The sequence below is a fragment of the Flavobacterium ranwuense genome, assembly GCF_004349315.1.
GTDB classification, from domain to species: Bacteria; Bacteroidota; Bacteroidia; order Flavobacteriales; family Flavobacteriaceae; genus Flavobacterium; species Flavobacterium ranwuense.
Map to the genome: position 1 here is coordinate 288,358 of NZ_SMLH01000001.1, position 230,686 is coordinate 519,043.

General features: G+C 34.6%; 204 protein-coding genes and 2 tRNA genes (2 of these 206 running past the window's edge). 115 read left to right on the forward strand and 91 right to left on the reverse strand.

Annotated elements, in window-relative coordinates; all coding sequences use genetic code 11:
* A protein-coding gene (locus E0I61_RS01210) for an SGNH/GDSL hydrolase family protein (protein ID WP_132068871.1) crosses the window boundary here: on the forward strand, positions 1-522 show its 3' portion. 222 nt of this gene lie to the left of the window's left edge; the window shows 522 of its 744 coding nt (coding positions 223-744); its start codon lies off the left edge, out of view; the stop codon is at positions 520-522.
* Positions 523-603: 81 nt separating this feature from the next.
* Positions 604-1,500, forward strand: a complete 897-nt coding sequence (locus tag E0I61_RS01215; protein WP_131991113.1) for a serine/threonine protein phosphatase — start codon at positions 604-606, stop codon at positions 1,498-1,500.
* Between the two features lie 33 nt (positions 1,501-1,533).
* Here E0I61_RS01215 and E0I61_RS01220 read toward each other — a convergent pair whose 3' ends face one another.
* From E0I61_RS01220 to trmB, 6 genes are all read right to left on the reverse strand, one after another.
* Complete coding sequence (locus E0I61_RS01220; RefSeq protein ID WP_073205174.1) at positions 1,534-1,851, reverse strand: 2Fe-2S iron-sulfur cluster-binding family protein; 318 nt, start codon at positions 1,849-1,851, stop codon at positions 1,534-1,536.
* Between the two features lie 183 nt (positions 1,852-2,034).
* On the reverse strand, positions 2,035-2,274 hold the full coding sequence (locus E0I61_RS01225) for a NifU family protein (protein ID WP_073205171.1): 240 nt from the start codon (positions 2,272-2,274) through the stop codon (positions 2,035-2,037).
* 71 nt (positions 2,275-2,345) lie between these two features.
* Complete coding sequence (locus E0I61_RS01230) at positions 2,346-3,473, reverse strand: Mrp/NBP35 family ATP-binding protein (protein ID WP_132068873.1); 1,128 nt, start codon at positions 3,471-3,473, stop codon at positions 2,346-2,348.
* Between the two features lie 201 nt (positions 3,474-3,674).
* Complete coding sequence (locus E0I61_RS01235; protein ID WP_131991109.1) at positions 3,675-4,004, reverse strand: MGMT family protein; 330 nt, start codon at positions 4,002-4,004, stop codon at positions 3,675-3,677.
* A gap of 42 nt (positions 4,005-4,046) precedes the next feature.
* Positions 4,047-4,682 carry a LysE family transporter gene (locus tag E0I61_RS01240; protein ID WP_131991107.1) on the reverse strand — a complete coding sequence of 212 codons (636 nt, stop codon included), beginning with the start codon at positions 4,680-4,682 and terminating at the stop codon, positions 4,047-4,049.
* Positions 4,683-4,773: 91 nt separating this feature from the next.
* Positions 4,774-5,448 (reverse strand): tRNA (guanosine(46)-N7)-methyltransferase TrmB, encoded by a 675-nt coding sequence (gene trmB / locus E0I61_RS01245; protein ID WP_131991632.1) that lies wholly within the window; start codon positions 5,446-5,448, stop codon positions 4,774-4,776.
* A gap of 306 nt (positions 5,449-5,754) precedes the next feature.
* Between trmB and E0I61_RS01250 the strand changes: the two genes are divergently transcribed.
* Together E0I61_RS01250 and E0I61_RS01255 are read left to right on the forward strand one after the other, a co-directional pair.
* A complete protein-coding gene (locus tag E0I61_RS01250; protein WP_132068875.1) occupies positions 5,755-7,359 on the forward strand; it encodes a L,D-transpeptidase family protein in 1,605 nt (534 codons plus the stop codon).
* Positions 7,360-7,688: 329 nt separating this feature from the next.
* Positions 7,689-9,734, forward strand: coding sequence for a M13 family metallopeptidase (locus E0I61_RS01255; RefSeq protein WP_132068876.1), 2,046 nt, complete (start codon positions 7,689-7,691; stop codon positions 9,732-9,734).
* A 95-nt stretch (positions 9,735-9,829) separates the two neighbouring features.
* On the opposite strand, the gene E0I61_RS01260 is transcribed toward E0I61_RS01255, so the two are convergent.
* A complete protein-coding gene (locus E0I61_RS01260; protein WP_131991101.1) occupies positions 9,830-10,342 on the reverse strand; it encodes a nuclear transport factor 2 family protein in 513 nt (170 codons plus the stop codon).
* A 241-nt stretch (positions 10,343-10,583) separates the two neighbouring features.
* On the opposite strand from E0I61_RS01260, the gene E0I61_RS01265 reads away from it, so the two are divergent.
* Positions 10,584-12,164 carry a L,D-transpeptidase family protein gene (locus tag E0I61_RS01265; RefSeq protein ID WP_131991099.1) on the forward strand — a complete coding sequence of 527 codons (1,581 nt, stop codon included), beginning with the start codon at positions 10,584-10,586 and terminating at the stop codon, positions 12,162-12,164.
* A 100-nt stretch (positions 12,165-12,264) separates the two neighbouring features.
* On the opposite strand, the gene E0I61_RS01270 is transcribed toward E0I61_RS01265, so the two are convergent.
* Positions 12,265-12,579 carry an HPF/RaiA family ribosome-associated protein gene (locus E0I61_RS01270; protein ID WP_132068878.1) on the reverse strand — a complete coding sequence of 105 codons (315 nt, stop codon included), beginning with the start codon at positions 12,577-12,579 and terminating at the stop codon, positions 12,265-12,267.
* A 318-nt stretch (positions 12,580-12,897) separates the two neighbouring features.
* Positions 12,898-12,977, reverse strand: a tRNA-Leu gene (locus E0I61_RS01275).
* A gap of 622 nt (positions 12,978-13,599) precedes the next feature.
* Between E0I61_RS01275 and E0I61_RS01280 the strand changes: the two genes are divergently transcribed.
* The 7 genes from E0I61_RS01280 to bioB all read left to right on the forward strand — a co-directional run bounded on the left by E0I61_RS01280 (position 13,600) and on the right by bioB (position 21,772).
* On the forward strand, positions 13,600-14,541 hold the full coding sequence (locus tag E0I61_RS01280) for a ribose-phosphate pyrophosphokinase (protein ID WP_131991095.1): 942 nt from the start codon (positions 13,600-13,602) through the stop codon (positions 14,539-14,541).
* Positions 14,542-14,647: 106 nt separating this feature from the next.
* Positions 14,648-15,259 (forward strand): 50S ribosomal protein L25/general stress protein Ctc, encoded by a 612-nt coding sequence (locus E0I61_RS01285; RefSeq protein WP_131991093.1) that lies wholly within the window; start codon positions 14,648-14,650, stop codon positions 15,257-15,259.
* Positions 15,260-15,509: 250 nt separating this feature from the next.
* Complete coding sequence (pth, locus tag E0I61_RS01290; protein WP_132068880.1) at positions 15,510-16,184, forward strand: aminoacyl-tRNA hydrolase; 675 nt, start codon at positions 15,510-15,512, stop codon at positions 16,182-16,184.
* A 145-nt stretch (positions 16,185-16,329) separates the two neighbouring features.
* On the forward strand, positions 16,330-18,372 hold the full coding sequence (locus tag E0I61_RS01295; RefSeq protein ID WP_132068882.1) for a M43 family zinc metalloprotease: 2,043 nt from the start codon (positions 16,330-16,332) through the stop codon (positions 18,370-18,372).
* A gap of 99 nt (positions 18,373-18,471) precedes the next feature.
* On the forward strand, positions 18,472-19,401 hold the full coding sequence (locus E0I61_RS01300) for a bifunctional riboflavin kinase/FAD synthetase (protein WP_132068884.1): 930 nt from the start codon (positions 18,472-18,474) through the stop codon (positions 19,399-19,401).
* A 117-nt stretch (positions 19,402-19,518) separates the two neighbouring features.
* Positions 19,519-19,968 carry a hypothetical protein gene (locus E0I61_RS01305; protein ID WP_131991085.1) on the forward strand — a complete coding sequence of 150 codons (450 nt, stop codon included), beginning with the start codon at positions 19,519-19,521 and terminating at the stop codon, positions 19,966-19,968.
* A 712-nt stretch (positions 19,969-20,680) separates the two neighbouring features.
* The gene (bioB, locus tag E0I61_RS01315) at positions 20,681-21,772 is read left to right on the forward strand and encodes a biotin synthase BioB (protein ID WP_132068886.1); all 1,092 of its coding nucleotides are present in this window, start codon (positions 20,681-20,683) and stop codon (positions 21,770-21,772) included.
* Between the two features lie 70 nt (positions 21,773-21,842).
* On the opposite strand, the gene E0I61_RS01320 is transcribed toward bioB, so the two are convergent.
* Together E0I61_RS01320 and E0I61_RS01325 are read right to left on the reverse strand one after the other, a co-directional pair.
* On the reverse strand, positions 21,843-25,151 hold the full coding sequence (locus E0I61_RS01320; RefSeq protein ID WP_132068888.1) for a T9SS sorting signal type C domain-containing protein: 3,309 nt from the start codon (positions 25,149-25,151) through the stop codon (positions 21,843-21,845).
* A 208-nt stretch (positions 25,152-25,359) separates the two neighbouring features.
* On the reverse strand, positions 25,360-28,686 hold the full coding sequence (locus E0I61_RS01325; RefSeq protein ID WP_132068890.1) for a T9SS sorting signal type C domain-containing protein: 3,327 nt from the start codon (positions 28,684-28,686) through the stop codon (positions 25,360-25,362).
* Between the two features lie 338 nt (positions 28,687-29,024).
* On the opposite strand from E0I61_RS01325, the gene E0I61_RS01330 reads away from it, so the two are divergent.
* Positions 29,025-29,504: a regulatory protein RecX gene (locus E0I61_RS01330; protein ID WP_132068891.1), complete on the forward strand. Its 480-nt coding sequence runs from the start codon at positions 29,025-29,027 to the stop codon at positions 29,502-29,504.
* 15 nt (positions 29,505-29,519) lie between these two features.
* Here E0I61_RS01330 and E0I61_RS01335 read toward each other — a convergent pair whose 3' ends face one another.
* The 5 genes from E0I61_RS01335 to E0I61_RS01355 form a co-directional block, all read right to left on the reverse strand.
* Positions 29,520-30,674: a beta-ketoacyl synthase N-terminal-like domain-containing protein gene (locus E0I61_RS01335; protein ID WP_132068893.1), complete on the reverse strand. Its 1,155-nt coding sequence runs from the start codon at positions 30,672-30,674 to the stop codon at positions 29,520-29,522.
* A 102-nt stretch (positions 30,675-30,776) separates the two neighbouring features.
* The gene (gene bioA / locus E0I61_RS01340) at positions 30,777-32,048 is read right to left on the reverse strand and encodes an adenosylmethionine--8-amino-7-oxononanoate transaminase (protein WP_132068895.1); all 1,272 of its coding nucleotides are present in this window, start codon (positions 32,046-32,048) and stop codon (positions 30,777-30,779) included.
* A gap of 63 nt (positions 32,049-32,111) precedes the next feature.
* Complete coding sequence (gene bioD / locus E0I61_RS01345; protein ID WP_131991071.1) at positions 32,112-32,732, reverse strand: dethiobiotin synthase; 621 nt, start codon at positions 32,730-32,732, stop codon at positions 32,112-32,114.
* Positions 32,733-33,143, reverse strand: coding sequence for a putative signal transducing protein (locus E0I61_RS01350; protein ID WP_132068897.1), 411 nt, complete (start codon positions 33,141-33,143; stop codon positions 32,733-32,735).
* 4 nt (positions 33,144-33,147) lie between these two features.
* The gene (locus E0I61_RS01355) at positions 33,148-34,287 is read right to left on the reverse strand and encodes an aminotransferase class I/II-fold pyridoxal phosphate-dependent enzyme (protein ID WP_132068899.1); all 1,140 of its coding nucleotides are present in this window, start codon (positions 34,285-34,287) and stop codon (positions 33,148-33,150) included.
* 295 nt (positions 34,288-34,582) lie between these two features.
* Here E0I61_RS01355 and E0I61_RS01360 point away from each other — a divergent pair, with 295 nt between their 5' ends.
* The 5 genes from E0I61_RS01360 (at position 34,583) to E0I61_RS01380 (ending at position 40,043) form a co-directional block, all read left to right on the forward strand.
* Positions 34,583-35,122 carry a hypothetical protein gene (locus E0I61_RS01360; RefSeq protein ID WP_132068901.1) on the forward strand — a complete coding sequence of 180 codons (540 nt, stop codon included), beginning with the start codon at positions 34,583-34,585 and terminating at the stop codon, positions 35,120-35,122.
* A gap of 487 nt (positions 35,123-35,609) precedes the next feature.
* Positions 35,610-36,815: a hypothetical protein gene (locus tag E0I61_RS01365; RefSeq protein ID WP_132068903.1), complete on the forward strand. Its 1,206-nt coding sequence runs from the start codon at positions 35,610-35,612 to the stop codon at positions 36,813-36,815.
* Positions 36,816-36,918: 103 nt separating this feature from the next.
* On the forward strand, positions 36,919-37,842 hold the full coding sequence (locus E0I61_RS01370) for a hypothetical protein (protein WP_131991063.1): 924 nt from the start codon (positions 36,919-36,921) through the stop codon (positions 37,840-37,842).
* Entirely contained in the window at positions 37,832-39,385 is a 1,554-nt protein-coding gene (locus E0I61_RS01375; protein WP_132068905.1) for a phosphatase PAP2 family protein, read from the forward strand. The genes E0I61_RS01370 and E0I61_RS01375 overlap by 11 nt, the downstream gene beginning before the upstream one ends.
* A gap of 190 nt (positions 39,386-39,575) precedes the next feature.
* Positions 39,576-40,043: a hypothetical protein gene (locus tag E0I61_RS01380; RefSeq protein ID WP_132068907.1), complete on the forward strand. Its 468-nt coding sequence runs from the start codon at positions 39,576-39,578 to the stop codon at positions 40,041-40,043.
* Positions 40,044-40,341: 298 nt separating this feature from the next.
* On the opposite strand, the gene E0I61_RS01385 is transcribed toward E0I61_RS01380, so the two are convergent.
* The 7 genes from E0I61_RS01385 to E0I61_RS01415 all read right to left on the reverse strand — a co-directional run bounded on the left by E0I61_RS01385 (position 40,342) and on the right by E0I61_RS01415 (position 51,602).
* Complete coding sequence (locus E0I61_RS01385) at positions 40,342-40,623, reverse strand: F0F1 ATP synthase subunit epsilon (RefSeq protein WP_131991057.1); 282 nt, start codon at positions 40,621-40,623, stop codon at positions 40,342-40,344.
* Positions 40,624-40,714: 91 nt separating this feature from the next.
* The gene (gene atpD, locus E0I61_RS01390; protein WP_073352327.1) at positions 40,715-42,226 is read right to left on the reverse strand and encodes a F0F1 ATP synthase subunit beta; all 1,512 of its coding nucleotides are present in this window, start codon (positions 42,224-42,226) and stop codon (positions 40,715-40,717) included.
* Between the two features lie 258 nt (positions 42,227-42,484).
* Positions 42,485-44,059, reverse strand: a complete 1,575-nt coding sequence (locus tag E0I61_RS01395) for an SGNH/GDSL hydrolase family protein (RefSeq protein WP_131991055.1) — start codon at positions 44,057-44,059, stop codon at positions 42,485-42,487.
* A gap of 31 nt (positions 44,060-44,090) precedes the next feature.
* The gene (locus E0I61_RS01400) at positions 44,091-46,925 is read right to left on the reverse strand and encodes a TonB-dependent receptor domain-containing protein (RefSeq protein WP_131991053.1); all 2,835 of its coding nucleotides are present in this window, start codon (positions 46,923-46,925) and stop codon (positions 44,091-44,093) included.
* A 391-nt stretch (positions 46,926-47,316) separates the two neighbouring features.
* Positions 47,317-49,164 carry a glutamine--fructose-6-phosphate transaminase (isomerizing) gene (glmS, locus tag E0I61_RS01405; protein ID WP_132068909.1) on the reverse strand — a complete coding sequence of 616 codons (1,848 nt, stop codon included), beginning with the start codon at positions 49,162-49,164 and terminating at the stop codon, positions 47,317-47,319.
* Between the two features lie 9 nt (positions 49,165-49,173).
* A complete protein-coding gene (locus E0I61_RS01410; RefSeq protein WP_132068911.1) occupies positions 49,174-50,775 on the reverse strand; it encodes a DUF4270 domain-containing protein in 1,602 nt (533 codons plus the stop codon).
* Positions 50,776-50,795: 20 nt separating this feature from the next.
* On the reverse strand, positions 50,796-51,602 hold the full coding sequence (locus E0I61_RS01415) for a glycogen/starch synthase (protein WP_131991047.1): 807 nt from the start codon (positions 51,600-51,602) through the stop codon (positions 50,796-50,798).
* Positions 51,603-51,710: 108 nt separating this feature from the next.
* Here E0I61_RS01415 and panC point away from each other — a divergent pair, with 108 nt between their 5' ends.
* From panC to E0I61_RS01475, 12 genes are all read left to right on the forward strand, one after another.
* The gene (panC, locus tag E0I61_RS01420) at positions 51,711-52,559 is read left to right on the forward strand and encodes a pantoate--beta-alanine ligase (RefSeq protein WP_131991045.1); all 849 of its coding nucleotides are present in this window, start codon (positions 51,711-51,713) and stop codon (positions 52,557-52,559) included.
* Between the two features lie 14 nt (positions 52,560-52,573).
* A complete protein-coding gene (gene panD, locus E0I61_RS01425) occupies positions 52,574-52,924 on the forward strand; it encodes an aspartate 1-decarboxylase (protein ID WP_131991043.1) in 351 nt (116 codons plus the stop codon).
* A gap of 301 nt (positions 52,925-53,225) precedes the next feature.
* A complete protein-coding gene (locus tag E0I61_RS01430; RefSeq protein ID WP_132068913.1) occupies positions 53,226-54,374 on the forward strand; it encodes an alpha/beta hydrolase in 1,149 nt (382 codons plus the stop codon).
* Complete coding sequence (gene radA, locus E0I61_RS01435; protein ID WP_131991039.1) at positions 54,374-55,735, forward strand: DNA repair protein RadA; 1,362 nt, start codon at positions 54,374-54,376, stop codon at positions 55,733-55,735. The genes E0I61_RS01430 and radA overlap by 1 nt, the downstream gene beginning before the upstream one ends.
* A 504-nt stretch (positions 55,736-56,239) precedes the next feature.
* Entirely contained in the window at positions 56,240-57,097 is an 858-nt protein-coding gene (locus E0I61_RS01440) for an AraC family transcriptional regulator (protein WP_235832045.1), read from the forward strand.
* A 90-nt stretch (positions 57,098-57,187) separates the two neighbouring features.
* Positions 57,188-57,748, forward strand: coding sequence for a sugar O-acetyltransferase (locus E0I61_RS01445; RefSeq protein WP_132068915.1), 561 nt, complete (start codon positions 57,188-57,190; stop codon positions 57,746-57,748).
* 10 nt (positions 57,749-57,758) lie between these two features.
* Positions 57,759-58,847 (forward strand): alpha/beta hydrolase, encoded by a 1,089-nt coding sequence (locus E0I61_RS01450; protein WP_132068917.1) that lies wholly within the window; start codon positions 57,759-57,761, stop codon positions 58,845-58,847.
* Between the two features lie 10 nt (positions 58,848-58,857).
* Positions 58,858-59,322 carry a cyclophilin-like fold protein gene (locus E0I61_RS01455; protein WP_132068919.1) on the forward strand — a complete coding sequence of 155 codons (465 nt, stop codon included), beginning with the start codon at positions 58,858-58,860 and terminating at the stop codon, positions 59,320-59,322.
* Positions 59,323-59,534: 212 nt separating this feature from the next.
* A complete protein-coding gene (locus tag E0I61_RS01460) occupies positions 59,535-60,059 on the forward strand; it encodes a hypothetical protein (protein ID WP_132068921.1) in 525 nt (174 codons plus the stop codon).
* 545 nt (positions 60,060-60,604) lie between these two features.
* On the forward strand, positions 60,605-60,988 hold the full coding sequence (locus tag E0I61_RS01465; protein ID WP_132069684.1) for a hypothetical protein: 384 nt from the start codon (positions 60,605-60,607) through the stop codon (positions 60,986-60,988).
* A gap of 44 nt (positions 60,989-61,032) precedes the next feature.
* On the forward strand, positions 61,033-61,443 hold the full coding sequence (locus E0I61_RS01470) for a hypothetical protein (protein WP_132068923.1): 411 nt from the start codon (positions 61,033-61,035) through the stop codon (positions 61,441-61,443).
* A 224-nt stretch (positions 61,444-61,667) separates the two neighbouring features.
* Complete coding sequence (locus E0I61_RS01475; RefSeq protein WP_132068925.1) at positions 61,668-63,635, forward strand: transglycosylase domain-containing protein; 1,968 nt, start codon at positions 61,668-61,670, stop codon at positions 63,633-63,635.
* Between the two features lie 51 nt (positions 63,636-63,686).
* Here the strand turns inward: E0I61_RS01475 and E0I61_RS01480 are convergent, their stop codons facing one another.
* The 3 genes from E0I61_RS01480 to E0I61_RS01490 all read right to left on the reverse strand — a co-directional run bounded on the left by E0I61_RS01480 (position 63,687) and on the right by E0I61_RS01490 (position 66,667).
* Positions 63,687-64,724 carry an aldo/keto reductase gene (locus E0I61_RS01480; protein WP_132068927.1) on the reverse strand — a complete coding sequence of 346 codons (1,038 nt, stop codon included), beginning with the start codon at positions 64,722-64,724 and terminating at the stop codon, positions 63,687-63,689.
* A gap of 83 nt (positions 64,725-64,807) precedes the next feature.
* Positions 64,808-65,749: an OmpA/MotB family protein gene (locus E0I61_RS01485; protein WP_132068929.1), complete on the reverse strand. Its 942-nt coding sequence runs from the start codon at positions 65,747-65,749 to the stop codon at positions 64,808-64,810.
* A gap of 156 nt (positions 65,750-65,905) precedes the next feature.
* The gene (locus tag E0I61_RS01490) at positions 65,906-66,667 is read right to left on the reverse strand and encodes an exodeoxyribonuclease III (protein ID WP_132068931.1); all 762 of its coding nucleotides are present in this window, start codon (positions 66,665-66,667) and stop codon (positions 65,906-65,908) included.
* Positions 66,668-66,869: 202 nt separating this feature from the next.
* On the opposite strand from E0I61_RS01490, the gene E0I61_RS01495 reads away from it, so the two are divergent.
* Positions 66,870-68,672, forward strand: coding sequence for a GNAT family N-acyltransferase (locus E0I61_RS01495; protein ID WP_131991017.1), 1,803 nt, complete (start codon positions 66,870-66,872; stop codon positions 68,670-68,672).
* A 69-nt stretch (positions 68,673-68,741) separates the two neighbouring features.
* On the opposite strand, the gene E0I61_RS01500 is transcribed toward E0I61_RS01495, so the two are convergent.
* The 3 genes from E0I61_RS01500 to E0I61_RS01510 are packed head-to-tail and all read right to left on the reverse strand — an operon-like array spanning position 68,742 to position 70,960.
* Positions 68,742-69,206 carry a DUF2752 domain-containing protein gene (locus E0I61_RS01500; RefSeq protein ID WP_132068933.1) on the reverse strand — a complete coding sequence of 155 codons (465 nt, stop codon included), beginning with the start codon at positions 69,204-69,206 and terminating at the stop codon, positions 68,742-68,744.
* Positions 69,181-69,564, reverse strand: a complete 384-nt coding sequence (locus tag E0I61_RS01505; RefSeq protein WP_131991013.1) for a DUF4234 domain-containing protein — start codon at positions 69,562-69,564, stop codon at positions 69,181-69,183. The genes E0I61_RS01500 and E0I61_RS01505 overlap by 26 nt, the downstream gene beginning before the upstream one ends.
* A 46-nt stretch (positions 69,565-69,610) precedes the next feature.
* Positions 69,611-70,960: an NAD(P)-dependent oxidoreductase gene (locus E0I61_RS01510; protein ID WP_394346054.1), complete on the reverse strand. Its 1,350-nt coding sequence runs from the start codon at positions 70,958-70,960 to the stop codon at positions 69,611-69,613.
* A 143-nt stretch (positions 70,961-71,103) separates the two neighbouring features.
* Here E0I61_RS01510 and nhaA point away from each other — a divergent pair, with 143 nt between their 5' ends.
* Positions 71,104-72,258, forward strand: coding sequence for a Na+/H+ antiporter NhaA (gene nhaA, locus E0I61_RS01515; protein ID WP_131991011.1), 1,155 nt, complete (start codon positions 71,104-71,106; stop codon positions 72,256-72,258).
* 89 nt (positions 72,259-72,347) lie between these two features.
* Here the strand turns inward: nhaA and E0I61_RS01520 are convergent, their stop codons facing one another.
* The 14 genes from E0I61_RS01520 to E0I61_RS01580 all read right to left on the reverse strand — a co-directional run bounded on the left by E0I61_RS01520 (position 72,348) and on the right by E0I61_RS01580 (position 85,085).
* Positions 72,348-72,743, reverse strand: coding sequence for a hypothetical protein (locus tag E0I61_RS01520; RefSeq protein WP_132068935.1), 396 nt, complete (start codon positions 72,741-72,743; stop codon positions 72,348-72,350).
* A 122-nt stretch (positions 72,744-72,865) separates the two neighbouring features.
* Positions 72,866-73,462 carry a hypothetical protein gene (locus tag E0I61_RS01525; RefSeq protein ID WP_131991007.1) on the reverse strand — a complete coding sequence of 199 codons (597 nt, stop codon included), beginning with the start codon at positions 73,460-73,462 and terminating at the stop codon, positions 72,866-72,868.
* Between the two features lie 42 nt (positions 73,463-73,504).
* Entirely contained in the window at positions 73,505-73,885 is a 381-nt protein-coding gene (locus tag E0I61_RS01530; protein ID WP_131991005.1) for a Dabb family protein, read from the reverse strand.
* Between the two features lie 147 nt (positions 73,886-74,032).
* Positions 74,033-74,890 (reverse strand): amidohydrolase family protein, encoded by an 858-nt coding sequence (locus E0I61_RS01535; RefSeq protein WP_132068937.1) that lies wholly within the window; start codon positions 74,888-74,890, stop codon positions 74,033-74,035.
* Positions 74,891-75,287: 397 nt separating this feature from the next.
* Positions 75,288-76,064 carry a pyrroline-5-carboxylate reductase gene (gene proC / locus E0I61_RS01540; protein WP_131991001.1) on the reverse strand — a complete coding sequence of 259 codons (777 nt, stop codon included), beginning with the start codon at positions 76,062-76,064 and terminating at the stop codon, positions 75,288-75,290.
* A gap of 185 nt (positions 76,065-76,249) precedes the next feature.
* Positions 76,250-77,602: a magnesium transporter gene (mgtE, locus tag E0I61_RS01545; RefSeq protein ID WP_131990999.1), complete on the reverse strand. Its 1,353-nt coding sequence runs from the start codon at positions 77,600-77,602 to the stop codon at positions 76,250-76,252.
* Entirely contained in the window at positions 77,592-78,371 is a 780-nt protein-coding gene (gene rsmA, locus E0I61_RS01550; protein ID WP_131990997.1) for a 16S rRNA (adenine(1518)-N(6)/adenine(1519)-N(6))-dimethyltransferase RsmA, read from the reverse strand. The genes mgtE and rsmA overlap by 11 nt, the downstream gene beginning before the upstream one ends.
* Before the next feature lie 128 nt (positions 78,372-78,499).
* Positions 78,500-78,811, reverse strand: coding sequence for a DUF4286 family protein (locus E0I61_RS01555; RefSeq protein ID WP_131990995.1), 312 nt, complete (start codon positions 78,809-78,811; stop codon positions 78,500-78,502).
* A gap of 64 nt (positions 78,812-78,875) precedes the next feature.
* Complete coding sequence (locus tag E0I61_RS01560) at positions 78,876-80,651, reverse strand: tetratricopeptide repeat protein (protein WP_132068939.1); 1,776 nt, start codon at positions 80,649-80,651, stop codon at positions 78,876-78,878.
* 54 nt (positions 80,652-80,705) lie between these two features.
* On the reverse strand, positions 80,706-81,287 hold the full coding sequence (locus E0I61_RS01565; RefSeq protein WP_132068941.1) for an LOG family protein: 582 nt from the start codon (positions 81,285-81,287) through the stop codon (positions 80,706-80,708).
* Between the two features lie 29 nt (positions 81,288-81,316).
* Entirely contained in the window at positions 81,317-82,588 is a 1,272-nt protein-coding gene (gene serS, locus E0I61_RS01570; protein WP_132068943.1) for a serine--tRNA ligase, read from the reverse strand.
* A gap of 214 nt (positions 82,589-82,802) precedes the next feature.
* A complete protein-coding gene (locus E0I61_RS01575) occupies positions 82,803-83,342 on the reverse strand; it encodes a DMP19 family protein (protein ID WP_132068945.1) in 540 nt (179 codons plus the stop codon).
* A gap of 68 nt (positions 83,343-83,410) precedes the next feature.
* On the reverse strand, positions 83,411-83,581 hold the full coding sequence (locus E0I61_RS16230) for a hypothetical protein (RefSeq protein ID WP_165930164.1): 171 nt from the start codon (positions 83,579-83,581) through the stop codon (positions 83,411-83,413).
* Between the two features lie 16 nt (positions 83,582-83,597).
* Positions 83,598-85,085 carry an AAA family ATPase gene (locus E0I61_RS01580; protein WP_132068947.1) on the reverse strand — a complete coding sequence of 496 codons (1,488 nt, stop codon included), beginning with the start codon at positions 85,083-85,085 and terminating at the stop codon, positions 83,598-83,600.
* A gap of 366 nt (positions 85,086-85,451) precedes the next feature.
* Between E0I61_RS01580 and metG the strand changes: the two genes are divergently transcribed.
* The 6 genes from metG (at position 85,452) to E0I61_RS01610 (ending at position 92,730) form a co-directional block, all read left to right on the forward strand.
* Complete coding sequence (gene metG / locus E0I61_RS01585; RefSeq protein ID WP_132068949.1) at positions 85,452-87,512, forward strand: methionine--tRNA ligase; 2,061 nt, start codon at positions 85,452-85,454, stop codon at positions 87,510-87,512.
* Positions 87,513-87,593: 81 nt separating this feature from the next.
* On the forward strand, positions 87,594-88,280 hold the full coding sequence (locus E0I61_RS01590) for an HAD family hydrolase (RefSeq protein ID WP_132068952.1): 687 nt from the start codon (positions 87,594-87,596) through the stop codon (positions 88,278-88,280).
* A 235-nt stretch (positions 88,281-88,515) separates the two neighbouring features.
* Positions 88,516-89,778 (forward strand): OmpA family protein, encoded by a 1,263-nt coding sequence (locus E0I61_RS01595; protein WP_131990981.1) that lies wholly within the window; start codon positions 88,516-88,518, stop codon positions 89,776-89,778.
* Positions 89,779-89,988: 210 nt separating this feature from the next.
* Positions 89,989-90,624 carry a chloramphenicol acetyltransferase gene (locus E0I61_RS01600; protein ID WP_132068954.1) on the forward strand — a complete coding sequence of 212 codons (636 nt, stop codon included), beginning with the start codon at positions 89,989-89,991 and terminating at the stop codon, positions 90,622-90,624.
* A gap of 45 nt (positions 90,625-90,669) precedes the next feature.
* Positions 90,670-92,082 carry a hypothetical protein gene (locus E0I61_RS01605; protein WP_132068956.1) on the forward strand — a complete coding sequence of 471 codons (1,413 nt, stop codon included), beginning with the start codon at positions 90,670-90,672 and terminating at the stop codon, positions 92,080-92,082.
* Between the two features lie 129 nt (positions 92,083-92,211).
* Positions 92,212-92,730 (forward strand): ferritin, encoded by a 519-nt coding sequence (locus tag E0I61_RS01610; protein ID WP_132068958.1) that lies wholly within the window; start codon positions 92,212-92,214, stop codon positions 92,728-92,730.
* 370 nt (positions 92,731-93,100) lie between these two features.
* Here E0I61_RS01610 and E0I61_RS01620 read toward each other — a convergent pair whose 3' ends face one another.
* On the reverse strand, positions 93,101-93,433 hold the full coding sequence (locus tag E0I61_RS01620) for a single-stranded DNA-binding protein (protein WP_099713873.1): 333 nt from the start codon (positions 93,431-93,433) through the stop codon (positions 93,101-93,103).
* Between the two features lie 216 nt (positions 93,434-93,649).
* Here E0I61_RS01620 and E0I61_RS01625 point away from each other — a divergent pair, with 216 nt between their 5' ends.
* The 7 genes from E0I61_RS01625 to E0I61_RS01655 all read left to right on the forward strand — a co-directional run bounded on the left by E0I61_RS01625 (position 93,650) and on the right by E0I61_RS01655 (position 100,883).
* Complete coding sequence (locus E0I61_RS01625) at positions 93,650-95,179, forward strand: bifunctional GNAT family N-acetyltransferase/carbon-nitrogen hydrolase family protein (RefSeq protein ID WP_132068960.1); 1,530 nt, start codon at positions 93,650-93,652, stop codon at positions 95,177-95,179.
* On the forward strand, positions 95,176-95,526 hold the full coding sequence (locus tag E0I61_RS01630; protein ID WP_131990969.1) for a hypothetical protein: 351 nt from the start codon (positions 95,176-95,178) through the stop codon (positions 95,524-95,526). Before E0I61_RS01625 ends, E0I61_RS01630 begins: the two co-directional genes overlap by 4 nt.
* 97 nt (positions 95,527-95,623) lie before the next feature.
* Entirely contained in the window at positions 95,624-97,945 is a 2,322-nt protein-coding gene (locus tag E0I61_RS01635) for a M28 family peptidase (RefSeq protein WP_132069686.1), read from the forward strand.
* Between the two features lie 116 nt (positions 97,946-98,061).
* A complete protein-coding gene (locus tag E0I61_RS01640) occupies positions 98,062-98,298 on the forward strand; it encodes a hypothetical protein (RefSeq protein ID WP_205728735.1) in 237 nt (78 codons plus the stop codon).
* Complete coding sequence (locus E0I61_RS01645; protein WP_235832046.1) at positions 98,252-99,133, forward strand: metallophosphoesterase; 882 nt, start codon at positions 98,252-98,254, stop codon at positions 99,131-99,133. The genes E0I61_RS01640 and E0I61_RS01645 overlap by 47 nt, the downstream gene beginning before the upstream one ends.
* Before the next feature lie 3 nt (positions 99,134-99,136).
* Positions 99,137-99,940, forward strand: coding sequence for a Rossmann-fold NAD(P)-binding domain-containing protein (locus E0I61_RS01650; protein ID WP_132068964.1), 804 nt, complete (start codon positions 99,137-99,139; stop codon positions 99,938-99,940).
* A gap of 1 nt (position 99,941) precedes the next feature.
* Positions 99,942-100,883 (forward strand): DMT family transporter, encoded by a 942-nt coding sequence (locus tag E0I61_RS01655; RefSeq protein ID WP_131990961.1) that lies wholly within the window; start codon positions 99,942-99,944, stop codon positions 100,881-100,883.
* A 58-nt stretch (positions 100,884-100,941) separates the two neighbouring features.
* Here E0I61_RS01655 and E0I61_RS01660 read toward each other — a convergent pair whose 3' ends face one another.
* Positions 100,942-103,005, reverse strand: coding sequence for a M13 family metallopeptidase (locus E0I61_RS01660; protein WP_132068966.1), 2,064 nt, complete (start codon positions 103,003-103,005; stop codon positions 100,942-100,944).
* A gap of 358 nt (positions 103,006-103,363) precedes the next feature.
* Here E0I61_RS01660 and E0I61_RS01665 point away from each other — a divergent pair, with 358 nt between their 5' ends.
* The 7 genes from E0I61_RS01665 (at position 103,364) to E0I61_RS01695 (ending at position 113,097) form a co-directional block, all read left to right on the forward strand.
* Positions 103,364-104,029 carry an SCO family protein gene (locus tag E0I61_RS01665; protein WP_132068968.1) on the forward strand — a complete coding sequence of 222 codons (666 nt, stop codon included), beginning with the start codon at positions 103,364-103,366 and terminating at the stop codon, positions 104,027-104,029.
* A gap of 169 nt (positions 104,030-104,198) precedes the next feature.
* The gene (locus E0I61_RS01670; protein ID WP_121343194.1) at positions 104,199-104,438 is read left to right on the forward strand and encodes a FeoA family protein; all 240 of its coding nucleotides are present in this window, start codon (positions 104,199-104,201) and stop codon (positions 104,436-104,438) included.
* Entirely contained in the window at positions 104,438-106,537 is a 2,100-nt protein-coding gene (gene feoB / locus E0I61_RS01675; protein WP_131990955.1) for a ferrous iron transport protein B, read from the forward strand. The genes E0I61_RS01670 and feoB overlap by 1 nt, the downstream gene beginning before the upstream one ends.
* A 6-nt stretch (positions 106,538-106,543) precedes the next feature.
* Positions 106,544-106,675, forward strand: coding sequence for a FeoB-associated Cys-rich membrane protein (locus E0I61_RS01680; protein ID WP_131990953.1), 132 nt, complete (start codon positions 106,544-106,546; stop codon positions 106,673-106,675).
* 584 nt (positions 106,676-107,259) lie between these two features.
* Positions 107,260-109,944, forward strand: coding sequence for a TonB-dependent receptor (locus E0I61_RS01685; protein WP_132069690.1), 2,685 nt, complete (start codon positions 107,260-107,262; stop codon positions 109,942-109,944).
* Positions 109,945-110,017: 73 nt separating this feature from the next.
* A complete protein-coding gene (locus tag E0I61_RS01690; RefSeq protein ID WP_131990949.1) occupies positions 110,018-110,539 on the forward strand; it encodes a YfiR family protein in 522 nt (173 codons plus the stop codon).
* Between the two features lie 104 nt (positions 110,540-110,643).
* Entirely contained in the window at positions 110,644-113,097 is a 2,454-nt protein-coding gene (locus tag E0I61_RS01695; RefSeq protein WP_132068970.1) for a PAS domain S-box protein, read from the forward strand.
* A gap of 265 nt (positions 113,098-113,362) precedes the next feature.
* Here E0I61_RS01695 and E0I61_RS01700 read toward each other — a convergent pair whose 3' ends face one another.
* The 3 genes from E0I61_RS01700 to E0I61_RS01710 form a co-directional block, all read right to left on the reverse strand.
* Positions 113,363-113,779 carry a hypothetical protein gene (locus E0I61_RS01700; protein WP_131990945.1) on the reverse strand — a complete coding sequence of 139 codons (417 nt, stop codon included), beginning with the start codon at positions 113,777-113,779 and terminating at the stop codon, positions 113,363-113,365.
* A 46-nt stretch (positions 113,780-113,825) separates the two neighbouring features.
* Entirely contained in the window at positions 113,826-114,479 is a 654-nt protein-coding gene (locus tag E0I61_RS01705) for a metal-dependent transcriptional regulator (RefSeq protein ID WP_132068972.1), read from the reverse strand.
* A gap of 144 nt (positions 114,480-114,623) precedes the next feature.
* Entirely contained in the window at positions 114,624-116,495 is a 1,872-nt protein-coding gene (locus E0I61_RS01710; protein ID WP_132068974.1) for an Nramp family divalent metal transporter, read from the reverse strand.
* A gap of 120 nt (positions 116,496-116,615) precedes the next feature.
* On the opposite strand from E0I61_RS01710, the gene E0I61_RS01715 reads away from it, so the two are divergent.
* From E0I61_RS01715 to E0I61_RS01770, 12 genes are all read left to right on the forward strand, one after another.
* Positions 116,616-118,859 carry a TonB-dependent receptor gene (locus E0I61_RS01715; RefSeq protein ID WP_132069692.1) on the forward strand — a complete coding sequence of 748 codons (2,244 nt, stop codon included), beginning with the start codon at positions 116,616-116,618 and terminating at the stop codon, positions 118,857-118,859.
* Positions 118,859-119,326, forward strand: coding sequence for a thioredoxin family protein (locus tag E0I61_RS01720; protein ID WP_132068976.1), 468 nt, complete (start codon positions 118,859-118,861; stop codon positions 119,324-119,326). The genes E0I61_RS01715 and E0I61_RS01720 overlap by 1 nt, the downstream gene beginning before the upstream one ends.
* Before the next feature lie 21 nt (positions 119,327-119,347).
* Positions 119,348-120,514, forward strand: a complete 1,167-nt coding sequence (locus E0I61_RS01725; protein ID WP_235832047.1) for a lycopene cyclase family protein — start codon at positions 119,348-119,350, stop codon at positions 120,512-120,514.
* A gap of 102 nt (positions 120,515-120,616) precedes the next feature.
* On the forward strand, positions 120,617-121,027 hold the full coding sequence (locus tag E0I61_RS01730; RefSeq protein WP_091172289.1) for a BrxA/BrxB family bacilliredoxin: 411 nt from the start codon (positions 120,617-120,619) through the stop codon (positions 121,025-121,027).
* A 211-nt stretch (positions 121,028-121,238) separates the two neighbouring features.
* Positions 121,239-122,594 carry an oxygen-dependent tRNA uridine(34) hydroxylase TrhO gene (gene trhO / locus E0I61_RS01735; RefSeq protein WP_132068978.1) on the forward strand — a complete coding sequence of 452 codons (1,356 nt, stop codon included), beginning with the start codon at positions 121,239-121,241 and terminating at the stop codon, positions 122,592-122,594.
* A gap of 185 nt (positions 122,595-122,779) precedes the next feature.
* Positions 122,780-124,045 carry a PSP1 domain-containing protein gene (locus tag E0I61_RS01740; protein ID WP_132068980.1) on the forward strand — a complete coding sequence of 422 codons (1,266 nt, stop codon included), beginning with the start codon at positions 122,780-122,782 and terminating at the stop codon, positions 124,043-124,045.
* Positions 124,029-124,508 carry a gliding motility lipoprotein GldH gene (locus tag E0I61_RS01745; protein WP_132068982.1) on the forward strand — a complete coding sequence of 160 codons (480 nt, stop codon included), beginning with the start codon at positions 124,029-124,031 and terminating at the stop codon, positions 124,506-124,508. The genes E0I61_RS01740 and E0I61_RS01745 overlap by 17 nt, the downstream gene beginning before the upstream one ends.
* Before the next feature lie 9 nt (positions 124,509-124,517).
* A complete protein-coding gene (locus E0I61_RS01750) occupies positions 124,518-126,827 on the forward strand; it encodes a penicillin-binding protein 1A (protein ID WP_132068984.1) in 2,310 nt (769 codons plus the stop codon).
* 126 nt (positions 126,828-126,953) lie between these two features.
* Positions 126,954-127,793: a class D beta-lactamase gene (gene blaOXA / locus E0I61_RS01755; protein WP_132068986.1), complete on the forward strand. Its 840-nt coding sequence runs from the start codon at positions 126,954-126,956 to the stop codon at positions 127,791-127,793.
* A gap of 39 nt (positions 127,794-127,832) precedes the next feature.
* On the forward strand, positions 127,833-128,534 hold the full coding sequence (locus E0I61_RS01760; RefSeq protein ID WP_132068988.1) for a CoA transferase subunit A: 702 nt from the start codon (positions 127,833-127,835) through the stop codon (positions 128,532-128,534).
* A 97-nt stretch (positions 128,535-128,631) separates the two neighbouring features.
* Positions 128,632-129,288, forward strand: coding sequence for a CoA transferase subunit B (locus tag E0I61_RS01765; RefSeq protein WP_131990925.1), 657 nt, complete (start codon positions 128,632-128,634; stop codon positions 129,286-129,288).
* Positions 129,289-129,635: 347 nt separating this feature from the next.
* Entirely contained in the window at positions 129,636-133,130 is a 3,495-nt protein-coding gene (locus E0I61_RS01770) for a M4 family metallopeptidase (protein WP_132068990.1), read from the forward strand.
* A gap of 102 nt (positions 133,131-133,232) precedes the next feature.
* Here E0I61_RS01770 and E0I61_RS01775 read toward each other — a convergent pair whose 3' ends face one another.
* The 11 genes from E0I61_RS01775 to hemA all read right to left on the reverse strand — a co-directional run bounded on the left by E0I61_RS01775 (position 133,233) and on the right by hemA (position 143,272).
* Positions 133,233-134,672, reverse strand: a complete 1,440-nt coding sequence (locus tag E0I61_RS01775) for a nucleoside recognition domain-containing protein (RefSeq protein ID WP_132068992.1) — start codon at positions 134,670-134,672, stop codon at positions 133,233-133,235.
* Positions 134,673-134,793: 121 nt separating this feature from the next.
* Entirely contained in the window at positions 134,794-135,507 is a 714-nt protein-coding gene (locus tag E0I61_RS01780; protein ID WP_132068994.1) for a 3'-5' exonuclease, read from the reverse strand.
* A 162-nt stretch (positions 135,508-135,669) separates the two neighbouring features.
* Positions 135,670-136,140: a methylated-DNA--[protein]-cysteine S-methyltransferase gene (locus tag E0I61_RS01785; RefSeq protein WP_132068996.1), complete on the reverse strand. Its 471-nt coding sequence runs from the start codon at positions 136,138-136,140 to the stop codon at positions 135,670-135,672.
* Between the two features lie 214 nt (positions 136,141-136,354).
* The gene (locus tag E0I61_RS01790) at positions 136,355-136,741 is read right to left on the reverse strand and encodes a c-type cytochrome (RefSeq protein WP_132068998.1); all 387 of its coding nucleotides are present in this window, start codon (positions 136,739-136,741) and stop codon (positions 136,355-136,357) included.
* Positions 136,742-136,780: 39 nt separating this feature from the next.
* Entirely contained in the window at positions 136,781-137,290 is a 510-nt protein-coding gene (locus E0I61_RS01795; RefSeq protein WP_132069000.1) for a DinB family protein, read from the reverse strand.
* A gap of 3 nt (positions 137,291-137,293) precedes the next feature.
* Positions 137,294-138,286 carry a porphobilinogen synthase gene (gene hemB, locus E0I61_RS01800; protein ID WP_132069002.1) on the reverse strand — a complete coding sequence of 331 codons (993 nt, stop codon included), beginning with the start codon at positions 138,284-138,286 and terminating at the stop codon, positions 137,294-137,296.
* Between the two features lie 109 nt (positions 138,287-138,395).
* A complete protein-coding gene (gene hemF, locus E0I61_RS01805; protein ID WP_132069004.1) occupies positions 138,396-139,298 on the reverse strand; it encodes an oxygen-dependent coproporphyrinogen oxidase in 903 nt (300 codons plus the stop codon).
* Positions 139,299-139,367: 69 nt separating this feature from the next.
* Entirely contained in the window at positions 139,368-140,393 is a 1,026-nt protein-coding gene (gene hemE, locus E0I61_RS01810) for a uroporphyrinogen decarboxylase (RefSeq protein ID WP_039108302.1), read from the reverse strand.
* A 22-nt stretch (positions 140,394-140,415) separates the two neighbouring features.
* Positions 140,416-141,099 (reverse strand): uroporphyrinogen-III synthase, encoded by a 684-nt coding sequence (locus E0I61_RS01815; RefSeq protein WP_132069006.1) that lies wholly within the window; start codon positions 141,097-141,099, stop codon positions 140,416-140,418.
* Complete coding sequence (hemC, locus tag E0I61_RS01820) at positions 141,099-142,019, reverse strand: hydroxymethylbilane synthase (protein ID WP_132069008.1); 921 nt, start codon at positions 142,017-142,019, stop codon at positions 141,099-141,101. The genes E0I61_RS01815 and hemC overlap by 1 nt, the downstream gene beginning before the upstream one ends.
* The gene (gene hemA / locus E0I61_RS01825; protein WP_131990901.1) at positions 142,016-143,272 is read right to left on the reverse strand and encodes a glutamyl-tRNA reductase; all 1,257 of its coding nucleotides are present in this window, start codon (positions 143,270-143,272) and stop codon (positions 142,016-142,018) included. The genes hemC and hemA overlap by 4 nt, the downstream gene beginning before the upstream one ends.
* Positions 143,273-143,500: 228 nt before the next feature.
* Here hemA and E0I61_RS01830 point away from each other — a divergent pair, with 228 nt between their 5' ends.
* From E0I61_RS01830 to E0I61_RS01860, 7 genes are all read left to right on the forward strand, one after another.
* Positions 143,501-144,376: a helix-turn-helix domain-containing protein gene (locus E0I61_RS01830; RefSeq protein WP_131990899.1), complete on the forward strand. Its 876-nt coding sequence runs from the start codon at positions 143,501-143,503 to the stop codon at positions 144,374-144,376.
* 99 nt (positions 144,377-144,475) lie between these two features.
* Positions 144,476-145,531 carry a ferrochelatase gene (hemH, locus tag E0I61_RS01835; RefSeq protein ID WP_132069010.1) on the forward strand — a complete coding sequence of 352 codons (1,056 nt, stop codon included), beginning with the start codon at positions 144,476-144,478 and terminating at the stop codon, positions 145,529-145,531.
* Complete coding sequence (locus E0I61_RS01840) at positions 145,532-146,887, forward strand: MATE family efflux transporter (protein WP_132069012.1); 1,356 nt, start codon at positions 145,532-145,534, stop codon at positions 146,885-146,887. It begins immediately after the preceding gene.
* Positions 146,874-147,428, forward strand: a complete 555-nt coding sequence (locus E0I61_RS01845; protein ID WP_131990893.1) for a CopD family protein — start codon at positions 146,874-146,876, stop codon at positions 147,426-147,428. The genes E0I61_RS01840 and E0I61_RS01845 overlap by 14 nt, the downstream gene beginning before the upstream one ends.
* A 58-nt stretch (positions 147,429-147,486) precedes the next feature.
* Entirely contained in the window at positions 147,487-148,902 is a 1,416-nt protein-coding gene (locus E0I61_RS01850; RefSeq protein WP_131991620.1) for a sensor histidine kinase, read from the forward strand.
* A 10-nt stretch (positions 148,903-148,912) separates the two neighbouring features.
* The gene (locus tag E0I61_RS01855) at positions 148,913-149,695 is read left to right on the forward strand and encodes an enoyl-CoA hydratase/isomerase family protein (protein ID WP_132069014.1); all 783 of its coding nucleotides are present in this window, start codon (positions 148,913-148,915) and stop codon (positions 149,693-149,695) included.
* Positions 149,696-149,843: 148 nt separating this feature from the next.
* Positions 149,844-150,245 carry a hypothetical protein gene (locus E0I61_RS01860; protein ID WP_131990889.1) on the forward strand — a complete coding sequence of 134 codons (402 nt, stop codon included), beginning with the start codon at positions 149,844-149,846 and terminating at the stop codon, positions 150,243-150,245.
* Between the two features lie 68 nt (positions 150,246-150,313).
* On the opposite strand, the gene E0I61_RS01865 is transcribed toward E0I61_RS01860, so the two are convergent.
* The 3 genes from E0I61_RS01865 to E0I61_RS01875 all read right to left on the reverse strand — a co-directional run bounded on the left by E0I61_RS01865 (position 150,314) and on the right by E0I61_RS01875 (position 152,790).
* Entirely contained in the window at positions 150,314-150,967 is a 654-nt protein-coding gene (locus E0I61_RS01865) for an HD domain-containing protein (protein WP_132069016.1), read from the reverse strand.
* Positions 150,968-151,055: 88 nt separating this feature from the next.
* On the reverse strand, positions 151,056-152,045 hold the full coding sequence (locus E0I61_RS01870; protein ID WP_131990885.1) for an acyl-ACP desaturase: 990 nt from the start codon (positions 152,043-152,045) through the stop codon (positions 151,056-151,058).
* Between the two features lie 10 nt (positions 152,046-152,055).
* Positions 152,056-152,790, reverse strand: coding sequence for a lysophospholipid acyltransferase family protein (locus E0I61_RS01875; protein WP_132069018.1), 735 nt, complete (start codon positions 152,788-152,790; stop codon positions 152,056-152,058).
* A 125-nt stretch (positions 152,791-152,915) separates the two neighbouring features.
* On the opposite strand from E0I61_RS01875, the gene rnpA reads away from it, so the two are divergent.
* From rnpA to E0I61_RS01895, 4 genes are read left to right on the forward strand one after another with little or no spacing between them, the layout of a single operon-like run.
* Complete coding sequence (gene rnpA / locus E0I61_RS01880; protein ID WP_132069020.1) at positions 152,916-153,296, forward strand: ribonuclease P protein component; 381 nt, start codon at positions 152,916-152,918, stop codon at positions 153,294-153,296.
* Positions 153,297-153,338: 42 nt separating this feature from the next.
* Positions 153,339-154,175: a DUF4349 domain-containing protein gene (locus E0I61_RS01885; protein WP_132069022.1), complete on the forward strand. Its 837-nt coding sequence runs from the start codon at positions 153,339-153,341 to the stop codon at positions 154,173-154,175.
* A 4-nt stretch (positions 154,176-154,179) separates the two neighbouring features.
* Positions 154,180-155,817 carry a S41 family peptidase gene (locus E0I61_RS01890; RefSeq protein ID WP_132069024.1) on the forward strand — a complete coding sequence of 546 codons (1,638 nt, stop codon included), beginning with the start codon at positions 154,180-154,182 and terminating at the stop codon, positions 155,815-155,817.
* The gene (locus E0I61_RS01895; RefSeq protein ID WP_317126156.1) at positions 155,814-156,623 is read left to right on the forward strand and encodes an OmpA family protein; all 810 of its coding nucleotides are present in this window, start codon (positions 155,814-155,816) and stop codon (positions 156,621-156,623) included. The genes E0I61_RS01890 and E0I61_RS01895 overlap by 4 nt, the downstream gene beginning before the upstream one ends.
* On the opposite strand, the gene E0I61_RS01900 is transcribed toward E0I61_RS01895, so the two are convergent.
* The 4 genes from E0I61_RS01900 to E0I61_RS01915 all read right to left on the reverse strand — a co-directional run bounded on the left by E0I61_RS01900 (position 156,624) and on the right by E0I61_RS01915 (position 161,695).
* Positions 156,624-157,070, reverse strand: coding sequence for a GNAT family N-acetyltransferase (locus E0I61_RS01900; RefSeq protein ID WP_132069026.1), 447 nt, complete (start codon positions 157,068-157,070; stop codon positions 156,624-156,626).
* 46 nt (positions 157,071-157,116) lie between these two features.
* Entirely contained in the window at positions 157,117-158,094 is a 978-nt protein-coding gene (locus E0I61_RS01905) for a DUF4837 family protein (protein ID WP_132069028.1), read from the reverse strand.
* Between the two features lie 48 nt (positions 158,095-158,142).
* A complete protein-coding gene (locus tag E0I61_RS01910) occupies positions 158,143-160,206 on the reverse strand; it encodes a LysM peptidoglycan-binding domain-containing protein (protein ID WP_132069030.1) in 2,064 nt (687 codons plus the stop codon).
* Between the two features lie 301 nt (positions 160,207-160,507).
* Positions 160,508-161,695, reverse strand: coding sequence for a phosphoglycerate kinase (locus E0I61_RS01915; RefSeq protein ID WP_132069033.1), 1,188 nt, complete (start codon positions 161,693-161,695; stop codon positions 160,508-160,510).
* Between the two features lie 268 nt (positions 161,696-161,963).
* Here E0I61_RS01915 and E0I61_RS01920 point away from each other — a divergent pair, with 268 nt between their 5' ends.
* From E0I61_RS01920 to E0I61_RS01950, 7 genes are all read left to right on the forward strand, one after another.
* Positions 161,964-163,112: a DNA polymerase III subunit gene (locus E0I61_RS01920; protein ID WP_132069034.1), complete on the forward strand. Its 1,149-nt coding sequence runs from the start codon at positions 161,964-161,966 to the stop codon at positions 163,110-163,112.
* A 4-nt stretch (positions 163,113-163,116) separates the two neighbouring features.
* The gene (locus E0I61_RS01925) at positions 163,117-163,500 is read left to right on the forward strand and encodes a DoxX family membrane protein (RefSeq protein ID WP_131990865.1); all 384 of its coding nucleotides are present in this window, start codon (positions 163,117-163,119) and stop codon (positions 163,498-163,500) included.
* A 43-nt stretch (positions 163,501-163,543) separates the two neighbouring features.
* On the forward strand, positions 163,544-164,053 hold the full coding sequence (locus E0I61_RS01930; RefSeq protein ID WP_132069036.1) for an acyl-CoA thioesterase: 510 nt from the start codon (positions 163,544-163,546) through the stop codon (positions 164,051-164,053).
* Positions 164,054-164,253: 200 nt separating this feature from the next.
* Positions 164,254-165,261: a recombinase RecA gene (gene recA / locus E0I61_RS01935; protein ID WP_131991614.1), complete on the forward strand. Its 1,008-nt coding sequence runs from the start codon at positions 164,254-164,256 to the stop codon at positions 165,259-165,261.
* A 133-nt stretch (positions 165,262-165,394) separates the two neighbouring features.
* Positions 165,395-165,805: a lipoprotein gene (locus tag E0I61_RS01940; protein ID WP_131990861.1), complete on the forward strand. Its 411-nt coding sequence runs from the start codon at positions 165,395-165,397 to the stop codon at positions 165,803-165,805.
* A 14-nt stretch (positions 165,806-165,819) separates the two neighbouring features.
* Positions 165,820-166,362 (forward strand): RNA polymerase sigma factor, encoded by a 543-nt coding sequence (locus E0I61_RS01945; protein WP_131990859.1) that lies wholly within the window; start codon positions 165,820-165,822, stop codon positions 166,360-166,362.
* Complete coding sequence (locus tag E0I61_RS01950; protein WP_132069038.1) at positions 166,359-167,804, forward strand: hypothetical protein; 1,446 nt, start codon at positions 166,359-166,361, stop codon at positions 167,802-167,804. The genes E0I61_RS01945 and E0I61_RS01950 overlap by 4 nt, the downstream gene beginning before the upstream one ends.
* Here E0I61_RS01950 and E0I61_RS01955 read toward each other — a convergent pair.
* Positions 167,788-168,549, reverse strand: coding sequence for a lysophospholipid acyltransferase family protein (locus tag E0I61_RS01955; protein WP_131990855.1), 762 nt, complete (start codon positions 168,547-168,549; stop codon positions 167,788-167,790). The genes E0I61_RS01950 and E0I61_RS01955 overlap by 17 nt on opposite strands.
* A gap of 108 nt (positions 168,550-168,657) precedes the next feature.
* Between E0I61_RS01955 and trpS the strand changes: the two genes are divergently transcribed.
* The 4 genes from trpS to E0I61_RS01975 all read left to right on the forward strand — a co-directional run bounded on the left by trpS (position 168,658) and on the right by E0I61_RS01975 (position 172,602).
* On the forward strand, positions 168,658-169,632 hold the full coding sequence (gene trpS, locus E0I61_RS01960) for a tryptophan--tRNA ligase (protein WP_132069040.1): 975 nt from the start codon (positions 168,658-168,660) through the stop codon (positions 169,630-169,632).
* A 342-nt stretch (positions 169,633-169,974) separates the two neighbouring features.
* Complete coding sequence (locus tag E0I61_RS01965; protein ID WP_132069041.1) at positions 169,975-171,270, forward strand: hypothetical protein; 1,296 nt, start codon at positions 169,975-169,977, stop codon at positions 171,268-171,270.
* A 16-nt stretch (positions 171,271-171,286) separates the two neighbouring features.
* Complete coding sequence (locus E0I61_RS01970) at positions 171,287-171,706, forward strand: hypothetical protein (protein WP_132069043.1); 420 nt, start codon at positions 171,287-171,289, stop codon at positions 171,704-171,706.
* A 278-nt stretch (positions 171,707-171,984) separates the two neighbouring features.
* Positions 171,985-172,602 (forward strand): hypothetical protein, encoded by a 618-nt coding sequence (locus tag E0I61_RS01975; RefSeq protein ID WP_132069045.1) that lies wholly within the window; start codon positions 171,985-171,987, stop codon positions 172,600-172,602.
* 63 nt (positions 172,603-172,665) lie between these two features.
* On the opposite strand, the gene dprA is transcribed toward E0I61_RS01975, so the two are convergent.
* A complete protein-coding gene (gene dprA / locus E0I61_RS01980; RefSeq protein ID WP_132069047.1) occupies positions 172,666-173,766 on the reverse strand; it encodes a DNA-processing protein DprA in 1,101 nt (366 codons plus the stop codon).
* A gap of 102 nt (positions 173,767-173,868) precedes the next feature.
* Between dprA and E0I61_RS01985 the strand changes: the two genes are divergently transcribed.
* Positions 173,869-174,813: an HU domain-containing protein gene (locus E0I61_RS01985; protein WP_132069049.1), complete on the forward strand. Its 945-nt coding sequence runs from the start codon at positions 173,869-173,871 to the stop codon at positions 174,811-174,813.
* Between the two features lie 56 nt (positions 174,814-174,869).
* Here E0I61_RS01985 and E0I61_RS01990 read toward each other — a convergent pair whose 3' ends face one another.
* The 6 genes from E0I61_RS01990 to E0I61_RS02015 form a co-directional block, all read right to left on the reverse strand.
* Complete coding sequence (locus tag E0I61_RS01990; protein ID WP_132069051.1) at positions 174,870-177,137, reverse strand: helix-turn-helix domain-containing protein; 2,268 nt, start codon at positions 177,135-177,137, stop codon at positions 174,870-174,872.
* 298 nt (positions 177,138-177,435) lie between these two features.
* Positions 177,436-177,999 carry an OmpH family outer membrane protein gene (locus tag E0I61_RS01995; RefSeq protein WP_132069053.1) on the reverse strand — a complete coding sequence of 188 codons (564 nt, stop codon included), beginning with the start codon at positions 177,997-177,999 and terminating at the stop codon, positions 177,436-177,438.
* Positions 178,000-178,244: 245 nt separating this feature from the next.
* The gene (locus E0I61_RS02000) at positions 178,245-179,093 is read right to left on the reverse strand and encodes a class I SAM-dependent methyltransferase (protein ID WP_132069055.1); all 849 of its coding nucleotides are present in this window, start codon (positions 179,091-179,093) and stop codon (positions 178,245-178,247) included.
* Between the two features lie 192 nt (positions 179,094-179,285).
* On the reverse strand, positions 179,286-181,157 hold the full coding sequence (gene mnmG, locus E0I61_RS02005; protein WP_132069057.1) for a tRNA uridine-5-carboxymethylaminomethyl(34) synthesis enzyme MnmG: 1,872 nt from the start codon (positions 181,155-181,157) through the stop codon (positions 179,286-179,288).
* A gap of 144 nt (positions 181,158-181,301) precedes the next feature.
* Positions 181,302-181,721 carry an rRNA maturation RNase YbeY gene (ybeY, locus tag E0I61_RS02010; RefSeq protein ID WP_131990839.1) on the reverse strand — a complete coding sequence of 140 codons (420 nt, stop codon included), beginning with the start codon at positions 181,719-181,721 and terminating at the stop codon, positions 181,302-181,304.
* Positions 181,718-185,020, reverse strand: a complete 3,303-nt coding sequence (locus tag E0I61_RS02015) for a DUF4175 family protein (RefSeq protein ID WP_132069059.1) — start codon at positions 185,018-185,020, stop codon at positions 181,718-181,720. The genes ybeY and E0I61_RS02015 overlap by 4 nt, the downstream gene beginning before the upstream one ends.
* 154 nt (positions 185,021-185,174) lie before the next feature.
* Here E0I61_RS02015 and gltX point away from each other — a divergent pair, with 154 nt between their 5' ends.
* Positions 185,175-186,680 (forward strand): glutamate--tRNA ligase, encoded by a 1,506-nt coding sequence (gene gltX / locus E0I61_RS02020; RefSeq protein ID WP_132069061.1) that lies wholly within the window; start codon positions 185,175-185,177, stop codon positions 186,678-186,680.
* 93 nt (positions 186,681-186,773) lie between these two features.
* Here the strand turns inward: gltX and E0I61_RS02025 are convergent, their stop codons facing one another.
* Positions 186,774-187,415, reverse strand: coding sequence for an outer membrane beta-barrel protein (locus E0I61_RS02025; protein WP_132069063.1), 642 nt, complete (start codon positions 187,413-187,415; stop codon positions 186,774-186,776).
* Between the two features lie 78 nt (positions 187,416-187,493).
* Between E0I61_RS02025 and E0I61_RS02030 the strand changes: the two genes are divergently transcribed.
* Positions 187,494-188,483 (forward strand): SPFH domain-containing protein, encoded by a 990-nt coding sequence (locus E0I61_RS02030; protein WP_235832048.1) that lies wholly within the window; start codon positions 187,494-187,496, stop codon positions 188,481-188,483.
* A gap of 27 nt (positions 188,484-188,510) precedes the next feature.
* Here the strand turns inward: E0I61_RS02030 and E0I61_RS02035 are convergent, their stop codons facing one another.
* The 4 genes from E0I61_RS02035 to E0I61_RS02050 form a co-directional block, all read right to left on the reverse strand.
* Positions 188,511-188,783, reverse strand: coding sequence for a DUF6327 family protein (locus E0I61_RS02035; RefSeq protein WP_131990833.1), 273 nt, complete (start codon positions 188,781-188,783; stop codon positions 188,511-188,513).
* A gap of 3 nt (positions 188,784-188,786) precedes the next feature.
* The gene (locus E0I61_RS02040) at positions 188,787-189,140 is read right to left on the reverse strand and encodes a competence protein (RefSeq protein ID WP_131990831.1); all 354 of its coding nucleotides are present in this window, start codon (positions 189,138-189,140) and stop codon (positions 188,787-188,789) included.
* Between the two features lie 39 nt (positions 189,141-189,179).
* Complete coding sequence (locus tag E0I61_RS02045; RefSeq protein WP_132069065.1) at positions 189,180-189,509, reverse strand: YtxH domain-containing protein; 330 nt, start codon at positions 189,507-189,509, stop codon at positions 189,180-189,182.
* A gap of 303 nt (positions 189,510-189,812) precedes the next feature.
* Complete coding sequence (locus E0I61_RS02050; protein WP_132069067.1) at positions 189,813-191,915, reverse strand: glutamine--tRNA ligase/YqeY domain fusion protein; 2,103 nt, start codon at positions 191,913-191,915, stop codon at positions 189,813-189,815.
* A 128-nt stretch (positions 191,916-192,043) separates the two neighbouring features.
* Here E0I61_RS02050 and folB point away from each other — a divergent pair, with 128 nt between their 5' ends.
* Positions 192,044-192,403: a dihydroneopterin aldolase gene (folB, locus tag E0I61_RS02055; protein ID WP_131990825.1), complete on the forward strand. Its 360-nt coding sequence runs from the start codon at positions 192,044-192,046 to the stop codon at positions 192,401-192,403.
* A 104-nt stretch (positions 192,404-192,507) separates the two neighbouring features.
* Positions 192,508-192,578, forward strand: a tRNA-Cys gene (locus E0I61_RS16235).
* A 187-nt stretch (positions 192,579-192,765) separates the two neighbouring features.
* Here the strand turns inward: E0I61_RS16235 and E0I61_RS02060 are convergent.
* Genes E0I61_RS02060 through rnr form a run of 4 tightly spaced genes read right to left on the reverse strand, consistent with a single transcriptional unit; the run spans position 192,766 to position 197,203 of the window.
* Entirely contained in the window at positions 192,766-193,596 is an 831-nt protein-coding gene (locus tag E0I61_RS02060; RefSeq protein WP_132069069.1) for a hypothetical protein, read from the reverse strand.
* Positions 193,597-193,618: 22 nt separating this feature from the next.
* Positions 193,619-194,296 carry a LysE family translocator gene (locus tag E0I61_RS02065; protein WP_132069071.1) on the reverse strand — a complete coding sequence of 226 codons (678 nt, stop codon included), beginning with the start codon at positions 194,294-194,296 and terminating at the stop codon, positions 193,619-193,621.
* A 40-nt stretch (positions 194,297-194,336) separates the two neighbouring features.
* A complete protein-coding gene (locus E0I61_RS02070) occupies positions 194,337-195,005 on the reverse strand; it encodes a head GIN domain-containing protein (protein WP_132069073.1) in 669 nt (222 codons plus the stop codon).
* A 5-nt stretch (positions 195,006-195,010) separates the two neighbouring features.
* Positions 195,011-197,203, reverse strand: a complete 2,193-nt coding sequence (gene rnr, locus E0I61_RS02075; RefSeq protein WP_132069075.1) for a ribonuclease R — start codon at positions 197,201-197,203, stop codon at positions 195,011-195,013.
* A 118-nt stretch (positions 197,204-197,321) separates the two neighbouring features.
* On the opposite strand from rnr, the gene E0I61_RS02080 reads away from it, so the two are divergent.
* From E0I61_RS02080 to E0I61_RS02090, 3 genes are all read left to right on the forward strand, one after another.
* Positions 197,322-197,555 carry a DUF2007 domain-containing protein gene (locus tag E0I61_RS02080; RefSeq protein WP_131914594.1) on the forward strand — a complete coding sequence of 78 codons (234 nt, stop codon included), beginning with the start codon at positions 197,322-197,324 and terminating at the stop codon, positions 197,553-197,555.
* A 745-nt stretch (positions 197,556-198,300) separates the two neighbouring features.
* A complete protein-coding gene (gene rpiB, locus E0I61_RS02085) occupies positions 198,301-198,729 on the forward strand; it encodes a ribose 5-phosphate isomerase B (RefSeq protein ID WP_131990817.1) in 429 nt (142 codons plus the stop codon).
* A gap of 130 nt (positions 198,730-198,859) precedes the next feature.
* The gene (locus tag E0I61_RS02090; protein WP_132069077.1) at positions 198,860-200,002 is read left to right on the forward strand and encodes an ATP-binding protein; all 1,143 of its coding nucleotides are present in this window, start codon (positions 198,860-198,862) and stop codon (positions 200,000-200,002) included.
* Here E0I61_RS02090 and E0I61_RS02095 read toward each other — a convergent pair.
* Complete coding sequence (locus tag E0I61_RS02095) at positions 199,981-200,250, reverse strand: DUF1294 domain-containing protein (RefSeq protein WP_131990813.1); 270 nt, start codon at positions 200,248-200,250, stop codon at positions 199,981-199,983. The two genes, E0I61_RS02090 and E0I61_RS02095, sit on opposite strands and share 22 nt — an antisense overlap.
* 64 nt (positions 200,251-200,314) lie before the next feature.
* Here E0I61_RS02095 and E0I61_RS02100 point away from each other — a divergent pair, with 64 nt between their 5' ends.
* On the forward strand, positions 200,315-202,438 hold the full coding sequence (locus E0I61_RS02100; protein ID WP_132069079.1) for a Tex family protein: 2,124 nt from the start codon (positions 200,315-200,317) through the stop codon (positions 202,436-202,438).
* Positions 202,439-202,479: 41 nt separating this feature from the next.
* On the opposite strand, the gene tatA is transcribed toward E0I61_RS02100, so the two are convergent.
* Positions 202,480-202,653 (reverse strand): twin-arginine translocase TatA/TatE family subunit, encoded by a 174-nt coding sequence (gene tatA / locus E0I61_RS02105; protein ID WP_131914599.1) that lies wholly within the window; start codon positions 202,651-202,653, stop codon positions 202,480-202,482.
* Between the two features lie 211 nt (positions 202,654-202,864).
* Between tatA and E0I61_RS02110 the strand changes: the two genes are divergently transcribed.
* From E0I61_RS02110 to E0I61_RS02175, 14 genes are all read left to right on the forward strand, one after another.
* Positions 202,865-203,380, forward strand: coding sequence for a peptidase (locus E0I61_RS02110; RefSeq protein ID WP_131990809.1), 516 nt, complete (start codon positions 202,865-202,867; stop codon positions 203,378-203,380).
* An 8-nt stretch (positions 203,381-203,388) separates the two neighbouring features.
* Entirely contained in the window at positions 203,389-204,876 is a 1,488-nt protein-coding gene (locus tag E0I61_RS02115; RefSeq protein ID WP_132069081.1) for a GH3 auxin-responsive promoter family protein, read from the forward strand.
* A 36-nt stretch (positions 204,877-204,912) separates the two neighbouring features.
* Positions 204,913-206,592: a DUF6909 family protein gene (locus E0I61_RS02120; RefSeq protein WP_132069083.1), complete on the forward strand. Its 1,680-nt coding sequence runs from the start codon at positions 204,913-204,915 to the stop codon at positions 206,590-206,592.
* 9 nt (positions 206,593-206,601) lie between these two features.
* Positions 206,602-207,591, forward strand: a complete 990-nt coding sequence (locus tag E0I61_RS02125) for a hypothetical protein (protein WP_132069085.1) — start codon at positions 206,602-206,604, stop codon at positions 207,589-207,591.
* 108 nt (positions 207,592-207,699) lie between these two features.
* Positions 207,700-208,245 carry a hypothetical protein gene (locus E0I61_RS02130; RefSeq protein ID WP_132069087.1) on the forward strand — a complete coding sequence of 182 codons (546 nt, stop codon included), beginning with the start codon at positions 207,700-207,702 and terminating at the stop codon, positions 208,243-208,245.
* Between the two features lie 76 nt (positions 208,246-208,321).
* Complete coding sequence (locus tag E0I61_RS02135; protein WP_132069089.1) at positions 208,322-209,596, forward strand: oligosaccharide flippase family protein; 1,275 nt, start codon at positions 208,322-208,324, stop codon at positions 209,594-209,596.
* A 10-nt stretch (positions 209,597-209,606) separates the two neighbouring features.
* Positions 209,607-210,683, forward strand: a complete 1,077-nt coding sequence (locus E0I61_RS02140) for a glycosyltransferase family 2 protein (RefSeq protein ID WP_165930165.1) — start codon at positions 209,607-209,609, stop codon at positions 210,681-210,683.
* Between the two features lie 380 nt (positions 210,684-211,063).
* Positions 211,064-212,068: an O-antigen ligase family protein gene (locus tag E0I61_RS02145; RefSeq protein ID WP_165930166.1), complete on the forward strand. Its 1,005-nt coding sequence runs from the start codon at positions 211,064-211,066 to the stop codon at positions 212,066-212,068.
* Positions 212,061-212,858, forward strand: a complete 798-nt coding sequence (locus E0I61_RS02150) for a glycosyltransferase (RefSeq protein ID WP_132069093.1) — start codon at positions 212,061-212,063, stop codon at positions 212,856-212,858. Before E0I61_RS02145 ends, E0I61_RS02150 begins: the two co-directional genes overlap by 8 nt.
* Positions 212,855-214,045 (forward strand): O-antigen ligase family protein, encoded by a 1,191-nt coding sequence (locus E0I61_RS02155; RefSeq protein WP_132069095.1) that lies wholly within the window; start codon positions 212,855-212,857, stop codon positions 214,043-214,045. Before E0I61_RS02150 ends, E0I61_RS02155 begins: the two co-directional genes overlap by 4 nt.
* Entirely contained in the window at positions 214,032-215,159 is a 1,128-nt protein-coding gene (locus tag E0I61_RS02160; protein WP_132069097.1) for a glycosyltransferase, read from the forward strand. Before E0I61_RS02155 ends, E0I61_RS02160 begins: the two co-directional genes overlap by 14 nt.
* Before the next feature lie 58 nt (positions 215,160-215,217).
* Positions 215,218-216,201: a UDP-glucuronic acid decarboxylase family protein gene (locus tag E0I61_RS02165; protein ID WP_132069099.1), complete on the forward strand. Its 984-nt coding sequence runs from the start codon at positions 215,218-215,220 to the stop codon at positions 216,199-216,201.
* Between the two features lie 62 nt (positions 216,202-216,263).
* A complete protein-coding gene (locus tag E0I61_RS02170; RefSeq protein WP_317126157.1) occupies positions 216,264-217,553 on the forward strand; it encodes an exopolysaccharide biosynthesis polyprenyl glycosylphosphotransferase in 1,290 nt (429 codons plus the stop codon).
* A gap of 1 nt (position 217,554) precedes the next feature.
* Positions 217,555-218,328 carry a glycosyltransferase family 2 protein gene (locus E0I61_RS02175; protein ID WP_131990783.1) on the forward strand — a complete coding sequence of 258 codons (774 nt, stop codon included), beginning with the start codon at positions 217,555-217,557 and terminating at the stop codon, positions 218,326-218,328.
* On the opposite strand, the gene E0I61_RS02180 is transcribed toward E0I61_RS02175, so the two are convergent.
* A complete protein-coding gene (locus tag E0I61_RS02180) occupies positions 218,312-219,622 on the reverse strand; it encodes a phenylacetate--CoA ligase family protein (RefSeq protein ID WP_132069103.1) in 1,311 nt (436 codons plus the stop codon). The two genes, E0I61_RS02175 and E0I61_RS02180, sit on opposite strands and share 17 nt — an antisense overlap.
* A gap of 132 nt (positions 219,623-219,754) precedes the next feature.
* Here E0I61_RS02180 and purD point away from each other — a divergent pair, with 132 nt between their 5' ends.
* Positions 219,755-221,029 carry a phosphoribosylamine--glycine ligase gene (gene purD / locus E0I61_RS02185; protein WP_132069105.1) on the forward strand — a complete coding sequence of 425 codons (1,275 nt, stop codon included), beginning with the start codon at positions 219,755-219,757 and terminating at the stop codon, positions 221,027-221,029.
* Between the two features lie 31 nt (positions 221,030-221,060).
* Here the strand turns inward: purD and E0I61_RS02190 are convergent, their stop codons facing one another.
* Positions 221,061-221,291: a DUF6341 family protein gene (locus E0I61_RS02190; protein WP_131990773.1), complete on the reverse strand. Its 231-nt coding sequence runs from the start codon at positions 221,289-221,291 to the stop codon at positions 221,061-221,063.
* A gap of 143 nt (positions 221,292-221,434) precedes the next feature.
* Between E0I61_RS02190 and E0I61_RS02195 the strand changes: the two genes are divergently transcribed.
* On the forward strand, positions 221,435-222,364 hold the full coding sequence (locus tag E0I61_RS02195) for a DUF6427 family protein (RefSeq protein ID WP_132069107.1): 930 nt from the start codon (positions 221,435-221,437) through the stop codon (positions 222,362-222,364).
* On the opposite strand, the gene upp is transcribed toward E0I61_RS02195, so the two are convergent.
* The gene (gene upp / locus E0I61_RS02200; RefSeq protein WP_131990769.1) at positions 222,359-223,012 is read right to left on the reverse strand and encodes a uracil phosphoribosyltransferase; all 654 of its coding nucleotides are present in this window, start codon (positions 223,010-223,012) and stop codon (positions 222,359-222,361) included. The two genes, E0I61_RS02195 and upp, sit on opposite strands and share 6 nt — an antisense overlap.
* A gap of 86 nt (positions 223,013-223,098) precedes the next feature.
* On the opposite strand from upp, the gene E0I61_RS02205 reads away from it, so the two are divergent.
* The 4 genes from E0I61_RS02205 to E0I61_RS02220 all read left to right on the forward strand — a co-directional run bounded on the left by E0I61_RS02205 (position 223,099) and on the right by E0I61_RS02220 (position 228,616).
* On the forward strand, positions 223,099-223,704 hold the full coding sequence (locus tag E0I61_RS02205; protein ID WP_132069109.1) for a DUF4254 domain-containing protein: 606 nt from the start codon (positions 223,099-223,101) through the stop codon (positions 223,702-223,704).
* 48 nt (positions 223,705-223,752) lie between these two features.
* Positions 223,753-224,787, forward strand: a complete 1,035-nt coding sequence (locus E0I61_RS02210; RefSeq protein WP_132069111.1) for a glycosyltransferase family 9 protein — start codon at positions 223,753-223,755, stop codon at positions 224,785-224,787.
* Positions 224,788-225,012: 225 nt separating this feature from the next.
* The gene (locus E0I61_RS02215) at positions 225,013-227,793 is read left to right on the forward strand and encodes an outer membrane beta-barrel protein (RefSeq protein ID WP_132069113.1); all 2,781 of its coding nucleotides are present in this window, start codon (positions 225,013-225,015) and stop codon (positions 227,791-227,793) included.
* Between the two features lie 61 nt (positions 227,794-227,854).
* Entirely contained in the window at positions 227,855-228,616 is a 762-nt protein-coding gene (locus E0I61_RS02220; RefSeq protein ID WP_132069115.1) for a GLPGLI family protein, read from the forward strand.
* A 69-nt stretch (positions 228,617-228,685) separates the two neighbouring features.
* Here E0I61_RS02220 and E0I61_RS02225 read toward each other — a convergent pair whose 3' ends face one another.
* From E0I61_RS02225 to E0I61_RS02235, 3 genes are all read right to left on the reverse strand, one after another.
* Positions 228,686-228,994: a hypothetical protein gene (locus E0I61_RS02225; protein WP_132069117.1), complete on the reverse strand. Its 309-nt coding sequence runs from the start codon at positions 228,992-228,994 to the stop codon at positions 228,686-228,688.
* 277 nt (positions 228,995-229,271) lie between these two features.
* Positions 229,272-229,913 (reverse strand): hypothetical protein, encoded by a 642-nt coding sequence (locus E0I61_RS02230; protein WP_132069119.1) that lies wholly within the window; start codon positions 229,911-229,913, stop codon positions 229,272-229,274.
* 170 nt (positions 229,914-230,083) lie between these two features.
* Positions 230,084-230,686, reverse strand: the 3' portion of a protein-coding gene (locus tag E0I61_RS02235) for a ferredoxin--NADP reductase (protein ID WP_132069121.1). It continues 450 nt past the right edge of the window; only the last 603 of its 1,053 coding nucleotides appear in the window; the start codon falls outside the window, past its right edge; its stop codon occupies positions 230,084-230,086.

Here is a 230,686-nt window from a genome sequence, read left to right on the forward strand (position 1 = left end):
ATCCTAGGAAATTTAAATCCAACCAACACCTATTCTTTGAAAATTATTGCACAGACGGGCTGGACCACCACCAACTTAATATCGGCAATAAACACCCAGAATCCAACTTCAAACTATGATTTAGTTACGCTATTAATAGGGGTAAACAATCAATATCAAAACAGACCTATTTCATTATACGAAAAAGAATTTCCTGAATTAATAAATAAAGCTATTGCTCTTGCAAAGGGAGATAAGACCAATGTAATTGTGGTTTCTATTCCGGATTATGCCTATACTCCTTTTGGTCAGAGATCAGGAATCCAATCAACGATTTCAATGGAAATTGACAATTATAATGCTTTTGCAAAAAAATATTGCACAGACAACACAATTGAGTTTGTAAACATTACGGATATCACCAGACAAGGTTTGACAAATACTGATCTTGTTGCGCAAGATGGATTACATCCATCAGAATTAGCGCATTCCTTATTTGTAGAACGGATTTTGCCAAAAGCTGCAACAGCTATACAAAATTAAAAGACTCATTTGTAAAGAAGTGTCCTTATAAAACAGCTTTCGTAGCCGTTTTTATATATCTTTATTTTTTAAAATAAACAAATGTCTTCCCAAGAACGATTAACAAAGGCCTACAAAGAAGCCAAAAGAATTCCTTTTGATGACCAATCAAAATTTATTCTTTTTAGTGACTGCCACAGAAGCGACAATAGTTTTGCTGATGATTTTGCAAGCAATCGAAACGTCTACTTTCATGCAATGACCCAATATTACAACGATGGTTTTACGTATTGTGAGTTGGGTGACGGGGATGAATTATGGGAGAATATTTTCTTTAAAACTATTTTCGAAGCGCACAAAAACGTGTATCTTTTACTAAAGAAATTTCATGATTCCAATAGATACCATAAAATTTGGGGTAATCATGAAATGACTTTTCGAGATAAAGATCATGTAGAAAAAACGCTTACGGCGTATACAAACACACAAAATGACAGAATTGAACCCTTGTTTACTGGTATAAAATGTCATGAAGCCATAGTTTTGGTTCATCAGGAAACGAAACAAGAACTGTTTTTAACCCACGGTCATCAAGCTGATTTCATGAATTATGTAGGCTGGAAAATCAACAGGTTCATGGTACGTGTCTTATGGAAACCGTTACAAATTTGGGGAATATCTGATCCTACAAGTCCCGCCAAAAATTATCTGGAACGGATAAAAATAGAACTGCGCATAAAAAAATGGATTGAGAACAATAATCGCAAAATTACCATTGTGGGTCATACACATCGCCCTAGTTTTTCTTACCCAAATGAGAAATCAACACCTTATTTCAATGATGGGAGCTGTGTACATCCAAGGAGCATCACAGGAATTGAAATTGTAAACGGAACCATTACATTGATAAAATGGTTTATTGACACCAAGGAGAATGGTATTCTTCAGGTTGTGAGAGAAGTACTCGAAGGCCCGACGAATCTAAAAGATTATAAATAAAAAAAAGCGTTTGCCGAGGCAAACGCTTTTTTATTAATTTTCTGGAGCCAACTCCAGTTCTAATCCTTCGAGACTTTCAGTGATTGGGATTTGACAGCCCAAACGGCTGTTTGATTTTACGTAAAATGCTTCTGACAGCATCGCTTCTTCATCATCACCCATTTCCGGTAAAGGGACGTCATTAAGAACATAACATTGACAAGAAGCACACATGGCCATTCCGCCACAAGTTCCTTCTACAGGAAGTTCATAGGCTTTACATAATTCCATGATATTCATGGCCATATCTGTAGGAGCCTGTAATTCATGCACTACTCCTTCTCTATCTTTAATTTTTATTAATACATCCATTTTTTAAATTTGGAATTGGTTGGTTAATCAATTGTATACTTTTGGAATGCGGATTTTTTGTGCGTGAGGGAGATAGCAACCAGCTACCGAAGTAGCGCGGATAGCCCGACCATTTTGAGAAAAAAGGCAAATACTCGTTATCTAGAGTAGCCTTTTTTCTCAAAATGGGCACGCCCAAAGTATTTATAGGATATTTACAACGGTCTCTATTTGGGGAGCAAATTTTTTAATGGTAGTTTCCACACCAGCTCTTAATGTCATTTGGTTTACACTACAACTGGTACAGGCTCCTTCGAGACGCACTTTTACGTGTTTGTCATCCTCGATGGAAATAAGGGTAATATCACCGCCATCAGAGTTCAAAAAAGGTCTGATTTCTTCGAGTGCTTTTTGAACTTCTATTGTTAATTCTTCTGTTGTCATTTTCTTTATTTAAAGATTGAAAGATTAGAAAATTGAAAGATTAAAAAATCATTTTCAAAAGATTCTAATTTCTATTTTTTTACTGCTGAACAACCGGCCATAGTTGTAATTTTAACAGCCTCTGTAGCAGGTAAGCTTTCGTTTCTATTTACTACTTCCTGCACTACGTTTCTAGTGATTTCTTCGAAAACAGTTTCGATAACTGAACCGGTTTGCATTGCTGCCGGACGACCGTAATCCCCTGCTTCACGAATAGATTGTACGATTGGCACTTCGCCAAGGAATGGAACTTCTAAATCTTCAGCAAGATTTCTGGCTCCTTCTTTTCCAAAGATATAGTATTTATTTTCAGGTAATTCTTCCGGTGTAAAGTATGCCATGTTTTCAATAATTCCTAAAACAGGAACATTTATAGCTTCTGACATGAACATAGAAACTCCTTTTTTAGCATCGGCCAAAGCTACTGCTTGTGGAGTACTTACTATAACAACACCCGTAATTGGTAATGATTGTACGATAGAAAGGTGAATATCGCCTGTTCCTGGTGGCAAATCGACTAACATGAAATCCAATTCTCCCCAGTCAGCATCAAAAATCATTTGGTTCAACGCTTTAGAAGCCATTGGTCCTCTCCAGATTACCGCTTGACTTGGCGCCGTAAAAAAACCAATCGAAAGAATTTTTACTTCGTAGCTTTCAACGGGTTTCATTTTTGATTTCCCATCGACTGTTACAGAAACTGGTTTTTCATTTTCTACGTCAAACATGATGGGCATAGACGGTCCGTAGATATCGGCATCAAGAATTCCAACTGAAAAACCCATTTTAGCTAGTGATACCGCTAGATTTGCAGTCACAGTAGATTTCCCTACTCCTCCTTTTCCAGAGGCAACCCCTATAATATTTTTTATTCCCGGTATTGATTTCCCTTTGATTTCTGGTTTGTCCGGAACCTCAACTTTACTATTGATTTTGATTTTTGCATCCGGAGATACTAATTCAAGAATTGTTTTTTTGATATCATCTTCTGCACGCTTTTTAATGTGCATCGCCGGTGTGTGCAATACTAAATCTACCACAACCTCATCGCCAAAAGTAATTACGTTTGCTATTGCGCCACTTTCAACCATATTTTTTCCTTCTCCAGCTATAGTAATCGTTTCTAAAGCTTTAAGAATGTCTTTTCTATCTAATTTCATTTTTAGTTTACTGTTTTCTATTGGCATTTCAGCGCCAGAATATTATCTTTATTTAAACTGATTTCAGATTACAAAGATAGCAGATTAAGTTCTTATTATAAAGGATTTGTATTGCATTTATTGATGCAGGAATTGAGGGTGATTATTAGAGAAAATATCGCTTTTTGATGGCCAAAAACCAATGTGTTGCACTTTTATTGACTACTCAATCCTAACTTCCGGCTGCCAAAAATGTTTTTCGAAATCCACAATTTGGTTATCAATAACCGTTATGCCTTCGTTTTCCAATAATTGCTGCATCAGATTGGTTCCGTCAAAATGTAGTTTACCCGTGAGTAATCCTTTTCGATTCACCACACGATGCGCCGGAACATCTTCGAGATTATGCGAAGCATTCATTGCCCAACCCACCATTCGAGCAGAACGAGCTGTTCCCAAAGCCTTTGCGATAGCGCCATAAGACGTAACTTTCCCGTAAGGAATTTGCTTGGCAATGGCGTAAACACGTTCAAAAAAGTTGTCGTTTGACATATTTGTAAATCGGATAAAACGGTATTTTTATTTTGCTTCAAACTACCTCAAATAATATCGAATAATATTAATTAAAGTGATTAAAGCTATTAATCCTGTTATACTTCCTATGATCGTATTCATGTTTTTCATCATATAATCCGTTTTGTTTTCAATTTTCTGAAAGAAAGTGATATATAAATAAAAAACTAAAAAGGAGCCTAATGCCACACCAGTCACGAAAATAAAGATATGAGGAATATCGAAAGCAAATAATTCATAAGAAGCCAAAGTGATACTTACAAAAACATAATACGGAATGGGGAAAAAATTAAGTGCAGAAAGCAGCATCCCAAGAAAAAAACGAGTGTATGTACTCTTTTTTTTGATTTTCCCTTTCCTTGCTTTTGGCTTTTTGGCAATCAGTACGAAATAAATGGTTAATACTGAAAATATAACAAATCCCACTTCTCGCAGTAAAACGATCACATCTGGTCTGCCTTCAATGTACCTCGCAAATAATATTGCCAGTGTCGCTTGGAAAAAAATTACAATTACCGCTCCTAAAACAAACCAATAGGCACTTATCTTCCCTTCTTTCAGATTCACTTTAGCGGCTGTCATATTGATTAATCCCGGAGGCGTAATCCCTACAAAAGCAGTAATGAAACCCAAAAATAAGGAAGTAATTAAATTCATAGTAACACTAAGTATTCAGTAATCAGCACTCAGTTTACAGTTGTCCACGACTATCATTAGAAACTGAACACTACAGCCTGAACACTGATTGCTATTTTATTTTGAATCGAATATACGTAATTGCTTTGTTAATTTCCAAATATTGTTTTTCATAAAAAGTTTGAAATGCAGTCACTTCCTCCGGACTTCCCTCATTTACATACACATTATGATTTGCATATAAAACTTCATGTCCTTCACCGTGCAACAACCCAAGGGTGTACCCGTGCATGAACTCACTGTCGGTTTTTAAGTTTACAACACCGTCTTTTTTAAGGACTTTTTTATACAATTGCAAAAACTCTGAATTAGTCATTCTGTGTTTCGTGCGTTTGTATTTGATTTGTGGATCCGGAAAAGTAATCCAGATTTCGTCCACTTCATTTTCAGCAAAAATGTGGTTGATTAATTCGATTTGGGTTCTGATAAAAGCCACGTTATGCAATCCGGTTTCAACAGCCGTTTTGGCACCACGCCAGAAACGTGCTCCTTTGATATCAATTCCCACAAAATTTTTATTTGGATATCTTTCGGCAAGACCCACTGAATATTCTCCTTTTCCACAGCCTAATTCCAGCACTAATGGGTTTTCATTTTTGAAGAATTCCGAATTCCATTTGCCTTTAAGCGGAAATAAATCTCCTACTACTTCTTCTCTCGTTGGCTGAAAAACGTTATCGAATGTTTCGTTTTCCTTGAACCTTTTTAATTTATTTTTGCTTCCCACTTTTTCAGAATATTTCGGCAAAATTAAGGAAATATATAAGACTGAACGATTTGCCGGAGAAAAAATGAAGAAAATCATTTAGAAAACCTTAGCAATTACAAAATTATTTTTTTGCTTGAATCATTTTTATAAGAAAGTCTTTAACAAGCACTGCTGTTTTTTCATCATTCCTTTAATTTATCCGAAACAAATAAAATCAGAAAATTAACATAACACACCCCAAATAAGCATCTTAACAGCAAACGCATTGTTAATTCACTTTATACCAAGAATATATTTCTTTACCTTTATATAAATAATTATGCCATGAGAAAATATGTTTTATCCATAGCAGTTATATTATTTGGCTTTTCGCTTGTCACTGTTTACCACAACAGAAATGAAAATCTGACGGCTAAGATGTTTGCTTTTGCCCTGTACGTCCTTCAGAAATCTACTATCGATAAATCCCTTGACAGCGTTGATGTTGTTCGTTTTTTCAAAAAATATCCCAATTTAAAAAAATACCAGTCGGATGTTACTGCTTTGTACAAAAAACGAAACTACGACGCTATTTGGTATGATGACAAAGGACTTATTGAGTTTGCCAATTTATTATACACCAAAGTAAATCTGCTAGAAGAGGAAGGCTTAAAGTATAACTTATCGTATAAAGATAAAATTGACGGAATTTTTAACGAGAAATCCGCAGATGATTTATCCAATACCGATACCGAACTCATGCTGTCCTCGATGTATGTTTTTTATGCTAAAAAAGTATTTCAGGGAATTGACACGGAGAAAACCAAGGAAATGGGATGGTTTTTGCCAAGGAAGAATCTCTCTTATCAAGACCTACTAGACTCTTTATTAGTTGATCCTAAAACATTAAGCGGTAATAAAAATCTGTTATTTGGACAATATTACAAACTGCGCGATGTTTTAAAAAAATACCGTCAGATAGAGAAAAATGGCAATTGGAATCCCATAGCAATAGATTCTTTGGAAGCAGAATACAAACCAAACGACAGTACAAAAACCATTGGTCAAATAAGACAACGTCTAGCCGTCACCGGAGATTTAAAACAGGATTCCAAAAGCAATCGGTACGATGAAGAATTAATGGCCGGCATATTGAATTATAAAAAAAGACATGGTTATAAAGCGGATTATCTCATTGCATCAAAGCACATTCAACGCATGAACATCCCAATTGAAAAATACATCAAAAGCATTATAGTAAACATGGAACGTTGCCGGTGGATTGCCCCAGAATTAGCAAAATCCGATGAACATATCATTATAAACATTCCATCTTACAAACTTTTTTATAAAAAAGATGGTATAAATATATTAGAATCGAAAGTGCTTGTGGGTAAAAACATGACCAAAACGGTTGTTCTTAGCAGCAACATAACCAAAATAGTATTCAGTCCTTATTGGAACATTCCTAAAAGCATCATTGAAAATGAATTAAAGGACTTAATGACTTTGAACGAAGACTATATGACAACCAATAATATAGAATGGTACAATGGGAATGCCAGACAAAAACCCGGTCCCAGAAACTCCTTGGGACTGGTTAAGTTTGTCTTCCCAAACTCTGATGATATTTATTTACACGATACCCCGTCTAAAGATTTATTTCAATACGAGTACCGAGCCTATAGCCACGGTTGCATCAATATGAACAAGGCCAAAGAACTGGCGTTGTTGATTTTAAAAGACGATCCGGATTGGCCAGTAGAACGTATCAATGAGGCCATGAAAGGCGAGGTCGAAACAACTTGCATATTGAAAAAGAAAATTCCGATTCATATTGGTTATTTCACCACTTGGGTAAACGATTCGGGAGAAATTAATTTTTATAACGACATCTACATCAGGGACGAACGCTTAGCCGAACTATTATTCTCTGATGATTCCAAATAAATTTATTGTTTGGACTGTAGCTTTTTTATCATCCTATTTTACTCCCATTCAAATACACATCATAATTCACTTTTACTTTGTACAAAGCGTCAATCACTGTGTTGTTTTAAAGTTTATCTATAAGGAAAATAAATCCAAAAAAGAGAACAATAACCTACCTCGTGTTAGGTAAAACAGTGAAAAAAATTACCTAAAAAACTATATAAATCAGTAAAACCAATGGTTTAAGTCCCTTAATTAAAATTATTTTAGTTTTAAGTGTTTAATAATCAATTTATTATAAATACGTCGCTTTTTTTTAATTACATTTATATTCTAAAATCCAACTTATGAAATCAAAACCATACCCAATTAAAACACAGCTCGTGTTGGTATCTTCCATTTTATTGTTAGGTGCTTTTAACACTTCTGAAAAACCAGACCAACTCCTTTCTGGAATTAATAAGGAAAACATGGACACATCTGCAAAACCAGGTGATAATTTTGATGCCTATGCCAACGGAACTTGGATAAAAAAAACTAAGATACCAGATGATAAAGCCTCTTATGGTGCTGGATATATGGTTTATGAAAAATCACAAGAAGACGTAAAAGCCATTATCGAAGCTTCTTCCAAAGGTAATTTTGTAGCCGGTTCCGATGAACAAAAAATTGGGGACTTTTATGAAGCCTTCATGGATACTAAAACGAGGGATCAAAAAGGAATTACACCATTACTTCCGGAATACAATAAAATTGACGCTATTACCAACTATACTGATCTGGCTGCTTATTTTGGATATGCCAATAAATCCGGAAGCAACATTCCTTTTTCCGTTTCGGTAATGGAAGATTTAAAAAACCCAACCCAATACATGCTTATTTCTTGGCAAGGTGGTTTAGGATTACCCGATAGAGAATATTACTCCCTTGAAGATGCTAAATCTAAAGAAATACAAAAAAAATATGTAATCCATATCGAGAAGATGCTACAACTTGGCGGAATAGCCAATGCACCTGATTTATCCAAAAAAATCATGGCATTAGAAACTGCTTTGGCTGCCCAACACATGAAAAAAGAACAAACTCGCGACATAGTAAAACTGTACAACAAATATGCTATTAAAGATTTGAACCAACTCATGCCTGATTTTAATTGGGCCTCCATGCTAAAAAATGCTGGAATCCTCAACCAACAAAATATCGTCATTGCACAAGTTGACTATATCAAATCGCTCAACACTCTCATAAGAACAACACCTTTAAACACTTGGAAAGCCTATTTGAAATGGAGTACCATTCATGGAGCGGCAAGATCATTGAACACCGCTTTAGATAATGAAAACTTTGACTTCTATAGCAAAACACTTAACGGAGTACAAGTACAACAACCGTTATGGAGAAGAGGTGTTGACAGAGTAAACAATAACCTTGGTGAAATCGTGGGAAAGGTCTATGTAAAAAAACACTTCTCTCCTGAAGCCAAAGAACAAGTGACACTTTTAGTCAAAAACCTTCTCAAAGCCTATGGGGAAAGCATAAAAAATTTGGAGTGGATGAGTCCAGAAACCCAAAAACAAGCTTTGGACAAACTCTCTAAATTCACTCCAAAAATTGGTTATCCTGACAAATGGAGAGATTATTCTACCTTGAAAGTCGTTAAAGGTGACTTGTATGGAAACCAACAAAAAGCCACCGCTTTTGAATACAACAGACAAATTAATAAATTAGGGAAACCTGTTGACAGAACCGAATGGGGAATGACTCCACAAACCGTAAACGCATATTATAATCCTCCACTTAATGAAATCGTATTTCCTGCAGCAATACTACAGCCGCCTTTCTTTGATGTAAAAGTGGAAGGCGCAGCAAACTATGGCGGAATTGGCGCGGTAATTGGGCACGAAATAGGCCATGGTTTTGATGACCAAGGAAGCACCTTTGATGGTGACGGAGTACTGCGCAACTGGTGGACACCTGAAGATTTAACTGCTTTTAAACAAAAAACAGGCGCATTAATCGCACAATACAACATGTTCAAAGTATTTCCTGACCTCAATGTTAATGGGGAATTTACCCAAGGGGAAAATATAGGGGATTTAGGAGGATTATCCATTGCTCTAAAAGCCTATAAAATGAGTCTCGAAGGAAAAGAATCTCCCGTTTTAGAAGGTTTCACTGGGGAACAACGCGTGTTACTAAGCTGGGGACAATGTTGGCTGAATAAGTCTCGTGACGAAGCTTTGCGAAATCAAATCGCTACCGATCCGCATTCGCCAGCAAAATTCAGAATTAATGGTGTAGTGCGCAATATTCCTGAATTTTATACCGCTTTCAACATAAAACCTACCGATTCATTGTACCTGGCCCCAGAGAAAAGAGTCAAAATCTGGTAATGATTAGAATTTATATTTTATAAAGAATCTCTGCTAAAAAAGCAGAGGTTTTTTTATGCAAAAAAAATAATGTCTGCAGGGCAAGTTAAATAAATCTATTGTTTGGACTGTAGCTTTTTTATCATTACATCTTCCATCGAAGCTTTAACTTTTATGACTTCATTCGAGTTCTCATTTGGAATCGTCATGGACAAAACGTAGTGTTTTATTTTCCACTCCTTACCTGTTTTTACCAAAACACCTGAACCACGGCAAATCTTCATTTGAGTGTTCAACAATTCATCAAACCAAGCTGTTTTACCCGTTTTATCAAAATAAATATGACGTTCCAATGCGGTAAAATTCCATGCTTTCCCTTTGTCGAAATGTGGTTTTGAATACGCTTGAAAAGCCGCTTTATTCCAATTCTCGGTTGCATCTGTACCAATGAAAACCGCGTCATCCGTCATCAAATTAAAATAGGCATTATAGTTAGCTTCCGCCGCCGCTTTATGCCACGTATCAAGCACTGAATTTATTTTTTCTTTTTCTTTATTAATGTCTTGATCTGCTGAGATAAAGGATGAAAACAGTAAAATACTTAAAAAAAATAGCACTATTTTTTTCATAATTTTTGGATTTTTAGAAATTGATTGGACAATAAAAATTGATTTAAAAACAAAATAAAAAATTTAAATAATTAATTTACAGATATTTAACCTCTATTAAAGATTGAATTTTACTCTAAAAGTAAAGATACTGTTTTAACCTTGAAAAATACAGCCTGTTCAGAACTGGTAGCACAATACTCGATTTTGCGTATTTTTGTAATGCCTTAAATGAATTCTTTTACGCATTAAAATTCGACCTATGAGAAAGTTATGCTCCCCAATACTAATTATTGCTTTTACAATACTGTTGACGATCATTTCCTGTAAAAAGAAAAATAATCCCGATTCCGCTAAGAAGCAAACGAGTTTAAATACCATCGAAATTGCTTTTGACAGCACCCAGATTAACACTTTTTTTGAAAAGTATCCAAAACTGAAAAGCTACCAAGCTGATGTAGAAAAATTATATCGCAAGCATCAATTTCATTACATCTGGTTTGACAAAGATGGACTCAATGAATTTGCGGGTGTATTATACAACAAAGTGAATAATTTGAGTCAGGAAGGAATTGAAACCGTGATTCCATACAAGGAAAAATTAGATGATATTTATGATAATCCGGACGACAAGCAAAAAGCAAGTATTGAAACCGAGTTATTGAGTTCTTCACTGTATTTTTTTTACACAGAAAAAGTATATGATGGCATCAGTACTCAAAAAACCAAAGAACTGGAATGGTTTTTACCTCGAAAAAGACAATCGTATGTCAATTATTTAGATTCGTTGTTAATCAATCCTTCATTAATCAACAAAGATGAAAAAGGTGTATTGAAGCAATATTACCTGCTTAAAGATGTCTTGCAGGAATACCGAAAAATAGAAAAAAAGGGCGGATGGAAAACCATCGCTATTGACACAACGGTCAAATGGTATAAGCCCGGAGACAGTGCTGCTACAATTGCACAAATCAGAACCCGTCTATTTATCACTGATGATATTTCCCGGGATTCCAAAAGCGCTGTGTATGATACCGAATTAGCGAAAGGAATTTTGAAATTTAAAAAGAGAAGTGGCAATACCCTAAACAAAACAATTCTGCCGGAACATATCAAGTATATGAATGTGTCCGTTGCGGACCGTATCAAAACCATTATGGTCAACATGGAACGTTGTCGATGGATTTCGAATGATATTACCAAATCCAAAGAATTAATTGTGGTGAATATTCCCGCGTATGAATTAACCTTTTTAAGAGATGGAAAACCAGAATTACGCTCTAAAGTTGTTGTGGGAAAAGCCATGAACAAAACAGTGATTTTTAGTGCTCCCATGAAATATATCGTGTTCAGACCGTATTGGAATGTTCCAAAGAGTATTTTAAATAAAGAAATACTTCCTGAGATTGAAAAGAACCCAAATTACTTGGCGGAACACAACATGGAATGGAAAGATGATTATGTAAGACAAAGACCCGGACCTGAAAATTCATTGGGATTAGTGAAGTTTTTATTCCCTAATTCGAATGCGATTTATTTGCACGATACGCCATCCAAAAGTTTATTTGGTAAAGAAGACCGCGCTTTTAGCCACGGATGCATTCGAGTGGCCAAGCCAAAAGAACTTGCCGCCATGATTATGAAGAACGATAAAAAATGGAATCCTGAAAAGATAGCATCCGCCATGAACAGCGGAGAAGAATATTGGTACACGCTTAAAAACAAAATCCCGGTGTACATTGGCTATTTCACCGCTTGGGTAGATAACGAAGGAGTAATTCATTTCTATGAAGATGTCTATAAAAGGGATGAAGTATTGGCAACGCTACTGTTTGACAAATAAAGTACAACCTCTTTTTCCGAAGAATAACAAATAAAAAAAGGACACTATCTTTAAAGATAGTGTCCTTTTTTTCAATTGATGTTTGCCAAAAGGCAACTATTTAATACGCTTTCTGTTTTTCGAAAGCAGTGTCCAACACTTTTTTTATTTTGTCCAATGCTCCGTGAAATGCTTTCTCCGTAGTATCCGCATAATTCGTAACCGCTACTGGCTGCATATTTACTGGTCGGGCTTCAATAAGACATCGTTTGTCATTGACTCCTGACTTATCACTGTTTTCGTCTCCAAGATGCACTTCTAATCGGGTCACTTTATCTTCAAAACGCGCTAAAGCGGTTCCTAATTCATCCGAAATATACGATTTTAAACGTGCGTGTCCTTCTACATTGTTGTCTGTGTTGATTTGTACTGTCATGTTTTTATTAATTTAATGTTGTCTTTCAAATTTACCGATTGTAGTACAAAAAATCGAATCAATTAATAAAACATTGTGAAAATAAAGGAGAACAGAAGCGGATTTGAAGGAGAAGCTAACTAAATATTGACTAGGAAAGATGTCTTCTTTCAAAACTTTGAATTAATTGTAGAAATTAAAACCGTATAAATTAAACGCTACCCTCAAGAAGTTTAAACATTGTAAACGGATTTTATTACGAGTTTATGGTTTTGTCGGGCAAACACAATAAAAAAAGCCTGTAATACTTGACAAACAAGCAATTACAGACTTTTTAAGTACCCGGAGCCGGAGTCGAACCGGCACGGTTTCCCACAGGTGTTTGAGACCAGCGCGTCTACCAATTCCGCCATCCGGGCTTAGCAGACATGAAATAACAACAGTTATTTCAACGCAATAAAAGATGTGATTGTGTTTAAATCAACCATCAATTCCTTTAACACGGTGCAAATGTAAAGAATATTTTTAGAAAACATTAAAAAAATATTTAATTTTTCCTTCTACGCTTAAATAGATTTTACCCTTACAAAGACAAAATAAATTAACTTCCTACAAAACAATAAATTAAACCAGTTAGCGATGGAATATCGTTTTTATACTCCCATGCTTATAATAGGCATTATAAATAATATAGAATAATTTATCGATCATAAATTAATAATTTGTTAGTCACAAATATCAACTTTATTCCAAAAAAACATAAATTAATTCACAAATAAAATGTGTTTTCGAAATTCTTAAACTCTCACTAGACAATCTAATTAAAACCCAGCGACACACAAGAAACTATTATTTAGATAAATCCTCGAATTAAAACAGCGGCAACTCGGAGCCGTTTTTCACAAACAATTCCATTTTATTAGACCTAAGAGGCATCAATTCTGAAAATACTTAAATTTTTCCTTTCAGAGTTGAATAAATTTTATAAATTTGCACCTCGTTAAAACGAAACACACAACTAACTACAAAACAACAAATTAAATGTCACACCTAGAACCAGAAGCTAAAATTTTTGCTTGTTCAAAAAGTGAATATCTTGCAGAGAAAATTGCAAAAGAATACGGAATTCCGTTAGGAAAAGTTACCATGTCTACCTATAGCGATGGTGAATTTCAACCTTCCTACGAAGAGTCTATCAGGGGTTTACGGGTTTTTATTGTTTGCTCGACTTTTCCAACTGCTGATAATTTAATGGAATTGTTATTGATGATTGATGCTGCAAAACGTGCTTCGGCAAGACACATTACCGCAGTAATACCTTACTTTGGTTGGGCAAGACAAGACAGAAAAGACAAGCCAAGAGTTCCGATAGGGGCTAAATTAGTTGCCAATTTATTGGATGCAGCAGGCGCAACAAGAGTAATGACAATGGATTTACATGCTGATCAAATCCAAGGATTCTTTGAAAAACCGGTAGATCATCTTTTTGCTTCGACCATCTTTTTACCTTATGTAAAAAGTTTAGGTTTAGATAATTTGACGATTGCTTCGCCAGATATGGGTGGTTCTAAAAGAGCCTACGCCTATTCTAAATTTTTAGAATCGGATGTGGTTATCTGTTACAAACAGAGAAAAGCAGCAAATGTGATTGACACCATGGAATTAATTGGTGAGGTTAAAGGCAGAAATGTAATCTTAGTAGATGACATGATTGATACCGGAGGCACTTTGGCGAAAGCCGCAGATTTAATGATAGAAAAAGGAGCATTGAGCGTAAGAGCGATTTGTACCCACGCTATTTTATCTGGCGATGCTTACGAAAAGATAGAGAATTCTAAATTATTAGAGTTAATAGTTACCGATTCTATTCCATTGAAGAAAGAATCAAACAAAATAAGAGTGTTGAGTTGTGCGCCTCTTTTTGCTGAAGTTATGCACATGGTGCACCACAACAATTCCATTAGTGGAAAGTTTATAATGTAATTCATTCGTCATAAAGTCAAATGTCTTAAAGTTATAAATTCATGCTGATAGCCAAAAGCTAGAAGCCAAACAAGTAATATTATTTAATAACTATATTTTTTTTACAATGAAATCGATTACAATTAAAGGATCAGAAAGAGAAAGCGTGGGTAAAGTAGCAACTAAAGCCCTACGTAATGCTGGATTGGTTCCTTGCGTATTATACGGAGGAAATCAGGCAGTTCATTTCTCAGCAGAAGTTATGGCTTTCAAAAACTTGGTTTACACTCCAAACGCTCACACAGTTGAGATCGATCTTGGAAAAGGAAAATCATTTAACGCTATTTTACAAGACATCCAGGTTCACCCGGTGTCTGACAAGATTTTACATATTGACTTCTTTCAATTATTTGATGACAAAGAAATCACTATGGAAGTTCCTGTAAAAATCGTTGGTAACTCTAAAGGAGTTATGGCTGGTGGAGATTTACGTTTGAACACTCGTAAATTAAGAGTAAAAGCATTACCGAAAAATCTTCCAGATTTTATCGAAGCTGACATTACTCCACTTGATATGGGTAACAAATTATACGTTACTAAAGTGGCTTCCCCAGACTACAAAATCATGCACCCAGACAATACAGTTATTTGTCAAGTGAAGATTTCTCGTGCGGCTATGAAAGCGGCTCAAGAAGCAGCAAAAGCAGCAAAAGCTCCTGCAAAAGGAAAGAAAAAATAATATTTTTTCAATCATTCAAAAAAAGCATCAGTTGTGAGACTGGTGCTTTTTTTTGCTTTGAAGCGAGAAAACTGGCATTTCTATAAACAATCTTCCCGCTGTATGTTACAATCTTTTTTTCGGGAAAAACCTCAAAAAAGGATTTTCACTCCCATCGGGGCTATAAAGCCATTACTTTTTCTCTTTTGTGACTACTCTAAAAATTCAACAATCTAATAGACCAATACTCTAATTAGTTTACTTTTGCAGTATGATAAAATGGATATCAAATTTATTCTCATCAACAAAAACAGAGACCAATACGGATTGTATGAAACCGGAGGTTCACGAACACCAAAAAAACAATATAGAAAGCGTGAGTAATAAATTCTTAATAGTAGGGCTCGGTAACATTGGCGCCGAATATGTAAACACAAGACACAACATCGGATTTAAAATAGTGGATTTTTTGGCCCGAAAAGAAGGAGTCAACTTTGAAACCGTAAAACTGGGTGCACTGGCCGAATATAAATTCAAGGGAAGAACTTTTCTGCTTTTGAAACCCAACACCTATATGAATTTGAGCGGAAAAGCAGTGCAATATTGGATGACGGCAGCAAATATCCCTTTGGAAAATATTTTGGTGATTACCGATGATTTGAATCTTTCTTTTGGAACCATTCGCATCAGACAAAAAGGAAGCGATGGCGGGCACAACGGATTAAAAAACATCAACCTTGTACTGAATACGCAGAACTACGCCCGATTCCGTTTTGGGATCAGTGATGAATTCAAAAAAGGGAAACAAGTTGACTATGTACTTGGAGACTGGGATGATACTGAAAAACTGGCACTTCCGGAACGATTAGAACTATCCTCAGAGATTATAAAATCATTTGGAACCGCAGGTTTAGAAAACACCATGACCGCATTTAATGGAAAATAAAATCGCAACATTCGTAACCGTTACTAAATGGGTTTTGAAATCACTTGCATTAGACGATAATAATAATTAATTTTATACCTATTAATTGGCACAAAAATCGACACATTACATCAGGGTTTTTAGATAAAAGCAACAAACTTATAACATGAAAAAAATTACTTTAATTTTCTTACTATTCCTTTTTTTTTCAGTCAATTGTTCGTTTGCTCAAGTAAACAATACAACTGAGGTTACACTTTTTGGTAAAAAGAAAATCATTAAAGAAGGTTCCCTCATTCGATGTGCGACTACAGAATACGAAGAATATTTGAAGTCCAAAAATCCAAATAGACTATCTACAACCGAATTTGAACAATGGATAGCCCCAAAAATTATAATTGAAAAAGAAAAAAGAAGAAACACCTCTAAAGTATTAAAACAAAATGCAGTCATCACAATTCCTGTTGTAGTTCATGTCATCCATAATGGCGATATTATAGGAACTAATGAAAATATATTTGACCAACAAGTAATCTCTCAAATACAGGTACTAAACGAGGATTTCAGAAAAAAAGCAGGAACTCCGGGTTTTAATACCAATCCTGTAGGAGCCGATGTTGAAATTGAATTCGCTCTGGCAAAACGCGATCCATCCGGAATTTTATCAAATGGAATAGACCGAGTAGACTTAGGACAACAAAGTTGGTCAACTGATGAAATTAATAGCTTTGTTAAGCCCCGAACTCAATGGAATCCTGAAAAATATCTTAATATTTGGGTCGTTAAATTCACGGAAAACGATCTTTTAGGTTATGCTCAATTTCCAAGCACATCCGGCTTGCCAGGAATAAATGCGGATGAAGGCCCCGCTAATACTGATGGTGTAGTCATTGGTTATTCCTTTTTTGGTTCATCAAGCTACTTCCCCGGAGGGACATACGTGACAGATTACGACAAGGGGAGAACAACTTCACATGAAATGGGACATTGGCTTGGGCTAAGACATATCTGGGGAGACGGAGGATGTGATGTAGATGATTTTTGCGCGGACACCCCAAATTCAGGGCAAGAAAATCAAGGATGTCCGACAGGAGTTGATTCCTGCCCGTTATCTCCAGGGCTTGACATGATTGAGAATTACATGGATTATACGAATGACGCTTGCATGAATATATTTACAGCAGATCAAAAAACGCGTATGATAACCGTTATGAACAATTCCATAAGAAGAGTTTCATTAAAAACTTCTGATGCGCTTGTTCCTGGAGTAACCTTCGCCAATGATGCCATGACTATGATTCTGAATCTAAATATTAACTGCAGTAAAAACTTCTCACCGGTTATAAAAATCATAAATAAAGGGACCTCACCTTTGACACAAGCATCTATACAGTATGGCATTGATAATCAAAATTTACAAACTTACAATTGGACTGGCAACCTAGCCAATAATGAATCACAAGACATTACTTTAAATAGCTTAACTACAACGGAAGGAAACCATAATTTTAACAGCACTATAATCAGTACAAATGGAACAACGGATCAAAACGCCTCTAATAATAGTAGTACAATTAATTTTGACATTTCAAACAGTTTAAACTACTCGTCTAATACCGTAAACTTTTCACTACAACTAGATCACTATGGCACAGAAACTACTTGGAAACTAACAAACACTGCAGGAAACATATTATATGATGGAGGGCCTTATACTGATACCGGTAATGAAACTGGACCACTACCAGCCCTAATAAACACCAGTTTTAACCTCCCAAATAATGATTGCTACACTTTTACAATATTTGACAGTCAAGGCGACGGTATTTGTTGTGATTATGGAGACGGGTTTTACACCTTAAAAACACCCACGGATCAAGTTATTGTTTCTAGCGGAGCTTTTGAAGGAGCCGAATCAACTAAATTTAGCATCAATTCACTATCAACCAATGAGGTTAAAAACTTAAATTCGATTTATCTCTATCCAAATCCTACTTCTAATATATTGAATATAGTTGTTGAAAATAAATTAGAAGCTCCAGAAGCTTACACTATTGTTAACAGCTTAGGTCAAATAATAAAATCTAAAAAAATAGAATCAGAGGAAGATCTTCATGTAAACGTTTCAAATTTAACACAAGGTATTTATTTTTTAAAATTATCGAGAAATCAATCCGAAACAAATACAATTCGATTTATTAAAAAATAAAAAATCATAAAATGAACTAAAAAAGGATTGAAGTTTTCAATCCTTTTTTAGTTATATCGATTGGATACCTTAAATTTGCGCTATCATAAAACACTTGCTTTGAATATTTTTCATTCTATAAACGATTTCAGCTCCACAAAAAAAACGATTCTAACATTAGGCACTTTTGACGGGGTACATATTGGGCATAAAAAAATACTGAAAAAAATAACCCAAAATACTGAAAACGAGAAATACGAAAGTTTAGTTCTTACTTTTTTTCCGCACCCCAGAATGGTGCTTCAAGAACATTCTGACATAAAACTACTCAATACTATAGATGAAAAAATAGATTTGCTCGAAAAAATCGGCATTGAAAATCTTGTCATCCACCCTTTTGACGAAGCTTTTTCAAGACTAACTGCTGAAGAGTTTGTAAGTACCATTCTTGTTGATCGATTCCATATCCAAAAAATAATCATTGGTCATGATCATCGATTTGGAAGAAACCGAACGGCAAACATCGACGATCTTATCGCTTACGGAAAAGAATATGGCTTTGAAGTAGAACAAATATCGGTTCAGGAAATTAATGACATTTCGGTGAGTTCTACCAAAATCAGAAACGCGCTATTAGAAGGAGATATGGCTTTGGCCAATGGTTATTTAGGATACGATTATTTCCTAACTGGAAGCATTGTCAAAGGAAAACAATTAGGAAGGACCATCGGTTTTCCAACGGCCAACTTAAAAATCGAAGAAAACTACAAATTGATTCCGCAAAACGGAGTTTATATTGTAAAAAGCATAATTGATGGACAAACCGTTTTTGGAATGATGAACATTGGATTCAATCCTACTGTTGACGGGCAAAAACAGACTATTGAAATTCATTATTTTGATTTTAATACTGATTTATACAATCAAAAAATCAGTGTTTCAATACTGCAGAGGATTCGTTCAGAACAAAAATTTGAATCTGTGGACCTCCTAAAAGAACAACTTGAGAAAGACAAAAAAACGGCACTCGCCTACTTGAATAAATTTTAATTCTGAATCAAAATCTTTTATATTTTTCATAAAACATTGCTATTTTTTCTGTAAATTTGATTGTAATATACCTTTTTTCTCATAAAGAGGTAATTTTTAAATTTTAAAACTGGCCGTATGAAACTACCGAAAGAATTATTAAACGGATTTATTATTTTCATTGGAATTGGACTTTATTTCTTATTAATGGAGGCTTTAGGTCTTGCCGATTTATATTATTTACGTCTGCTTAACGTATTGTTTGTGTTTTATGGAACCCAAAAAACTTTAAAATCAAATTTTGCCGAAGGTAAAATCATCTTGGTTTCTAATGCTGTTTCAGCATTGATCACATCACTCACAGGAATATTCTTAAGCACCATTGGACTGATAATATATAGCTTTTCAAAAGGAGGTGATGCCTATGTAGGCTCATTGTCTAAAACCTTTTTATTTGGCGGAGACCCATCCGTGATGACCTATTCCATTTCCATATTATTTGAAGGAATCGTATCGGCCGTAATTGTTACATTCATGCTAATGTTATATTGGGATACACGCTATGTTTCAGACAAACATCAAAATTGATCGAATCCATTTTACTTATAAGACCTTTCAAGAAGAAATGATTTATTCTGTTAGAACAGAACATAGAACAACTATTTTATCGAAAATACCCTCAAAATTATGTATCGAAAAACGATAAATGAGATAATTAAAAAGTAATAGATTTCAAAAAAGAATATTGTTTTTCACTTCAAACATCTATTCTATTGCTTAATGAAACTTGTTTTTTAATTTTTAAAAACGAATCGTATGAAACTACCGAAAGAACTATTTTCATCGGAATTGGACTGTATTTTTTACTAATAAATGCACTTGGTTTCGCTGATTTATTTTATTTACGCCTTTTGAATGTATTCTTTATTTTTTATGGCGTCAACAGAGCAATTCAAATGAATATCAATGAAGGTAAAAAAACCTTGTTGACAATGCTATTTCAGCAATGATTTCTTCACTAATTGGGGCGTTTTAACCATCATAGGATTAGCGACTTACAGCTACTTGAACGGAGGGGATCCCTATGTAATATCCTTGCCAAAGACTTTTTTATTTGGTGGAAGTCTTTAGGTAAATACCTACTTCGCTGCTTACTTTTTGAAGGAATCGCCTCTTCGGTAATTGTTACCATGTTACTGATGTTATATTGGAACAACCGTCATATAACTGATTAACTTAGCTATTGCATTGCTTCTTTAGAACAATTTAACTACTTTTGATCCATCAAAAAATCGCATCGATGAGTATTACGAAACACAATTGGACGAAAGACGAAATTATCGCAATATATAATAAACCTATGATGGATTTGCTTTTTGAAGCGGCTTCTATACATAGAGAACACCATGATCCAAACGTGGTTCAGGTTTCAACCCTATTGTCTATAAAAACTGGCGGATGTCCTGAGGATTGTGGCTATTGTCCACAAGCAGCCCGTTACCATACTGAAATTGAAGGCAATGATTTAATGTCAGTAAGCCAAGTAAAAGCACAAGCTTTGCGTGCAAAATCAAGCGGATCCTCTCGTGTATGTATGGGAGCAGCTTGGAGAAACGTAAAAGATGGCCCTGAATTTGATCAAGTACTTGAAATGGTTCGTACCATCAACAAATTGGATATGGAAGTGTGCTGCACCCTTGGAATGATTACTGAAAACCAAGCACACCGATTGGCAGAAGCAGGTTTATACGCATACAACCACAATTTAGATACTTCAGAAGAATATTATAAAGAAGTGATTTCAACCCGCGGATTTGAAGACCGTTTGCAGACCATAGAGAATGTTCGTAAAACGAATGTTACGGTTTGTAGCGGAGGAATAATTGGGATGGGAGAAAGCATCGAAGACAGAGCGGGAATGCTTGTAGCTCTTTCTACATTGAACCCACAACCAGAATCTGTGCCAATAAATGCATTGGTAGCAGTTGAAGGAACTCCGATGGAAGAAGAAAAACCGGTAGAAATCTGGGAAATGATTCGAATGGTAGCCACTACCAGAATCATCATGCCAGAAACTCAAGTACGTTTATCGGCCGGAAGAATGAATATGAGCCGTGAAGGTCAAGCTATGTGTTTCTTTGCAGGCGCCAATTCTATTTTTGCTGGAGATAAATTACTTACTACGCCAAATCCTGATGTAAATGAAGACATGAAAATGTTCGAAATGTTAGGTCTAAATCCACAAAAACCATTTACAAAGGTTTCTCAGCCACTAACCGTTGAAGCTGAAGATTCTCAATTTGCACCATTAGGTGAAAAACCAAAATGGTCAAGACCAGGGCATACCATTGATAGGAATCTTGAAGCATCCGGATCCCGTAAAGAGAAATAGACAATTTAAATTATAAAAAAACACCATCTGTTTATCTCAGATGGTGTTTTTTTATACATAGCTTTTTATTTTAATACATAATTTTCTTGGTTACTGTGTGACCGTTCTGCAATGTAACTTTTACTACCAAAAATTGTTGCTTTGAAACCAAATTAAACACAGAAAATTCAACGTCATTTATATTATTTTTTTGAAACACTTTCCTTCCTGACAAATCATATAATATGACTTTATCAATTGTTTCAATTGGAGAATCAATTTTTATTTGTTTGTTTTTATTAGACACTAAAACTGAATTTTCCAGAGTTACAAAGTCACCCGTTCCTAATGCTTTTTTTGTATAACGCAATACAAACCGATTGTTAAAAGCTCCTTTCTCAGTTGTAAAATTATACGCTCCCTCTTTTAGATTGTGAATAATTTTAGCATCCTTATCTTCTATATAAGCCTCTTCAGAGGCTAATATTCCGTCTACTTCATCGATACTTATTGAAAAAGCACCTTGAATATCAGAACTATAACCCAATGTTACCTCATCATTTTTATCAAATGGTAAAGCTCTACCTTGTATTGTTAAGTTTTTATCCTCATTGATACTGTAAAAATCGACAAACAGATTCCCATCATAACTCTCACCGTCAAAGAGGCCTTCATACTCATTTGTAGCGCCAGTGACATAACCTACCAATGTCTGCTTGAAAGCACCTTGATTGTTCGTCAGGTTTAACCAAATGCGATTTTTTTCAATGGTGCTGACGTCTTTTGATTTTGATGTGTTCTTAATTCTAAAAAACTGCAAATTATTCCCAGTTATAGCCCCAACACCTACTCGCATAGTATTATTAAATACAACCGTATTACCAGAAATAGGTGCAACATTACTCGACACAAAGAACCCTTGCCCCGATGCAATTTTACCGGATGGTTTGTTAGAAGTTTGTTCATCACTTCCTACAGTATTTCCTTTACTAGTAACCGTCCCAACACCACCTACCCTATTATAAGATGCGTAATCATCGGATGAGTAGGCATAAGCCCCTGATCCTGGGTTATTAACATTTTCGGAAAGAGCAATAGCTGAATTATGTGTCCAGAAATAAAGAGTCCCATCTAGAACTGCATTATTGCCCTTTAAAAATTCATCTGCATCCAAAGCTGAAGGGTACGGATTTCCTATTAGATACAATCTATCGGCAACAATACCAGCGATAGAAACTGCCCCGTTATTAGGCTTCCCTACAAAAGAGGCTGGAAAAACGGCAGAAGTGACTGCGTCATAATTCTGAGGCCCACGAATGATGTAACCCATCCCTTTTTTCATAACAGTGCCTGATGATTCTTGCGCCCAATCCTCTGCATCAGCATCAAAAGAATAAAATTTATCCCCAAGCGTGTTTGGAGAAACACCTCCCAAAGTATATCCTACAACCGGTGATGACCAATAGGTGTAATCGAATTTTCTAATCGGCTTGGTTGTTCGTTTATAGGTAATATCTCCCGAGTTTATAGTAGGATCCTCGTTTATTTGTACCAAACTAGCGTTATTTTCAAATGTTAACGAACCTCCAGAAACGGTTACTCCGTTAGTGATAGTCATTGTTTCCCCAGTTGGAATAGTAACTATTCCTGATTTTACTTCACAGGAACAACCCAACACATCTACACCTTCGCTATAATTTGTCTCAAAAATAATACTTTGATTGGCATTTGGTGTCCCTTTGTCCCATTTAGCGACACCCGAAATAACTTTCCAAGTATTATTTTCTGCGGCAGTTATCACCACGTTTGCAGTTGGGAAAGATGTACAAGTTCCATTAGATACTGTAAAGGTATAAGGAGAGCCTGCTGCACTTAATCCTGAAACTGTATAAGAACCACTACCCCCTGTAGCAGAGTAAATTGAAACTCCATTTTGATATAATATCCATGCGCCAGAAGTTGGCAAACCACTTAAAATCACACTTCCTGTTGCTACTGTACATGTAGGTTGAGTTATTGCAACTGTTGGAGCACTTGGTAGTGCGTTTATGGTTACTGTGGCACTACCCGCAAGTGTTTGCGTACATGATGGACTAGTCGAATAAACAACGCTTACCAAAGCATACACAAAAGAACCCGCTACAGTTGTTGCAACAGCTACATTTGCAGTACCACTTGCAACAATACTTACAGTTTGATTTATGCCCCCATTAATGGTATAGGTTGCGGTTATTCCTGCTGCTTGTGGGTTTGTAAATGTAATATTTGGACTTGTAGCACCAAGACATACCGCCGTAATACCACTAACGGTCGCTGTTGGGTTTGGTCTAAAAGTAACACTGGCAGTTTTATTAGCTGGTGATAAATTTACACAACCATTAGCATTGGTGATTGATAGTAAGGTATATGTTTTTGAAGTTGTAGCTGATACATTAAAAATTGTAGACGCATTAGTAAATACACTTTGACTATACGTTGTTATTCCGTCTGTGTAGGACAAAGTATACGAAGGCGCTCCATTAGTGTCATCTGCGTCAAAAGTAAGTGTGGCTTGACTGCCTATACAAAACGAACCTCCCGTAAAACCAGAACTTGCTGTATTATTTGGCAATGTATTAACGGTAACTATTACAGGAGTAGTATATGCTGAATAAAAGGTATATCCTGCAAATACAGATTTAGTTCTTCGTTTGTAACTTGTTGAGGCAGTTAAAGCTGGCGGAGAATAAGTTGAACTTGTTGCGCTTGGAATAGTAACAAAACTACCTGTTGTATTTGTCTGCCATTCATATGTGATTGTTCCTGAACCGGTACCAGCCGTTGTTGATGTCAAAGTAGTAGGAGTAGCTCCACTACAAATCGATTGTGCTACGCCTATTACTCCTGCAGTAACAACATTGATACCTCCAGCAGCCTCAATTTCCGAAAATAGGTACAAAGCACCACCACCAACACAAACAGCGTATTGTACAGTACCTACAAAAACCTCGTCATTATTATTACAACTTCCATTTAAACTACCTGAACCATTTTGAAGATACAGGGCAACATTTGAAGGTAATCTAATTATAGAATGATCAAAATTAATATGCCCATCAGGAGAAGTAACAACTATTAATTGCGTATTTATAGTAATGTCAGCAGATTTATTTAAATCTAGTGTCCCAGAAACATTTATACTATTAGCTGAAACAGACATGATATCAAGAATCACTGTTTTTCCAGATGGAATAACTACATCATCAGCAGCTGTTGGAACTGCACCTAAAGACCAGTTTGCAGCTGTACTCCATAACAACTTTCCTCCAACTGTTGTTGAACCTGAATAAGTATTTGTTGCTGCAAAAACTACAGTTTGAAAAAAAATTAAAAAAAGGGTACAGAGTAATTCTTTGATCATGCTTTTAATATGTTTTTTTTAATAAATCCGACTTTAAATCCGTAGCCTTCCAAAAGAAAAAACCTACATTAAATTCAAATTAAAAAAAACAAATCTACTTCCCATAATAAAGTCGTCGACATGCATTTATATTCGTTAAAAAGCTGTTTTACAAAACCTTAAAACTCTAGCGCTTATAAAAAATTATCAAATTATACTTTAAGTTATTTTAAAGTATAATTTTCTTAGATACTATTTGACCATTTTGCAAAACCACTTTCACAATTAAAGCTTGTCTACTTGAAGTAAAATTAGGTATTATATGTTCGTTATTTCCAACATTTATTTTTCTATATAATTGTTTTCCCAGTAGGTCAAAAATTAAAACTTTATCAATTGTTTCATTTGAAGAATCAATTTTTATCTGTTTATTTTTGACCGAAATCACAATTTGAGTATCTGCTGTCTCAAAATCTCCTGTTCCTAAAGTTTTATCTTTATAACGTAGAACAAAACGATCATTAAAAGTCCCCGCCACTGTTGAAAAATCATAAGGTGAGGCTTTTAAATCATGTACTACATTCAACAACTTATCTTCAATATATACCTTTTGAGATTGTATCATTCCATCTAGTTCATCAATGCCAATACTAAAATTCCCTACAACGATAGATCTATACCCTAGGGGAACTTCATCGTTTGCATCAAATGGCAAAGCCCTGCCTTGAATCACAAAGTTTTTCTCTTGATTTACGCTGTAAAAATCTATAAATTCATTTCCATCAAAAGTTTCACCATCGTAGCCATTATCATCGTCATTAGTAGCTCCGGTAATATACCCCACTAACAATTGTTTGAAAGCACCTTGTGTGTTAGTTAGATTGAGCCATACTCTGTTTTTCTCAATAGCACTTGTCGTTTTTGATTTGGTGCTATTTGTCTTAAAAAATTGGGAGTTATTCCCTGTAATTCCTCCAACACCAACTCTCATACTATTATTAAATACAATCTCATTTATACCTAAAATCGTTGTATTACTTGTAGCAAAAAAACCTTGTCCTGCTCCTATCTTACCAGTTGGTTTGTTAGGGTTACTTTGTGTCTTATCAGGATCGCTATCTGCAACTGTTCCAACACCTCCCGTTAAGTTATAGGAAGCATAATCATCTCCAGAATAAGCGTAAACACCTGTTCCTGGATTAACAACACCTATTCCAATTTTTGTGCTGTGCGTCCAGAAATAAAGCGTTCCATCTATGACACCTGCGTTATCAGTCAAAAATTTATCTGCATCTAATGCCGAGGGGTATGGATTTCCGATAAGATAAGATTTATAAGTATATATTCCTGTGATAAGATAGCGTCCATTATTAGGCTTACCAGTAAATGTTGCTTCCAACGAAGTCAAAGGACTTACCGATATTGGCCCAGGACCTCTAATACTATACCCTTTCCCCACAATCATTGGACTTATCGCCGACTCACTTTTCCAATCTTCAGAGCCTGCAGTAACTTCGTAAGAATAAAATGTACTACCTACAAGACTGGAAGGATTGTACAAAATTCCTCCAGTACCTCCTAAATTTAAAGGCGATACCGGTGAAGACCAATACGTATAATCGGTATTGCGTACTCCCGTATTTGTGAGTCTTTTGTATATTATATTTCCCGCATTGACAGCAGCATCATTAGTTTGCACTAAACTAGCATTATTTTCAAAAGTCAGGACTCCTCCTCCTACTACTTCCACTTCATTTGTAATAGTCAGCGTACGCTTTGCTCTAATTGTAACGGCTGCGCCTCCCGTAATTTTACAGGAGCACCCAACTAAATCCACATCCTGATTAAAATCTCCTGTAAAAATAACTTTTTGTGTACTTGTTGGAGGCAATCCAGTAGACCACGCAGCCCCATTCCACGTATTGGTAATTACTGTATTTATCCCCACATTTGCTGATGCCAAAGATGTACAAATGCCGTTCGAAACCGTAAAAGTATACGTTCCTGGAACCAATCCTGAAATTGTAGTTGAACTTCCTGTTCCTGTAGTTGTTGCCGAAGATGTACCGTTTCTTGTTAAAGTCCATGTCCCCGAAGACGGCAAACTGTTTAGAGTAACACTGCCTGTAGCAATATTACAGGTTGGTTGAGTTGGAGATTCAGGCGATGGCGTTGTTGGCAATGTATTTACAGTAAGAATACCTATACTTGTTACACTTCCATAAATATTAGTAACACTTACCAATCCACTAGTATTTCCTGAAGCTACAGTGGCAGTGATGCTCGTGGCTGAGTTAACAATAAAAGATGAAACTGCTGTATTATTTACGGTAATATTCGTTGCTGTTGTAAAATCAGTCCCGATTATTGTAAAAGCGCCTCCTTGACAAACTGAAGTTGGCGAAAATGAAGTTATTGTCGGTGGGGCAATAACCCTAATTAAATAATCCTCTACTTGTCCATAATCGTTCCCACTAAAACAAGGATTATTAGAATTAGCGACAGTATATGTTTTCATAACCCGCATCTTAGTATTGCCAGCAACAGCAGTTCCTGGTACAGATATATTAGCAGTAACTAATTTAGCATCGACTCCTGTAGAGTTAGTAATTGTGCCTAAATTGTATATTTCATTAGTGGTATTTCCAAAAACGCCATTTTGATCCCAATCAATATATACTTTAATAAATTCCGTAAAATTACCATCAGTATTCCCCTTTACAGAAATAGCATTTAATACTGACCCCTGAATAACAGAGCCTGTGATACAGAAACTTTCTAAACTAGGGCCTCCCAACACATTAGTAGTAGTATTATTAATTCCGGCAAACGTAACATTAGTTATCGGCTCTACACCATTATTAAAACTAGGCATACAATAAGCTTTAAAAGTAGAAGTATAAGTAATTTCTATTCGGCCATTACCTCCATTACCTCCTGATCGATTTCCGCCACTGCCACTAGCATCTTCACCACCACCACCACCACCACCAGGTGCATTCCCGTTTAATCCATTTCCATTAGTAACTCCAGTTCCTCCAGCTCCTCCATTAGGGGCGCTTCCTCCAGTTCCTCCAGTATTACTACCTCCAATAGTTCCATTTGCACCAGAAGTATTTATTGTACCTCCAGAAGCAGTGCCTCCTAGACCCGTAACACTTCCGCCATTACGATCTCCTCCACTGCCTCCATTAGCTGCTATGCCTAAACTAAGAATAGTTGTATTTCCTCCATTAGCTCCATCATCAGTACCTCCAGCACCTCCAGTACCAACAATATAGTTTATAGTTTGACCCGAAGTTACTGTAAAAATTCCGATACAATATCCTCCTGCTCCTCCGCCGTCACCACTATCACCACTAGTCCTAGACCCTCCTCCTGCTCCTCCTGCTCCCCAAGCTTTTACTGTTATAGAAGTTACATCACAAGGAACTACAAAAGTGCCTGCTCCTGTAGTCGTTACTGTAACCGTTTGCGAATTAGAAAATTGAGTAGTTAAAAAAAATAAAATGGTGAAAATTATCTTTAATATTGGTGTAAGTAATTTTTTATTCATGTGGTATTATTTGTAAATTCAATCATTTTAAATGTGCTTTAATGAGCCATCATATGTCCCTGTTTATCGAAAAAATCGATTTCCACAATATGACTTGCTTTTTTAAATAAAATGAAATTTTATCGGTTATCGGTTAAAAAAACCGACGTAATACCTCTTTCTGTTTATAAGAAACCAAAATCATCAAAAACAAAATAAGTATCTTTTTAATAACTACAAAGCCAAACTCTTACCATTTTAGTCGCAATAATATTGATCCAAAAACTATATTTTTAATGCGTAATTAACGAACATTATAATTAATTTCGCTTAATTACTAAAAATTAGAAACCCCACTAATGAACCCAGTTTATTCCATAAAAGAAGCGATACATAAAATAGAGCATTATTGCGCCTATCAAGAACGCTGTCATGAAGAAGTAGTACAAAAACTGAGAAGCATGAAAATGGACTCCGAAGAAATCGACACTATTTTAGTACACCTTATCAGCGCTAATTTTCTGAATGAAAGTCGTTTTGCCTGTAGTTTCGCAAGAGGGAAACACCGCATTAAGTTTTGGGGAAAAATAAGAATTGTAAATGAATTAAAATTTCGAAAAATTACTCAATACAATATCAATCTGGCACTCAAAGAAATTACGGTCGAGGAATATAACTCAACATTTCATATAGTTTCAGAAAGACATTGGGAAGCAATCCTAGAAACAAATGTTCAGAAAAAAAGAAAGAAATTCCGTGATTATTTACTTAGAAAAGGCTTCGAAAGCAATTTGATTTACGAAAAAGTTAAAGAGCTGGAAAATTTACAAGAGCAATAAAATAAGCAACCAAAATTACAAACTCAAAAGTATACTCACTGCGTTTCCACCAAAGCCAACCGCATTAATCAAAACTTTTTTAATAGGTTTTGCTTGTACTTGTGCTTTCGCAAATGGAACTCCGACAAATATATTGTGTTGCATCATCATAATAGCCAATTCCATACTCAAAATCCCCGATGCGCCAAAAGTGTGACCAATTTTCCATTTATTAGTTGTCAGCAAAGGAAGATTTTTACCAAAGATTTTCTCAATAGCCCTGTATTCCGTCAAATCGCCTTTTATAGTTCCCGGAGCATGCATTACAATGACATCAACTTTGGATAAATCAGTGTTTTGCAACGCCATTTTCATTGATTTCTGGAAACAAGTCGCTTCAGCCGAAATAGAAATATTATGTTCCAGAATTTCCGTAGCATATCCAATTCCTTCGATGTAAGCCAATGCGTTTTCAGTTGCACCAATTTCGAGACAACAAACTCCAGCACCTTCACCAAGAATCATGGTGTTTTGTTTTTTTTCAAAATCAAGCGCACGATTCGGATATTCTTCTGTACTATTCGAATAAATTTTCAGCGCCCGCATTTGGGCAATCGTAAAATCAGTTAATGGCGCTTCACTTCCACCGACTAAAAACTTATCCGCCATTCCGGCTCTAAGCCAAGCCACTCCGTTTAATACCGCATGTAAAGCCGTAGAACACGTTATGGAATGTGATATTTCCGGACCTGAACTTTGCAAATCATGGGCAACCCAAGAAGAAATATTTCCTAATGTCGTCGTTGGAGAAGCCAAAGTTTGTGCTTTTCCAGTTTTTAAATAATCCTGATAGTGTTTTTCGAATAAATCTGTTGCGCCACGAGACGAACCTATATTAATCCCAAAAACATCTTTTTGTGTCCAACCAGCATTTTGCATTGCCTTTTGCGAAACCGACATCGCATACAAAACCGATTTGTCTAAGGATTTATATTTGTTATCTGACTCTCGCAAAGCATCAATAACTTGCATTGAATCAGCATCTAAAGCCGCCACAAAAGTTTTTTTATGGTCTAAGACGTGTTGTGTAAAACAATGATTTTCATTGAGATAATTTTCCCAAATAGACTCAGGTGTATTTCCTAAAGGTGAAATGGAAGCTATGGCAGTTATGGAAATTGTTTTGGACAAAATACTACTATTATTTAACCGCAAAGGTCGCAAAGTTTTTCCCAAAACTCATACGGCTTTGAAAAAATTTACACTCGAAAAATGCAGCTTATTGTTATAAATTTATACAACATCTAAAGCATTTTCGACCACTTGATATACTTTTTGTAATTGCTCATCGGTAATAATATATGGAGGCAGAATGTACACAATATTTCCTACTGGGCGCAGAATTATTCCGTTTTCGATAAAAAAATCATAGAGTTTATTGCGTAATGTTCCATAATAACTGGCGGAACTTTCGGTTTTTATTTCTAATGCAAAAATGACACCCAGCACTCGTGTTGTGACCACTTTTGGATGATTTTTAACGCGCTTTTCAAAATTCAGATGATTTTGATTGACACGAACTATATTCGTTTGCATTTCATTGGTTTGCAATAATTCTAAACTGGCCAAAGCCGCCGCACAGCCTGTAGGATTTGCAGTGAATGTGTGACCGTGAAACAAGGCTTTATTGATATCATCGTTATAAAAAGCGTCAAATATGTCTTGTGTAAAAGTGGTAATTGCCATAGGAATAGTTCCTCCGGTCAACGCTTTGGACAAACACATCATATCTGGTTTTTCTACCAGATAATCCGTTGCAAAAGTTTTTCCGGTTTTCCCAAAACCCGTCATCACTTCATCTGCAATGGTAAGGACATTATTCTCCTGACAAATTCGCATCAACACATCTAAGGATTCCGGCTCATACATCACCATTCCTGCGGCTCCTTGAACCAATGGCTCAAAAATAAAACCTGCACAATTGTTATTTTTTATAACGGACTGTAAAGTATCGTAACTTTCCTGCTCCAGTCCTTTAACCGGAACCGGAATACGAACAACATCAATGAACATCCCTTGAAAAGCTTGTGTGTAAAACGAAATTCCACTCGCCGCCATAGCCGCAAATGTATCACCGTGAAAAGCATTTTCGAAAGCAATTATCGTAGTTTTCTTTTCTCCTTTATTGAAAAAATACTGCAAAGCGACTTTAATCGCGACTTCAACAGCTGTGGAACCATTATCAGAAAAGAAGATTTTCTGTTGGTTTTTCGGCAAAATTTCCATCAACTTTTCTGCTACTAAAATAGCAGGTTCATGTGTAAATCCACCAAACAATACATGCTCTAATGTGGTGAGTTGTTTGTAGATCGCATCCGCAATAAATACATTCGAATGTCCATAAGGATTGACCCACCACGAAGCGATTGCATCAATATACTCTTTGTTATTTTCGTCCCAAAGCAGTGCCCCTTTCCCTTTTTTAATAGCAATTGGTAACGCTGCGGTTTTGTGTTGGGTATACGGATGCCAAAGATATTGGCGGTCTCTTTCTGTTAAATTCATTTGGATGATGATTGTAGATTTTTGATTTAGCTATTAGCTTCTAGTCATTGCTATTGATTTTTACTATTGCAATTGCAGAAGGTCTTCTCGAAACAAATCGGCGTATTCTTTTATTACATTTTGATCAAAATAAGGCTCTTGTACTATTCTTCCAATGCAGTTCAAACCTGTTTTATTCAAAATTATTTTTTCGGTAGCTTTATTTTCATCACCAGAAAAAACAATTCCAGCAATAGTAATTTTTCGATTCTGCAAAACTTCAACCGTCAATAAGGTATGATTAATACTTCCCAAATAATGACGGGAAACTACAATTACTTTATAATCCGGTTGAATCAAATCAATCACACAATCGTTCGCATTTAACGGAACAAAAACGCCTCCCGCACCTTCAACGACCAAATGATTCTCTGTTTTAGGTTCTATGATTTCATTTAAATCAATAGTAATACCATCTAATTCAGCAGCGAGATGTGGACTCGCAGCAGTATTCAAAGCGTAACTATTGGAATGAACTACCGTCTTTTCATTAGATAAAAAACATTTGATTTTATGACTATCAGAATTTTCTAAATCGCCGGCTTGAATAGGTTTCCAGTAATCAGCTTCCAAAGCTTCTGTTATAATAGCTGATGCGATGGTTTTACCTACATCGGTTCCAATTCCTGTGATGAATAGTTTCATTTAATTAAATTCAAATTTACACTTATTGCATTTATACTTATGTTTCGAATAAAAAGGTATTATGACAAAAAGAAGTGAAAAAATAAATGAGAAAAATGATTTTAAATCATTAATAGAAGTTACCATATTGATTTGTTCAATACCGCACTTAGGACATTTAATCAGTTGGTTTTTTTCATTCAACGAATATTCGCTAACTTGAGAAAGAATCTCATTTGCTTCAGCAAAATTTTCATTTTTCACAAAAAGTTTTACCCCACCAATAGCATTACTGTACAATGGATTTGTATCAACAGTATTATTATCTCTTATAAAAACTTCAATTCCTTCGGACTCTAATTTTCCTTTAAAAATTATCGCTTCTGATGAATATTGATACCTTCTAATTAATTTAAAAATAGATTTTTCCATAGTATTAAAACACAAAAGTACGTAACAAAGCTAAGACTTCTGATATTTCTTCTTTTGAATTATAACTGTGCAGACAAAAACGCAAACGTTCCTGCCCTTCGGGAACAGTTGGCGAAAGTATGGCTTTGACATCAAATCCTTTTTCCTGTAGTTGGTTGGCGATTGCTTTTACTTTTTCATTTCCTGGAATGATAGCGGATTGTATAGCCGATTTGCTTCGGACAAAAATCTGCTTTAATCCTAACATATTCTTTTCCTGATTGAAATGAATGATGTTTTCTCGAAGTATTTCTATGTTTTTTTTCTCTTTTTCTAAATAGTTATACGCAACTAAAATCGTGGCGACAGAATGTGGCGAAAGCCCTGTAGTATATATGAAACTTCGGGCAAAATTTACTAAATAATCCCTCAATTCAACTGAACCTAAAATTGCGGCACCGTGACATCCCAATCCTTTCCCGAAAGTCATAATACGGGCAAAAACATGATCTTGCAAACCCAGCATTTGAACGAATCCCTCACCTTTTGAACCAAAAACCCCCAAACCATGCGCTTCATCAATAATTAAATAACAATTGTGCTTAGTAGATATTTGAGCCAATTCTTCTAGATTTGGACAATCTCCATCCATAGAAAAAACAGATTCGGTAACGATATAAATAATGGTATTTGGATTCCGTATAATCAACTTTTCTAGATCTTCGAAATCATTATGACTGAATTTATAGGCTTTGGCATTCGATAATTGAATTCCGTCACGAATAGAGGCATGACACAATTCATCGTATAAAATCAAATCGTCTTTTTGTGGAACTGAGCTAAAGAATCCAATATTGGCATCGTAACCCGAATTAAAAATTAACGTCGTTTCTGATTGATGGAAATTAGCAATGAAATCTTCAGCTTCTTGATACAGTTTATGATTTCCAGTTAACAATCGAGAACCGGTTACTCCGTTTTGAATAATCTTATTACTAATTAAATACTGATGCGTTTCATTAAAAATAATTTTCGATTGAGAGAAACCCAAGTAATCATTGGAAGAAAAATCAATCCTTTTACTTGACAAAGGCAATTTTCGCAAAGCATTATTTTGTATACGGGTTTCAAGTTTAGCGGATAGATTTTCTGGAAAATGTTTCATAGTTAGCAAAAATAAGCATCTTTTTCGGTTTATGGATTTTGTGTCATTTTTGTTTGCTGATTTCTTTAAAGGAATGGATTTTGAAATAGTAATTCTAATTCCGAATCAAATTTCAGCATTCATAAAAATCAAATTGTTCGAAAATTAACATTTGCATAAAAGCAATCAAAATAAAACTAGTAAATATTTTCGAAAACGGTTTCGATTTATAACTTTCACAAAGTTGTGTTAAAAAAAACTTAAAATTAATAACGAAGCTGTTAATCCATGAAATAGTTTTCTACTTTCGGCAAATATGAAACGAATTGCATCACTTTTCTTATTAGTAACGTTGTTTTACAACGTGATGGGATACTATCTGATGTTTGCTTATCAAGAAGAGCAAGCGTGGGTATCTTCTATGGAAAAAAGACAGGATTCTGAGTTTCAAGTAATCCAATTAAATGCAACTTTATACTCCTTTATCGAAGACACTGAATTTGAGTATGTAAATGAAGATGTGGTTATCAACAATAAAAGCTACCATATTTTCAAGAAGAGAATTCAAAACAACATCCTAAGTCTGTATTACCTGCGCAATTCACACCAAGACGCAATAAGTCAGGATTTAAAAGATATTGTTGACAACCAATTATTCAACGGATCTTCATCAAAAGAGTCTCCAGTCAAAAAATTACTAAAATCTTTCCAAAAAGATTACGTTGCAAATAGCGCTGTTTGTTTCACTTTTTCTCTTGAAAAAGAAGCAGAAGTTGTTGTCCTTAATGGAAACCCTATAGAGTCTTTACACTCAGGACACCTTACCTTATCCTACACACCACCGGATTTCGTTTAAATCTTCTTTCATTTTAGTGGAATCATTCACTTTTATCTGGCATTTGTAAAGTCAAGGTAATTCACGATTGTTTTTAGCTAAATCTGTATTTATTACACCCGTTTTTATTAGAAATTATACCTGTTATAAATACAAAACAGTCTTTTGTATTTTCCGAATTCATTTTTCGTGAATCATTTCGTAACCCTGTTTTATATTTCTATTCTGGTATATTTTGTACAACTAGCTTTCAGAATCGTGACTTAAATTCATTTGCAAATTCAAAAATGGATTTCTAAAAAGAGTTCTTTATTTCAAAGGCAACCTTTAATCTATCTATTTTGCCTTGTAAAATCAAACAAAAATTTGGTGAAAGCCAATAGCAAATCTTGTTTTACAACGACAATACCTATCAACTAACTTATATTTTTTTAATGCCAACCTTCTTTTTGGAAAGAAGTCATTGTTAGCATATTTTATATCATTAACCATTCTAAAAACCAAAAACTTGAAAAATTTATCAGCTTTACAATCCGTTTGTGTTTTTATCCTATTCCTTACAATTGTTTTTAGCTCCCAAAATATGTCTGCACAAGGTTGCGTCGCTGTCCGCCAAATGGGAGGACAAAACATGAATTCTTCAAATTCTTATAATTTAAGCGAAGGCGAATTTCAAGTAGGTGCTAATTATCGCTATTTCCACTCTTGGAGACATTTTGTAGGCAAAGAAGAACAGCTACATCGCCAAACAACTGGAGGCGGATTTGACGCAAACGGTAAAGAACGTGGTAATGCAGTAAATATCTATTCCCATGCTGTCGATTTAAACATTTCATACGGATTGACAGACCGAATTCAGTTGAATGCAACATTACCTTATGTAAACAATGAGCGCTCTCAAATATTAAGACAAACTACTCCTGTGAAAAACACGTACCGCTATAGTGTTTATGCTGACGGCATTGCTGATGCTCGTTTGAGCGTTAACTATTGGGTTGTTGATCCAAAAAAGGCAAAAAAAGGAAACATTATGGTAGGATTAGGTGTGAAATTAAACAATGGCAGTCATGATGAAATGGATGAGGCACCACAAACCGATGGAACCACTAAAAGTGTTGTAATGGATCAAGCGATTCAACCCGGTGATGGAGGTGTTGGTTTTTCAGTAGAACTACAAGCATTCCGACAGTTAACAGGACGGCTTTATGGTTTTGCTAACGGCTATTATTTATTTAATCCAAGTGAATCAAACGGCACCTTTAAATCAGCCCCAAAAGCAGGTTTGGGTGGATACAATGTTTATGCCTCTCCCGATCAATATTTTGGACGTGCAGGTTTCATGGCTGCAGTGGATAAAAAAGAAAACTTTACTGTTTCATTAGCGGGACGATTTGAAGGAATTCCTGCCTATGATACCTTTGGCGGTCAAGTGGCATATCGCCGTCCTGGGTATGTTATTGCAGTTGAATATGGCTTTTCATATCGTATAGGTAAACATGGTTTCAGTCTTTATATCCCTTACAATGTTGTGAAAAATCGCATTCAAAGCGCAGCCGATATTGCTGATCAAAATTTGCAGAATTCAGTAATTACAGATCCAACAAAATATGTACATGTGCAAGGCGATGCGGCATTTGCCGACTACTCTATCAATGTGGGTTATTCGTATCGTTTCAATTTGAACAAAAAAATGAAAATGACGATGAAGCATTAGATTTAAATCAATACTGAAGATAAAAACGCTTTAGTTATTTTAAAAAACACTTCTAACACCAAAAAACCAGATATGCTATTTCAAAATCAAACCATTTATTAAAATGAAAAAAATTTACCTGATTTACCTACTCGCAGTTCCTTTTTTCATGAATGCCCAAACTGATATTGACGGCATCATGATGAACAAAAATAATTTTTGCGTTGGAGCAATATATCAATACAGCAGTTGGGATGAGTATTGGGAAGGAGACTTTAAAAGAGAGAATCTAAATCTTGGTACCGTATCAACAAGAGCCATTGGCCTCATGGGAAACTATGGCATCTCAGATAAACTGAATGCAATCTTTAGTGTGCCCTATATTGAAACCAATGCTTCTGCAGGAACCATGAAAGGTCAAAAGGGAATACAAGACCTTTCGCTTACACTAAAATACATGCCTTTAGAGAAAACAATAGGAGAGGCAACTTATTCCATTTATGCATTGGGAAGTTTTACTACTCCTCTATCCAATTATTCTGCTGATTATTTACCTTTGAGCCTTGGTTTAAAAAGCAAAACAGTTTCATTGCGCTTAATGGGTGATTATCAAAGAGGAAATTTCTTTACTACAATCTCAGGTGCTTATGTAAAAAGAGCCAACATAACTATCGATAGAAATGCCTATCTCACTGACGAAATGCATTATACGAATGAAGTCGATATGCCTGATGCTATTTCGATAAATTTTAGAGCCGGTTATCGTTCTAATAGATTGATTGCCGAATTTATAATAGACAATTGGGTAACACAATCCGGAGGATTTGACATTACAAAAAACAATATGCCTTTTCCAAGTAATACCATGAATGCATTAAAATATGGTATTAATTCAAAATATACATTTAAAAAAATACCAGAATTATCTCTTGTAGGTGGTTATAACTATGTAGCAGAAGGAAGAAACGTTGGAAAATCAGACACCTTCTATGGCGGTGTATTTTATGTGATTAATTTTAAAAAAACAAGTCCCCAAGATGAAAAATAAGATACAAAAAAAAGCCTGTACTACTCTTCTGGCAATATTTCTTGCCTGTGCCTATTCGTGTAGTGATGACATTATTGAACGAAACGAATTTGAAGCCTTAAATCCTACTAATACAGACGATTTGGCTGGAAATTGGAAAACTTTTTTATTGACCGCTCCCAATGAATTCCTCTTAGAGGCACCCATTGCAACAAATACACCGGCATTTACCAGAGAAATTAACGAAATAAAAAGTTACCAAACCAATATATCAGAAAATCAAAAAAAGATAATAAAATATTGGAGTGCAGGTGGTGTTTTACGCTGGAATGAAATCATGCGAACTTTAGTAGCCAGACATAATCGTCCACCCTATCAAAACGAAGATGGCACTTACCCTGCACCATCGGCGGCAAATCCATTTGCGAATCCACAATTTCCTTTTTCAAATCCACCTTATGCAGCCAGAGCCTACGCCTATGTAAGTGCCGCACAATATGATGCAATGGTGGCTACTTGGTATTATAAAAAACTATACAATAGAGCCGCACCGTTTACCGTGGATGCAACTTTACAAGTGTTAATTCCAAAAAGCACTATGCCTTCCTATCCTTCAGAAGATGGTGTATTGTCCGGTGTTACAGTTGAATTATTAAAATTATTGTTCCCAACCGAAATCGCATACATTGATGGAAAAGCGGAAGAACAAAAACTATATCGTATCATTAGTGGTGCCAATGTTAGAAGTGATATCGATGCCGGTATCATTTTAGGAAGAAAGATTGCAACCAAATTTATTGCAAGAGCTGGAGCTGATGGAGCTGGAGCTGCGATAGGAAACCAAGCGCTTTGGACACAATTAGAAACACAAACTGCAGCCACTGGAGAAACGCCTTGGATGTCATTAGATTTACCTGCAAGACCACCAATGCTACCATTATTTGGCAAAGTAAAATCGTTTCTAATGACTCCTGAAATGGTTGTTGCCAGCCGGCCAGTTCCTCCACCGTCTACAAAATCAGAACAATTTGCTAAAGAATTGGCAGAAATAAAAGATTATGGTACTAATCCATCTAGAAAAAACATGGAAATCGTTGCTTTTTGGGCTGATGGGGTAGGAACTTATACACCACCCGGTCATTGGAATGCTATTGCAGCTGAAGCATTTGTAGAACAAAATTATAGTGAAGTACGATGGGCAAGAAATATGGCGCTATTGAATATTGCAATGATGGATGCCGCTATTAGCTGTTGGGACGCAAAGTACACTTATTTTAATCCAAGGCCATCACAACTGGATCCTTCTATAAAAACAATGACTGGAGTTCCAAATTTCCCTTCTTATGTGTCAGGACATTCTACTTTTAGCGGCGCAGCCTGTGTTGTTTTATCCCATATCATTCCTGCAAAAGCGCAAAATTTTATAAATATGGAAAAAGAAGCTTCAGATTCAAGAATGTTTGGTTGCATTCATTACAGAAGTGACTGTGAAAAAGGGCTTGAATTAGGAGAAAAAGTAGGTGGCTTTGCTGTAGCAAGAGCCATTATTGATGGTGCTGAATAAATAATAATGATACGGTTGATAATCTGTTTTAATGGTTTGTTTTAATATTACATTTTATCAATTACAGCCTAGCAGGCGTTGGAAACCTGTTAGGCTTTTATTTTTTAAGTTTTAAACTTTAAAATAAAACAACCGCTTTGCTGATATTCAAAAAAAGGGCAAGTGTAACAATACATTCAACTACTTCATTATGAAAAAAACATTCAAATTCTTTTATTTTAGATTTAGCAAAAAAATAGAAAAACACAGCATCAACATGATGCGATTTTCTCTCGCCATCGTTTATGGCTGGTTTGGTGCTTTAAAAATTTTCGGTATGAGTCCTGCCGGTGAATTAGTAGAACAAACTGTTTATTGGTTTAAACCCGAAATATTTATTCCAATTCTTGGCATCGGTGAAGTAATTATTGGTCTCGGATTGCTCCTAAAACGATTCATTCCTTATACTGTTCCGCTATTATTAATGCATATGGCAGTCACATTTTTCCCTGTTTTTATTCTAAAAACCATCTGTTTTGATGTTTTTCCATATCGCCCTACATTGGCTGGGCAATACATAATTAAAAATCTTATTCTAATTTCAGGAGCCCTTGTAATTGCCGGGAAATACAATGAAAAATATTATGTCAAAATGGATTCAAAACTAATTACAAAATAATCCTCAAAAATTAAAACCTCAGGAGGGATTTGCAACAGTACCACTCACTAGTATCGTATTAGAAAATTAATTCGGCATGTACTCTATTATTACAAAAAACAATGACAGGGTGGTTTGATTCTTTAATCCCCGTTTACCACGAGAAACCTCCACATACACAAGCACAAGGTTATTTGGTTTCAAAACAATGCTAATTATGAAAAAGATGGCATTATTTGAAATATCATGCTTGGCGATTGAACATAAAAAAAGCCAAACATTCCTGTTTGGCTTTTCCATTTTATTAATCGAAATTACTTTAGTCCGCTAAAATAATAACTTTATTGTCTTTCATTTCAATTGTTCCTGAATTGATAGCCAGCGTATAATTTTGAGCATCTAACTTAGTAAATTTATTGGCTACTTCTTTTGCAAAAGCAAAATTAGAAGCTGTAATTTTCACGATACCTTTTGCTAAAATAGAAACGATTGGTGCGTGATTATTCAAAATTTGAAAACTTCCATCAACTCCTGGCAATGTAACCGAGGTCACTTCTGCTGAAAATAATTTTGCTTCTGGTGATACTATTTCTAAAATCATAATTTTTTCAATTATGAATTATGAATTATGAATTATAAATTATTTGAGGCTACCCAATTCATAATTTATAATTCATAATTTATAATTCTTTTTAAGCTTCCGCTAACATTTTTTCTCCAGCTTCGATAGCTTCTTCGATAGTACCTTTAAGGTTAAAAGCTGATTCTGGCAAGTGATCTAATTCACCGTCGATAATCATATTAAATCCTTTGATAGTATCTTTGATATCAACTAATACCCCTTTTAATCCTGTAAATTGCTCAGCAACGTGGAAAGGTTGAGATAAGAAACGTTGTACACGACGCGCTCTTGAAACAGATAATTTATCTTCTTCAGACAATTCTTCCATACCAAGGATCGCAATGATATCTTGTAATTGTTTGTATTTTTGTAAAATTTCTTTCACTCTTTGTGCACAGTCATAATGCTCATCACCTAAAATTTGAGGAGTAAGTATTCTTGAAGTAGAATCCAATGGATCCACTGCAGGATAAATACCTAACTCAGCAATTTTACGAGACAATACTGTAGTTGCATCAAGGTGAGCAAAAGTTGTAGCCGGAGCTGGATCCGTTAAATCATCCGCAGGAACGTAAACCGCCTGTACAGATGTAATAGAACCTTTGTTTGTAGATGTGATACGCTCTTGCATCGCACCCATTTCAGTAGCCAATGTTGGTTGGTACCCTACCGCAGATGGCATACGACCTAAAAGTGCTGAAACCTCAGAACCTGCTTGTGTAAAACGGAAGATATTATCAACGAAGAACAAAACGTCTTTCCCTTGATCAGTCCCTGCTCCATCACGGAAATATTCCGCAATAGATAATCCAGAAAGTGCCACACGAGCACGAGCTCCTGGAGGCTCATTCATTTGACCGAAAACGAAAGTAGCTTTAGACTCTCTCATTCCTGGCATATCTACTTTAGATAAATCCCATCCTCCATTTTCCATGGAGTGCATGAATTCATCACCGTATTTTATAATTCCTGACTCTAACATCTCACGAAGTAAGTCATTTCCTTCACGTGTTCTTTCTCCTACTCCTGCGAATACTGAAAGTCCACCGTGACCTTTTGCGATATTGTTAATCAACTCCTGAATCAATACTGTTTTACCAACACCTGCACCACCGAACAATCCAATTTTACCCCCTTTTGAGTAAGGCTCAATTAAATCGATTACTTTGATTCCTGTGAATAAAACTTCAGATGAAGTTGACAAATCTTCGAATTTTGGTGCTTGTCTGTGAATAGACATCCCGTTTTCTCCTGTTTTTGGCAAGTTTCCTAAACCATCAATGGCATCTCCAATTACGTTGAATAAACGACCGTATACATCGGCACCGATTGGCATTTGGATAGGGTTCCCTGTTCCAACTACTTCATAACCTCTACTCAAACCATCTGTTGAGTCCATCGAAATGGTACGAACTGTGTTTTCACCAATGTGAGATTGTACTTCAAGTACTAATAATGTACCATCTTTTTTTGTGATTTCTAACGAATCATAAATTTTTGGAAGTTCAACATCCTTACCGTTGAAAACAACGTCAACTACTGGGCCAATGATCTGGGCAACTTTTCCTATTACTTTTGACATTACTTATGTATTTATTAAATAGCTATTTAGGTTTATGAAACAGAACCAATCGAATCTTATCGATCAGACACTTTTTTCAGTGCGCAAAGATAATTTTTTAAAATATAAAATCAATAATTTTTTTTATAAAAAACAGGATAATTTTAACGGATTGTTTCAAACCCGTTTACAAACAAACAAAAACGCTAGATTTTAATGAAATAAAAAACCACCGCGTCTTAAAACGGGTGGTTTTTTACTTAAAATAATATCATTAAATTAAAGCGACCTTGGAAATAAAATTCGATATTGTCCTAAATCTACTCCTTTTAAATTCGAACCATATTTAGCGTTAATTGCTTCAAGAAATTTATTGGCTATTAAAGCATAGCCTCTTGGGCTAGGATGAACACCATCAAGCGAAAACGCTCCTCCTGTAACATAGGTAGAGGTAAGAGTAAAACTATTACTTACTATTCCTGTAGTTGACAATTCAGTCATAATCACTTTTGTATCCACAAAAGCCAACCCTTTAGCATCAGCAATTGTTTTTATAGCAACATTATAAGCATCCGTAGCAACTTTTACTTCCGCAATTTCTGTTGGTATCAGGACATGTTTGTCTTGTAATGGATAGGTAATTCCGAATTTATTTAAAGGAGACGGTGGTGCCATTCCTATACCTGAATCAACTGCAGTCGGTGCAGCTCCAATTGCAGATTGTGCTGGCAAGACTACCAAATCCGTAGCAGTAGCTTGTCGAGCCTGTCCAAAAACACTTCCGTAAAAGGCCGCTGTAGCCGCACCCAAACTTGGAGTAAAAGCTGCTGTTAATTGAGCCGACAAATTTGTTAAAGACTCATCTTTAATCAACATTGGATTAGCAACCGTTGTAGAAAGAAGATTGATTCTAGCTCCTGCTCCAAATGCCGTTAACGCTTGTTTTAACGGACCATACAACTGAGCATTTAAGGCAGCTATAGTAGCTTGACCTACAGCTTCACTACCACTACCAAGAACTTTAGCCGTCAATGGATTGTAAGGAACGGTCGTGAAATAAGGAAGTGTATTTACATAAGGAAGATTCGCAACTACTCCTTTTGCTCCGTTGGCCGTTAGATTTGTAACCAAGCTTGAATATACACTCGCAAAAACATTTGGATCTGTTATATCATTCCCTCCATAAGTGGCTGGATTTAAATTCCCTGTTTGGTTTACACCAATACCTCCAGATGTCGCATAACTCAAAACATCATTACCACCAATCCATAAAGAAAAGAAAGTAGGCGCTTGAACTAAAGCATCTGCTAAAATTGTTGTCCCAGCTGTAGTTGCAAATCGTGCAAAATAAGGATTCGCAGCGCCTGAAAGAACACCTACTACATTTCCATATCCTGGCGCTACCAAATGATAGCTTTTTGCCCCGGGAACCCCCAAATTATTAAATGGCCCCGTAACCTTAGTATTCACTTCTGTCGTCGGTGTTCCGCTTACCGGCACAGGTCCAGTACCGTTAAAATACAAGCGAACTCCTGCTATTACATTTCCACCCAGCAACAATCCTCCAACATTATCCGATGTAAAAGGTGTTTTAAAATCACCCCCTCCAGCTGCAGCAAATTGCTGTGATAGTATATTAACATAAGAACCTTCCTGTCCTTTTTTGAAAAGCGCGCCATCACTATATCCCGCTGCAAACGAATCTCCCAATGCAACATATTTAGAAAAGCTTGCTGAACCTGCCGTTAAGGGCAATCCGTCAGATGAATTATGAACAACCACCGCTTCATCATCATTATTACATGCTACAAAGCCTAAAGAAACCAATAGTAGCCATTTGAAATTTTTTATCATGGTTAAGTTTTTTTTTAAATTATTGACTCAATTACGGGTTGATTGTCCAAGAAGCAAAAAACTGCTGCCCAATTAATCCTGCACCTAATACTTGAGTATATTCTTTTCCTCCAATGTTTGAAGCTCCTAATTTAAGCGTTGATTTTAGTTTTGGCATATTGTAATTAACTTGAGCATCAATAACAGTTGCAGCATCGATCATACCATCTGCCATTGTGGATTGCCACAAATACTCACTATTCCATCTTCCACTTACGTTAAATCCAAAATTATTAAATAATTTTTCGTTTCCAAATGATGCTTTTACTCTGTGTTTTGGTGTATTAAAACCAGCTTCAAAACTTGGGTCTTTTTCCTGATCGAATTTAAATTCTGCAAAATTATAGTTCACACCAACTTCAAAGTTTCTATATACTTTTTTAGAAAGTCCAAGACCAAAACCAAGTGATTCGATTTCTATGTCAGTGTTAGTATACAATTGATATGCTCTGAAATTACCATTTTGAAGCGCATGCAATGATTGAGCTCCCGGATCTGTAGGCCCCGCTAAAGGATTTGGAGAATCTGCTGCCGTACCATAAAAGGGAGCTACAACATTTAAATTACCGATAAAATCATTATAAATATTATAATATCCATTAACGTCAATAGACACATCTTTTATAAAAGAACGATACCCTATTTCAAACGCCTTAACCTGTTCAGGTTTTACATAATCTACATTTGTTTTTCTTAACAAAGCCGAGCCAGCAATAGGATTACTAGACGCTAAAGCACTAAAAGCACCAACTGACGAAGCTGTGTATGAATTATTATAAGCATTCAAACCAGTCATAACAACAGAAGTTCCACCAGCAAAAGCTTGACCAACAGCAGTAGAAACTGGCAAAGTTTCACTATATCTAGTTAAATTATCTGGAGCTGAACCAAGTAATATGGCACTTCCAACATTAAACCCAATGTATTGATCTTGTGTTGATGGATTTCTAAACCCCGTTTGAAAAGAAGTTCTAAAGTTGTGTTTCTTGCTTTCTCCACCAGAATATACTAGAGAAACTCTTGGAGAAACACTACCGTCGAAATTTTTTGATTTATCGTAGCGAATAGATCCGGTAAATTTCAATCTATCCTCTATAAATCTTTTTGTTAATTGTGTGTAAGCACCGTATTCATTATAATTAATCGGACCATTTGCATCGGTATAAATTCTACCATAAGAATTTAATTCATAAAGTCTAAAAGACCCGCCTACTTGGATTTCTGCAAATTTTATAATGTCTTTAAAATTATAATTGGCATCAGAATGGTATATTTTGGAATTATCCACCAGTTTTGAACCCGAAAGCACACTTGGATCAGCAATAACACTATTAAAAGCAGCTTTAAATTCCGGTGTACCAGGAATAAGTCTTCCAGTATCTGCCGTATTTCTTGCGATTATATGTGCATTTTCCGGACTTGCACCGCCTAAAGTTGATTGAATATAAGCTCCGGCATATTGCCCGAACCATGTTTTATCATCCTTCCATTTTCTATTTATGTTGATTCCTGTAAAAAGCATATCATACGATTTCCCTCCATCTTCGTTAGTTGTATACCCTCTTACAAAGAAATTTTTCCCTTTTATTTCTAATTTATGCTGTTGCATAAAAAAATCATTCAGATAATATCTATTTGCTCCTTGGTATACTGCGTTTCCGAAACCAAATTTACTTTGCCAAATAACTTCTAAATTTTCACTCCCAAAAGGTCTGTAGTGAAGAGAGAAATCAATTTTAGTATTACTCGCTTTGTTATTTGTTAAATCCACTTCATTGTATCCCGTTCTACTCACGTTGTAATTTGGAAGCAAATTCACAGCTCCTGCCGGTATTAAACCCAAAGAGGCCAAAGATTGTCCTACTCCTTTTATATTAGTAGTAACTTCATCACCATACACATTAATACCATCATAATTCACATCACTTCTATCTCTTCCCACAACTCTCTTGTCATCATAGTTTGTAGCATGCCAATCTGTACCATGCAAGTAAGTGAAGTTAGCTTTTCCAGCCAATTTTGAACTAAATGCATGTGCCATTCTTATTCCATAATCAACGTAATCATTTGAACCGGCAGCATCTTGAACCGTCTGTCCATACTTTGCATAAGCTGTAATACCTTGACTTGTAAATGGATTTTTACTATTCATAAACAAAATACCATTAAAAGCATTTGCACCATATAAAGCTGATGATGCTCCAGGCAACAACTCCACGCTCTGAACATCAATTTCCGAAACACCAATCATGTTACCCAATACAAAATTCAATAGCGGCGAAGAATTGTCCATTCCATCAACCAATTGCATAAAACGCGTATTGGCCACAGTAGCAAAACCACGCGTGTTTATTGATTTAAAAGACAAACTACTTGTATTCATCTGAACTTCTTTCAAATTTTCTAAACCATCATAAAAAGTTGGAGATGCCGATTTTTTAATATCAGCGATACCCATTCTTTCAATTGTCACCGGCGATTCTAACACTCTTTCTGGAGTTCTTGAAGCCGAAACTACTATCTCATTTAGCTTAGTCTCTTCATCCTGAAGCTTTACCACTACCTTCTGAGTATTAGAAGAAACACTGATCTTTTGAGAACTATACCCTACACTCGTAACCTCAATTGTAAAAGGCGGCTTTCTAGACGATTGTAAAGTAAAAGAACCATCGAAATCGGTTATCGTACCCGAAGTATCTCCAACGATTTTAATGTTGGCTCCAGGAATAGGTTGATTGTTACTGTCTGTAACAATACCTGAAATTGAATTTTGAGCAAAAGTTAGGCTACAAAAAAACAATGACAAAAAAAGTAAATACACTCTCATTGGGTTATAATTTGTTGGTTTATGACGCCAAAGTACAAATATTTTTGATATTATTAAAAAAGCCCTTAAAAAATTTCATATTTATCAATTATTTTACATCATTTGCACTTATTCTATATTTATTTTTTATTGTTATATGTTAAAAATTATGTAATAATAACAGAATATCATTATGCATGCATATAAAAAATACATTTATCACAAAAAAAATATTAAATTTTAGATATTTGATAAAAGTGATTAAGAAGGAGAAATTTAACGTTTTCTTTACTCTTTTAGGCATTTAAAAAGCAACGTCCTAAAATACTTATTCAAAAAAAAAAGCCTCGAAAGAAAATCTTTCGAGGCTTAGTTTAAAATATTATAATGTAACACTGTTTTGCAAATAAATTTATTCCACAGTTACTGATTTTGCTAAATTACGAGGTTGATCTACATTACAACCACGCATAACAGCAATATGATATGATAAAAGCTGCAATGGAATTGTGGTAATCAATGGCGATAAAGCATCTGATGTTTCAGGGATTTCAATAACATAATCAGCTAATTCGCGCACTTGTGTATCACCTTTAGTTACTACGGCAATAATTTTCCCGCTTCTGGATTTAATCTCCTGAATATTACTTACAATTTTGTCGTAGTGTCCTTGTTTTGGAGCAATAACAACCACCGGCATAAGTTCGTCAATTAATGCAATTGGCCCGTGTTTCATCTCTGCTGCAGGATATCCTTCAGCATGTATATAGGATATCTCTTTAAGCTTCAAAGCGCCTTCAAGAGCTACAGGAAAGTTATACCCTCTTCCTAAATAAAGACAATTTGGAGCGTCTTTAAAAACTGAAGCAATTTCTTTTGCCTTCTCATTTGTTTCTAAAGCTTCTTTCACTTTTTCAGGAATAATTTCCAATTCTTGCAAATAGGTATGAAAATCACTATTTGACAAAGTTCCTTTGGCTTTTGCCAAACGCAAAGCTATCATTGTCAATACTGTAATTTGTGTGGTAAAAGCTTTAGTCGATGCCACACCTATTTCAGGTCCGGCATGCGTGTAAGCTCCCGCATGTGTTTCTCTAGAAATAGAAGAACCTACCACATTACAAACACCAAACACAAATGCTCCATGCTCTTTGGCTAGTTTTATTGCGGCCATAGTATCTGCCGTTTCTCCAGATTGTGAGATAGCAATAACTACGTCTTTACTGTTTATGATTGGGTTTCTATATCTAAATTCTGAAGCATATTCTACTTCTACAGGAATACGTGCAAACTCTTCAAAAACATATTCTGCTACTAAACCAGCATGCCATGAAGTTCCACAGGCTACTATAATAATTCTATCGGCATTAAGGAATTTTTCTAAATTATCCTCAACTCCTGCCATTTGAATAATACCTTCATTAGCATGAAGTCTTCCGCGATACGTATCTTTTATAACACTTGGTTGCTCATAAATTTCCTTAAGCATAAAATGATCGTAACCACCTTTTTCAATTTGCTCTAAGTTCATTTGAAGCTCCTGAATATAAGGATCAACTAAAGAATCATCTTTAATTTTTCTAATTTTCATCGCTTTATGCAATCTAATATTTGCCATTTCTCCATCTTCAAGATAGATAGCATTAGAAGTATATTCTATAAAAGGCGAAGCATCGGAGGCAATGAAATATTCTCCTTCTCCTACTCCAATTGCCAATGGACTTCCTAATCTGGCAGCAACAATTTCGTTTGGATTCTTTTTGTCAAAAACAGCAATTGCATAAGCTCCCACTACTTGATTCAGCGCTACCTGAACCGCTTTTCCCAGTTTTAAATTCTCTTTTGTTTGTACCTCTTCAATAAGATTTACCAATACTTCAGTATCTGTATCAGAATGGAAAACATACCCTCTTTTTATTAATTCAGCTTTCAATGGCGCATAATTCTCAATGATACCATTATGAATTATTGCCAAATCTCCTGAATTTGAAAGATGTGGATGTGAATTCACATCGTTTGGCACACCATGAGTTGCCCAACGCGTATGTCCAATTCCTATTGTTCCGTTTGTTGTAATTGCTGTAGAAGCTTTCTCCTCAAGATCTGAAACCTTACCTTTTGTCTTACAAAGTTTTAGTTCTTCACCGTCATACAACATCACACCAGCGCTGTCATAACCTCTATATTCGAGTCTCTTTAATCCTTTTATTACAATAGGATAAGCTTCTCTATAACCAATATATCCAACGATTCCACACATAGTCTTACTTTAATTAGGTTTTGTATAATAAATTTCAAGTTTCAATCTCTTATCATCAGGAACTGTGGATTTCCCTCCAAACAAAATAGTTCCTAAGGGATTCATTACTGATGCTTTTGGCGCTCCCGAAATAAAAGCGTTTGGGGTTCTTAATTTATGAGAAGCGATTGTTGCAATATCTTCTGTAACTACTAAGCCCAATTTAACATTAGTTGAATCTTTATACTTAACAAGATTCCTTATTTGATTTGTAACTCTAATTTTATATGTAACTCCTCTTTTACTGGTAGCATCAGTATTTATATTACCATCAAAAATGACTTTTGATTTTTTAATATCGATGCTGTTTGTTGTTACATCTGCATAATAATCAACAATAGGTCGGTTATTATTAAAATCATATAAATAGATTCTTCGTGGCTCATAATTATTAGCCATAGTAGCAGCATCAATATGAAAAACCAAATTAGCTTCATTAATCAACCACCCACTATTCCTAATAGCTTCTAACTGACCTGGGGTATTAAAAAGGCTAATCACAGCCACGGATCCTTCACCACCTTTTAGATACAGTTTATCATCACCTTCGGTTGTATTTCCCGTGTTTGGCAACGCATTATAAGCAAGTCCACTTCCTGCAAAATCAGTATTCAACAAACTCACAGAGTTTCCAGTCATGTTAAGTACTATAGTTTTTTTAACTCGTGTAATTGTAGTCACACCACCAGTTGTTGTGGACAAATCTTCATTATATTTTATAGTAATTTTTCCTTCCTTAAAATTCAACATTGCTAAATTTCCGGCACTACTTCCTGATTTTTCCATTTTAAAATAAAGCCCTCTGAAGTACTCTTTGAAAACATCATTTGTGGCCAATTTTCCAGCAGCCACAGCATCAATTATTCTTGTTTTGAAATAGCCTCTATTCAAGCTTAATTTCATTCCTGGAGGAGTTCTTGTAGTTGTAACCACTTTAGTAATTGAATCCGTTGAAGTCACAACATGCTCTGCTGGGTCAAAGAAAAAGCTATCATTTTGAGCCAAACTAGAATCGTCATTTAAACGATTAGGTTTTTTAACATTATCAAATTCTGAATTTTGATTTGTAAAATATTTTTGAGGCTGTTGAAATCCACCTATAGGATCTGAATCTCTCATATAATAACCCGATTCGTAAACACTTAGTTTCATTACAGCCTTATCAGCTCCATATATAGAATCTAGGACATATTCATGACTGCCATCTGTTTTTGTAACCGTTTTTGACGCATCATAATAATATGGCAAAGTCAGAACAACACTTTCAATATAAGGTCTTGTCCCAACAGCTGTTATCGTTGCAGACAAAGTCAATTGAGTACCGAAATTGGCCGTTGTCTCGCCAAAATTTGAGTTGTTATAAATCCCCAAAGGATTTATAACAAGATTATTCGATTGTATAGGTCCTGTTTTTTGATTGTAAGCTAAAACATCGTACGTTTCTTTTTTGAGATCAAAATTGTTATCACCAATTAAATCACCCCCAATTTCATTATAATCTTTATCACAAGAATATAAAAAAACAACACTCACAACTACCAGAATTTTCTTAAAAAAAGAATTATTGTACATATTTAATAAAAAAGTTTAATTTAAAGAACCTCGTTTCTATAGAAATTAGTATACGCTTCCGCGAATGCATCTTTCGGTGCGAAAGGTAAAAAAGGTTTTCCTGAAGATTCTATATATTTTGTTAAACTTGGAGACAGGTTTTCTGATGCAATAATCACCGCATCGGAATGTTTAATGGTAGCCTTAATAATATTTTCGTAGTCTGGAACTTCTAAATCAGAAATTGCCTCATCAGGAATACCGTCAAATTTTACTTTATTAATCATCTCTACATCTAAAGTACCGTCAAAAGACTGACTGTAAACAGAAGTAACAATCTTAGTTTCTGAAAACAATGCTTCATTTTTGTAAAAATGCTTCATATAAATGGGCAACATAGCAGCCATCCATCCATGAACGTGAATAATATCAGGAACCCAATTGAGTTTTTTTACAGTTTCAACAACTCCTTTTGCAAAGAAAATAGCACGTTCATCATTATCAGGATACATTACACCTTCTTCATCAGCAAATGTGGCTTTCCTTTTGAAATACTCATCATTATCAATAAAGTAAACCTGTATTCTTTCTTTTGGTATCGAAGCCACTTTTATAATCAAAGGCATATCCAAGTCGTTCACTACCAAATTCATCCCCGAAAGTCTAATTACTTCGTGCAATTGATGTCTTCTCTCATTAATATTTCCATACCTTGGCATAAAAATTCTTATCTGTCCACCTTGATCATTAATCATTTTCGGCACGTCGTAAGACATTAAAGAGACCTCATTTTCAGCGAGATAAGGCACCACTTCAGATGATACATATAATATCCTCTTATCTTTCATATTGTAATTTACTTAATTTATTGGCAATAAAAACCATGCAAAATTACAAAATTTTATGCAGTTATTAACTAAAATAGTAAGTTTGCATTTAATTTTAATAATACTGCCATGCATATTTTCTACGGAAAAGCATCTTTAATCGACTATTTGAAATCCATAAAAACAGTCCAGTCCACTATTGGATTTGTTCCCACCATGGGCGCTTTACATCAAGGTCATTTGGCATTAATGCAAAAATCATTACTGGAAAATGAAAATACTGTCGTGAGTATTTTTGTAAACCCAACACAATTTAACAATCCTGAAGATTTAGCAAAATATCCAAGAACATTGGAAGAAGACGTGAAAAAACTTACTGCTTTAAATCCAAATATAATTCTATACGCCCCATCTGTTGAAGATATTTATGACGGAAAACCACTTTCTCAATCTTTCGATTTTGATGGATTAGAAAATCAAATGGAAGGCAAATTCAGACCCGGCCATTTTAATGGCGTTGGTACAATTGTAAAACGTCTTTTTGAAATAGTGGAACCAACAAACGCGTATTTTGGTGAAAAAGACTTTCAACAATTACAAATTGTCAAAAAAATGGTCGTCAAAAACCACTTACAAGTAAATGTAATTGGCTGTCCCATTTATAGAGAATCTAACAATCTTGCCATGAGCTCCAGAAACGAACGTTTATCAACAGAAGAAAGAGACGAAGCGGCTATTATTTATAAAACACTAACCGCGGCAAAAGAAAAATTTGCAGCCAATAGTACTGCAATTATTTCAGAATGGGTTCAAAAATTATTCAATAAGAACACTCGATTTACATTAGAATATTTCGTAATTGCTGATGAGGCAACACTTTTACCTAGTACCAGAAAAAATAAAAATAAAAAATACCGTGCTTTCATTGCGGTACTAGTCAACAATATTCGATTGATTGACACCATATCATTAAATTAATTTACTTTTGTAACATGCAAATTCAAGTCGTAAAATCAAAAATACACAGAGTAAAAGTAACTGGAGCCGATTTAAATTATATCGGAAGCATTACCATAGATGAAGCTTTACTGGAAGCCTCCAATATCATTGAAGGAGAAAGAGTATTCATTGTAAACATCAACAATGGCGAACGCTTTGACACCTACGCCATCAAAGGCGAAAAAAATTCAGGCATTATAACCCTAAATGGTCCAGCAGCCAGAAAAGTACAAAAAGACGATATTATTATCATTATTTCATATGCGATCCTGGAATTTGAAGAAGCCAAAACCTTCAAGCCTTGGATTATCTTCCCTAACGAAAATGACAATTCTTTGACCTAATTCTTTAGAGAAGAAATACGTATTGATATACCTTTTGAAAAAGGTAAATTCCTTATTTTATCACACAAAGTAAAAGTATTTAATTCCATAAAACACTGAATATATGATTTTTAAAATCAAAATCAAATATTCAGTTGTTTTTTTGTTTGCGGCAATTTCAACTCACTAAATCCTATTTATTTCCCTAAAAAGCAAGTGCATTTGTAGCGCTTTAACTTTTTTTGTTTTTTAAATAACAGTAAATAAAGTATTATATTGCTGTCTTATTTAGATGTATTTTAATTTCTAAACGCTTCAAATTATGAAACAACTACTATTATTCTTATTCTTCACTATTACAGCATTTTCACAAAAAACCACAATACCATTCGATTCAAATGCACTGGGCGAAACCCGGGAAATTACAATTGGCTTACCTCCTTCTTTCGAAAAAAATCCAAATAAAAAGTATCCAATACTTATTTTACTCGATGGCGATTACTTATTTGACCCATTTTACGGCGCCTTGAACTACGGTGCCTACTGGGATGATTTGCCGGAAATGATTGTCGTTGGCATAAGCCAAAACAAAAATAACGAACGCATTGACGACAGTACTTATGACGAAGCAAACGGGGTTCCTTCCGGAAAAGGGGCGAAATTCTTTGAGTTTATTGGTGCCGAATTAATTCCATACATCGAAAAAAAATACCCGGTTGCACCATTCCGAATTATTGCAGGACACGATACTACAGCGGGATTTCTAAACTTTTTCCTGTATAAAGACAATCCTATATTCAATGGATATATTTCATTAAGTCCAGAACTGGCTCCTGAAATGGAAAACCGCATTCCAGAAAAACTTTCAAATTTAAAACAACCTATTTTTTATTATCAATCCAATGGTGATGGAGATATAAAAAAAATTCAAGAGTCTATAAAAAAACTAGACGAAAATATAAAACTGGTTATTAATCCTGCATTAAATTACAAGTTCGATAATTTTAAGGGCGCATCACATTATTCGCTAGTGCTTTATTCAATTCCAAATGCCTTATACCAATTTTTTGATGCCTACAAACCTATTTCATCTACTGAATACAGTGAAAAAATTGCCGTGCTTCAATCCGGTTATGTAGATTATTTGACCAATAAATATGCTGTTTTGTCTAAAAGTTTAGGTTTAAAAATACCTATTCGCGTAAATGATTTCAAAGCCATTGAAGCGGCAATTCTAAAAAATAAAGCCTATCCAGAATTGGATAAATTAGCAGAAATCGCTAATAAAAATTATCCAAAATCAATGTTGGCCGATTATGAATTGGGTCTAATGTATGAAAAAATGGGAGACCCGAAAAAAGCCGCAAAACGCTATCAAAGTGGGTCCCAATTAGAGGAAATTGGCGACCTTACAAAAAACATGATGATGGAAAAATACGATGACATGATAAGCCAAACACCAAAAAAATAATGTCAAAAGTAAAAACAACTTTTTTTTGCCAGAACTGTGGCGCACAGTATGCAAAATGGCAAGGACAATGCAATTCTTGTAAAGAATGGAATACCATTGCGGAGGAAATTATCCAAAAACAAGAAAAAACAGCTTGGAAAAGCGAAACTACTTCCAGCAGTAAAGCACCAAAACCGTTACGAATAAACGAAATTGATTCTGCTCAGGAAATCCGAATGGACACCACTGACGCCGAACTCAATCGCGTGTTGGGTGGTGGAATAGTTCCCGGTTCCCTGATTCTTTTAGGCGGTGAACCCGGCATCGGAAAAAGTACCCTTTTGCTTCAGATATCCTTAAAGTTACCTTATAAAACTTTATATGTTTCGGGCGAAGAAAGCCAGAAACAAATAAAAATGCGTGCGGAGAGAATCACGCCCAGTGGAGACAATTGTTATATTCTTACCGAAACCAAAACCCAAAATATCTTCAAGCAAATTGAAGCTATCGAACCGGAAATCGTGATTATCGATTCCATTCAAACGCTTCATACAGATTATATTGAATCCACTCCCGGCAGTATTTCTCAAATACGGGAAACCACAGCCGAACTAATCAAGTTTGCCAAAGAAACCAATATTCCCGTGATCCTGATTGGTCACATCACCAAAGACGGAAACATTGCAGGTCCAAAAATCCTGGAACACATGGTCGATACCGTTTTACAGTTTGAAGGCGACCGGAATCACGTATACCGCATTTTGCGTTCGTTAAAAAACCGTTTCGGATCCACAGCTGAAATTGGTATTTATGAAATGCTTGGCAACGGTTTGCGCGAAGTTTCGAATCCGTCGGAGATATTGATTTCACACAAAGACGAGGAATTATCCGGAACCGCGATTGCCTCCACATTAGAAGGCATGCGACCGTTGATGATTGAAATCCAAGCCTTAGTGAGTACCGCCGTTTACGGAACACCGCAACGCAGCACCACGGGTTATAATGCCAAAAGACTCAATATGATTCTGGCCGTTTTAGAGAAAAGAGCCGGTTTTAGGCTTGGCGCCAAAGACGTTTTCTTAAACATAACCGGAGGAATTTCCGTAGATGATCCGGCGATAGATTTGGCTGTTGTTGCCGCCATTTTATCCTCGAATGAAGATATTGCGGTCAATAAAGATTTTTGCTTTGCTGGTGAAGTGGGACTTTCGGGCGAAATACGTCCGGTAAACCGCGTGGACCAACGCATTCAGGAAGCGGAAAAGTTAGGTTTTTCGACCATTTTTGTATCCAAATACAATAAAATTGCGTTGAAAAACACAGGAATCAAAATTAGATTGGTGGCCAAAATTGAAGATGTAGCGAGTGAATTGTTTGGGTAGAAAATAAATGCAAAAATATTAATTTAAAAATTTATCCATGAGGTATGAGTTGCTTACAGATTTAGGAGGTCTACTTTGGTGTCTACTAGTTAAATTTTGCACAACAAATTTAAAGGAAGAGCAATCAAAAGAAAAATGGAGTAGAAATATTTTTTTCTTAATTGTAATAGGAATTATCATAAGCTTTATAGCGGTTAAATTCTTTTAGAGTTCTATTCATTATATCAGCATAGTTAAGTCTAAATACTAAACCGCACAAATAATCTATAAAACAAACAATACTTTTGATAAATATCATTTATATATTCGTTTAGTATGCGCTACTGAATAGCGGGAATCTAACCAATAAAGGGTTTCTAGTTACTACTTTGTAGCTATAATATGCAAGTTATAGGCTATGATAAAACGACACTGCAAACCAACGGTCCGGCAATTTAAATTGAGCCTCACGGAAAGGTGAAATGAACCTTACAACAAAGTAATACTGGAATATAAATTTTACTTTTGTACGTTACTAACGCAACAATAGAAATCATGGACGTGCAACAAGAGGATAAATTAAAGACGATAAGCTATTCCGGAATCTTTCTTTCGTGCTTTGCTGATTACAGCGAAAAGTGTATTCATGCAACGCCTGAACACGTTTTGGTGTACTTGTATTCGGGCGAACAAATTATTGAAGACCGAAATAAAAAGATAAAGTTGCAGGCTGGTGATTGTGCTTTTATCCGAAGAGACCACCGCTTGAAAATGTACAAAAACAGCAAAGGCGAAGATTTGTACAAAGGTATTTCATTGACATTCAATCGTAATGTGCTTCGGGATTTTTACAGCAAAATGAACAAATCTGAAATTCCGAAAGGTGTGAAAATTTCTGATAAAACTGTCTTCAAATTAGAGCCAAGTCCTGCGATAGAAAGCCTTTTTCAATCACTCACACCGTATTTTGACAGCAACATAAAACCAACGGAAGGCGTTACGCACTTGAAATTATTGGAAGGAATTTACGCTTTACTGAACAGTAACGAACTATTCTACCCAATACTTTTTGACTTTGCCGAACCTTGGAAAATTGACCTTTTAGAATTCCTCAACAGTAACTATATGGAAGAATTGTCAATGGAGCAAATCGCTTCGTTTACAGGAAGAAGTTTGGCGACATTCAAAAGAGATTTTAAGAAAATAAGCAACCTCACACCGCAAAAATGGCTGATAAAAAAACGCCTGGAAATGGCTTACATCAAACTGAAAGAAGAAGGCAGAAAAGTACAAGGTGTATATATGGAAGTTGGATTTAAAAACCCTTCTCATTTCTCAACAGCATTTAAAAAGCAATACGGAATTTCACCAACTGAAATCTAAAATTGAGCTTTAGAGAAAAGTAATTTGAGCCTCACAACAAAATAATTGCGAGGCTTTATTTTTAACTTTGCATTGTAAATTAATAAGACTATGCAAACAACAAATATATTCGAGCGACTAAAAAATGGAGAAACCATTTCTGCGAACGACAAGGAAGCGCATAAAATGCGGGAGGCTTCGTTTGCAACTAAAAAATTATTGGTTCAGATGAATAATTCGTCAAACCCCGATGAAATTAGAAATTTTCTAAGCCAAATTACAAACAATGAAATTGACGAAAGCGTAACTGTATTTACACCGTTGCACATCAACTACGGAAAACATACCAAAATTGGTAAAAATGTATTTATCAACTTCGATTGTGTTTTTCTAGATTTGGGAGGAATTACCATAGAAGATAACGTAATGATAGCACCGAAAGTAAGTCTGTTGTCGGAAGGACATCCAACTTCAATCGAAAACCGACATTCTTTAATTCCTAAACCCATTCACATCAAAAAAAATGCGTGGATTGGTGCAAATGCTACCATTTTGCAAGGTGTAACGATTGGCGAAAATGCTGTCGTAGCTGCAGGTACTGTCGTTTCAAACGATGTTCCTGACAATACCATCGTAGGTGGAATTCCTGCAAAAATTTTAAAAACAATTTAATTTTATAAAGATGAAAAAAGCCTTGGTATTAGCATTGTTGCTCGTCGTAATAGGACAAGCATTTGCACAAAACGGAAAATCAAAATCTAAAAAAATGAATACAACAGAACAGTATACTTTTCAATTAAGCGAGAAAGTAACACGTCAAAAAGTAACCTTCAAAAATCGATACGGAATTACCGTAGCCGCGGATTTATATACCCCAAAGAATATTGAAAATCAAAAACTTTCTGCGTTAGTAGTAAGTGGTCCGTTTGGTGCAGTCAAAGAGCAATCATCTGGGTTTTATGCAAACGAGTTGGCTTCACGTGGTTTTGTTACATTAGCTTTTGACCCATCATTTACAGGAGAAAGTGGCGGGGAAGTCCGTAATGTAGCTTCCCCCGATATTTTTACAGAAGACTTTAGTGCGGCGGTGGACTATATCGGTCTATTGCCGACAGTTGACCGTAATCGCATTGGCGTAGTGGGAGTTTGCGGTTTGGGTGGTATGGCACTTACTGCCGCTTCCAACGACAGCAGGATTAAAGCAGTTGCCACGGCTTCAATGTACGATATGTCCCGCAGCATAAGCCGTAGCTACAAAGACAGCTATACGAGGGAGCAACGTCAAAAAGTTATTGATTACACAAGCCAGCAACGTTGGACAGATGCAAGAAATGGTAGTTATGCGATAGGTTATCACGAAGTACCGTTTGATGAAAATGGCAATCTCTTGAAAGGAGAGCGTATACTTCCTGAAACTTTGCCTGAAAATCCCGACCCTGTTTTAGCTGCATTCTTCGATTATTACAGAACACCTCGTGGCTTCCATCCGAGATCTATCAATTCTACAACAGCGTGGACTGCTACAACACCAATGTCGTTTTTCAGTTTTCCGATGATGACAAATGTTGATATGATTTCCCCTCGTCCGATTATGTTGATTGCGGGAGAAAATGCACATTCACGTTATTATTCCGAAGATGTTTACAAACTGGCTTCCCAGCCAAAAGAATTAGTAATTGTTCCCAATGCTGACCACGTGGATTTATACGATAAAAAAGATAAAATTCCTTTCGATAAACTGGAAACTTTTTTTAAAGAACATTTGAAATAATAACAGGATTATGAAACATTCTTTTTTAATTCTATTGACTTTTATGTCAGTTTTCATCAGCAGTGCATCGTCTTGTAATAAGGAAAACGACAACATCAACACGGAAAACAACAACACTATGTCAAATGGAAAAATGAAAATAACGGTCAATTCACAAACCTTTACAGCTACCCTTTTGGATAATAATTCGGCAAAAGCATTCAAGGAAATGTTGCCTTTGACCATCAATATGACCGAGTTGAACGGAAACGAAAAATATTACGATTTACCAAATAATTTTCCCACAAACTTACCAAATTCGGGAACAATAAAGAATGGAGACTTGATGTTGTTTGGCTCAAAAACCTTCGTGTTATTTTACAAAACTCATTCAACATCTTACAGCTACACAAAATTAGGAATGGTAGATGATGTAACAGGTTTGGCAACTGCATTAGGTTCAGGAAATGTAATCGTTAGTTTTGAATTGGAATAAAAAAAAAACTAAATCCACAAGAACCACAGCCTATAACAGCGGTTACACGCAATTGCTGGTTTACGGTAAGGTGAATGTTTTATTTTCATAACTTTGTTCACGGTTGCAGAAAATATAAATAGTTACAAAGTAAAGTTCAAAGTCCGACTTGCAACCAAAATTGAAGATGTGGCGAGTGAATTGTTTGGATGATTTTAAAAACACAATAAAAAATGAAATCGTTTCGAGAACACTTACAAATCGTCAACACTTTTCATGAACTTGGAGAAACTATCGAGGCAGCCCAATTTTTAATACAAGAATATGGTTTAGAAAACCCCAATTTTAAAGGCTTTGAATTAAGGGAAAAAGCCAAACCAGAATTTATACTGATGACCACCGAAGGCGTTTTAGGCGAACCTCAAATCATCCGAATTCCTGAAAACACATTCGAATATCCGCTGGAATTAATGCTCAATCTTCTGGCGCATGAAATGATTCACGTAAGCCAAAAAACGAAAGAAAACTTAATTGAAGACAAAAACGAAAGGGAATGGCAAGCGTATTACGAAATGCTTTTTCATATAAAATTTCCTCAGATCCCTGAACTTTCTGATTTTCACAAACGCTTCTTTGCAAAGAAAGCGTTGGAATACTATAATCGGATGGGCGAAGGTTCTGAACTTCAATTAAAATATGCAAATCAAAAACAGGAAACAGACAATCTGTTGTCTTTTCTAGATGCAAAAACGAAATAATACTTTTTGACAATCCGCTACTTGTACAGGTCAAACGCATTAAAATAAGTTGAAGTTTAAACCACATAGAAACATAGTGTTTATTCCTGCAAAAATAAATTTTGACGATGATAAGAGTTCACAATAGAAAAAAAGCATTGGATTTTTTTCTATGTCACCTAAATTTCGACTGTTCGGAACAGATTTAAATCAAAAATTAAATTAATTTCTATGTTTCTATGTGGTTCATTTTTTAATGCGTTTGACCTGGTTACTTGTGCCAAGCTACATCTTATGAATAAAATTTAGCTATTTTGTCATTTCGTCGAAGGAGAAATCTCATTAGTTGCTTTCGTTATGTGATTTCTCCTTCGACGAAATGACAAAATTAAATATTGGTATTAGTAACGGACCATCCTATAATACTTTTCTGTTTCCGTGATTCACCTTATTTATTTCTTATTTTAAATAATAAATCAGAAATCAGGAATGAGACTCATTATTTTTCGTAACTTTATGTTTAAGAATGTTTTACGAAAAACATAATGAAACCATCACACCAAACTATGACTCATTTATACGAACACTTAGGCAAAGTGTTCTATTTTATTGCAGCCATAGACAAAACCATTCATGAAGAAGAAATCGAGAAACTGAAACAAATTATACAAACTGAATGGCTTCCGCTTGAAAACAGTTTTAATGAATTTGGCGATGACACCGCTTATGAAATCGAAATTGTTTTTGACTGGCTTGTCACCAATGAATGGGAATTTGAACAAGTGATGCCAGACTTTAAAATTTTCAGAGAAGAGCATCAACACTTGTTTACTCCAGAAATTAATACCTTAATTCTAAAAACTGCCAACGCTATAGCTTCTTCATTTTCAAGAAAAAATAAATCCGAACACGTTCTAATTAGTCAACTGAACGCGATTCTGTTGCAATAAAAATAGCATAAAACCAATCTACTTTAATTTAAAATAGCAAAGACATGAAAAGACAAACCGGCATCTGGATAGACACCTCAAAGGCAATTATTGTCACTCTTGAAGGGAATAAAGACGAAAAAATTTCTGAAATAGACTCTGATGTTGAAAACAGAGTTTACCACGATAAGGAAGGCGACAAAGGAACCTTTTCCGGAGTTCATCATGGTAACAATGAGACAAAATTTGAAAACCGAAAAAAAGAACAAATGGATTTCTTTATAAAAGAAGTATTAGCCTACGTCAAAGGAGCAGATGAACTCTTTGTCTTTGGTCCGGCTGAAGCAAAGATAAGACTGGAGCAAAAAATTCAGGACGAAAAATTATTTGCCAATAAACTAAAAGCAGTTGAAACAGCAGACAAAATGACCTTAAATGAGATTGTGGCTAAGGTCAAGAAATTTTATATTTCATAGTTGAATGTCTCAATTACATCGTTGAATTAGCTCCATATTGCGATAATTTAACTAAAAGCAAATTTAAAAAACTACAACTTCAAAACTGTTGTAGTTTTTTTATGCTTTTAAAAATGAAAAGACACAAAAAAGTCCTAAATAGTACCAGAAAATTATATCTATACTAGTTTTTCCTTTTCTTTACGGATAATAATCATTGATTTCTATCTGATGACAGACTGTTTATGAAAACCGGAAAACAAAAAATAATGCTCGCCACAAAAATACTTTTTGTATTGTTTGTCACTTTAATTATTGCTTTTTATATATTTCGAGATGCCGTTTTACAACAAACAATAGCGAAAGTTTCCCATGAAATGGAAGTGGATTACAACAGTTCTTTCACGATAAAAAAAGCCTCTTTTGATGGCTTGTCCGGACTGAATCTTACCGAAATAATACTGGTGCCAAAAAATGCAGACACTCTTTTTAAAATACAAAAATTAAAAACCAGCGTTAATTTATGGCATCTCATAACGGGCGATGTTCAGCTTGGAACTTTAGAAGTTCAGAACGGTTTTGTCCAGTTAGTAAAAAAAGGGAAAATAAGGAATTTTGATGCTTTTCTAAAAAAAGACAATCAAACAGAAATTCGCGACGAGAAAAGAGATTACGCCCAGTTTGCCTATAGAATAATCTCAAAAGCACTGAATTTAGTTCCAACAGATATGATCCTGGATAATCTGTCTTTTCGACTCAATGATAACGGAAAAAAAGCAACCATCAATTTCCAAAAACTGCGATTGGTCAACAAACAACTCGAAACTTCCATTAAAGTTCAAACCAATACCATTTCACAACGATGGAAAATCAAAGGATTTGCCGATCCAAGAAATAAAAAAGCGGATCTCCGATTTGTAAATATGGATACAGGCGCAATCAAAATGCCCTATTTAGACGAGCGTTTCAACCTGAAATCGAGTTTTGACTCTATCCGATTGAATATTCAAAATATCGATAGAGATGGCGATGAATTGCATATTGATGGGTTTATGGCTATTGCCAATTTAAAAATCAACCATCCGAAAATTGCCAGCAAAGATGTACTGCTAAAAAATGCCAAATTTGATTACCGATTCTTATTGGGTTCTGATTTTATTTCTATTGACAGCAGCTCAACGGTTCAGTTGAATAAAATAAAATTTCATCCCTACGTGGCTTACGAAACTGAAAAAGACACGATTTACAAACTCAAAGTAATCCTCCCAAAAATGAAAGCGCAGGACTTTATTACTTCGCTTCCTGACGGTTTATTTACCCACTTTCAGGGAATGGAAGCTACAGGTAATTTTGATTACAAATTGGATTTTGCCTTCAACCAAAACAAACCCAATCAGCTTGTTTTTGACAGTAAATTGAAGAAAGAAAATCTAAAAATAACAAAATACGGCGAAGCCAATCTCAACAAACTCAATGGAGAATTTGTGTATCGGGCACTTATAAAAAATGTGTTGCAACGCCCGGTTTTAATTGGCGCAGCCAATCCAAATTATACGCCCTTAGACCAAATTTCACCGTATTTAAGAAAGTCGGTTTTGACAACTGAAGATCCTTCTTTCTTTTCGCATCGTGGTTTCATCAGCGAAGCATTCAAACAATCCATAGTCAAAAACATAAGAACCAAAAAGTTTTCACGCGGCGCCAGCACCATCAGCATGCAATTAGTAAAAAATGCTTTTCTGAGTCGGGAGAAAACAGTATCCCGTAAACTGGAAGAAATCCTACTGGTCTATATTCTGGAAAACAACCGAATTGTGAGTAAAGAGCGTATGCTTGAAGTGTATTTTAATATTATCGAATGGGGGCCAAATGTATATGGAATTGGCGAAGCAAGTCAGTTTTACTTCCAAAAAACACCTTCAGAATTATCGCTGAATGAATGCTTGTATCTCGCCCGAATTATCCCAAGTCCTAAAAAATTTATGTATCAGTTCAACGATCAAGGGATGTTGAAAGATTTTGCTGTAAAACAAGAATCATTCTTAACGAATATCATGTTTCGAAGAGGGCTTTTGACTCCTGAAGACACTATTTACAAGTCCTTACCAATACTGATTTCAGGACCTGCAAAATCTTTTATCAAATTCAAAGTACAAGATTCAACGCAAATAAAAGTGGATTCTTTATCCGTTGATGATGAATTTGATCTTTAATTCTTAAAAATAACCCTGCAAGACTTCTAAACTCTGACAGGGTTTCTTAATTTATGGTGCCGGATCAGGAATCACAGCTTGCACTTCATCAATAGCTTTTAGAATTTCATCCGAAAGTGACACTTGAATCGTATCAATATTTTCTTTTAATTGTTCCAATGTTGTCGCGCCAATAATTGTGCTGGTTATAAACGGCTGTTGGGCTATAAATGCCAAAGACAATTCTGTTAAAGTCAGTCCGTTTTTCTTGGCGATTTCCTGATACAATTGAGTAGCTTCGGTACATTGTGCGCTGTTGTATCTGGAATACTGCGGAAACAACTTGATTCTGGCATTTAGATGATTTTCGCCAGTAAGGAATTTACCGGACAAAACCCCAAAAGCCATCGGCGAATACGCCAATAAACCCACATTTTCTCTCAGGCAAATTTCAGCAGAACCATTTTCAAAAAGTCTATTCAATAACGAATATGGATTTTGAATTGTTTTTACTCTTGGCAGATTGTTGTATTTACTTTCCTCTAAAAAACGCATAATTCCCCAAGGATTTTCATTGGAAAGTCCGATGTGGTTTATTTTTCCTTCTTTGACAAAACCGTCTAATGTTTCGAGAACATTGTGAATGTTATCTTCCCAAGCATCATCCTGGACTTTGAAACCGCGTTGCCCAAAATAATTGGTTTTACGTTCCGGCCAATGCAATTGGTACACATCAATATAATCCGTTTGTAAGCGTTGTAAACTTTGATCCAATGCAAACTTGATACTAGCTGGTGAGAAATCTAATTTCTCTCTCATGTAACCAAAATTTGGATTGGGTCCTGCAATTTTGGATGCCAAAACTATCTCTTCTCTTTTGCCTGTTTTTTTGAACCAGGTTCCAAGGATTTTCTCTGTGCTACCATAGGTTTCCTGACGCGATGGAATCGAATACATCTCGGCTGTATCAAAGAAATTGATTCCGTTTTCTAAAGCATAATCCATTTGGGCGTGACCATCAGCTTCTGTATTTTGTTGTCCAAAAGTCATCGTTCCAAGGCAGATTTTGCTGACTTTCACATCAGTATTTGGCAAAGTAGTATATTTCATAAAGTCATAAAGTTATAAAGTCAAAAGTCATAAAGTCATAGGTGATTAATTATGACTTTATGACTTTCGACTTTGGACAAAGTTTAATTTATCTCATTCAGCATTTCAGCAATTTCATCTAATCTAGGCGTAAGAATTATTTCGATTCTACGGTTTTTCGCTTTCCCGTCAGCGGTTGAATTGCTGGCTAATGGTGAAAATTCTCCTCTTCCGGCTGCCGTTAGATTTTGTTTGTTGATTTTTTTGTTCTCGCTCAAAATAGCAACTATTGCTGTGGCTCTTTTGGTCGATAAATCCCAGTTATCCGCAATTGGACCTGAAGCTGTGAAAGCATCATCATCCGTATGACCTTCAATAAGAACTGATATATCCGGGTTGTCACCCAAAACTTTACCAACTTCGATTACTGCTTTTTTCCCTTCAGAACCTACAGCCCAACTTCCCGAATTGAAAAGCAATTTGTTCTCCATAGAAACATATACTTTTCCGTTTTTTTGTTCGACTGTCAAGCCTTTTCCTTCGAAACTGTTCAAGGCTTTAGACAAGGTTTCTTTTAGTTTTTTCATGCTGGCTTCTTTGGCAGCAATCAAATCTTCTAATTCTTGTAAACGCTGTCCGCTTTTGTTCAAACGCTCTTGTTCTAATGCCAATGCTTTTCCTTTTTCGTCTAATTGATCCAGCAAATCACGATTTTTCTTCATGTTGCTTTGCAAAGCGTCGCTGCTATTTTTTTCTAAAGCTGCGTAGGAATCCTGCAAGACTTTGAATTTATTTTGAGCCGCTGCGTAATCTGCTTTCAATTTATCCAGCTCCGCTTTGGATTTACTCAAATCTGATGTTAAACCGTCGCGGTCTAATTCTAATTGATTTTTAGATTTTAGAAAATCGGCATTTTCATCTGCTAAACTTCTGTTTTCTTTTTTTAAATCGGTGAACTTACTTTCTAAGTCGTTGTATATTTTCTTGGATACACAGGAGGTTGAAAGCGCCAATACTACTAATCCGATGGAAACTCTTTTAATCATTTTTGTTTGTATTTATGTTGTTTCTAATGTTGTTTTGAAAGCAAAAATTCAAATTGTATTCGAATGCCCTAGCCCCGATAAAAGCGAAAATCCTTGTTGTTTTTTCTTTAAAAACAACAAGATTGCAACGGATAGCGGGAAATAGCTCTGAAAACGTTAATCGATTTCTACCAAAATTGGGCAATGATCCGAATGCACAGCATCTGATAAAATAACGGCTCTTTTTAATTTATGTTTTAAAGAATCGCTGACTAAATTGTAATCGATACGCCAACCCTTGTTGTTTCCTCTGGCTCCGGCGCGGTAACTCCACCACGAATATTGATGCGGCTCACTGTTGAAATGGCGAAAACTATCCACAAATCCGGACTTCATGAATCCATCGAGCCAAGTTCTTTCTTGCGGCAAAAACCCGGATACATTTTTGTTTCTGATAGGATCATGGATGTCGATTGCCTCGTGGCAAATGTTGTAATCACCACAAATAATTAGGTTTGGCGTTTCTTTTTTAAGTTCGTTGATATAGCTCTGAAAATCATCCATGAACGTGAATTTATGGCCCAATCGATCAATATTTGTACCCGATGGCAAGTACAAACTCATCACTGAAAAACCGTCAAAATCAGCTCGAAGGTTTCTTCCTTCAAAATCCATGTGGTGAATTCCGGTTCCATGAACGACATTATTGGGTTTAATTTTAGAAAGTATAGCCACGCCGCTATAGCCTTTTTTTGTTGCCGAATAATAATACTGGTATGGATAACCCGCTTTTGCGATATCTTCTACCGGGATTTGGTCTTCGGTTGCCTTAATTTCTTGAAGACAAATAATATCAGGATTTGCTTGTTGTAACCAGTCAATAAATCCTTTTGAAATGGCGGCTCTGATTCCGTTGACGTTGTATGAAATAATTCTCATTAAATTTTTTTTTGAATTTCTTCCGAAAAATTATTTTTTTCCTGCGGTTGTCAGGAACCCACTTTTTTATTTTATCGGAAAATTATATTGTTTGTATGTGGGTTTCAAATGTAACAAAAAAGTAGAAGTTTGATTCAGAAAAAGAGAGAAAATGGAGTTTTTTGCTATCTTTGTTTCTTGCTCAAAAAAAACAAAAAAACACATGGGTTTAGTAACCGCAAAAGAAGTTGCAAAAGCAATAAATGCAGATAAGTACGGAGTTCTGGGGACTTTTTCTGGCTGGATGCTGATGAAGGTGCTAAAAATCTCTACCTTAAACAAAGTATACGACAGAAATAAACATTTAAAAGACGTTGCGTTTTTAAATGGAGTATTAGATGATTTACAAATAAAATTCGAAATCCCTGAAGAGGATTTAAAACGTTTACCAAAAGAAGGTGCTTATATCACCATTTCAAATCATCCGTTGGGAGGAATTGACGGTGTTTTATTATTGAAATTAATGCTCGAAAGAGAACCTAATTTCAAAATTATCGCTAATTTTCTTTTGCATCGAATTGCCCCTCTCAAGAAATACATCATGCCCGTGAATCCTTTTGAAAATCACAGGGATGCTAAGTCAAGTGTGGTAGGAATTAAAGAAACTCTGCGTCATTTAAGCGACGGAAAACCCTTAGGAATGTTTCCTGCGGGAGAAGTTTCTACTTATAAAGACGGGAAATTAATGGTGGATAAACCTTGGGAAGAAGGCGCTATTAAAGTAATTAGAAAAGCCCAAGTTCCTGTTGTTCCTATTTATTTTCATGCTAAAAACAGTCGATTATTTTATTTACTTTCTAAGATAAGCGGTACTTTTAGAACAGCAAAACTACCTTCGGAAGTGTTCAGCCAAAAGCATCGTGTGATAAAAGTTCGTATTGGAAAATCTATTTCCGTAAACGAACAAAATGAACACGCAACGATAGAGGAATATTCGGAGTTTTTGAGAAAGAAAACATACATGCTCGCCAATCCTTTCGAAAAAGAAAGCAAATTACTGACGACTCCAAATTTAAAACTTCCTAAAAGCCCGAAAAAAATCGTTACTCCAGCCAATAGTGAGAAAATGATAGCTGAAGTAGATGCTTTAAGAAGTACGGATTGTCGTCTTTTGCAAAGCAAAAACTACGAAGTTTTTTTTACTGAAGCTGCTAAAATTCCAAATATTCTACACGAAATAGGCAGACTTCGAGAAATTACTTTCCGCGAAGTTGGAGAAGGAACCAATGAGTCTATTGATTTAGATAAATTTGACCAGTATTACAATCACATGTTTTTATGGGATGACGAAGCAAAGAAAATTGCAGGCGCATACCGAATGGGATTAGGCTCACAAATTTATCCAAAATACGGAATGGACGGTTTTTACCTCAATGAGTTGTTCCGATTTGAACCAGAATTGCATGATATGATGCACAAATCCATAGAAATGGGTCGCGCTTTTATCATCAAAGAATACCAACAAAAACCAATGCCGCTTTTCTTACTTTGGAAAGGAATTATTCACACGACGTTACGTTACCCGGAGCATAAATTTTTATTGGGTGGCGTGAGTATCAGCAATCAATTTTCTGATTTTTCAAAATCACTGATGATTGAATTCATGAAGTCGAATTACTATGATCCTTACATTGCACAATACGTTCATCCCAAAAAAGCGTATAAAGTAAAACTGAAAGATGCCGACAAAGATTTCATTTTCAATGAAACCGAATCGGATTTGAATAAGTTTGATAAAATTATTGACGAGTTGGAACCAGGAAGTTTGCGTTTACCAGTCTTGATTAAAAAATACATCAAACAAAACGCAAGAGTAGTCGCTTTTAATGTCGATCCGTTGTTTAACAATGCTGTTGATGGATTAATGTACATCCGGATTGCAGACATTCCGGAAAGCACCATGAAGCCCGTAATGGAAGAGTTCCAGAAAGAACTGGAACGAAAATTAAATGACAAAGAAGATTAATACCAAATTGAAATAAAAAAAGAAATCCCGTTCTTTACTTAGAACGGGATTTCTTTTTTTATTTCTAGTCTATCTCCAGATAGACTCTTTCAAAATGGAATCTAAAGAATTGTTTTTTATAAAGAAAATCAATCTTATGATGTGATACCCGACAAGGAAAACACCTAAACCATATGCCAATCTTTTATTGTACATAACCGTATTAAAATACTCCTTTTTAGTGATTAATTCCAGGGTCAATATAACAATACTGACAACACTAAATACAATTACAAAAGGGCCCAATATGTGATAGCTTATGCTCTTGTAGCAATCTCCTTGATAAAAATAAACCAATGATTTCGTAATCCCACAACCTGGACATGGAAAACCTGTAATCATTTTGAAAGGACACAAAGACTGATCGGTCTCAAGATGATTATCCCCATTGAAAAACATTAAAAAAAACGGAATCATCAGCGTTAGAATAGCGCCTATAATCCCGTAAATTTTACGTTTCTCTTTAGTATTAATTGTATAATTTATTGATGTCATTTTGAACTATCATTGCAGCAATCATTGGAAAGAAAAGCCCTAAAATAAGTAACAAAACCGTATCATCTTTTTGAGCTGAACCAGACCTATGATATACATCCGGAAGTCCGTCTCTACCCGCTAAATAAAAGAAATAAATATTTACAGGATAGCAACAACCGGCAAATATGGCGATTGGTTGTGAGATAACTTCTCGCTCAGAAACTGCATTAAAAACCTCTGCAACTTTAATATTCCAATAGATTAAATACAATCCACAGGTTAAAAACCCAAAAATTAATACTAATACTGGATCTACTTTAAATACGGGAATAGGTTTCCTTGGAGTGTTCCAAGTTTCTTGTACGATTTCTTCCATTTTGGTTTAGTTAAATTTAAGTTAGTAAATATTGAAATATAAAAATTTATTGAAATGCTGTATCGATTGGTTCCCAAAGTTCTATCTTATTTCCTTCGCTATCCAGAACCCAACCAAATTTTCCATACTCATAAGACTCCATATCACCCACAATTGTTACACCTTCATCCGATAATTTTTCTAATAATTTTTCTAAATCATCCACTCTGAAGTTTTGCATGAACTCTTTCTCGCTTGGCGCAAAATAATTGGTGTCATCAGCAAATGGTGACCATTGGGTAGAACAATCGTTTCCTTCTTTGTCTTTCCACCAAAAAGTGGAACCATATTGATCCGTTTTTAAACCCAAATGTTTTCCGTACCAAGCTACCAGTTCTTTAGGATTTTTTGATTTAAAAAAGAAACCGCCAATTCCCGTAACCCGTTTCTCCGGCTCGGTATCTTTGGCTTGACCAAAATACTTTGTTTTTATTTTATCAACTATAACTTGCGCCAACCGTTCATGGCTTTCGAATGTCCAACCTGCAATATGCGGGCTCAAAATCACACTCTTAGCTTGTAATAAATATTGAAAAGCCTCCGGTGTATTTTTATCGTTAAAAAGGGTTTCAAAAGACAATTTTTCATATTCCAAAACATCTAAACCAGCACCGAGAATTTTACCGGATTGCATGGCAGCAACCAAATCGGCAGTGACAATATTATTACCCCGAGAGGTATTTATTATCCAAAAAGGTTTTACAAATCCACTGATAAAATTACTGTCGACCATTTTATCTGTTTCGGGAGTCCAAGGAATATGAAGGCTTACTACATCCACTTTTTGTTTGAATTCTGCTAATGAAACCTGCTTCGCATTGGCGTCACCAACATTTTCCTGAATATCATAACACAACACTTCCACGTCAAAACCACGTAGTTTTTTGGCAAATGATTTTCCCATGTTTCCGTAACCGATAATTCCTACTGTTTTTCCGTCGAGTTCATGACCACGGTTGCTTTCACGGTTCCAATGCCCTGATCGTATCTCATTATCCGCTTGGTTCAATTTATTAAAAAGGGACAAAATCATTCCCAATGCATGTTCGGCCACCGCGTTTTTATTTCCTTCAGGAGCAGCGATAAGCGTAATGTTTTTGGACTCTGCATAATCGCAATCAATGCTTTCTAATCCTGCCCCAACCCGTGCAATGAATTGCAAATTAGTAGCTTTGTCCAAAAATGTTTTGTCAATTTTGAAACGGCTTCGGATAACAATTCCCTGATACTCATGAATTTTAGCTTCAATTTCCTCTTTTGAAGATGTGAAATCACTATGATTTATAAATCCGGACTGTTGCAATTGATCCCAAAGCAAGGGATTATTACTATCGATATGAAGGATTTTGATGTCCATAAAATGTACTTTTTTAATACTTCAAATTAACAAAAAAATTACGGTTTATTGTTTTATCAAAGAAAATTAGCTCATAAAATCGTAAATTAGCCTTCTCAATTTTTATTATAAATCGTATGCTTATAATAAATGAAAACCGAAAAATGAAATTAACGAAAACATTCAACGCTTTTTTCGAAAGCGAAAAAGCCGGTGGACTCTTATTACTTTTTGTAACAATACTCTCTCTTTTATTAGCCAATTCTCCCGTTCAAACCGAATATATTGCATTTTGGGAAACCAATATTGGCAGCCATTCCATAACACATTGGATCAATGACGGTTTAATGGCTATCTTTTTTCTACTCATTGGTTTAGAATTAGAACGTGAAATATACCAAGGAGAACTATCCAGTATAAAAAATGCGGCTTTACCTATTTTTGGAGCCTTGGGCGGAATGGTTGTTCCTGCCGGAATCTTTTTACTGTTTAATTTTGGAACTATCACACAAAATGGAGCCGGAATCCCTATGGCGACAGATATTGCTTTTGCTATTGGAATCCTGTCACTTTTAGGAAATCGTGTTCCTACATCTTTGAAAGTATTCCTGACTGCGCTTGCCGTAATCGATGATTTAGGCGCTATTATGGTAATTGCCATATTTTACACGGACACTATTGCTTATCTAAATTTATTTATCGCTTTTGCTATTATGGGTGGTTTGTTTATCCTGAACCGAAGAAAAGTACACAGTCTTATTCCTTATTTGATTGGTGGAGCAGCGATGTGGTATTTCATGCTAAATTCAGGAGTGCATGCGACAATAACCGGAGTATTATTAGCCTTTGTAATTCCTTTTGGAAATGGAGGCAAAAAAACATCTTCGTACCGATTACAGCATTTTTTACACAAACCAGTGGCGTTTTTTATTCTTCCTTTGTTTGCCATAGCAAATACGTGCATTGCTATAAATTCAGATTGGCATGAGGGATTGAATCATCCCAACACAATTGGAATTATGCTAGGGCTTGTTGTGGGAAAACCATTGGGAATCTGGTTGTTTTCACTACTGGCGGTTAGTTTAGGAATTTGTACGCTGCCAAGAGATCTAAAATGGAGCAGTATTCTAGGCGCAGGAATGCTGGGCGGAATAGGTTTTACAATGTCTATTTTTATTACGCTTCTTGCTTTTAAAAACGACGGAGAAGAAGTAATCACGTATTCCAAAATTGCGATTCTAATTGCTTCATTCATTGCCGGAACCATTGGTTTCTTATGGTTAAAATTTAATTTGAAACCTGCAAGAGCAAAAAAATAACACAATAATATTAATTACAATTAATTTAATCAAAAAAGCCTCGTTTAAGTAATATTAAACAGGCTTTTTTTGATGCGTAGTAACAGCTTTTACTTTGAATAACTTATCGCAAAACTATTTTTGAAATTTCTTTTCTTAATGAATAAATATGGCATAAATGAAATAATCATCACAGAAGAAAATTTTTGAAGTATTGCAAATTGAATAATCAAACCTGTTACTACCATTCCTGTTAGCATCCCAAATCCAAGATTGTACGTAAGACTTGGATTTATGGTCAGTACTTTCGTTTCTCCCTCCTTAAGTAGTATTTCTTCTGTTTGAAAAGAAATTCCATCACCAATTTCAATATTATGTTTTCCGGGTAAAACAATATATTCTTTCCGGTTGTTGTTGTTGTTGTTGTTCATCTCACAATCCATTTCATTGGCTATGCGCAACATATAACGATTAGATTTATTATAAACTCCACTACTTTTAGACATTCTGACTACTTTTAGACATTCTGACTACAATTGTGCTCTGATTCATCTTGAGATTATTTATTGGTTGCCAAACGGTTAAAGTGCCGTTATATGGTTCTGGCAGAAATCTAAACTATTTTTTCCTAAAAGGCATATCCTATTCCTATATGCAAATAAGGAATGTATTGATTTCTATTATACGCTCCATCTACATTCTGCACATTACCATTAACTGAATTCTCTTTCAAATACACCACACGATACCCAAACCCTAAAGCAGTCTCATAAGTGAAATGATTTCCTATTTGGCGTTTTAAACCCCAAGTGGGAACAATAGCTAAATCAGCCGTTTTGGTTACGTTATCCGCTAAATTAATCACAAACCAGTCCGGGTGATAACTTGTCTTGATTGAAACATAATTGCCGCTATTATTGGCTGTTTTTTTACCTTTTACATTCCTTTTTTCCAGATTGTAATAATATCTTGGTTCTACAGTTAGTACCGGTTGCAAAATAAAACCGGCGCCATCGTAATGATCTCCAACCGTAAAATCCTTTTCAAGACCAATTTCACTTCGTAATGCGATGCTACTTGACAATTTGCTTTCATTGTTAAACCAAATTCCGGTGTGTACTCCAAATCCGGTTTGTATTCCAAAAATTGATTTTTCAACTGGTACTTCTTGAGCGTTTGCATTTAGATTGAATGCTAAAATCAGGACTATTATTACTTTTTTCATTTAGTCTGTACTCGTTTTTTAATCTTTTAACTCGATTTCTGTTTACTTATTAGTCCAATAATCAACTACAGTAACTTTCTCTGGCGCTGGATTTAAAACAGCTACAAAAGCTTTATGATCCGGATGAATCAAATACGCATCTCTATCAGCTTCACTGCTAAAAGTCAACACAAAACAATGTGTCAAACCATTATTCAAGTTTTCAGGACTGTTATTAATTCCCCATTCATACGCTTTGATCAATTTGATTTTATGCTCCAAGTTCCCAAAAGCAGTTACCACTTTATCAATTGCTACTGCATCTGTACCGGGTTTCCAACCAAACATAACAACATGTTTAAGAACTTGTTTTTGTTTGCCTTGTTGAGCGTTTACAGTATAACTTGAAATTAAAATAAGAGTTAAAAGAAGTAGTTTTTTCATGGTAGTTTTTTTTCAAATATAGTATTTATTTGAGTGTTTATACAAATATGAAATATCAATATTTGTGGAGCTTTAATTAAAAAAATTGCGCAAAGTCAGAGACATTTGCGCAGCTTATAAAATAAACACTTTTCGAAACTGAGTTTTTTAATTTTTTTTAGGTTTTCCAAAAAATTGTTCTGCATTTTTATAAAATATTTTTTCTTTTTGTTCCGATGATAAAAAATCAAGTTTATTTACAGATTCTATCACTTGTTTGATATCTCCATTATCTGATCCAAACATTAATCTGTTCTCCAAACCAGCATCTATTAATCTTTTCATTGTAGCATAAAAATCTTTGTAAGGAATATTGTCTGGATTTGCAATAACAGAAATATCTGTGTACACATTCCAATAAACGCTCATAATACCAACCGTTTCCTCGATAAAAGGATATCCAGAATGCATTATCCAAATTTTTAATTTTGGAAATTTCAGTATTAAATCTTCCATTAAGATTGGACTGCCTAAACCCACTCTAAAATTTGGGCATCCATGATTTGGACCTGCTAAACCTGTATGAATGCCAACTGGCAGATTGTATTTTTCTGCTAACGCATAGTAAGGATATAACAATTTATCCGATGGTGAAATCCCATAATACTGGCTTAGTATCTCCCCTATAAAATCAATTTTGCCATCATTAATTTGCTGTTCTACCCATTTAATATCGGGTAATTCCTTTCCGTTTGAAAAGCAAAGCTGATTACTATATGGTACTTTCCCTTTTGGACATGGCAACATTAATCCATGTAATAATTCCATTTTGAATTTATTTCGGTACGTATTTTGCAAATCCCATGAAGAACTGATTGCAGCTTTGTAAACACCCGAAGTTTCTAATTGTTGCATTTGAATATCAGGATTTGTCTCTCCATGGATGTGTGTGTCAAACACTTTTTGCGAGTAAACAGTATAGGATTCAAAAAGAAATATGATGAGAATTATTATTAATTTTTTCATGTGATTTCATTTTATTTTCAGTTTCACAATATTGCATTTTGGTTCGTATGTGTATTGCAGGCAACCGTAAATATACGCATGTTTTAAAAAAATAACAATATCAAAGCATTGATTATAAATTACTTGCAAATAAATCGATTTTTAAAAATGATTTTATAAATAAAGCTATGACGAATGATTACAGATTTTTGATTGCTTCGCCTGTTCGCTCTTTCAGGCTCGGGTAACGATTTTTGATTTCAGATGTGAAAATATGTAAACAAGTCAATTCTTTCCGCGTGAGGGATAAAAGCAAGCTACCGAAGTAGCGCGGATTGCCCGACGCCATTAAAAAAAGGTCTTATCAACGGTTAGCTGATAAAACCCTTTTTTTAATGGGGGCACGCCCAAATGAGGTTTACCCCTTGATTTGTTTCAACGACGTTTTGATTCCTCGTATCAAGGACGAACTGAATCCGTGCATTTCCATTTCGTTCAATCCGGCTATGGTGCAGCCTTGTGGTGTGGTGACACGGTCAATTAATTGTTCCGGATGTACTTTTTCTTCCAGCAGCATTTCGGCAGCGCCTTTTACGGTTTGCGCAGAGATTGCCAAGGCGGTTTGCCAGTCAAATCCTATTTCGATTCCGGCTTGCATTGAAGCCCGAATGTAACGCAGCGCAAAAGCGGTTCCACTGGCCGCAAGAACGGTTGCTGCATCCATTAATTTTTCGTCAATAATAGGAGCGGTTCCCAAACTCTGAAAAAGGGAAACTACGTCTTGCGCCTTCTCTTTGTCTTTTTCATGGAACGCAATACAGGTTGCTGATGCGCCAAACTGTGCCGCAATATTGGGCATGATTCGGACAGCGCTATTCAAATCGCCTATCTTCTTTTGTAAATTTTCTATGGACAATCCACTCACTGCCGAAGCGATGATTTTATTGGAAATTACAGGAAGAATTTCATCCAAAACAACATCTACTTGGTATGGTTTTATGGTTAAAATAATGACATCGGCTTCCTGAATCTGATGGATGTTATTGGTGGAAACCGTAGCACCTAATTTTTCAAGATACAGAATGCTGGATGTGTTTCTTCGGGTTATGGTGACTTGGTTTTCTGGTGAAAATTTTGATAGTCCTAATGCGATAGAAACGCCTAAGTTTCCTCCGCCAATGATGTGTACTCTCATGCTGGTTGTGGTTTTCCTCTCCCTTACCGAAGCTTCGGGACTCTCCGAAGAAATGGATGATATGGGAAAGTGTTGGTTGTATGGTTATAGTTTTTTACGTTTGTTTCTAAAAAATATAATTTGATGGATTGTCTATTTTTAAAAGTTATTATCTTCTCGCTTTTCACTCCTCACTTTTCACTTTTTCAAAACCCCAAAATCATTTTTGCTATCGAAAAATAAATCAGAATTCCGCAAATATCATTACTGGTTGTGATAAACGGTCCGGTTGCCAGTGCGGGGTCAATCCCAAATTTATCCAGTAATAACGGAATAAAAGTCCCTATTAACGAAGCAATAATAATTACTGAAACCAATGCTATGGTAACAATAATTCCAATGATGATTTCGACATTCAACAGAAAATGACTTCCTAAAAATAATATCGTGGCCAGAATCACTCCGTTTAACAAACTCAGTGACACTTCTTTTATCAGTCTGCTAAACAAGGATCCGCTCAACGTATTGTTAGCCAAACCCTGTACTATAATTGCCGAGGATTGTACGCCTACATTTCCTGCCATTGCGGCAATAAGTGGGGTGAAAAAGAATAAATTCCCATGTTCGAACATCGCTCCTTCAAACAAGCCCAGTACTTTTACGGAGATAAAACCACCCAAAAGTGCCAAAACTAACCAAGGCAACCGTGCTTTTGTATGCTCAAATATACTGTCATCCGCTTCCACATCTTGCGAGATACCTGCTGCCAATTGATAATCCTCATCGGCTTCATCCTTGATTACATCCACAATGTCATCAATGGTAATTCTTCCTACTAATCGTCCCATTTCATCTATTACAGGAATGGCTTCTAAATCGTATTTTTGCATGATTCGGGCCACCTCAACATCTTCGGTATCTACTTTTACCGAGTTTAATTTTCGGATGTAAACATCACTTACTGCTGTTCTGGAAGAAGTAGTCAATAAATCCTTAAGTGACAAACGCCCTTTCAATCGGTCTTCATCATCCACCACGTAAATCGAATGGACTCTGGAGATATTTTCGGCCTGAATGCGCATTTCTTTTACACAAGTAAGCACATTCCAATTTTCATTGACTTTAACCAATTCCTTATGCATGATCCCACCTGCGGTATCTTCGTCATAACGCAATAAGTCAACAATGTCTTTGGCGTGCTCAACATCCTGAAGTTCTGATATTACTTCGGCTTTCAAATCTTTAGAAAGCTCCGCAATAATATCGGCTGCATCATTGGTTTCCAGCTCATCTAATTCTTCCGCAATTTCTTTTGGCGAAAGCCTGCTCAATATATTTTCCCGCAAATCATCTTCGAGTTCAAGAAGAATTTCGGCAGTTTTTTCACTGTCTAATACTTTAAAAATATAGGTCGCTTCATTAAAATCAAGCTCATCCAGAATTTCAGCAATATCAGCATGGTGCATATCATTCAATAACACTCCCAGTTGCTGGTCGTCTTTACTTTGAATGAGTTGCTCTAATTCCTGAATTAATTCTTTGCTGATTTTAAACTCCATCGGCTTCTATTTTTTGGGTGAGTTCTATGAACTGCTCTACATTTAATTGTTCTGGTCGAAGGTTGAAAATTTCATCTTCTCTCAAACTATCCGACAAATTTAAGGTTTTCAAACTGTTTCGTAACGTTTTACGTCGTTGTTGAAAAGCTGTTTTCACTACGGTAAAAAACAATTTTTCGCCGCAAGGTAAACTGTAATCTTTCTTCCTGCGCAAACGTAAAACACCCGATTTTACCTTTGGTGGTGGAATAAAAACATTTTCATCTACCGTAAATAAATATTCCGCATCATAAAAGGCCTGTACTAAAACCGACAAAATTCCATAGGCTTTTGTTCCCTTTTTTTCACAAATACGTTGCGCTACTTCTTTCTGGAACATTCCTGCAAATTCCGGAATCTGATCGCGATATTCCAAGGTTCGAAATACAATTTGTGTCGAAATATTATACGGAAAATTCCCAATTATTGCAAATTGCTTCCCTTCGAAAATTTCGTTGATATTGTATTTCAAGAAATCTTTAGATATGATTCTGTCTTTTAATTTTGGATAATTTTGGTCCAAATACGTTACTGATTCCGTATCGATTTCAATAACATAGGTGTTCACCGGTTTATCCAACAAATATTTTGTCAAAACTCCCATTCCCGGACCTATCTCTAATACATCATCATATCCTTCTAAGTTCAACGTGTCAGCAATGTCTTTTGCAATGCTTTCGTCTTTCAAGAAGTGCTGTCCGAGGTGTTTTTTGGCTGTTACTTTTTCCATGTTTTTTATTTTGCCACGAAGGCACAAAGTATTTTATATTTTTTTTAAAATTGGAGATCACAAATTACGACTTCAAGATTCTCAGATTTCTAATCTGAACACTAAAAAACCGAACTCTGAACACTTTTTTAATAATCTGCAATCAATTCTAATTCTGTTCTAAAAGCAAGCATTTTATCTCCAAATAATTTCAATCCTTCTTCGCGAAAAGCTGGTGCATCTTCCTGGTAGTATTTCTCCAAAGTTTCTTTGCTGTCCGTTGCATATTGAACTGAATAGGTTACTCCGCCCATTTCTTCTTCAATTAAAACCCGTACCATTCTTGCCGAAGAGAATTTCCCTGTAGCCAGAATTTCAGGAATATGTTTGTGTTGCATCCAAATCATCCATTGATCGTGAACGCTTTCATGTATGTTTGTGGTAACGTTATATAATATCATTATTGTTAATTTGGTTAATCGTTTTTTTGGTTAATCAGTTAAACTTTTAACCTGTCAAACTTTTTTATAAATTAGTATCGCCTCGCAATTGCCTGAATTTCTTCCTTGCTTCCACAAAATAAATACTGTCCTGATGATTGAACAATACCTTTTCATATAGTGGTTTCGCTTTTTCAGGCAACAATTGCTTGTTATAAATTTCTGCCGAAAAATACAACGCTTCATCGATGTAAATTCCGTTGCTATGCTGATCAATAATCGTTTGGTATTGGCTTAGAGCCAAAGCAAAATCACCTTTCTTTTCATATATTTTCCCTAACCGCAACAAGGTCACGGCTTCTATTTCCTGTCCTTTATTATTTTTTAATATCGTCTGAAACTGCGTTACCGCTTCCTGATTTCTGTTTTGATACAACAGATAGTCTCCTTTTGCAAATTGTTTCAAAGCCGTTTGCGTCGAATCGGCTGCGGTATTGTCATTGATTAACAGAAAATATTCCAAAGCGTCATTAGCGATCAACTGTGTATTGGCCGATTTCAATTCCTTAAATTGCTTCAATGCCCAAGCAAAATCGGTTTTGAAATAACTGGTTTTTGCGGCTTTCAAACTGGCTTCATGCGCCATTACATCATTCTTCAAATCCAATTCAATCTGCGAATAATAGATCAAAGCCTGGTTAAATTTTTCTTCATACAGCAAAATATCTGCCAGTTCCATTTTGGCATTAGCCAATTCATAATCATTCAATTGCAATTCCAACGCTCTCTTGACTATTGCCTTTCCTTCCTCCGGTTTTTTTAAATTAAAAGCTGTAAAATGTGCCTGAATCAGCTGCAAAGATAAGGTAAAAGGACTTATTTCAAATTGTTTCAACAAACCGTCTAATTCTGTGTTGATGGCTGCAAAGTCATTTTCGGATGCTTTTTCAATTTTCATGGTTACCAAATAAGAATTCGCTTGAATAAGCAATTCTAAATCTTGTGTGTTTTCCAATACAAAGCCCAAAATTTCCTTAGCCGTTTCCTGATTCTCTTCTTCAATGGCCAGTTGCCCTAAATTTACAATATTGGCAAGCGATTCCGGATTGCGTTTGTAAATGGCTTTTTCCTGAATAAAAGCTTTTTCGAACTCTTTTTGCTGTACATAAAACCAACTCAAATAATGATTCCAAAAAAGATCTTGATTTTTTTGTGTTCTTAAAATTAATGCTTTACGTAATATTTCATTGAAGTTTGCGTCACCTTCGTCAACCATAAAACGAACCAATTGATTTTGGATTCGAATGGAGTTTTGAGGATTCGCAAACGCTTCATCCAGAAAAGTAGAAATCATCATTTCCATATTAGACAATTGACCGTAAAGCAATCCTATTTGATAATTGAAATTAAAATTCGGTTCCAATTCTGTTGCGGTTTGGTAGGATTTCAGAGCGTATTCGAGCAGCACTTTTCTCTCAAAAGCGTTTGAAATTCCGTAGACTTCATTTGGATTTTTTCTGATTCGATCTAATGCTTGCTCGTAGTAAATTTTGGCTTTGGCATCATTTTTTTGCAACTGAAAATTATACCCTAATTCCACCAGAAGATTCCCTTGATTGTATTTTTCAAGTCGTTCTTGAATGGCTTTTTCAGCACTATCAAATTGCTGTAATTGCTGCGAACAATCTATTATTCTTAAAAAATACTGTGAGTTTAATGGAATCTCTTGCAGCAACTCTTCATAGCTGATTTTCGCTTTTTCAAAATCGCCTTTGTCATAATAATACTGCGCTAATTGTTCGTTTTGAGCAAACGCAAATAGCGATAAAAACAGATGTATAAAGAGAACGATTTTTTTCATTTTTTACCTGTTTTTTTAATTCAGATTTAGGTTATGGAATAAACATCAGTCTATTTATTCATTTCCCTTTTTAATCCATTTTCCAACTTCCGGTGCCGTGTAATTTTCCATTTTGTACAACAACTCTTCCACATCATTACTAACCAGAATCATCTTTTGATTTATTTCTTTTAAAAAACCGTTATCGACCATTTTTTGGATAAATTGCAATAATAAATTATAAAATCCATCAACGTTTAAAATTCCAATTGGTTTCTTATGAAGTCCAAGCTGAGCCCAAGTGAGCATTTCGAAAAACTCCTCTAAAGTTCCAAATCCACCAGGCAATGCAATTACGCCATCGCTTAATTCATTCATTTTGGTTTTTCTTTCGTGCATACTTTCTACAATAATTAATTCTGTCAAATTATCGTGAGCAACCTCTTTAGACATCAAAAAACTAGGTAAAACACCAAATACTTTTCCGTTTTCACTCAAAACACCATCTGCAACCGCACCCATTAAACCAACTTTTGCTCCACCGTAAACCAAATCAATGTTCTTCTTGGCCATTACCTGTCCTAGCAATACCGCTTGAAGCTCATGATTTTTATCATTCCCAAAACTGGAGCCACAGAACACCGTAATTCTTTTCATCAACAAAATATTTTTCAGTAGTATTTTAACTAATCAATAATATCAAACCCACAATACGGACGTAAAACTTCTGGAATTACGATTCCTTCCGGTGTTTGGTAGTTTTCTAAAATTCCAGCTAAAACTCTTGGCAAAGCCAATGCACTTCCGTTTAAGGTGTGTGCCAATTGGTTTTTCCCGTCTTTGTCTTTGAAACGCAATTTTAAACGATTCGCTTGAAAAGTCTCAAAATTAGAAACTGAACTGATTTCCAACCAACGATCTTGTGCTGTAGAAAACACTTCGAAATCATACGTCAAAGCTGATGTAAAACCCATATCGCCTCCACAAAGACGCAAAATTCTATAAGGTAATTTCAATTCCTGTAATATGTTTTTAACGTGTTCTACCATTCCATCCAAAGCTTCGTATGATTTATCAGGATGCTCTACACGTACAATTTCTACTTTGTCAAATTGATGCAAACGGTTCAATCCACGAACGTGTGCCCCATAAGAACCTGCTTCACGACGGAAACAAGGCGTGTACGCTGTAGTTAAAACTGGTAATTCATTTTCGTTAAGGATTACATCACGAAACAAATTCGTCACAGGAACTTCCGCCGTTGGAATCAAGTATAAGTCATCGGTTTTATCATGGTACATTTGCCCTTCTTTGTCCGGCAATTGTCCCGTTCCATATGCAGATGCTTCGTTTACCATGTGTGGAACTTGAACTTCATTGTAACCCGCAGCAGTATTTTTATCCAAGAAATAATTGATTAAGGCACGCTGTAACTTCGCTCCTTTTCCTTTATAAACTGGGAATCCTGCTCCTGTGATTTTTACTCCAAGTTCAAAATCGATGATGTCGTATTTTTTTACCAATTCCCAATGCGGTTGTGCTCCTTCGTGCAAAACTGGAATTTCCCCTTCTTCAAAAACGTTTAGGTTTTCCTCGGGAGTTTTTCCAACAGGAACAATATCAGCCGGAAGATTGGGTAACGTGTATAATTTTTCCAAAAGTTCTGCGGCAAGTACATCAGCACTTTCAGCTAATTTCTTGCTTTTCTCTTTGTTTAAAACGGTTTTTTCTTTTAGAATGGCGGCTTTCGATTTCTCACCCGCTTTCATCAATTCGCCAATATCTTTGGATAATTTATTAGATTCGGATAAAATTCCGTCTAACTCCACTTGCGTAGCGCGACGTTTTTCATCCAGTTGTACCACTTCTTCAACAACACTTGTAGCATCGATGTTTCTCTTTGCCAAAGCCTTGATTACTTTTTCTTGATTCTCTCTAATAAATGCGATTTGTAACATAGCTTGATTTTTTTAACGCTAACTTTTATAATAATGGAAGCAAATTTAAGGAAATGTTTGATAGAAATGGGACAAAAAATTAGTCCAAAGTCCAAAGTCATGAAGTCACAAAGTCAAACTCTAGGAAATAACCTTATTTAATCACCCTTTATTTAAATATAATATAAAGACAATGGAGTACAATAGAAAAAAACCTTTAAGACTTTTGACTTGGTTATGCTCTTTTAATCTCATGACCCACAAATTCTTCCAAAGCAGCAAACATGTCGTCTACAGAAAGGACTTCAAAATCGGGGTGTGTTTTTAAAAAAGCGGCATTCAAAGTAACCAGGTTTTCTTCTATTTCAAAAAAAGTGTCGTTGTTAAGCAAATCTCGGATAGGATTTATGCCTTCCAATTTCCCTTTCAAGAATTTGTTGAGCTTGACACTGCTCATTAATTTTACTTTTTTGGATTGTTGTTGAAATAATTCCAAATGTTTTTCGGCGCCAATTAGTGCCAAACCTTCTTCTATCAATTCGTTTAGTTCCTTATCCCAACCCGAATTGTGTACAAACTGAGCAAAATTTCCTTCGGTATATTGTGAGGTATAATAATCTAAATAATAACTCATTATAGCATCTTCGTGAATCAAATCATCGTTTATACCTTCCTCACGCATTAAGTTGATTACCGAAATATTAGAGTGAATCACATCTTGAAGGTTCTCACTATTAAAGGCTGTTTCTGAAATAATTATTCTACCGAATTCCATAGGTTTTGTGTTTGAATATGTGCTGCAAATTTCGGGTAAATTATTACAGGAAAGAAATACATTGTGATTTATATGGCATCAGATTCATTACTATTCTTTTTCTGATTCATTTTAGTAACTAAAGCTTTCAACCGTAACGCTTTTTCTTTTTTATCCTCTTGAAGTTTAGCCTTTTTCCGATTTAGCAATTTGGTGTGTAAAGCCTTGTTTTTGGTGTTTTTTTCGGGTCCTTTTGCCATAATTTAGCAGTTTGAATTACATTATTTTTCTAATACTATTTAAAAAATCTTCAACTTCAGAAGAATTATCTTTTTTCCATCTGTTTAGTATTTTAGAATATCCGACTCCAAAGTTTTTTTTATTTGTTGCATCTACAAACCAACTTTTATGAGTTCCTTTTCCGTCATTAGTATAATTGTTAAAACATGTAGATTTTGTGAAGTTTTTTTCGTCATCCCAAAACTCATCTTCATCAGACAGATTCAAGATAAATCTATACAAAATTGTTTCAGGCCTTGAATTAGAAGGAAGAAAAATTGTTCTGGGAGGAACTTTTCTGTTTTTAAATTTTTCTTTTACATCACCATCTAAAATGAAGTAAACATTTTTAAAAATAGAATGATTAGATTCAGCCATTGTAATTATCGTTCCATCAGGAAAAGGCCCTTTTTCTACATTAATTATTTTTTTTAGTTCACTATTATTTATTAAATTCTTAGTAAAGTATTGAGCGACTTCATCTTCACAAATAAAATTTATCTTTTCAATATTTTGAGATTGAGCAACTTCATTTTTTATTTTTCTTTTAACGTATTCAATAGATGGGTTTATTGTGTTTTTAACTTTTCCATCGACTAAGTTAAAATAGTTTATTTGGGTTTCATTTCCACTTTTCGGACTTAAATACTCTAAAATTTCTATTGAATGAGTTGTGAAAATTATTTGGATTTCAAGTTTTCTTGCAAATCTGAAAAGTATATCTATTAATTTACATTGTGAGGCCGCATATAATGTTGAGTCTAATTCGTCAATTAAAATGATTCCCCCTTTAAAATTTGCACCTTTTTTCTCTTTCAACATTTCAAATGAAATTAACGCGGAAATAATTTGTGAAATATTGTCTTGACCAGCAGAATTGCCTAAATGGCCATAAGTGTCAGTTTGGATAGCCAACAATTTTTTATTTGTTGATTTAATAGCTTCAGGATTTATTTTGTCATTAACCAAGACAAAAATTTCTCTAATTAAGTTAGAATAAGTAATGCTATATTTTGATGGAATTGTTGACTTGAACGTTGTTATTTTATTTTCCGTTGCAAGAGGAATTAATCTTTTCAAACCCATATAAATTATTGGGTGATCTAATGCTTTTCCTCTGCCATCAAAATCTGTTCTATATCTTTCTGGTGACTTTTCAGTTTTCTCAACATATCGAGTTGCAATTTGTTTGCTTTCTTCTATAAATGAATTTTCAGAAATGTAATTAAATCTAACTTCATATTCTTTGTCATAATCATTACTTGGACAAAATTTGAATACGTTTTTATAATCCTCTTTGAAAAAAGTATCAAGAATTGTTATGTCTTTTGATTTATAGTCACATAATTGAGCAATCCAACCTAATATCGAAGATTTTCCAGTTCCATTTAATCCAGTTATGACAGTTAAGTATTTTCCAAATTCAACAGTTTGATTTTCAATGTGTCTAAAATTTATAATATCTAATGTGTTTAATTTGGTCATAATTTTTAATTACATTCATTATTGGATTTTCTAATTTTTTAACAATTTGCAGGTAACTAATTAATATGCAATTTAAAATCACACAAATCGACTTTATTTATCGACTTTATTTAAGGCAAAGAAGTATGACAAATATCAAATTTAATTATTCTCTAAATATATGAAAATATCTTACAAAAAGATTGTTTTCCAAATCTTTCAGAAAAAATTATGCGTGGCTCTTTAGCCCCGATAGCAGTGAAAATCCTTTTTGGCTCGTTTTTTAACGAGCCAAAAAGATTGTAACGAATAGCGGGATTAGCTCCTAATAAAAACCATACAACTCTCAATTCTATTGCTTATTTTTGCACTCAATAAAATTGAATCATGATACAGAATCCAAAAAGATATACGATTACAGCGGCATTGCCGTATACGAACGGACCGATTCACATTGGCCATTTGGCGGGTGTTTACGTGCCTTCGGACATTTATTCCCGATATTTAAGATTGCAGGGAAGAGACGTTTTGTTTGTTTGCGGAAGTGACGAACACGGCGTGGCGATTTCGATGAAAGCCAAAAAAGAAGGCATTACGCCACAGGAAGTAATTGACAAATATGACGGAATAATCCGTAAATCATTCTCTGATTTTGGAATTTCGTTTGATAATTATTCCAGAACTTCGGCTAAAATTCATCATGATACGGCTTCGGAATTTTTTAAAAAACTGTATGATAAAGGTGATTTTATCGAAGAAGTGACCGAGCAATTGTATGATGCAAAAGCAGATCAATTCTTGGCTGACCGTTTTGTGGTGGGAACTTGCCCAAAATGTGGCAACGAAGAAGCCTATGGCGATCAATGCGAAAAATGTGGTTCAACGTTGAATGCTACAGATTTGATTAATCCAAAATCGACCATTACGGGAGAAACTCCGATTATGAAAGCAACGAAACACTGGTTTTTGCCTTTGGACCGTTATGAAGATTTCTTGAAAGAATGGATTCTCGTAGGACATAAAAATGACTGGAAACCGAATGTTTACGGACAAGTAAAATCATGGATTGACGGCGGATTGGAACCTCGCGCAGTAACCCGTGACTTGGACTGGGGAATTGACGTTCCTGTTGAGGGTGCCGAAGGAAAAAAATTATACGTGTGGTTTGATGCGCCGATTGGTTATATTTCGTCAACCAAAGAATGGGCTTTGCGCGAAGGAAAAGAGTGGGAACCCTACTGGAAAGACATAGACACTAAACTGGTTCACTTCATTGGGAAAGACAATATTGTTTTCCATTGCATCATTTTCCCTGCGATGTTGAAAGCCGAAGGAAGTTATATTTTGCCGGACAATGTACCTGCCAATGAGTTTTTGAACTTGGAAGGAAATAAATTGTCGACTTCTAAAAACTGGGCAGTTTGGCTGCACGAATATTTGGAAGAATTCCCAAATCAGCAAGATGTTTTGCGTTATGCGTTGACATCAAATGCACCGGAAACCAAAGATAATGATTTTACCTGGAAAGATTTTCAGGCGAGAAACAATAATGAATTGGTGGCGATTTACGGGAATTTTATTAACCGTGTCGTGGTTTTAACCAATAAATATTACAATGGAATTGTTCCGCAACCGAATGAACTTTCGGAAGTGGATGAAGCTACTTTAACCGAATTAAAAGCATATCCTGCTGTGATTTCTAGTTCTCTGGAACGTTACAGATTCCGCGAAGCCTTGAGTGAATTAATGAATGTGGCCCGTTTAGGAAACAAATATTTGGCAGATGAAGAGCCTTGGAAAGTCATTAAAGACAATCCGGAGCGCGTACAAACGCAAATGTATGTTGCGTTACAAATTGCTGCTGCTTTGAGTGTGTTGTGTGAGCCGTTTTTGCCTTTTACAGCAAAGAAACTTTCTAAAATACTTAAAGTTGAAGATAAAATAGGCTGGAACACTATTGCTCAAAATTCTGATTTAATTCCGGCGGGACACCAAATTGGCGAAGCTGAATTATTGTTTGCTAAAATTGAAGACGAGGAAATCCAAAAACAAATTGACAAACTGGAAGCGACTAAAACCGCCAATAAAGCAGAGAATAAAGTTGCAGAACCACAAAAAGAAGCGATTCAATTTGAGGATTTTGCCAAAATGGACATTCGTGTAGGAACGATTCTGGAAGCTGAAAAAATGCCGAAAGCGAACAAACTTTTGATTTTGAAGGTAGATACCGGAATTGATGTTCGTACGATAGTTTCAGGAATTGCAGAGAGTTTCAAACCAGAAGACATTGTTGGAAAAAGAGTAACGGTTCTAGTGAATTTGGCTCCAAGAAATCTTCGTGGCGTAGAAAGCCAAGGAATGATTTTGATGACTACGAATGCCGAAGGGAAATTGGTTTTTGTAAATCCAGACACGGATGGTGTTGCGAATGGAGAGACGATAAATTAAGAAAAATCAACCGCGAATTCGCTAATTAATATATACTCTTAAATATATTAATTAGCGAATTCGCGGTAAAATGAAACAAATATGAACCTAAAAGTGATTGCTTTCGACGCCGATGATACCTTATGGATCAACGAAACCTATTTTGATGAAACCGAGAAAAAATTCTGTGGATTGATGGAAGATTATTTGTCACATCAAGGAATTTCACAAGAGCTTTTCAAGGTGGAGATTGATAATCTTAAATTATACGGATACGGTATAAAAGGCTATATTTTATCCATGATTGAAGCAGCAATGAATATTTCGAACAATACCATTCCTATTGAAATTATTGAAAAAATCATCCAATACGGAAAAGAATTACTCGAGAAACCGATTATTTTATTAGATGGTGTAGAAGAAACCCTGGAAGCTTTGCATGGGAAATACAAGTTGGTTGTGGCCACCAAAGGTGATTTATTAGATCAACGCCGAAAACTTCATAATTCTGGTTTAGGTCATTATTTTCACCATATCGAAGTGATGTCAGACAAACAAGAAATTGATTATTCGGACTTGATCAAACGCTTGGAAATACAACCCGAGGAGTTTTTTATGATTGGCAATTCTTTAAAATCAGATGTTTTACCGGTTTTAGCCATTGGCGGACACGCCGTTCATATTCCGTTTCATACGACTTGGGCACACGAAAAAATAGAACATAAAGTAGAACATGTAAACTTCAGTGCTTTCGAAAAAATAACAGAAGTTTTAAAAAGATTAGAATAAAAAACCCTGTTTTAAACCTCTTTGATCATTAATTACAATGTTTTTCAACCAAAAATACTGTGATTTAAAGTTAATATTTTTATATAATCTATAAAAATATTACAAAATATTGCCAAAAGCGCTATTCCTAACTCGATTTACAGAATTAAAACTAATTCTTACATAATTAACTGTTTAAAATTTCTTATCTAACAATATGTTTTACTTTTGCATAAAATTATTAAATAATAAAATTATGAAAAAAATCATACTTACGTTAGTTTTTGCTTCTGCAATGACAACTTTGAGTGCTCAAACAGAAAATGTAGAAAGCGCAAGTACTGGAACTGAATTTAACAAATGGTCTGTTGAATTAGCTGGTGGTTTAAACAAACCGATGAGACCTATGACTGCTGGATATAGAACTGCTGTTACTAGTGCTTATGTAGCTGATTTAGGTGTGCGTTATATGTTCAATAACAAATTTGGTTTAAAAGCTGATTTTGGATATAACAGTTTTAAAGAAGGTGAAAATTCAATAGGATTTGATTCTAAATACTATAGAGCTGATTTACAGGCAGTTGCCAACTTAGGAAGAATCATGAGCTTTGAAACTTGGACAAACACTCTTGGTTTATTAGGTCACGCTGGTTTTGGATTAGGTTTTGGTGAATCTGATAACTTTTCAGGAACTGACAGAATGGGTAATTTTATTGCTGGTGTTACTGGTCAAATTAAATTATCTAATAGAATTGCATTGACTGGAGATTTTACAACAATTCTTAATGCTAAACAAAACCGTACTTTTGATGGTGCAAGTACAATAGGATCTCCTGGTTTCGGCGGTGTACTTTTCAATGGTACGGTAGGTTTAACTGTTTACTTAGGTAAAAACGAAAAACATGCTGACTGGGTTATCGATCACGAAGGTAGATTTGACGCAATTGACGCAAGATTTATGGCTATTGAAAATAAAATGCTAGACTCTGATAAAGATGGTGTAGCTGATTATTTAGATGAAGAGTTAAGTACTCCTGCAGGCGCAATGGTTGATACTAAAGGAAGATCAATTGATAAAAACAACAATAATGTTCCTGACGAAACAGAAGCTTTTATCTTGAAAAATTACGCTGCTAAAACTGGTGATACTGGTATTGTATACGATAATGAATTAATCAAAAGCTTAATTAACGGTGGTTATGTTGCGGTTTATTTTGATTTTGACAAATCTAAACCAACTAACGTATCTACTGAAGGTATTGATTTTATCTTGACATACTTGAGAAACAATCCTTCTTCTTCAGTTGACATTACTGGTCATGCTGACGAAATAGGAAGATCTGCATACAATGATAAATTATCTAATGCAAGAGCTGCTAATGTAAAAAACACCTTAGTGAAAGCTAAAGTTGATGCATCAAGATTGAATGTAATTGCTGCTGGTGAAGATACTTCAGTTGATAAAACTTCAGAAAATGCAAGAAAATTAGTTAGAAGAGTTACTTTCATAGTAAAATAAGCTACTTTTTTATATCATAAAGCCCTAAAGGAAATTTCTTTTAGGGCTTTTTTTATGCCTGTTATTCCCCGTTCTATCAAAAACTTTTTTGAATATCCCGGAATTATAAACTTCAATTTTCTAGTTTGTTTACGACAAAAGTTAAATAAAACAAATTCAAGTATCAAAAGAATAGCTGTATTTTTGAACCATAAATAAAATCACAAAATCTTGAAAACACTTTTAAATATAGACAACTGGTCTAGAAAGGAGCATTTCCATTTTTTTAGAAAATTTGAAGAACCCTTTTTTGGCGCCACTGTAGAGATTGATTGTACCAAAGCCTATGCAACCGCAAAATCGCTGAACACTTCCTTTTTTATCTACTATTTACACAAAACGTTGGTTGCCGTCAATGCCACCGAATCATTTCGCTACAGGATTTCGGATGATCATATATATATTTATGACCAAATTAATGCTTCTGCAACTATTGGCAGAGAAGATGGAAGTTTCGGATTTTCTTTAATCGAATACAACTCTGATTTTGGTATTTTTACTGCGACTGCATTGGCGGAGATTGAAAGAATACAAAACACGACCGGTCTTTTCACCCGAACATTTACGGATGATAATGTAATCCATTTTTCGGCAATTCCGTGGTTGGATTTCACTTCGTTATCGCATGCTAGAAGTTATACTTTCCCGGATAGCTGCCCGAAGATTTCTTTTGGAAAAATGAAAATTGCTGAAAACGGCAAGAGAACCATGCCAATGTCAATTCATGTACATCATGGATTAGTAGATGGCTTACATTTAGGACAATTTGTAGATTGTTTTCAGGAATTGATGAATCGTTCATTATGAAATTTTTTGTTAAAATTTCGGAATGATTTTTGTAGGTAAAGCTATATGAAAAACATTTTACTCTTCTTGCTACTGATCTACCAATCAACATTGTTAAGTCAAACAGTATTGACCTCCTATCCTTTAGATTTAAAGAAATCTGAAGAAAATAATCAGATTTTGAATGCTGAAAACACAATAACACATGATGTTTTTGCTTTTATAGCAAACAAGCAGAATATTACTATTTTAAAATACAATAGCGCTTTGTTCTTGACCAATCAATATACTGGTTCGATCTTAAATTTAGAAAACAAATCAATAATTGGATATAGTTTTAGCGAAGATGGAAATCCAACTCTTTATTGGTCTTCAATGGATTTTAATGAAATTATACTGATCAAATATTATTTAGAAAACAAAACTTTTAAGGCTTTAAAATTTAGATTTCCTTCTTCAAATCATTATGTTATAACCTCTTTTCAGAAGAATAATTTATTCTATCTCCTTTCTAAAAATCTATCAGAACAAACTTTAACTCTTTATGCTTTTAAAAACGGAAGAGCTGAAGAAAAAACATTTGATTTTTCAGACTTTCTTTTTCAAAATAAAAATACACAAAGAATACCTTTTAATAAAGTTATTGAAGCCTTTCCTATTGAAAAAATGGAAGTTGACGATTACAATCCGTTATTCAAAAGCACGCAGAAAAGCAAAGTTTATATGCTCGATGAGCGCATTATCCTAACATTAGATCATAATCCTAAAAAAACACAAGTCTTTGATCTTAATTTCAAAAACCATATTATAACCGAAAAAAACTTCGCTCAACCCATTCCAAAAAAAGCAGCGCGATCATCAAACTCTTTTTTTTATGAAAACAAAATATTTCAGGTTAATGCCAATGTAGATGGTTTTTTGTTTGATGTAAAAGACTATGATTCTGGTTTGACTATAAAAAACATTACTGTTTCTAAAAATGATACAATTCGCTTCAAAAACTCCCCATTATTAATACAAAGAGAGAATGGAAAGCCAAAAGAATTAAACAAAACGAAAAAATTCCTGCAGTATTTGTCTAATTTAGATATTGGTGTATCGGTTTTTAAAAACAAAAAACACACTTTAATTACATTTGGAGGAACTCCAAAAAATGATTTTGTGGATTATTATTCAAGGAATAATGTCAGTTTTGGGCAATCCGATGATGAATTTGAGCAAATGTTTCCGCAAAATAATTTTTCACCAAATATTCATACAGAAACTGTTTTTTTTGAAAGCAGCTGGGACAAAAATTTTGAGTTTAACAATCAGCAATCACCACCACTTGCTATTGATACTATTTCCTATTTTTTAAGTCAGCATAAAGAAGTGGCTTTAGAAAATATAATAAAATTTAAAGATTATTTTATTTTGGGTTACTACGACAGTGTCACAAAAGAATATGTTATGCGTAAATTTAAAGATGGATATAATTGAATATAAATCAACTTTATTGAAATATTTTCTAGCGAGAATACTTAAATTTATTCCAAATGCATTATGTTTTCTCGGTTTCAAAAAAAAGGAAACGAATTATTTTTGTAACTTTACTTAAAACATACTGCCATGCTATCAAAAAATATAGAACACGCGCTGAACAATCAGATTAGAATTGAAGCTGAATCATCCCAAACCTATCTTTCTATGGCTTCATGGGCCGAAACTCATGGTCTGGAAGGGATTTCGAAATTTATGTATGCACAATCCGATGAGGAACGTACACACATGCTTAAGTTGGTGAAATATATAAACGAGCGTGGCGGTCATGCTCGAGTTTCTGAATTGAAAGCACCAAAAACGAGTTATAAAACCTTCAAAGAAATGTTTGAAGAATTGTATAAGCACGAACTTTTTGTTTCTGATTCGATTAACGAATTGGTTCACATTTCCTTTTCTGAAAAAGATTATGCCACACACAACTTTTTACAATGGTACGTAGCCGAACAAATTGAAGAAGAAGCTCAAGCTAAACTTATTTTGGATAAAATAAATCTAATTGGTGATGATAAAGGTGGTTTGTATTTATTTGACAGAGATATTCAACAGCTGACTTTAAACAGCGAGACATCTAAAGGCTCTAAATAGCGAGACACTCTTTAGAATAAATAGTGTAACTTGATTTTAATGCTGCCGAAATTGAGTAAAAAGGATAAAAAGAAGGAAAAGAAAAAGGATAAAAAAAAACTCCTCAAAAACGGATCTGCTAAAGAAAACCTCAAGTCCGAATGCTGTGAAAAATATAAAAAAGGAGAACATAAACGTTGCAAAAATTGCCCTAAATTTGATTTACGCAAAAAAAATAGTGGTTAGTAATTAGTTTACAGTTCTAATAGCTAATAAAAAACCATCGACGTATATCGATGGTTTTTTATTCGGTTTTCAGTCATAGTTTGCAACAGTACAATAACTGCAGACATGAGACCGAAAACGGGGACTGAATACTGATCACTAAAAACTATTTCCCCAAAAGAAGCACATCATTTACCACTACTTCGGTAACATAGCGCTTTTCACCATTTTTATCATCATAACTTCTATGGGTCAATTTTCCTTCAATGGCAATTTCCTTTCCTTTAGTAACATATTTTTCTATAATTTCAGCCGTTTTCCCCCAAGCCACAAGTTTGTGCCATTGGGTTTCTTCTACTTTTTCTCCTTTGTCGTTTTTATAGCTTTCGTTTGTTGCTAATGTGAAATTGGCTAGTTTTTTTCCTCCGTCAAAAGTTTTGATTTCTGGATCATTTCCTACATGTCCAATTAACTGTACTTTGTTTCTTAATGTGCTCATGGCGTGTAAAATTTAAATGTTAGTGTATATGTAATTTTTTTATTGTCATTGTAATTGCTATTGAAATTGAAATTGACATTGTTTCAAATCAACATTGCAAAGATGCGATGCCTTCCAAAAAGTATTCGGTTACTAACTGTTTACTTTCGGTTGTAACTATTTGTAAACGTTTGTAAATGGAAAAAATTAGTTATATTTGATAGAAATCAACTTCTTATGCTAGCCAAAATAAAAAAAGTAGAATTACGAAATCTGAAGATTGAAGACTACAAGGAATTAAAAAAATCAATGGTAAAGTCCTATCCTGAACTTGCTGATTCGTATTGGAAAGAAAAAGACATTGAAAGATTACTGGACTTATTTTCTGAAGGGCAATTTGTAATTATTGCAGATAAGAAAGTGGTAGGCGCCGCATTATCATTAATTGTACCCGAGATTTTAGTTGATAAAAACCCGGATTACGCTAAAATAACAGGGAATTACACTTTCTCTACACACAATCCAAAAGGGGAAATATTGTATGGAATTGATGTATTTATTCATCCTGACTATAGGGGTTTACGGCTTGGCAGACGATTGTACGATGCGCGAAAAGAATTGTGTGAGAAACTGAACCTGAAGGCTATTGTTTTTGCCGGAAGGATCCCAAATTACAATAAATACGCCAAAGAGCTGACCCCAAAAAAATATATCGAAAAAGTAAAACTAAAAGAATTGCACGATTCCGTACTTTCCTTTCAGTTGAGTAATGATTTTCACGTGATGAGAATTATGAAAAACTATTTGGCAGGAGACATCGATTCCAAAGAATTTGCGGTTTTATTAGAATGGAATAATATTTATTATGACGAAAGTCCGCAATTAATAAATACCCAAAAAAGTATCATCAGACTTGGATTAATTCAGTGGCAAATGCGTCCGCTAATAAACTTAGAAGCTTTATTTGAACAAGCTGAATTTTTTATTGATGCCGTATCCGGTTATAAAAGTGATTTTGCCCTTTTTCCGGAGTTGTTTATTGCTCCACTTATGGCAGATTACAATCATTTAGCCGAACCTGATGCCATTAGAGAGCTTGCAAAATATGCAGACCCCATTCGCAAAAAATTTCAGGAACTTGCCATATCGTATAACATTAACATCATTTCAGGAAGCATGCCCTACTTAGAAAATGGCACATTGTACAATGTAGGATTTCTTTGTAAAAGAGACGGAACCTCTGAAATGTATTATAAAATCCATATTACTCCCAATGAAGTTTTGCATTGGGGAATGAAAGGTGGCTCACAAATTAGAACTTTTGATACTGATTGTGGAAAAATAGGCATCATGATTTGTTATGATGTTGAGTTTCCGGAAATGGCGCGATTAATGGCCGATGAAGAAATGAATATTTTATTTGTACCGTTTTTAACCGATACACAAAGTGGTTACATCAGAGTCAAACACTGTGCACAAGCCCGAGCCATAGAAAACGAATGTTATGTAGCCATTGCAGGGTGCGTTGGAAATCTTCCAAAAGTGAACAATATGGATATTCAATATGCACAAACCGCTGTTTTCACTCCATCGGATTTTGCATTTCCCAGCACCGGAATAAAAGCGGAAACCACTCCTAATACTGAAATGACTTTGATTGTAGACGTGGATTTGAATTTGCTTAAAGAGCTTCACGAACACGGAAGCGCCAGAATCTTAAAAGATCGCAGAACTGATTTGTACGAAATTAAAAAAATCAATCCATGAATAAAACCTGCTTAGAATGTGGAGAGAAAATTGTAGGTCGCGAAGACAAAAAGTTTTGCAGTGACGGTTGTCGTAATGCCTACAACAATAAAATAAACAAAGATAGTACTAATTTTATGCGCAACATCAACAATAAGTTACGCAAGAATTACCGTGTTTTGTCAGAACTTAATATTGAAGGAAAATCAAAAACCACTCGGGCAAAACTTCTGAGCAAAGGTTTTGATTTTGAGTTTTTTACCAATATTTTACAAACTAAAACTGGGAATACCTACTATTTCCTGTATGACCAAGGCTATATGTTTTTGGACAATGATTATTATATGCTAGTCAAAAAAGACATTTAAATACCCCAAACCTATCTAACCAAAAATGAAAAAAGATAATTCCTCAATTTTCGCCACTTTATTTCTCCTAGGAATTCTTGGGCTGATTTACTTTACCATGATGCCGCATTGGACTTCAGATGAAGAAGGTCCTCTTTCTGAATTTTCGACCAAGAGAGCTTTAAAACAAGTGGAAGCCATTTCAAAACAACCCCATTATGTAGGTTCCAAAGAACATGAAGTGGTTGCTAATTATCTCGTAAAAGAGCTGAACAAGTTAGGACTGGAAACTTCCGTTCAGGAAGGATATACCTTGAGCGATTGGGGAAATTTAGTACAATCAAAAAATATATTAGCTCGAATAAAAGGAACTTCTAACTCTAAAGCTTTGTTATTGCTTACCCATTATGACAGCGCGCCACATTCCTACTCCAAAGGGGCAAGTGATGCGGGTTCCGGTGTAGCGACAATCCTGGAGAGTGTTCGTGCTTTTTTATATTCCAAAACCCCTCATAAAAATGACATTATCATTCTGTTTTCAGATGCTGAAGAATTAGGATTAAATGGCGCAGCATTGTTTGTCACAAAACACCATTGGGCTAAAGAAATAGGTTTGGCACTTAATTTTGAAGCGCGTGGTTCTTCCGGCCCCAGCTATATGTTGATGGAAACTAATAATGGGAATGCAGGATTGGTTAAAGAGTTTGCTGCCGCAAAAACGACTTTTCCAGTTTCAAATTCCTTGATGTACAGCATTTATAAAATGTTACCTAACGACACCGATTTGACCGTTTTCAGAGAACAAGGCAATATTCAAGGGTATAATTTTGCTTTTATCGATGACCATTTTAACTATCACACCGCTCAGGATGACATCAATCATTTAAACAAAAATACGTTAGCACATCAAGGCACTTATATAATGCCGCTATTGAATTATTTCTCAAATGCCGATTTAAATACGACGCAAGCCAGCGAAGATCACGTCTATTTTACCATTCCATATACTTTTATAAACTATCCTTTTAGCTGGGTTTTACCAATGGTGGTAATCGCATTGGCACTGTTTATTTTCCTGTTATTTTTAGGAAGAGCCAAGCGTATTTTATCATTCCGCAAAATTGGGATAGGATTTATACCATTTTTAAGCTCCCTGATCGGTACTGGATTAATTACTTTTTTTGGTTGGAAAGCATTGCTGATCTTGTACCCGCAATACAATGATTTACTCAACGGATTTACCTATAACGGACACGCCTATATTGCAGCATTTGTGCTTCTGGGTTTAGCCATAACGTTAGCATTTTACAACCGTTTTTCTGCCAAGAAAGTGACCATGAATCATTATGTCGCCCCATTATTTATTTGGATTTTGATTAATGGAGCTCTTGCTTTTAGTTTACAAGGAGCCGGTTTCTTGATTATTCCAGTTTATTTTGGACTATTTTTATTTGCTGCATTTATCATTACCCAAAAATCCCGTAAAATATTAAGTCTTGTTTTTAGCATTCCGGCTTTGATAATCATAGCGCCTTTTATCCAGATGTTTCCTATCGGTTTGGGGTTAAAAGTGCTGTTTGGAAGTGCTGTTCTTACTGTTTTGACCTTTGGATTATTGTTGCCTGTTTTTGGGGCTTTCGCCAAAAAGGGAATCTGGTCTTTAGTGTTTTTTGTGCTTGCTATTGGCTTTTTTGCGAAAGCACATTCTGAATCAGGTTACGAATATGGAAAAGCCAAATCAAACAGTTTATTGTACGTCTACAATGCCGATACAGACAAAGCCAATTGGGCAACGTATGACACCAATCTTGATTCCTGGACCAAAGGCTATTTGGGTGAAAACCCAAAAGAAGCAATGGCTTTGAATGAAACACCATTGTTCAGCAAATACAATTCTGGTTTTACCTATGCAGCCGAAGCTCCTAAAAAAGGGATCCTCAAACCAAATATAGAATTCCTGGAAGACCGAGTGGTTGGTAATCAAAGGTATTTGAAAATAAAAATTTCCCCTAATAGAAACGTCAATCGCTATGATATTTTTGCCAATGAAAAAATGGCTATTCATAATTTCAAAGCAAATGGCGTGACTACTTTAGGTCAGAAAAATTCACTTTACCAACGAAAAGGAAAGAAAATATTGAGTTATTATGTAGTTGGAAACATACCTTTGGAAATGCAGTTCAGCGTAAATGTCGCAACGGTTTTAGATATGGAACTGATGGAAAGTTCTTTCGATTTAATGACTAATCCTTTATTTGGAATAGCAAAAAGAGAAAACTGGATGATGCCAACTCCTTTTGTTTTGAATGATGCTGTGGTAATCAAACAAAAAATAAAACCAAGTCCGTTATCAGTTGTAAATACTTTGGAAAATACGATTGCAAATTCTATTGTAAAAGATAGTATGACAGTTGTTAAAGACAGTTTGAAAAAACCATAATAAAACTATCTCATCACAAATTGTGATGAGATATTCTTTAAGGTCATAAATTGTGACCACATATAAAAAGAAACGTAACAGTAACCCCTTTTGCTTTCACGGAACAAGGCGTAGCGATGTTAAGTGGTATTTTAAATTCGGAAGTGGCGATTCATGTAAATATCGCTATCATGCGTACTTTCGTCATGATTTGGAAATACGCTTTGGAGCACAAAGAATTTAACGAAAAATTGCTTGAAAGAGAAGCTAACTACGACAAGAAATTTAGTGATGTTTATGAAGCACTAAATTACCTCATCAAAAAAGATGAAAAAGAAACAACACAGAAAGAACGAAAACAAACTGGTTACTAATTTTGAGACTATGGCAATAACAAGAAGGAAGTTCATTAAGACTGGACTTATTGCAGCAACGGGATTAATTTTGGCAGATGTCTTTTGGATTGAAAAATTTTTCATAGAAACTAATGAATTCTATATTGGTTCTGCAACAAAGGACACAAAAAACATAAAAGTTATTCAAATCTCCGACTTGCACCTACAATCAATAAATTACCAACTGACTCAACTGGCAAACAAAATCAACAAACTTCAACCTGATTTGATTTTAATTACAGGGGACGCAATAGACAAAACCAAAAACATTTCCTTACTGGATGAGTTTTTAAAGCTAATAGAGCGAGATATAAAAAAAGTTGCAATTTTAGGAAATTGGGAATATTGGGGAAATATTGACATCAATAAGTTGGATTTAATCTACGCAGACAATAATTGCACTTTACTTATTAATCAAACGAAACAATTTTTATTTAATAATGAAACCATATCTATAACTGGTGTTGACGATTTTTTAGGTGGGAAATCCGACTTTGATATGGCAATCAAAGAATATAAAAAAAGTGATTACCATATAATTTTAAACCATTGCCCACAATACAGCGACGAAATATCAAAACAACTAAAAAAAGACATCAATGTGGATTTTATTCTATCTGGCCATACGCATGGCGGGCAAATAAATTTATTTGGTTTCGCTCCTTTTTTGCCACAAGGAAGTGGAAAATATATCAAAGGTTGGTACAACAACAATAATACAAAACTATATGTTTCAAAAGGGATTGGCACAAGTATAATTCCCGCACGATTTGGAGCTAGGGCAGAAATAGCGCTATTTCATTTAAAAAAATAAAAAATGACAAAAATTAGTATTCTGGGTTGCGGTTGGTTGGGTTTACCTTTGGGGAAAGCCTTACTCGCAGCAGAGTTTTCAGTAAACGGCACGACGACTTCGACAGAGAAATTAGCGGTATTAGAAAATGCCGGAATTAAGCCTTTTTTAATTGTACTTTCAGAAAACAAAACCACTGGAAACCTGACTGATTTTCTAGAAAAATCAGAAATTTTAATCATCGATGTTCCGCCAAGACTTCGTGGTTCAGAGACAGAAAATTTTGTATCAAAAATTAGAAATATAATTCCGTTTATAGAAAAATCATTTGTCAAAAACGTACTTTTCATCAGTTCGACATCGGTTTATAATGATGCCGATGCGTTTGTTACTGAAGAAACAATTCCGAAACCGGAAACTGAAAGCGGTAAGCAATTGTTGGAGACCGAACAGCTTTTGCTGAGCAATAACAATTTCAAAACTACAGTATTGCGTTTTGGCGGCTTAATTGGCGAAGACCGTCATCCGATACATTTTCTGGCCGGTCGTGAAAATTTGGATAATCCCGATGCACCGATTAATTTAATTCATCAGGAAGATTGCATCGGTATTATTCTAAAAATCATAGAAAATGATTCTTGGAACCAAACTTTTAATGCAGTAACTCCTTACCATCCTTCGCGAGAAATTTATTATACTCAAAAAGCTATGGCTTTGAATTTGGCTTCTCCAAAGTTTAATAATGAAAATAATTTTGGTGGAAAAATAATTCTGAGTGATACGTTAGAAAACGTTTTAAATTATACTTTTACGAAACCAAATTTATAATGTGAGAACTAAAATTAAGAATGCTTTTTCGTCTAAAGTTAATGCCATTGGATTACCTGTTTTGGCTTTATGCTGGGTCAGTTTTTTTTGGGGAACTACTTGGATTGCGTCAAAAGAAGGCGTAAAACACATGCCGGCTTTGCAACTCGCTGCCATTAGACAATTCATTGGCGGGTTGCTGTATATTTCCTTTTTCTTATTCAAAAAAACACCTTGGCCGAAAGGAAAACAATGGAAAACCATTGTTATTTTAAGCATCCTTAATTTTGTTTTGAGTAACGGATTAAGCACTTGGGGCGTGAAATACATCAGCAGCGGACTGGGAGCAATCATAGGAGCTATTGTGCCTTTATGGATTGTAATCATTACTTTTTTTAGAGGAGAACGATTGGCAAGACTAACGGTTATCGGTTTAATTATCAGTTTTGGTGGCGTCTGCGTTATCTTTTACGATCATTTGAGTGATTTTATGATTCCTGATTTTAGATTTGGGATTATACTGTCATTAATCGCTACATTAACTTGGGCATTTGGCTCGTTATATACAAAGAAAAAAGCTGCCAGTTTTAATCCGTATTTTAGTTTGGGACTGCAAATGTTTATATCTAGTATTTTACTTTTCGCGTACAATGGAGCAACAGGAACTTCGGTTAGTTTGAGTGCTGTTCCAGCAATTTCATGGTGGTCAATTGCCTATTTAGTTGTTTTTGGTTCGGTACTTACTTTCATTGCCTTTATCTATGCGCTTCAAAATCTTCCTGCTGAAATAAGCAGTATTTATGCGTATATCAATCCAATTATAGCCGTGATTTTAGGCGCTGTAATTTTCGGCGAAGTACTCAATGCTGCCATTGCAATTGGCGGCGGAGTTACGTTGTTTGGATTATATATGGTCAATTATTCGTTGAGAAAAACACGTAAAAACAATAGCGAAATCCTGTAAAAACAAAAGTCCCATTCGACAGTATCAAATGGGACTTTTTCTATACTTGTATGTATTTCTACCAGATTCTTACACGCTTTTCAGGTGCAATATACATTCCGTCATTTGCTTTAATATCAAACGCTTTATAGAACGTATCTATGTTTTGCAAAGGAACATAAGCACGGTACATTCCTGGAGAATGCGGGTCTGTTTTTACTTGATTTTTCAAGGCTTCATCACGCATTTTTGAACGCCAGATAGTCGACCAAGAAATGAAGAAACGTTGTTCTGGAGTATATCCGTCGATTAATCCCGGATTTCCGTTTTCTTTCAAATACAATTGTAAACCATCATAAGCGGCATTTACTCCACCTAAATCTCCGATGTTTTCTCCTAACGTAAATTTACCATCTACGAAAGTTCCTGGAATAGGTTGCAAAGCGCTGTATTGTGCTGCAAGTGCTCCTGTCAAAGCAGAGAATTGTTTCAAATCTTCTGCAGTCCACCAGTCTACTAAGTTTCCGTCAGCGTTGTAACGGGAACCTGAATCATCAAAACCATGTGAAATTTCATGACCAATAACACCTCCAATTCCACCATAATTTACTGCTTCATCCGCTTGGTAATTGTAAAAAGGCGGTTGTAAAATCGCTGCTGGGAATACAATCTCGTTATTGGATGGATTGTAATAGGCATTTACCGTTTGTGGAGACATTCCCCATTTATCTTTATCAACTGGTTTGTTCAACTCAGCTATATTCTCATTGAAACGCCATTGCGCCATGCTTTTCGCATTTTCGAAATAGGTTCCTCCTTCTTCTGGACTTTTAATCGTCAAGGCTGAATAATCTTTCCATTTGTCAGGATAGCCAATTTTAATTCTTGATTTATGCAGTTTAGCAAGCGCGCTCACCTTTGTTTCTGCAGACATCCAAGACAAATTATTGATTCTGTTTTCGAAAGCTGAAAATATATTTTTGATCATTTTCTCCGCTTTGGCTTTGGCTTCAGCCGGAAATTTTTTCTCTACATATAATTTTCCTAAAGCTTCTCCAACCGTTCCATTGATGGTTTGAAGTGCTCTTTCGTCACGTGGTCTTTGACTTACAGCACCCGTTAACGTTCTTCCGTAAAACTCCCAGTTTGCGTTTTCAATTTCAGTTGATAATTGGCTTGAAGCTCTGTTCAACAAACTCCAACGCATGTATGCTTTCCAGTCTGCTACTTTATTTTCTTTAAATATAGTTTCTAGCGCCGTCATGTATTTAGGTTGCGATACAATAACGGTATCTACTTTTGCTAATCCAATTTTTGTGAAATAATTATTCCAGTTGATTGATGGAGTTAATTTACTCAAATCATTCAATGTCATTGGATTGTATGATTTACGACGATCTCTGCGTTCTACCCTGTCCAATCTTGGTTTAGACATTGCAATTTCAAGAGCCAGGATTTTTTCAGCATTCATTTTTGCAACTGCTGGTTTATCACCAAGGTATTGCAACATTTTAGCAACGTGTAAAAGATATTTCGCACGTTTCTCTTTGGAATCGGCATCTTCAGAAACATAATAATCTCTATCCGGCAAACCTACGCCTCCAGGACCTAAATTAATCACGTTTCTACTGCTGTTCTTTGCATCAGTCCCTACACCGGCACCCATAAATCCAATCCCGCCAATAGGTTCCATTTCGATCAATAATGCCTCTAAATCTTTGGCGTTTTTAACCGCGTCTATTTTTTTTAAGTACGGTTTCAAAGGCGCAATACCTAACTTATTTCTTCCTACGGTATCAAGAATAGATTTGTATAAATTAATCGCTTTGCCTTGATCTGTATTCGATTTGTAGCTTGGATTTGTTGTCGCTTCTTTTAGAATTGCCAATGCATCAGCATCTGTTTTTTGACGCAATTCATCAAAACTACCCCAACGGGTTCTATCAGCTGGAATCTCCGTATTATCCAACCAAGTTCCGTTTACATAACGAAAGAAATCGTTACTTGGCTTTACGGCCTTATCCATGTAATTAACATTGATTCCCGGTTCTTTAGCTGCCGGAGCATTCTGTGCTTGACTCACCGCAAAACCCATAATTGCAGGAATCACAAAAAGCAATTGCTTATTGCTGGTTTTTTTCATTTTTTTTTGTTTTTTAGTTATCTTAACAAAGCTATTAATAAATAATCTGATTTTTAGTTAAAATTTATTATTTACGAATACATCTTTATTGGACTCCAAAATTTCTAAAAGGTTTAATTAAAACGAGAATTAATTTCATGTCCTTTATTTCGAAGGAATCTATCTGAACTAAGTATTGTGTTAGGTCAAACGCATTAAAAATGGAACCACATAGAAACATAGAATTTAATTTTTGTAGGAATAAAGACTATGTTTCTATATGGTTTAAACTTTAATATTAATGCGTTTGACGTGAGTATTGTGTTAATTTGAATTAAAAACAAATCTCGTTTTCGTATTTTTGCATCAAAATAGCGTTATGTTAGAGTTTTTCAAAAAATACCGACTCTTTTTCGGAGTCTTCCTTGTTCTTTCGGCAATCATTTTATCCTTATTTTATTCGGCTTTAAAGCCAAAAAAAACACTTCCAATTTATAATCCTGTGGATGTAAATCCTGAATTAGTGGACAGTACCGTTCAATACAAAAGCAAGTATCATACGATTGCTGACTTTTCGTTTGTCAACCAAAACGGAAAAACCATCACCCAAAAAGATTATGAAGGAAAAATATATGTGGCTGATTTTTTCTTTACCACTTGCGGCTCCATTTGCCCAAAAATGACCTCCAATTTATCCGATATTCAAAAAGCTTTTGCTAATAACCCAAAGGTGAGATTATTATCACATACCGTTTTTCCGGAGACTGACAGCGTTCCCGTTTTGAAGGCTTACGCCAAAAAACATCATGTTGATGATGCCAAATGGAACTTAGTAACCGGAGATAAAAAAGAAATTTACGCAATGGCCAGAAAATCCTATTTGGCCGTGAAACTGGGAAAACCAAGCGAACTATATGATATGGTTCACACCGAAAATTTTGTTTTGGTCGATACTAAAAAAAGAGTTCGTGGTTTTTATGACGGCACCAACAAAGAAGACATCAAAAGATTAATCGAAGATATTACTTTTTTGAGCAACGAATAAAGCACTTTTAAGGTTATGTAAATCCCTTATAATCTGATTGAAAAACCCAGCAAAACAAACTATTGCCCGATTCTTAAATTTATCCAAAAAAACTACAAAATTGACAATTATCATTTTTTTTAGTTTTATAATATGTACTTTTGCAATCTTAATTCAATCTAAATAAGACTTGCAAACAACGATACATTCTCTAAAAAAAGGTGAAAAGGCCATTATCAAAGATTTTGATATTGACATTGTTCCATTGAAATTACTAGAAATGGGATGTTTGCCGGGAAATATGGTTGAACTGCTTCAAATTGCTCCTTTTGGCGATCCTTTATACCTTAACATTAATGGTTCACACGTTGCTATCCGCGTGGAAACAGCGCGTGAAATTGAAGTTGAAATACTAAAAAACAACTTATAATGACCAATCAAAATATCAATGTTGCTTTAATCGGAAATCCTAACACGGGGAAAACTTCCGTTTTTAATCAGTTGACAGGCCTTAATCAACAAGTGGGAAACTACCCTGGAATTACGGTTGAAAAAAAGATTGGTTTTTGCAAATTACCCAATAATGTTAAAGCTAACATTCTGGATTTACCAGGGACATACAGCCTGAATGCAAGTTCGATTGATGAAAATGTAGTCATTGAATTATTACTGAATAAAAACGATAAATTATATCCGGACGTAGCGCTTGTAGTTACTGATGTTGAAAATCTAAAACGAAATTTACTGCTTTTTACCCAAATAAAAGACCTTGAAATTCCCACAATATTAGTCATAAACATGGCGGATAGAATGAAATTTAAAGGAATCACATTAGACATTCCGTATCTTGAGGAGCACTTAAAAACAAAAATCGCACTGATCAGTTCGAGAAAAAATTTTGGGATTGATGAATTGAAAAAATTGATTGTCAGTTATAAAACTATTTCCAGCGAACCATGCCTGAATGCGTCAAGTATCGACCCTGAATATTTCAATAGTTTGCGCAAAGCATTTTCTAACCAATTGTTATACAAATTGTGGCTGGTAATTACGCAGGACGTCAATTTCCTGAATTTAGAGCGAAATGAAATCCGAAGTTCGTTTACTAAATCCCATTCGGATTTAAAACGTTTGCAACAAAAAGAAACCATAAAACGCTATCAATTCATCAATGATGTTTTGAAAGAAGGATTAAAAATAGACACCACTATTGCTAAAGATTTCCGAAGCAAACTGGATCGCGTTCTGACACATAAAGTATGGGGATATGTAATTTTCTTCCTGATTTTGTTTGTTATTTTCCAATCTATTTTCGAATGGTCTAAAATCCCGATGGATTTCATTGATGGTACTTTTGCTACGTTGAGCACTCTTGCTGCCGAAGAATTACCGGCAGGAGTTTTAACCAATTTAATTTCACAAGGAATCATTCCCGGAATAGGAGGAATTTTGATATTTATTCCACAAATTGCCTTCCTGTTTATGTTTATTTCGATTCTTGAAGAAAGTGGCTACATGAGTCGAGTCGTTTTCCTGATGGATAAAATCATGCGAAAATTTGGTTTATCGGGTAAAAGTGTGGTGCCACTTATTTCTGGAACTGCCTGTGCTATTCCTGCAATTATGGCCACTAGAAATATCGAAAACTGGAAAGAAAGATTGATTACCATTCTGGTAACACCATTTACAACCTGCTCTGCCAGATTGCCTGTTTATGCCATTATTATTGCACTGGTAATTCCGGATAATCGCGTTTTTGGTTTTCTGAACATGCAAGGAATGACCTTGATGCTGTTGTACCTTTTGGGTTTTGGAATGGCTATTTTTTCAGCTTACATTTTGAATAAAATCCTTAAAATAAAAGGAAAAACATACTTCGTAGTAGAAATGCCCAATTATAAATTACCACTTTTCAAGAACGTGGGAATCAATGTAATCGAAAAAACAAAAGCCTTTATTTTTGGAGCTGGAAAAATCATTTTAGCCATTTCTATTGTATTGTGGTTTTTAGCATCATACGGGCCCGGCAAAAAATTCAATAATGCAGAAACAATTGTTACTGAAAACACCAAGCAAAATCCGCTGTCAGAAGCAGAGTTTGAGAATGCTGTGGCTTCACAAAAACTAGAAAACTCTTATATTGGATTAATGGGAAAAACCATTGAACCAGCAATTTCACCTTTAGGTTACGACTGGAAAATAGGGATTGCCATTATCAGTTCCTTTGCTGCCAGAGAAGTATTCGTAGGAACATTGGCTACGATTTACAGCGTAGGCGGCAGTGATAATGAAGTAACAATCAAAAATAAAATGGCTGCCGAAATCAATCCGGTAACCGGAGAAAAGATTTTCAACTTTGCCTCCGGAATATCATTGCTGTTGTTTTATGCTTTTGCCATGCAATGCGCCAGTACACTTGCAGTTACAAAAAAAGAAACCAATTCATGGAAATGGCCCGCTGGACAATTGATCTTCATGTCCGGATTTGCCTATGTAGTGGCTTTAATTGCTTATCAAATTCTAAAATAAACGATTATGGATATTCAAGAAATAATTGCTTTTATTGCTTTGGGAATTGCCCTTGCTTTTTTGATCAAAAAATTCTTTTTCAAAAAGAGAAAATCAGATAAAAATTGCAGTAGTGGTGATGATTGTGGTTGTCATTAAAAATCCTATTTTTCTATTTTAAATAGAGTTACTTTAAAATACAACAGGGTTAAACTTTCCTTAAAAAGATAAAAAAAATCTTTCTATAATTTATAGAAAATCACTTTTTTTGACTAAATTTACTACAGTAAAAAATAAGTTTTTAGACTCAAAATCAGTCGTTTCCGTTTTTTAGCTTTAAAAAAATGCTTTCAGATTTGAACTTGAATCTAATTTGGCTTTTGAACATAATTTCAGAATTACCCCTAAGCAATTGAAATTATAGAACTATTATGAATTGGTAATTCGCATACGATTAGACAATCATAATTTTTAGTAAAAAATCTGACAAATACGTTATAAATATCTTTAATCCCAATGAAAATATTTCTCGTTTTGGGATAGATCTAATAGGAATATGTAGTGCCATTTTTAGATAGACTTCTTTTGATAACTTAAAGAGAACTGTCTTTTGATTTCATCATTATTCTTTTCACTGACTACTTTTTCTAAAAAAAACATATTAAGTAGTTCAATGAAAACTTCTTATAATTATTACGTTGCAATTGATTTCAAACCAAAAAATGAACCAATATCAACTAATCATGAAAAAGTGTGCCTCGATAGTGTTATTTATGCTAAACATCACGTTTCTTTTTGCACAAAAAGAAATCTCGGGTTTTGTACTAGATAATGCTGGTGTTGCGATGTCAGGCGTTAACGTCACCGAAAAAAGAACAAACAACAGCGTTTCCACTGATATCAATGGAGCATACAAGATTAATGTTAAGGAAGGAGCTATTTTGGTCTTTAGTTACTCTGGTTTTTCTAAGCAGGAACACGACACAACCGATTCTATTCTAAATGTTTTTTTATCTGAAGGAGGCGGACAAAATATTAACGAAGTTGTGGTTACCGGAACAAGAGCTGTACCCAGAAGCAATACCACGACTACACTTCCTATTGATGTAGTATCATTTGAAGAACTGACTTCAACCGGACAGGCAACTTTTGACAAAGCATTACAATACAAAATACCATCTTTCAATACCGTTCAAACTCCTGTAAATGATGCCACTTCATTACTTGATCCATACGAAATTAGAAATATGGGACCCAGCAGGACGTTAATCCTTATCAACGGAAAAAGAAAAAATTTAAGCTCCTTACTTTATGTTCAAGCCTCTCCAGGACGTGGAGAAACTGGTGCCGATATTTCTGCAATACCAATAGATGCCATAGAAAGAGTTGAAATTCTTCGTGATGGCGCATCGGCTCAATATGGTTCAGATGCAATAGCCGGGGTAATCAATATTATCTTAAAAAAAAGAACCGATGATGGTTCCGTAACTGTAAGAACAGGCATTACGGCAGAAGGTGATGGCGAAATGCTAGGCGTGAGTTTGAACAATGGATCTACTGTAGGCGAAAAAGGTTTTGTAAATTACACGCTAGATTTTTCAAAAGTGAACTTGGCCAACAGACCCGGAAAAGTAGATGCTGATGGAGATTTTGCCAGTTTCGGCGGCACTATTTCTGGCATTAACACCTTAGCAGATATTAAATCTTTTCTTGCAAAATATCCAGATGCTCAAAACATCAATGGATCTCCACAAACTGCTGCCGTAAAATTTCTCGTAAACGGCGGGTTTGTTTTATCAGATGAAACACAATTGTATTATAATGCCGCTTATGTCTATAAAAAAGTAAATTCTTTTGCCAATTACAGAACACCCTATTGGGGCTATGGAGAGGGAGTTACTTTAAACGATCTTCCCTACTTATTAGACTTCTTTGGAGACGGAACGGCTGCTTCTTACAAAGGGTATCATCCGACATTTATTGGAGATTTGAACGATTACCATGCTAGCTTTGGTTATAAATCTATAAAGAATGGATGGAATACTGATGCCAGCATAACTGCAGGTGGCAATAAGCAAATCTATACCATAGAAAACTCTCACAATAGATCAGATATTCAAGATCCCAATAAGATTAATATATATCGAGAGAACAGTCCCATATTTTTTAAACCGGGAGGAGCTTCGTTTAACCATATTGTAGGTAATTTAGATGTCTCTAAAGTATTATCTGATAAAATAAGTATTGGTTTTGGTTCTGAGGTTAGAACAGAAACTTTTGAAGTGATTGCAGGAGACAAAGCATCTTGGGATGGATTTGGTGCGGACTCATTTGCTGGTAACAGACCCGAGGATTCAGGTAAATGGAATCGTTATAACTTAGGCGGATACTTCGATTTAGCGTATGATTTTACTAAAAATTTCTTAGTAAACGGTACGGTTCGTTATGAAAATTATAGCGATTTTGGGGGAGCAACGGTTTGGAAATTAAGTTCCAGATATAAATTCTCGAATGATAAAATTACGATAAGAGGATCCGTTTCCTCTGGATTCAGAGCACCAACATTACACCAAATTTACACTCAAAAATCACAATATTCATTTGTACCTGACCAAGGGGTCCGAGTTAGTGGAATTATAAACAATGTTTCACCGCAAGCACGCCAATTAGGCATTCCTCCATTAGACGCTGAAAAATCAACCAACATAACTGTAGGAATAGGAGCCAACCCTTTAAAAAAATTAAATTTTACTATAGATTATTATAACATCAAATTAAAAGACCGGATTATTTTGGGGGATGAAGCAGTAACTTCATTCGGTACCGTTGCCTGGTTTGAAAATTCATTCGATTCGAGAACTTCAGGCTTAGATGTAGTAATGAATTACAGTTCCCTAGTATTAGGAACTGGAGAATTAGGAATCAATTTATCAGGAAACGTAACTTTTGAGAACAAAAGAATTTCACCGGTTGCAAGTGATAATTTTGGAGCAACACTTAACGCATTAATGTTTACATCAAGACCTGTAACAAAATGGATTTTGGGAGCAAATTACAAAATTAAAAAGTTTGACTTATCGCTTAACAACACGTATTTTGGAAAAACAACATTCAAACAAGACGGTTTACATCCAAATTTAAGAACTGAGTTTACTCCAAAAATAGTCACTGATTTAGGAATTAATTACGCTGCAACAGAAAAATTAACAGTAACTCTTAATGTGAACAATATATTAAATGTATTGCCCGAATGGAAATTTAAATCCGAAAACACGTCTGGACAAACAATTTTGAATGATCCTACTCAAGTAAAATCACAGTTTAACTTAATTACATTCAATGGCCGTTATTCACAAATGACCTATCAAGGATACCACTTTAGCCAATTAGGGACCTTGTTTAGTTTATCATTAATCTATAAATTCTAATATCAGAATTATTTAAAAAACACGATAGAATCAATAATTTCAATCAAGACAGAACTTCTTAAAAACAAAATAGATGATACGTAGAGAGCACATGTTTTTTTGGATAGTAATTATTATTTTAATGGGAGGAAATCCAATGTCAGCCCAAGAGGGCACCGGGGAGAAGGAATATGCTCTAAAAGCTGATTTTCTGTATCGTTTTGTAGATTATGTTTATTGGAAAAATTATTCTAAAAAACAAACTTTCAAGATTGCTGTTCTGGAGGAAAGCCTAATTACTACTTCATTACTTGACATTACTAAAAACAAAAAAATTGAAGTCAAGGAATATAAAAATTTGAACGAATTGGGTTTTTGCAATATTCTGTTTATTCCTTACAATTGTACCATACCAATTGAAACCATTCTTTCTAAATTTTCCGGTAAACCAGTACTGATTGTGACAGAACAAAATGGTTACGGAAAAAAAGGCACACACGTGAATTTTGTTACAGTCGACAATAAATTAAAATTTGAAGTAAATCTAAAAGCAATAAATAAATCCGGAATAGGAATCAGTTCCTTCTTGCTGAAACATGCAATTATTGTGCAATAATAGTATCAAATTACAAATTTAGATCGTTCAATTTGTGTGTGAATTTGGGTAAAGAAGGAAAAACTTACGAAAAAGTGCATTTACAGTATTAGAAAACAAAAAAAATGATGAATCTACGCAACATTTCCATTAAAAGTAAGCTGGTACTCATGCAGGTCTTCACCTCTGCATTTGTATTAGGAATTTGTATTACCGCTTTTGTATTAATAGATATAAAAGGATTTAAGGACCGGAAGGTCAAGAGTTCCTTTGCCATTGCGCAAGTGGTAGGATTTAATAGTATTTCTTCTCTTGAGTTTATGGATAATGCTTCCGCAAAAAAAATCCTGTCGGAACTAACCGCGCAAAATGATATTTTGAATGTAAACATCCTTGACAAAAAAGGCAACGTTTTTGCGTCCTATACGAAACCTGGCTCCGACCCCAGATATCGGTTTTCAGTTCCTGTGATGGGTGAAAAAAGCTTTTTATTTACCAATCAAAATCTCTTTGTGTACAGCAAAATCAAAAAAGACAAAGAGACTATAGGATTAGTCTGTATTCGCTTTGAATTGTCAGAATTGAATAAAATAAAAATGGATGTTTTACGTATGGGCATCGTATTATTAATAGTCGGAATCGGGCTCGCTTTTTTAATCGCCATTTTCATTAAAAAATACATTTCGAAACCCGTATTGAATTTGGTAACAGGGATACAACAGATAAAGGATACCGGCGATTATAAAATCCGCATGGCTGTTGAAGGGAAAGATGAAATCAGCATCCTTTCCTTGGGGCTTAATGATATGCTTTCAACTATTGAAAAAAGAGACAATGAAGTGGCGCAATCTAAAGAACAACTGAATGAACAAAACGCCCTTTTACAATCTGTTATACAAAACATGGGTGACGGGTTGATCGTAGTTGATGAGAACAGAAAATTCATTTTTTGGAATGCTGCCGGGGAAAGAATAATTGGGATTGGCCCCATGGATATTCCTCAAGAGAGATGGGCTCAAACTTATGGCTTCTTTCTGCCCGATACCAAAACAATTTTTGATACTAATGAATTCCCCTTAGTAAAAGCATTAAATGGTGAAGAGGTGGATAATATGGAAATATTTATCCAAAATTATAAAAAACCCGAAGGTCTTTTTGTTATTGTAACTGCCAGACCATTAAAAAGCCCCTCTGGGGAGATCACTGGTGGGGTTCTGGTTATTCACGACATTACGGAACTAAAAAATTCGGAAAACGAGATTAAAAAACTAAATGAAGAACTGGAACAAAAAGTAACAGAACGCACCGCCCAATTAGCAGAAGCGATTGAAACCCTTCGTAAAAGCGAAGAAAAATATCGTGAAATAGTAGAGAATATAGGCGATGTGGTCCATACATCGGATTATAAAGGTTTTTTTACCTATATCAATCCTGCTTCTATAAAACTAACGGGTTACACGCCAGATGAACTTATAGGGAAACATTTTTCAGAACTTGTAGCTCCGGAGTGGAAAGACCGTGTGGCTGAATTCTATTTAAATCAATTTAAAAATAAAATAGATGAATCCTTGTTTTCATTTCCTATCATTACCAAATCTGGAGAACAAAAATGGGTGGAGCAAACGGTCATGCAGTTACGGGAAGGGAATAAGATAACCGGGCATAAATCTATTCTGAGAGACGTAACAGAACGGAAAGCAGCTGAACAAAAATTGAAAGAAAGTGAAGGTCAATTGCAAACCATATTTAATGAAGCTCCAGATGCCTTAATTGTAATAAATGATGAAGGAATTATCATCAGATGGAATCCGCAAGCCGAAAAAATCTTCGGATGGACATTAGGAGAGGTTCTAGGAAAACCCATGCGAGATTTAATTATTCCTGTGCAACACAGAGAAGCGCATACTAAAGGTTTTGAAAATTTCCTTATAACAGCCGAGGGGCCCATTATTAATAAAACAATTGAAATTACAGCCCTTAACAAACAAAATGTCGAATTTGAGATTGAGTTAACCGTGTCACCGGCAACTATTTTAGGACGATATATCTTCATTGCTTTTATCAAAGACATATCGTTGAGAAAAAAAATGGAAAATGAAAAAATAGAAGCCGACAAATTAGTGCGTCTTAACGAGCTAAAATTGAAATTAATTCTGGAAAATATTGGTGAAGGAATTATTGTAACTGACAGCCAGAAAAGAATTGTTTTATCCAATCGCATGGCAGAAGAAATTATAGGGATAAAACAAGATTCCGCAATGCCAACCACTCTGGATTGGTCAACTAAATATGATCTCTATTATCCTGACGAAGTAACCGTTTTTCCTGCCCAAAACCTTCCACTGGAAAAAGCGCTAAAAGGTGAATCAACAGATGATGTTGAGATAATAATTGAAGATAACGAAACTAAAACCAAAAAACGGGTTGTCATTAGCGGCAGGCCCATAATAGATGAAAACAACTATGTTATAGCCGCCGTTGCAAATATAAAAGATATTACCTATTACAAAGAGCTTGAGGTCGCTTTAGAGGAAAGCGAGCAGAAATATCGAAAATTAATTGGATTTAAAAAAGGATAAAAAAGTATTTACTGTACTGCTTTTTTAAACTTAAATGAACTTATATACCTTATATATTAAGAAATTTAAACCATATAAGGTATATAAGTTCATTTAAGAAAGTGCAATCATTCGCTGTTTTTGCAAGGTTTATTTTATATGAATGTCAGCTGAGCGGGTTATAGTTTTTTTATACACGAATTTTCATATTGAAATAAAAAGCTAAACACTAATTTGTGGAATTCGTGGCGAAATTTTTCTTTGGTATTATTCACGGATAATTATGTTATTTTATATACCCGATTTTTACATAATAATTCTTCGGATTGATTTTGCCCCCTTCTTTTGGGTAAGGAAAAACACTAAAGCTTTTTATCTTTTTTTGTTTTTCCGGCAAATATTTAGAAAACCACTGCTTATTTTCTTCTTCGTTTTTCATCGAAAAAACCATCGTGTGATCCTCAACTAATTTTGAATCTTTGTAAACCGAAACTATAACCGAAGCTTCTCCAGCCCAAATACATGTCACACCCTCCGGGCAGCGGGAATCAGAAACGACTGCTGCCAAAACCAAATTAAATCCCTTTTTCTTAAGACACTTTTTCTGGGTTATCTTTAGCGATTGAACGTTTTCTGTTTTGGCGTTTTGTGCGAAAGTTATCGTACCAAGGATCAAAAGAAACAACAGCAATGACTTTTTCATGTTCTTTATTTTTTAAATAGTTTATCCAAAGATAACTCCAAAATAGTTACGTTAATTTTACAAAAAGGTTACTGGCAATTTTATTGGAAATGGTTAAATCCTTGTTGTCTACTTTTATTTTCAAAGACAAATCGAAACTTTCTTTTCCTATTATTTCAATTTTAGAACCCAGTGCGATTCCCTGTTTGTCCAAATATTTTAGAAACTCTGATGAGGTATCTTTAACGCCAACACATATTCCTGCCTGATTTTCGTGCAATTCCGAAAGTAATTGTTTTTCGATTTTAACGATTTGACCATTTGCATCAGGAATAGGATCTCCATGTGGATCTTCGGTGGGATTGCCCAGAAAATCATCTAGTTTGTTGATGAGTTTTTCTGATTTGATATGCTCTAATTGTTCCGCAATATCATGGACCTCATCCCAAGAAAAATCTAGCTTATCTACTAAAAAAACTTCCCATAGACGGTGTTTTCTTACAATCATTTTAGCTGCAATTTTTCCGTGGTCTGTCAAAGAAACTCCTTGGTATTTTTTATAATTAACCAAGTCTTTTTCGGCTAATTTCTTGAGCATATCCGTCACTGACGAAGCTTTGGTTTCCATTTTTTCGGCAATAGCATTGGTGCTTATTTCTGAATCTGAAATAATAGTAAGGTGATATATGGTTTTAAGATAATTTTCTTCTGAAAATGTCATTTTTTTATTTTTTTAGCCCTGATTACTTCACTTATTTTTTATTTTTATTGGAGTTCAGTGAACTTCGTTTGAAGCGGTATCCTTTTCCTGCTTTTTTAAGCAGGAAAAGATATAGCGAATAGCAGGAAATAGCTCCTGAAAAATTTAATTTTTTACAATAAGTAACGGAATAGAAATTTTGTGGCGCAATTTGTCAACCGTGGTTCCAAAGACTAAATCCTTGAATCCCGTATGACCGTGAGTTCCCATAACCAAAATGTCAAATTCCCCTTTATTGATGATCTCCGGAATCACTTTATTAGGTTTTCCAAATCCTAATTGCGTTTCAACTTTAAATCCCTTTTCAGTAAGCATTACTTTGTATTCCTCTAATAATTTTTCGTCAATTAACGTTTCGTGATCATCCGTATTTTCACCATAAATCATCGCTCCAACGGTTTCTACCACGTGAATCAAAGTATATTTTGCTTCTATTCCGCCTAATTCAAAAGCATTATTTAATGCCACCTCATCTGCACTGGAGAAATCTACGGAGACCGCAATATTCTTTTTAGCATAACTTGCAGATTTAGAAAACTGCAATTTTAAACTATGTGGCGAATGATTTTGAATATCTATTTTAGCTTTGGCAATAAAAGGCTTGAACACAATATAAAGCAACAAAATCAAGAAACCTATGGCTAAGGGAACTACCGTTAACCATAACAAAAGTGGATTTTCAGAAGTTTCTAGCCATCCTGTTATTTCATCAAAAACCAATTTAGCATTTAATGAAACAATAATTGTTGCGATGATCCAAGAAGCAATTTGGGTAATTTTTCCAATATGGAATCCTTTCATTTTTGATTTATCACTTACAAAATGAATCAATGGAATAATGGCAAAACCCAGTTGCAAACTCAGGATAACCTGACTCAAAATCAGCAATTTTCCCGTTACACTTTCCCCGTAAATTAGAATTACAATAACCGCAGGAACAATAGCGATTAATCGTGTGATTATTCTTCGAACCCAAGGCTGAATGCGTAAATTAAGGTACCCTTCCATCACAATTTGACCGGCCAGTGTTCCAGTAATTGTGGAACTTTGTCCGGCAGCAATCAAGGCTACCGCAAATAATATAGGTGCAAATTTGCTTCCTAAAAGCGGTTCCAAAAAGCGATGGGCATCTTGAATTTCAGCCACTTCAAACATCCCGTTTTTATAAAATGTGGCTGCAGCCAATATCAAAATAGCAGCATTTACTAAAAAAGCTAAGTTTAATGCAATCGTAGAATCAATGAAGTTGTATTTCAAAGCTTGCTTAATCCCAGCTTTACTTCGGTCGAAGTTTCTAGTTTGCACCAATGAGGAATGCAGGTATAAATTGTGCGGCATAACCGTTGCTCCAATAATTCCAATAGCGATATATAATGCCGTATCGTTGGGCATCGAAGGAATTAACCCAAACAACACTTTATCCAGTTCCGGTTGGGCAAAAATCATTTCAAAAATAAAGGAGAATCCAATAATAGCAACCAATACAATGATAAAAGCTTCCATTTTACGGATCCCTTTATTGATTAAGAACAACAACAAAAAGGTATCTAAAACCGTAATCAATACCCCTTCGATCAACGGAATATCAAATAGTAAATTGATACCGATTGCCATTCCTAAAACCTCGGCAAGATCACAGGCTGCGATAGCAATTTCGGCAAGGAAATACAATATATAATTGATAAATGGCGAATAGGTTTCTCGGGAAGCTTGCGCCAAATCACGTTGGGTAACAATTCCAAGTCGGGCACTCAAGCTTTGCAACAACAAAGCCATAATGTTACTCATCAGTAAAACCCAAAGCAAGGCATACCCAAACTGGCTACCGCCTGCAATGTCCGTCGCCCAGTTTCCCGGATCCATATAACCAACGCTAATTAAATAGGCCGGCCCAAAAAAAGCAAGGATTTTTCGGAATACTGATTTCTTGTTTAGTGTGGAAACCGATTGGTTTACTTCTTCTAAGGATTTAGTCATATTATTAAGTTATTGATACAAATGTAATTAAAAAATTTGTTTTGCAAAATATAATTTTTAGCTTTGCCTAAATTTAATTTAAGTATAGTGAAAAAATTATATGTGTTATTTGTTTTTCTGATGTTTAACTTCGGCTATGCCCAAGAAAAAAGTAGTCTTTCGGGATTCGTCTCATCAGAAAAAAAGGGCGTTTCGGATGCCCGTGTGTTTTTAATTGGAACAAAATACGCCACCCAAACAGATAGTTTAGGGAAGTATAGCATCGAAAATATTCCTCAGGGGGATTACAGAATTCAGATTACAGCAAGCGGTTTTCAAACTTTAAAAAAGAACATAACTGTCAAAATTAATGAAAATAGCATTCTGGATTTTGAACTTTCAAATACCGAAAATCAACTCAACGAAGTAGTTGTTTCGGGAACATTAAAAGCGGTAAAAAGACTAGAAAGTGCCGTTCCAGTTGAGGTTTATTCTCCAATATTTTTCAAGAAAAACCCAACGGCCAGTATTTATGAAGCATTACAAAATGTAAATGGCGTAAGACCACAGCTTAATTGTGGCGTTTGTAATACGGGCGACATCCACATCAATGGACTGGAAGGCCCGTATACTTTGGTTCTAATAGACGGAATGCCAATCGTGAGCAGTTTATCAACAGTGTACGGGTTATCCGGAATTCCAAATTCATTGGTGGAACGAATTGAAATCGTAAAAGGTCCCGCTTCGTCTTTATACGGTAGTGAAGCCGTTGGCGGTTTGATTAATATCATTACTAAAAATCCAACAAACGCGCCCCTATTTTCCGCTGATGTATTTTCTACTTCTTGGTTGGAAACCAATGTTGATTTAGGAGTAAAACTCAATGTTGGCAAGAAAGCGACGGCACTTTTAGGTTTAAATTATTTCAAATACAATCAAAAAATAGACAACGATAATGATAATTTTACCGATGTTACTCTTTCTGACCGAATTTCCCTTTTTCAAAAATGGACTTTCAATAGAAAAGAAAATCGATTGTTCACCATTGCGGCACGTGGCGTTTATGAAGACCGTTTTGGCGGAGATCTGCGTTGGGAGAAAAAACACCGTGGCGGAGACGAAATCTATGGCGAAAGCATTTATACCAAACGGGCAGAATTATTAGGAAGTTACCAATTGCCTTTTCAGGAAAAACTGATGCTTTCATTTTCAGGAAATGTACATTTTCAAGACAGTCGGTACGGCATCACAAGCTATATTGCCAATCAAAAAATTGGGTTTTTACAATTGACTTGGGACAAGAAAATAGGAAAAAATGATCTGCTTACCGGAATTGCCGCCCGATACAATTATTACGATGACAATACGCCGGCAACTTCAAAACTCGGAAACAACAACCCAGAAAAAACCTGGTTACCGGGAATTTTTATTCAAGACGAAATTACGTTCACTGAAAAACACAAGCTGTTACTGGGAATGCGTTACGATTACAATTCTTTTCACGGAAGCATCTTAACGCCAAGACTAGCCTATAAATGGAAATTGGACGACAACAATATTATTCGTTTGAATGCTGGAACAGGTTTTAGAGTCGTTAATTTATTTACCGAAGATCATGCAGCATTAACTGGCGCTCGTGAAATTATAATCGCAAATAACCTGAAACCGGAACAATCCATAAATGCCAATTTGAATTATATCAAGAAAATAAATTTCGACAACGGCACCTTTATAGGAATTGAAACTTCCTTTTTTCATACCCGATTCAGCAATAAAATTGTTTCGGATTATGATACTGATCCAAACCAAATTATTTATGACAACATTAATGGTTATGCGATAAGCCAGGGAATCAGTACGAATATCGATTTCAATTTTCCGAATGGATTAAAAATTATCACAGGTGCTTCTTTGTTAGACAATAAAAACGTTGAAAATGGCCGAAAAGAAACACCTTTTCTAACCGAAAAGTTTACTGCAACTTGGAGCGTTTCATATAAAATTCAATCTATCGATTTAAATATTGATTACACTGGAAATGTTTACAGTCCAATGCAATTACCTCTTTTAAGTTCTTTAGATCCTCGTGCTTCAGAATCGCCATGGTACAGTTTGCAAAACATCCAATTCACCTATTCTGGTTTAAAAAACTTTGAATTTTATGCCGGAATAAAAAACCTGTTGAACTTTTTACCTAAACAAAATAACCCATTTTTAATTGCACGAACAAATGATCCTTTTGATAAAAATGTTACGTACGATACTAACGGACAAGTGCTGGCAACGCCTGAAAATCCATATGGATTAACGTTTGACACGACTTATGTGTATGGACCCAACCAAGGAATCAGAAGTTTTTTCGGACTTCGCTATACGTTGAAATAATGAAAAAAAAGCTTGCCATACTGTTGCTTTTATGCTGTGCAATTCCCTATGGATTTGCACAGCTACATTCGGTTTCATTGGAACAAATCGACAGTTTGCAAAGTGTTGAAAAGAAAAAAACGATCGTTTTCATTCAAACCGATTGGTGCAAATTTTGCCATGCAATGAAAAACACCACTTTCAAAAACGAGGAAATCATCAAAGAGCTAAACAACAATTTTTATTTCATCCATTTTAATGCCGAGGAAAAACGAAATGTAGTTTTCAACAAAACCACTTTTCAATTCAAGCCCACAGGAAACAACTCCGGAACACATGAACTGGCCATAGCATTAGGGACGGTAAATAAGCAACTGAACTTTCCTGTTTTGTGTGTTTTGAATAGTGAAAATGAGATTGTTTTTCAGCACAACGGGTACTTAAAACCAAAAGAATTTAAGCTGATTTTAGAGAAACTAAAAGAATAAAATTGACTATTTTTGGGAAAAATGTCAAATTCCCAAATGAAACACTACGATTATATTTTTACCGGTGCCGGATTATCTGCTTTGATGACCGTGTATAAAATGGTGCAATCCGGTACATTTAAGGATAAAAGTATTTTGTTATTGGATGAAAATACTAAAAAAACCAACGACAGAACCTGGTGTTTCTGGAAAACAAATGACTCAGTTTGGGAAAATTCAATCTCAAAAAAATGGGATTCGGCTTTGTTTGCCAATGAAGACTTTCGCAGAAATTTAGACTTGAAACCATATCAATACAACATGGTGAAAGGGCTTGATTTTTACACTCAAGTATTTGATTTGCTTTCGAAACAAGACAACATCACTTTCCTCCATCAGAAAGTATTGGAAATTGAAGAATCCGAAACTATAATTCTGATACAAACCCAAAAGGAGAGTTTTTCCTGTTCGAAATTATTTAATAGTATTTACAACAAACAAAAAGCGGAAAACCAGACGAAATATCCTTTGCTGCAGCAACATTTTATTGGTTGGTTTATCAAAAGTGAACAGCCTGTTTTCAATTCGAAACAAGCGACTTTCATGGATTTTTCGGTGGAGCAAAAAGGAAATACCCGTTTTATGTACGTGTTACCCACTTCTAAAACTGAAGCTTTACTGGAATACACCTTGTTTTCGCACAACCATTTAAAGACGGAGGAATACGAAAACGGAATAAAGGAATACATTCAGAAACTTGGCATTACCAAGTATGAAATCGTCGAAAAGGAACAAGGCAGTATTCCGATGACGTGTTATCCTTTTTGGAAAGCGAATACTAAAAACGTACTCAATATTGGGACCTCCGGCGGTTGGACGAAAGCCAGTACCGGTTATACTTTCAAAAATTCCGATAAGAAATCAAGTCAATTGATCGCATTTCTTCAAAGGGAAACCGACTTCACAAAATTTCATAAAACAACCAAATTCTGGTTTTACGATTTGCTTTTGTTAGACATTTTAGACCGAAAAAATGAATTGGGTTCCCCTATTTTTTCTTCGATGTTCAAAAAAGGAAATCCAAGCTTAATTTTTAAATTTTTGGATGAGGAAACTTCACTTAAGGAAGACATTCAAGTGATTTTAAAATGTCCAAAATCATTATTTATTAAAGCCCTGTTTCATGTTGGTTTCAAAACAATGAAATAACAATCAAACTATAACAAAACTTTATAATTGAACTCCTGTTCTTGAATGTAAACTTTGTAACTTTGCAACTTGAAGTTATTATTGATTTAAAATAAAAAAGATATGTATCCAGAAGAAATGGTAAAACCAATGCAAGCGGAATTAACAGCTGCAGGTTTTCAAGATTTACATAGTGCTGAAGCAGTAGAGAACGCAATGAAATTAGAAGGAACAACACTTGTAGTTGTAAATTCGGTTTGTGGTTGTGCTGCTAGAAACGCACGTCCAGGAGCAAAAATGAGTTTAGATGGCGCTAAAAAACCAGACCATTTAATCACTGTTTTTGCAGGAGTTGACAAAGATGCAGTTGATGCCGCAAGACAACACATGTTCCCTTTTCCTCCATCATCGCCAAGTATGGCTTTGTTCAAAAACGGAGAATTAGTGCACATGCTAGAGCGTCACCACATTGAAGGTCGCCCCGCAGAACTAATTGCTGAAAACTTAAAAGACGCTTTCAACGAGTATTGCTAATTAGAAAAGGTTCAAAGAAACAAAGGTGCTTAGGCACAAAGTTTACAAAAAGCACTATTAATTTAGTGCTTTTTTGCTTTTACTCCCTTTCTTCTCTTCCCTTCTTAAACCTTTGCCTCTTTCTCCCTATCCTTCTTTGAACCTTTGCTCCTCTGAAACTTTTTCTCTACTTTTGCAAAAAATAAATTTCTCAACTTAAACTGTTTATAGCATGCAACTGTATAACACATTAAGCGCAGAGGAAAGAGCCATCATGATTGATGATGCCGGAAAACAACGTCTTACGCTGTCTTTCTATGCTTATGCGCAAATCTCAAATCCAACACAATTTCGTAACGAATTATTTCTGGCGTGGAACTCACTTGAAGTTCTGGGTCGAATTTATGTCGCCAGTGAAGGAATCAACGCCCAACTATCACTTCCTGCCGACAATTTCTATGTGTTTAAAGATGCTATTGAAGTCTATGATTTCATGAAAGGAATCCGATTAAATATTGCCGTAGAACAAGATGATCACTCGTTTTTGAAACTCACCGTAAAAGTGCGTGACAAGATTGTGGCTGATGGTTTGGTCGATAAAACTTTTGATGTGACCAATATTGGAATTCACCTAAAAGCTAAGGAATTCAATGAACTTCTGGAAGATCCCAACACGATTGTGGTCGATATGCGAAATCATTACGAAAGCGAAATTGGACATTTTACCAAAGCCATAAAACCAGATGTGGATACTTTTAGAGAAAGTTTACCCATTATCGAAGAACTACTTGCGGAACACAAACAAGACAAAAAACTATTGATGTATTGCACCGGAGGAATCCGTTGCGAGAAAGCCAGTGCCTATTTCAAACACAAAGGTTTTGAAAACGTATACCAACTCGAAGGCGGAATTATTGAATACACGCGTCAGGTAAAAGCTGAAGGATTAGAAAGTAAATTCATTGGAAAAAACTTCGTATTCGATCACCGCTTGGGCGAAAGAATCACTGACGATATTGTTTCGCAATGCCATCAATGTGGCGCACCTTGTGACGTACATACCAATTGCGTGAACGAAGGCTGTCATTTGCTTTTCATCCAATGTGATTCTTGTGCAGCGAAAATGGAAGGCTGCTGTTCTGCTGAATGTGTAACTGTAATTCACTTGCCTGAAGAAGAACAAAAAGCCATTCGCAGAGGAATCAAAAACGGAAATAAGATTTTCAAAAAAGGAAAATCAGACGTTTTGACTTTCAAAAATCAGGAAGAAACACATGGTGTTTTTGTTGCAGAAAAACCAAAAACTGCCGTTAAAAAAGAACCAAAAGTTAAGAAAGTTTATATTGGAAAAGGAACGCATTTCTTTCCAAAACCAAGTATCGGTCAGTTTTTAATCGAAGAAAACGAAATCAAAATCGGCGATACCATTCTAATTAAAGGTTCTACAACCGGCGAACAAAAATTAGTAATCGAAGAAATGCTTGTTAACGATTTAGCTCAAGAAAAAGCAATTTCTGGAGACACTTGTACTTTTAAACTGCCGTTCAGAATTCGATTATCTGATAAATTATATAAAATCACAGATTAAATATTAGGATAAAATCCTATGAAATTAACTCATTACAATCTGATTTGTAATGAGTTTTTTTATTTAAAATTTATGATTTTTTGGCGCAGATAGGCATTGTTCCGTAAAATTAAAAAATACTATCTTTACACATTAAACGTTTTAAGAACTTAAGTTGTGCTCGTCGCAACACTAGATATAAGATTATGGCATGTACAAGTTGTTCAACTTCTGATGGTGGTGCACCTAAGGGTTGTAAAAATAATGGGACTTGCGGCACCGATAGCTGCAATAAATTAACGGTTTTCGATTGGCTTTCTAATATGAGTTTACCTAATGGCGACGCCCCTTTTGACTGTGTTGAAGTACGTTTCAAAAACGGAAGAAAAGAATTTTACCGCAATACAGAGAAATTAACGTTAAGCATGGGCGACATCGTTGCTACTGTTGCTTCTCCGGGTCATGATATAGGAATTGTTACTTTGACAGGTGAGTTGGTTAAAATTCAAATGAAGAAAAAAGGAGCCAATTACTTGGGTAATGAAATTCCAAAAATTTATAGAAAAGCATCCCAAAAAGATATTGATATTTGGTCCGCCGCAAGAGATCGTGAAGAGCCGATGAAGGTTCGCGCACGTGAACTGGCTATTGCTCAAAAACTGGAAATGAAAATTTCTGATATTGAATTTCAAGGTGACGGATCAAAAGCTACATTTTATTATACCGCAAATGACCGTATTGACTTTCGTGCTTTAATTAAAGATTTTGCAAAAGAATTCAGCACCCGTATCGAAATGAAACAAGTAGGTTTCCGCCAGGAAGCAGCTCGTTTAGGCGGAATTGGTTCTTGCGGAAGAGAATTGTGCTGTTCTACTTGGCTGACGGATTTTAGAAGTGTAAACACCTCAGCGGCACGTTACCAACAACTGTCTTTGAACCCACAAAAACTGGCAGGACAATGCGGAAAATTAAAATGCTGCTTGAACTATGAGTTGGACACATACATGGATGCGTTGAAAGATTTCCCCGATTTTGAAACAAAATTGGTGACTGAAAAAGGAGATGCCATTTGCCAAAAACAAGATATTTTCAAAGGATTAATGTGGTTTGCGTACACCAATAATTTTGCTAACTGGCATGTTCTAAAAATTGAACAAGTCAAAGAAATTGTTGCCGAAAACAAACTAAAAAACAAAGTTTCTTCGTTAGAAGATTATGCTATCGAGCTAATCGTCGAGCCAGAGAAAAACTTCAATAATGCAATGGGTCAAGAAAGCTTAACTCGTTTTGACCAGCCAAAACCAAAGAAAAAAGCAAATAAAAAACGCAAACCAGCTGGTGAAAATGCAATTGTAGCAAATAACAACAAGCCCGCAAACAACAACAATATTAACCGTCAGAATTCAAATGACAAAAAGCCTGCGGAACCAAGAAAACCTATAATTATTACTAAAAATGTGGATAAAAAATAGCGCTTTACTTCTTATAGCTGTGATCCTCTTTTCTTCATGTGATAAAAAAAGAGTTTTTGATGAATATAAATCTGTAGGTAGTGCGTGGCACAAAGACAGCATTGTAACGTTCAATTTACCGGAATTAGACTCAACAAAACGATATAATTTATTTGTGAACTTGAGAGCGAATAACAATTATCAATACAATAATCTGTTTTTAATTGTGGCATTGGAATTACCAAATGGTTTTACAAAAGTGGACACGCTTGAATACCAAATGGCAGATCCGGACGGAACACTTTTAGGCGATGGATTTTCGGATATAAAAGAAAGCAAACTCTTTTATAAGGAAAATGTACGGTTCCGATCTAAATACAAAGTCTATATCAAACAAGCGGTTAGAGAAAACGGTAAAGTTCCCGGCGTAACGGCTTTAGACGGAATTACAGAAGTAGGTTTTAGAATAGAAAAAAAAGAATAAAATAGTATTATGGCTATCAAAAAAAATAACAATCCAGCAAGAGGTAATGTGAAAGACATTGCGCACTATCAAAAGAAATTTTGGAAAATCTTCTTTTATGGAATGGGCGCTGTCGGTTTGTTTTTCTTATTTGCTTCATGGGGAATTTTCGGTTCGATGCCTTCTTTTGAAGATTTAGAAAATCCAGATTCAAACTTAGCTACTGAAGTCATATCGGCTGACGGAGTGGTTTTAGGTAAGTATTTCGAAAAAAATAGGTCTCAATTACGGTATTCTGACTTGCCAAAAAACTTGGTACAAGCATTAATCGCAACTGAAGATGCTCGTTTTTATGAGCATTCCGGCATTGACGGAAGAGGAACTTTGAGAGCTATTTCCAGTTTAGGAACTAGCGGTGGTGCAAGTACATTAACACAGCAATTAGCCAAACAATTATTCCACGGAGAAGGATCTAAATTTCTGCCTTTTAGAATTGTACAAAAAATAAAAGAATGGATTATCGCTATTCGATTAGAAAGACAATACACTAAAAATGAAATCATTGCCATGTATTGCAACGTATATGATTTTGGTAATAATTCTGTTGGAGTAAGTTCAGCAGCAAAGACCTATTTTTCTAAAGAACCGAAAGATTTAACCATCAGTGAGTCGGCAATATTAGTCGGTATGTTTAAAAACTCTGGTTTATACAATCCTATTAGAAATCCACAAGGTGTAAAAAACCGCAGAAACGTGGTGCTTTTGCAAATGGAAAAAGGAAAAATCATTTCAAAAGAAGAGAAAGAAAGACTTCAAAGTTTACCGATTAAGTTAAACTTCAAATTAGAAACACATAAAGACGGGACAGCTACGTATTTCAGAGAATATTTGCGTGATTATATGAAAAAATGGGCCGAGGAAAATAAAAAACCGGATGGTTCAGATTATGACATCTACAAAGACGGTCTGAAAATTTACACCACCATTGACTCCAGAATGCAATTGCATGCTGAAGAAGCGGTTACTGCTCACATGGCAAACCTTCAAGAAGAGTTTTTTAGTCAATCTAAGGGTAATAAAAACGCTCCTTTTGTTAATATTTCTTCTGTAGAAACACAACGAATTCTTAATCAGGCAATGAAATCATCTAACCGGTGGGCTGTGATGAAATCAATGGATAAAAGCGATGAAGAAATTATAAAATCGTTCAGCGAAAAAACAGAAATGACCGTCTTCTCTTGGAAAGGAGATAAAGACACGATCATGACACCAATAGATTCTATTCGATATTACAAACACTTTTTGCAATCCGGATTGATGGCAATGGAACCACAAACCGGCAATATAAAAGCTTGGGTTGGCGGTATCAATTACAAATATTTTCAATACGATCACGTAGGACAAGGAGCCAGACAAGTAGGTTCGACTTTCAAACCATTTGTTTACGCAACTGCTATCGAGCAATTGAACATGTCTCCGTGTGACTCGATTATTGATGGACCATTTGTAATCAGAAAAGGACGTCATCATGTTACCGAAGATTGGGAACCTAGAAATTCTGATAACAAATACCGCGGAATGGTTACCTTAAAAAGAGGTTTGGCTAATTCCATAAATACAATATCTGCAAAATTAATTGATAAAGTTGGTCCGGAAGCAGTAATCGACTTAACCCACAAATTAGGCGTTAAATCCGAAATTGTAAACCAACCATCCATTGCTTTAGGAGCTGTTGAAATAACCGTTGAAGACATGGTTGCCGCTTACAGCACCTTTGCCAATCAAGGTGTTTATATGAAACCTCAATTTATATCAAAAATTGAAGACAAAAGCGGCGTTATCATCTACGAACCAATTCCTGAATCGCATGATGTTTTAAATAAAGACATCGCTTATGCAGTTATCAAGTTACTGGAAGGTGTAACCGAAGGTGGTTCTGGAGACCGTTTGCGCACCACCGGTGGCGGTAACGGCGACAATCGCTGGACCGGTTATCCTTATTCGTTTAAAAATCCCATTGCAGGAAAAACAGGTACTACTCAAAACCAATCTGATGGTTGGTTCATGGGAATGGTTCCTAATCTTGTAACTGGAGTTTGGGTAGGTTGCGAGGACCGTTCGGCACGTTTCAAGAGTATTACTTATGGTCAGGGAGCCACAGCCGCATTACCGGTTTGGGGTTATTTCATGAAACTGTGTTATGCTGATCCAGCCCTTAAAGTTTCTAAGGAAGGCTTTGAAAGACCTGCAAATCTTTCTATAAAAGTAGACTGTTATGTTCCTAAAAAAGTAATTGACACCACTGCGGTTGAACAGGATACCGAAGAATTTGAATTGTAAAATTCTTTTTAGGAGCTAATTCAGCTATCCGCTATATCTTTTAGTCTCATTAAAAAATGAGACTAAAAGGATGTCGCTTTTATCTGGGCTAGGGCGCTAGTTTTCAAAACAAAAATAACAGCAAACATGAAAAGAATACCCGTGTTTTTAACCCTGTTTTTATTGATAAATTTAAACATAAATTGTCAAACAAAAAACAAGCATTCTAAAAATAGTCAAGAAAAAGAAGTTGTAGTTCCTGAATTCAACAAAATTTTAGATAGCTTAAAAGTAAAAGGGGCAATTTTAATTTACGACGTTGCGAGTAAGACTTATTATTCCAACGATTTTTCTTGGGCAAAAACGGGATTTATTCCAGCATCGACATTCAAAATTCCAAACTCAATTATTGCACTCGAAACGGGAGTGGCAAAAAACGATTCCACTATTTTTAAATGGGATGGTGAAAAAAAATGGTCTAAAAACTGGGAAAAAGATTTAACCCTCAAAGAAGCCTATCACGTTTCTTGTGTGCCTTGTTATCAAGAAATAGCTCGAAAAATAGGATACGAAGGAATGAAAACTTATTTGAAAAAATTAAATTATACTGGGATGGTCTTTGATAATAATACCATCGATAATTTTTGGCTAGAAGGAGATTCAAAAATAACACAATTTCAACAAATAGCCTTTTTAAAAAGGCTCCACTTTTCAGAATTACCGATTTCAAAAAGAACGGAATCAATAGTCAAAAACATAATGATAATGGAGCAAACAAATGACTATGTTTTAAGAGCAAAAACAGGTTTGTCGGTAAAAAACGGAGTCGATAATGGCTGGTATGTTGGTTATTTTGTAGTAAAAAATAAAGTCTACTTTTTTGCTACAAATCTAGAGCCCAAAAAAGGCACTAATAGAGACGAATTTATATTGACTCGACTTAACGCAACAAAAGCAGCGTTCCAGAATCTTAAAATATTGAACTAAAACAACCTCTCAATTGTTTAAAATTAGAAGCTTATTATTATGATCAACAAAAAAGTAAACAACGTTAAGGATGCCCTTCAAGGAATTGAAAACGGGATGACCATCATGCTTGGCGGTTTTGGATTATGTGGTATTCCGGAAAATTCCATCGCCGAATTAGTAAAAAAAGAAACTACGGATTTAACCTGTATTTCAAACAACGCCGGTGTAGATGACTTCGGACTTGGATTGCTTTTGCAAAAGCGCCAAATCAAAAAAATGATTTCTTCTTATGTAGGTGAAAATGCGGAATTTGAACGCCAAATGCTATCTGGAGAACTAGATGTTGAACTTATTCCTCAAGGAACTTTAGCAGAGCGTTGTCGTGCAGCACAAGCAGGAATCCCCGCTTTTTTCACACCAGCCGGTTATGGAACTGAAGTAGCCGAAGGTAAAGAAGCACGCGAATTCAACGGAAAAATGCATGTTATGGAACACGCTTTCAAAGCTGATTTTGCCATTGTAAAAGCCTGGAAAGGCGATACTGCCGGAAACTTGATATTCAAAGGAACGGCAAGAAACTTCAACCCGTGTATGGCTGGAGCAGCAAAAACAACTGTTGCCGAAGTAGAAGAATTAGTTGAAGCCGGAACTTTAGATCCAAATCAGATTCACATTCCTGGGATATTCGTTCAACGCATCTTTCAAGGAGAGCAATACGAAAAGAGAATTGAACAGAGAACCGTAAGAGAAAGAAAATAGACAATAGACAAATAGATAATAGAAATAGCGCTTTATTTATTAAACTTAATAAACCTTAATTTCTTAATGGTTTAAAAATTCTAAAACAGTTTTATTTATGTTAGACAAAATAGGAATTGCAAAACGAATTGCACAAGAACTTAAAGACCGTTATTTCGTGAATCTCGGAATCGGAATTCCAACATTAGTGGCAAATTATATCCCAAAAGGAATTGACGTTGAATTTCAAAGCGAAAACGGCGTTCTTGGCATGGGACCTTTCCCTTTTGAAGGAGAAGAAGATGCTGACATTATCAATGCCGGAAAACAAACGATTACCACCTTACCGGGCGCATCCTTTTTTGACTCGGCTTTGAGTTTCGGAATGATTCGAGGACAACATGTTGACTTAACAATTCTTGGTGCTATGGAAGTGGCCGAAAACGGTGATATTGCCAACTGGAAAATCCCTGGCAAAATGGTCAAAGGAATGGGTGGCGCAATGGATTTAGTGGCTTCAGCCGAAAACATTATCGTTGCCATGATGCATGTTAACAAAGCCGGCGAATCTAAAATTCTAAAAAGATGTACGCTCCCGTTAACCGGCGTGGGTTGCGTTAAAAAAGTAGTAACAGAACTGGCCGTTTTAGAAGTGACACCAAAAGGTTTTAAACTTTTAGAACGCGCACCGGGTGTAACCGTTGAATATATAATCGCTTCTACAGAAGCTGATTTAATTATTGAGGGTGAAATTCCTGAAATGGTTATCGACTAAACATTTTCGGTTCTGAATCGATTGAAGAAATAGGCTGTCCAAATGGACAGCCTATTTTGTTTGTTTTACATTCCTTAAAAAAATAAAACCAGGAAAAAACATCTCATCTTTTGTTAAAAAAAAACAAAGTTAAAACCCATAAAAATTAAATTACAAGTTATTTTTTTAATTAAAACGTCATTTATTTTTTAATCCTGTACTCCAGCTGTCATTGAGTTTATTTCGATTTTTTATATAAAATTGCACAAAAAAATCAAAATAAATTAAAAAAATATAACTTTTTAATGATTTTATGTTAAATTTGAAAACCCAAATTTTAATAAATAATTAACACTTAACCAAAACAAATGAAAACAAAATTACTCGGAAAAATTGCTCTCTTTGCTTCCGTTTCTTTTCTGGCATTGGAAACAACTGCTCAAGAAACTGACAAAAATGTAAAGCAAAAAATCACAGATGAAAAAGGAAAACCTACTTTAATCCTTTTTAGTGACAAGTCTACCTACAAGACTACAGATTCTCAAAAAGTACTAAAAGAACAATTAGGACTGAAAGAAAATTCCAATTTTTCAAAAGTTAAAACTGAAACAGATGAATTAGGTTTTCTGCATGAAAAATTTCAACTATTCCATAAAGGATTAAAAGTAGAATTTTCAACGTACTCGTTGCATTCAAAAAAGTCAAAATTGGAATCGATGAATGGTGAGTTTTACCAACTTGAAGACATCAGTACCAACCCTGTTTTAACAAAAGAACAAGCTCTTAATAAAGCAATTTATCAAATTGGAGCTAAAGAATATCTTTGGGAAACACCAACAGAAGCAACCGCAATTAACTACAAAAAACCTTCTGGTGAATTGGTTTTACTTCCAATGATGGATGACGAGAAGTCTGGTAAAAAAAACAACGACATTCGACTAACCTATAAATTTGACATTTATGCCACAAATCCCGTAAGTCGTGGTGATGTATATGTTGACGCCATAACTGGAGAAACATTATTCTATAATGCTACCATTAAACACCTAGGCGAATACAGTCATGGAAACCATAACCTAGCTGAAAAATCAGATGAAAAAATAGAAAAGTCACTATTTGTTGCCGCAAATGCAGCAACTCGCTACAGCAGCGCACAAACCATTCAAACATTATTGAGCGGTTCATCTTATATTCTTTCTGACAATACGCGTGGTAATGGAATAAACACTTTCAACATGAAAAAAGGAACCAGCTACACAGCAGCGGTTAACTTTACAGATGTTGATAATAACTGGACTTCAGCTGAATTTGACAATACAAACAAAGATAACGGCGCTCTTGATGCACATTGGGGTGCAGAAAAAACATACGACTACTTTTCTACCAAACATTCAAGAAACAGTTATGATAATGCAGGAGCCATCATAAAAAGTTATGTCCATTTTGATAATGCGTATGATAATGCATACTGGAATGGAAGTGTAATGACGTATGGTGACGGAAGCGGAACGTACTTTGATATTCTAACTTCTTTGGACGTAGCAGCACATGAAATAGGACATGCAGTATGTGAGAAAACAGCAAATCTGGCTTATCAAAGAGAATCAGGAGCCATGAACGAAGGATTTTCTGATATCTGGGGCGCTTGTGTTGAATATTTTGCAGCACCTACAAAGTCAACGTGGTTAATTGGTGAAGATATTGAAAGAAGAGCTGGTAAAACAGCTTTGCGTTCAATGAGTAATCCAAAATTAGAAGGACAACCAGACACGTATGGCGGAACAAACTGGAAAGTTATTAATTGTGGCACACCAACTCAAACTAATGATTATTGTGGGGTTCATACCAATAGTGGGGTTTTAAACCATTGGTTTTATATTTTATCCGTTGGAAAAACAGGTACAAATGATATTGGAAGTTCATACAATGTTACAGGAATTACAATCGATAAAGCAGCTAAAATTGCCTACAGACTAGAAAGCGTTTACTTATCTGCTAACTCTACTTTTGCGAATGCGAGAACATTTGGAATTCAATCAGCTGTTGAGTTATATGGAGCCGGTTCTGCCGAAGTCATCGCCACTACAAATGCATTTTACGCAGTAGGTGTTGGAGCCGCTTATTCAGGTTCAACCGATACCGTTGCACCAACAGCCCCGGCTAGTTTAGCTGCCGCAGGAACGACTTCATCTTCAACAAATTTATCATGGTCTGCTGCTACAGATAATGTAGCTGTTACCGGATATACTATTTATAACGGAGCAACTTTGGTGACAACCGTAACAGGATTGACTTACTCCGTAACAGGATTAACAGCCAGCACTGCTTATACTTTCACAGTAAAAGCAAAAGATGCTGCCGGAAATTTATCAGCTGCAAGTAATGCCGTTGCCGTAACTACCAGCGCAGCTACAGCAACGTATTGTGCTTCAAAAGGAAATAGTGTAGCTGATGAATATATCAGCAGAGTACAATTGGGAACTATCAACAACACTTCAACAGGAGGAACAGGTTATGGCGATTTCACAGCTATTACAACAAATCTAACAAAAGGAAGTGCTACTACTATTACCATTACACCAACATGGACAGGAACTGCTTATGCAGAAGGATATGCCGTTTGGATTGATTTAAACGGAGATAAAGATTTTGCAGATGCAGGTGAATTAGTTTGGAGTAAAACTGCTTCGACCACTACTCCGGCTACTGGTTCATTTACTGTACCAACAACCGCTGTTACAGGTTCTACAAGAATGAGAGTTTCTATGAAATATAACGGAGTTCCTACTTCTTGTGAAGAGATATCGTATGGAGAAGTAGAAGATTATACTGTTAATCTTGTTACCGCAACTGTCGATACACAAGCACCTACAGCTCCAACAAGCCTCGCTTCTTCAGGAACTTCATCTACAGCAACAACTCTTTCGTGGACTGCTTCTACAGATAATGTAGGTGTAACAGGATACGATGTGTACCAAGGCGCAACATTAAAAGCATCTGTTACAGGAACCACTTACGCAGTTTCAGGATTAACAGCCAGTACAGCTTATACATTTTCTGTAAAAGCAAAAGATGCAGCCGGAAACATCTCTGCTTCCAGCAATGTGGTAAATGTAACTACATCAGGAACTGCCCTTACCTATTGTGCATCTAAAGGAAACAGCGTAGCTGATGAGTATATCGATTATGTTTCAATTGGAGGAATTGCAAATACAACAGCGGGAAATGCAGGATATGGTAACTTTACCTCTCTAGTTGGTAATCTACCTTATGGTTCCAATACAATCCTATTTAGCGCTGGATTTAGTGGCACAGCTTATACTGAATTCTGGAAAGTTTGGATTGATTACAACCAAAATGGTACTTTTGAATCTACTGAAGAAATGGTATCTGGATCTTCTTCCAGCAGTGCAAATCTATCGGGTACTTTCACAGTTCCTACATCAGCTTTGGCGGGACCAACTCGCATGAGAGTTTCAATGAAATACAATGCTGTACAAACGGCTTGTGAAACTTTCTCTTACGGTGAAGTAGAAGATTATACCGTTATTATTGGCGGAACTGCAATTAGCGGCTTAACTACTGTTAAAAACCCTAATGCTAAGATTGTGAATGAATTAGGAAACGAAAATTCAATTTCTGATTTCTCAATGTATCCAAACCCTACCAACAGCATTCTAAATATTAGAATGGCCGACAGTAGAAATAGTTCTTACAAAGTGTATAACTTTCTGGGTCAACAGGTTGATGCAGGTAAAGTTTCTGAAAACGGAATAAATGTTAGTAAATTAGTATCCGGAGTTTATATCCTAGAAGTTAGTGACGGTCAAAAAACTGAAGCTAAGAAATTCATTAAAAACTAATACGTTCCAACCAAAAGAAAAGCCTCACAATATTGTGAGGCTTTTTTATTTTATACCTAATCTTAAATTCCGAATGAAATCTAACTTAAACTACTCGTATTCTTAAAAAAACCAAGTCGCAACAAAAATAGCCGTAATCACACAAATCAAATCGACTATAAGCATCGTTCCCAGGGCATACCGCGTGTTTTTAATATTTACGGAACCAAAATAAACGGCTATCACATAAAACGTACTTTCGGCACTGCATTGAAAAATGCTACTCAATCTTGCTGTTAAGGAATCGGCCCCAAAAGTATTCATCGAGTCAATCAAAAATCCTCTTGATCCGGCAGAACTAAAGGGACGAAGTAAGGCAACTGGTAAAGCATCCGTAATTTGCTTGCTTACTCCCATATTAGAAAAAATAAAAGCGATCCAATTGCTAATAATTTCAAATAAGCCACTGTTTCTAAATAAAGAAATGGCAACCAGCATGCCCAATACATAAGGAAAAATAGTCACTCCTGTTTTTACACCGTTATTGGCTCCTACTACAAAGGTCTCAAAAACGGTTGTGGATGCTTCTGTAAATTTCTTCTCATGAATAAATGAAAAGATCAAGGTAAAAGCGATAATTCCAATTAATATTAAAGCGGAAAGATTAGATGTAAAATAGTTTTTTCCGATTAAGTCTAAATGATTTACATACATCAACAAACCAATAATTCCGGCTATTAATGTTATCAATACGATAACCAAAGAAGCACTTTTGAAATTGATTTTTTGTTTAACTCCAACAATTAAAAAGGCAGCAATCGTACCGATAAAAGAAGTGATAATACAAGGCAACATCACATCCGCAGGATTGCTTGCATTTGCAGCTGCACGGTATCCTATAATAGATGTAGCGATCAAAGTAAGGCCCGAAGCATGCAAACACATGAACATAATTTGTGCATCACTAGCCTTGTCTTTATCTGGATTTATTTCTTGTAAACTCTCCATGGCTTTTAAACCAAAAGGAGTTGCAGCAGAATCTAATCCTAAGAAATTGGCAGCAAAATTTAAGGTCATATAGGATATCGACGGATGGTTTTTGGGGATACTGGGAAACACTTTTACAAAAACAGGACTCAATGCTTTAGCCAGCTTTCCTGAGGCACCAGAAATGATTAAAAGTTCCATCAATCCACAGAAAAAAGCCAAATAAGCAATAAGCGGAAGGATTAAATCTAGCAAAGTGCTTTTACAAGTTGGCAATAAACCATCTGATTTTTGAACACCACTATATATTTTTACGGTTTTGTTTTTATAAACATAAGTCGTGTCAGCATTTAGCTTATCATGATCGATAATCATGGTTTGTTCTGGTGCTTTTTTGATGCTGTCTTTAATAAAGGCAGGAAGTTGCTCTGCAAATTTCTCCGAAATCAGAATTGGATCATCTTTCTTTCCGTTCAAAACGTGATCAATAGTATAATTGTCTCCAGAAAACAAACTAAACACTACAAATACAATTGCTGAAATAAAAATGACCAACCAAAATCTACTCAATACCATAATCTATAATTTTTGTAAATGTAATTATTTAAGCATACAAAGCACAAAAAATTCAAACACAGATTGCACGGATTAACCCAGATTAAATTTGTGTAAATCTGCGCAATCTGCGTTCCTTCATCTATACATGAATAATCTCGTCCTCAATCAATAAATCTTCTCTACGTAATCTCAAGAAAATCTGTGCTACGGCAATGGTGTCTTTTTCACAATAGGTTACAATGCGGTCAATGTCTTTGTCTACATAAAATACATGTCCCACCTGACTGCCGTCGATGTCGCCTTTTGGAGAAGGAATACCAAGGACTTTACACATTAATTTCAAAGACGTATAGTGTTTGTAATCGCCAAATTTCCATAATTCTAAGGTATCCAAATGTGGAATTTCCCATGGTTTTTTTCCAAATAAATTCAGTTTGTTCGGAATGGCAATTTGGTTAATAATCATGCGTCTGGCAAGGAACGGTATATCGAATTCCTTGGCATTGTGCCCACACAAAACATGTTGAGGCTGATTGAAATGAGTGTTCAGCAAATTATTAAAATCCAACAATATTTTCTTTTCTTCTCCAAAGAATGAAGTCACCCGAAAATTGCGAATATCGCCTTTAATCGTAAAATAACCCACCGATATACAAACAATTTTTCCAAACTCGGCCCAAATTCCTGCCCGGTCATAAAAATCCTCGGGAGTGTATTCGTCTTTGCGTTGGTACTGCGTTTTGTGTTCCCAAAGGTCTTTCATTTCGGCATCCAAAGCACTGAAATCTTCGGCTTCCGGAACGGTTTCTATATCGAGGAACAGAATGTTATTGAGGTTTATTTTTTCTATCATTAGCTAGATTTGTTAGATTTTTTGACTTCTTAGATCTTAGATTGAATACAAAACCTAAATTAGTAGACTTGATCGATTTTTTTGAATCTATGGCAATCTAAATTTCTAACAATCAAAGAAATCTAATGTGTCTAACCCTCTAAAAATCTAAGAAGTCTATTTTTAAAATAGACTTTGTTGTGTCGTTGGATTCTCATGTTCTAACAACCATTTTTTTCGCCACAATCCTCCTGCATATCCGGTGAGCGATCCATCTGTTCCAATAACTCTGTGACAGGGAACAACAATCCAAAGCGGGTTTTTCCCGTTGGCAGAAGCGACAGCCCGAATGGCTTTGACATCACCCAAAATTTTGGATTGTTCGAGATATGTTCTGGTTTTTCCATATGGAATATCCAATAATGCTTTCCAGACTTTTTGTTGGAAAGCTGTTCCTTTAGGATTAAGTGCAAAATCGAAATCCGTTCGCTTTCCCTCGAAATAGCCAGTGAGTTGTGAGACAGCTTCTTGCAAAACTGCAGGAATTGTGCTTGAAACTGTTCCTTCTTCGGCAACTGAAATTACGGATATCCCATTTTCATCGCCTATGATTGTGGCAATTCCTAAAGGCGTTTTGATGTATGCTGTTTCCATATTTTAAAGATAAAAAAAATACCCACATTGTCCTAAAGAAGTAACAAAGTTCAGAAATAAATACGCTAAAAACGTTTTGAACATAAAAAGAACCATTCGCAGAGAAGAATGGTTCTTGTATGTTAGCCCCGATAGCAGCGGCATCCTTTATGTTTTTCCTTTAAAAACATAAAGATATAGCGTAGAGCGGGATTAGCTCCTGAAAATGCCAGGATTATTTCAAATTAGAATACACATACGCTTCTAAGGCTTTCAATTCGTCATCTGACATGGCTTTGGTAACTACGAAGTTTGTTTTCATCACTTCATATTGACTTGGGTCAACAATAGGCTCGCTTTCCCCTTTTAAAAACGTTACGATACTTGCGTTTTTATCTTTATAAATTTTTGCAATATCCTGTATACTTGGCCCTATCACTTTCTTGTCTACTTGATGACAGGCAAAACAATTTCCTTTTCCTTTGAAAATTTCGGCTCCCAATTCCTCTGGAATTTGGGCAACCTCCTCGGTAGAAGTTGGGTATAAAGGTTCTTTTTTGACCTCTTCTTTTTTACAAGAAGCTACCGCTAAAACGGCTAATAAAAATAGCGTCTTTCTCATGTTAATTTCTTTAATTGTAGGCGTCTCAATGACTAAAAATTACCAGCCGATATATTTGGGTGGCTGAATTTGATTCAGATTCAAATATACTAAAATTTGTGCTCTGTGATGGGTAACGTGGTCTTGCATCAAATTAAGTATTTGTAATTTTGATTTTGGACCGGCAAAAAAGTCTACTTTTTGGGATAATTCAACATCCTTCGTTTTTTGTACAAATGTCTTTGCTGTATCAAAAGAGGCTTCTATTTCTTGAATTATTTGCGCTTTTGAAAGTCCTTTTGCTGCTTCTTTTTTCACATATTTCTCTTCAGAAAAATGAGTTGTGCTCAACCATTTCATGTTGTCTTGTATGTGAAATAATTGTTCTCTAAAGGACATTTCTTGCGCTGTAGGCTTGTAATCATACTTATCCTCTGGCATGGCTTGTGCAACAGCTATTAAATAATCTTTGGAATTATCCCACTTTTCGATGAAAGTGGAAACTACCTCAACTTGTGCAAAAATGCTGCTTGAAAGCAACAAAACAGTTATTATTAAATATTTTTTCATTTTCTATTTGTTTAAAAGTATCGCCGCTTCTTTGGCAAAATAAGTTGAAATCAAACTTGCCCCTGCTCTTTTGATACACATTAATTGTTCCATCATAATTTTATCATGATCGAGCCAGCCTCTTTCGGCAGCGGCTTTAATCATCGCATATTCCCCCGAAACATGATAAACCGTAACGGGAACATTTACCGCATTTTTAACTTCACGAACGATGTCTAAATAGGCAATGCCGGGTTTTACCATGACCATATCGGCACCTTCTTCCACGTCCCACAACGCTTCTTTGATGGCTTCAATGCGATTGGCATAATCCATTTGGTATGTTTTTTTGTCTTTTGGAATTTCAGTCGCATCAACAGGAGCGCTATCTAAAGCGTCACGAAACGGTCCGTAAAAAGCAGATGCGTATTTTGCAGAATAACTCATGATGCCTACATTATGAAAACCCACAGCGTCAAGACCTTCACGCAAACGCAATACACGTCCATCCATCATGTCCGATGGCGCTACAAAATCGGCACCTGCTTGCGCATGAGAAACGGCCATTTTTACCAAGGCGTCCACAGTCGAATCATTTTCTACATCGCCATTTCCAATTATTCCGTCATGACCATAAATGGAATACGGATCCAAAGCTACATCAGGCATTACAATCATTTCGGGACAAGCGGCTTTGATGGCACGAATGGCATTTTGCATTAATCCATCTTGATTCCAAGCTTCTTTTCCTGTATTGTCTTTTAAATTCTCACTTACTTTTACATAAATATTCACCGCACGAATGCCTAAATCGAATAATTCATGAATTTCTTTTACCGTCAAATCAATCGAACGACGAAATATGCCTGGCATGGAGGGGATTTCCACTTGTACATTTTCGCCTTCAGCAATAAACATAGGAAACATGAAATCACTTGGACTTAAACTGGTTTCACGAACTAAGCTTCTGATGGATTCGTTCGTTCTTAATCTTCTGCCTCTGTGTAATGGGAACATATATTTTCGTTTAAAGTTAAACTTTAATTTGTTTTTTAAACCATTAAGAAATTAAGGTTCATTAAGATTTAAAACTTAATCTTCCTTAATTTCTTAATGGTTAAACTATTTAAATCCAATTTTTTGGATTTTCTAATACGTTTACTAATTTTTCTTCTTCGCTTCCTGCTTCTGCGTGATGATCGTAAACCCATTGCACATGTGGTGGTAAACTCATCAAAATACTTTCGATTCTTCCGTTGGTTTTTAGACCAAATAAAGTGCCTTTATCGTGAACTAAATTGAACTCTACGTAACGACCGCGGCGAATCTCCTGCCACATTCTTTGTTCTGGAGTATACGGTAAATCTTTTCTTTTTTCAACAATGGGAACATACGCTTGCAGAAAACTATTACCAACTTCGGTTACAAAGTTGTACCAATCTTGCATTGACATTGTATCTGTTGCTTTGCAATAATCGAAAAACAATCCGCCAATTCCACGCGCTTCATTCCTGTGAGCGTTCCAGAAATAGGCATCACATTGTTTTTTGTATTTGGGATAAAATTCTGAATTATGTTTGTCGCAGGCCGTTTTACAGGTTTGATGAAAATGAATCGCATCTTCTTCAAACAGATAATAGGGTGTTAAATCCTGTCCGCCACCAAACCATTGCTGGATTACGTTTCCATTGTCATCGTACATTTCGAAATAACGCCAGTTCGCGTGAACTGTTGGTGTCATTGGATTTTTTGGGTGCAAAACCAAACTTAATCCGCAGGCAAAAAAATCAGCTTCACCTACATTGAACATCTTTTGCATGGCTTCGGGTAATTTCCCGTGTACTGCCGAAATATTCACTCCGCCTTTTTCGAAAACGGTTCCATTTTCTATCACGCGGGTTCTTCCGCCACCACCTTCCGGACGTTCCCAAAGATCTTCACGGAATTTGGCTTGACCTTCAATTGCTTCCAATCCTTTACAGATTTGATCTTGAAGGTTTTGTATGTAAGAATAAAATTGTTCTTTCATTATAAATTAGTTTTCAGCAGCAGTTTTTCAATTCCAAAAATGGAAAGTAAAAACTGTGACTGTGACTGACTACTGATTGTATTCCTTCACTGCATCAATGAACGCTTTCGCGTGATCAACAGGAATATTCGGTAAAATTCCGTGACCTAAATTCACGATGTATTTATCTTTCCCGAATTCGTCAATCATTTCGTGTACCATTTTCTTAATCACCGGAATTGGAGACAACAATCTTGATGGATCAAAATTTCCTTGTAAAGTAATATTTCCACCAGACAAGTATCGTGCATTTCTTGGAGAACAAGTCCAGTCAACTCCTAATGCTGATGCTCTACTTTTCCCCATTTCACCCAATGCAAACCAACATCCTTTTCCAAAAACAATCACCGGAGCATCATCAGCTAATGCTTCAATGATTTGGTTGATGTATTTCCATGAGAATTCTTGATAATCCACTGGCGAAAGCATTCCACCCCAAGAGTCAAAAATTTGAACGGCGTTTACTCCCGCTTTTACTTTTTCTTTCAAATATAAAATAGTGGTATCCGTGATTTTTTGCAATAAAACGTGCGCTGCTTCTGGGTGTTGGAAACAAAATCCTTTGGCCATATCAAAACTTTTAGAACCTTTCCCTTCCACTGCATAACACATAATTGTCCAAGGAGAACCTGCGAAACCGATTAACGGCACCTCATCATTCAGCATTTCTTTGGTCAATTTGATAGCGTCAAAAACGTATCCTAATGTTTCATTTACATCTGGAACGATTACTTTTTCTACATCTTGAATCGTACGAATAGGATTTGGTAAAAACGGACCAAAATTTTCTTTCATCAACACTTCAATTCCCATAGCCTGTGGAATTACCAAAATATCCGAAAACAAAATCGCAGCATCCGGAGCAATTCTTCGTATTGGTTGTACGGTGATTTCAGCAGCTAATTCGGGCGTTTGACAACGGGTGAAAAAATCATATTTATCACGCAAAGCGATGAATTCCGGTAAATATCTTCCCGCTTGACGCATCATCCAAACTGGTGGACGTTGTACTGTTTCTCCTTTTAGTGCTCTTAAAAATAGGTCGTTCTTAATCATGTATTTAAATTTTAGCAGATAGCTAGATGCTTTCCGTTTTATAATATTCAATAACTTCCTCAATCACCTCTTCGATAGTTGGTGTTTCGGCAATTACTATGTTTTTAATTTTCTTTGTTTCTAATGCTGATGCTGTAGTAGTGCCTATGCAAAAACAAACTTCATTCTTGATTTTATTATTTGTCAAATAACTTTCAACGCCAGATGGGCTAAAAAATAATATTCCGTCAAAATTTTCTTGGTCTGATATTTTAAAAGGCGCAAGTGTTGTTTGATACACTTCGATTTCGTTAAAAGTTATTCCAGCGCTTTTTAATGCTGCTGGCAACGTTTCTTTACGCAAATTTCCGCTTAAAAAAGTATAGCTTTCCTTATTGTAAATTAAAGTGATTATTTCGGCTAATTCAAATGCATAATCCAAGTAAACATCCACAGTAAAGCCATGCGATTCCAGTAATTCTTTGGTTTTAATACCTACACAAAAAACAGGCTTCGTCTTTAAAACTTCCCAACCGTTTTGTTCTATCAAACTTAAAACAGCATTTTGGCTACTAAAAATTAAGTTGTTGTTGATTGTATTCAGTTCAAAAAGGTTGTTTTTAATTTCGATGAAATCTTGTTCTAAAAGATCAAAATTAGCATCAATAAATACTTGCCTTTGTTCTGCCGACAATGTTTTGGTGGATAAAATGCTTGTTTGGCTCATTATTTCTTCAAATTAATTTTAATTTCCCTCATCAATTCTGCTCCGCCATTCTCTAAAATTTCTTGGGCTGATGCAAATCCTAATTTTTTCCATTCTTGCAAGGGAACGGTTTTTTCTATTTCGATTTTTTGTTTTCCATCAATAGAAAACAAAACGCCCTTAAACACTATTTCATCTTCTATAAATACGGCCAAAGCTCCAATTGGTGCCGTACAACCACCTTCGAGTGTTTTTAGAAACTGTCTTTCGATATGGGTACACACTTCAGTTTCGATATCATTCAATTCAGAAACAGCTTCTCTGCAAAAATCATCATTTGCCATGGCTACAATCACCATAGCGCCTTGAGCCGGCGCCGGAATCATCCAATCCAGATCGATATAATTTGAGGGTTTCAAGTTGATTCTTTCCAATCCTGCTGCCGCAAAAACAGCTCCATTCCAATCGCTGTCCTGCAATTTCTGCAATCTCGTATTGACGTTTCCACGCAAATCAACTACATTGTGATTGGGATATTTATTGAGCCATTGTGCCTGACGGCGCAAACTACCTGTCGCAATTGTGCCTTCTCCATTAAGAAAATCAAGGTTTCCTTTGTGTACCAAAATATCTAACGTATTCGCTCTTTCCAAAACTGCTGCTTGCACAATTCCTATTGGCAAAGCCGTAGGAACATCTTTCATCGAATGTACTGCAATATCCACTTGACCATTAATCATAGCGATATCCAGTGTTTTAGTAAAAATTCCTGTGATTCCTAATTCGTAAAGTGGTTTGTCGAGAATAAGATCTCCTTGTGATTTTACCGCTATAATTTCGGTTTTATACCCTAAATCATTTAGTTTTTTTTCGACGTTATGGGCTTGCCAAAGTGCGAGTTCGCTGTCGCGGGTTCCTATGCGTATGGTTTTATTCATTATTTTGTAGTCACTCCAATTTTAAAAACTTTTTCAATCCATTCGATACTTTCATCCACCATCGTATCATCATCTTTCAAATGGTTGGCAAAGTGTGTCGTTATTTTTTGAATAATTCTATTGCTGATTATTTCGGCCTGTTCTTCGTTGAAGTTTGAAATTTTCTTGCTTTGGAAATCCAATTCGGATGTTTTTATCGCATTCAATTTTGCTTTTAAAGCATTGATTGTCGGGGCAAATTTTCTGCCTTTGGTCCAGGTAATAAATTCTTCTTTGATTTCTTCAATGATGGCTTCAGCAGCAGGAATGTGTTTTTTTCTGTTTTCTAAAGTTTCGTCTGTCATTTGAGACAAATAATCCATGTGAATCAGCGTAACGCCTTCTAAATCCTGAACATCTTCATTTACATTTTTCGGAATGGACAAATCTAAAATCAAAAGTGGTTTCTTCAAATTCAGAATCGCTTTGTCAATAGTTGGATTTTGTGCACCGGTAGCTACCACAACAACATCTGCTTTTTGTAATTCCAAATGCAGTTCCGAATAATCTTTTACAATTAAATTCAATTTTCCGGCTAATTTTTCTGCTTTCTCTTTAGTTCTGTTAATTAGCGTAATATGCTCGTTTTTAGTATGTTTTACTAAATTTTCACAGGTATTTCTACCAATTTTACCAGTACCAAACAATAGAATATTTTTATTTCCAATGTCTTCTACATTCTTGAAAATATATTGAACCGCAGCAAAAGAAACCGAAGTTGCTCCCGAACTAATTTCCGTATCGGTTTTTATTTTTTTACTGGCTTGTATTACGGCATTCACCAATCGTTCCATAAAAGCATTGGCTAAACCCAACGATTTTGATTGTGAAAAAGAATTTCTTATTTGGGCGATAATTTCAAAATCACCTAATATTTGGCTGTCCAAACCTGTTCCTACACGAAACAAATGACTGATTGCTTCTTGATTTTTATAGACAAAACCTACTTTTTGAAATGCTTCAACAGACCCTTGACTATTCTCACAAATTAATTTGATTAATTGAAAGGGATGTTCCGCATACCCATAAATCTCAGTACGGTTGCAGGTAGAAGTGACTATTAAACTCTCTATTCCTTCATTCTTAGCTTGTTCGAGTAAACGCGTTTTTGCAGCAGCGTCTAAACTAAACTTGCCTCTAATCTCAGCATCCGCTTTTTTATAGCTCAATCCAACTGCGTAAAAATAGTGATGCTTTAATGTTTTATTGTTTTCCATATTTGCACTTTTCCAGAAAGTGTGACAAAATTATGACTATAGTATTTATAAAAGTAACGCTAGAAGTTCTTTTTGTATCGCTAAGTGATTTTTTGGTTTTAAATCGTTGTTTTATTATAAAAACCCTTATTTTTGTAGCAGAAATGGGTTTTTTTAATCGCTCTATTTAGAGTGTTTCTAAATAAAATAACCTGATAATTATCATTTTTAAGTAAAAAAAACATCGCTATGAGTTCTCAAGAAATTATAAAAATTGAAGATGACTTTACCTTAATTCGCTTTCAGAATGACGGCACCGATGTCTTTCAAGCCCAACGTGAAGTAAGCAGCGGATTGATTCAATTTCATTTTGGATTAAAAGGAAGTGCCAAGTTCATCTTCAATCAAGGGAATTATGCTTTGGAATTAAAAGAAGAAAAATCATTGCTTTTATACAATCCTCAAAAAGAATTGCCTTTAAATCTGGAGTTAGCACCAAATTCCTGGGTGATTTCTGTGATTATTTCGATCAAGAAATTCCACGCTTTATTTTCGACAGAAGCAGATTATATCACCTTTTTAAGTGCCGATAATAAGGACAAAAAATATTACAACGAAGGAAATATCAGCCCGTCGATGGCAATTGTTTTATCTCAATTGTTTCATTACAGTTTGCATCCGTCCATAAAAAACCTATATTACAAAGGGAAAGGATATGAATTATTGAGTTTGTATTTCAATAGAACTGAAGATCCAAACGCAGAACAATGTCCGTTTTTAATAGATGAAGATAATGTAATGAAAATTAAAAAAGCCAAAGAAATTATCATTGCTAATATGGCTGAACCGCCAGGATTACAGGAATTAGCAGATGAAATAGGGTTGAATCTAAAGAAGCTAAAAATGGGTTTCAAACAAATTTATGGCGATACCGTTTATGGGTTTCTGTTTGATTACAAAATGGATTTTGCCCGAAAATTGCTCGACAGCGGTTCCTATAATGTAAACGAAGTGGGATTGAAAATTGGATACAGCACCGGAAGTCATTTTATAGCAGCATTCAAAAAGAAATTTGCTACCACGCCAAAGAAATATTTGATGTCAATCAACCCAAATATGCAGTAACCAATTGATTTCTTATATTAAACAATAAATAAAAAATAGTTAATCACAATTTATAAAAAAGTAAGTTTATTTACTTTTGTACCAACAAAAACCAGAAACATGAAAGGTGTATTATTAGTTAATTTAGGTTCTCCGGAAAGTCCAACCCCTAAAGATGTTAAACCGTATTTAGATGAATTTTTAATGGACAAATACGTAATTGACGTTCCGTTTTTGTTGCGAGCATTGTTAGTTCGTGGAATAATTTTACAAACAAGACCTAAAAAATCAGCCGCCGCTTACGCAAAAATATGGTGGGACGAAGGTTCCCCACTTGTGGTCATCTCCAAAAGAATGCACGCCAAAGTAAAGCAATTAGTTGATATTCCTGTTTCCTTAGCGATGCGTTATGGAAATCCTTCTTTATTGTCTGGTTTACAAGAATTGCATGACAAAGGCGTAAATGAAGTGCTGCTTTTTCCATTGTACCCGCAACATGCGATGGCGTCTACAACTACAATATTAGAACTGGCCGAAGAATTGCGTAAAAAGTACTTCCCGGAAATGAAATTCACCATCGTTCCCGCATTTTATAACAAACCTGATTATATAAAAAACCTGGCCGATTCTATCAAAGATCATTTAAAAGGTTTTGATTATGATCATTTATTATTCTCCTACCACGGAATTCCGGAGCGACACATTCGTAAAACGGATATCACCAAATCGCATTGTAAAATTGACGGTTCTTGTTGCAACACACCTTCACCGTCACATGAGTTTTGTTACCGTCACCAATGTTACGAAACTACCAAACAAGTAGTAAAATTACTGGGAATCCCGGAAGGAAAATACAGTCAGACTTTTCAATCACGTTTAGCAGGAGACAAATGGCTAACGCCTTATACTGATGTGGAAATAAATAAAATGCCGGAACGCGGCATTAAAAATCTGGCTGTTGTAACGCCGGCATTCGTATCAGATTGTTTGGAGACTTTGGAAGAAATTGCCATGGAAGCCAATCATCAGTTTAAAGAACATGGAGGTCAAGAATTTTTAGCAATTCCCTGTTTAAATGATGGTGACGACTGGTGTAAAACTGTAAGCAATTGGATTTCAAACTGGTCGAATGCCTCTTCATCCATTAAAGTTGACTCAGAAAAAATAAACGCTTAAATGGCTGTTACCGCCGATGAGTTAGGAACTCAGGACATCAAAAAACTCTTGATAAAACAAGCGGTTCCATCTTCTATTGGGATTTTATTCATGTCAGTTAATATTTTAATTGACACCATTTTTGTTGGGCAATGGATCGGAACTTTAGCTATTGCAGCGGTAACAGTAGTCTTGCCTATCACCTTTTTGATTTCTTCTTTGGGAATGGCGATTGGTGTGGGCGGAGGTTCTGTACTTTCCAGGGCATTGGGAGCCAACCACAAGGAAAAAGCATTGCATACTTTTAGCAATCAAATCATGATGACTTTTTTATTGGCATCTGTTTTTGTTTTATTTGGTCTTTTTTTTAGCGAAGAAATGTTGATGCTTTTTGGTGCGAAAGGAGTCATAATGGAACCCGCAAAAGAATTTTTCTTTCCCATAATTATAAGCGTTCCGTTTTTAGCACTTTGCATGATGGGAAACAACGTAATTCGTGCAGAAGGTAAGGCAAAATTTGCCATGGTAGCGATGATTATTCCCGCTTTTATAAATATTTTACTAGACATTATTTTTATAAAATACATGGATTTAGGAATGTTTGGTGCTGCTTTGGCTACAGCCATATCCTATTTTACGTGCTTCTTATTTGTGTTTTGGTTTTTTTATTTTAAAAGTGAACTAAAACTAAAAGCCAGACATTTCAAATTCAACATTCCTATTGTAAAGGAAATAACCGAATTGAGTTTTGTAACTTTTTCTAGACAAGGTGTGGTGAGTATTTTAGCCATAATATTGAATCATACTTTATACACGTACGGCGGTGAACATTCCGTTGCTATTTATGGAATTATCAGCCGAATGTTGATGTTTGCTTTGTTTCCAATTCTGGGAATTACGCAAGGATTTCTACCAATTGCAGGTTTTAATTACGGCGCAGGAAATTATGAAAGAGTCAAAGAAAGTGTGCTGCTTTCGATAAAATATTCAACCTTTTTAGCTACTGTTATTTTTGTGGTTATTTTGATTTTTGCCAAACCTATAGTCGCCATTTTTACCAAAGATCCACTCGTGATTGCCCAAACTCCGGAAGCGTTGCGTTACGTTTTTGCGGCTTCACCAATCATAGCCGTACAACTAATTGGCGCGGCTTATTTTCAAGCGGCGGGAAAGGCGAAAAAAGCACTGCTTTTGACCTTAAGCAAACAAGGATTTTTCCTGATTCCGTTAGTGCTGATTCTACCAAATTTTTTAGGTATTTTTGGAGTGTGGATTGCATTCCCAATTGCTGATATTTTATCAACACTATTGACTGGCTATTTTCTAAAAAAAGAAATGAACACAAAATTGATTCAAACTAACGATGGAATACTATAATTACCTTAAATCCTTACACCTCATCTTTGTAATCACATGGTTTGCAGGATTATTTTACATTGTCCGCTTGTTTGTTTACCAAATTGAAGCAGCTCAAAAACCTTCACCAGAGAAAGAAATTTTACAAAAACAATACAAAATAATGACCTATCGCTTGTGGTACATTATCACTTGGCCATCAGCAGTTTTAGCCAGTATTTTTGCCTTTTGGATGTTATTTTTTACTGATTTAGGACGTTCTTGGTTACAAATGCCTTGGATGCACGTAAAACTTGGCTTCGTATTTGTGTTGTATTTATACCATGGAAAATGCCATCAAATATTCAAGCAATTGCAAAATGACGAGGTGAAACATTCAACAAATTTCATGCGAATGTGGAACGAAGGCGCGACAATTATCCTTTTTGCAGTGGTTTTTTTAGTAATTTTAAAAAATGCTGTCAACTGGATTTATGGTGTAATTGGAATCTTTCTCTTTTCCATTTTAATCATGCTAGGTTTTAAATTTTATAAAAAAATCAGAGAAAGAAATCAATCTTAATATGTTTAAAAGCTTCAAAATAGCAATGCTTTCATTACGAATCAGGATTTTCCTTTCGATGATTGTATTGATAGTAATGGCTTCCGTTTTATTGGCTTCCATTTCTATTTTTCAGTTTAAAAACGAAGCCAAGGAATACCATCAAGAACGTCTGGAGCGAAAAGAAAATGCTGTAAAAGAGCATATCTATTATGTGCTTTCCACAACTACATATCCGTTGACATCAGGGAATTTAGATTTAATTTTTAAAGATAAAATTCACGAATTAGCACAAATTCATAACATTGAAATCAACATTTACAGTCTGGATGGAAAGTTACTAAAATCCTCCAAAGAGTCGTTTTCTGTTGATAAAGTAGCTCCTCCTATCCCAAAATACATCCTGAAATTAGTTCGTTCCTCTATTGAAAAAAGATACGTAGATATTAAAACCATCGATGGGATAAAGAGTCTTTCCTCTTACAGCCAAATAAAGGACGACAAGTTTAAACCGCTTGGTATTTTAAATTTACTCTATATTGAAGACGATCAATTTTATAAAAATGAGTTAAATAGTTTTCTTATCAGTTTAGGACAAGTCTATTCCTTTATGCTTATCGTTGCGTTTGCATTGGCCTATTTTCTGTCTTCTTACATTACTAAATCGTTGAAAACAATCTCAGACAAATTAAGCGAAACGAGTTTGAATCAAAAAAACGAAAAAATTGTTTTGGAAGCCAGCAGCAAAGAAATTAATCTTTTAATAAAAGCATACAACGGAATGGTGGATGAACTGGAGAAAAGTGCCATCAAACTAGCGCAAAGCGAACGTGAAGAAGCTTGGCGCGAAATGGCGAAACAGGTGGCGCATGAAATCAAGAATCCGCTTACGCCAATGCGATTAACAGTGCAGAGTTTTCAGCGGAAATTTGATCCGACTGATCCCAATGTAAAACAGAAAATGAATGACTACTCCGAAACTTTAATTCAACAAATTGATACGATGAGTGCAGTTGCTTCGGCTTTTTCGAACTTTGCATCGATGCCGGCCCAGCAAAATGAAACCTTAAACGTAGTGGGAGTAGTAGAACTTGCGATGGATATTTTCAACGAAGAATACATTGAATTTCACAGTGATTCTCCCGAAATTATTTCGAAAATTGATCGAACACAACTTATCCGAATTATCACGAATTTAGCAAAGAATGCCATTCAGTCCATTCCGGAACAACAGGAAAACAAGTCTATCATTGTATCGGTAAAAAAAGAATTAAACAACGTTCTAATTACTGTTGCTGACAACGGGATTGGCATTCAACCCAAAGACATAAGCCGGATATTTGAACCCAAATTCACCACTAAAAGCAGTGGAATGGGTCTTGGTCTTGGTATTATAAAAAACATTATTGAAAATTATAAAGGAACAATTACCTTTGAAACTGAATTTGGAAAAGGAACTACTTTCATTGTTTCACTTCCAATAATTAACACCTAAAAATACAATTATGAATTACGAAAGTATTTTAATTTCTACCGAAAACAACATTGCAACGGTTACCATTAATCGTCCGACTAAACTAAATGCTTTGAATGTTGCAACCATTTCTGATTTGCATAAAGCTTTCAAAACATTAGGAAAAAATGATGAAATTCGTGCTATTATTCTAACTGGAAGTGGTGAAAAAGCTTTTGTGGCTGGAGCAGATATTTCTGAATTTGCTCATTTTTCGATTGAAGAAGGGATGCAACTGGCAGCTGAAGGGCAAGAAAAATTATTTGATTTTATAGAGAATTTAAAAACTCCGGTTATTGCGGCTGTCAATGGTTTTGCATTGGGTGGCGGATTAGAATTAGCGATGGCGTGTCATTTCAGAGTGGCTTCGGAAAATGCAAAAATGGGATTGCCTGAAGTTTCTCTGGGTGTAATTCCCGGTTATGGAGGAACACAGCGTTTGCCACAATTGATAGGAAAAGGACGCGCGATGGAAATGATAATGACCGCAGGAATGGTAACCGCGCAAGACGCTTATAGAACTGGACTGGTGAATCACGTAGTCCCAGAAGCAGAACTTCTAGATTACTGTGTGAGCGTGGCAAATAAAATAATAAAGAATTCACCGTATGCTATTGGCAAAGCCATAAAAGCAGTCAATGCTAATTTCAAAGAAGGCAAAAATGGCTATGAAACCGAAATAAATGCTTTTGGAAAATGCTTTGGAACCGAAGATTTTAAAGAAGGAACAACGGCTTTCTTGGAGAAAAGAAAAGCAGTGTTTACTGGGAAATAATAACAAAAGAGAGCCACATTGGTTCTCTTTTTAGTTTACAAGTGATTGCATTTAAAATAATCTTTCCTCAAAAACGGATTGTTTGCTTTACAACACTTAATTTTACAGACCCGTTTCGAAATATAACACACCATCTAAAATTAAACTTATGTCCTTCCAACCTGTATTTGCACTTTTCTGGGAAAAGGTAAAAGAAAGCATCCAAAATGGAACTTACGCCAAATTAACACTTGCCAAAACCATTGGTGATACGGAACTGAAAAATATTTATGTGCGTCCCGTTTTACTGGAAAATGACGTTTTTAGTCTTTCGGTTACGGCGCGTTACAAAACCGAAGAAGTAGAAAGTTTCCATTCGCTTGACGAAGCTTTTATCATATTGGCTCCGTATATGAATAACCCGTTTTTAACCGCTTTGCTGTTTACAACAGAGAATGATATCACCTTTAAGCTCAATAAAAAAAGAGTGGGAACTATTATTGAGCAAGCACCAACTTTTAAAAACGCTTCGGATGTGATTCTTGAAATGAAGGCAAAAGGGATTATATAAAAAAATGATTCACGTTGTAGAGACGCACTGCAGTGCGTCTCTACGGTGCGTCTCTACAACACAAATACCTATTTCTCCCCTTCCCATTCCGCATAAAACTGCGCCAGAAATCCTTCCATATAACGGTGTCTTTCTTGTGCGATTTGTTTTCCGGTCTCGGTATTCATCTTATCTTTCAAAAGCAATAACTTTTCATAAAAATGATTGAGTGTTGGAGAATCATTCTTCTTGTATTCTTCCTTGGTCATGCTGGAATTTGGAGCAATTTTAGGGTCGTAGAGCGCTCTGTTTTTAAATCCGCCATAATTGAATGTTCTGGCAATTCCAATAGCACCAATGGCATCTAAACGGTCTGCGTCCTGAACCACATCCAATTCTATGGATGAGAATTTCTCTTGGAAATTACCGCCTTTGTACGAGATGTTTTCAATGATATTCACCACATGCGTTATAATTTCTTTGTCAACATTTTCTGATTCCAAAAATGCTCTTGCTATTCTGGGACCCACGGTTTCATCACCATCGTGAAACTTACTGTCGGCGATATCGTGCAGCAAAGCCCCAAGTTTAACAACAGTAGTATCACAAGCTTCATTTTTTGAAATCAGAACAGAATTTTTAAACACTCTTTCGATATGAAACCAGTCGTGTCCGCCTTCGGCATTTTCTAGTTTTGCTTTTACAAAAAGAATCGTTTTGCTTATTAAATCAGGGTTTATCATTGTTTATATACTTTAAAAAAAATGTTGAATTTCAAAGTTCTACAACTTCAAAATTCAACATTTTTATTCTTTATTTAGAACTCAAAATCTATCTTACTAAAGCTGGCTCTACCCATTTGAAGATATGTGACTCTTGTGGAATTACCAATCTTTCTGAAATTCTTGCCATTCTACCCGGTAATTTCATCAAGTAATCACGGGCTTTTTCTGCTTCATCTGTCAAACCGGAAATTTTGTCAATTTCCCATTTGTCAATTAGTTTTTGCATTATATCCACATAATCCGCTGCGGTATAAACCCCAATTCTTTGTGCCGAATCAGAAAACTGTTCGAAAGCAGTACTGATTTTTTCACCGGATTCTCTCAAGAAATGCGCAGGCATAACGATTTTTGCTTTCATCATGTATTGAAACGCAAGCATCATTTCACTTGGATCAACCTGAAAAATACGAGTTACAAATTCGCTGTACGCATGATGATGGCGCATTTCGTCACCAGCAATCATTTTACACATTTTAGACAATTTGTTATCGCCATATTTCTTAGCCATTTGCGCCACTCTGTTGTGAGAAACATAGGTCGCTAATTCTTGAAAACTGGTATACACAAAGTTTTTGTATGGATCTCTTCCTGTTCCAATATCAAAACCGTCGTTGATCAGGTGTTGCGTTGTCATTTCTACTTCACGCATGTTTACGCGGCCTGATAAATACAAGTATTTATTCAGTAAATCACCGTGACGATTTTCCTCTCCAGTCCATTGTCTGATCCATTTAGACCAACCGTTTCGCTCTACATTATCAATTCCGTCTACGTCCATTAACCAGGATTCGTAGGTTGGTAAAGCTTCCTCAGTAATGGTATCACCTACTAAAGTTACCCAGAAATCATACGGTAATTCTTTTGCGATTTCACGTAATTCTTTCACCTCATCAAAAAAAGTATCACTTTGAGAATTAGGCAAAAAATCCGTTGGTTGCCATATTTTTTCTACTGGAATTAGATACTGATCGACAAAGCTGTCTACGTTTTTTTCCAAAAACTGCATTACTTCTAATCGAATGTTTTTTATTGACATTATATATAAATTAAATTTTTATTCCTTGAACAACTGCTTTTTCTGTTTGCGCGATTAACTCAGCAAAAGCATAATCTTTAACCGCCAATGGTTTATGAACTACAAAGGTAAGGCGATTTCCTAAACCTAAAGGGAAAAACCCGTATTTAACTATTTTCCAAGAATTGTTTATGCTTACTGGAACTACGTATGCCGATGGCGCATATTTACATAAAATTTTCAAACCGCTTTGAGCAAACTCTTTTGGTCTACCAGTCTTACTTCTTGTTCCTTCCGGAAAAATAACTGCGGAGCGGTTGTGTTTTTCAATATATTCTGACAATCCTTTGATAGCCGGAATGGCTTGTTTGGGATCTTTACGATCGATAAGAGCAGAGCCTCCATGACGCAAATTAAACGATACACTTGGGATTCCTTTTCCTAATTCTTTCTTACTGACAAATTTACAATGAAATCGGCGGAAAAACCAAATCATAGCAATAATATCGTACATACTTTGATGATTGGACACAAAAATCAACGGAACATTTTTAGGAATACTTCCTATGTTTTCAAATTTGTACGTTGTTCCCAAAAGATTCGTGCATTTCAATAAGAAAAAATTCAAATAATCGACACTTTTTTTATGGGCTTGATAACCAAAAACATTGAAGCAAACCCATTGAATTGGATGAAAAATAACCAATGTAAGACCGAAACATAAATAATAAATTACGGAAATGGGATACGAAATTAGTTTTTGCATGCTTTAAAAATTTGCCACAAAAGTAAGAAATATATTTTTAGCCCGATTTAAATCCGAAACAATATACAGGCTCAACGTTTAATCGTAACTTTGCCAATCAAAATCTATGTCTTTTTTCTATTAAAATGAACTTCACTTACCCAAAAAACGAAAAGCTAAAAAGTAAAATCACCATTGGATTATTGTTTACCGAAGGGAAATCAGTATCTAAATATCCGCTGCGATTGGTATATAAAGCCGGTTCCTTTGACGAAAGTGAAAAAATAAAAATGGGCGTTTCGGTTTCCAAAAAGAATTTTAAGAAAGCCGTAGACCGCAATTATTTCAAACGTGTGTTGCGCGAAACCTACCGTCTCAACAAACACTTATTGATTGACAATCTGGACCAACCATATTCCTTTATGTTTTTTTACCAAACTAAAGACCGGTTGGCATATGAGGAAATTAATACCAAAACCATTCAATTGTTTGAGAAGTTTTTGCTTCTAATAAAAAAAGAAGAGTAGCAATTCTATTTTTTGTATTTTTAGCATTAAAATTTAATGTTTATGAAGTCAATAGCCTTGTTTTTTCTATTAATACTTTCTTTTTCCAGTTGTAAAAAAGCTGAGGCTGATTTAGATATGAAAGTATCGGCTATCAAACTTCCTCCAAAAGAAGCTTCGGCCGGCAATGCTCTTTATGACAAAGCCGATTTAAATGCGCCGGCAAAAGAAACTCCTCAAGGTATTGAACAAAAAATCATCAAAGAAGGCAGTCTTCGTTTTCAAACCAATGATTTAACAGCCACTTATAATCAAATACAAAATGCAGCAAAGAGCCATAATGCTACTATTCAAAATGATACCGAAGGCAAGGATTACGAGTCTGTTTTTAGAAAATTAATCATTCGTGTTCCAAGCAAAAATTTCGATTTATTTTTGAAAGACATTTCAAAAGGAGTTGCTTATTTTGACAATAAAGAGATATCATCTCAAGATGTAACTGCTGAATTTATTGACATTGATGCTCGATTAAAAGCTAAAAAAGTACTGGAAAACCGTTATCTCGAACTTTTGAAAAAAGCAAATAAGGTTACAGAAATGTTGGAAATTGAAAAACAATTGTCCTCCATTCGTGAAGAAATCGAAGCAAAAGAAGGACAGTTGAACTATATGCAAAACCGAGTTTCATTCAGCACCATTACCATAGAATTCTACAAATCTATCGCTGAAGAAAGTGGCGTAACAGCTTCTTATGGAATAAAAATTTGGACTGCCATCAAATCTGGGTTCAATAGTATGTCGAGTTTATTTATAAATTTACTGAGTATTTGGCCGTTTATCATTATCCTGTTTGCAATAGGTTACTTTATTAGAAAAAGATTTAAGACAAAAAAAACATAAAACAATGTATTCTTTCTTCAAAAAAAAATTCATAATCCCCGTTGTCGCTTCGGCATTTCTGTTCATTGGTGCTAGTTTCAAAGACGATTTTTTTGAAATCGCAAAGCAAATCGAGATATTCACAACCCTTTTCAAGGAATTGAACAGGAATTATGTCGATGAAACCAATCCCGGTGAATTAATGGATAAAGCCATCAAAGGGATGTTAGCTAATTTAGACCCTTACACCGTTTATTTCAACGAGCAGGATGTCTTGCGATTCAAGATAAACAACACTGGAGAATATACCGGAATAGGCGCTTTATTGACTCGAAAAGAAGATAAATTAATAGTCAAGGAAGCGTATAAAAATTTCCCTGCGGATAAAGCGGGTCTTAAAGCGGGTGATGAAATTACTCAAATAGGCGATGTATTATTATCTGATTTCAAAGAAGATGCTTCACAGCTTTTTAAAGGTGCGAAAAACACTAAAATCGACATCAAATACATCCGACAAGGAAAAATGAACACTACTCAAATTGTCCTTGACGAAGTCGAAATCAAATCGGTTCCCTTTTTCGCAAAAATAGACGACAAGACCGGATATATTGTATTGTCTCATTTTAACAAAAAAGCGTCCTTCGAAACCAAAGAAGCATTGGAACAATTAAAAAAAGACGGTGCTGAACGAATTATATTGGATTTAAGAGATAATCCGGGTGGGCTTTTGAATGAAGCGGTGAATATCTGTAATCTCTTTGTTCCAAAAAATGAAATCATTGTTACTACAAAATCAAAAATCGAAAAACACAACAGCACCTATAAAACGAGTAAAGACCCTGTAGACACTGACATTCCTTTGATCATCATTGTCAATGGCAGAAGTGCTTCGGCATCAGAAATTGTGGCTGGCGCCTTGCAGGATTTAGATCGCGCTGTGGTGGTAGGAAGCCGAAGTTTTGGAAAAGGATTAGTACAAAGACCGGTGGATTTAACGTATGGAACGCAACTAAAAGTAACCATTTCGCGCTATTACACGCCATCAGGAAGATGCATTCAAGCCTTGGATTACACCCGAAAAGACATAAATGGCAAAGCTGTAAAGACAGACGAGAAAAATTACAATGCATTTAAAACCCGAAAAGGAAGAATGGTTTATGATGGCGGTGGTATTCAACCCGATGTGGAATTGGAAGAAGCAAAATCAAGTCCAATAACCGATGCTTTGATAAAAAATGACGGGATTTTTAATTACGTAACTAGTTATTATTATAAAAACCCCGATTTAGGAAATCGTATTCCTACCGTTACTGATGCTGATTTCTTGGATTTCAAACAGTTTTTAAAAGTACAGAAATTCTCCTTTGACACCGAAACAGAACTCGCTTTGAAAAACACTTTGGCTGTAGCCAAAAAAGAAAAAATAGAGGAATCCATCCTTGTAGAATACCAACAACTGCTTACTGCACTTCAGAAAAGTGAGAATGCTTTATTGGATAAAAACCAAAAAGAAATTAAAAATCTGATTTTGGATGAAATCATTAAACGCTATCAATATCAAGAAGGATTGTATCAGTATTACATAAAAAATAACTCCGAAATTAAGAAAGCCGTAAGTATTTTGAACAACAACTCCGAGTATAAGACTATTTTAAAAATATGATGAAAAACTTATTTAGTCTACTATTCCTGTTGTTTTTTGGTTATCTATCCGCACAGAGTAAAACTGCAGAGACCGTATATTTTGAATTTGACAAATACAATCTTTATAATGACCAAGTACAAATTATAATCGATTTTATAAAAAAAGTAGATACCTCAAAAGTTGAATCCATACAAATTTATGGATATTGTGACGATAGAGGCGATAATGATTACAATTATAAATTATCGGACAACAGAGTAAAAACCGTCCAAGATATCCTGACTTCTAATGGTTTTAATAAAAATAAAATTGTTATTATCGAGGGTAAAGGTCGGGTGATTTTAAAAAATGATGCTTTTGAAAATTTAAACGAAACCCGTTCCAAAAATAGGCGTGTTGACTTGTTTCTTGTTAAGAAAAATAGTTTTGGAAAAGGAATTTATAACTCTTTTCAGGATAATCATAAAGTTGGGGATCGAGTCTACTTAGACAATATTTTATTTCCTTTGGGAAGCAGTAAATTAACGGAACAATCCAAACTGGAATTAGACAAAATTTCAAAAATCCTACAAAAGCAAAAAAATGTACAATTTGACATTAAAGGACACGTATGTTGTACTCCCAGTTATTATGATGATGCCGTCGATAAAGACAGTCACGAAAGGAAACTGTCTTTGAATCGAGCCAAAAGCGTATACAAATACCTAATATCTAAAGGCATAAACAGTCTTAGAATGAAGTATATAGGAAATGGTAACAAATTCCCTACGGGTCTGGGGGAAGCGCTAGACCGAAGAGTCGAATTTCTTATTATGAAAATTTAATTACTCTCTTTTCATCTCAATATGCGGAATATCATCTTCCAGATACATTTCGCTGGTTTGTACAAATCCGTGGTTTTCGTAGAATTTTTTTAGATACAATTGCGCTCCAATAGTGATTTTGTTTTCGCCAAAATGCAAAGCTATCCCGGCAATTGATTCTCGCATTAAGTCATGACCCCATTTTCTGTCACGGTAATTTGCATCAACAGTTACCCTTCCGATAGAAGCATTATCAAAACTGATTCCGGGTTTGAATAATCTGGAATGAGCGACAATTTTACCGTCAAATTCGCCTATAAGATGTAACGCTACTTTATCTTTGCCGTCAAGATCAAGATAAACGCAATTTTGCTCCACTACGAAGATCTCACTTCTTAATTGCAACAAATCGTATAGTTCGTGAACCGTTAATGCATCAAACGCCTTAATTTTCCATTGTAATATCATGCCTGTTTTTATGTTTTTTGTATCGTACAAATAAAAGAAAATAAGATTATCTTTTCAATACATTTACTGATTTTATAATAGATTCGAGTTCATGCATGAGATCGCGTTTTTCTTTGGATGGCGCGTAACAAAATCCTTCTAAAACCAGAATTCGATTGTATTCCTTATCAATAATGGCATAATTGATAAAAGGACCTGACATGAAATCATTATTTAACTCCCAAGTTCCCTTCGTTTCAAAGGTTTCTTTATCATCAAGAGTAATCTTGAAAAGGTAAGGAGCATACGCCTCTTCAGTAGTCATATTAGTATCAGGCTCCGTTCCCCTGATGTATAATTTACCAATGGAATCTCGCATTTTAATAATGTTGGATATTAAATCGGCATCTTTATTAATCGTGTTTAAAGGAACTTGATAAATTAAAAGGCTCGTGTTTCCTCCGATAATTTCCTTTTTTAACCACATAAAATTGCTTTTGTGAAGCACGTATGCGTAACCGGAAGGCACCTGCAATGTGAGATGGAATTTATTCGAAATTACCTTCGGATCAATATGAGATTGGCTATTGATTTTCTGGCTTTCGGCTATTTCTGCCTGCTTGATTAGCTGAATCATTTTAGGCGCATTTTTTTCAATGGTTGTTATAATATCCGTACTTGTTTTGCCGGAAATATGAAATACATTCTGAGGAGATGCATATTGGTCTTTAACAATCTCAAATTTATTTATTTCCCCTTTTTTTACCACAATAATCGCTCTGGTATCGGTCATAAAACCTTCCAAAAGCTTAACTGGATATTGATTTATGTTGAACAGTGGTTCTTCTTGTGGCAAACCAATTACTGGCGATGCAAACTTGTTTCGAATGCTGTCTCCCACATCACCATTCCATAACTGATCGTCAATAATGACCGAAATAGTATTGATTTTTCCCGAAGTTTTTCGTGGCAAAGATTCATTTTCCTTTTTACAGGAAAACAACATCAAAGAAATCAGAAGAAATAAAAAATGGGCTTTATTCATTACTATACAATTATAAAATAAAACCCAAATTTATAGAAGTTTATCGTATTATCCGTTTATTTTTAACTTCATTCCGGGCTTGAGTTCTTCACTGCGAATACCGTTCCATTTTTTTAAGTCCGAGATGGTTACTCCTGGATATTTTTTAGAAATACTATACAAGGAATCTCCTTTTTTCACATAGTAATCAATCGCTTCTTTTTTATAGGATTCGGCGATATTTGTTTTTCTCTTAAATGAACTTACCGTTGCTTTATTTGTATTGATAACTATTTCATCTTTGGCAACAATCAAAGTGGCACCTATGCCAATAGTATTGTCCGGTAAATTATTCCATTGTTTTAAATCCGCTAATGAAGCGCCAAATTTCTTACCTATACTCCCTAAATTATCTCCTTGCAGAACAACATATTCAATGTCTTTTCGTTCGGGAACTGAAACTAATTCTTCTTTACTGTCTGACGCTTTTTTTACAACTTGCAATGTAACTCCTAACTGTACATTATCATTTGAAAGGTGATTCCATTCTTGGATTTCGGCTACGGTAACATCATATTTATTAGCAATGCTTCCTAAATTATCTCCTTTTTGAACCACGTAAAATGCTGTTGCATTAGAAGAAAATGTGTTTGGTTCTACCGTTTTTTTCGTTTTATCATCCTTATTTGCTTTCATTTCAGAAGCAACTACTCTTTGATTGCTCGAAATTTTATCTGAAGGAACTTGATCCATTTTAGGCTCTTTCTTAACGGCCGCTACATCAGTTTGACCCATCACTATTTTTAAACTTTTACCATAAGCCAAAGCATTGCCTCTGAGTTTATTCCATTTTTTTATATCAGCAACATCAACGTCATATTTACCGGCAATTATACTCAGATTATCTCCACGTTTAACTTTATAATATGTTGTTTTGGCAAGCGCAACTCTTTGAGCTATATAATTAGCAGTGTCCTTTACGACCATTGTTTTTTCAACCTGAAATGGCTTTTCACGTTTGCTTAATTCATATTGAGTGTAGGCATAAATCTGGTTTTCATTTGACACAAAAACGGCTATTTTTTCTTGTGGTAATCTCAAATAATGATTTTCATCGTGATAAAACGGAATCACATTTAGCTTATAAGATGGGTTCAAAACCTGCAATTGCGCCACCGGAACATCTAACAAATCCGATATTTGCTTGAACGTCATCTGTTTCTTAATCATAATAGTATCCGTGGCAAAATGTTTTACTGACGCTCTGTTAGGAATAATTCCGTGCTCTTTGTGGTATTCATAAATGTACATTGTAGCGAGAAAAGCGGGTACATATCCTTGAGTTTCTTTGGGAAGATTTTTTCTGATATTCCAATAATTCTGTTGTCCTCCAGAACGTCTAATGGCTTTAGCAACATTCCCAGGACCAGAATTATAAGAGGCCAAAACTAAGTCCCAATCGCCAAATATTTTATACATATTTGTCATGTATTGCGCCGCGGCTTCACTGGCTTTCAATGGGTCGCTACGTTCATCAATATAGGAGTCAATTTTCAACCCGTATTGTTTTCCGGTTTGATACATAAACTGCCAAAGTCCTGTGGCACCCATTTTAGAAATTGCTTTTGGATTTAAAGCCGATTCTACAATAGCCAAATATTTGATCTCCAAAGGAACATTTTGTTTCGCCAAAGCTTCTTCAAAAAGCGGAAAATAATATTCTGATGTGCCCATCAAGCGCTCAAAAGATTTCTTTCTGTTTTTTAGAAATGACTTAATGATATTTTCCAGACCTTGATTGTACTCAATATTGAAAGGTGATTTGGCATCCATTGCCGCCAATCTTTCTTTCAAAAGCGCAGTAGGTAATTCATAATCCACCATTTGGTCCATATTAATGTTCTTAATATCATCCGATAGGTTGTTGTATAAATCCAGATTTGTTAATTCTTTCATCCACAAACTGTCAACACAAGATGCTAAGTCATCTTTTACGAAGGTATTCTTGATGGAATCTAAATAAGATAGTTTTGTTTCTACTTTTGCGAAGTCTTTATTTACAACTGTTTCTTGCGAAAATAAATGCGCTGATGCTAATAGAAAAAACGATAAGGCGGTATTTTTTATATTCATATTTTTACGATCAATGACCTATATTTCAAATGATTACAAAGCTTGTTTTTACAAACTTAACAGGTTTAAACTAAAAAATTCTATAAATATTGTTAAAAATACAATCTTTCACGCATTTGTAAAGAATTTTCATTGATTTTGGAGGTGAAAATCCCTTTAAAAAATCAATTCTTAAAATTTAATGTAAAAAAAACCTCAGCGATAAATAGTATCACTGAGGTTTTCATTTAATTCTGATACCGTTTTTGTATTTGAAATCATTACAAATCAAACGGTTTTTATTTGTTTAGCAATGCCTTTATTAGTCAAGAATAGCTGCTATTCCTGGCAATACTTTACCTTCGAGCATTTCTAACATAGCACCACCACCAGTTGATACGTAACTCATTTTGTCCTCCAGACCAAATTGTTTTACTGCTGCTACAGAATCTCCACCACCTACAAGTGAGAAAGCTCCGTTTGCCGTTGATTCAGCAATGAAGTTCCCCAAAGCGATCGTTCCATTAGCAAAATTTTCCATTTCAAAAACGCCTAGTGGGCCATTCCAAAGGATTGTTTTAGAATCCCTAATTACTTTTTTGAAGTTTTCCAAAGATTTTGGTCCTGCATCAAGTCCTTGCCATCCATCAGGAATTGCTGAAACGTCAACAATTTGAGTATCGGCAGTATTTGAAAAAGCATTTGCTGCTACAACATCAACAGGAATGTGAATCTGAACTCCTTTTTCCTTAGCCAATCTCAAGATTTCCAATGCCAATTCTTGTTTGTCATCTTCACAAATAGAATTACCAATTTTACCTCCTAATGCTTTTACAAAAGTAAATGTCATTCCACCGCCAATAATCATGTGGTCTACTTTGTCCAAAATATTCTCGATAACCGTAATTTTAGAAGAAACTTTAGACCCCCCAAGAACTGCTGTTACTGGTTTTTCACTGTTTTTCAAAACTTTGTTCAAGCTTTCGATTTCTTTAGCTAGTAATAATCCGAAACATTTTTCAGTAGGAAAAAATTGTGCAATTATTGTAGTCGATGCGTGTGCTCTGTGTGCTGTTCCAAAAGCGTCGTTTACATAAATATCACCAAGTGACGCTAATTCTTTTGCGAAAGCAACATCTCCAGCTTCTTCTTCATCATGGAAACGTAGATTTTCTAATAATAAAACTTCACCTGCCTGTAATTTTTCAGCAGCAGTTGCAGCTTCTGAACCAATACAATTGGAAGCAAACTGAACTGGTACTCCAAGCACTTCAGAAGTTGTTTTCAGAATGTGTTTCAATGAATATTTCTCTTCAACACCTTTTGGTCTGCCTAAATGTGACATCAAGATTACGCTTCCGCCTTGAGCAAGAATGGCGTCAATTGTAGGTTTTGCCGCTTCGATACGAGTGGCATCCGTTACATTGAAATTTTCGTCCAAAGGCACATTAAAATCGACACGTATTATTGCTTTTTTAGCTGCAAAATCAAAATCATTTAAAGTTTTCATCAGGTATTTTTTTAGTTTGTTTTTTGAAAGAATAACAAATATAGAACTTTTAAATTATTAATAAATTTGAAAAAAATAGCTTTTGTCAACGAAATCGTTGTAAACCAACAATTAATTCGCTTTTTTAACGCTTTAACTATTTTTAATCCCATAGAAGTTAAAATAAATTTGAAAAAAAAACGTGTTTGATAGCATTTTGAAACGTGCTTTTCCTGAAACTTTGCATCCGAAAATTTTAGACTAAACCATTTTCTGCTATCTTTGCTTTATGCAATTTTCAGAAATTTTAGGGCAGGAACACATTAAAAGTCATTTGACAAGAAGTGCTGATTTGGGAAGAATTCCACATGCGCAGTTGTTTGTTGGCCCTGAAGGAAGCGGTACTTTACCCATGGCAATTGCTTATGCACAATACATTATTTGCAGCAATCAAAACGGGGAAAACTCCAGTTTAAACGAGGCCTGTAACATCAAATTTCAGAAAACTTCGCATCCTGATTTGCATTTCATTTACCCAACCGTAAGTACTGAAGATGTAAAAACAAAACCCAAAAGCATCGATTTTATCACGGAATGGAGAGCGTTTTTAAACCAAAACCCGTACGGAAGTTTGTTTGATTGGTATCAAACTCTAGGCGTTAAAAATAAACAAGGCGAAATTAGGGTTGATGATGCTCAGGAAATCTTGAAATCTCTCGCTTTAAAATCCTACGAAGGCGGATACAAAGTAATGATTATTTGGATGGCCGACAAATTGAACATTGCCGCTTCCAATAAATTATTGAAACTACTCGAAGAACCTACGGACAGAACGGTTTTTATCCTGATTTCAGAAAACGAAGAAGATATAATTCAAACCATTCGTTCCCGATGCCAAGTCCTGCATTTTAACGGATTAAGTCAAACCATTATTGCAGAGGCTTTGGTTTCAAAAGAAAATACGGATTCTAAAATAGCTTTAAAAATAGCACATCAAGCACAAGGAAATTACAACAAAGCATTGCAATTATTACAACCGGACAGCGAATCTGTTTTTTTTGAAAAATGGTTTGTTGATTGGGTTCGTGCTGCTTTTAGAGCCAAAGGAAATGCCGCCGCCATTCAGGATTTGATTCAATGGAGCGAGCAAATTGCAGGTTTGGGAAGAGAAACCCAAAAGAAATTTTTACATTTTTGTATCGATATGTTCCGTCAGGCATTGTTACTGAATTACCAAACTCCAAGCTTAGTTTACATGGAGCCACAAGTAGAAAAATTCAAATTGGAGAATTTTGCCCCTTTTGTAAATGGCAACAATATAAATGATATTTTTAAAGAACTTTCGGATGCCGTGTATCACATCGAGCGCAACGGAAATGCTAAAATTATTTTAACCGATTTATCTATAAAACTCACGCGTATAATTCACAAAAAATAAAAAAATGAACAACATTACTTCGATTTTAATTTTAATTTTTCTAGCCATTACTTTTCTACAATCCGGTTACGACAAACTGTTTTATTGGAAAGACAATGTCGGCTGGTTAAAAGGTCATTTTGCCAAAACTCCATTAAAGAATCATGTGCCATTAGCATTACTTAACATTTTAATTTTAGAATTAATCTCTGGTATTTTATGTGTAGTTGGCTGTATTGAATTATTCATAAACAACGGAAGAATATTCGGTTTTTACGGAGCAGTATTCTCCTGTATCACTTTATTGATGTTGCTTTTCGGACAAAGAATGGCTAAAGATTATGATGGCGCCAGAACAATTGTCATCTATTTTATCCCTGCAATATTGGCCGTTTATTGGTTAAACTAAAACTATCATTATACAAAACAACAATTCCATTTTATATAAAAATATGAGTCCAAAACATCCTTCTGAATCCCTGACGATATTAACTGATTTGGTTTTACCAAGTGAGACCAATCCTTTAAATAATCTTTTTGGTGGTGAATTATTGGCCCGTATGGATCGCGCAGCGAGTATTGCGGCACGAAGACATTCCCGAAGAATTGTAGTTACGGCTTCGGTAAATCACGTAGCCTTTAACAGAGCCATTCCGCTGGGAAGTGTCGTTACTGTTGAAGCAAAAGTTTCAAGATCTTTCAAAAGTTCTATGGAAATTTTTATTGATATTTGGGTAGAAGACCGAGAATCTGGTAACAAAACTAAAGCCAATGAAGCGATTTATACTTTTGTTGCAGTTGATGATACCGGAAGACCTGTAGAAGTGCCGCAAATAATTCCGGAAACAGAGCTGGAAAAACAACGTTTTGATGCTGCATTAAGACGCAAGCAACTCAGCTTACTTTTGGCTGGAAAAATAAAACCTGAAGATGCTACAGAGCTGAAAGCTTTATTCATATAACAAGTAGGATTAACTTATTTTTTTACTGAAATTTAAATTTAAAATATTTTTGAAAGAGAAAATTCACATTAAAAAAAGAAGTATTTTTACGAAAACAAATATTCGTACACAAATAAAATTTTCAGGATAATTATTCATCCTGTCAGTTTTTTAGAGTTATAAAATAATACAAATCGATGAAAGAAAAGGTAAAAGAGAAGATGAGTACAGAGAAAGAATCCAAATTAAAAGCGCTACAGCTTACGCTTGACAAACTAGACAAAACGTACGGAAAAGGAACGGTGATGAAAATGGGCGATAAAGCCATTGAGGAAGTGGAAACCATCTCATCAGGATCTTTAGGAATCGATTTAGCGTTAGGCGTTGGCGGGTATCCAAGAGGTAGAATTATTGAAATATATGGTCCGGAATCTTCTGGAAAAACAACCTTAACACTTCATGCCATTGCCGAAGCTCAAAAAGCGGGTGGAATTGCTGCTTTTATTGATGCAGAACACGCTTTCGATAGAAATTATGCAGAAAAGCTAGGCGTAGATATCGAAAATCTAATCATATCGCAACCAGATAATGGGGAACAAGCTTTAGAAATTGCAGAAAACTTGATTCGTTCAGGCGCAATTGACATTGTAGTAATTGACTCGGTTGCCGCATTGACTCCAAAAAGTGAAATTGAAGGAGAAATGGGAGATTCTAAAATGGGTCTTCACGCTCGTTTAATGTCTCAAGCATTACGTAAATTAACAGGGACCATCAGCAAAACAAATTGTACTGTTTTCTTTATCAATCAATTAAGAGAGAAAATTGGTGTAATGTTTGGTAATCCCGAAACTACTACGGGAGGAAATGCATTGAAGTTTTACGCTTCGGTTCGTTTAGATATCCGTCGTTCTACGCAGATTAAAGATGGTGATAATGTCCTTGGAAACAGAACCAAAGTAAAAGTGGTGAAAAACAAAGTCGCTCCGCCTTTTAAAATTGCTGAATTTGACATCATGTATGGTGAAGGAATTTCAAAAACAGGAGAAATTTTAGATCTTGCAGTAGAATTTGAAATCATCAAAAAAGCGGGATCTTGGTTCAGTTATGGTGAAACCAAATTAGGACAAGGCCGTGATGCTGTTAAGTCATTAATAAAAGACAATCCAGAATTAGCCGATGAGCTTGAAGCAAAAATTAAAGCTAGAATAAAAGAATTAGCAGAAGCATAAAAACTAAAACCCGAAAATTTTCGGGTTTTTTTGATTTATAACGCAACCTTTTTAAAAAATTTCATCTATTAAGAAAACCGTCACTAAAAACTTTTAAACTGACGGAATAGTATTAACTTTTAAATTATTAAAGATGAAAAAAATTGTTTTACTCACCCTCTTTTTATTGACCCTAACGGGTTGTAGTATTGACGATGATCAACCTAATTACAGTTATGAAGTACTCCCGATAGACAGTTACATATTGCCTCAATCTTTCACCTTAGGACAAACCTATGAAATAAAATTGAAGTACAAAAAACCTTCAGATTGCCATTCTTTTCAAGGAATCTATTACGATAAAAATTTGAACGTAAGAACAATTGGTATACAAACTACCGTTCTTGAAAGTACAAATTGCAAACCTTTAACTACGGAGCCAATAGAGGTTTCTTTCAATTTTTACGTAACCAATACCGGCTCCTATATTTTTAAGTTTTATAAAGGTGAGGACGCCAATGGTCAAAATATATTTGAAGAAGTTGAAATTCCAGTGACTAATTAATATCGGTAAAAACTGTGGTATTGGATCAAATAATTAATCAATGTAAAAAAAACTGCCCCAAAGCGCAAGAGCAATTGTACCAATTGTTTTCTAAAAAATTCTTTGGGGTATGTTTAAAATATTCCAGAGATTATGCAGATGCCGAAGACAATCTACAGGATGGGTTTTTAATTATTTTTGGTAAAATTGAACAATATAATTTTAAAGGTTCTTTTGAAGGATGGGCAAAGAGAATATTAATTAACAACGCCCTTCAAAAATTCAGAGGCGTTAGATATATGGAGGTTATAAACGACAATATTCCTGAGGAAGAAGTCGAAATTGAAGACGAAAATATTTCTATCGATTATCTCATGCAAATCATTCAAGAGTTACCAGACCAGTATCGATTAGTTTTCAGTCTCTATGTACTTGATGGATATTCCCATAAAGAAGTCTCCGAAATGCTCAAAATAAGTACTGGAACCACAAAGTCAAATCTTGCGAGAGCAAGAACTATTTTGAAAGAAAAAATTGATCATCATACAAAAATTAAAATAAATTCATTGGCAAAATGAACGATAAAAAAAATATAGACCGATTGTTTCAAGAGCGATTCAAAGATTTTGAATCAGAGCCAAGTAAACAGGTTTGGATAAATATTCAGGCCTCTTTAAAAGAAAAAGAGGAAGACAGAAAAGTAATTCCGTTTTGGATAAAATCTTCTGGGATTGCTGCTGCTTTTCTTTTAGGTTTTTTTGCATTGAACACCGTTGTAAACAATACCATTGAAATAAAAAACGGTGTCGTTATAGACACGAAAATTTTAAAAAATTCGTTTGATGGAAAGGATTCTACTCTTGATAAAACAAAAAAAGAGCGTAATCCTTTAGAAGTGAAAACAATTCCCCAGGTCGTAGTAAACAAAATTAAAACAGGAAAAACAGATGAAAAAGAAATTATATCTCCTAATAGATTTAAAATCAATTCGAACAAAGAGAAGAATCAGAACGGTTCTGTTGTTTATTTCCAAAAAAATAATTCACCGCTAAAACAAACAGCAGCAAATACTAACAACCTAAAATTTACGGCTGTTAACGCTGAAAAAAACAGCACAAAAACCCATGATCAATTTGAAAATATTCCGCAAAATCAAACACTCGAAAAAAGTGGTTTAAAAGAGGGTGAAAACTCTAAAATTGCCATCATAGATTCTAAAAAACAACCATCAAATAGTGTTGAAACTCCAAACGAATTAGAAGAAATCCTTAAAAATAAAAAAGGAGAAGAAAAAGAAGTTGTGGTTCTTAACCAGAAAAACAAGTGGCAAATTACGCCAAACATCGCAGCTGTATATCTGAATTCGAATTCAGGCGGTTCCGCCATTGACCCTCAATTTTCAGAAAATCAAAAAACAGCCGATAACAGCTTAAGTTTTGGTATTGGGGTAAATTATGCTGTTTCTAAAAAAGTAGCCTTACGAAGCGGAATTAACAAGCTCTCATTGGGATATAACACCAATAACGTAGTCTACTCAACCGGTTTGGCAAACAATAATCTTGCAAATATTAATTATTCTTCAAATGCATTAATTGAGATTAAAAACAAATCCGCTCTGAACGGCTTAATCACTTTTGAAAAAGGCTTGCAAAAAACGAATACAGGTGCTATCAATCAAAAAATGGGCTATTATGAAATCCCTTTGGAAGTTTCCTATGCTGTTTTGGATAAAAAATTTGGAATCAACATTATTGGAGGCTTAAGTACTTTATTTCTCAGCCAGAATAAAATATCGTTAGTTTCATCTGAAACCAATGTAAAATTAGGAGAAGCAAAAAACTTGAATCAAGTCCATTTTAGTACTAATGTGGGTTTAGGATTTAAGTACCAAATTATAAAATCATTCCAAATTAATGTGGAACCAATGGTTAAATATCAATTGAATACATTTTCAAACAACTCAGGTGACTTTAAACCACTATTTATCGGATTGTATTCCGGTATTAGCTATAGCTTTTAATTGGATTAGAATCGAAAGCTATTAGTTGATTGTATATTATTTCGCGTACTTCTTCGCGAATTTCTTTCCGGTCAACGCCAGTTTTCCCCAAAGTTTCTATGTGTGAATGCATTTTTACACGCATAATCCCTGGGCTTCCGCTGAAAAAAGTATAGGAAAATCTTTTCTTATTGTCGGCAAAAGTAATAGGAACGATGGGAATTTCATGTTCTATCGCCAATCGGAAAGCACCGTCTTTGAAAGTGTCCAACAAAACCGATTCGTCATCTGGAACACCGCCTTCTGGAAAAATACATATACTCAATCCTTGATTGATTCTTTTTTGAGCACGATTAAAGACTTCCATTTTACTTTTAGAACAACTTCTATCCACCAAAATACACGTTCTTTTGTAGAAAAATCCAAACAAGGGAATTTTTGACAATTCTTTTTTACCTACAAAAACAAATGGATTTTTAATTGTGACAAGCATCAGCATAATATCGGCCATTGAGGTATGATTTGCAACAATCATATAGCTTTTATGAGGTTCCAGTTCTTCACTTTTATCTATTTTATAATAAAATCCCATCCCGAAAAGAATACATTTTGCCCAAATACGAGCCATCTTAAAAAAATAAGGATAACCGCTTTCCGTCAAAATAGACAAAACCAAAAAAGGAAACATCACCAATATGGGAATGGCCATCAAAATATAAAACCATATCCGCCACAGTACCCAAAAAACAATTTTTAATCCTCTCATAAGTTCAAAAGTAAGAAATCGTAGGCGAATAATAATAAAAGAATTAAATTTGCTAAAAAACTTTGCGTCTCGATAGCTATCGGGATTACGGTTAAGAAAAAATAAATAATGGCAAAAATACTTACAGGCGTTCAAAGTACAGGAACACCGCATTTAGGAAACTTACTTGGAGCAATCATTCCCGCAATAGCATTATCAAATAAACCTGAAAACGAATCCTTTCTTTTCATTGCCGATTTACATTCGATAACACAAATAAAAAACGGCGAAACCTTACGAACCAATACCTACAGTACCGCTGCAGCTTGGCTTGCTTGTGGTTTGAATGTGGACAAAGTAGTTTTCTACAGGCAATCAGATGTGCCACAAACAGCGGAATTATCATGGTATTTGAGTTGTTTTTTTCCTTTTCAACGCTTGACATTAGCGCATTCTTTCAAAGACAAGGCGGATAGACTGGAAGACGTAAATGCCGGTTTGTTTTCGTATCCAATGTTGATGGCTGCCGATATTTTATTATACGATGCTGAACTGGTTCCGGTAGGAAAAGACCAATTGCAACACCTTGAAATTACTCGTGATGTAGCATCCCGTTTCAACCATCAAATGGGAGAAACATTCGTAATTCCCGAAGCCAAAATTCAGGAAGACAGCATGTTGATTCCGGGCACCAATGGCGGAAAGATGAGTAAATCAGCCAATAACATTATCAATATTTTTTTGGACGATAAAACACTACGCAAACAAGTGATGAGTATTGAAACAGATAGCACACCGCTGGAAGACCCTAAAAATCCGGATACGTGCAACGCTTTTGCTATTTATTCTTTATTGGCAAACAATGAACAAATTGCAGCGATGAAAGCCAATTACCTTGGTGGAAATTATGGATACGGTCACGCCAAGCAAGCCTTATTTGAATTAATCACAGCCACTTTCAAAGTTGAAAGAGAAAAATACAATTACTACATCAATAATCTTAATGAAGTAGATGCACTTTTAAAGATTGGCGCTCAAAAAGCAACAATTGTTGCTAATGGTGTTTTAGGAAGAGTGAGAGAGAAATTAGGATTTGAGGTGTAACAATCCATTTTTAAAACATATAAGTCATGTAAGTTTTTTTAAAGTTACTATAGTTTAATGTGAGATTGTTTTACAAAAGCTTATATGACTTATATGTTAAAATTATTTCGCGTTTATAGAAATCCTTTTTTGGTTTAGAGACCGGAAAGGGATTTTTTTTTTAAAACATCATTAAAAGTGGGTATTTGAATTACGATAAGCACTTCTTATTTTTGTAAACAACTTTTAGGATAAATAGTCTTAACTTTACGAATCAAACTATGAAACAAACCAAAAACCAAAAACCAAAAACCAAAAAGCTACATTAGCAAATTTCTACTTATTTTTGTTCTAGCAATAACGTTGAGCAATTGCCAAGTAGAGGAAGATGTAGTTAGAGAGGAAAATATAATACAAACTGTCAGCATTGAAGAGGCAATTTCTTTCTTGAAGCAAAATCCTCTAAAAAGCAGGTCTAAATCAGGAAAGAAAACGGTTTCGTATCCTATATTTAGCGCCATAACCCAGGAGAAAATCACAAATAGTGACCAATTAATAACTGTAATCCCTTTATCTAACACTATCAAACAAGAATACAGCAGAATGCTATTGCTAAAAATAAAAGACACTATAAAAAGTGCTGTTTTTAGCATGTATCCCGATAAAGACACTAAACAGAAAGATTTCTCTGGAAAAATAATGATTACTACAATTGATGGCGAATTTGTAAACGCATTTCGGGTAAAAAACGGTTCCTTTGTTTCACGATTTGTTATAAGAACAACAACTAATGCTTCTTTTAGAATACAAAATAGAACTATTATAATTGACGGAGTAGAATTTGAAGAATTAAATGAGGTCATTATTCCTCCTAGAAATAGTTCAAATACAATTGAATATAATGTTCTCTATGATTGGTCCGCTTATAACGATAACAGCAATGGAACCGGAATGGAATGGAATTTTGGTGGTGGAGGCGGTGGTTCAGGTGGTTCGTCTTCTGAAGCTGAACCTGTCAAAGAGGATCCCTGCGTCGCTGCTGAAAAAACTTCAACCATTTCAAAAGATACAGAATATTTATCAGCTTTTAATGAAATTACAACAGCAACAGCAACGGAAGAACATAGTATTACTTTAGGTAAAGACGCTGATGGTAAAATAACACAGGCACCAATGAATAATGGTGGACAATATATCGTAAAAACAAACACAACTTGGCCCGGCGCTTTTGCTGCCTTACACAACCATCCAAATAATACGCCACTTTCTTCAGGAGATATCTATACCAGTGTACAATTGAATGTAAAAAGCAGTAATTTCACAACTACTTATATTTTAACAGATGGTGAAGTCTATGCTATAGTCGTTACAGACTTGGCAGCCGCACAAGCTTTTGTAACTGCATATCCTGCTGATCAAGTACCTAACTATAGCCCAGAATTCCCATCCTTTATATTTAATCAAATAGTAGATCTGAGAGCAAAACTGGGTGAGTCAACTGAAGCCCGTACATCGGCGATAGCTTCTATTTTAAATAAGTATAATTCAGGTATAACTTTACTCAAACAAGATAATAATGGTAATTTTTATCCTATTATACCTGAAGCGATTATAGATATGAACGGAAATACAATATATACTAATAAAGATTGCAACTAACCTTTAATTTAAAATCATGAAAAACACCCTCAAAATTTTCGCAATACTATTCCTTTTAATCAACTATAGCTGTAAAGCACAACATATGGTTCAAACAATAAAAGATGTGCACTTATTAAAAAACAATGAACAACAATTTATCAACAAACCTTTAAAAAATTTACTGAAAGAAATCAAACCAGAAATAAAAAATGTTCTAGGAACTAAAGACGATCCGTCTTATTTTGCTTTTAATTTCATCAGTCGAGATGAAATAAAACGAAAAGTAATTGGAAGAAAACATATAAATTTATATGTATATGTAAAAGAACCTTTGAAATGGAATTTTAATGAAAGGCCACAAGGAAAAGAATATTTATGGTCAAAAGAGGATGTAGAAAAATATGGTGATCTTACTGTAATAAGAATCAAAGTTATTGAACGAATAGAAGATTAAATAAATACTTTGAAAATACAACAGTAATCTAAGATTAGGCTTTGAAGCTATTTAGTTTAAAAATAAATAATAACCCTTTCTATTCCAACTAGAAAGGGTCATTATTTTATATCGCCTCAAACAATTTCCCTGGCAAAGGTCGTATAACACCTTTCAATTCCATATTGAATAAAGACATCAAAATATCACTAAAAATAGATGTTTTTTTAATAAAATATTTTCTTAGATTTATAACTAGGCAACTTCCGGAATATTTTAGATAACACTAAATCCATTAGATGAAAAACATATACCTTTATTTACTACCAATTTTAACACATTTATTAACTGTTAGTTTATCGGCACAAACTGCGTCAGATACTGTTTTTTTATTGAAAGATAACAATCACAAAATTTATATTGAACCCAATAAAAATGACGTTAAATATCGTTCATTTGTAAAAGAATCGAGGGATAACAAAATTCTTGATTTACCTGCAAAATGGGTTCCTTTGCATGTCCATAAAGGCAATTATTATGTATACGAACCTTGCGATTTGGGAACCAACACATCAATTTATTTATCAAAAAACCAAATTTATTTTTATGGTTTTGAATTAAACAATTACAAATTGAATTCAAAACTTAAAAAAGTAGAAGATTCCCATTATGGGTTATCCTATATAGATTTAGATAAAAAAATTGTTTCGGTTGATATATACATCATTGATAAATTAAAAATGGTTTCCATATTTAAATACCAAACTCAGGAGGAAAAAATTAGTTACCAGCTCATGATTGACCAAAATAAAATTAATGAATTTCAGATGATTGTAAATGAATGTACGGATAACAAAGTCCCAGAATTTACATTTGAAACAGTAGATTATCAAAAACTAATAAAAGAAGCGAAATAGGTATCATTTTATTTAAATGACTTAAAAACTGAAGGCACTTTTAAAAACGAGCGCCTTTTTTTATCAAATCGCCTCAAATAATTTCCCCGGTAAAGGTCGAATTACACCTTTCAGTTCCATATTCAACAGCATTCCTGAGATTTTATAAATAGGAAAATCACAACGCAAGGCGATAATATCCATCAGTTCTTTTCCCGTTTTCAAAAGGTAATCGTATACTTTTTGTTCGTCACTATCTAAACTCACAAACAATTGTTTTTGTACTGGTTTTGTTTCCTTCTGAATGTCCCAATTCAAAATATAAATCAAATCGGCAGCACTCGTCAAGACATTTGCTTTTTGGGTTTTTATCAAATTATTGCACCCTTGGCTGTACTTATCCGTAACACGTCCCGGAACCGCAAAAACATCACGGTTGTAGTCATTCGCCATATTTGCCGTGATTAATGAACCACCTCTATCGGCTGATTCAATGACGATAGTCGCTTCAGACATACCAGCAACAATTCGGTTTCTTCTAACGAAATTTTCTTTATCCGGATTGGATGAACTCCAAAACTCAGTCATAAAACCACCGTTTTGTTCCACTTTGGCCACATATTTTTTATGGGTTTTCGGGTAAATTTGGTTCAAACCATGTGCCACCACTCCTATTGTCTGCAAATTATTTTCCATCGCCGCTTGATGTGCGACAATATCAACACCATACGCAAATCCGCTTACGATTATAGGATCCAGCGGAGCCAAATCTTCAATTAGTTTTCTACAAAATTCAGTTCCATACGACGTAATTTGTCGCGTTCCTACAATACTGATTATTTTCCTGTTTTTTAAATTGATATTTCCCGAGTTGAATAATAAAAGTGGCCCGTCAATACAATGTTTCAAGCGTTCCGGATAGTCGTAGTCCTGAAAATAAACCGCGTTGATTTCATTTGCTTCTATAAACTCCAATTCCTGAGTTGCTTTTTCGAAAACTGATTTATCCTTTAAATTTTTCAGCAAAACAGATCCTACTCCATCAATAGCAGCAAGTTGCGATGCCTTTACATTAAAAACGGCTTCTGCAGTACCAAAATGGGTAAGCAGTTTTTTGGCCATTATATCGCCCACTCCTTCAATTCTTTGCAATGCCAATAAATAAAATAAATCCTGCTCTTTCATGCTAATTATTTGAAAGTGAAATGTATAAATTTTTATGCGGATTGTTAATAAAAATTGTGAATAAAATTTTGATAACTATTTTCGTTGTATAACTTTGTAAGTATGAAAATCGAACTATACATCGCGCAGCTTTTATACCGTTATCAATGTGTAACCGTTCCAGGTTTCGGAGCTTTTTTGACCGAAGTTCAGTCGGCTCAGTTAAACGAAAGCACGAATTCATTTTCTCCACCCAAAAAAATGATTGCTTTCAATGCTAATTTGAAAAACAATGATGGGTTATTAGCCAATCATATCGCTTCAGCAGAGAAAACTTCTTATGAATATGCCGTAAGCGCGATTCAATATGAAGTTTTTAATTGGAAAAAAGCATTAGAAGAAAATGAACTTTTTTCTATAAAAAATGTGGGAGATCTTCGTTTGAATGCGGATAAAAATATAGTTTTCACTCCGTACGATCAAACGAATTATTTAATCAGTTCTTTTGGGTTGGCTCCTTTTGTTTCCCCACTTGTAAAAAGAGAAATCTTCGAAAAAGAGTTAGAAGCAATTGAAGATAAAGCAACAATCTCTTTGGTTCCTGAAACTAGAACAGCAAATCCGTATTTAAAATACGCCGCTATTTTTGTATTAGGATTAGGACTTGCAGGAAGTGTTGGTTATCCAATGTACCAAAACCAAATCGCCTCAGAAACGATTCTTGTTGAAACTGCCGTTCAAAAACAAGTTCAAAATAAAATTCAGCAAGCCACTTTCTTCATCGAAAGTCCAGTTCCGGCTGTAACACTATCCGTTAAATCGACTAAAGAAACAAAAATGCCGTATCATATTATGGCTGGAGTGTATAGAGAAGAAAAAAATGCCAATAAGACGTTGCGAATTTTAAATCGTTTAGGTTACGATGCCAAACGTATCGCTCCTAACAAAAACGGTTTTTTTCCAGTTTTATATGGTAGTTATTCTACAATTGCTGAGGCCGAAAAAGCAAAGCAAGAAATTCAGAAAAAGCACAATCCAGAGGCTTGGATACTGATTCAATCCTTATAAAAACAAAAACCCTATTCTTACCGAATAGGGTTTTTTCATTTTAGCGATTTGTTGTTTTAATTCAAACTCGCTTTATACATTCTGGCTTCTTCCCAGGAGAATTTATGACCGTGTTTTTCCATCAAGGTATTCAGTGATTCTTCTTTATATCCCGAAAACGCTGCTGCCAAATCCTGCATTTTATCCTCCGGTAAAACCTCCGAAATTGAAACTGCTTTGGTTTGTATCAGCTTTACAAAATGCGAATAAATTGTTTGTTTCGTCAACATTCGGATTGTCGCTATATCTTCAATTGATTTCTTTTCCACCCACAATTCATACGTTTCCTGAACCGTTGATTTTTTAGGTGCTGCTGTTTTTGATTTTTTCGAAGTATAGCGTTCCACGTCTTTTTCGTCTTCAATCAGCGTGATATTTACTTCCTTGAATTGATTTTGTATGGCTTCCGTTTTTCGGCTGATGTATTTTTTTATTTCTGAGGAGGTCAATTTCTCTTTCGAAATGGTTTCTCCCGCAACAACGGTTTCTATCAATAATTTGGCTTTCATTAATCGCAGAACGGCTTTGGTTTGCAATTCTTCCAGAACGATTAATTCATCATAAAACGCTTTTACTTTCTTGATGCGCTTTACTTCTTCCAGTTTCCAAAGGATTTCAAAAACCAAATCATCCATAGGTTTTAAAAAATAACTGAATGCGGCTTGAATGCGTTCAGAAACATGATTTAAATCGACTGTTTCCTGACCAAAAAGGGTATTCAATTGCGAAATAAATTTCTTGGACGGGTCCAAAAGCTGTTCGATGATTTCCGTTCGCTTTTTGGCCCAAACAGCATGTTTGGATTTTTCTGAAATTTCTGATTTTTCGCTGTAACTGAATTTATGATTGCGCCATTCCTGAGCCAATTCACTCCAATCGAAGGTGTTTATCAGATAGTTATGGATGAAATTTTTGGTTTCAAAATGCAAGGCACTCTCTAAAAACGAATCCGAGGCTTTGTTTAATGAATAATCCATCACATCCTGATCGTTTGAAATGCCATTCATACGCAACGGAGAAAGCAAAACAAGCCCCTCTAACGAACGCAAACGCGATAATGCGACATAAGCTTGGCCCGGAAGAAAAACTTGCGAAACATCAAGTGCCGCTTTATCAAAAGTTAATCCTTGGCTTTTATGCACCGTAATTGCCCATGCCAATTTGATGGGATAATGCACAAAAGTTCCCAAAACCTCTTCTTCAATTTCTTTCGTGGTTTCATCTACTTTGTAGCGGATGTTTTGCCATTCGTATTTTTCGACTTCTATGGTTTTGTTTTCTTCCGGAAAATAAACCAAGATTTCCTGACTCGAAAGCGATTTGATAATTCCCATTTTTCCGTTGAAATAGTGTTTATCAAAGGACAAATCGTTTTTTACAAACATAATTTGTGCGCCTACTTTCAACTGCAATTGTTGTTCCACGGGAAATATCTTGTCCGGAAAATCTCCGGTTATCTCCGGTTTGTAAATCACTACCTTTCCTTCTAAATCTTCCAAAGCCTGCGCATTCATCGTATCGGCTTTGTTGTTATGTGTGGTTAGTGTGATGTATCCTTTATTTGCCTTTAAATCAAAATCGGGTTTTACGTATTGGTTTAAGGTTTGAATGTCTTGCTGGGAAATCTGGTTGTTGCGCAGATTATTCAAAACCGAAATAAACGTATCATCGGTCTGGCGAAAAATCTTGGACAGTTCAATATATAAAGGCGGATTTTGCTGTACCACATGCGAATGAAAAAAGAATTTTCCTTTGTAATACGTTTTCAGCGTACGCCATTCTTCGTCCCGAATTACCGGTGGCAACTGCAATAAATCGCCAATATACAAGACCTGAACACCACCAAAAGCACTATTTTTTTTACGTACGGTTTGCATCATATAATCCATCGCATCCAGTAAATCGGCACGAAGCATACTCACTTCGTCGATAATCAGCAATTCCATATTACGAATCACTGACTTCTTCAAACCACTCATTTTGAAATGCCTGCGCAACGTGGCTTTGGTTTCAAATTTGGTGTTCTCGGAAAATTGAGGCGATGAATTATCTGGAATAAATCCTCCAAACGGCAACTGAAACATGGAGTGAATCGTAACGCCGCCGGCATTTAACGCGGCTATTCCCGTAGGTGCCACAACAACGGTATTCTTGTGCGTGGTTTGGATAATTTCTCGTAAAAGGGTGGTTTTTCCCGTTCCTGCTTTCCCGGTGAGGAAAACCGATCGATGGGTTTGATTGATGAATCGTAACGTATAAGCGGCGGCTTCTGAAATGGTTTGCATTGGGCGAGTATATATAAAGCTAAAGTATTGAAAATTAGGAATACTATTTTAATTTTTGGAAAACATTTTAGAATTGTAATTCGAATTTTTTTTAGCCCCGATAGCAGCGGAAATCCTCGAAATTTAGAAAATGATTTTTTTATGGCCGAAAAATAGCGACTAAAAGAAGCTCCTTTTATGGGTACGAAAAAACACTTTCTAAAAGAGAGATTGAAGCAGATAGCGGGAAATAGCTTTAAAAAAAAATGCCTTCAATCTAACTATAGACGAAGGCAATTTTTTGAATTAATATAAAAAATTATTTTTTAGCTTCTGCTTTTTCTTCGGTTTTAGCAGGTGCTTTGTATTTATCGTTCAAGGCTTTGATGATTTCTTTTGTGATATCAAATTTGTCTTCAGCGTATAAAATTGAAGCCGCGTCACCTGTACCGTAGATGTATGCGTATCCTTTTTCTTTACCGTACACTTTGATGAATTTTTTCACTCCGCTTACTAAAGAATCCATTTCTTTTCCGCTTTCTTGTTGCAATTCTTGAGACAACGCTTGTTGTGCGTAACTCAATTGTTGCTCTCTTTTTTGCAATTCAGCACCTTTTTGTTGTGCCCAAGCTTGACCGTTTGCTTGCGCCTGAGCTTGAAAACTTGCCGCTTCTTGTTTGAAACGATTAATTTCAGCTTCTAATTGTCTTCCTTTTTCTTCTGCCTTTGTTTTATATTTTGCTTCAAGGTCTTTTGCCTCTGTATATTCTTTCATTAATTCAGAAGTGTCTACATAAGCTGTTTTTACTTCCTTAACTTCTGCAGCTTTATTACAAGCAACAAGTGAAATTGAAAGTGCGATAATTACTAATGCTTTTTTCATTTTGGTTAATTTCTAATTTTTAAGTATTGGTGACAAAAATATAAAAAAATAGGTAGCATTGACATAAAGTTTAAAAAATGCTAAATATTTATGATATAAGATTTTATTATTGTGATTTATGAATGCATAATTTATGACTATTAAAAGTGGCACATATATCTTTTAAATAAACGGATTAGTTTAAAACTCCGACAGTCACCCTCGATTTAGTCAAAAAACACGCTTAAATGTGCTTAAAATGATTTTTAGTTGTTTTTTAGGATGTAAATGTGTGAAGAATACTCAAAATTCTTTTTGGCTTCCCAATTCGATTGTAATCCGACAAAAAAGGCTTTTATATAATTCATTTTACCGGTTTTGTATTTTTCCGAAAGTAAGCTCACGTAAAAAGAATCAAATTTCATAGGAAGCACTTTAACCAATTTCATTTCTTCTTTTTCGAAAAGCATTTTTATAGCCGTTTTAGAAAAATGCCAAAAATGAATCGGCACATCGTACGCTGCCCAGAATTTTCCGTAATGTTTTGCATCGAAAGATTTGAAATTTGGTACAGCAATTATTAAAGTTCCATTTGGTTTTAATAGTCGTTTCAATTCTTTGATTTGGTTATCCAAATTAGGAACGTGTTCCAAAACATGCCACATCGAAATTACATCAAAAGAATGATTCTCTAATTCACTGGTTGCCCCAACAAACGAAACGCCTTTCTTTTTTGCAATGGCTTTTGCTTTTTCGCTTGGCTCCACTCCTGTGGTATACCAACCGTTTTCTTTGGCCACAGACAAAAAATCTCCTGTTCCGGCACCAATGTCTAAAATACTTCCTTTATTAGATTGCAATGAATTAATTAGATTCAACTTATTTTTAAGTGCAATAGTTTTTACAAAATGGTATGCTTTTTCAAAAAGAGACCTTTTGCTGTCAGTATGCGAAATATAATCAACGCTTTCGTAATACTTTCCTAAATTTTCTAAACTGGGTTGCGGAGTCGTAATCAGCATGTCTAATTTCTCATCATGATATAAATCGAAAATTTCCTGAGAGACAGAATAATCTTTAACGGTTAAAAAAGGCTGTTGGTTTAAAATGTCCATTAATTAATAGTGCTTTTATATTTTAAGCTAAACCCTGAAATCACCGACGGATACTTTCAGGGCTGAATTTTTTATTTTTGTGATTCTTCAATTGTAACAAGGCTTCACAGCGTAGTTTCACGTGGAACAAATTGATTGCAGATTGAGGATTAACGATTTTAGATCCCAGATTTAAATCTAAAATCTAAAATCCTAACGTCCCATATAAATTAACAACACCGAAACATCACTTGGCGAAACACCACTGATTCGTGAAGCTTGAGAAATAGTTACCGGACGAATCTTGCTTAATTTTTGTTTAGCTTCAATCGACATGGACTTTATTTTCTCATAGTCGAAATTATCCGGGATCTTTACATCTTCCAATCGAAGTAATTTATCCGCATTATTTCTTTCCTTTTCGATATAACCAGAATACTTCACCTGAATTTCGGCTTGTTCTAAAATCTCCTGGTCAACATCATTTTCCGCAATATAAGCTGCAACCTTTTCAAATTTTATCATGTCGTCCAAATCAATTTGCGGACGAGAAAACACTTTGAACATTTTATCCCCTTGCGAAATCAGTGCCGTATCTTTAGATTCTAAAATAGGATTTGCTTCCGCAACAGAAACGCTTGTTTCTTTGAAGAAAGCGACCATTTTTTCAGATTCCTTTAGTTTGTGTTCCATTCTACGCAAACGCGCTTCTGAAGCCAAACCAATTTCATGCGACATTGGCGTTAATCTGAAATCGGCATTATCCTGACGCAATAATGTTCTGTATTCCGCACGAGACGTAAACATCCGGTATGGCTCTTCTGTTCCTTTCGTAATTAAATCATCAATCAGAACTCCGATGTAGGCTTCGTCTCTTTTTAAAATTAATGGCGCTTTTTCATGCACTTTTAAATGGGCATTTATTCCAGCCATCAATCCTTGAGAAGCCGCTTCTTCATATCCCGTTGTTCCATTTATTTGTCCGGCGAAATATAATCCTTCAACCAACTTTGTTTCCAAGGTGTGTTTCAATTGTGTCGGCGGAAAATAATCATATTCGATTGCATAACCCGGACGAAAGAATTTTACTTTCTCAAATCCAGCAACAGAACTCAACGCTTTGAATTGAATGTCCTCAGGAAGTGACGTAGAAAATCCATTTACATAAACCTCGCACGTATTCCATCCTTCCGGCTCCACAAACAATTGATGTCTTTCCTTATCTGCAAAACGATTAATTTTATCTTCAATTGACGGGCAATATCTTGGCCCAAGACTTTTTATTCTTCCATTGAACATGGGAGAGCGATCAAAACCTTCTCTCAAAATATCGTGTACCTCAAGAGACGTATAGGTCATGTGACAAGACTTCTGATGAATCAACGGCGAAGTCACATCCGAATATGAAAACTTATCCGGCTTAGCATCTCCTTTTTCTTCGTTCATTTTCGAATAATCCAAAGAACGTCCATCCACTCTTGGAGGCGTTCCAGTTTTCATTCGTCCCGATTGAAAACCAGCAGCGACTAAATCTTCGGTAATTCCATACGCAGCGCTCTCGCCTGCTCTTCCGCCACCGAATTGTTTTTCGCCAATATGAATCAAACCATTCAGGAACGTTCCATTGGTCAATACAACCGATTTAGATCGAATCTCTACTCCAAGCGAAGTTCGGATTCCTTTTATTTTTCCGTTTTCAATAATCAAACCTTTCACCATCTCTTGATAAAAATCAAGATTTGGAGTTCCTTCGAGCATCATTCTCCACTCCTCGGCAAAACGCATACGATCACTTTGAACGCGTGGCGACCACATTGCAGGCCCTTTGGATTTGTTCAGCATTTTGAACTGGATTGCAGTCCTGTCCGAAACAATTCCAGAGTATCCACCCAACGCATCAATCTCACGTACAATTTGTCCCTTGGCAATTCCACCCATCGCTGGATTGCATGACATTTGGGCAATGTTCTGCAAGCTCATTGTAACCAGCAAGGTTTTTGAACCCAGATTTGCGGCAGCAGCCGCAGCCTCAGAACCGGCATGTCCTGCGCCAACAACGATTACATCATATTCATCTAGAAACATCTTCTTTTATAATTTAACCCCTATTCAGGATTGTAATTTTGAAATCTATTTTTTTGTTCCACGTGAAACATTGCATACATGTTCTTCAAACCTAAACGATATGTTCCACGTGAAACACTTTAGGTTTGGAATTTAAAAACCGTATTATTGTTCCACGTGAAACATAGCAATCTTTTCGTCTTCTTTAGAACGCATCAAAAGCTCTTCGGCTTCCCCTTTGTCTTTATAGCCGCAGTAGTGCAAAATTCCGTGTACTAAAACGCGCTTTAATTCTTCCTCAAAAGAAACCTTGAAATCAGCAGCATTGTCTTTTACTCTTTCGACAGAAACAAAAATATCCCCATGCAATTCATTACCCATAGAATAATCAAAGCTGATGATATCAGTTAATGTATCGTGATCCAGATACTCAACATTAATTTTGTGCAGATACTCATCATCACAAAAGATGTAATTTATCTCTCCTTCTTTCTTGTTTTCCGAAGCAATAACATTCTCCAACCAAGTCGTAATATCTTCTTCGTTGTCTAAATTAAAGTCGGTTTCGTAATTAAAATTGATCATTTTTTATTAAAATACTCTTGAACCTTTTGATTAAAATTCGAGCGCAAAGGTAAGGATTGTCTATTTAATATTTCAATGCTATTTAAATAATCTAATAAAGCAGCTGGCAGCGCATTAGATTGATTATTAAACTCCTTCTTGTTCGTTTCAGACTGACGCTTGTTTTCTTCGCCTTGTTGTTGAATGGCGGAATTCAATTTCAATAATTCCTGTTTCACATTCAGTATCTTTTGAAGCGTTTCGTTCTTAAAACCTTTATTCAATAATTGCTTTTCAATTTGCTTCATTTGTTCCAAAGCACTTTGTCCATTACCGCCCAATCCTTGTTTATTCAATTCGTTTTGCAATGCTTCGCGTAATTTCTTTTGCTCTTTATAAATTTCCATTATAGCTTGCGCATCACCTTCGCCACCCTCTCCGTCTTGACCCGATTCTCCAGGCTTACCTTGTTTCCCGTTTTGTCCTTTTTCACCATCGCCCGGCTTCTCTCCTTTTTTAATTCCGTCCTTCATTTTCTCGCCAAGACCTTCTTGCTTTTTAATAATATCCGGCAGTTGCATTCCTTGACCTTGACCCGGCTTCGGTTTCCCAGAACCCATTCCTGACATTTGCATTTGCATATTGTTAAGCATATCGCTTAGAAAATCCGCTAGTTTATTAGCTGCTGAGATAGTGTATTGTTGGTGTGACAAACCTTTTGGCACTTGAGCATCAGTTAAACTGGACAATGATTTATCGACGTTGTAAATTACATTGCCAATTTCTTTGGTGATGTCCTCCGCAATTTTTGGATTACGTAATGACATCGCAAATAAACTGTCGTCAACATGCTTGAACTGTTGTTTTAAATCCTGTTGAATTTTAATGTTTTTATTAAACGCCGGAGATCCGGATTTGTGCTTTTTAAACTGGTTCATCAAGTCTTCCTGTGATAAAGAAAACGCTAATAAGTTGTCAAGAATTTGTCGCAACATTGCAACGTCTTCCTGCAACTGTTCCATATCTCCATCCTCCAAAGTTTGTGCCATTTTTTGCGCCATCTCTTTCATTTTTTTGGAAGCGCTTTTTTGATTTGGCTTGGCCTTTTCTTTTTTATCTTCCTTCAATTCCTCAGAAGCTTTCTTTAAATCTTCATCAATGCTTTTTTCTTTAGCATCATCTTTAGGCAAGTCCAAAGGTGATTTCAATTCCTTGTTTTCTTTTTCTAAATCATTAAAATCATCTTGGATTTTGTCAAACTCAGCATTGATGTCTTCTTGTTTGTCTAGTTTATTTTCCTTTTCTTCATCAGATAATTTATCTTGTTTTTCAGAAAGCTTGTCTAGTTTGTCACCTAATTGTTCTGCTTTCTTTTCTATATAAAACCTCTTGGTCAATTCCACTAACTGTTCTAAATTCTTGGTTTGGTTTTTACTGTTTTGTTTGAATTTATCCAATTTAGACAACAACTCTTCATTCTGAATTTTATCGTTCAGTTCTTTCAGTTCGTCTAAAAGCTTCTGGTTTTTTTCCAATTCTTTTTCGGCTTTGTCCATTCGTTTTTGAAGCTCCTCTTTTAACTCATCCTTTTTGTCGGTTTTGAATTGCTCCAAATTATCATTCATTTTTTTTGTAAATTCTTTCATCATCTCATCCTGTTTCATTTGACGCTTTATGAAATCATTTACTTTTTGCTGATCTTTGAAATCCAGATTTTCTTTCTCTTTTCCGGTTTTTTGCAACTTCTCCATTTCAGAAATTTGCTTGTCCTGATTTTTTAAAGACTTTTCTAAACTGTTGATGTTATCGTTTTGCTGCTGCAAAATTTGATCTTCCTTTTCTTCATCTGTGGAAACACGATTAGAGAAAACCGAAGACTTCGTGCTTTTGAAATTATGGATTGCATCGTTATCAAAAACTTCAAAATAATAATCATAAGACACGCCTTGCTCTACCGGAAGATTACTTGGAAACGAAAATACGAATTGGTCAAAAGCACTTTTCTTAATAGCAATTGTTCCACGTTTGGCAGTTTTAGGTTTCTCTCTTTCGTAATACACAATCTGAAGCCTAGACAAACCATAATCATCAGAGATTTGACCTAAAACATAGTTCTTAGCCACCTTCAAACTGTCCGGTGCATTGTTCACATTAATCGTAGGGAACTGATCTTTAACAATAGTAAGCTGATAATTGAGTTTTTCGTAGTTTTTTACCTTATCATTTGAAGTAAATATTTGATAATCTGTATTTTGTAGTATATTTTTGGACAAAATAAAGGTATTTTCTGTTTTCGAAAAAGAAGCTTTTGAAATTCCGTCCATCCACGCTACATTTTGTGTCGCTTGCGTATTCATTTTCCAAGTTACACGCGTTCCTTCCGGAATAACCGCATTTCCTGTTCCTTTGATTGTTTCCGGTTTTTTATTCAAATACGATGGAAAGTTCAACTGCATTTCAAAATTAGCGATCGAAGGAACGGTTATCACTTTCAATTCATAATCCGGTGAAGAAATAGCATTTCCCTCCACGTGGAACAAAATATTATCTGAAGGCTTCACAATCTTATATTGAAATTCACCCGCTTTCGAAGACTCCATAAAATAACTTTCGTCATCAATAAAAATCATTGCATTCTCAGGAACTATTTTTCCTTCTGTTTTAATTCGAAGTATAAAATCCTTTCCTTGTTCGGTTTGTAGATTCGAATTTAGAACCACAAATTTAAAAGGAGCCGGTGGCAGAAAAGCCGAATTGAAATGCACTACTCTATTCAAACTTTGAGAAATCATGCTGCTGTTTCCGGAGAAATAAAAGAAAGCAAACAACAATATTGGAATTAAAGCCAAAGGAAAATACTTTTTGTTTCCGTTATAATTTATGGCTTTCCCAAAAGGGATTGGCTGCAACGCATTGGCTTTTTGTTCAATTGATGCTGCTAATAATTCCGATTTATTCTGATGACTATCAGAATCTGATAATTGTAAAAAGTTAGTCAGCTTGTCGCTCACTTCAGTAAAATGATTTCCAATAATTGCAGAAGCCTGGTTGTAATCTATTCCTTTTTGAAGTTTGAATAATTTAAAAATTGGAAACAAAATAAAACGGAACAACAAATACACTTCTACTCCAATGAAAGTCCAAAATAAAATGGTTCTTCCAGTTGGCTTGAGCCAAAGAAAATATTCGACAAAAAGCGTAAAAAGGAAATACAACAATCCTAAACCGACAAAGAAAATAGTTCCCCGTATCAATTCGTTGGTATAAAACTTCCTGATGAAAGCTTCTAATTTTTGATAAATAAATTCCTGATTTTCCAAAATTTATGCTTTGTTTTTTGTAACCAATAAAAGTAATAATTTATATGAATAAAGAAATGTTAAAAATCATCAAACTCATTAATCTTACATTATCTCATTTTCAGATAATCCAATTGAGTAATCGAATTTGTATCTTCGCAAAAAATTTACAGCAATGTCTAAACAAGTTCGGGTGCGTTTTGCACCAAGTCCAACTGGACCTTTACATATTGGCGGAGTTCGTACCGCATTATTCAATTATTTGTTTGCCAAAAAAAACAATGGTGTTTTCTTCCTGAGAATTGAAGATACGGATCAAAACCGTTTTGTTCCAGGTGCCGAAGAATATATTATGGAAGCACTGGAATGGTTAGGAATTGCGCCAGATGAGACCATTGGTAAAAACGAAAAATTTGGTCCGTATCGTCAAAGCGAAAGAAAAGATTTGTACCAACAATATGCTGCTGAATTGATCAATTCCGGGAATGCGTATTATGCTTTTGATACAGCAGAAGCTTTGGATGCAGCAAGAAAACTAGAAGAAGAACAAGGAAAAACCTTTATATACAATCACCATAACAGAGAGAAACTGGACACTTCGTTAGTGATTTCTGCAGACGAAACTGCCAAAAGAATTGCTGATGGAGAACATTATGTAATCCGTTTTAAAACTCCGGTGAATGAAACGTTGCATTTGCATGACATTATTCGTGGCGATGTGAAATTTGAAACGAATCTTTTAGACGATAAAGTATTGTTTAAAAGTGACGGAATGCCAACCTATCACTTGGCTAATATTGTAGATGATCATTTAATGGAAACGTCACACGTAATTCGTGGTGAAGAATGGTTGCCTTCCATGCCTTTGCATGTTTTATTATACAGAGCATTTGGTTGGGAAGCACCGGAATTTGCACATTTGCCATTGATTCTTAAACCTGTTGGAAACGGAAAATTATCCAAACGTGATGGTGATAAAATGGGATTTCCTGTATTTCCATTGGATTGGAAAACCGCAGAAGGCATTTCATCAGGTTACAGAGAAAAAGGATTTTTCCCGGAAGCCGTAATCAACTTTTTAGCATTATTAGGTTGGAATGACGGAACGGATAAAGAATTATTTACGCTGGAAGAATTAGTTGAAGCATTTGACTTGAACAGAGTTCATAAATCTGGCGCTAAATTTGATCCGGAAAAAAACAAATGGTTCAATCATCAGTATTTAATCAAACAGGAAGATACAACTTTGGCGAAAACCTATGCTCCTATTTTGGCTGAAAAAGGTTTTTCTGTAGCTGATAATGTTCTAACAAAAGTGGTTTCTTTAATCAAAGAACGTGCGCATTTTGTTTCTGAATTTTGGGAAATGAGTGATTTCTTTTTTGTGGCTCCAAAAGCTTATGATGAAAAAGCAAGCAAAAACTGGAAAGCCGAAACTCCGGTATTAATGCAGGAATTAATTTCAGTTGTGGAGGAAATTACCGATTTCACTTCTATGAATATCGAAACCATTGTCAAAGACTGGATGACAAAAAACGAAATTGGAATGGGAAAAGTAATGCAACCGTTTCGTTTGAGTTTAGTTGGTGCGCTCAAAGGTCCTCACCTATTTGATATCGTTGAAGTAATTGGAAAAGACGAAACGGTTAACAGAATTCAAAAAGCAATAGCTGCTTTGTAGTTTTTAAATACAAAGTTCATCAAGAAGGCTCAAAGTTCACTAAATAAACGTAGTGAACTTTGAGCCTTCTTACTTTCATTCTTATGTAATTCGTTACAAATAAATAATCAAATTTCCATTTACTATTCCAGGATTTCCTTTGAAATTGACCCCTAAATTCTTGTTATTTAAGTTTTCAAGCATGTTATTAACTCCATATTGATAGGAAACATTGGCTCTGAAATGACGAACTCCAAAAGTGATTCCTACTGTTGGATAAAAATTAAACTTGGAAATATCTACAATATCTTTGGCTAACAAGGTTGTCCCAGAAATAACATTGTTTGCGTCATTATTATCGATATTTAATTTTCCGTTTACTTGAACAATGGGTCCAAACTCCAAACTCAAATGATTTTCAATAAGTCTGTAACTCAATTGTAAAGATACTTGAGCTGACGCCAATTTATAGTTCACATCTTCCTTTGCCAAAGTCAAAGTGTTCGTAGCAACAGAAAAATTATTCTCACTAAATTGAATAGTATATACCATATCCCAATTATTATAGAAATTTCCCCGCATAGAAAGTCCTGCATTCCAACCCAATTCAGGTTTGGTTTGAAAGTTATTCGTGTTTAAAGTAAATTGATTGACTCCAAAAGCAATTCCTATCCTATTTGAATCCCTATATTCATATTGAGAAAAGGCTGTGATGGAAATGAAAACAAAAAGTAAAGTAAGCAATATCTTTCTCATATATTTAAAATTTACAAAGACAAACCTAAAGTTTTTTTGTAAATTGTGAGATAATTTTTAACTAAAAACAAAAATATTATGAACATTGCATTAATTATCCTACTGGTCTTTGGGTTCTTCATTTTACTGTCTTCGTTTTTTACGGTAAAACAACAAACGGCCGTTGTTGTAGAGCGATTTGGAAAATTTTTAAGTATCAGACAATCCGGTTTGCATTTGAAAATTCCTTTAATAGATCGAATTGCAGGACGTGTGAATCTTAAAATTCAACAATTAGATGTTATCATTGAAACAAAAACTAAAGACAACGTTTTTGTGAAACTAAAAGTTTCAGTTCAATTTATGGTAATTCAAGAAACCGTTTATGATGCTTTTTATAAACTGGAATATCCGCACGATCAAATTACTTCTTATGTGTTTGATGTGGTTCGTGCCGAAGTTCCAAAATTAAAACTGGATGATGTTTTTGAAAGAAAAGATGATATAGCCATTGCGGTAAAAGGGGAATTAAATGAGGCTATGACTACGTATGGGTATACTATTATTAATACTTTGGTAACGGATATTGATCCGGATATTCAAGTAAAAAATGCCATGAACAGAATTAATGCTGCTGATAGAGAAAAAACAGTAGCTGAATTTGAAGCGGAAGCCTCCAGAATTAGAATTGTAGCCAAAGCCGAAGCTGAAGCTGAAAGCAAACGATTACAAGGACTAGGTATTGCCAACCAAAGAAGAGAAATTGCCAAAGGTTTAGTAGAAAGTGTGGATGTTTTGAACAGAGTTGGGATAAACTCCCAAGAAGCCTCGGCTTTAATCGTAGTAACACAACACTATGATACGTTACAAGCCATTGGTGCTGATGCAAATTCAAATTTGATTTTATTGCCTAATTCTCCACAAGCCGGAAGTGACATGCTCAACAATATGATTGCGTCCTTCAGTGCTTCCAATCAAGTAGGCGAATTGATGAAAAAAAGAAATGGAAAAAGAGTTTCCAAAAGAGAAAATAATATAGAATCACCTGAAAAACCGGAAGCTCCAGAAGCCCCGAAAATGGAAGAATAATTTACTTGAATTCAAAAAAAAAGAGGCTTAATTGCCTCTTTTTCTTTTTGTTATCCAATTTTTAATAAATGGAACTGCTTTATTCAATATAAAAGGAACCGCTGTAGAAACGATTGCTCCATAAGGAATAGCAGAACTATACGATCCTATTAAATCACTTACAATATGCTGAGGCGAAAAGCTTTCTTTGGTTTTCTTTACTCCAAAAACCAATTTTTGATAACTGATTTCTTTTTCAATCTTTAAAATCTCAAGTTCCCTATCAATTTGAGCATAGGATGAATATTTTTTTGTTTCCATAATTTAGTCGTCGTTAAAAAATATTTCAGAAAATTTCTCCAATACTGATCCTTCAAAAAATTTATCTCTAATGGTGAATAAAAGGCCCGATAATAAAAGGTATATTCCTCCAATAATCAAAAATCCTAAACAATAACTATCTAAATATTTACCAATTGCTAAAGCTCCAGCAATAGAACAAAATAATAAAACCATGCTCAAACATAAAAAAATCAAGGTAAACTTAAGAATCATTGTGGTTGATTTCATTGCTACTTTGAAACCCCATAATTTATAATAAGATACATTGCTCTGGATATAAGCTTGTATTTGTTCTTGTATATCCTCTGTATTTTCTTTTAATTCTTCAAAAGCCATACGCTTAGTTTTAAGATTTGTTAGATGGGTAAATCAAGATTATTTTTGAAGCTTTGCGTTTTGTCTTTTTAACTCCGCTAATTTTTCTTCCAAAAAAGAAATTACATCTTCGGTCTTGTGACTCATATTTGAAACTAATTCTTCGTATGTTCCCTCTAAGTCATATTTTGCACTTGTGAATTTATCTTTCAATTCTAAAGATGCAGTATCCAATTTATTTTTTAATTCACATTTAGCATCATCAAAACCTTCTTTTAATTTCTCTCTTATTTTTGAACCTTTATCTGGTGCAAACAAAATTCCTATTCCAGCTCCAATAGCTGCTCCAGTCAAAAGAGCCAATAATGTATTTCCTGAATTATTCGACATGATTCTTAATTTTAAAAGTTTGTTTCATAAAGATACAGATTTATTAACAAGAACCCGTTAACAACTCGTTAAAGTGCAATTTTACAAGACAAAAAGCAAATAAAAGCAAGCTATCGCGCGTTTATTTGAATTTTGTATTGAGTGTTGTTTATTCTAAAAAATTGTCTTAAAATCAATTTATGGACGTCGTTTTTAATTGAAAAAAAACATTAAAAACAGTATTTTTATAAGAAATTACAATAATAAAAAAAGCCCTCTAAAAAGAGAGCATTTGATTGATAAAATCTATTTAAAAAATAAACCTTATATTTTAAGATCATTTAATAATTGTAACACTTTTTCGTTTTTCTCGTTCGTTTTTAATTCTGAAAGTTGAACTTTAAAAAGATTAAAATTATTCAAATCATTTTGTAAATTTTCAATGGCTAAAATTCTAACGGCTGCCATTTGACTTTTTAATGACATCGTATATAATTTTGTCAAAGCTTCTTCTTCGATATCTTTTACCTGCACTTTATCTGAATGATGCAAAATCAAATTAGAAAACAACAACGAGTTATTATCATTCTTGATATTTTTGACAATAGTCTGAATGATTAAACTGTAATTATCAATACTTTTAATGTTCTCAACAATACTGTTTAGAATCAAATTAGCATTATTTTCATCCTTTTCTTTTACATATTTATTGATTTCTTTTTGAGTATTCATCAATAAATTTTCTTCTTTTTTACCTTTTTCTTCCCATGCATCTTTCAATCCAACGGTTTTATTAAAGACAATTTTACCTTCTGTTGTATCTTTATCAACATTGAAATAACCCAATCGTTGAAACTGGAATTTCTCTCCGGATTGAACCGTTGCCAAACTTGGTTCTACAAATCCTTTTACAATTTGTAACGAACTAGGATTCATGAATTCCAAGAAGTTTTTCTCTTTATGACTGTCCGGTGCTTCATCGATAAACAAGCGATCGTAAAGGCGAACTTCTGTTTCTAAAGCATGTTTTATAGAAACCCAATGCAAGGTTCCTGCCACTTTACGTTGACTCGCTTCACTCCCACTTCCGCTTCTGCTGTCTTCATCATATGTTACATGAATTTCAGTGATATTTCCAACGGCATCTTTTATAACACTTTCTCCTTTAATGATATAGGCATTTTTTAGACGTACTTCTCTGCCTAAACTCAATCGGAAAAACTTCGCCGGAGCATCTTCTAAAAAGTCTTCTCTTTCAATAAATAATTCTTTTGAAAAAGGAACTTTTCTAAATCCGGCACTTTCATCTTCCTGATTGTTTTCAGCTTCCAGCCATTCTTCTTTATCTTCCGGATAATTCGTAATCACCAATTTTATCGGATCTAAAACCGCCATAACTCTTAGAGCCGTTTTATTCAAATCTTCGCGCAAGCAAAATTCCAAAAGTGAAAAATCAATTATATTTTCTCTTTTGGCAACACCAATAATTTCACAAAATTTACGAATAGAATTCGCTGTATATCCTCTCCTTCTCAATCCTGAAATAGTTGGCATTCTTGGATCATCCCAACCGTTTACAATATTTTCCTGAACCAATTGCAACAGTTTTCGCTTGCTCATTACGGTGTAATTCAAGTTCAAACGCGCAAATTCATATTGATGGGGTTTTACTTTTGAGTCATCATAAATTTGGTCCAAAAACCAGTTGTACAATTCCCGGTGCATCACAAATTCTAGCGTACAGATAGAATGCGAAATTTGTTCTATATAATCACTTTCGCCATGTGCAAAATCATACATTGGATAGATTTTCCAATCGTTACCCGTTCTGTGATGATGGCGGTGTAAAACACGATACATCAATGGATCACGCATCAACATATTAGTCGAAGTCATATCAATTTTGGCACGCAAAACATGGCTTCCTTCCTGAAAATCACCATTTTTCATTCCTTCGAATAAAGTAATATTTTCTTCAACCGAACGGTTTCTATAAGGTCCATCAACTCCTGGTTGTGTAGGCGTTCCTTTTTGTTCCGCCATTTCTTCTGAAGATTGACTGTCAACGTAAGCTTTACCGTTTTTAATCATTTTTACAGCCCAATCGTACAATTGTTGGAAGTAATCCGATGCATACCTTTCTTCGGCCCAATTGAAGCCCAACCATTGCAAATCTTCTTTTATAGCATCTACATATTCCTGCTCTTCTTTGGCTGGATTTGTATCGTCAAAACGCAAGTTAATTGGCGCATTGTACTTTAATCCTAATCCAAAATTCAAGCAAATCGATTTAGCATGACCTATGTGTAAATACCCATTAGGTTCTGGTGGAAAACGGAAACGTAATTTATCTTGGGGAAAACCTTTTGATAAACTGTCTTCAATGATTTGTTCTATAAAATGGAGTGATTTTTCTTCAGTTGACATTTTTTTGTTTTATTTTAGCAAAGATAAAAAAAGTTTAAGGTTTAAGGTTTAAAGTTCTCTAGAAACCTATAAAAAGTTAAAAGACCGTGCCACCAACCTTAAACCTTACACTTTAAACAAAAATAAAAATGGGAATTATAAAACTTAAAAATATCAGAACCTACTCCTACCACGGTTGTTTAATCGAGGAAGGTAAAATTGGGTCTGATTATTCAGTAAACTTAGAAATCAAAACCGATTTAAGAAAATCCAGCATATCAGATGATTTGAAAGATACTGTGGATTATGTGCTTTTAAATAGCATTGTTGAGGAGGAAATGGCTATACGATCGAACTTATTAGAGCATGTTGCAAATCGTATCGTAACCCGAATTTTTCGTGAAATTCCTGAAATTTCACGAATTATTTTACAAGTTTCTAAACTAAATCCTCCTATTGGTGGTGATGTTGAAGCAGTTACTATAGAAATGGAAGAATATAGAAGTTAAATAAGAGATGTTTAAAAAGGGCAAAAAAATATTTTTTGAAACTTTTAAACTTTAAGCTTTTAACTTTTAAACTTTTTAAGTACTTTTGCCATCCGTTTAACAATGGCGTCGTGGCCGAGCGGCTAGGCTGGGCTCTGCAAAAGCTCCTACTCCGGTTCGAATCCGGACGATGCCTCTAAAACCTTCAAAGCAATTTGGAGGTTTTTTTTATGTCAAATTTTTAGAAAAAATTAAGAAAAGCATAGTTCGAATCCAGACAAAACTCTAAAATATTCAAAGTAATTTGGAGGTTTTTTAATCCATTTTATTAAACAAAAAAGCTCTTGTTTACATTTAAAATATTCATACCAAATAAATGATATTTATCTAAGTTCGTATTTCCATTCATTATTTTTTAAATCATATTCAATATGTAAAACCTGAAAATAAGAAACAGGAATATTAGAAATAGGATGTTTTCTAATTTCCCAACTTTTTTTTCGCATAACTAAATCTATTGCATCTTTTTGAAATTCAGTTAGTATTACATTATTATCAATTTTTATATCAGTTTGTAATCCAAAAATTGAATCGTAAACTGGAATAATTTGTTTTTGAATATTCGCAGACTTTAGAACACCTTTATTATCAATTAATAGATATAATCCGGTATAGTTTTCTATATATTCTTTTTTCTTACCATTCTTAAAAACAGAATCAATACTTGAATTTGAAGTTGAGAAATTAGTTCTAAATTCATTATTATAAATAAAATTATCAACCTTTAATAAATTTCCATTATCTAACCATCTTTGATAACCAGAATATAAGGGTTCATTTTGAAGAAGTTGAGAATTTGAACAATATTTACTAAAATATAATTCACCAATAGTAGATTTACTAGTATAAACCAACCACTTTTCATTAAGATTAACGCTCCAATCGCAAGAAGTAATTATTTTTTTATATTTTGATTCAGAACTTAAAATAAAACTTAAATTTTTAGGTTTATCCCCATTCTTGTAATGCTTATAAATTTCGAAAGTAATTTTATAAGTTAAAGAATCTTTGCTATATTTTTTTGAAGTAACAATCCCCTCGAAAACATAATCAGAAGTAGTAAATTCCTCTACTAATGGTGGCATATTGCAATCACAAGCAAAACTTTTAGTACAAAATAGAAAAATAATTAAAAGTGAATAACGTGTTTTCATACCAAGTGATTTAATAAATATATTATCTATCTATTTTCTCAAATGCTTTTTTAACCATTGCTTTTTCTTCCGGAAACCAACCTTGGGTGATTAAAACCATCCCAAAAACCATCATTACAATACTGATTCCTTTCTTAATTTTAAGAATATTTACAGGTGTTAGTTTTGTTTTTAATTGCTTGGCTAATAGTATTTTAATACAATCTATAAATAAATAAGAAGCTACTACTGATATAAAAAAAGTTGTCATTCTAGAGGTTTGCATTTCTAGTTTTGGTCCTACTGAAATAATAATGGCCAACCAAAAACCAAGAACACCTATATTGATAATGTTTAACAGAAATCCTTTTATGAAAAGGCTTAAATAGTTTTTTTTCACTATTTCCCTGTCAATAATATCCGTATTTATTTTTTCTTCTTTTTTTAATTGTATAAAGGAAATTATACCATAAGCTACCATCAATACACCTCCAAAAATAAAAAGTGCCGGTTGATCTTTTAAACTTTGAATCAACCTGTAACTGCCTAAATAAGCAATTCCAATAAAAACAATATCTCCTAAAACTACGCCTAAATCAAATACTAAAGCAGCTCTAAATCCTTTTATAATACTTGTTTCCAGTAAAATAAAAAAAACAGGACCAATCATAAAACTTAAGAAGATTCCCCAAGGAATACCAGATAAAATATCGTTTATCATTAAAAATTTAAATTTATTACCAAAAATCTAAACCAAAGTACTAATTTTTTTCTGAAATAGTACCGCCAATGAAAACTTCCTTGTTAATCTGTTTTGGTTTACCATAGATAAAAATAGAGCCTCCTGCTTTCACTTTTGCATCAACCAATGTTGTTGCATGTATTTCAGATTTTCCTCCTGCAGCAACGCTTATTGATGTTTGTGTTGTATGTAAATCCTTTGCTTTTAGAATTCCGCCTGAAGTAATAACAACATCTTGATTTGTGGCTTTACCTGAAATATCAATTATTCCTCCAGAATTTGCCTTTACATTAACTTTGTCAACATCTATTTCAATTTTTATCTCTGCTCCAGATTTTGCATTCAAATCCAACATTGTTTGTTTAAAATCAGCTTCACTTGAAACATAACTTCCCTCGCTTGCACTGATGCTTTCAATATTTTTAAAATATAATTTCACAATAATGTTGTTCCCTGATAATAGTTTTGGAAAAGGCATTCTGATTTTTAATTCTCCATTTTTATTAACCGTTTCTACTTCATCAGCTCGGTCTCCCGTTATAACAACTTTGTTTTCTGAAGCTGAAATTAATTTTACATTGATTTTATCAAATACTTTTACTTCATCAAAATCTCCTAAGTTTCTGGATACCTGAGCATTTGTTATTTGAGTTAACAATACAAAGGCAATAATCACTAATTTTTTCATTTGTTTTATTTTATTGGTTCTTCAATTCTTCTTAAAAAATTAAAATCCAGTTGTTTTTTAACTAAATCGGCATTTTTTACTTTAACGTAAATTTCATCTCCTAATTGTAATAATTTACCCGAAGTTGCGCCAGTTAGTGCATATTGTTTCTCATCAAAAGTGTAATAATCGTCTTTTATATCTCGAATTCTACACATTCCTTCACATTTATTCTCAATAATTTCCACATAAATTCCCCATTCTGTCACACCAGAAATTACTCCTAAAAATTCTTGATCCTGATGATCTTGCATGTATTTTACCTGCATGTATTTGATAGAATCTCTTTCCGCATTGGTTGCTAAACCTTCCATAGTGGAAGAATGAACACATTTGGTTTCATACGTTTCTTCATCGGCTGATTTTCCTCCATCAAGATAATGCTGTAATAATCGGTGCACCATTACATCAGGATAACGGCGAATTGGTGATGTAAAATGTGAATAATAATCAAAAGCCAAACCGTAATGTCCTATGTTATCCGTAGAATATTTGGCTTTACTCATACTTCTAATTGCCAAAGTATCAATTAAATTCTGTTCTTTTTTACCATTTACTTCTTCCATCAAAGCATTCAATGATTTCGAAATATCACCTTTGTTTCTAAAATCGATTTTGTAACCAAACTTTGCAATTACCGTTTGCATAGCAATTAATTTATCTTCATTTGGCTCATCATGAATTCTGTAAATGAAGGTTTTCTTTTGTTTTCCAATGTATTCTGCTACTTTTTTATTCGCTAAAAGCATGAATTCTTCAATCAGATGATTGGCATCTTTGGAAACTTTAAAATAAACTCCTTGAGGCTCTCCTGCTTCATCTAAATTGAATTTTACTTCTACTTTATCAAAAGAAATGGCTCCATCGGCCATTCTTCTTTTTCTGAAAATTTTAGCTAATTCATCCATTTTTAGAGTCGCTGAGACAATTTCCTCAGAAACTTGATACGAACTACCGGTTATCGAAATTTCTTCTGGAATAACATCGTCCTTCGTTTCTATGATGTATTGCGCTTCCTCGTAAGAAAATCGTTGGTCAGAATAAATTACTGTTCTACCAAACCATTGATTCACTACTTGTGATTTTTCGGTAATTTCAAATATAGCCGAAAACGTATATTTTTCTTCGTTAGGTCGTAATGAACAAGCAAAATTTGATAATACTTCCGGTAACATTGGCACTACTCGATCCACTAAATAAACCGAAGTCGCTCTTTGATACGCTTCATCATCCAGGATTGTTCCTTCTTGAAGATAATGCGAAACATCTGCAATGTGAATACCAATTTCGTAATTTCCATTCTCTAATTTTTTAAATGATAAAGCATCATCAAAATCTTTAGCATCTTTTGGATCAATGGTAAAAGTCAACGTATCGCGCATGTCACGTCGTTTAGCAATTTCACTTTCTTCTATTGAGGTATCAATTTTTTGTGCAAATGTTTCTACTTCAATAGGAAACTCTGATGGTAATCCATATTCTGCAAGGATAGCATGAATCTCTGTATCGTGTTCTCCAGGTTTTCCTAAAACTTTTATTACGGAACCAAAAGGGCTATCGGCTCTGGCTGGCCAATCTTCGATATGAACCAAAACTACATCGCCTTGCTCCGCCTCGCCTATTTTATCCTTTGGGATAAAAATATCAGTATACATTTTTGGATTGGCTGTAGAAACAAAAGCAAAATTAGCTTGAATGTCGATTACACCAACAAAGTCGGTTTTGTTTCTTTCAATCACTTCAATCACTTCACCTTCAGGTCTTTTCCCTTTTCTTCGATTATAAACATACACTTTGACAATATCTTTGTCGAAAGCATGATTCAAATTATTGGTAGGAATAAAAACATCTTCTTCCATTTCAGTACAAACAAAATAAGCAGTTTTACGTCCCGTCATGTCAATTTTACCTTCATAGTAATCCTGACTCACTGCTTTTACTAAATATTTGCCAGGTTCTGATTCTATAATTTTATTTTGCGAAGCCAGAATCTTCAAATCTTTTATAATTTGATTTCTGCTTTGGGTATCGTCGAGTTCCAGCTTTGCTCCTATTTGTTTGTAGTTGAATGCTTTATTAGCACTTTGCGATAATATTTTTAGTATTTTATCAGAGAAATCTTTCTCTTTTTTTATCGGCTTTCTTAATCTTTTACTCATAAATCTGTTCTTAAAAGTCTAAAATTACAAAATACTAAACTGTTATCGGTAAAGAGTACACAGTTTTAAAGAAAATATAACTTTAAAGAATAGTTGTATCTTTATAAAAACAATCAAAATGGAAGACTTTCAAACAATTGCAATTTTTAATTATTCACATGAAATTGTAGTGCTGAAGCATTTATTGGAACAAGAAAAAATTAACTATTTTTTTGAAAACGAAACCTTAGTTTCAGTCGATCCATTTGGGAGTTTTGCTTACGGTGGAATCAAGCTAAAAATTCACATCAGTGATTTTGAAAAAGTACAAAAATTTTTAGACGACTTGAATAACAATCTAACGATCGTTTAAAACAATATAAGAAGTCTAAAATCTATTTTTTGAATTCTAATTTTTTTGAAAGTTGTCAACATATATTTAAATAAACAAAAAGAAAAATTAAATTTAAATTCTTTCTGGGTTGTTATTATAGTGTGTTAATAGTCGCAATAAATTTATTTTAAAACGTGTTGAAACCAAGTTTAAAGATGTTATACGGACTTATCAACATAGTTATTTTATACTAAAGTCTTCGTTTTAAAGTCTTTTCTAATTTTAATTAACAATGGTTAATAATCTAAAATGAATTGATTTTGTAGATAAGTAATTTTTTAAAATTTGTTGATAAACTACTTTTTAATATTGATAACTATTCTAAAAATTCAACGAACTAAATTTGGATTTCTAATATGGGTTTTGGATTACTTATTTTTTGGTTACAACCCAAAAAAACTTCTAATATTCTATCTAAAGTTATGAACATTGTATGTTAATTTAAGGTTAACTGAATATCAGCGAATTGCGTTTTACTATTAACAATGTAAATTTTTAACATTTTATATATAAAATACGTATTGATTTATAGCTATTTATAGATTTATTGAGATTGTTGATAACCGCTAATCAAATAGTAATCTGATAGTTATAAAATCTACTGTTAATTTTATTTTTAATGACTTTTATCAATTGTAATAATCAATTAAAGAAGCGAGATTTAAATTCGGCAAAACTAGATTTCTTTATTTAAATTTGCACCACACAACTTAATACATATAAGATGAAAATCTCCATAGGAAACGATCACGCAGGACCAGATTACAAAAAAGCTATTGTCGAAATGCTTAAAGCAAAAGGACATGAGGTAACTAATTACGGAACGGATTCAGCAGATAGTGTTGATTACCCAGATTTTGGTCATCCTGTTGCTACTGATGTTGCTGAAGGAATAGCTGATTTTGGAATTGTTATTTGCGGAAGTGGTAACGGAATTTCTATGACAGTAAACAAACAGTCTAAAGTTCGCGCTGCTTTATGTTGGATGAAAGAAATTGCTGTTTTGGCACGTCAACATAATGATGCGAATATTATTAGTATTCCTGCTCGTTTTACTTCAATTCCACAAGCAGTAGAAATGGTAGAGGCTTTCTTAAATACCGAATTTGAAGGTGGAAGACACCAAAATCGTGTAGATAAAATTTCTTGCTAGAAACTTTTAATTGACTGAAATTACATTAATTCAGTCAGTGTATTGACTGAATTAATGTTAATTCAGTCAATACACTGACTGAATTAATGTTTTTTGATTATATTTGGTTTAGATTTCTAAATCAAATAGAATGGAAAATTATTTAAAAAGAGCGTTATTTCAAGATTTTGGTAAAAAAGTACTTCCTAATAAAGTATTAATTTTACTGGGCGCACGTCGTGTTGGAAAAACCGAACTACTAAAAAATTACCTTCAAACTATTCCTGACGGAAGTTATTTACAACTGAACGGAGAAGATATCAATGACGCTAATTTACTCAAAGAACGTTCCGTAGCGAATTATAAGCGATTATTACACAATATTGATTTATTGGTTATAGACGAAGCCCAAACTATTCCTGATATTGGACTTATTTTAAAACTAATTGTGGATTCTATTGAAGGAATCAAAATCATTGCAACAGGTTCCTCCATATTTGATTTAAACAATACTCTTGGCGAACCATTAGTAGGACGAAAAAACACTTTGTTTCTTTTTCCATTAGCACAAATGGAATATTCCCAATATGAAAATTACAAACAAACTACAGAAAAATTAGAGGAAAGATTACTCTTTGGAAGCTATCCGGAACTGATTCAATATTCAGATTGGGAGGATAAAAAAGAGTATTTGTATGAAATCATCAATTCGTATTTACTTAAAGATATTTTAGTATTTGATGGAATAAAACACGCCGATAAAATATATGATTTGCTGCGATTGATAGCCTATCAATTGGGGAAAGAAGTTTCGTTGCAGGAATTAGCAAATCAGTTGCAAATGTCTAAAAATACAGTTGCTACTTATTTAGATTTGCTTTCTAAAGTGTTTATTATCTTTAAGGTAGAAGGGTTCAGTCGCAATCTTCGAAAGGAAATTGTGAAATCCAGTCGTTGGTATTTTTATGACAATGGTATTAGAAACGGTATCATTAATAATTTCAATCGATTAGATTCCAGAACAGATGTAGGTGATTTATGGGAAAATTATTTGGCAGTAGAACGCGTTAAAAAGCAAAATTATTTAAAAATAAAAAACAATAATTATTTCTGGCGCACTTATGATCAGCAAGAACTAGACTGGCTTGAAGAAAAGGGAGAAGAACTGGCTGGATTTGAGTTTAAGTGGAGTGAAACCAAAAAAGTTAAAATTCCTACCGCTTTCGCAAAAGCCTATCCGGATGCTACTTTTGAAGTCATTAACAAGAGTAATTATTTAGATTTTATAACATAGAAATATGCTATAAAAACCTGCAGTATACCAATTAAAAAAAATTTCCATAAGAAAGATGTTTTTGAAGTTTTATGTCGGAAAACAAGCATCGCTAATCCAGAACCAATTGTTCCGCCAATTACACTCGTAAGCAATAAATTACGTTCTGAAATACGCCATTTTTGCTGTATGGCCAGTCGTTTGTCAACTCCTATTATTGAAAAAGCAACTAAATTAATAAGCGGAAAATACCAGAATAAAAAAGACATAAATAAGGAGTTTTGACTCAAAGATACTATTTTAGCAACATGATTTTATAATCTTAAATTTAAAATGACTAATATACAATTCATATCAAAAGTCGTTGCCACTGCAGTGATAAACATTCAAAACACAGTTCAATTATTACAAGAAGATTGTACCATTCCGTTCATTTCGCGTTATCGAAAAGATACAACAGGAAATCTCGATGAAGTACAAATAGAACAAATTGCCAAACTCCAAAAGGAGTATGAAGTAATCGTAAAACGCAAAGAAGCGATTTTAAAATCGATTCAGGAACAAAATGCGCTTAGTCCAGAATTAGAGAAAAAAATCCAGCAAAGTTTTGATTTACAAGAACTGGAAGATTTTTATCTGCCTTTCAAAAAGAAGAAAAAAACCAAAGCCGATGTTGCCCGTGAAAACGGATTGGAACCGTTAGCCAAAATCATTATGGCGCAAAATAATGACGATGTCGATTTTATATCCACACAATATTTGAATGAAAATGTCATCAATGAAGAAGCAGCGTTGCAAGGAGCCAGAGAAATTATTGCCGAATGGATTAATGAAAATATTTATGTTCGAAAGCAACTCAGAAGATTGTACGAACGCAAAGCAACCATCACCACCAAAGTAGTAAAAACTAAAAAAGACGAAGAAGCAGCCCAGAAATTCAATCAGTATTTCGAATGGTCAGAACCGTTGACGAAAGCGCCTTCGCATAGATTGTTGGCGATGCTTCGTGCCGAAAACGAAGGTTTTATCAAGTTTAAAGTAGAAGTTGATATCAATGAAGCATATGATATTATTGATGCGTTAGTTTTAAAAGGTCAAAATAAAACCACGCCACACGTACAATTAGCTATCGAGGACAGCTATAAAAGATTATTGAATCCGGCGATTTCAAATGAAGCCTTGCAAGAAGCAAAAGCCAAGGCTGATGCCAATTCTATTCAGGTTTTTGCGAACAATCTCGGGCAGTTACTACTGGCACCGCCTTTGGGTGAAAAACGAATTCTGGCAATCGATCCGGGATTTAGAAGTGGTTGTAAGATTGTTTGTTTGGACGAAAAAGGAGATTTGTTATACAATGAAACCATTTATCCGCATGCGCCACAAAAAGAGGAAGCCATGGCGATGAAAAAAATTCGTTCGATGGTGAATTCGTATAAAATTGATGCCATTTCAATAGGAAACGGAACGGCTTCACGTGAAACGGAATTCTTCATCAAGAAAATAGCTTTTGATAAACCCGTTCAGGTTTTTATCGTTTCCGAAGCAGGAGCATCTGTGTATTCTGCTTCAAAAATTGCCAGAGATGAATTTCCTAATTATGATGTCACAGTTCGAGGTTCAGTTTCTATCGGACGGCGATTGTCAGATCCATTGGCCGAATTGGTAAAAATTGATCCAAAAGCCATTGGCGTAGGCCAATACCAGCACGATGTGGACCAAAATAAGCTAAAAGAAGAATTAGACAGTACGGTGATTCGGTGCGTGAATTCTGTTGGAGTAAACATCAACACGGCGAGTAAACATTTGTTGAGTTATGTGAGTGGAATAGGAGAGAAGCTGGCCGAAAATATTGTACAATATCGCTCTGAAAACGGCCCTTTTCAAGATAGAAAACAACTTAAAAAAGTGCCGCGTTTGGGTGAAAAAGTGTATCAACAAGGTGCTGCATTTATTCGAATTTCGAATGCAAAAAATCCTTTGGACAATTCAGCAGTGCATCCCGAGGCGTATGGAATTGTAGAGAAAATGGCAAAAGATTTGAAACTTACAGTGAATGATTTGATTGCCAACAAAGAAAAAACGGCTTTGATAAAACCCGAAAATTACATTACGCCCGATATTGGAGTTTTGACTTTGAAAGACATTATTAAAGAGCTCGAAAAACCGGGATTAGACCCTAGAAAAGCAGCTAAAGTATTTGAATTTGACCCGAATGTAAAAACGATTAAAGATGTAAAAACAGGAATGGTTTTACCTGGAATTGTCAATAACATTACCAATTTTGGTTGTTTTGTGGATATTGGAGTGAAAGAAAGTGGTTTGGTTCACATTTCTCAACTCAAAGCAGGTTTTGTGAGTGATGTGAATGAAGTGGTCAAATTACACCAACATGTTCAAGTAAAAGTCACTGAGGTTGATGAAGGCAGAAAACGTATCCAGTTGAGTATGATACTTTAAAAAATAAAAAAAAGGCTTTTCAAATTATGAAAAGCCTTTTTTTATTTTGTTTCTTCTTCTTTTTTATCAGCTGGTTGACTGTCTTTGGCTGCGTTTTTAAACTCTTTAATTCCGCTTCCTAAACCTTTCATTAATTCTGGAATTTTTTTACCTCCAAAAAGTAATAAAACAATGGCCAATATAACAAGGATTTCTGTAACACCTATACTACTCATAATATGATAATTTATGCCGAAGCAAATTTGTAATAAATCTAAAGGCAAAGGTAAATAGAATTTGTTAACGGAATCTCATTTTGGTACATTTATTTGGTTTTAAAAGCGTTAAAAATTTATTAAAAATAAATTTAGTTTAAGAAAAGTGAACAAAAACAAGCGAATACAATCAACGACAATAATTGTTATATTTGTTCAATAATAAAAAAGTATGTCAAAAAAACGACTAAAACGACGCAAAATCAAAGAAAATTTATTCAATAAACGACGTTTAATAATACTTAACGAAGATACTTTTGAAGAGACATTTTCTTTGAAACTTACTTTAATGAATGTTTTTGTGGTAGCGACTCTAGGGGCAATAATAATTACAATCATTACCACTTTTGTTATTGCTTTTACTCCTTTACGAGAATTTATACCAGGCTATTATTCCTCAAAATTAAAGAAAGACGCAATGGGACTGGCTTTAAAATCAGATTCTTTGTCACGAGCCTTAAAGAAAAACGAAGCCTATATCCAGTCGATTCAAAAAGTGTTGACAGGAGAGTTAGAATATGCAAAATTCAATAAAGATTCGATACTTTCGGCAGCAGATGAAGTACCTTCTCAAGCTGATTTATCTGCATCAAAGCAAGAATTGGAATTGAGAGAGCAAGTAGCGAAAGAAGAAAAAAATCCCCTCCCAACTTCCCCGAAGGGAAGGAGACAAGACACAAAAAAATAACTCTAATAATGTCAATAAAATCTACTGCTGCAAAATTATTTGCACAAAAAATATTCAAAAAAACACAACTTTGGGCCAATAATCCTATTGAAACTCAAAAGAAGGTCTTACAAAAATTAATCAAAGAAGCGAAGAAAACACAATTTGGCATTGACCATCATTTTGACCAAATAAAAAATGAGAAAGATTTTGCAAAACAGGTACCGGTTCGGGATTATGAGGCATTGAAACCTTATGTTGATAAGGTGGTAAAAGGCCAGGAAAATATCCTTTGGAAAGGAAAACCGCTTTATTTTGCCAAGACTTCCGGAACTACTTCCGGAGCTAAATATATTCCGTTGACTAAGGAATCCATGCCTTTTCATATTGAGGCGGCTCGAAATGCAATTCTACATTATATACATGAAACAGGAAACGCTGATTTTGTTGACGGCAAAATGATTTTCTTGCAAGGAAGCCCAATATTGGAAGAAAAACATGGAGTTAAATTAGGAAGATTGTCTGGAATTGTGGCGCATTTTGTTCCAAAATACCTTCAAAAAAACAGGATGCCATCTTGGGAAACAAACTGTATCGAGGATTGGGAAACCAAAGTAAATGCGATTGTAGAGGAAACATTTAATAAAGACATGAGGGTCATTTCTGGTATTCCGTCTTGGGTTCAAATGTATTTTGAGAAATTACATCAAAAAGGAGGGAAGCCCGTGGGAGACATTTTCAAAAACTTCAATTTGTTTATTTACGGCGGTGTAAATTACGAACCGTATCGCGCTAAATTTGAGAATCTGATAGGGAGGAAAGTAGACAGTATTGAGTTATTTCCTGCTTCGGAAGGTTTTTTTGCGTATCAGGATTCCCAAAAAGAAAAGGGAATGTTACTGCTTTTGAACTCCGGAATTTTCTATGAATTTATAAAAAGTGATGAATTCTATACTGAAAATCCAAGACGATACACCATCGGAGAAGTGGAACTGGGAGTGAATTATGTCTTAATTATTTCTACAAATGCGGGACTTTGGGGGTATAATATTGGAGATACCGTTCAGTTTACCAGTTTAAAACCATACCGAATCATAGTATCGGGAAGAATCAAACATTATATTTCGGCTTTTGGGGAACATGTGATCGGTAAAGAAGTAGAAAGTGCGTTGCAGGAAGCAATTATCGGAACGAATATCCGCATTAATGAATTTACTGTTGCGCCTCAAATTACACCAGCAGAAGGATTACCGTATCACGAATGGTTCATAGAATTTGAGAATGAACCGGAGGACAGTGTGTTTTTTGCGGAAGCGTTAGACAATGCGATGCGCAAACAAAACATGTATTATGATGATTTAATTGTGGGGAAAGTGTTGCGGAAAGTGGTTGTCACCAAAGTGGCTAAAAATGGATTCCAAGAGTATATGAAATCGATAGGTAAACTGGGTGGACAAAATAAAATCCCAAGACTTTCTAATGACAGAAATATCGTAGATTTATTAAAAAATAAATAAAAAAGTTACCTTTGAAGGTTAGAAAATAATTAGAAAATGAAAGAGACCAAAAATATATCACGCTCTAGAGCGCAAGAATCATCGGCGGCAATTGAAAAAATGTACATCACCATGCGTCATCTTTTCAATAGAGGATTTTATAAGCCAATGGGTGTTTCTGGAGATACATTGAGAGAAGCATTATTGGCATTAAGCCCAGAAATATATGGAAATATTGCAGATGAAAAAGTAGAATTAAATGGGCTTTTGTACGTTATAGAGCGTCTTCCGGTAGGAATTGAAGAATGTCGATTTATCAATTTAACTTCGGAAGAAGGCTATTCAAAATCTCATTTTCAAGCGATTGTTCCGCCAAAAAGACGCCGCAATTGTTACCGAATCGATGAGGAACAAATGAATGTGGAAATCACCCGCGGACGCTCGGATATTTATGATATTTTGACGCATTTGACGTTTATTTTCATCGAATCACACAAAATTAGAAACAGAGTTTTACTAGATGACGCCGGAGAAGTATCCCGCGATTGGTTCAAACTGGAACAAGCCGTTTCTCAAAAGAAAAAATTGACCCTTGTAGAAAAAGAAAAAGCCATATCCCATGCTGCGAATATTCTGGGGAGAACATTTGAGGAAGTGTTGGATATTTATGATGCATTTGGTTCAACGGCGGCGCCAGATCGATTTTTGCACGTTATTTTTTGGTTGGGAAAACTCGCTATTGAAGAAATAGTAGACGATAATAAGAGAACGATTACCTTTAGTCCTATTTTAAGAGAACGATTGGGACATCATATTCACGGTGAAATTTGGGCTACTAACATCAAGGAGGTTTTAAAAGACAATCAACTTTTGGACCGTCCGATTCATGTGATTAGTGCTAACATGCACAGTGTGATGAACTCTATTTTTGCCACTGAGGTTTTAAAAACGAAGTTTATAGACAAATCTGATTTCTTTATTTATGAAGAGTTGAGTAAGTCTGGCGCTCATGAAGTTCGAAATCAGGTTTCGGCGGTAGCTTTGAAACACGGAATGATTTCGTTGCCGGATACATCGGGAACAAATATTGACGTTCAGATTTTTGATACAGCCAAAATTGATTGGTCCAAAACATCATTTCCAAAGGCAAATACCGGAGATAAAAAACCAGTATTGATTGTTATGGATTACGCTTTTGGGGAGCAAGCTTATGAAACGATAGATGAGTTATTGAAACCGTATAAAAAAGCTACTTTACTTAATGTAGAATCAGTTTCTATCATGGGAAAAGCGGGAATTCTGGAAGGTGGAAAAGGAGATATTATGATTCCGAACGCACATATCAATGAAGGAACTGCGGATAATTATTTTTTCGAAAATGAATTGACTGCAGATATGTTTGAAGGGAATGATATTGCTGTTTTTGCCGGACCAATGGTTACTGTTTTGGGAACTTCATTACAAAACAGAGATTTATTGAAGTTTTTCTATGAATCAACTTGGGGAGTTATTGGATTGGAAATGGAAGGTTCTTATTACCAAAAAGCCATTCAATCGGCATCAAAAATTAGAAAAAGTGTTCCTCATGATATCAAAGTGAGATATGCGTATTATGCATCAGATAATCCTTTGGAAACCGGTAGTACATTGGCTTCAGGCGGGCTGGGAACTACGGGTGTAAAACCTACTTATTTGATTACCATTAAAATATTAGAACAAATTTTCAACGCAAAATAAAAACATAGGATGAGCAAAAACCAACCCAACAACCAAGAGGATCAGGAAATTGATTTGATGCAAATTTTTAAAAAAATAGGAAGTTTTTTTAAAAATATTAATACGTTTTTATTTAGATGTATTCAATTTTTTGTAAAAAATGCGATTGTAGTCTCAATTTTGCTGGTAATTGGAGTTGGATTAGGGTTTTATTTAGACGCAACAAAAAAAATCTATAATCATCAAATTATTGTTACTCCAAATTTTGGGAGTACGGATTATTTATATTCAAAGATTGATTTGATAGAATCAAAAATCCAAGAGGGAGACACCGCTTTTTTAAAAGAATTTTTAGGTATAAAAAAGCCTAAAGAATTAATAAAAATTGAAATTAATCCAATAGCGGATGTTTATAAATTTATTGAAAATAAACCGGAAAATTTTGAATTAATCAAGTTGATGGCGGAAGATGGTGATATTAAAAAGACGGTCGAGGATAATTTGACCAGTAAAAATTATACGTTTCATAAGGTATCATTTATCACAGGAAAATTAATCAACAATAAAGAAACAGTTCAGCCATTATTAGACTTTTTGAACGAAACCGATTATTACAAGATAATTCAAAAAGAAGAAATAAACAATATTCAAATTAAGATGATCCAAAATGACTCTATAATTTCACAAATAAATGGAGTTTTAAACGGATTTTCTAACAGGGTAAATGGCGCTACAAAAAGTGAGAAACTGGTTTATTATAATGAAAACACACAGTTGAATGATATTATCAAGACTAAAGAAGTTCTAATTAATGAGCAGGGAACCCATAGAGTTAGTTTGATAGGTTTAGATAAAATTGTAAAAGAAAACAGTTCAACACTGAATATTGAAAATAAGAGTTCTGTCAACGGAAAATTAAAATTTGTTCTGCCAATGTTGTTTATTCTGGGCTTTATTCTTTTCCGATTGTTTATCGCTTTTTATAGAAAACAAGCTTTAAAAGCATTACAAAACAGCTAATAAGTAGGGTAAAACGATTGTAAAGTAAAAAATAATTCAAGAACAGATAAATATATAAAAACAAATTTCTCTATAAGAAATAAAATATATTTTTGTAAAAAAGCACAAATGAAAATAAAAGTAATAGCAGCAAGTTTTTTCTTAACATTAGCATTAGTTTCTTGTAAAAAGGAAGATAAGAAAGAAGTGGCTGCCCCAGCTGAAGAGGTAAAAGCCAACACATTTGATGTTACAGTTGAGTTGGTGATTAAAAAAGATGACGAATTAATCCTTTTTTATAAAGACCCTTCAATTAATTATTTTGACGAAAAAAATACCGTTTATTATGGTTTGAAAGGTAAACAAGAGGCTCAAACCGTAATATTCAGCATTCCTGAAGGAGTTATACCAAATGATATTCGTTTTGATATTAGTTCGAAAAAAGATCAAGAACCGGTAAAAATTAACGCCATAACTTTAAGTTTTGAAGGCAGAACATTTAGAGTTGATCAAAAAGATTTGCTAAAATACTTTACGCCTAATGAATTTATAGCATTTGATGAGACTTCGTCGACAGCGACTTTCCTTCCAAAAGGAGATCAATACGACCCGATTTTTAATACAAAACCAGCAATTTATATAGCGCTTGAAAAAGTTAGCGGGGTTAAATTATAGTTTATAATGAGCAAAATTTTCAAAGGCTATTCCTGTTAAGGCGTAGCCTTCTTTTTATATAAAACACACGAAACAAATGTTTAGTTTTTTTAATAATGTCCCATACGATAAAAAGCACAAAATATTAGTTTCTAATTTTGTTTACCTTGCTATACTCCAAGGTCTAAATTTATTATTACCCCTAATTACCTTACCTTATTTGGTCAGCGTTTTGGGAATAGAAACTTTCGGATTACTGTCTTTTTCATTAGCATTAATCACCTATTTTCAGATTGTTACAGATTTTGGATTCAACGCAATCGCTACCAGAGATATTTCGGTTGCAATCGATGACAAAAAAATGCAACAAGATATTTTTAACGATGTAATGTCTACAAAATTATTTTTGCTTGTTTTCTGTTTCCTTTTGATGTCAATTATTGTTTTTAGTTTTGAAATATTCAGAAATCATTGGGAAATTTATTTTTTCTCCTTTGGATCGGTTCTTGGTCAGGCTATTTTTCCAGTTTGGTTTTTCCAAGGAATGCAAAAAATGAGATATATTACCTATATAAATTTATTCACAAAAATTATTTTCACCATCGCAATTTTTGTTTTTGTTAAAGAACAAGAGGATTATTTTTTAGTTCCTATTTTTAATGCTTTAGGCTTTATTAGCGCCGGAATCATATCTTTTTATTTTGTGAAGAAGCACTTTGATTTACCATTAAAACTACAATCCTTTCAAAGAATTAAAAACCAATTAATTAAAGGGAAATATGTTTTTTTGTCCGAATTAAAAATTTCTTTATTTACCAATACCAATACATTGATATTAGGGATTTTTGTAGGCAATCAAGCAGTTGGTTATTTTAGTGGTGCAGAAAAATTAGCGAGAGCAATTGGGAATTTCCAAACTCCCATTTCGAATGCCTTGTTTCCTTTTTTGGCTAGTGAAATGATTTCAAATAAAATACAGACGATTAAGAAAATAAATAAGATTACAATAATTGGAGGAATATTTTTTTCGGCTATAGTGCTCTTGGGATTCTTTTTTTCTAAAGAAATAATAACATTAGTTTATGGACAAGCGATGAATCCAGCCATCATTTTATTTAAAATATTGATAATCATACCACTTGCATCATTCTTAGACACGATGTTTGGTAAACAAATTTTACTAAATTTAGGGAAGGATAATTTATATTTTCGGGTCATCTTATGGGCAACCGTTTTAAACATCAGTATAAATTTAGGATTAACCTACTTTTATAAAGAACTTGGAACGGCAATTGCGCTTACTATTACACAAATTTTTATCGTATTAGGAATGTGGTTTTATGCAAAAAGAGAAACGGATAAATTCTGCTAATAAAAGAGCCATGACACAAATTAAAGTAAGCGTCATAATTCCTGTATACAATGCAGAAGAATTTTTGGCTGATTGTATTCAATCGTTGATAAGTCAAACATTAGAGGAATGTGAGTTTATTTTTGTCAATGACGGCTCAACTGATTCCAGCCAGCAAATTATAAAACAATTTCAAGAAAAGGACCATAGGATTATCCTAATAAATCAAGAGAATGTAGGACGAAGTGCCGCTAGAAATATAGGGATAATTGATGCTACGGGGAGATACATTGGTTTTGTAGATTCAGATGATTTTGTTTTGGAGGAGATGTTTGAAAATTTATACAATAGAGCAACTGAATTTGATACTGACATAGTTATCTCTAATTATTTTTTGGGAAGAGATGATAAGTACATTATTAAAAATGCAATATTTCCAGTGAATATATTGTATGATCAAAATTTCATTCAAAAAAATGTTATTCCAAATTTATTAGAAAGAGAAGATTTGTTTGCAGTTTGGAATAAAATTTACAAAAGAGAGCTTATTATTTCTCATAGCATTGTTTTCCCAAATGAATATGAAGAAGATCAAATGTTTAATTTATGGGTTTTTAACACGGTTTCGAATGTGCTTTTTATAGATTATGCAGGCTATTTTTATAGAGAAGTTTTTAATGGAGTATCTAAGAATATATTTAAAATAGATTATTTTGGGATAGCTCGTCAAAAACTTCATGTAGATTATAAAAAAAGATATAACCTAACGATTCCTTACGGGGAATTTGAGAAACTAAAAGCAATTCGATTTATCCAGAAGGTTTTTTATTTACTATTTAAGTATGCCACAGCAGAAATTTCTTTTAGTGATAAACTTAAAAAAATACAAATAATGGTTTTTGATCCAGAAGTCAATATGCTATCAAAGAAATACCATAAAGACATTTTAAAAAACCAAGGAATATTTGAAGCATTGGTTTTGAAAATTATAAAAAACAAATCTGTAGCTGGTTTATATTTATTAGTTTTAGCGGTTAAATTGACCTATCACCCAAAAACTTCAGAGATTATTCGAAATTTAAATAATTTTAAATTCAAAAAAACTTAAAAATATTGCTCAGAAAATTATATACAATATTATTTTTTTTAGGACTTTTCTTCTTTCCGTTCAACGAGTATGAAGGGATTCCTTTTTTGGGAGAATTTAAAAGTGAAGCAGGAGCCCTTTTTTTGATGTTAGGGTTTTTATTTTTGCTTCTTGAAGTTGTAGTGACAAAAAGAATATTTGTACCATACAAAAGTCCTATTTTTCAAATAGGTGCAATTTTTTTAATCTGGTGTTTTATAAGCACTTTACTCAATGTAGTTTCGGTTTCAACTAATTATTTTAAACATACTGGAGGTATAAATAGGTTTATTAGACAATACTTTGCATTGCTGATTTCCGGTTGTTTTTTCTTGATTTTATATTGTAATGTCTTTATAAAAATGGATCTAAAAGAAATCCTTTTTAAAATTAGAAAGGCATTTTTCTATTCGTTAGTTATTGCTTCAATTTACGGATTTTTAGAAATTTTGGTTTCTTATTTTGGCATAAATTCAGTGTTTCCAGTTTTAAAACTTTTTGATTATTTTCCTTTTTTAGAAGTTAAAATTGCAGGATTAGGTAGAATCTCATCTATAGCTTATGAACCGCCTTTTCTAGCTATTTATTTAATTACAATTGCTGGCTGGATGTTTAGTTATATTCTGACAGAAAAAGGAATTTGGAAGTTTTTTCCAACAATTGCAATACTGCTACTGACTTTTTTCTCAGGTTCAAGAACAGGTTTAATAGTAGTTTTTTTTCAACTATTTATTTTTACGACAATATTGTATAAGGATAAAAGATTCAAAGTTTATGTTGTTTATTCTTTGATTGGTTTTTTTGCACTTTTTTCGGTAATGCTTATTTTTAATGGAGAAAAAGTTACTAAAGCATTGACTGAAAAAATAGAATCATTAGATTTTAAAGGAAATTTAAAGAATAATATTTCAAATAAATCCCGATTTGGAATGCAATATGCTTCGTTACAAGTTTTTAAGGAAAATCCTATTGTTGGGGTTGGTTTTGGACAACAAACATATCACAGCAGAACACATTATCCAACTTGGGCTACAAAAGATAATTATGAGTTTGATTTGATATATAAGAATAAGAATGTAAAATCATTCCCTCCGGGATATAATCTTTATACCAGATTGTTGGCAGAAACGGGTATAATTGGGTTTTTGATTCTATTGGCATTAATTTATTATTCTATAAAACAAACAAAAATATTCATAAAAAACAGTACTGGAGAGAAGCAAATCCTGTCTTATATACTATTAATTTCATTTTCAGGTTTATTTATTAATTGGTTGCAGATAGATACTTTTAGAATTTATGGTATTTGGCTTTCCTTAGCTATTTTGATGCGATTGTCTCAAGAAAAAATAACGATAAATGAATAAGGTTATTCTTTTAATTCCTCACTATAATAATCCGCTTGGATTAATGGCATCTGTGGCATCAATAGAAGCTTCAGAAGCATTAGATGTCGTCATTGTGGATGATGGGAGCATCAATGAAAGAATTAACGAAACAGCTATAAATAGTGCTTTCAAATCAACAGGAAAAATTACTTATATTTATTTAGAAAATAATGAAGGGGTTGAATCTGCGCTGAACCATGGCTTAGATTATATTGTAAAGACAAATCAATATCATTTTATTGCTCGATTGGATTGTGGGGATACTTGTATTGGTAAACGGTTTGAAATACAAGAAAAATTTCTGGTTGAAAATCCTGAAATAAAATTAGTGGGTTCGAATGCTATTGCTGTGGACCCAAAAGGTAATTTTTTATACAAGACTTTACTTCCAGAAAAGAACCAAGAAATAAAGAACAAAATGTTTACTAACAATATGTTTCTTCATCCAACAGTTATGTTTGCAGAAGATATTATAGCTATTGTTGGGAAGTATCCCACAAATTATAAAGCTGCTGAGGATTATGCTTTTTTCTTTAAAATTGTAAAAGAATTCAAAACGGCTAATCTGCCAGAATTTCTGCTGCAATATGAAATTAATCCATCAGGGATTTCGTTTTCAAAAAGGAAAGTACAAGTCTGGAGCAGAATAAGGGTTATTAAAGATAATTTTTATCTTGGTTTTTGGCCTGTTTACGGAATTATTAAAAATTTGATTTTGTATATTTTACCCCATTCGATAATTCAAAAAATAAAAAGGCTCAAAGAATGATTCAAAGAATGAGTGTGTTTTCAAAGAAAGAAAGCTATCGCAATATTATTCTATTATTAGTATTGGCGTTGTCTTTTTCAAAATCAATACCCAATATTATTTTGGGTGTTGCTCTGTCGTTTTATGCCGTATTGCTTTATCAAAAAGAAATAGTTTTTCCAAAAAAGCACTATTTTTATCCTTTTGGGTTACTTTTCCTGTATCTCCTAGTTAAGTCTATTTTCAGTTCATCAATTGGTAACGAAGTAAATGTTTTTAGTCGATTTTTAATAGTAATTGCACTTCCAATAGTATTTATTCCCGTTCCAAGAAATAAAATAATTTGGGTTTTTATAGCATCGGTTTTTATCGCTACGATTATTGCTCTAATTAACACTTCAGTTTATTATTTAAAGGATAAAACGCTTCCTTTCAGTAATGGAGAAGACGTAAATAGAATTTTGATAATAGAAAGGCCGTACATGGGATTTATATGCCTTGTCGCATTAATTTTATGCCTATATATGGTAAAAGAATTTCCAAAATTTAAGAAAGGACTATTGGTTTTGGGTTTGTTTTTTGGAATTTTTATCTTTTTTATTGCGGCAAGATTGTCTTTAATCACATTAATTGGAGTCGCTTTAATTTATCTATTATTCTATTCGGGTTTATCCGCTATAAAAAAAGCAATAATTATTACAGTTTGTTTTCTAGCCTTATTTACTGCTTTGTTGAGTTATAAAAATTTGTCAAACAGATTTTTTGTTACCGACAGTTTTCAAACGATGAAAGATTATGAACCAAGAGTTGTAATCTGGAGTTGTGCATCAGAGATAATTCGTTCGTCTGATTTTAATTTAATTTTTGGAAGTAAAAGCTTCAATTGGATGCAGGAACAATACGTTGAATGTTATGCTGATTCTATTACAAATGAAAGTAAAAAAGCATGGTTTTTAGCTAAAAAATATAATTCTCATAACCAATTTATTGATTTTTTTCTAGTTGGTGGTTTTTTAGGATTGGGACTGTTTTTATTTTTTATTTTTTCTATGATGAAAAATGCTATAGGAAATTTTTACTTTTTTTCAATCGTTGTTTCTTTAACGTTATTTTTTTTAATGGAAAATGTATTAAACAGACAATTTGGCTGTTATTTAACCGCAATCGTATTTTCTATAACCGCAAAATATAGGGATGAAAAAAATTAAAATTGCCCATATTCTCCATTCCGTAGGAGGTGTTGATGTTTCGTTGCGACTAATTCTTGAAAACAGCAATCCATTACAGTTTGAAAATATCGTAATCCATGGAATTGTTGATACAAAAGAAGGATTTTATGATAAAAATAAAGTACTTGTTACCGAATATAAATTGCCTATATCGAGAGAAATAGCGATTGCAAATGATTTTATCTCAATAATAAAAACATACAGAATACTAAAAAAGGAAAAACCAGACTTAATTCATTGTCATAGTGCAAAAGGCGGTGTAATTGGAAGGATGGTTGCAATTTTAACGGGAATTCCGGTTGTATATACTCCGCAGGCATTCTCCTATTTAAGTACAAATAATAACTTTAAAAGAATGGTTTTTCTGTTCATTGAAAAATTATTATCCAAAGGGAATGTCACTCTTTTAGCTTCTTCAAAGTCCGAAATGAATCGAGCTATTAATGAAGTAGGATTTGATGAAGAAAACGTATTGCTTTTTAACAACGCCATACGACCTTTAACAGAAATAAATTCTTTATCCATAAAGAAAACTTGGCCCGATAACTATATCTGTACGGTGGGAAGACCATGTTATCAAAAAAATATTGATGAAATGATTCGCGTTTTTTATGAAGTAAAAAAACAGCAGGATATTCATTTAGTGATTATGGGTGTTGGTCATTATGCGAGCCAGTTGCGAATGATAAAAAAAATGATTTCAGAATTTGATTTATCAAATAACATAACACTATTAGATTGGGTCTCGCGAGAAGATGTGCTTCACATAATAAGTAAAACACAATTGTATATTTCAACTGCACGGTATGAAGGTTTGCCTTATTCTGTAATTGAAAGTTTGGCGCTATCGATTCCTTGCATTGTATCAAATTGTGATGGGAATAAGGACTTAATAGTAGATAATTATAACGGATATTTAATCAACGAAAACGATACAATTAGGTTTAGTAAAAAAGTCATTCAATTATTAAACGATAAAAATAAACATGCAGTGTTTTCAATAAATGCAAAGAAAACCTTTGAATTGAATTATAATATTATTGAAAAAATAAAAGACTTAGAAGCCATTTATTTATCACAAAAAGTTAAATAATGAAAGTGTTTTTTATAATTAGCAATTCAACTACATTTGTTGAGTATAAAAATCACTTATGAAAAGAATACTTATCACCGGAGCCGCAGGGTTTTTAGGATCACATCTTTGTGACCGTTTTATCAAAGAAGGTTATTTTGTTATAGGGATGGATAATCTCATTACTGGAGATTTAAAAAATATTGAGCATTTGTTTAAACTCGAACATTTCGAATTTTATCACCATGATATCACGAAGTTTGTTCATGTTCCGGGTAATTTAGATTATATACTTCATTTTGCATCACCGGCAAGTCCGATAGATTATTTAAAGATTCCGATACAAACTTTAAAAGTTGGTTCTTTAGGAACACATAATCTTTTAGGATTAGCAAGAGTTAAAAAAGCGAGAATTCTTATAGCATCTACTTCCGAAGTATATGGAGATCCATTGGTTCATCCTCAAACCGAAGAATATTATGGAAATGTAAATACCATTGGACCAAGAGGCGTTTATGATGAGGCGAAACGCTTTCAGGAATCTATAACTATGGCGTACCATACTTTTCATGGAGTAGAAACTAGAATTGTTAGAATTTTCAACACGTATGGACCAAGGATGCGATTAAATGATGGCCGAGTAATTCCGGCTTTTATCGGTCAGGCTATTAGAGGTGAAGATCTAACTATTTTTGGGAATGGAATGCAAACGCGTTCTTTTTGTTTCGTAGACGATCAAGTCGAAGGAATCTATAGATTATTGCACTCGGATTATGTTTATCCGGTAAATATTGGAAATCCAGATGAAATTACCATCAAGGATTTTGCCGAAGAAATTATAAAATTGACAGGAACTAATCAAAGGGTAGTGTATCATCCCTTACCTATAAATGATCCTTTACAGCGTCAGCCTGACATCACGAAAGCAAAAGAATTACTGGGATGGGAAGCCAAAGTAGGTCGTGCCGAAGGAATGAAAATCACCTATGATTACTTTAAATCATTATCTAAAGAAGAGCTTTCCAAAGAAGAGCATAAAGATTTTTCTAAGTACATAAGCTAGTGAAAACCAAAACAGGGAGATACTCGGGCTATATTCGCCCATTTTCATTTTTAATAGACCTTATGGTTATCAATATACTATTGGTATATTTGACAGATTTCCCTGTTAATAAAGTTTTTTATTCAGTTTTCATTAGTGCTGCATGGTTTATTATAGCGGCCAGTTTAGGTTTTTATGAGGTATATAGATACACTAAAGTAATTTCTATACTAAATTGTGCAATGAAACAAGGGATTTTATTTACACTATTTTGTCTTGCATTAGCTTTCTCAGATTCTGAAGATTCGAGTTTCAAAAAGATTATTTTATTTACTTCGACTTCATTATTTATAATTCTGATTATCAAATTATTTATCTATTTTTTTCTAAAGAAATACAGAGTACTTTTTGGAGGAAATTTTAGGACAGTAGTGTTATTGGGAAATAATAAAAGTATCAATCCACTGCAACTTTTTTTTACAGAAAATCCAGATTATGGGTATAAATTAGAGAAAGTTTTCGACTTAGGACATGATAAAAAAAACCATCTATCAGAAAGTCTTGCATTTGTTTTAGAGCATAAAATAGACGAAATATATTGCTCTATGGGTGATTTGACACAAAAACAGATTAATGACATTGTCTATTTTGCGGATAACAACTTAAAAACTTTAAAATTTATTCCTGACGAAAAACAAATCCTTTCCCGAAATTTTACATTTGAATATTATGACTATATCCCTGTAATTTCGTTAAGAAACATATTGCTTGACGACACCTTAAACAAGGTCGTTAAGCGTGTTTTTGACCTTTTGTTTTCTGTAATAATAATTTTGGGAGTACTATCTTGGCTCATACCAATTTTAGCGATTGTCATAAAATGGGAATCTAAAGGACCTTTGTTTTTTGTACAAAAGAGGAATGGATTAAATTATAAAGAATTCAACTGTTACAAATTCAGATCGATGGAACTAAATGATCAAGCTGATTTGGAACAAGTTTCCAAAAACGATATTCGAGTTACCAAAACAGGACGGTTTATACGAAAAACAAGTATCGATGAGTTACCACAATTTTTCAATGTTTTATTGGGTCAAATGTCAGTCGTTGGTCCTAGACCCCATATGGTTAGCCACGCTAAAATGTATGCACTGAAAATTGATAAGTTCATGGTGCGTCATTTTATTAAACCAGGAATCACGGGACTTGCTCAAACAAAAGGGTTTCGAGGTGAAGTCGAAACAGATGTGGATATTATAAATAGAGTAAAATTCGATATTTTTTACATGGAAAATTGGTCTATTTTATTAGATATAAAGATTATTTTTATCACGGTATACAATACTTTAAAGGGAGAAGAAAAAGCATATTAAAATGGAAAAACCGCTTGTGTCCATAATAACGCCATCCTTCAATTGTGAAAAATTTATCGCAAAAACAATCTTGTCAGTACAGAATCAAACCTATAAAAATTGGGAAATGATTATTGTAGACGATTGTTCTTCCGATCAAACGGTTTCAATAATAAAAGAAATTTCCAGTCGAGATAATAGAATTCAACTTTTTCAGCTCGATACAAACTCCGGAACCGGAATTGCCAGAAATACCGCTTTGAATAAAGCAGCCGGAAAATATATAGCCTTTTTAGACGCAGACGATTTGTGGAAACCATTCAAGTTAGAGCTACAAATTGATTTTCTCAAAAAACATAATTTACCGTTTACTTTTTCGTTTTACGAATGTATTAATGAAGCAGGAGAATCGCTCAATAGGAGAGTCGAATCACCAAGAAACCTCTCTTATCGTCAGTTGTTTTTTTGTAATTATGTTGGGAATCTAACAGGGATCTATGACGTAAATTACTTCGGAAAAATAACTGTTTCTTCTATTCGAAAACGCCAGGATTGGATACATTGGCTTATAATTCTTAAGAAAATAAAAACCGCACAACCCGTTCCGGAAAGTTTAGCTTTTTACAGAATCAGAGAAAACTCAATTTCGGCTTCTAAATATGAGCTGTTAAGACATAATTTTGCCGTTTACAGAACGTTTCATGGGTTTAATGTAGTTGTCTCAATACTTTGTATGACGGGGTTTTTGTTTACGCAATTAATGATAAAACCACGTTACGTTAAATCATTGATTTAAACTGCTTCAATTTTCCTCTGTTGCTTCTTTCTAAAGATTTTTTTCTAAGAAAACTAAATTTTAAATTGGGTTCCAGATACAAAGAAATCGCCTCTTCAATTTTTTGAATTTGTGCCAAATTTAATTCGGTTTCGCTCACATATTCTATTTCAAAAGTATCAATTTTCGTTTGCTTGATTATGAACTCTTTTACATTTCCGTCGTCTTCAATAATACTTTTTGTCACATAATAGAAAGTAAGTCCAGGGGATTTTTTCCCACTTGGTAAAATAGCGACATCATTGGTCCGGCCTATTAATTTTTTGAGAATCGGTTTTTGTAACGTGCTTTTTTCGTCCAGAATTCCAATATCGCCAATGTCATATCGAATGAACGGATGCGCCTTATTGAACAAGGAAGTGATTACAATTCGGCCTGCAGTGCCGTTAGGAACGGCTTTGTTATTGTCATCCAAAATTTCTACAAACAGCGTTTCGGAATTAATTTGCCATTCATCTTTAGGATTTTGAAAAGCAATCAAATCCAGTTCAGAAGCACCATATTCATTGACAATAGGAATTCCAAATTGTTTTTCTAAAAGTATTTTATCTTCTTCAAAAAGCATTTCAGAAGTTACCATGCATACTTTCAAAGTGGGACAAATTGTGGTTAATATGATGTTTCTCTTTTGTAAAAACTTAGCAAATAAAACAATCGAACTGGTATATCCATTGATATAATCGAATTTTTTATTCTGAAATTTTTTCAGAATCTTTTCTAAAACGTCATCCGATAAATCGAAAATGGAAAACCGAAACCGATGACTCAAAAAATCCTTGAAACGTTCTTTTTTGTTTCCAATAAAATCCATTGGAATTCCATAAAAACGCGCTTGGTAGGAAGTATTGAAATCAATTCCATACCAACCAAATCGGTAAATATTTGAAGCCCAAGTCAACGCATGACAATATTTATCTTTGGCAAAAATAAACGGAGTTCCGCTCGAACCGGATGTTTTATTAACATAACAGTTTTTAGGAGAATAATTTTTAGAAAGCCTTTCAAGCAATGGTTTTTGTAAGTTTTTTTTATTCAAAACGGGTAAGTCTTCCCAGTTTATAGAAGTTGTCATTCCTGCTAAATCTTTATAAAAAGTATTATTTTGCAAATGAAAATTGACAATTTCCGCTTTTTTATTTTCAACGAAAACGTCATGTTCCTTTTCAGACAAGGCTACAATTTTTCGCAATTCGGCTTTAGCTTCCTTCATTTGGAAGCCATTTAGCTGCAGCGATAAGTCGAATAGTGGAAACATTTTAAAAGGATATTTCATCAAAAATAATATTTAACAAGAACTATTGACTATGAACCAACAAGTTTTTAAAAAATAATTATTTTTTAAGTTCAAAAGCAATTATTTTTGCACCACAACTAAACACAACTACACATGACAATTTTACTACTGGGTTCGGGCGGAAGAGAACATGCTTTTGCATGGAAAATGATTCAAAGTCCGCTATGTGATACCCTTTTTGTAGCGCCAGGAAATGCTGGAACAGCAACAATAGCCAAGAATATTGATATTAGTCCAACTGATTTTGAAGCTATAAAAACGTTTGTTATTCAGGAAAAAGTGGAAATGGTTGTGGTAGGACCAGAAGATCCTTTGGTAAAAGGGATTTATGATTTTTTTCTAAACGATGCGGCATTAAGTCATATTCCGGTTATCGGTCCTTCAAAAATTGGTGCGCAACTGGAAGGAAGTAAAGAATTTGCTAAAGAATTTCTAATCAAACATAAAATTCCAACCGCTGCTTACGATAGTTTTACTGCAGAAACAGTAGAGAAAGGATGTGAGTTTTTGGAAAAATTGCAACCTCCGTATGTTTTAAAAGCAGATGGTTTAGCCGCCGGAAAAGGAGTTTTGATTATTCAGGATTTGGCAGAAGCCAAAGAAGAATTAAGAAACATGTTGGTTCATCAAAAATTTGGTGCCGCCAGTTCAAAAGTGGTAATCGAAGAATTTCTTGACGGTATAGAATTAAGCTGTTTCGTTCTTACGGATGGGAAAAACTACAAAATATTGCCAACAGCTAAAGATTACAAACGCATTGGCGAAGGCGATACAGGATTAAATACAGGTGGAATGGGAGCTGTTTCTCCAGTTCCTTACGTTGACGCCGTTTTGATGGAAAAAATCGAAACACGTATTGTAAAACCTACTATTGATGGTTTTCAAAAAGACGAAATTCCGTACAAAGGTTTTGTTTTCATTGGGTTAATCAATGTGAATAACGAACCAATCGTAATAGAATACAATGTGAGAATGGGCGATCCGGAAACCGAAGTGGTTATCCCAAGATTGAAAACCGATTTAGTAGAGTTATTTTTGGCTGTAGCCAATGAAAAACTGGACGAAATTAATCTGGAAATTGACGAAAGAAGTGCAACTACAATTATGGTTGTTTCTGGCGGATATCCGGAGGATTTCGAAAAAGGAAAAGTGATTTCAGGATTAGAAACCATTGAGGATTCTATTGTTTTTCACGCAGGAACTAAACTTGATAACGGAAACATAGTGTCAAACGGAGGAAGGGTTTTAACAGTAACTTCGTATGGGAATGATTTCGAAGAGGCCATAAAAAAATCTTACCAAAACATAGCTAAACTAAATTTTGATAAGATGTATTTTAGAAAAGATATTGGAAACGACTTAAAATAGTTTCCAATTATCGTTCACTTTTTTTTAATTCTTATTTTAAGAAAGAGTGAGCGGTAGTATCTTGCTTCTCAGTTCCGGCGTCTTCAAAAATTTTCAATTGTTTGATCCAATATACCATTGCCGAAGCACAAATAATCATGAAAATCCAGTTGATTGTATTAGCAGCAAACCAAGATGTAAGCTCTAATGAGCGTAAAAAGTCTAGTGGAGCAAATAAAATCTTTACAAATAAGTATTCTATTCCTTCGAAAAATGATTTCATAATGTATAAAATTAATTTTATTAATTGTTTTTGAGGAACTCTGGGTATTAAAAACTCTTATTTTGAAGAATCTTTTTGAACTTCCAGGGTTTACTTTTTAAACAAGTATTATATTTACGAACACAAAAGTATAAAATATCCTTATGATAACAAGTATTTTTAGAAAATCTACACCATTAAATTTTTCATTGGTCGTAATTTTAATGCTGGTTTTCTTTTCTATATACCAATTTCAAGATTTATTCTGGATGAATTCCTTTTTATTAATTTTAAAAAAAGGAATGTTGTTTTGTGTTTTATTGGCTTCTGTTTTTATCACGAATTTTGTTGCTAAGAAAAACGGATTGAGTAAAGACAGTAGTTACACGGTTTTTTTTTATTTTTTGTTTCTACTTTTTTTTCCTTCAATATTAGATAATTTAAACCTGATTTTGTCTAATTTCTTTATTCTATTGGCGCTTCGCCGATTGATTTCATTGCAATCCCTGAAAGCTTCCAAAGAAAAAATATTTGATGCTTCGTTATGGATTTTTCTGGCTGCACTATTTCATTTTTGGAGTATAATTTTCATAGTGCTGGTTTTCATATCAATAATTTTCCATGTTTCCAGAGATTATAGAAACTGGATATTACCTTTTATCGCTTTCTTTATTGTTGGAATCCTGTTCATGATTTATGCAACGGTTTTCGATTTGAATGTCATTGAATACATCATTAAAAGTGTACAAATTAATTTTGAAATCAACTATTTTACGAATAATTATCAAAACGGTGCTTTGTCAATCTATGCCACAATCGCTTTGTTTTTTCTGGTTTCTATGTTTGCCACATTATCAAACAGACCACAATTGTTGCATACTTCTTTCAAAAAAATCATCGCATCTTTCTTTATCGGAGTACTGATTTTTTTAATTTCGGCTAATAAAAGTAATGATTTGTTGCTGTTTACATTTGCGCCTTTGGCCATGATGGCAACCAGCCATATTGAAATTCCTCAAGAAAAATTAAATCAAGAATTAGTTATGTATGTGCTGACTGCCTGCAGTCTTTTTGCTTTTTTCTCCCAATTATAATTTTTCACCGTACGCTAAATCTCCTGCATCTCCTAGTCCGGGAACGATATAACTATGCTCATTAAGTTTTTCGTCTAATGTAGCAACCCAAAGATGACAGTTTTCCGGCAAATGTTTTTCAAGATAAGCAATGCCTTCTGGTGCGGCAATTACAACTGCAATGTGAATTTCTTTTGGCGTACCTCTTTCCATTAATTTATTGTAAACAGCAACTATTGATTGTCCAGTAGCAAGCATAGGATCGACTAATACCAGATTTTTTTCATTTATATCAGCAATAGCTTGGTATTGCACCAATATATCAAAATAGTCGTCATTGTTGGGATGATGTCTAAGGGCGGAGACGAAACCATTTTCGGCATTGTCAAAGTAATTCAAAAACCCCAAATGCAAGGGTAATCCAGCTCGTAAAATGGAACATAAAACCAATTGATCTTTAATTTCGGTTGTTTTTTTTATACCTAATGGTGTTTCAATTTGTATGTTTTTGTAATGTAATTTTTTACTTAATTCATACGCCATTATTTCGCCAATACGTTCAATATTTCTTCGGAAACGCATGCTGTCATTGTGAATATTTACATTTCGAATTTGTCCCAAAAAATGATTTAGGATGCTATTGCCTTCTGATAAATAATGAATTTGCATATTTTTATTTTGTAATTAAACTTATACTTAATTTTATAATCTATAAAAGTATAAAAAAGTATCTTTGTCCTTTAAAATATAAAGATATGTTTTCAAAATTAGCGTACTCCGTATTCGAACAAAGTATTAAAGATTATCATCAGTTTGATAATGTTGACCAACCGATTAATAATCCTTTTCCAAAAGATAAATTCGAACATTTATTGTATCATAAAAACTGGATTGATACGGTTCAATGGCACTTTGAGGACATTATTCGTGATCCAAATATTGATCCTGTTGCTGCTTTGACTTTGAAAAGAAGAATCGATGCTTCTAATCAAGAACGCACTGATATGGTGGAATATATTGACAGTTATTTTCTTCAAAAATACAGTCATATAAAGGTAAAAGACGAAGCGAAAATTAATTCAGAAAGTCCGGCTTGGGCTTTTGACAGATTGTCTATTTTGGCTTTGAAAATTTATCACATGAATGAAGAAGCTACTCGTGCCGAAGCTTCACAAGATCACAGAGACAAATGTCAAGCTAAATTGAATATTTTATTGGAACAAAGAACGGACTTGTCTTTGGCCATCGATGATTTATTGCATGACATCGAAAATGGTAATAAATTCATGAAAGTGTACAAACAAATGAAAATGTACAACGATGATGATTTGAATCCTGTTTTGTACCTAAATAAGAAGTAATTTTTGACAAACTTAGCATTGTCAAATACTATCAAACATATAGCCGTCATGAGACTTTCCGCAATGGGAGATGTCGCCATGACGGTTCCTGTTTTACGCGCTTTTGTATACCAGCATCCCGAAGTTAAAATCACGGTCATCTCCAGACCTTTTTTTAAACCTTTTTTCGAAGGAATTCCCAATGTTGTTTTTTTTGCTTTCGATGAAAAAGAAAAACACAAAGGGTTTTTAGGATTGTTACGTTTGTTCCAAGATTTAAAATGTTTAGAAATCGATGCTTTTGCCGATTTACACAACGTTTTGCGTTCTAAAATCGTCCGATCACTTTTTGCTTTAAGCGGAAAAAAATCAGCTTCAGTTGATAAAGGAAGAGCAGAAAAAAAAGCCTTAACCCAACCCGAAAATAAAGTGTTCAAGCAACTGCCAACGATGTTTGAAAGACATGTTAAAGTATTCGAACAACTCGGTTTTACAGTTGATTTATCATCACCATGTGTCGAGACACTATTTCCTGAAAAAGCAGTTTTGAGCCCAGAAATTCTAGCGATAATTGGACAAAAAAATCACAGACTAATAGGAATTGCTCCTTTTGCACAATATGATTCTAAAGTGTATCCGTTGGATTTAATGCAGGAAGTTATTAATCAATTATCAGAATCCCGAAGTTTCGGGACAGCATATAAAATTTTGCTTTTTGGTGGCGGAAAAAAAGAAATTCAACTGTTGGATTCGCTTGCTTCCAACAAAGAAAACGTCATCAACATGGCGGGGCAACTCAAATTTCAGCAGGAATTTCAGCTCATCAGTAATCTTGATGTGATGCTTTCGATGGATTCCGGAAATGCACATATAGCAGCCATGCTCGGAGTAAAAGTGATTACGCTTTGGGGGGCCACACATCCTTATGCGGGATTTTCACCTTTCAATCAACCTTTAGAAAATGCTTTGATTTCGGACAGAAATCAATTTCCAAAATTACCTACTTCGGTGTACGGAAATAAAAAAGTGGAAGGTTATGAAAACGCCATGCGAACGATTACTGTTGATTCTATTATAAAGGTTTTAAATGCCGGAAAACAATAAGTAAGATTTTAATTCCTTCATGTTTTTGTTGTTTTTATGTAAGAATAACTTTAACATTTTAATAACAAAATAATTCTAAATTTTTAGTGGGAATAATACTATTTTTGGCTTAAGTGCGTAAGATTTTGCACTCAAAGCTAACTTGAGACGAAAGAGGATTGTTCTTTTCGGTTAAGTTGCTTTTCGAAATCTCGAAATGCTAATACAATAAAATAGAAATTATTTATGCCAAAAATTACTGTAACAATTGCAATTTTGTTCATATTCTCTTTTTCAGCGTTTTCTCAAAAAACAAACCTTTCGGGTCTTTTAACCGATGGTAGCGAAAAAAAACCCATTTACAATTCGGTTGTTGCTTTATTAACTCCCAAAGACTCTATTTTATACAAGTTTACCCGATCAAATAAAGAGGGGAACTTTAGTTTCAAAAATGTAAAAGCAGGAAATTATATATTGATGACGGCTCATAGCCAATATGCCGATTATGTAGATGCTATAATTGTTGAAGAAGGCGAAAAAAAAATGGGGACAATTGCCTTGATGAGCAAAATTAATGCGCTTAGAGAAGTAATTATAAAGTCGGGTTCTATTAAAATTAAAGGCGATACGACCAGTTACAGAGCAAGTGATTTTAAGGTAGATGCCAATGCCAATGTAGAAGAATTACTAAAAAAACTGCCGGGGATTCAAGTTGATAAAAATGGTGTTATAAAAGCCATGGGTGAAACGGTAGAAAAAGTATTGGTAGATGGAGAAGAATTTTTTGGCGATGACCCGGGTATGGCGGTAAAAAACCTACGAGCCGATGCAGTAAAAGAAGTACAAGTTTTTAATAAGAAAAGCGATCAAGCCGAGTTTACAGGAATTGATGATGGCGACACAAAAAAAACAATTAACCTAAAATTAAAGGAAGATAAAAAGAAAGGTTATTTTGGTAAAATAGATGGTGCAAATCAACCATTTACAGATGCGGATTCCAGATACAATACCAATTTGATGTTTAGCTCTTTTAAAGGCAAAAGAAAACTATCTGCTTTTTTATTAAATGGGAATACTGGGCAAGATGGACTTGGCTGGCAAGACAGCGAAAAATTTGGAGCACGGGATGATATAAGCATGAACATGGATGACGATGGAAATGTAAGTTATGAATGGACAGGTGGCAATAATGATGAAGAACCTTATGTTGACACTCAAAATGGGTTTATCAAAAACACCAACGCAGGATTGCAGTACAGCAACAAGTGGAATGATAAACAAACATTGAATCTATCACCAAAATACAACAACCAAATTTATACAAACAATAAAAGCAGGGTTACCCAAACACAAGTGGGAGAAACCCAATTAAACGAAAACAGATCAACGGTAAGCAATGTAAACAGAAGTAATTTTAAACTAAATGCTATTTACGATGTAAAATTAGATTCTATAAATTCGATAAAATTTACCGCCAAAACTAATTTTTATAATACCGAAAGTGATGAATTTACAAATGGTGAGACAACGGGAGGTGATGGATTATTAAAAAACAAACAGGAAAAAATATTTAATACAAATTCGGATAAGGAATCTTTGTCTGCCAGTATTTTGTATAAACATAAATTCACCAAAGCCCGTCGTACATTTTCTGTAAACGGTAGTTGGAACACGTTGAATACAGATTCAAATAATTTCTTAAAGTCTTCCAACGAAAGTTATGATGGAGGTGTTTTTTCTTCTAGGGATGATGTAGACCAAAATAAAATAGGAGAAAAAACAAGTCAAAACCTTGCTGTAAATGTTACCTATACAGAGCCTATTGGTAAGAAATTTGCAATGCAAGTTGCCTATCAGGTTGCTCATAACACGGGCGAAAGCAACTATTTAACGTATGATTATTCGGATGTTACAGGCAAGTATGATGTGGTTGTAGATTCTTTATCTAACCAGTTCAAACAGACAATAACAACTAACAAGCCCAATATAAAACTGAGTTACAATGCTAAAAAAATAAATTATAGCTTTGGAAGTGGTTTTGGTTTTACTTCGTTTGATTTGCAAGATCAAACTTTAAATAAAGAATATAAGCGCAGCTATACTAACTTTTTTCCAACTGCAAATTTTTCTTACAAGTACAAAAGCAATAGTAACTTGCGTTTCAATTATCAAGGCGCAACCAGACAGCCTACCATCGATCAATTACAGCCTTTGAGAAACAATCAAGATTTTTTCAATCAAACTTTAGGTAATCCAGATTTAAAGCAATCCTTTACCAATAGTGTAAACATATCACACAATAGTTATAGTATTTTGACAGAATCGCATTTTTACCAAAGTATTTCTTTTAGAACAACTTCCAATTTAATTACTTACAACAAAGATATAGATCCAGAAAGTGCTAAAACAATTAGCACGCCCATAAATACAAACGGAAATTTTTCAGGAAATTTTTATTTTGGATATGGATTTAAGATAAAAAAAATAGATTTACACGTTAATCTTAATCCATCTGTTAACTATAACAAATCGGTACTTAGTATTAATAACAAAATCAATAATTCCAATACTTTAAATTCAGGATTTTCAATTTATTTAAATAAATCAAAAGAAAAGAAATACGAATTTAGTTTAAGTAATTATTTTTCAAACAACAGAAACAGTACTTCTCAAAACGATGAAATAAAATCATTTAACACTAATAATTTAGGCTTGGACATAGGGGTTTATTTCAGAGAAAAATGGAAATTGTCCACAGACTATAATTTATATTCCCGACAAAAAACGGTCGATTTTAAAACCAACCTCACCAATCAATTGTGGAATGCAAGGCTACAACGGACCTTTAAAAACGATGAGTTTACAGCTTATATCCTAGTGCGGGATATTTTGAATCAAAATATAGGCATAAATAGATATGTTTATGAAAACACAATAGGTGAGGAACGAAACGATAGGCTCAAAAGATATGCTATGATAGGCTTTACCTGGAATTTTAAAAACAAAGGCGAAACAGTAAAAAAATAAGTTAAACATTTATTGGGATGTAACTACGGGAAACTTCAATAAAACTCACAATTCACAACATATGAAATCAATACTTTTTTTTATAGCAGCACTACTTTTTACAACTGCATCAATAGCACAGCAATTTATAGATAAAGCTGTAATTGAATATGAAGTAAATACCAATCTCAAAAAAACGATGAGCAATGATAGCTGGGGCGAGATGGTGAAAGAAAACCTGTCTGACCTAAAAATATCCTATTTCACTTATACTTTTGCAGACAACAAAAGCCTATACAAATTTGACAGATGGAGCCCAAAAACAAGAATACCAAATAACCTAAAAGCGGCTGATGAAGAAAACACTTGGTATTTTGATTTTGCAACAAGAAAAATGAATATGCAAAAGCAAATAGTGGGAACTAATTTTGTAATAGCAGATAGTATACAAAACATACAATGGAAAATCACAAATGAACATAGAGAAATAGCCGGTTATAATTGCCGAAAAGCCGTGGGAAAAATAATGGATGACGTATATGTATTTGCTTTTTACACAGACGATATCACCATTTCTGGCGGTCCATGTTCTATAAATGGTTTGCCGGGTATGATTTTAGGACTTTCGATACCAAGATTATACACCTCATTTATAGCTACCAAAATAGATTTGAAAATCACTAACCCATCTGACATAAAACCAATTATAGCCAAAAAAACCTATGACTTAATGGGGCTAAAATCGATGATAGAAGAAAAAACAAAGGATTGGTTCACCTATGGTGATGATAAAGAAGAAAACAAAAGACAAAAAAATCTTTTTTTGTGGAATGCTTTTTTATAGTCATTGCGAGGAACGAAGCAATCCCATTTGTTGCTCTCGGCGTGTGATTGCTTCGTTCCTCACAATGACCTACAAATATATCTTTTCGTCTTGGCAACGCTTCAAAATACACCTTTTTAAATTCGAAATAGTTTCCTGATAATTTGGAGAGTCATACCCAAAACGCTCGTGTTCGGCTTGTTCTTTCTCGATAACATCGCAGCCTTTTATCACTTCTTTGAGCATATCAAGCATCGCTAATTCTTTGTTGTTTGTTTTTTGAAATTTGAATTCCACTATTTCGTCTTGCAATTGTTCACAATATTCCAAAAGTTGCACTACTTCTGGTTCGTCTAGAAGGGAAGGGTTGTTTTTGAATATTTCTCGAATGGATTTCATTTTAAAATATTTACAGTCTCAGTTTAGTTTAAAATTTAAAAGCAGTGAACGTTGCTTAATTCTCCACTTTTTAAACATTAAAATAAGTATTTTTTAGATGTAGATTGTGTATTTTGCTCTCGATGGTGAGCAAAGAATTCGCCGTCCAGATAATTAAAAAAATTGAATATATTTCCGTGCGATTGGTTATAATTTTCAATAGATTCCTTCAACTCGAGTCTCATTATGTATACGCTGCACCAAACTCCAGCTTGTTGACAGTAGTTATTTTCTTCTGTTACTTTTTTATTTTTGTATTCATTAGTTCTTTGCTCAATTCCCAAATTTTATTTTTTCCGAACTCTCCATAATAAGAAATGTATTTTCCGCTTCTATCTATGATTACTGCACTAGAACAAGGATAATGCAATTTAAAAAATAAATTTTCTACTAATTGATTCTTATCGTTGTCCCATTTTACTTGCTTTGGGTGATAATATTGTAAGTTTTCATCATCTTTATAAATCCAAAAATGATTGTAACTCCCTATTTTATTAAGTTTTTTTAAGTAATCATGATCAAAAATATTCCAAAAAGATGTACTTTCTGTTCCATTGCATCGATCTTTTCCGGGATAATATACAATTACGATGAGATCATTAATTAATTCTTTATCTGATGAAAGAGACTTTTTTAAATTATTAAAAATACTATCATTAAGTTGTCCATAGTTTTTTCGCGTAATTAGTAAAGATGTTTTCAGCGTGTCATTTTCAAAATGTAAATCTAAATTTTTTTGAAAATTCTGCTGCTTATAAAAAGTCGATTCTGAAATTTCTTCCAGGTTTTCATTATAAAAAACTTTCTTTTGTTCTTGCGAAAAACTTAAATTAACAATTGAAATTAGGACCAGTATTGAACAGTATTTTTTCATTTTCAACTTTTTTTGAGGTAATAAAAGACAAATTATTTCTATATATTAGCAAAGCTACACTAAAACAGGATGGAAGTACTGTAATATTATTCTGCTAATATACTAAAATCCAAAGCTCCCTAAAACAAAAAAACTTCCCTTTTCAGAGAAGTTTCATGTATAAAGCAATTTATCTTTTAAACATCATCATAATCTACATAAATAGTCTCAGAGGTCGGATGCGCTTGACACGTAAGTATCAAACCATCGGCGATTTCTTTATCGGTAAGGATGGAGTTTTTGGTCATTTCGGCAGTTCCGGATGTAACGCGAGCAAGACAGCTGCTGCAGATTCCGCCTTGGCAAGAATACGGAGCGTCAATACCTTGCTTTAAAGCAGCATCAAGAACGGTTTGTTTTTGTGACATTTCAAAAGTCGTTTCTTCGTCATCCACCATAATGGTGATTTTGGAATGTCCTCCTAATGATTTTTCTATTTTATTTTCTTTCGTAGAAGAAGAAAACAATTCAAATTTTATTGCGGTTTCCTTAACGTTGTGCTCCTTCAAAACTCCAGAAACGGTATTAATCATTTCTTCCGGGCCACACAAATAGAACTTATCAAATTCCAGTTCCTTGTGTTTGTTATTCAAAACAAAATTCACCGTTGATTTTTCAATTCGTCCAAACAAAGCATTTTCTGCTTTGGCTTGACTGAAAACATAATGTACAAAAAGACGACCCACATATTGCAATTGTAAATCGTGCAATTCTTGATGAAAGATAGTTTCTTCGGGAGA

Bases quoted from the DNA above. Each gene is read 5' to 3' on its own strand.
- E0I61_RS01215 (WP_131991113.1), top strand. From the start codon at position 604: ATGTCTTCCCAAGAACGATTAACAAAGGCCTACAAAGAAGCCAAAAGA.
- E0I61_RS01220 (WP_073205174.1), bottom strand. From the start codon at position 1,851: ATGGATGTATTAATAAAAATTAAAGATAGAGAAGGAGTAGTGCATGAA.
- E0I61_RS01225 (WP_073205171.1), bottom strand. From the start codon at position 2,274: ATGACAACAGAAGAATTAACAATAGAAGTTCAAAAAGCACTCGAAGAA.
- E0I61_RS01230 (WP_132068873.1), bottom strand. From the start codon at position 3,473: ATGAAATTAGATAGAAAAGACATTCTTAAAGCTTTAGAAACGATTACT.
- E0I61_RS01235 (WP_131991109.1), bottom strand. From the start codon at position 4,004: ATGTCAAACGACAACTTTTTTGAACGTGTTTACGCCATTGCCAAGCAA.
- E0I61_RS01240 (WP_131991107.1), bottom strand. From the start codon at position 4,682: ATGAATTTAATTACTTCCTTATTTTTGGGTTTCATTACTGCTTTTGTA.
- E0I61_RS01250 (WP_132068875.1), top strand. From the start codon at position 5,755: ATGAGAAAATATGTTTTATCCATAGCAGTTATATTATTTGGCTTTTCG.
- E0I61_RS01255 (WP_132068876.1), top strand. From the start codon at position 7,689: ATGAAATCAAAACCATACCCAATTAAAACACAGCTCGTGTTGGTATCT.
- E0I61_RS01260 (WP_131991101.1), bottom strand. From the start codon at position 10,342: ATGAAAAAAATAGTGCTATTTTTTTTAAGTATTTTACTGTTTTCATCC.
- E0I61_RS01265 (WP_131991099.1), top strand. From the start codon at position 10,584: ATGAGAAAGTTATGCTCCCCAATACTAATTATTGCTTTTACAATACTG.
- E0I61_RS01270 (WP_132068878.1), bottom strand. From the start codon at position 12,579: ATGACAGTACAAATCAACACAGACAACAATGTAGAAGGACACGCACGT.
- E0I61_RS01280 (WP_131991095.1), top strand. From the start codon at position 13,600: ATGTCACACCTAGAACCAGAAGCTAAAATTTTTGCTTGTTCAAAAAGT.
- E0I61_RS01285 (WP_131991093.1), top strand. From the start codon at position 14,648: ATGAAATCGATTACAATTAAAGGATCAGAAAGAGAAAGCGTGGGTAAA.
- pth (WP_132068880.1), top strand. From the start codon at position 15,510: ATGATAAAATGGATATCAAATTTATTCTCATCAACAAAAACAGAGACC.
- E0I61_RS01295 (WP_132068882.1), top strand. From the start codon at position 16,330: ATGAAAAAAATTACTTTAATTTTCTTACTATTCCTTTTTTTTTCAGTC.
- E0I61_RS01305 (WP_131991085.1), top strand. From the start codon at position 19,519: ATGAAACTACCGAAAGAATTATTAAACGGATTTATTATTTTCATTGGA.
- bioB (WP_132068886.1), top strand. From the start codon at position 20,681: ATGAGTATTACGAAACACAATTGGACGAAAGACGAAATTATCGCAATA.
- E0I61_RS01320 (WP_132068888.1), bottom strand. From the start codon at position 25,151: ATGATCAAAGAATTACTCTGTACCCTTTTTTTAATTTTTTTTCAAACT.
- E0I61_RS01325 (WP_132068890.1), bottom strand. From the start codon at position 28,686: ATGAATAAAAAATTACTTACACCAATATTAAAGATAATTTTCACCATT.
- E0I61_RS01330 (WP_132068891.1), top strand. From the start codon at position 29,025: ATGAACCCAGTTTATTCCATAAAAGAAGCGATACATAAAATAGAGCAT.
- bioA (WP_132068895.1), bottom strand. From the start codon at position 32,048: ATGAATTTAACAGAAAGAGACCGCCAATATCTTTGGCATCCGTATACC.
- bioD (WP_131991071.1), bottom strand. From the start codon at position 32,732: ATGAAACTATTCATCACAGGAATTGGAACCGATGTAGGTAAAACCATC.
- E0I61_RS01350 (WP_132068897.1), bottom strand. From the start codon at position 33,143: ATGGAAAAATCTATTTTTAAATTAATTAGAAGGTATCAATATTCATCA.
- E0I61_RS01355 (WP_132068899.1), bottom strand. From the start codon at position 34,287: ATGAAACATTTTCCAGAAAATCTATCCGCTAAACTTGAAACCCGTATA.
- E0I61_RS01360 (WP_132068901.1), top strand. From the start codon at position 34,583: ATGAAACGAATTGCATCACTTTTCTTATTAGTAACGTTGTTTTACAAC.
- E0I61_RS01370 (WP_131991063.1), top strand. From the start codon at position 36,919: ATGAAAAAAATTTACCTGATTTACCTACTCGCAGTTCCTTTTTTCATG.
- E0I61_RS01375 (WP_132068905.1), top strand. From the start codon at position 37,832: ATGAAAAATAAGATACAAAAAAAAGCCTGTACTACTCTTCTGGCAATA.
- E0I61_RS01380 (WP_132068907.1), top strand. From the start codon at position 39,576: ATGAAAAAAACATTCAAATTCTTTTATTTTAGATTTAGCAAAAAAATA.
- E0I61_RS01385 (WP_131991057.1), bottom strand. From the start codon at position 40,623: ATGATTTTAGAAATAGTATCACCAGAAGCAAAATTATTTTCAGCAGAA.
- atpD (WP_073352327.1), bottom strand. From the start codon at position 42,226: ATGTCAAAAGTAATAGGAAAAGTTGCCCAGATCATTGGCCCAGTAGTT.
- E0I61_RS01395 (WP_131991055.1), bottom strand. From the start codon at position 44,059: ATGATAAAAAATTTCAAATGGCTACTATTGGTTTCTTTAGGCTTTGTA.
- E0I61_RS01400 (WP_131991053.1), bottom strand. From the start codon at position 46,925: ATGAGAGTGTATTTACTTTTTTTGTCATTGTTTTTTTGTAGCCTAACT.
- glmS (WP_132068909.1), bottom strand. From the start codon at position 49,164: ATGTGTGGAATCGTTGGATATATTGGTTATAGAGAAGCTTATCCTATT.
- E0I61_RS01410 (WP_132068911.1), bottom strand. From the start codon at position 50,775: ATGTACAATAATTCTTTTTTTAAGAAAATTCTGGTAGTTGTGAGTGTT.
- E0I61_RS01415 (WP_131991047.1), bottom strand. From the start codon at position 51,602: ATGAAAGATAAGAGGATATTATATGTATCATCTGAAGTGGTGCCTTAT.
- panC (WP_131991045.1), top strand. From the start codon at position 51,711: ATGCATATTTTCTACGGAAAAGCATCTTTAATCGACTATTTGAAATCC.
- panD (WP_131991043.1), top strand. From the start codon at position 52,574: ATGCAAATTCAAGTCGTAAAATCAAAAATACACAGAGTAAAAGTAACT.
- E0I61_RS01430 (WP_132068913.1), top strand. From the start codon at position 53,226: ATGAAACAACTACTATTATTCTTATTCTTCACTATTACAGCATTTTCA.
- radA (WP_131991039.1), top strand. From the start codon at position 54,374: ATGTCAAAAGTAAAAACAACTTTTTTTTGCCAGAACTGTGGCGCACAG.
- E0I61_RS01445 (WP_132068915.1), top strand. From the start codon at position 57,188: ATGCAAACAACAAATATATTCGAGCGACTAAAAAATGGAGAAACCATT.
- E0I61_RS01450 (WP_132068917.1), top strand. From the start codon at position 57,759: ATGAAAAAAGCCTTGGTATTAGCATTGTTGCTCGTCGTAATAGGACAA.
- E0I61_RS01455 (WP_132068919.1), top strand. From the start codon at position 58,858: ATGAAACATTCTTTTTTAATTCTATTGACTTTTATGTCAGTTTTCATC.
- E0I61_RS01460 (WP_132068921.1), top strand. From the start codon at position 59,535: ATGAAATCGTTTCGAGAACACTTACAAATCGTCAACACTTTTCATGAA.
- E0I61_RS01465 (WP_132069684.1), top strand. From the start codon at position 60,605: ATGACTCATTTATACGAACACTTAGGCAAAGTGTTCTATTTTATTGCA.
- E0I61_RS01470 (WP_132068923.1), top strand. From the start codon at position 61,033: ATGAAAAGACAAACCGGCATCTGGATAGACACCTCAAAGGCAATTATT.
- E0I61_RS01475 (WP_132068925.1), top strand. From the start codon at position 61,668: ATGAAAACCGGAAAACAAAAAATAATGCTCGCCACAAAAATACTTTTT.
- E0I61_RS01480 (WP_132068927.1), bottom strand. From the start codon at position 64,724: ATGAAATATACTACTTTGCCAAATACTGATGTGAAAGTCAGCAAAATC.
- E0I61_RS01485 (WP_132068929.1), bottom strand. From the start codon at position 65,749: ATGATTAAAAGAGTTTCCATCGGATTAGTAGTATTGGCGCTTTCAACC.
- E0I61_RS01490 (WP_132068931.1), bottom strand. From the start codon at position 66,667: ATGAGAATTATTTCATACAACGTCAACGGAATCAGAGCCGCCATTTCA.
- E0I61_RS01495 (WP_131991017.1), top strand. From the start codon at position 66,870: ATGGGTTTAGTAACCGCAAAAGAAGTTGCAAAAGCAATAAATGCAGAT.
- E0I61_RS01500 (WP_132068933.1), bottom strand. From the start codon at position 69,206: ATGACATCAATAAATTATACAATTAATACTAAAGAGAAACGTAAAATT.
- E0I61_RS01505 (WP_131991013.1), bottom strand. From the start codon at position 69,564: ATGGAAGAAATCGTACAAGAAACTTGGAACACTCCAAGGAAACCTATT.
- E0I61_RS01510 (WP_394346054.1), bottom strand. From the start codon at position 70,960: ATGGACATCAAAATCCTTCATATCGATAGTAATAATCCCTTGCTTTGG.
- nhaA (WP_131991011.1), top strand. From the start codon at position 71,104: ATGAAATTAACGAAAACATTCAACGCTTTTTTCGAAAGCGAAAAAGCC.
- E0I61_RS01520 (WP_132068935.1), bottom strand. From the start codon at position 72,743: ATGTCTAAAAGTAGTGGAGTTTATAATAAATCTAATCGTTATATGTTG.
- E0I61_RS01525 (WP_131991007.1), bottom strand. From the start codon at position 73,462: ATGAAAAAAGTAATAATAGTCCTGATTTTAGCATTCAATCTAAATGCA.
- E0I61_RS01530 (WP_131991005.1), bottom strand. From the start codon at position 73,885: ATGAAAAAACTACTTCTTTTAACTCTTATTTTAATTTCAAGTTATACT.
- E0I61_RS01535 (WP_132068937.1), bottom strand. From the start codon at position 74,890: ATGAAAAAATTAATAATAATTCTCATCATATTTCTTTTTGAATCCTAT.
- proC (WP_131991001.1), bottom strand. From the start codon at position 76,064: ATGAGAGTACACATCATTGGCGGAGGAAACTTAGGCGTTTCTATCGCA.
- mgtE (WP_131990999.1), bottom strand. From the start codon at position 77,602: ATGGAGTTTAAAATCAGCAAAGAATTAATTCAGGAATTAGAGCAACTC.
- rsmA (WP_131990997.1), bottom strand. From the start codon at position 78,371: ATGGAAAAAGTAACAGCCAAAAAACACCTCGGACAGCACTTCTTGAAA.
- E0I61_RS01555 (WP_131990995.1), bottom strand. From the start codon at position 78,811: ATGATATTATATAACGTTACCACAAACATACATGAAAGCGTTCACGAT.
- E0I61_RS01560 (WP_132068939.1), bottom strand. From the start codon at position 80,651: ATGAAAAAAATCGTTCTCTTTATACATCTGTTTTTATCGCTATTTGCG.
- E0I61_RS01565 (WP_132068941.1), bottom strand. From the start codon at position 81,287: ATGAAAAGAATTACGGTGTTCTGTGGCTCCAGTTTTGGGAATGATAAA.
- serS (WP_132068943.1), bottom strand. From the start codon at position 82,588: ATGTTACAAATCGCATTTATTAGAGAGAATCAAGAAAAAGTAATCAAG.
- E0I61_RS01575 (WP_132068945.1), bottom strand. From the start codon at position 83,342: ATGGAATTCGGTAGAATAATTATTTCAGAAACAGCCTTTAATAGTGAG.
- E0I61_RS16230 (WP_165930164.1), bottom strand. From the start codon at position 83,581: ATGGCAAAAGGACCCGAAAAAAACACCAAAAACAAGGCTTTACACACC.
- E0I61_RS01580 (WP_132068947.1), bottom strand. From the start codon at position 85,085: ATGACCAAATTAAACACATTAGATATTATAAATTTTAGACACATTGAA.
- metG (WP_132068949.1), top strand. From the start codon at position 85,452: ATGATACAGAATCCAAAAAGATATACGATTACAGCGGCATTGCCGTAT.
- E0I61_RS01590 (WP_132068952.1), top strand. From the start codon at position 87,594: ATGAACCTAAAAGTGATTGCTTTCGACGCCGATGATACCTTATGGATC.
- E0I61_RS01595 (WP_131990981.1), top strand. From the start codon at position 88,516: ATGAAAAAAATCATACTTACGTTAGTTTTTGCTTCTGCAATGACAACT.
- E0I61_RS01605 (WP_132068956.1), top strand. From the start codon at position 90,670: ATGAAAAACATTTTACTCTTCTTGCTACTGATCTACCAATCAACATTG.
- E0I61_RS01610 (WP_132068958.1), top strand. From the start codon at position 92,212: ATGCTATCAAAAAATATAGAACACGCGCTGAACAATCAGATTAGAATT.
- E0I61_RS01620 (WP_099713873.1), bottom strand. From the start codon at position 93,433: ATGAGCACATTAAGAAACAAAGTACAGTTAATTGGACATGTAGGAAAT.
- E0I61_RS01625 (WP_132068960.1), top strand. From the start codon at position 93,650: ATGCTAGCCAAAATAAAAAAAGTAGAATTACGAAATCTGAAGATTGAA.
- E0I61_RS01630 (WP_131990969.1), top strand. From the start codon at position 95,176: ATGAATAAAACCTGCTTAGAATGTGGAGAGAAAATTGTAGGTCGCGAA.
- E0I61_RS01635 (WP_132069686.1), top strand. From the start codon at position 95,624: ATGATGCCGCATTGGACTTCAGATGAAGAAGGTCCTCTTTCTGAATTT.
- E0I61_RS01640 (WP_205728735.1), top strand. From the start codon at position 98,062: ATGTTAAGTGGTATTTTAAATTCGGAAGTGGCGATTCATGTAAATATC.
- E0I61_RS01645 (WP_235832046.1), top strand. From the start codon at position 98,252: ATGAAAAAGAAACAACACAGAAAGAACGAAAACAAACTGGTTACTAAT.
- E0I61_RS01650 (WP_132068964.1), top strand. From the start codon at position 99,137: ATGACAAAAATTAGTATTCTGGGTTGCGGTTGGTTGGGTTTACCTTTG.
- E0I61_RS01660 (WP_132068966.1), bottom strand. From the start codon at position 103,005: ATGAAAAAAACCAGCAATAAGCAATTGCTTTTTGTGATTCCTGCAATT.
- E0I61_RS01665 (WP_132068968.1), top strand. From the start codon at position 103,364: ATGTTAGAGTTTTTCAAAAAATACCGACTCTTTTTCGGAGTCTTCCTT.
- feoB (WP_131990955.1), top strand. From the start codon at position 104,438: ATGACCAATCAAAATATCAATGTTGCTTTAATCGGAAATCCTAACACG.
- E0I61_RS01680 (WP_131990953.1), top strand. From the start codon at position 106,544: ATGGATATTCAAGAAATAATTGCTTTTATTGCTTTGGGAATTGCCCTT.
- E0I61_RS01685 (WP_132069690.1), top strand. From the start codon at position 107,260: ATGAAAAAGTGTGCCTCGATAGTGTTATTTATGCTAAACATCACGTTT.
- E0I61_RS01690 (WP_131990949.1), top strand. From the start codon at position 110,018: ATGATACGTAGAGAGCACATGTTTTTTTGGATAGTAATTATTATTTTA.
- E0I61_RS01695 (WP_132068970.1), top strand. From the start codon at position 110,644: ATGATGAATCTACGCAACATTTCCATTAAAAGTAAGCTGGTACTCATG.
- E0I61_RS01700 (WP_131990945.1), bottom strand. From the start codon at position 113,779: ATGAAAAAGTCATTGCTGTTGTTTCTTTTGATCCTTGGTACGATAACT.
- E0I61_RS01705 (WP_132068972.1), bottom strand. From the start codon at position 114,479: ATGACATTTTCAGAAGAAAATTATCTTAAAACCATATATCACCTTACT.
- E0I61_RS01710 (WP_132068974.1), bottom strand. From the start codon at position 116,495: ATGACTAAATCCTTAGAAGAAGTAAACCAATCGGTTTCCACACTAAAC.
- E0I61_RS01715 (WP_132069692.1), top strand. From the start codon at position 116,616: ATGTTTAACTTCGGCTATGCCCAAGAAAAAAGTAGTCTTTCGGGATTC.
- E0I61_RS01720 (WP_132068976.1), top strand. From the start codon at position 118,859: ATGAAAAAAAAGCTTGCCATACTGTTGCTTTTATGCTGTGCAATTCCC.
- E0I61_RS01725 (WP_235832047.1), top strand. From the start codon at position 119,348: ATGTCAAATTCCCAAATGAAACACTACGATTATATTTTTACCGGTGCC.
- E0I61_RS01730 (WP_091172289.1), top strand. From the start codon at position 120,617: ATGTATCCAGAAGAAATGGTAAAACCAATGCAAGCGGAATTAACAGCT.
- trhO (WP_132068978.1), top strand. From the start codon at position 121,239: ATGCAACTGTATAACACATTAAGCGCAGAGGAAAGAGCCATCATGATT.
- E0I61_RS01740 (WP_132068980.1), top strand. From the start codon at position 122,780: ATGGCATGTACAAGTTGTTCAACTTCTGATGGTGGTGCACCTAAGGGT.
- E0I61_RS01745 (WP_132068982.1), top strand. From the start codon at position 124,029: ATGTGGATAAAAAATAGCGCTTTACTTCTTATAGCTGTGATCCTCTTT.
- E0I61_RS01750 (WP_132068984.1), top strand. From the start codon at position 124,518: ATGGCTATCAAAAAAAATAACAATCCAGCAAGAGGTAATGTGAAAGAC.
- blaOXA (WP_132068986.1), top strand. From the start codon at position 126,954: ATGAAAAGAATACCCGTGTTTTTAACCCTGTTTTTATTGATAAATTTA.
- E0I61_RS01760 (WP_132068988.1), top strand. From the start codon at position 127,833: ATGATCAACAAAAAAGTAAACAACGTTAAGGATGCCCTTCAAGGAATT.
- E0I61_RS01765 (WP_131990925.1), top strand. From the start codon at position 128,632: ATGTTAGACAAAATAGGAATTGCAAAACGAATTGCACAAGAACTTAAA.
- E0I61_RS01770 (WP_132068990.1), top strand. From the start codon at position 129,636: ATGAAAACAAAATTACTCGGAAAAATTGCTCTCTTTGCTTCCGTTTCT.
- E0I61_RS01775 (WP_132068992.1), bottom strand. From the start codon at position 134,672: ATGGTATTGAGTAGATTTTGGTTGGTCATTTTTATTTCAGCAATTGTA.
- E0I61_RS01780 (WP_132068994.1), bottom strand. From the start codon at position 135,507: ATGATAGAAAAAATAAACCTCAATAACATTCTGTTCCTCGATATAGAA.
- E0I61_RS01785 (WP_132068996.1), bottom strand. From the start codon at position 136,140: ATGGAAACAGCATACATCAAAACGCCTTTAGGAATTGCCACAATCATA.
- E0I61_RS01790 (WP_132068998.1), bottom strand. From the start codon at position 136,741: ATGAGAAAGACGCTATTTTTATTAGCCGTTTTAGCGGTAGCTTCTTGT.
- E0I61_RS01795 (WP_132069000.1), bottom strand. From the start codon at position 137,290: ATGAAAAAATATTTAATAATAACTGTTTTGTTGCTTTCAAGCAGCATT.
- hemB (WP_132069002.1), bottom strand. From the start codon at position 138,286: ATGTTCCCATTACACAGAGGCAGAAGATTAAGAACGAACGAATCCATC.
- hemF (WP_132069004.1), bottom strand. From the start codon at position 139,298: ATGAAAGAACAATTTTATTCTTACATACAAAACCTTCAAGATCAAATC.
- hemE (WP_039108302.1), bottom strand. From the start codon at position 140,393: ATGATTAAGAACGACCTATTTTTAAGAGCACTAAAAGGAGAAACAGTA.
- E0I61_RS01815 (WP_132069006.1), bottom strand. From the start codon at position 141,099: ATGAGCCAAACAAGCATTTTATCCACCAAAACATTGTCGGCAGAACAA.
- hemA (WP_131990901.1), bottom strand. From the start codon at position 143,272: ATGGAAAACAATAAAACATTAAAGCATCACTATTTTTACGCAGTTGGA.
- E0I61_RS01830 (WP_131990899.1), top strand. From the start codon at position 143,501: ATGAGTTCTCAAGAAATTATAAAAATTGAAGATGACTTTACCTTAATT.
- hemH (WP_132069010.1), top strand. From the start codon at position 144,476: ATGAAAGGTGTATTATTAGTTAATTTAGGTTCTCCGGAAAGTCCAACC.
- E0I61_RS01840 (WP_132069012.1), top strand. From the start codon at position 145,532: ATGGCTGTTACCGCCGATGAGTTAGGAACTCAGGACATCAAAAAACTC.
- E0I61_RS01845 (WP_131990893.1), top strand. From the start codon at position 146,874: ATGGAATACTATAATTACCTTAAATCCTTACACCTCATCTTTGTAATC.
- E0I61_RS01850 (WP_131991620.1), top strand. From the start codon at position 147,487: ATGATTGTATTGATAGTAATGGCTTCCGTTTTATTGGCTTCCATTTCT.
- E0I61_RS01855 (WP_132069014.1), top strand. From the start codon at position 148,913: ATGAATTACGAAAGTATTTTAATTTCTACCGAAAACAACATTGCAACG.
- E0I61_RS01860 (WP_131990889.1), top strand. From the start codon at position 149,844: ATGTCCTTCCAACCTGTATTTGCACTTTTCTGGGAAAAGGTAAAAGAA.
- E0I61_RS01865 (WP_132069016.1), bottom strand. From the start codon at position 150,967: ATGATAAACCCTGATTTAATAAGCAAAACGATTCTTTTTGTAAAAGCA.
- E0I61_RS01870 (WP_131990885.1), bottom strand. From the start codon at position 152,045: ATGTCAATAAAAAACATTCGATTAGAAGTAATGCAGTTTTTGGAAAAA.
- E0I61_RS01875 (WP_132069018.1), bottom strand. From the start codon at position 152,790: ATGCAAAAACTAATTTCGTATCCCATTTCCGTAATTTATTATTTATGT.
- rnpA (WP_132069020.1), top strand. From the start codon at position 152,916: ATGAACTTCACTTACCCAAAAAACGAAAAGCTAAAAAGTAAAATCACC.
- E0I61_RS01885 (WP_132069022.1), top strand. From the start codon at position 153,339: ATGAAGTCAATAGCCTTGTTTTTTCTATTAATACTTTCTTTTTCCAGT.
- E0I61_RS01890 (WP_132069024.1), top strand. From the start codon at position 154,180: ATGTATTCTTTCTTCAAAAAAAAATTCATAATCCCCGTTGTCGCTTCG.
- E0I61_RS01895 (WP_317126156.1), top strand. From the start codon at position 155,814: ATGATGAAAAACTTATTTAGTCTACTATTCCTGTTGTTTTTTGGTTAT.
- E0I61_RS01900 (WP_132069026.1), bottom strand. From the start codon at position 157,070: ATGATATTACAATGGAAAATTAAGGCGTTTGATGCATTAACGGTTCAC.
- E0I61_RS01905 (WP_132069028.1), bottom strand. From the start codon at position 158,094: ATGAATAAAGCCCATTTTTTATTTCTTCTGATTTCTTTGATGTTGTTT.
- E0I61_RS01910 (WP_132069030.1), bottom strand. From the start codon at position 160,206: ATGAATATAAAAAATACCGCCTTATCGTTTTTTCTATTAGCATCAGCG.
- E0I61_RS01915 (WP_132069033.1), bottom strand. From the start codon at position 161,695: ATGAAAACTTTAAATGATTTTGATTTTGCAGCTAAAAAAGCAATAATA.
- E0I61_RS01920 (WP_132069034.1), top strand. From the start codon at position 161,964: ATGCAATTTTCAGAAATTTTAGGGCAGGAACACATTAAAAGTCATTTG.
- E0I61_RS01925 (WP_131990865.1), top strand. From the start codon at position 163,117: ATGAACAACATTACTTCGATTTTAATTTTAATTTTTCTAGCCATTACT.
- E0I61_RS01930 (WP_132069036.1), top strand. From the start codon at position 163,544: ATGAGTCCAAAACATCCTTCTGAATCCCTGACGATATTAACTGATTTG.
- recA (WP_131991614.1), top strand. From the start codon at position 164,254: ATGAGTACAGAGAAAGAATCCAAATTAAAAGCGCTACAGCTTACGCTT.
- E0I61_RS01940 (WP_131990861.1), top strand. From the start codon at position 165,395: ATGAAAAAAATTGTTTTACTCACCCTCTTTTTATTGACCCTAACGGGT.
- E0I61_RS01950 (WP_132069038.1), top strand. From the start codon at position 166,359: ATGAACGATAAAAAAAATATAGACCGATTGTTTCAAGAGCGATTCAAA.
- E0I61_RS01955 (WP_131990855.1), bottom strand. From the start codon at position 168,549: ATGAGAGGATTAAAAATTGTTTTTTGGGTACTGTGGCGGATATGGTTT.
- trpS (WP_132069040.1), top strand. From the start codon at position 168,658: ATGGCAAAAATACTTACAGGCGTTCAAAGTACAGGAACACCGCATTTA.
- E0I61_RS01970 (WP_132069043.1), top strand. From the start codon at position 171,287: ATGAAAAACACCCTCAAAATTTTCGCAATACTATTCCTTTTAATCAAC.
- E0I61_RS01975 (WP_132069045.1), top strand. From the start codon at position 171,985: ATGAAAAACATATACCTTTATTTACTACCAATTTTAACACATTTATTA.
- dprA (WP_132069047.1), bottom strand. From the start codon at position 173,766: ATGAAAGAGCAGGATTTATTTTATTTATTGGCATTGCAAAGAATTGAA.
- E0I61_RS01985 (WP_132069049.1), top strand. From the start codon at position 173,869: ATGAAAATCGAACTATACATCGCGCAGCTTTTATACCGTTATCAATGT.
- E0I61_RS01990 (WP_132069051.1), bottom strand. From the start codon at position 177,137: ATGCAAACCATTTCAGAAGCCGCCGCTTATACGTTACGATTCATCAAT.
- E0I61_RS01995 (WP_132069053.1), bottom strand. From the start codon at position 177,999: ATGAAAAAAGCATTAGTAATTATCGCACTTTCAATTTCACTTGTTGCT.
- E0I61_RS02000 (WP_132069055.1), bottom strand. From the start codon at position 179,093: ATGGACATTTTAAACCAACAGCCTTTTTTAACCGTTAAAGATTATTCT.
- mnmG (WP_132069057.1), bottom strand. From the start codon at position 181,157: ATGTTTCTAGATGAATATGATGTAATCGTTGTTGGCGCAGGACATGCC.
- ybeY (WP_131990839.1), bottom strand. From the start codon at position 181,721: ATGATCAATTTTAATTACGAAACCGACTTTAATTTAGACAACGAAGAA.
- gltX (WP_132069061.1), top strand. From the start codon at position 185,175: ATGTCTAAACAAGTTCGGGTGCGTTTTGCACCAAGTCCAACTGGACCT.
- E0I61_RS02025 (WP_132069063.1), bottom strand. From the start codon at position 187,415: ATGAGAAAGATATTGCTTACTTTACTTTTTGTTTTCATTTCCATCACA.
- E0I61_RS02030 (WP_235832048.1), top strand. From the start codon at position 187,494: ATGAACATTGCATTAATTATCCTACTGGTCTTTGGGTTCTTCATTTTA.
- E0I61_RS02035 (WP_131990833.1), bottom strand. From the start codon at position 188,783: ATGGAAACAAAAAAATATTCATCCTATGCTCAAATTGATAGGGAACTT.
- E0I61_RS02040 (WP_131990831.1), bottom strand. From the start codon at position 189,140: ATGGCTTTTGAAGAATTAAAAGAAAATACAGAGGATATACAAGAACAA.
- E0I61_RS02045 (WP_132069065.1), bottom strand. From the start codon at position 189,509: ATGTCGAATAATTCAGGAAATACATTATTGGCTCTTTTGACTGGAGCA.
- E0I61_RS02050 (WP_132069067.1), bottom strand. From the start codon at position 191,915: ATGTCAACTGAAGAAAAATCACTCCATTTTATAGAACAAATCATTGAA.
- folB (WP_131990825.1), top strand. From the start codon at position 192,044: ATGGGAATTATAAAACTTAAAAATATCAGAACCTACTCCTACCACGGT.
- E0I61_RS02060 (WP_132069069.1), bottom strand. From the start codon at position 193,596: ATGAAAACACGTTATTCACTTTTAATTATTTTTCTATTTTGTACTAAA.
- E0I61_RS02065 (WP_132069071.1), bottom strand. From the start codon at position 194,296: ATGATAAACGATATTTTATCTGGTATTCCTTGGGGAATCTTCTTAAGT.
- E0I61_RS02070 (WP_132069073.1), bottom strand. From the start codon at position 195,005: ATGAAAAAATTAGTGATTATTGCCTTTGTATTGTTAACTCAAATAACA.
- rnr (WP_132069075.1), bottom strand. From the start codon at position 197,203: ATGAGTAAAAGATTAAGAAAGCCGATAAAAAAAGAGAAAGATTTCTCT.
- E0I61_RS02080 (WP_131914594.1), top strand. From the start codon at position 197,322: ATGGAAGACTTTCAAACAATTGCAATTTTTAATTATTCACATGAAATT.
- rpiB (WP_131990817.1), top strand. From the start codon at position 198,301: ATGAAAATCTCCATAGGAAACGATCACGCAGGACCAGATTACAAAAAA.
- E0I61_RS02090 (WP_132069077.1), top strand. From the start codon at position 198,860: ATGGAAAATTATTTAAAAAGAGCGTTATTTCAAGATTTTGGTAAAAAA.
- E0I61_RS02095 (WP_131990813.1), bottom strand. From the start codon at position 200,250: ATGTCTTTTTTATTCTGGTATTTTCCGCTTATTAATTTAGTTGCTTTT.
- E0I61_RS02100 (WP_132069079.1), top strand. From the start codon at position 200,315: ATGACTAATATACAATTCATATCAAAAGTCGTTGCCACTGCAGTGATA.
- tatA (WP_131914599.1), bottom strand. From the start codon at position 202,653: ATGAGTAGTATAGGTGTTACAGAAATCCTTGTTATATTGGCCATTGTT.
- E0I61_RS02110 (WP_131990809.1), top strand. From the start codon at position 202,865: ATGTCAAAAAAACGACTAAAACGACGCAAAATCAAAGAAAATTTATTC.
- E0I61_RS02115 (WP_132069081.1), top strand. From the start codon at position 203,389: ATGTCAATAAAATCTACTGCTGCAAAATTATTTGCACAAAAAATATTC.
- E0I61_RS02120 (WP_132069083.1), top strand. From the start codon at position 204,913: ATGAAAGAGACCAAAAATATATCACGCTCTAGAGCGCAAGAATCATCG.
- E0I61_RS02125 (WP_132069085.1), top strand. From the start codon at position 206,602: ATGAGCAAAAACCAACCCAACAACCAAGAGGATCAGGAAATTGATTTG.
- E0I61_RS02130 (WP_132069087.1), top strand. From the start codon at position 207,700: ATGAAAATAAAAGTAATAGCAGCAAGTTTTTTCTTAACATTAGCATTA.
- E0I61_RS02135 (WP_132069089.1), top strand. From the start codon at position 208,322: ATGTTTAGTTTTTTTAATAATGTCCCATACGATAAAAAGCACAAAATA.
- E0I61_RS02140 (WP_165930165.1), top strand. From the start codon at position 209,607: ATGACACAAATTAAAGTAAGCGTCATAATTCCTGTATACAATGCAGAA.
- E0I61_RS02145 (WP_165930166.1), top strand. From the start codon at position 211,064: ATGGATCTAAAAGAAATCCTTTTTAAAATTAGAAAGGCATTTTTCTAT.
- E0I61_RS02150 (WP_132069093.1), top strand. From the start codon at position 212,061: ATGAATAAGGTTATTCTTTTAATTCCTCACTATAATAATCCGCTTGGA.
- E0I61_RS02155 (WP_132069095.1), top strand. From the start codon at position 212,855: ATGATTCAAAGAATGAGTGTGTTTTCAAAGAAAGAAAGCTATCGCAAT.
- E0I61_RS02160 (WP_132069097.1), top strand. From the start codon at position 214,032: ATGAAAAAAATTAAAATTGCCCATATTCTCCATTCCGTAGGAGGTGTT.
- E0I61_RS02165 (WP_132069099.1), top strand. From the start codon at position 215,218: ATGAAAAGAATACTTATCACCGGAGCCGCAGGGTTTTTAGGATCACAT.
- E0I61_RS02170 (WP_317126157.1), top strand. From the start codon at position 216,264: ATGGTTATCAATATACTATTGGTATATTTGACAGATTTCCCTGTTAAT.
- E0I61_RS02175 (WP_131990783.1), top strand. From the start codon at position 217,555: ATGGAAAAACCGCTTGTGTCCATAATAACGCCATCCTTCAATTGTGAA.
- E0I61_RS02180 (WP_132069103.1), bottom strand. From the start codon at position 219,622: ATGTTTCCACTATTCGACTTATCGCTGCAGCTAAATGGCTTCCAAATG.
- purD (WP_132069105.1), top strand. From the start codon at position 219,755: ATGACAATTTTACTACTGGGTTCGGGCGGAAGAGAACATGCTTTTGCA.
- E0I61_RS02190 (WP_131990773.1), bottom strand. From the start codon at position 221,291: ATGAAATCATTTTTCGAAGGAATAGAATACTTATTTGTAAAGATTTTA.
- E0I61_RS02195 (WP_132069107.1), top strand. From the start codon at position 221,435: ATGATAACAAGTATTTTTAGAAAATCTACACCATTAAATTTTTCATTG.
- upp (WP_131990769.1), bottom strand. From the start codon at position 223,012: ATGCAAATTCATTATTTATCAGAAGGCAATAGCATCCTAAATCATTTT.
- E0I61_RS02205 (WP_132069109.1), top strand. From the start codon at position 223,099: ATGTTTTCAAAATTAGCGTACTCCGTATTCGAACAAAGTATTAAAGAT.
- E0I61_RS02210 (WP_132069111.1), top strand. From the start codon at position 223,753: ATGAGACTTTCCGCAATGGGAGATGTCGCCATGACGGTTCCTGTTTTA.
- E0I61_RS02215 (WP_132069113.1), top strand. From the start codon at position 225,013: ATGCCAAAAATTACTGTAACAATTGCAATTTTGTTCATATTCTCTTTT.
- E0I61_RS02220 (WP_132069115.1), top strand. From the start codon at position 227,855: ATGAAATCAATACTTTTTTTTATAGCAGCACTACTTTTTACAACTGCA.
- E0I61_RS02225 (WP_132069117.1), bottom strand. From the start codon at position 228,994: ATGAAATCCATTCGAGAAATATTCAAAAACAACCCTTCCCTTCTAGAC.